Genomic DNA, 230,686 nt, shown 5'->3' on the forward strand with positions numbered 1-230,686 from the left:
TGGCAGCCAGTTGCAGGGTCACGGGCAGCTTCTGGGCAATCAACTCGGTAACGGGCACGTCGGTGCGCAGGGACTTGCCCAGGTCACCGGTCAGCACCTGCTTGACCCACGCCACGTATTGGACGGGCATGGGATCGTTGAGATGGTATTTCTCACGCAGGTAGTCGAGGACCGCGGGGTCGCGTTCCTCTCCCGCCAGGGTCAGCACGGGATCGCCCGGCAACAGTTTTTGCAGCGCGAACACGATGATCGACACCAGTATCAGTGTCGGTATCGCGACGATCACACGGCGCAGGATGAGCTTGATCATGGGGGTACCGCAAGGGTAAGTCTTGAAAAATGCCAAACGCGCGGAATCTTCCCACAGGGGGAAGACACCGCGCGCCAAAGCTTGCTTTACTTCTGGGCGAAGGACACGCCCTTCAGACGGATCATACCGTCAGGGTACGGCATGAAACCTTGCACCTTGCGCTGCATCGCGAAAGGCCAGGGCTGGAAGTACAGGAACGTATCGGCCACATCCTTGCGCAGGATGGTCTGGGCCTGGTCGTACAGGGCCTTGCGCTTGGCTTCGTCCGGCACCTTGCGGGCATCGAACAGCAGCTTGTCCACGTCGGCATTGCAATACTGGCCATCGTTCAGTTCGCCCTTGCAGGTGACGAACTGGGTGATGTTGCCGTCCGGGTCGGGACGGCCGGACCAGCCGCGCAAGGCCACTTCGAAGTTGCCGTTGTGCATCTGGCCCAGCAAGGCGGCGTAGTCGGTGGGTCGCAGGCTGAGTTCGATGCCGGCTTCACGCGCCATGGCCTGGATCATTTCGGCGATCGCGGCGGTGGTCGTGTTGTTGCCGAAGGCGAGTTCGCCCTTGACCTGCGGCTTGCCGGCTTCCTTCAGCAACGCCTTGGCCTTCTCGACGTCGCGCTTGACCAGCGGGAACTTGTCGCTGTGGTAAGGGCTGGCCGGGGGAAACGGCTGGTTGGCCGCCTGGTAGATGCCGCCACCCACCACCTCATTGATGGCGTCACGGTCCAGCGACAGCTCGAACGCTTCGCGCACGCGCGGGTCGCGGAAAGGATTGCTTTCCGCGCGCTTGCCGTTGTTCGAGTTGAACACCACTTCCTGGAAGCCCAGGCCGGCCACCGACGAGAAGTGCAGGCTGCTGTCCTTCTTGACGTCGGGCGCGTCGGACGGGCTCAGGCGCTCCAGCATATCCAGTCCGCCGGCGCGCAGGTTCTGCAGGCGCACGGTGGTATCCGGAATCGGCAGGAAGGTGATGCGACTGAAATGGTAGTCCTTGGCGTCGTAGTACTTGTCGAACTTGTCCAGCACGATGCGATCGTTCTGCACGCGTTCGACGAACTTGTACGGGCCCGAGCAGATCGGCTTGCGGCCTACCGCGTTGGGATCCTTGGGATCGAAGCTGTCGGGCGCCAGCATCATGCCGGCGCGGTCGCTAAGCTGGGCCAGCAGCGTGGCATCGGGCCCCTTGAGCGTCAGCACCAGGGTTTCGGCATCCGGCGCCTCGACCTTGTCCACCGATGCCAGTTCGCCCTTGCGGAAGCTGTCCGGCAAGGTGCGCGCGCGGTCCAGGTTGGCCTTGGCGGCAGCGGCGTCGAACTTGCTGCCGTCATGGAACACGACGTCCTTGCGCAGCTTGAACGTCAACACCGTGTTGTCGGTGTTCCAGTTCCACGACGTCGCCAGTTGCGGCACGATGTGCAGGCGCGGATCGATGTCGACCAGCTTGTCGCACAGCGAAGTGAAAACGATGCGGCCGACGTAGGTGCGCGCGCGCGCCGGGTCGAGCACATCCGGGTCTTCCTGCAGGCCGATGCGGATCTCCTGCGCCAACGTGGCGCCGGAAGCCAGCATCAGGACCGCGGCGCCGATGGCGCTTGCCAGTTTTTTCATATTCCCTTATCCCCTAGGAGTGATCGATCTAACAGGCTTCAGAAGCCCACTGCCTGGCCGTCGCGGCGGCTGTCGCTGGCGGCGACGTAGCCCAGGTCGTGGTCGCTTTCCGACATGCGCCAGATGAACTGGCCGGAGCCGAAGTCCATGTAGGGATCGTTCACGCTCTTCAGCACGTGGCCCAGGTTCTTCAACCCTTCCACGGTGCTGGCGGGCATGGTCGATTCCAGGTCCAGCGTGAAGTCACGGTTGACCTTCCAGCGCGGTGCGTCGCAGGCGGCCTGCGGGTTCTGATGATAGTCCAGCATGCGCGAGACTGTCTGCAGATGGCCTTGCGGTTGCATGTCGCCGCCCATGACGCCGAAGCTCATGACGGGTTTGCCGTCGCGCGTCAGGAAGCCGGGGATGATGGTCTGGAAGGGACGATGGCCGCCCTTCACCACGTTGGCCGCCTTCGGATCCATGGAGAAACCGACGCCGCGGTTCTGCAGGCTGATGCCGGTGCCCGGCACCACCACGCCCGAGCCGAAGCCCATGTAGTTGGACATGATGAAGGACACCATCATGCCGCTTTCGTCGGCGGTGGTCATGTAGATGGTGCCGCCGGCGTGCGGACGGCCCGCGGCGAAATGCGTGGCGCGGTCCAGGTTGATGAGCTTGGCGCGCGAGGCCAGGTAGGCATCGTCGAGCATCTGCTCGGGGGTCACTTCCATGGTGCGGGGGTCGCCGACGTACTTGTACAGGTCGGCGAAGGCCAGCTTCATGGCTTCGATCTGCAGATGCTGCGCGCGCACCGAGTCCAGCGGCAGGCCGGCCTGGTCGAAGCGGTCGAGAATGCCCAGCGCGATCAGCGCAGCGATGCCCTGGCCGTTCGGGGGGATCTCGTGTACTTCGTAGCCGCGGTATTTGCGCGAGATGGGCTTGACGAAGTCGGGACGGTAGTTGCGCAGGTCGTCCAGGGTCATGGCGCCGCCGTTGGCCTTGGCGTGAGCGACGATCTTGGCGGCGATGTCGCCTTCGTAGTAGTCGCGGCCCTTGCTTTCAGCGATGCGGCGCAGGGTCCAGGCGGCTTCCGGAATGCGGAAGTGTTCGCCGACGGCGGGGGCGCGGCCATTGGGCATGAAGGCCTCGGCGAAGCCGGGCTGGTCTTTCAGTTCGGCGGCGGCGGCTTCCCACTTGCGGGCGGTGATGGGGGGCACGGTGTAGCCGCGCTCGGCCACTTCGATGGCGGGCTCGAACAGGGTTTCGAAGGGCAGCTTGCCGAATTTCTCGTGCAGGGCGGCCCAGCCGGCGACGGCGCCGGGGACGGTGACGGTATCCCAGCCGCGCTTGGGCTGGACGGCCAGCCCGTCCTTGCCGGTGCCGTATTTGTTCTTGAAGTAGTCGACGTTCCAGGCGGCCGGGGCCACGCCGGAAGAATTCAGGCCTTGCAGTTCCTTGCCGTCCCACACGATGGCGAAGCAATCGCTGCCCAGGCCGCAGGAGACCGGTTCCGTCAGCGTGATCGTGGCTGCCGCGGCGATGGCTGCGTCGATGGCGCTACCGCCCTTGAGCAGCATGCGCAGGCCGGCTTGCGCGGCCAGCGGATGCGAGGTCGACACGATATTGCGTGCGAACAAGGGCGCGCGGATGGTCGGATACGGGTTTTCCCAGATGAAATTCTTCATATGACGCTCGGCAGGAAGTAAATGGCGTGGGTCAGGCAAACCACGCAAGGTACACGCGTGATTTAATTAAATCAATTTGATTTTTTGTTGTGTCATACAAGAAAATTTTATGAGTCGTTGGGATGTCTTATTCGCCTGCGGCGGCCACCTGCGGGTCAGGTGGGCGCGGCCTACCGGCCGCGCCCGTTGTCTGGGAGGGGCCTGCGGCAACGAACCAGCATGGCAGCGGGTTGGCCGCGACAGCGGGACGGCCGTGGCAGCGCGTCGGCCCCGACAGCGGGTCGGCGGTGAGGGGCCACGATCTGCGGTGTTGGTGGCGAACCGAAATTCAATATTCATGAGCATTGATCTCACATGAGCACTGTCCGATTTCTGCGTACTTTTGTGGCCGTCTCTCGTTACGGCTCTTTTTCGGAGGCGGCCGAGCGGGTGGCGTTGACGCAGGCGGCCGTGAGTTTCCAGATGCGCGCGCTGGAAGAAGAACTGGGCCGGGAGCTGTTCGATCGCAGCGGGCGGCTGGCTATCCTCAATGCCGCCGGACGCGACCTGCTGCCGGAAATCAAGCAATTCCTGGATCTGTACGAAAGAATACGCTCCCCCCGCCGCCCCGGCCCCGGCGAACTGGCCGGATCCGTGGCCATCGGCGCCATCGTGTCATGCATGGGCCTGTTATCCAAGGCCGTATCTACCCTGAAGCGCGAACACGACGGCCTGGACGTGCGCCTGTTCTCGGGCAAATCCAGCGAACTGGCGGGCAAGGTCGAAAGCGGCGAACTGGACGCCGCCCTGGTCGTGGAATCCGGCCGCCGCGTGGCCAGCACGCGCTGGACGCCGCTCTACGAAGAACCCCTGGTGGTCATCGCCCCCGCCAAGGCCACGGGCGCCACCCTGCATGAACTGCTGGAGGGCAACCCCTTCCTGCGTTTCGACCGCACCCAGCGCACCGGCCTGCAGATCGACCGCGTGCTGCGGCGCCTGAACGTGCACGTGCATGAGTTCCTGGAGCTGAACGCGATCGAGACCGTGGTGGAGCTGGTCAGGCAGGAAGTGGGCGTCACCCTGCTGCCCTTGCTGAAGGCCGCGCAATGGGCAACGGCGCCGGACCTGCGGGTGTTACCGCTGCCGGAAGACATCGGCGCGGTCGTACGGTCCATAGGCCTGATCGACCGGCGCGAACACTCACGCCAAGCCATCACCGATTCAATCTTCCAGCGCTGCGCGCAGCTACAGGACGACCGTTAGAACTCGGGGGGGAGCCTTACAGTGCTTCGTCGTCGGCTTCGCCGGTGCGAATCCGGATGGCCTGCTCTACAGGAGTGACGAAAATCTTGCCGTCGCCGATCTTGCCGGTGCGCGACGCCTTGACCACCGCTTCGATGGCCTGCTCCACCAACTCATCCGGCAGCACCACTTCGACGCGGATCTTGGGCAGGAAATCGACCACGTACTCGGCGCCGCGATAGAGTTCGGTATGGCCCTTCTGGCGGCCAAAACCCTTGACCTCGGTGACGGTCAGCCCGCTGACGCCCACTTCGGCCAGCGCCTCGCGCACTTCGTCGAGCTTGAACGGTTTGATGATAGCGGTGACTTGTTTCACTTGAAGTCCTTTCTACTTTTATATCGAGGCTCAGGCGGTTTCGCGAAAGCCGTTGGTGACAGGATAGCGCCAATCCCGGCCGAACGCGCGCGGCGTGATGCGCGGCCCCGGCGGCGCCTGGCGGCGCTTGTATTCATTGATGCGGATCAGGCGCACGACCTGCTCCACCGCTTCCCGCGGAAAGCCCGCGGCGACGATCTCGGCGGCCGACTCGTTGCGCTCCATATAGCGCTCGATGATGCCATCCAGGATGTCATAGGGCGGCAGGCTGTCCTGATCCTTCTGGTCCTCGCGCAACTCCGCCGACGGCGGCCGCGTGATGATGCGGTCCGGGATGATCTCCTGCTCCCGGTTGCGCCACACCGCCAGGCGGTACACCAGCGTCTTGGGCACGTCCTTGATGACGGCGAACCCGCCCGCCATGTCGCCGTACAGCGTGCAATAGCCGGTCGTCATTTCCGACTTGTTGCCGGTGGTCAGCACCAGCCGGCCCGTCTTGTTGGACAGCGCCATCAGCAGGGTGCCGCGCGCACGCGCCTGGATGTTCTCTTCCGTGGCATCCACCGCCAACCCCGCGAAATGCGGCGCCAGCATGGCTTCGAACGAATCCACCACCGAACCGATGGTGATGACGTCATAACGCACGCCCAGGCGCCTGGCCATGTCCTCGGCGTCGATCTGCGAAATATCCGCCGTATAGCGCGACGGCATCATGACGGCGCGCACGTTGTCCGCGCCCAGCGCGTCCACTGCCACCGCCAGCACCACGGCCGAATCGATGCCGCCCGACAGTCCGATGATCACACCGGGAAAACGATTCTTGCCCAGGTAGTCGCGCACGCCCAGCACCAGCGCCTGCCACACCTGCGCTTCGGTCCGCCCTTCGACCACGCCCGGCGCCTGCAGCGGCGCCACGGGCCGCACATTGCCTTCGGCGTCCACCTCGACGGACTGCACGGCTTCGGCGAAATCCGCCAGCCGCGCCGTCATCCGGCCGGCGCGGTCCATGGCGAAGGACGCGCCGTCGAACACCAGTTCATCCTGTCCACCCACCAGATTGGCGTAGATCACCGCGCAATCGCTGACGCTCACGCAGTGGCGCGCCACGCGCTGGCGTTCGTCCTGCTTGCCGGTGTTGTAGGGGGAAGCATTGGGCACCAGCAGCACCCGGGCCCCGGCCGCGCGCGCGGCGGTGGGTGCGCGGTCGAACCACATGTCCTCGCAGATCACCACGCCGAACGTGACGCCGGCGACCTCGAACGTCAGCGGCGTGCCGTCCGCCTGGAAATACCGCTGCTCGTCGAACACCGAATAATTGGGCAGCTCGCGCTTGCGGTAGCAGCCCAGCACCTGGCCCTCGAACAGCACGCTGGCGGCGTTGTACAGCGGCGAACCCGGCGCTCCTGCGGCGCTGTCGACGTGGCCGATCACCACCCGCAGCCCTTTGAATTGCGCCAATTCCTGGCGCAGGCCGTCGAGCACCCGCAACTGTTCCTGCACGAATTGCGGCCGCAACAGCAGGTCTTCGGGCGGATAGCCGGTGAGCACCAGTTCCGGCGTCAGCAGGATGTCAGTGCCCTGTTCATGCGCCTGGCGCGCGGCCGCCAGCACGCGCTGGGCGTTACCGGCCAGGTCTCCGACACAAGCGTTGATCTGCGCGATAGAGACTCGGGCTGTGCTCATTGCTGGGGATGCGGGGGCAGAAAAAGGAGGGATGAAATTATCGCATGCCGCGTTCTCGCCCGGGTTCTATAATCCCCCCCACTATGGCAAACACCAACGCAAATACCCCCTCCTCGTCGCAAGACCAGTTCGCCAACAAGGCGCAAGCCTGGTCCGCCCGCTTCTCCGAGCCGGTTTCCGATCTCGTCAAGCGCTACACCGCCTCGGTGGATTTCGACAAGCGCCTGGCGCGCCATGACATCCAGGGTTCATTGGCCCATGCCGACATGCTGGCCGCCCAGGGCATCATTTCCGACCAGGACCTGGCGGACATCCAGCGCGGCATGACGCAGATCCTCGGCGAAATCGACGCTGGCAGCTTCCAGTGGCTGCTCGACCTGGAAGACGTGCACCTGAACATCGAGAAACGCCTGGTGGAGCTGGTCGGCGATGCCGGCAAGCGCCTGCATACCGGCCGTTCGCGCAATGACCAGGTGGCCACGGACATCCGCCTGTGGTTGCGTGGGGAAATCGATATCCTGGTGGACCTGCTGCGCCAGCTGCGCCATGCCCTGGCCAGCGTGGCCCTGGAAAACGCCGCCACCATCATGCCGGGCTTCACCCATTTGCAGGTAGCCCAGCCCGTGACCTTCGGCCACCATCTGCTGGCGTATGCCGAAATGTTCGGCCGCGACGCCGAGCGCCTGGCCGACTGCCGCCGCCGCGTCAACCGCCTGCCCCTGGGCGCCGCGGCCCTGGCCGGCACCAGCTACCCCATCGATCGCGAGCGGGTCGCCCGCACCCTGGGCTTTGACGGCGTGTGCCGCAATTCGCTGGATGCGGTGTCGGATCGCGATTTCGCCATCGAATTCTGCGCCGCCGCCGCCCTGGTGATGACGCACGTTTCCCGTTTCTCGGAAGAACTGGTGCTGTGGATGAGCCCGCGCGTGGGCTTCATCGACCTGGCCGACCGTTTCTGCACCGGCAGTTCCATCATGCCGCAGAAGAAGAATCCGGACGTCCCTGAACTGGCGCGAGGCAAGACCGGCCGCGTCAACGGCCATCTGGTGGCCCTGCTGACCTTGATGAAGGGCCAGCCCCTGGCCTACAACAAGGACAATCAGGAAGACAAGGAAGGCCTGTTCGACACCGCCGACACCCTGCGCGACACCTTGACCATTTTCGCGGACATGGCAGGCGGCATCAAAGTCAAGGCCGACAATATGCGGGCCGCGGCCCTGCAAGGCTTTGCCACGGCCACCGACCTGGCCGACTACCTGGTCAAGCGTGGCCTGCCCTTCCGCGATGCGCATGAAATCGTGGCCCATGCCGTGCGTGACTGCGAACAGCGCGGCTGCGACCTGGCCGACCTGACCCTGGCCGAACTGCAGGCCTACAACGCTTCCATCGGCGAAGACATCCACCAGGTGCTGACCCTGGAAGGCTCCGTCGCCGCGCGTGACCACATCGGCGGCACCGCTCCCGCCCGCGTGCGCGCCGAAGCCGAACGGGTGCTGGACGAAACGAAGGGCAGTTAATGTCAGAGGCATTGAATTAAAACAGGCACGCTGACGCGTGCCTGTTTTTTTGGAGTTTCTAAACGCCCCGAGCTCAAGACGGCCTGGTCACGGTCAGGGGATATGCCGCGGACCTGCCGCCCGCGGCCTATCCCTTGGCCGGGACGCCATCGGAGCCTCGGGTACAGTCTCCGCCAGGACTACCTAAGCAGCAGCCGCAGCGGCCCCTTGGGCCGCCAATTGCTCCGCCAGCAGCTTCTTCTCCGCGGCCTGCGCCTGCGCCGCGACCACCCGCTCGGCATCCAGCGATTCGAACACCGCGATGGACTCCACGTGCCCCGTGTGCGGGAACATATTGATCACCCCCGCGCTACGCAGCACATAACCACCTTCGTGCACCAAAATCGCCGCGTCCCGCGCCAGCGTCGCCGGGTTACAGGACACATAGACGATCCGCCGCGGCCGTTCGTCCACCGACAGCAGTGCCAAAGCCTGCGCCACCGCATGCGCCCCTTCGCGCGGCGGGTCGATCAGCATGCGATCGAAATATCCCAATCCCCGCAGCCACGAAACATCCACCTCGAACAGGTTCAACGTGGAGAAACTGGTGGTCGCGCCCAGGCCATGCTGGCGCGCGGCTTCCAGCGCGCGATCGGTCAGCGCCTTGCTGCCTTCCACTCCCACCGCCTCGCGTGCCAACGTCGCCAGGGGCAGCGTGAAATTGCCCAGGCCGCAGAAGAGATCCGCCACCCGGTCCGTAGGCTGAACCTCCAGCAACGTCAACGCCCGCGCAATCAGCGCGCGGTTGATGGCGTGATTCACCTGCGTGAAGTCGGTAGGCTTGAACGGCATCCGCAACCCGAACTCCGGCAGCGAGTACGCCAGCGTATCGGCGTGCTCGCGCTCCAGCGGATGACAGGTATCCGGCCCCTTGGGCTGCAACCACCACTGCACCGCATGGTGCGCGGCGAACTCACGCAGGATGGCAATGTCGTCGTCGGTCAGCGGTTCCAGGTGCCGCAGCACCAGCACCGTCGCCACATCCCCAACCGCCACCTCGATCTGCGGCATGCGATGGGGTTGCGACATGCGGGTGATCATGGCGCGCAGTGGCAGCAGCAAGCCGGCCACGTGGGGCGGCAGCACATGGCATTCGCGCATGTCGGCCACGTAGCTGCTCTTGCGCTCGTGGAAACCCACCAGCACCCCGCCCTTCTTGGCCACCACGCGCACCGACAGGCGCGCGCGGAAACGGTAGCCCCAGGTGGGGCCATGCAAGGGCGGCAGCACGCGGGCCGGCCGCATCTTGCCGACGTGCCAGAAGGTGTCTTCCAGCGAGCGCTGTTTGATCGCCACCTGGGCCGAAGCTTCCAGATGCTGCATGGCACAGCCACCACAGACACCGAAATGCGGGCAGCGCGGCTTGACCCGCTGCGACGACGGCCGCAACACGTCTACCGTGCGGGCGATTTCATAAGACGGTTTGCGGCGCACGGTTTCCACCGCCACACGTTCACCAGGCAAAGCCCCTTCGACGAATAAAACTTTACCGTCGCGGCGGGCAATTCCCCGAGCTTCAAGATCCAGGGATTCGATATCGAGAACTTCGGCCATTAAGCTATCCAAGGCGTGACACTGTCACGAGCAGGCCGGCATTGTAATAGAACCCCAAATCCTGTGTAGGATGCTCATCAGGGAGCGGTGGTAACGCCCGCTCGGCCGCCCCCCCTGTAATCAAAAGACGACAGCAGCCATCCACGGCGAGCCGCAAAAACCAACGCCCACCTTGCGGTGGGCGTTGACCCCTTGGGAGCTGGCGGGCTGAAACCCGCTCGAAAAACTCTAGAAAACTGCGAAACCTTGGAAGGCCAAAACGTTTTAGAAAGTGCGCTGGATCGAAGCCAACAGGCCCAGGCGTCCGGCGGGATGGCCGTTCTTGGTGTTGTACCAATTGTCCTTGGACGCCCCCACCGCGGCCAGGCCAAACACCCAGCCCTTGACGTCCTTGGTCACGCCCAGCTTGTAGTCGACGTAATGGCCCAGGGTGTCGCCATCGGTATCGGTGGCGTTCTTCAGCTTCTGGTAGCCGACGTGGCCCAGCAGGCCCCAACCGTCGCCCAGATCGAAAGTGGCCGAGGCGTCCAGATACCAGGTGCCCTTGGAATTCGGCGTGCTGAAGAAGTCGCCCGGGGTATAGGAGTACTTCAACGAATAGTTGGCGTAGCTGCCGCCTATATAGATATCCGTGTTGTTGTAGTTGCCGCCCTTGGGCGACGTCGAGCCAGGGTAGTAGTAGTGCAGCGCACCGACGTCCAGGCCGAAGCCATTACCGACGTCACCCTTCCAGCCGCCGTAGAAGTCCATTTCCAGATTGCCGTCGGTGTAAACGGAATCGGACACATTGGAGTTCCAGTTGCCCAGGTAGAAGCCGGACGTATGCGTCAGGTCCAGGCCCAACTGCGCGGCGGGGCGAAAATCGGTCTGCGAATAGCCGCGAAAACGGTAGTCGTTCGTCACCGTGGCGTTGCCGCTCAGGGAAAAGCCGGCGCCCAGGTCCGTGGCGTCCGCGGCGATCGCGGGCACGGCAGCCACACAAGCGGCCAGGGCAAAAGGTACAGCGAGCAGCGTCTTCTTCATGGTTCGGATCCTGGTGAGAGAACTGGTTGAGACTTTCGAGTCCGGGCGCGGCATCGATCCGCCCCACCCGTTACATGCTTGAAAATTGCCGTACAAGCCAGGAGGTCCGGAGCGACACTTTTCCCTCCTTTGGAAAATGTCGGACCTGGCTGGCCCTGCTTCTTTCAAAGCACAATCCGTGCCAACTTTTCACTAGGTAAAGAATCTATCTAAATCATTCACTGCGCACTGATTTGGTGCAAATTCCCGTGCATTGGGGAGATTTCGCGCACACAAATGAGGAAATGCCCGATCCGGCGCTCCGGATCGGGCATTTTGATAAGTCATGAAACCGCCATACCGCCAGACCGGGGGCTTAACCTCACCCCCCGTCTGGCGTCCGGCGGATCAACCCACCGGACTACGCGCAGGATCAACCCGCCGGCTTGTCAGCCGGGGCCGGCGCACCCGCGGGCGGGGGCGGCGGACGGTGACCCGCCGGGCCGCGATGGTCGCCGCCGTGCTCCTTGCGGTGCTCCTCCCAACGCGCCTGGCGCTGCTTGACGAACTGGGTCACCTGGCCACGCTGGCCATCGTTCAGGCTATCCCAGACCGCCAGCCACTTCTGCTTGACCTGGTCGACCTGGCCTTCGAACTGTTGGCGGCGCTGGCCTTCCTGGTCCATCAAGGCGTGCGGATCCAGCTTGCCCGCGGCGATCTGGTCATCCAGCAGTTTGTGGCGGCCCTTGCCAGCTTCATGCATGGACTTGCCTAGATCACGCTGGGCATCCTGGGCGGTCTTGAACAGGCCTTGCTGCTGCGTGTTCAACTTCAACTGGTCGACCTCCTTCTTGCCGATGGGACCCAGGCCGGGAATCATCATGGAGTCGCGCATGCCTTCCCAGCGGCGATGGTCGCCGGGGCCGGCGTGCGGACCCTTGGCGGAAGGAGCCGTGGCGGCGGGAGGTGCATCGGTGGCGGCGGCAGCCAGGGCCGTGCCGGACAAGGCGCCGGCAGCGAGGGTCAGGGACAGGCCGGCGATGATCGGGCGAAGTGCGAAACGGGACATGGTTTGGTCTCCTGGGGAGTGTTTAACGCGAGACCATTGTCTGCCCTGCTTGATTACGAGTTGGTTTCTTATCCGAGGAGGATTATTTCAGTCGGTTGCGGAATGGCGGTAAATGGGGCTTTCAGGCCATCACTCCGCAATTCCTCCTCATTCCGCGTCCCAGGCCGCCAGATATTCGCGCCAATGGGGCGCCGGATTGTTCGACAGCGACTCGCGCACCAGCGCGATTTCCTCGTCGTACGAGACCCGATCGAGCTCGCCGCGCAGGAAGCGCCAGCGGCAATACACCAGCCAGGTGTTGACGACGTCGGTTTCGCAATACGCACGCACGTCGTCGGCACCGCCCTGGCACCACGACTCCCACACCTTGCCGCCGTCCATGCCCAGCTTGCCGGGAAAGCCGCAAAGCTTGGCCAATTGATCGAGCGGGGCATTGGCGCGGCCGTTGTACTTGGCCAGCACGTCCATCAGGTCGATATGGCGCGTGTGATAGCGGCCGATATAGTTGTTGAACTTGAACTCGCGGTCGTCCTCGCCCTGGTCCCAGTAGCGCGGCGCCGGCACACCGTGGATCAGGCTGCGGTAATGCAGCACCGGCAGGTCGAAGCCGGAACCGTTCCAGCTCACCAGCTTGGGCGTGTAGCGCTCGATGGTCTTGAAGAACTGTGCCAGCAAGGCCGGCTCGGTGTCGTCCGCATTACCCAGCGTGCGCACGCGAAAGCCCTGCTCGTCGCGAAACACGCAGCCGATCACGGCAATCTGCTGCAGGTGCAGCGGCAGGAAATCGCTGCCGGTGGCCTCGCGGCGCGCCGCGAAAGCGCGCTCCGCCACTTCCTGGTCCGGGACCTCGGGGCCCCAGCCATTGAGCTTGCGCAGACCCTGCACGTCCGGCAGGGTCTCCAGGTCGAACACCAGGGTCGGCGTCATCGCTGCGGCAGGTACTGCAAGGGATCGACCGGCGTGCCCTGGCGCCGGATCTCGAAGTGCAGGCGGGGCGAAGCGGCGTCGGTCTGGCCGATTTCCGCCACCTTGGTGCCGCGCTTGACCTCCTGGCCGGTCTTCACCAGCAAGGCACGGTTGTGGGCGTAGGCGGTGATGAAACCGTTGTTGTGGTTGATGATGATCAGGTTGCCCAGGCCGCGCACGCCGTTGCCGCTGTACATCACCTTGCCGTCAGCCGCCGCCGTCACGGGATCGCCGGCGTTGCCGCCGATGTCGATGCCCTTGGTGTTGGTGTTGAAGGTCTGGATCAGCGAGCCATTGGCCGGCCAGGCCCAGTTGACGACGCCCGCGTCAGGCGCGCGCGCCGGCTTGGGCGTATCGGCGATGGTCGGCGGCGGGGCCGTCGGGGCGGTGGTCGTCGTCTCGGGCGGCGTGGTGGGCGGCGCCGTCGGCTGCGTCGGTTCGCCCGGCGGCGGCAGCGGCGTCGGTTCCGTGCTTTGTTCCGTAGGCTTGGCAACCGGACGCGATCCCAGCGCCGTGGCGGTGCCGCCGCCCGCCGGCGCGGACAGCTTGAGCACCTGGCCAACCGACAGCACGTTGGAATCGCTCATGCCGTTCCAGCGCTTGAGCGTGTCCACGTCGACACCGTTGGCGCGGGCGATCTTGTATAGCGTGTCGCCAGGCTTGACGACATATGTGCCGCCAGTGGCGGTGCCACCGGCTGGCGCGGGCGGTGCATTGGTCAGATCGACTACTGGCGCCCGCGTACCGGTCGTGCAACCGGCCAGCAGAACGCAGCCGAGCACGCCCGCGAAGATGACGCTACGTTGCAGGCGCGCAATTGCGTCGGCCCCTGCAAAATGACTGATTCCGGTCAGTGACAACTGCCCGTTGAGCATATGATTCTCCTGGTTGCTCAAGATTGTATGCCGGCCCTCAGCGGAACAAAACGCACCGCTTCCAATTCCGTACGCTTCCACGCCGTCGCACTGGTTCGCTCGACCAGCACCAGGCGCTGGCTCGAAGTGCCTTCCGGTGCGATCAGGCGGCCGCCCGGCGCCAATTGATTCAATAGTGCCTGCGGGATGGCGATGCCCGCGGCGGCCACAACGATAGCATCGAAAGGGGCCGAATTAGGCAGGCCCAGCATGCCGTCGCCATACGTCAACCGCACACGTGTATTCAGGCGCAAGGACCGCAGATGATCGCGCGCCAAATCAAAAAGCCCACGTATTCTTTCAATGGCGTAGACGTCGCGCACGATGTGCGACAGCACGGCCGCCTGGTAGCCGCAGCCGGCGCCCACTTCCAGCACGCGGGTCGGCGCCCGGCCTTCGCAGACGGCGGCGATCATGCGCGCCACCACCCATGGCTGGGAAATCGTCTGGGAATGGCCGATCGGCAAGGCCGCATCGTCGTAGGCACGGCTGGCCAGCGCCTGGTCGACGAAGATGTGGCGCGGCACGGCTTCCATGGCGGTGAGCACGCGTTCGTCGCTGATGCCCTGAGCCCGCAGCCTTTGCACCATGGCCGCACGCAGGCGTCCGGAATTCAGGCCAAGATTGCTTTCTTCGCTGCGCGCCACGGGCGCCGCCGCGGGGCGTTGCAACGTGGCGGACGAGATGCGCGTATTGCTGTTGGTCGCCGTCACACCTTTAGGTGCGCCCGTCGCCGAGCCATAGGAACTGGCCCGCTTGGGGGCGGGCGCGGCATGCGATGTCGCTTGCGGGTTCACCGGCTTGCGCATAGCGGCTCCGCCCAGGCTCGCACCGGGTCCAGTTGGCCCTGGTGGGTGAGGTCCAGGCGCAAGGGGGTGATGGAAACCTTGCCTTCGGCGACGGCATGGAAGTCGGTGCCGGGCGTGGCGTCGGCGGCGGCGCCGGCCGGGCCTATCCAGTAGATCGGATCGCCGAACGGCGTCGTGGTGCGAACCACCGGTTCGGATGGATGGCGCTTGCCCAGGCGGGTAACGGTCCAGCCGGTCATGGCGTCCAGCGGCCGATTGGGGAAATTGACGTTCAGCAGCACAGGCGCCGCCAGCGGCTGCGCGATCTGGTGCTCGACCACCCGGCGCGCCATGGCGGCGGCCGCGTCCAGGTTTTCCCAGCCTTTTTCCGCCAGCGAGAACGCGATGGCGGGAATGCCGAACAGATAGCCTTCGGTGGCGGCGGCGACGGTGCCGGAATACAGGGTGTCGTCACCCATGTTCGCGCCGTTGTTGATGCCGGACACGACCAGGTCCGGACGCGCCCGGACCAGGCCGCCGGTCAGGGCGACGTGGACGCAATCCGAGGGCGTGCCGTTGACATACAGGTAGCCATTGGCCGCTTCGCGCACGGACAGGGGCCGGTTCAGCGTCAGCGAGTTCGACGCGCCGCTGTGATTGACCTCCGGTGCCACCACCGTCAATTCGCCCAGTCCCCGCAACGCCTCGACCAGCGCCACCAAGCCGGGCGCTGTATAACCGTCGTCGTTGGATACGAGAATCCGCATTGTGCTTCCAAAAGAAAATAAAGCGCCGGAGCGCGTCGAATTGTACCTGCTGTGCCTCGCCGCCGCCGGTGCAAACAGGTGGAGGGGGTGCAATGGAGGATGACCAGAGGGATAAACCAGGGGGATAAGTCAGGGATGAGGTAGTAGAATCCGCGGCTGTCGTCCCAACGGAAACATCGTCATGGTGCAGGAACCTCATTCCATCTTGTTCAGCCTCGGCCTGGTCGTACTGGCTTATGTGATCGGGTCCGTCCCCTTCGCGGTCGTGGTAAGCAAGCTGATGGGACTGCAGGATCCGCGTAGCTATGGCTCCGGCAACCCGGGCGCCACCAATGTGCTGCGCTCCGGCAGCAAGCTGGCTGCCGTGCTGACCCTGCTGGGCGACGCCGCCAAAGGCTGGTTCGCCGTGTGGCTGGCGCAGCGCCTGGGTACGCCCTCGCTGTCCTGGAACGTGGTGTCGCTGGTAGCGCTGGCGGTTTTCCTGGGGCACCTGTTCCCGCTGTTCCTGCGCTTTCGTGGCGGCAAGGGCGTGGCCACCGCGCTGGGCGTGATCCTGGCGATAGAGCCCTGGCTGGCGCTGGCCGTCGTGGCGACGTGGCTGATCGTGGCGGTGTGCTTCCGCTATTCGTCGCTGGCGGCGCTGGCGGCGGCGGTCTTCGCCCCCTTCTATTACGTCTTCGGCAGCGGCCTGGCCTGGTACGCCCAGGGCCCGCTCACCGTGGCCCTGGTCTTCATCGTGCTGCTGCTGATCGTCCGTCACCGCGCCAACATCACCCGGCTGCTGAATGGGACGGAATCGCGCATAGGCAGCAAGAAAAAGGCAAGTTGAAGGAAGATCGGCGCCGCTGACGGCATCGCAGCGACGTTAGCGCATCGAGCAGCCGTGCATCGAGCAGCCGTGCAGCCGACGCCAGCGCATCCGGCACCGGCGCATCAGCGCTGCCTCGCATCAGGCTGCGGAGACGTCCGCCAGATCCCACCGTGGCCGTACCGTGAACGCATGTTCGTCGCGCCGCAGCGTGGCCAGGCCTGCCTTGACCCGTTCGCTGGCGGCGAAAGCAATCATGGCGCCGTTGTCGGTGCATAGCTCCAACGGCGGGAAATAAGCCTGCGCCTTCAGGCGCGGCAGCGACTGTGCCAGGCGTGCCCGCAGGCGCTTGTTGGCCCCTACCCCGCCCGCCACCACCAGCCGCTTCAAGCCCGTCTGCTTCAGGGCTTTCTCCGCCTTGGCCGCCAGCACATCCACGATGGCGGCCTGCGTGGCCGCCGACAGGTCGGCGCGCGCCTGTTCGTCCAGGGTGCCACCGTCTTTCTCGGCGGCCTTCACCCGCGTCAGCACCGCCGTCTTCAGCCCGCTGAAGCTGAAATCCAGATCGCCGCTGTGCAACATGGGGCGCGGCAACTCGAAGCGGCTGGCATCGCCCCGCTCCGCCATGGCGGCCAGGGCTGGTCCGCCCGGATAGCCCAGGCCCAGCAGCTTGGCCGATTTGTCGAAGGCCTCGCCGGCGGCGTCGTCCAGCGTCTCGCCCAGCAGTTCGTAGCGACCGACGCCGTCGACTCGCATCAACTGCGTATGGCCGCCCGACACCAGCAGCGCCACGAAAGGAAACTCGGGACGCGGATCGGCCAGCAGGGGCGACAGCAGATGCCCTTCCAGGTGATGAATGGGAATCGCCGGCAGGTCGCGCGCCCAGGCAAAGGCCTGGGCCACGCTGGCACCCACCAGCAGCGCGCCGGCCAGGCCGGGACCGGCGGTGTAGGCCACCGCCTCGACGTCGGCGACGGTCAGGCCCGCATCGGCCAGGACCTTGCGGGTAAGCGGCAGCACGCGCCGCACGTGATCGCGCGACGCGAGTTCGGGCACCACCCCGCCATAGGCCTGGTGCATGGCGATCTGTGTGTGCAAGGCGTGCGCGAGCAAACCACGCCGGGTGTCGACCACCGCCACGCCGGTCTCGTCGCAGGAGCTTTCAAAGCCAAGAATTATCATGATGGCGGGAGTTTAACTTGCGGGGGCCCGGGAAGGCTCGTACCATCCCGGCCCGCCGCAAGGACAAAAACCAAGGTGCATGGCACCGGGACACGAGCGAACCACGGAAGGAGAAGACATGCTGGAGAGACTGTTTGGCCTGCGCGAGCATGGCAGCAATGCACGCACGGAAGCCGTTGCCGGGCTGACGACCTTCCTGACGATGTCCTACATCATCTTCGTCAACCCCACCATTCTTTCCACCACGGGCATGGATCGCGACGCGATTTTCGTGGCCACATGTCTTGCCGCGGCCCTGGGCACCCTGGTCATGGCACTGCTGGCCAACTGGCCCATCGGCCTGGCGCCCGGCATGGGACTCAATGCCTTTTTCGCGTTCACCGTGGTCAAGACCATGGGATTCAGCTGGCAGCAAGCCTTGGGCGCGGTGTTCATCTCCGGCGTCATCTTCCTGATCCTGACGGTCACCGGCATCCGCGCATGGCTGGTGCGGGGTATTCCCAATTCCCTGCGCAGCGCCATTGCCGCCGGTATCGGCCTGTTCCTGGCCATCATCGCCCTGTCGAATTCCGGCATCGTGGTGGCCCACCCGGCCACCAAGGTCACGCTGGGCGACCTGCGCGCGCCCGGCCCGCTGTTCGCCATCCTGGGTTTTTTCATCATCGCCGCCCTGGATGCGCTGCGGGTCCGGGGCGCCATTCTCATCGGCATCCTGGTGGTGACGGTGTTGTCCATGCTGCTGGGCTACAACGAATTCAAAGGTATTTTCTCCGCCCCGCCCAGCCTGGCGCCCACGCTGATGCAGCTGGATATCCGCGGCGCACTGCATGGCGGCCTGTTCCACGTCATCCTGGTTTTCGTGCTGGTCGAGGTCTTCGACGCCACCGGCACCCTGATAGGCGTGGCCAAACGTGCCGGACTGGTGCCCGAAGGCAAGCCCAACCGGCTTGGCCAGGCACTCTTCGCCGACAGCGCGGCCATCGTCGCCGGCTCGATGCTGGGCACCAGCAGCACCACCGCCTATGTGGAAAGCGCTTCGGGCGTGCAGGCCGGCGGCCGCACGGGCATGACCGCGCTGGTGATCGGCCTGCTGTTCCTGGCGGCGCTGTTCATCTCGCCGCTGGCCAGTTCGGTGCCGCCCTATGCCACCGCGCCCGCCCTGCTGTACGTGGCGGGCCTGATGATGCGCGAACTGATCGAGGTCAACTGGAACGACGTGGCCGAAGCCACGCCGGCCGCCTTGACCGCCCTGGTCATGCCCTTCACCTACTCCATCGCCAACGGCCTGGCCTTCGGCTTCATCAGTTATGTGGTGCTGAAGACGCTGACCGGCCGGGCCCGGGAGATCCACGCCGCCACCTGGCTGGTAGCGGCGCTGTTCGTCGTCAGGTTTGCATTTTTTCCAGGGTGACAGCGGTGGCCGGGGCTTCGCCCTCGCCCTCGTCTTGCCGGAACCGCTGGCGCCGGCGTTGCCAGAACGGGTGGTCGCTCCAATGCGGCTGCGCGTGATAATAGAAGCCCCGTTGCGACTCATATTCCGCCCACAGCTGGCGTTGTTGCTCGTCGTACTCGGCGATGAAGGTATTGCCCAGGCCCAATGTCTTCGTTCCCGCCAGCCAGGCGGTCAAGGCATAGTGAATCATGTGGCCGGCGTGGCTGGCCGTTCTCAGGGCTTTTGCCATGCCTTGCGATGACAGCGGGTCATGGGCCTGGGCCGCGTCGCCCACCGCCATCCAGGCGTCGCCGCAGAAGTCCTGCAGCCGCTGGCTGTGGGCCGGCGCACCCCGGATGACGCCACAGGGGCGATAGCCCTTGACGCTGAGCAAAGGCCCGATATGGCGCGAACCTTGCAGCAATCGATCGAAGCCTGACGGCGTTGCGGCCTGCCTGCCCGCCGGCAGATCCTCGTCGGAATGAAAAACCACAACACGCGAGCTGCCGCGGCGGGCCGTGGCCGGCAGGCGATTGCTGTACCACCAGCCATCGGGTGCCGCTTCCACCCGGGTGTAGCGGTCATCGTCGCCACCGGTGCAAGAAAACCATTGCGCGCAGGCGAACAGCCTGTCTTCATTGCGCAGCGCGGGAGTTTCCAGTGCACGCGCGACCACGGCCTGCCGGCCGGAACAGTCGACGAGATAACGGGCGCACGCCTGCAAGATGCCCCCTGGCGTTTTGAACGTCATCCGCCAATTCAATGAACCGTCCGTCACGCGGGCACAGGATAGAAAGTCGACCCCGCGATGCAGCGTGGCACCGGCGGCGACCGCATTCATGCGCAGCGCTTCGTCGAAAGCCAGGCGATCCACGCACAGGCCATGACCGGCCGAAGTGAAGGAAAAATCAGCGATATCGAGCTGCCCACCGGCCGACAGCGACGCGTTGCCGGCCGTACGGAAACTGCCGGCCAGCTGTCCGGTGGGATTTCCGGGATTCGCCAGGAAATGCTCGGCCAGCCCGACCGATGCCGGGTGCAGCGACTCACCCAGCGGGACATGCAACTTCACACTGGCGGACGCGCGCTTTTCCACCAGCAACACACGCTGGCCGAACCTGGCCAGCGTAATGGCAGTGGCGCATCCCGCCGGCCCGGAACCGACAACGACGACATCCCACGCCGTACCGGCAAGATCCAGCTTGCGCCGCTTTTTATTCATCACTCTACGTTCACCTTCGGTACCGCCGTCGACATCGACGCGCGTTGATTCTTGCCGTCGTGCACTGATGCGCATCGCGGCAGATATTCGCCAGGATCCGGGCATCGCAGAATGGGAGTTTTCTGAAAAGCGGCCAAGTTGCTAAAATGCTCGGTTCGCTCCGTTTTTCCCGCTCCACCCATGACTTACGCCGCCAAAGAGATTTTCAAGACCCTGCAGGGCGAAGGCGCCCAGGCCGGCCGGGCCGCGGTGTTCTGCCGTTTCGCCGGCTGCAACCTGTGGTCGGGCCGCGAAAGCGACCGCGCCAGTGCCGCCTGTACCTTCTGCGACACCGATTTCGTGGGTACCGACGGGCCCGGCGGCGGCAAGTTCACCACCGCGCAGGCCTTGGCCGAGACCCTGGCCGCCACCTGGGGACCTGACCGCGCGCGGCGTTATGTCGTGTTCACGGGCGGCGAACCCCTGCTGCAGATCGATACCGCCTTGCTCGACGCCGTCCATGCGCAAGGTTTCGAGATCGCCATCGAGACCAATGGCACGCTGCTGCCGCCGCCCGGCATCGACTGGATCTGCGTCAGTCCCAAGGGCACCGCGCCGGTGGCACTGCGGGCGGGCAATGAACTGAAGCTGGTCTATCCGCAACTCGACGCACCGCCGGAGTCCTTTGCCGGCCTGGATTTCGAGCATTTTTTCCTGCAGCCCATGGACGGCCCGCAACGGGTCGCCAATACCGAGCGCGCCGTGCAGTACTGCACCCAGCATCCGCAATGGCGCCTCAGCCTGCAGACCCACAAGTACATAGGCATTCCATGATTACCGCCCTCCAGGCCAGGAGCCTGGCATGATTTCCGTCACTCGCAGGCTGGAGTTCGATGCCGGCCACCGCATCCCCGACCATCGCAGCCAATGCCGCAATATGCATGGCCACCGCTATGTGCTGGAGGTGACGCTCCAGGGCGACATCGTCAACACGCCGGGCAGTTCCGACAACGGCATGCTGATGGACTTCTCCGAAATCAAGGCCATCGCCAACCAGGAACTGGTCGAGCGCTGGGACCACGCGTTCCTGGTGTATGCCGGCGACCAGGCCGTGCTGAATTTCCTGCAGAGCCTGCCGGGGCACAAGACCGTCGTGCTGGATCGCATTCCCACGGTGGAGAACCTGGCGCGCATCGCCTTCGATACCCTGTCGCCGCACTATCACAGCCATTACGGACTGGATCTGAGGCTGACGCGGGTGCGTTTGTATGAAACGCCTAACTGTTGGGCGGATTGCGACGGTTAACGGTTCGGTGCGGCCAGGACCCGGTCTTCGGCCATGACGTATATCCTTCGTCCCACACGGGCTTCGACGGGCCAGGTGCCGGTGAAAGCGCCGAACGCGGGCAGTATGCCGTGATCCTCATCCAGCACGAAACACGGTAGACGCACACTGTCGCGGCCACGGCCGCGCAGGATGTGGGACGGGTGCAGATGGCCCGCCCAGGCATATCGGCCCGCGGCGATCGTGCCGGGCACCGGTGGATGGTGGCGGCAATCGAAGGGCCCTAGCCGGTACGGCTCGTCCACCACGTCGAAGCCCAGTTCCGCCGGCGGATCTCCAGCATGGCTGTCGTGGTTGCCGCGTACGAGCACCCCGTGCAGTTGCGGATGCCGATCGCGCCAGGACTGCAGGGCTGCCAGCGTGGCCGGGGCGCGTGCGGCACGCGCGTGCAGGAAGTCGCCCAGGACCACGCACAGGCGCACCGGCAGCGTGGACAGCAAGGTGTCCAGGCGCGCCAGGGTCGCGGCGGTCGTTCCCTTCGGTACGGGCTGCCCCAGCGACCGATAGGCGGCCGCCTTGCCGAAGTGCGGATCGGCCAGCAGGAGAGCCTGTTGTGCCGGCCACCAGATCGCCCGCTGCGGCAGCAGATATACCCGCTCGCCCTTCACATCGACGGCTGTCGCGTGCGTCAGTGCGCCGTCCTCGCCGCCCGCGGCGTGGGTATTGCCTGCGCCGCGGGCAGCGTCGGGCGACCGCGCGCTGGCATGCGCCAAGCCTGCGAATTCTGCCTGCCATTCATGCCTTGCGTCGGGCATTGCTGCTCCTTCTGGTTGCGGCCTTGGGCGGCGCGTCGGCCGCTTTCTCCAGGTCCGCCAGCATGCGGGCCACGCGATCGGCCAGTTTTTCGCTCGACAGTTTCTCCCGCAGGCGCTCCACCATCAGGGGAAAAGACAGCGGCGTGGCGCGCGCCAGCGGCTGCCATTGCGGGCGGCTGGCGCGCATACGCGCCAGCACCCGGCGCAAGCGTCCCAATTCAAGCTCCTGCGCCAGCACTTCCCGTTCGGCCTGCGTCAGCAGCATATTGCGCGGATCGTATTCCCGAAAGACCTGGTAGAACAGGCTGGACGAGGCCTGCAGTTGCCGCGCGCTCTTGTGGGCGCCGGGAAAGCCCTGGAACACCAGCCCCGACACGCGCGCGATTTCGCGAAAGCGCCGCTGCGCCAGTTCGGCGGCGTTCAGGCTGGCCAGCACATCTTCCAGCAAGTCACCCTCTTCCAGCAGTCCCAAGGACGCATCTTCGAATAGCGTCGGCCAGTCCTGCTGTTCCGGACAAAGCAACTCCAGCCCATAGTCGTTGACCGCCAGTGTGAACGTCGCCGGCGCGCGTCGGGCCACGCGCCAGGCGATCAGGCTGGCGACGCCCAGGTGCACGTGGCGGCCGCCGAAGGGGTACAGGAACAGATGCCAACCCTCACGCGAGTGCAGCGTCTCGGCCAGCAGCAAGCCCGGCTGCGGCAGTGCCGACCAGCGCGCCTGCAGCGCCAACATGGGCTCGGCGCGGGCCAGTTCGGGGGTTTCGTAGCGGCCATGCGCCGCCAGTGAAAACTGTTCGACCACGGCATCGGCCAGTTCGCTGGACAGGGGCATGCGCCCGCCGTTCCAGCGCGGCACCGCGGCCCGGCGGCCCTGGGCACGCCGCACGAAGGCCGTCATTTCATGCACGCGCACCAGTTCCAGCAGGCGGCCCGCGAACAGGAAACAGTCGCCGGGACGCAGGCGCGCGATGAAGCCCTCCTCCACGGTGCCGAGCCGGGCGCCGCCGCCCCGACCGGACCAGTAGCGCACTTGCATGGTGGCGTCGGCGACGATGGTGCCTATGCTCATGCGATGCCGGCGCGCCAGGCGGGCGTCCGGCACGCGCCAGACGCCTTGTTCGTCCTGCGCGATGCGCCGGTAGTCCGGGTACGCGCCCAACGAGCGGCCGCCGCTGGCGACGAAGTCCAGGGCCCATTGCCATTCGTCGGGGAATAGATGGCGGTAGGCATGCGTGCACCGGACCTCGGCGTAGAGATCGTCGGCGGTGAAGCCGCCGCCCAGCGCGATGGTCACCAGGTGCTGCACCAGCACGTCCAGCGGGCGTTCTGGCGGGTCGCGCGATTCGATATGGCCGGCTTGCGCGGCGGCGCGAGCCGCGCAGGCTTCGACGAGTTCAAGGCTGTGGGTGGGCACCAGCGTGACGCGCGAGGGGCGGCCGGGCGCGTGGCCGGAACGGCCGGCACGTTGCAGCAGGCGGGCCACGCCTTTGGGCGATCCTATTTGCAGCACGCGTTCGACCGGCAGGAAGTCTACGCCCAGGTCCAGGCTGGACGTGCAGACTACGGCCTTGAGCTGGCCCCGCTTGAGGCCGGCTTCGACCCATTCGCGCGTCTGGCTGTCCAGCGAGCCGTGATGCAGGGCCAGCAGCCCGGCCCAGTCCGGCCGCGCTTCCAGCAAGGCCTGGTACCAGAGTTCTGCTTGCGCACGGGTGTTGACGAACACCAGCGTCGTCGCGCTGGCCTCGATTTCGGCGCATACCGTCGGCAACATGGACATGCCCAGGTGGCCCGCCCACGGGAAACGCAGCGGGTCCGGCGGCAGCACCGTATCGATGATGAGTTTCTTGGGCAAGGCCCCGCGTACCAGGCGGCCTGGCGGAGCCCGCGGCGCTGCGACCGCCACGGGCTCCGCCCCTGCGGGGACGGGCGCGGAGGCGCGGGCGGCGGTGACGGCCGCGCCGGGGCCTGAGGGGGCGCCGGGGCCTGGGGGGGCGCCGGCGATGTCGAGGGCGGCGGATTCGCCTAACAGGACGTCCAGAGCTACTCGGGGATTGCCGAGCGTCGCTGACAGTCCCCATGTGCAGAGGTCCGGGTTCCAGCGGCGCAGGCGGGCCAGGGCGAGTTGGGTCTGGACGCCGCGCTTGTTGCCTAGCAGTTCATGCCATTCGTCGACGATGACGGCGCGGACGTGGCTCAGTAGTTCGCGGGCGTTGGCGCGGGCCAGCAGCAGGGACAGGCTTTCAGGGGTGGTGACCAGGGCCGTAGGCAGGGTACGGTCTTGCGCGGCACGGACCGCGCTGGTCGTATCGCCGGTGCGTACGCCTACGGTCCACGGGCACTCCAGATCCGCCAATGGCCGGATCAAGGCCTGCGCGGTATCCGCCGCCAGTGCGCGCATGGGGGTCAGCCACAGCACGGTCAGTGGCGGTGCTTTCTTCGCAGCACGGCTTGTGCGTGACGCGGCCTTCGTAGCAGGCGCAGCGGTGGCGCCGGTCGCACTGGCGGCCCCGGCCGCCGTGGATGCCGTGGATGCCGTGGATGCCAAGGATGCCGTGGGGGCATAGGCCGCCAACGCGCCCAGCCAGACGGCATAGGTCTTTCCTGCTCCCGTCGTCGCATGCAACAGCCCGCTTTCGCCCCGCGCCATGGCGTCCCAGATCTCGTACTGGAAATCGAAGGGCCGCCACCCTTGCCGCTTCATCCACGCGACATTGCGAGCGACAGGCTCCGCCGCCTTCTTGCGCGCGGGGCGCTTGGCGGTTTCCTTCTTTTGAGATGGGGAATTGATGTTATTGCCCCGGGGGGCAATAACGACTGAAGATTTGGCAGCCTCTCCAACGCCGACGGTGTCGACTGGCGACGTGGCGCCTTTGTCCCCGCGGGCGGACTCGGCCTTTTTTCCCATCCTGTCGGGCCATTCCATCATGACGGCAACAACTCCGCCAAGGTCTGCAAGGTGTCGGCGTCGGCGACGCCCTTGTCCTGGCGCCAGCGCAGCATGCGCGGAAAGCGGACGGCGACGCCGCTCTTGTGGCGGGTGCTGCGCGCGATACCCTCGAATCCCAATTCGAAAACCTGGCTCGGTTCGACACTGCGCACCGGGCCGAATTTCTCGATGGTGGTCTTGCGCACGATGGCATCGACGGCGCGGATCTCCTGGTCGCTGAGGCCGGAATAGGCCTTGGCAAAAGGCACGAGACGGCGCTCGGGAGATTGCGGCGGGCCGTCCCACACGGCAAAGGTGTAATCCGTATATAGGCTGGCACGGCGCCCATGGCCACGTTGCGCATAAATCAACACCGCATCGATCGAATAGGGATCGACCTTCCACTTCCACCAGATGCCCGTCTCGCGCGTCCGCCCCACGCCATAGGTCGAACTGGCCGCCTTCAGCATCATCCCCTCCACGCCCAGGGCGCGCGACTCGGCACGCTGCGCATCCAACGCCGCCCAGTCATCGCCGCGCAGCAGCGGCGACAGGACCAAAAAAGACGACGCAGGGTGCGCCGTGTCCGCATCCGGCCCATTCGCCGGCTTCCCGTCCGCAATCGAACCGCGTCCCTGCAGCCCTTCCGCACCCGACCGATCCGCGACCTGACCGGCCAATCGTTCCAGCGCCGCGCGGCGCGTGGCCTGGGGCTGGCCGCGCATGTCTACCCCTTCCAGTTCCAGCAGGTCGTAGGCCAGCAACACCACAGGCGCATCCGCCAGCAAGCGCGCGCCCACATTCTTGCGGCCCAGCCGGCGCTGCAGTTGCGCGAAAGGCTGTACCCGGCCTTCGCGCCAGACCACGATCTCGCCGTCCAGCACCGTCCCATCGGACATCAACTCACCCAGCCGCAGCAATTCCGGAAAACGTTCGCTCACCAGCTCCTCGCCGCGCGACCACACCCACGTCTGCCCTGCCCGCCGTACCACCTGCGCACGAATGCCATCCCATTTCCACTCCACCAGCCAATCGCTGGTCGGTCCCAGCTGGGTCGGCAAGCGCTCCAGCGGCGCCGCCAGCGGATGCGCCAGGAAAAACGGATAAGGCTGCCCGTCCGCGCGCGCCTCGGCATCGAAAGACACCGGCGCCAGCAGATCCAGGTAAGCCTGTGGCGCAGGCCGCGCGCCGATATCCGTGTAACCGATCAGGCGTTGCGCCATATGCGCGGCGTCAATCTCCGCCACGGTGGCCAAGGCCCGCGTCAGCAGCAGCTTCGACACCCCCACGCGCATGCTGCCGGTGATCAACTTCGCGCAAACGAAGCGCCCATGCACGTCCAGGCAGTCGAACAGCGCGGCAAGGCGCGCCAGCACTTCCTCCGGTGGCCGTCCACGCAAAGGCAGCAGGCGTTCTTCCACCCACTGCGCCAGGCCGGCATCATCCGGTTCGCCCGGTTCAGGCAATAGCAGCGACAGCGTTTCCGCCATATCGCCGACGGCCTGGTAGCACTCTTCATAAAGCCATTCCGTGATGCCGGACGCCGCCATGACGTACTGCCGCAGCAGCTTCACCGGCACTAGCTGGCGCGGCTTGCCGCCCGCCAGGAAGTAAGCCGCCCAGGCCGCATCCGCCGGCGGCGCCGCGCGGAAGTAGTCGCACATGGCGGCCAGCTTGGCATTGCTGGAGGTAGTCGCGTCCAGCCGCGCGTAAAGATCGGCGAAGGCTTTCATTGCGCATCCTCCGGCACGCCTGCCTTCTCATCCTCTTCATCCCCATACGCCGTCTCGAAAGATTGCGCCGCGATACCCGCCTCATTGAGCCACCGCACCAGCACCGGCACCTGCCCGTGCGTCACGATCACCCGGCTGGCCCCGCAGGCGCCGATGGCGGTCTGCAGGCCCGGCCAATCCGCATGGTCGGACAGCACGAACCCTCGATCCACGCCGCGCCGGCGCCGCGCCCCGCGCACCTGCATCCATCCGCTGGCGAAGCCATCCACATGGTCGCCAAAGCGGCGCGTCCAGCTCGTGCCCCGCGAAGACGGCGGCGCCAGCACCAGGGCCCGCCGCAATGCCGCCTTGTCCGCCTGCGCTTCGTCCACCCGCAATACCGGCGGCAAGGCCACCCCTGCCGCCCGATACCCACGATTGACGTTTTCCACCGCCCCGTGCACCACGATGGGCCCGATGCCCGTATCCAGGCCGCACAACACGCGCTGGGCCTTGCCGAAGGCATAGCAATAAAGCACCGAAACCAGCCCGGCCGCCGCATTGGCGGCCCACCACGCATTGATCTGGCGCGCCAGCTCGTCCCCGGACTCCCAACGATAAATGGGCAGACCGAACGTCGACTCCGTGATGAACACCTCGCAAGGCACCGGTTCGAAAGGCGCGCAGGTGGGATCGTCCCCCAGCTTGTAGTCCCCGGAAGCCACCCACACCTCACCCTGGTACTCGACCCGCACCTGGGCCGAGCCCAGCACATGCCCGGCCGGATGCAGGCTGATGCGCACCCCGTTGTGGGTCACCGCCTGGCCATAGTCCAGGACCTGCAGGTCGATATCGCCCAAGCGCCCCCGCAACACCGCTTCGCCCCCACGCGCCGCCATGTAATGCCGGCTGCCGGAACGCGCATGGTCCGAATGCGCATGGGTGATCACCGCCCGGTCGACAGGCCGCCACGGATCGATATGGAAATCCCCGGGCGGGCAGTAAAGGCCTTCAGGACGAGCGACGATCAATTCCATCGAAAAACGAACTCCCAGGAGAGCTTGCTAGAGGGCGGCGAAAAACGGCTCCAAAGGGGGGCTGCGAGAGAACGCCAAACCCCGGCAGGCGCCGAGGTCAACAGGAAGCAATTACCACGCCTTCGCCCATGCGGCCCCGATATTGCACTGCGGAAATTTGGTAACCAATCAATTCGTTGCTTACTCAACGCTACCACTGTCCCCTCTATGAGGAACCCCGGGCACGGTGTTTGCTCAATAAACAAAATTCCGAGGTTGGCCGATATCCAAACCGAAACATTCGGCGTAGAAATTGTCATGTCACCGCTTTCCTTGCGCCGCAACATGCGGGACCGCGGTGACACGCAGCCAGCCTCCCCGGATTTTCAATCTGTCCCCACCTTAGTCGTCGCCCCTGGAGCAGGTATCGTGTCGATCAAAATTTTGGCTGTAACGTCGGAAGCTTTTCCTCTCGCCAAGACTGGCGGTTTAGGGGACGCCGTCAGCGGCATGGCCCGCGCGTTGCATTCCGCGCCGGGCGCTTCGATCCAGATCTTGATGCCCGCGTATCGCGGTGTGCTGGAGCAGTTGCCTCATGCCCACGAAATTGCCCGGTTCGATGACTTGCCCGGCGGCCCGGCCCGTCTGTTCAAGGCCCCCTGCGCGGCCTTGGGCGGGGTGCCCGTGCTGCTGCTGCAAAACGATGCCTTGTACGACCGCGACCACCTTTACGTCGATGCCAACGGCCGCGAATACGCCGACAACCCCTTGCGCTTCGGTGCCCTGGCTCATGCCGCCGTGCGGATCGCGGCCGGCCGCGGTTACACCGAACGCCCCGACGTCGTCCATGCACACGACTGGCACGCCGGCCTGGTGCCCCTGCTGCTGCGTGAAGCCGGCCTGCACGACGTCAAGAGCGTGCTCACCATCCACAACATGGCCTTCCAGGGCGTGTACGACATGGAATGGGCCGAGGCGCTGGGCGTACCGAAGAAGTACCTGACGTGGGACGCCGCCGAATTCTGGGGCAAGCTCAGTTTCATGAAAGCGGGCCTGCGCTACGCGGACCGCATCACGACGGTCAGCTATACCTACGCCCGTGAAATTCTTACCGAACGTTTTGGCTGCGGACTGCAAGGCCTGCTCGCGTCGCGCCAACATGAACTGCTGCCGGTGCCCAATGGCATCGACGCGCGCGAATGGGATCCGGCCCACGATCCGCACCTGGGCATCTATCGTTTCAGCGCCAGCGACATGGCCAACAAGGCGCGCAACAAGCGCGACCTGCAGCGCCGCTTCGGCCTGACCCTGGATGCGGATGCGCCCCTGCTGGTCATGGGCAGCCGCCTGACCCATCAAAAGATGGCCGATGTGGCGCTGCTTGCCGTGCAACGCGCCCTGGACGACCATCCTGATCTGCAGGTGGCCGTGCTGGGCCAGGGCGAACGGGTGCTGGAACAGGAGTTCCAGCGCTTGCCCCATCGCTACCCCGGCCGTTGCGGCGTGCGGGTCGGCTTCGATGAAGACACTGCGCACAAGCTGCACGCCGGCGGTGACATGCTGCTGCATGGCAGCCGCTTCGAGCCCTTCGGCCTGACGCCGCTGTATGCCATGCGTTACGGCACCATCCCCATCGGCTCGCGCGTGGGCGGCATGGCCGACACCATCTCCGACATGGGCGCCAGCGTCGGCCGCGACGCCATGCGCAGCGCCACCGGCGTCCTGTTCGACGGTGAAACCGTCGACGCCATGGCCGGCGCCATCACCCGTACGCTGGGTTTGTACCGCCGTCCCGAGATCTGGCGCGCCATGCAGCACAAAGCCATGGCGGCCGACTTCAGTTGGGAGCGCGCGGCCCCGCTATACATCACGCTGTACCGTTCCATCCAGCCGGCCCGCGTGGCCGCCGAAAGCGTGGTGCCGGTCGAGGTTACCGCGCAGGGACGCCCCAGCCTGCTGGACCAGGTCAGCGCCGCCGCGCGCCCGCTCAAGGCCCTGACCGGCGCGTCTTCCGTGCAAATGGCCGTCGGTGCCGGAGACTGATGCCGCGGACGGCCCCGCACATACCCTTCCTCATCCAACGCCAACGTCAACCCAGGCCTGCTCATGCGTATTTATTATGTCCATCCCTTGCACGTTGGCTCCCTCTCCGGGGACAGCCTCAGCCACTGGCAGGCCCGGTGCGCACGCGCCAAGTCCCTCGGCTTCGACACCTTGATGACGGCGCCCCTCTGGGCGCCCGATCCCGCCGGCAATCCCTACGTTCCCTCCGATCCCGACAGCCTGAATCCCGCGCTGGGCGAGATGGACATGGCCGCGGCCATCACCACCTTGGCGCGCCTGTGCGGCAAGCACGGCCTGGCGCTGATGCTGGACCTGCCGCTGGACAAGGTAGCGATCGACGGCGCCGCCGCGCGCGCCCATCCGGCCTGGTATGACGATGCGGGCGGCGACGCCTTGCGCGATCCGCGCCGCCCCTGGGAAGACCGCCATGCCCTGGCGCTGCGCCGCGACCAGGGCCGCGCACCCGCGGGCTTCGTCGATCATTGGGTCGAACGCCTGGGTCTGTGGGTACAGAACGGCGTGGCCGGCTTCCGCTGTGAAGGCCTGGCGCAACTGGCGCCCGCGGACTGGCGTGATCTGATGCAGGGCGTGCGCGCGGTGCGGCCCGACTGCCGCTTCCTGGCCTGGACGCCCGGCGTGGCTGCCTGGGACCTGGCGCCGCTGGCGGGTGCCGGCTTCGATGCCGTGTTCTCGTCCTTCCCCTGGTGGGACTACCGCGCCGAATGGCTGCTGGAAGAAACCGCGCGCCTGCGCGCCATCGCGCCCGTGATCGCCCCGGTCGAAGCGCCCTACGCCAAGCGTGTTGCTTCCTGGCGCAGCGACCCCGCGGGCCGCTATCGCAATGCGGCGCGCGCCGTATGGACCGCAGCGGTGGTGGGCGACGGCGTATTCGTGCCCATGGGCTTCGAGGACGCCGCCACGCAATCGCTGGAACGCGACGGCAGCGGCGTGCGCGAAGATCCGCAGGGAGATCCTGACCTGCACATCGACATCGGCCGCGCCAATCAATGGCTGGCACGTACGGCTGCCGCGCGCGGTCCGCTGCACAGCCTGCAGGGCCCGCACTCCGGCGTCACCGCGCTGTTCCGCGGCGACGGCGCGGCCACCGCCGTCGCCGGCAACGGCCGCAATAGCAACAATGCCCGCCTGGTGGTGCTGAATCCCGATGACGACCAGTCCGCCACACCGGATTGGGACGCCATCCGCGCCCGCCTGCCCGAAGGTTATGGCCGTCTCGACATGTGGGACGCCGACCGGCCTGCGCAGGACCTGCCGGCCACCCTGGCGCCCGGCGATATGCTGCGCCTGGGCGCCAGCCGCCTGCCGCCGGTCACCATGCCGGGCTCCGACGAGTCGCGCCTGTCGGTCACCGCCGCCATGCGCCAGCCGCGCCTGGCCATCGAACACGTGACACCGGCGGTGGACGACGGCGCCTTTCCCATCAAGCGCGTGCTGGGCCAACCCATCACCGTCGAGGCCGACGTGTTCTGCGACGGCCACGAATACATTGCCGTGGCCCTGCTGTGGCGCGCCGCCGACGACAAGGAATGGCAGCGCCTGCCGATGACGATGGCCAACAACGACCGTTGGACCGCCACTTTCTCGCCCGCCCGCATCGGCCGCCATTACTACGCCGTGCAAGGTTGGGAAGATATCTGGACCACCTTCCGCAACGGCCTGGAAAAGAAATACCGCGCCGGTGTCGATATCGCGCTGGAAACAGCCGAAGGCCGCAGCCTTGTGCAAGCCGCGCTGGACCGCATGGCGGACAGCGAAGCCGAAAGCGCCACCGTGCTGCGGCAAGTCCTGCACACCCTGGGCGCGGCGCCTGCCGAAAAGCCGCGCCGTGGCCGCAAGAAATCCGAGAAGGACGATGCGCCGCCGGCCTTCCCCGCACCCACCCCCGACCAGATCGCCGTCTTGCTCGATGCGGGCACGGCGCGCGCCATGCACCACGCCGACGACCGCCGCTTCGAGACCACTTCCGTCGAATACGCGGTGACCGTGGAGCGGCCTGCAGCGGTCTTCTCCAGCTGGTATGAAATCTTTCCCCGCTCGCAGAGCGGGGATCCGCAACGCCATGGCACCTTCAACGACGTCATCGCCGCCTTGCCGCGCGTGCGCGCCATGGGTTTCGATACCCTGTACTTCCCGCCCATCCACCCCATCGGCAGCAGCAATCGCAAGGGCCGCAACAACAGCCTGCAGGCCGGACCGCAGGACCCGGGCAGCCCCTATGCCATCGGTGCGCCCGAAGGCGGCCACGATGCGCTGCATCCGCAACTGGGCACGCCCGAGGACTTCCGCCGACTGGTGGCGGCCGCGCGCGCGCAGGGCCTGGAGCTGGCGCTGGATTTCGCCATCCAGTGCTCGCCCGACCATCCGTGGCTGAAAGCGCATCCTGAATGGTTCGACTGGCGTCCCGACGGTTCGCTGCGCTACGCCGAGAACCCGCCCAAGAAATACGAGGACATCGTCAACGTCGATTTCTACGGCACCAAGCCAGGCGCCTCGCGCCAGGCGCCGCTGTGGCGCGCGTTGCGCGATGTGGTGCTGTACTGGGTCAGCCAGGGCGTACGGGTATTCCGCGTCGACAATCCGCACACCAAGCCGCTGCCTTTCTGGCAATGGATGATAGGCGACGTGCAGGCCCGTCACCCCGATGTGATCTTCCTGTCGGAAGCCTTCACGCGGCCCAAGATGATGTACCGCCTGGCCAAGGTCGGCTTCACCCAGTCCTATACCTACTTCACCTGGCGCGAGAAAAAGCAGGAATTCATCGACTACCTGACCGAACTGACGCAGGGGCCGCCCGCGGAATTCTTCCGTCCGCACTTCTTCGTCAACACGCCGGACATCAACCCGCGCTTCCTGCAGCAGTCCGGCCGCGGCGGCTTTTTGATCCGCGCCGGCCTGGCCGCGACCCTGTCCGGCCTGTGGGGCGTCTATAACGGCTTCGAACTGTGCGAAGCGGCCGCGGTGCCGGGCAAGGAGGAATATCTCGATTCCGAGAAGTACGAGATCCGTGCCTGGGACTACGAACGGCCGGGCAATATCGTCGCCGAGATCACTCGCCTGAACGCCATCCGCCGCGCCAATGCGGCCTTGCATACGCATCTGGGCGTGCGCTGGCACACCGCCTGGGACGATCAGGTGCTGTTCTTCTCCAAGGCCACGCCGTCGCGCGACAACGTCCTGCTGATCGCCATCAGCCTGGACCCGCATCAACCCCGCGACGTCACGCTGGAGATCCCCATGTGGGAATTCGGCCTGCCCGACGACGGGCCATTGCAGGTGGAGGACCTGATCGATGGCAACCACTCGGTGTGGCGCGGCAAGCAGCAAGGCGTGCATCTGCACCCGAACCAGCCCTACCGCATCTGGCGCGTCACGCCCGCCTGAGGCATTCGTTGCGCCGCAACCGTATTCGCCAGACTCGCACCACACGCTTGCGCCGTCCACGCCGCACCCATCGCCACCCGGACGGCAAACCAATAAAAGGATATCGGCATGTCAGATAACCACGTCAACAGCCCCAATCGCGACGATCCCCTCTGGTACAAGGACGCCGTCATTTATCAGTTGCACGTCAAATCCTTCTTCGATGGCAATAACGACGGCGTCGGCGACTTTGCCGGCCTCATCGAGAAGCTGGATTACATTGCGTCGCTGGGCGTGAATACCATCTGGCTGCTGCCTTTCTATCCTTCGCCGCGCCGCGACGACGGCTATGACATCGCCGAGTATCGCGGCGTGCATCCCGACTACGGCACCCTGGCCGACGCGCGCAAGTTCATCAAGGCGGCGCATGCGCGCGGCCTGCGCGTGATCACGGAATTGGTGGTGAATCACACGTCGGACCAGCATCCCTGGTTCCAGCGCGCCCGTGCGGCCAAGCCGGGCTCGGCCGCGCGCAACTATTACGTCTGGTCCGACAACGACCAGGCCTATGCGGGCACCCGCATCATCTTTCTTGATACCGAAAAGTCGAACTGGACCTGGGACCCGGTGGCGGGGGCCTACTTCTGGCATCGTTTCTACTCGCACCAGCCCGATTTGAATTTCGACAATCCGCAGGTGCTCAAGGAAGTCATCAGCGTCATGCGCTACTGGCTGGACATGGGCGTCGACGGCCTGCGCCTGGACGCCGTGCCCTACCTGGTGGAACGCGAAGGCACCAACAACGAAAACCTGCCGGAGACCCATGCGGTCCTGAAGAAGATCCGCGCCGAGCTGGACGCCGAATATCCCGGCCGCATGCTGCTGGCCGAAGCCAATCAATGGCCCGAGGATGCCCAGGAGTATTTCGGCCAGGGCGACGAATGCCATATGTCCTTCAACTTCCCGCTGATGCCGCGCATGTACATGGCCATCGCGCGGGAAGACCGCTTCCCCATCACCGACATCATGCGGCAGACGCCGGACATCCCGGACATCTGCCAGTGGGCCATCTTCCTGCGCAACCACGATGAACTGACGCTGGAGATGGTCACCAGCAACGAACGCGACTACCTGTGGGACACGTATGCGGCCGATCGCCGCGCGCGCATCAACCTGGGGATCCGCCGTCGCCTGGCGCCGCTGATGGAACGCGATCGCCGCCGTATCGAGTTGATGAACAGCCTGCTACTGTCGATGCCCGGCACCCCCGTGATCTATTACGGCGACGAACTGGGCATGGGCGACAACATCCACCTGGGCGATCGCGACGGCGTGCGTACCCCCATGCAATGGTCGCCCGACCGTAATGGCGGATTCTCGCGCGCCGATCCGGAACGCCTGCCCCTGCCTTCGCTGATGGGCCCCTTGTACGGCTACGAAGCCGTCAACGTGGAAGCGCAGCAGCGCGATCCCCATTCGCTGCTCAACTGGTCGCGCCGCATGCTGGCCACGCGCGCCAAGACGCAGGCCTTCGGCCGCGGCACGCTGCGTTTCCTGTTCCCCGGCAACCGCAACATCCTGGCGTATCTGCGCGAACACGAAGACACCACCATCCTGTGCGTGGCCAACCTGTCGCGGGCCTCGCAACCGGTGGAACTGGACCTGTCCTCCCTGAAAGGCCGCGTGCCGGTGGAATTGCTGGGCGGCACGCCCTTCCCCGCCATCGGCGACCTGACCTATCTGCTCACCCTGCCTCCTTATGGCTTCTACTGGTTCGATCTGAGCGCCAGCGCCTCGCCGCCCGAGTGGCACGCGACCCACCCCGAACGCATGCCGGAGTACTACACCCTGGTGCTGCGCGGCCGCACCGGCTACGAGCTGACCGAAGGCGCCGTGCGCTCGCTGCGCCAGGACGTACTTCCCATGTACCTGTCGCGCCAGCGCTGGTATCCAAAGGACCGCAAGGTGCAGATGGCCCAGGCGGCCTATGCGGCCCAGATCAAGGGCGCCGACCACGAATGCTTCATCACCGAGATCCAGGTGGATTTCGAAGGCAAGCCGGCGCGCTTCCTCTTGCCGGTGGCATTGATCTGGGGCGAGACCATGCCCCCCATGCCCCAGCAGTATGCGCTGGCGCGCGTGCGCCGCGGCGCGGAAATGGGCTTCGTCACCGATGCCTACACGCTGCCCTCCTTCGTCAAGGCCCTGGTGCAAGGCCTGCGCGATCGCCTCAAGCTGCCGGTGCCGCAAGCGCATCCGCCCGCGGTGCTGAATTTCCGCGGCGAACCGCTGCTGGACAAGATCGAGCTGGCGCCCGATGCCGAGGTCAAGTACTTCACCGGCGAGCAGTCCAACAGTTCGGTGACACTGGGCGGCATCATGATGCTCAAGCTGCTGCGCCACATCGTTCCCGGCATCCATCCGGAAGCCGAGATGACACGCCGGCTGACCGAAGTCGGCTATGCCAACGGCGCGCCGCTGCTGGGTGAAATCCAGCGCGTCGACGAAGACGGCACGCCGCACACGCTGGCCTTGATGCACCAGATGATCACCAACCAGGGCGACGCCTGGACCTGGACGCTGAACTACCTGAAACGCGTGCTGGAAGCAGCCGCGCTGACCGCGGAAAGCGCCGAGGACTACGACGAAGACCTGCGCGGGTATATCAACTTCGCCCACATCATGGGCAAGCGCCTGGGTGAACTGCATGCGGCCTTGTCGCTGCCCACCGAGGATCCCGCCTTCGCGCCCCATCGGGCGACGCGCAAGGACGCCGAGCAGCGCGCCAAGGACGTCATTGCCATGCTGGACCAGGGGCTGGAAACGCTCAAGGCCAATCTGAGCCGCCTGGACGCCGGCAATGTCGAACGGGCCACGTGGCTGACCGAGCACCGCAATGCCCTGGTGAACGTGGTACAGGCCCTGGCCGCCAACGAAGAAGGCACCCTGCACATCCGCATCCATGGCGACTTCCACCTGGGCCAGGTACTGGCGGCGCAAGGCGATGCCTACCTGATCGATTTCGAAGGCGAACCCGCCCGCTCGCTGGAAGAACGGCGCGCCAAGACCAGTGCCTCGCGCGACGTCGCCGGCCTGCTGCGCTCCTTCGACTATGCGGCCGCCACGCTGGCGGATGGCGCCGGCAAGAACGCCCCCGAAGAGACCAGCGGCGATCCGCACAACGCCGAGCACCAATTGCAGGCGCGGCGTCTGGGCTTGATCGAGCGCTTCCGCGCCACCGCCGGCGAAGCCTTCCTGGCGGGCTACCGCGAAGTGGCGCACGTTACCGAGCATCCCTGGATGGCGCCTGAAGTGGAGCAACCGCTGATAGATCTGGCCCTGATCGAAAAAGCAGCCTACGAAGTCCGCTACGAGGCCTCGCACCGTCCGGACTGGGTGGGCATCCCGCTTGCCGGACTGGCTGGCCTGGCTACCCGCCTGCTGTCGCGAGACAGCGCCGCCACACCCAACTCTTGATTCAGGAAAATGCTTTCATGACTTCCGGCTCTCAGTTCTCCCCCGGCGCAACCCCCACCGACCCGCCCGTCGACCACGGCGCGCACGACGCGCTGGACGATCTGCTGGCCGGCCGCCATCCCGATCCTTTCCATGTACTAGGCCCCCACGCCGACGGCTCACGCAGCTGGGTGCGCGTGCTGGTGCCCGATGCTGAACAGGTCACGCTGCTGCTCGGCGACAAGAACCAGGAATTTCCGCTCACGCCCGCCCGGCACGGCATGTTCTCCGGCCTCGTCGACGGCCTGGCGCCAGGCCAGCCATCCGCTTATCGGCTGCGCATCCAGTGGCCCACCGGTGAGCAGATCACGGAAGATCCCTATGCCTTCGGCGCCCTGCTGGGCGACCTGGACCTGCACCTGATCTCCGAAGGGCGCCATGAAGACCTGGCGGAATGCCTGGGATCGCACGTCATGGAAGTCGACGGCATTCAGGGTGTGCGCTTTGCCGTCTGGGCGCCCAATGCACGCCGCGTGTCGGTGGTGGGCGATTTCAATTCCTGGGACGGCCGCCGCCATGCCATGCGCCTGCGGCATAGCGCCGGCGTGTGGGAAATCTTCGTCCCGCGCCTGGCAGCGGGGGCACGCTACAAATACGAAGTGGTGGGCGCCGAAGGCAATCTGTTGCCGCTGAAGGCAGATCCCATGGCGCGCCAGACCGAGGCGCCGCCGGCAACAGCGTCAATCGTGCCCGACCCCGCGCCCTTCACCTGGACCGATGACGCATGGATGGCGCAACGGGGCGCACGCCAGGCCCAGGATGCACCGATCTCCGTCTACGAGGTGCATGCGGGCTCCTGGCTGCCTCGCGATGGGAAGGACGACGGCGAATGCATCTGGCGCCAGCTGGCCACGCGCCTGGTGCCCTATGCCCGCGACCTGGGCTACACCCACCTGGAACTGATGCCCATCATGGAGCATCCCTTCGGCGGCTCCTGGGGCTACCAGCCGCTGGGTGTGTTCGCGCCCACCGCGCGCTACGGCACGCCCCACGACTTCGCCGCGTTCATCGACGCCTGCCACGCCGCCAACCTGGCCGTCATCCTGGACTGGGTGCCGGCCCACTTCCCCACCGACACGCATGGCCTGGCCCACTTCGACGGCACCGCGCTGTACGAATACCAGGATCCGCGCGAAGGCTTCCACCCCGACTGGAACACGCTGATCTATAACCTGGGCCGCACCGAAGTACGCAACTTCATGGTGGCCAGCGCGCTGGAATGGGTGCGCCGCTATCACATCGACGGCCTGCGCGTGGATGCCGTGGCTTCCATGCTGTACCGCGACTACAGCCGCAAGGCCGGCGAATGGATACCCAACCGCCACGGCGGCCGGGAAAACCTGGAAGCGGTGGAATTCCTGCGCGACATGAACGCCACCGTGCATCGCCTGTGCCCTGGCGCCATCACCGTGGCGGAGGAATCCACCGCCTGGCCGGGGGTTTCGTCCCCTATCGAAAACGGCGGCCTGGGCTTTTCCTACAAGTGGAATATGGGCTGGATGCACGACACCCTGCGTTATATGGAGACCGACCCCATCCATCGGCGCTACCACCACAACGACATGACCTTCGGCATGGTCTACGCGTATTCGGAACGCTTCATCCTGCCGCTGTCGCATGACGAGGTGGTGCACGGCAAGGGCTCGCTGCTGAACAAGATGCCCGGTGACCGTTGGCAGCGCCACGCCAACCTGCGCGCCTACTACGGCTTCATGTGGAGCCATCCCGGCAAGAAGCTGCTGTTCATGGGCGGCGAAATCGCCCAGGAACGCGAGTGGAACCATGATGCGTCGCTGGATTGGGGCTCGCTGGACGACGGCCTGCATCGCGGCGTGCAAAAGCTGATGCGCGACCTCAATTACGTCTATGCCGACGTGCCCGCCCTGCACCGACATGACCACGATCCCAGCGGTTTCGAATGGGTCATCGGCGACGACACCGGCAACAGCGTGATCGCCTTCCTGCGCCGCGACGGCGACGCCCTGGTGCTGGCCGTCAGCAATTTCACCCCGGTGCCGCGCGAAGACTATCGCATCGGCGTGCCGCGCGCCGGCTTCTGGCGTGAACGCATCAACACCGACGCCGCCGACTACGGCGGATCGGGGATGGGCAACGGCGGTGGCCGCAATACGGACGGCATCGCCGCCCACGGCCAGCAGCAGTCGCTGGCGCTTACCCTGCCTCCCCTTGCCACGGTGATCTTGCAACTCGAAGGATAACGGTACATGTCCGGTGTGCTTCCCGACCGGCTCGCGCCCGGCCATCCCTACCCGCTGGGTGCCACCAGCGACGGCCTGGGCGTGAATTTCGCCGTGTTTTCAGCCAACGCCAGCCGCATCGACCTGTGCATCTTCGACGAACGGGGCCGCAAGGAACTGCAGCGCATGCCCCTGCCCGAATGCACCGATGAAATCTGGCATGGATACCTGCCGGATGCCGCGCCGGGTCTGGTCTACGGCTTTCGCGCCCACGGCCCCTACGACCCCAGGAACGGGCATCGCTTCAATCCCCACAAGCTGCTGCTGGACCCTTATGCCGCCGAGCTGACCGGCCCGCCGCGCTGGTCCGACGTGCTGTTCGGCTATCGCGTGGGCGGCGCGCGCGGCGACCTGACCATGGACCGACGCGACAGCGCCCCCGCCATGCCCAAGGCGGTGGTCACCGACAGCGCTTTCCATTGGGGCGAGCGGCGCCGGCCACCCACGGTCTGGGAACATACGGTCATCTACGAGGCGCATGTACGCGGCGTCTCCATGCAGCGTGACGACGTGCGCACCCATCTGCGCGGCACGGTGGCGGCGCTGGCCAATCCGCGCTTCATCGAGCACCTGCACAAGATCGGCGTGACGGCCCTGGAACTGCTGCCCGTGCACGCTTTCCTGCAGGACAAGTTCCTGGTGGAAAAACAGCTGGGCAACTATTGGGGCTACAGCACGCTGTCGTATTTCGCGCCGGAGCCAGCCTATCTGCGCAATGGCGGTCCCAATGACCTGCGCATGGCGATACGGCGCCTGCAGGCCGCCGGCATCGAAGTCATCCTGGACGTGGTCTACAACCACACCTGTGAAGGCGATGAGACCGGTCCGACCCTGTCCTGGCGCGGCCTGGATAACGCCAGCTACTACCGTTTGATACCCGGCGACGAACGCCATTACATCAACGATACCGGCTGCGGCAACACGGTGAACCTGTCGCATCCGCGCGTGCTGCAGATGGTCATGGACTCGCTGCGCCATTGGGCCGAAGCCTATCGCGTGGATGGCTTCCGCTTCGACCTGGGCACCACGCTGGGCCGCGAGGGCCACGGTTTCGATCCGGGGGCGGGATTCTTCGACGCCATCCTGCAGGATCCCAAGCTGTCACGCCTGAAGCTGATCTCCGAACCCTGGGACATCGGGCCCGACGGTTACCAACTGGGACGCCAGCCGCCCGGTTTCGCCGAATGGAACGACAAATTCCGTGACACTACACGCCGCTTCTGGCGCGGCGACGCCGGCCAACGCCCTGAAATGGCGGAACGCCTGGCCGGTTCCAGCGACCTGTTCGACCGGCGCCACCGCCGGCCCTGGGCTTCCGTGAATTTCGTGGCGTCGCATGACGGCTTCACCACGCGCGATGTGGTGAGCTACGAGCGCAAGTACAACGAAGCCAATCTCGAAGGGAACCGCGACGGCCACGGCGACGACTGCAGCCACAACTGGGGCGTCGAAGGACCGAGCGACGATCCCTACGTCCAAGAGATGCGCGGCCGCGTGCAGCGCTCCCTGCTGGCATCCACCTTCCTGTCCTACGGCACGCCGATGCTGCTGGCCGGCGACGAGTTCGGCAATAGCCAGCTGGGCAACAACAACGCCTATTGCCAGGACAACCCCGTATCCTGGCTGGATTGGCAACAAGCCGCCAGCGCCGATGGCCGCGCGCTCACCGACTTCGTCAGCCGCCTGGCGGCGGCGCGCCGCAACCACCCCAGCCTGCGCGTCAATAATTACCTGAACGGCCGCCGCGAGGTAGCGCCCGACCGCGAGGGCATCGCCTGGTTCGACGTCGACGGCCAGCCCATGACCTACGAAGCCTGGCACGACACCGAAGGCCGTACCCTGGCCGTGCGCCGCATGATCGCAACCGACCAGGGCATGGACATCACCCTGACCCTGCTCAACGGCGGCCACAGCGACGCGGTATTCGTCCTGCCCGACGAGGACACGGCATGGCGCATGCTCCTGGACTCCAGCCGCCCGACGGCGCCTGCCGAGCAGGTACACGGACATCACTTCAATCTGCATGCGCATGGCATCGCCCTTTTCAGCGGCGTACCGCGCTCCAAGGAGCATTCATGAATCCCCCGGTTCCCGCGGTTTCCTTCAGCTACGGCGCGGTGCGCCAGCCTGACGGCAAGACCCGCTTTCGCCTGTGGGCGCCGAATGCGCGCAATGGCGTCAGCCTGGAAATCGCCGGCAGCCAGCCCATCGGCATGCGTGCCGTCGCTGACGGCTTCTACGAAATCGACCAGCAATGCGCACCGGGCACCCGCTATCGCTACCGCGTCGGCCCCGACCTGGCCGTGCCCGATCCGGCTTCGCGCCTGCAGGCCAACGATGTGCACGACGACAGCGTTGTGGTCGAACCCGGGAGCACCTATGCCTGGCGTTATCCCGACTGGCGCGGGCGGCCCTGGCGCGAGACCGTACTCTATGAACTGCATCCCGGCCTGGCGGGGGGCTATGCCGGCATCGAAGCCCGCCTGCCGGAACTCGCGGCGCTGGGCATCACGGCGGTCGAGCTGATGCCCATTGCCGATTTCCCCGGCCAGCGCAATTGGGGCTATGACGGCGTGCTGCCCTACGCGCCCGACCGCGCCTACGGCGAACCGGACGATCTGCGACGCCTGATCGACACGGCCCACGGCCTGGGCATGACGGTGTTCCTGGACGTGGTCTACAACCACTTCGGCCCAGACGGCAATTACCTGAACGCCTACGCCGCGGACTTTTTCCGCGAAGACGTGCAGACCCCCTGGGGCGCGGCCATCGATTTCCGCCGGCCGCAGGTGCGCCAGTACTATGCCGAGAACGCGCTGTACTGGCTGACCGAATATCGCTTCGACGGCCTGCGCCTGGACGCCGTGCATGCCATCAACGATGTCGGCTGGCTGGAGGAAATGGCGGCTTTCGTGCGGGCACGTATCGACCCGGATCGCCACGTCCACCTGGTGCTGGAAAACGATGACAACCAGGTGCATCCCCTGCAGCATGGCTACGAGGCGCAGTGGAACGACGACGCCCACCACGTGCTGCATCATCTGCTGACCGGTGAAAGCGAAGGCTATTACGAGGACTATATCGAGCAGCCGGCGCAAGGACTGGCGCGCGCCCTGACCGAAGGCTTCGTTTACCAGGGCCAGCCTTCGCGCCACCGGGGGGGCGAAAAGCGCGGTGAGCGCAGCCATCTGCTGCCCCCCACCGCTTTCGTGCTGTTCCTGCAGAACCACGACCAGACCGGCAACCGCGCACTGGGCGACCGCCTGGCGCCGCTGTTGCGCGATGCGCGGGTGATGAAAGCCGCTGTCGCCCTGCAACTGCTGACGCCGCAGATCCCGCTGATCTTCATGGGCGAGGAGCGCGGCGTGGAGACGCCCTTCCTCTATTTCACCGACCACGCCAACGTCGAACTGGCACAGGCGGTGCGCGATGGCCGGCGCAAGGAATTCCAGCGTTTCCGCGCCTTCGCCAATCCCGCCACGCGCGAACGTATCCCGGATCCCAACGACCCGGCCACGTACACCCAGTCCAATCCCTACGAAGCCAAGGTCGACGACGCCGTCCTGGCGACCTATACCGAACTGCTGGCGCTGCGCCGACGCGCCATCGTCCCCTACCTGGACGATGCCCGCGCGATCGGCTCGCACGTGCTGGGCATGCGCGGCGTAGTGGCGCAGTGGCGCCTGGGCAATGGCGCGATTCTTTCGCTCTATACCAACCTGGGCAATGTCGACCTGCGCCCGGACTGGCTCCAAGTCGATCTGCTGGACCAGACCGTGCTGTACGAAAGTGAAGCCGGCGCGGGCGCCGCGCTGTATGAAGGCCTGTTGTGGCATAGCTGCACCATTGCCCTGCTGCAGACTCCCGCATGACGATGGACAGAAAGGAATTCGCATGACTACCTCTGGCATCGATGGTTCGGGCTCGGCTTCAGCCGACCTGGCCGCGCTGGCGTCGCAAGCCGCCATCGCGGTGGATTGGGTGGACGCGCGCGGCCAGCCGCAACGCGTGGCCGATGACGTGCTGCGCACCATACTCGGCGCATTGGGACTGCCGGCGGCCGATGCCGCGCAGATCCGCGACAGCGCCGCCCGCCTCCATGAAGAATCCCGGGCAGATCCTGGCCTGTTGATCGTCGACGCCGGCGCGCCGATCGAATTCGACGCACGGCCGGATACCGCCTACCTGCTGCTGGGCGACGACGGCGAGCAACGTACGGTCGCGGCGCACGATAGCGGCGATGGCCGCACCCGCCTGCCCGCCATCGACACCCCCGGGTACTACGTCCTGGAAACCGATAACTGGCGCCGCAACGTGGCCGTGGTGCCGCCGCGCAGTCCCAGCGTGGCGGAACTGTTGGAAACCGGAGACGGACGGGGAGACCCGCGCGCCTGGGGGGTTTCCGCGCAGCTGTACAGCCTGCGCCGCGACCACGGCGGCGATGCCGCGCAGGCGGCAGGCATCGGTGACTTCACCTCCCTGGCGCATCTGGCCGGCGCGGCCGGCCAGCGGGGCGCGTCGGCCCTGGCCATCAGTCCGGTTCATGCGATGTTCGCCGCCGATCCCGGACGCTACAGTCCCTACGGCCCTTCCAGCCGCCTGTTTCTCAACAGCAATTACATCGATCCGTCCGCGGTACTGGGCGCCGCCGCGCTGGGCAAGGCGCTGAGCGGCCTGGGCCTGGGTGACGAGGCCTTGCGCCTGGACGGCCTGCCCCTGATCGACTGGCCCGGCGTGGCGCGTCTGCGCCTGAAGCTGCTGCGCCGCATGTACGACGATTTCCGCGACGACGCCCATAGCCAGCTGCAGGACGACTTCACCCGCTTCCGCATCGCCGGCGGTGAAGCCCTGGAAAGCCACGCCCGTTTCGAAGCCCTGCACGCGCGCCACCTGCCGCCGCTGGGCGCCGCCACCGACTGGCGCCACTGGCCGGCCGACCTGCGCGATCCCGCCGGGGCCGGCGTGCGCGCCTATGCCCATGCGCACGACCGCGATATCGCTTTCCACATCTTCCTGCAGTGGCTGGCCGCGCAAGGCCTGGCCGGCGCCCAACAGGCGGCACGCGCGGCCGGCATGGGCATCGGCCTGATCGGCGACCTGGCGGTGGGCACCGATCCTGGCGGCAGCCATGCCTGGAGCCGCCAGGCCGATATCCTGGAAGGCCTGTCACCCGGCGCCCCGCCGGACATCTACAACCCCCAGGGCCAGGGCTGGGGCCTGACGGCCTTTTCGCCACGGGCCCTGCATCTGACCGGCTATGCCGCCTTCATCGAGATGCTGCGCGCCGCCCTGGCCCATACGGGCGGCCTGCGCATCGACCATGTGCTGGGCCTGGCCCGCATGTGGCTGGTGCCGCAGGGCGCGTCGCCCCGCGACGGCGCCTACCTGCGCTATCCGCTCGACGATATGTTGCGCCTGGTGGCGCTGGAAGCCTGGCGCCACCGCGCGCTGATCATCGGCGAGAACCTGGGCACCGTACCCGAGGGCTTCAATCACCGCATCGAACAGGCCGGCATGCTGGGCATGGACGTGCTCTGGTTCCAGCGCGACGGCTGGGCCGGCAATCCCGCGCCCTTCCAGCAGCCGCGTTATTGGCCGGGCGCCGCCATCGCCACCACCACCACGCACGACCTGCCCACCATCGTCGGCTGGTGGCGCGGCACGGAGGTGGGTTGGCGCGACCGCCTGCAACTGCTCGGCCTCGATGAAACCCACGAATCCCTGCTGCAGGAACGTGAACGCGACCGGGGCGCGCTGTGGCATGCGTTGCGCGAGGCCGGCTGCATCGGCCACGACCAGCCGGAGGCGCCGCCCGCCGATGCGCCTGTCGAAGCCGTGCTGCGCTTCGTCGCCAGCGCCCCCGTGCCCCTGATGCTGGTCCCGCTGGAGGATCTGCTGGCCCTGGAGGAGCAACCCAACCTGCCGGGCACCATAGACACTCACCCCAATTGGCGCCGCCGCCTGGACATGGACGCGGCGCGGTTCTTCGATGATCCCGCCGTGGCGGCACGGGTGGATGCCATCGAAGCTGGACGCCGGGGGCACCTATGAACACACGCCATCCCGCAATGGAAGAAACGGGCCGGGGCGGCGCGGCTGAGCGTTCGGCGGAGCCCCCGGCTGCCGCCGGCACCGACGCTGCCACCGCCACTGCCGCCACCGCAACCGCCAATACGACCAACACTGCTGCCACCGACATCGACAACATGCCCCAAGAAGCATCCAACGCGTCGGTCATGCCGGCCCCCGCGAACACGGGCACGCCCCGCGCCACCGTGCGCCTGCAATTCCACGAAGGCTATACCCTGGACGACGCGGTCGACCAGGTGCCGTATTTCGCCCGCCTGGGCATCAGCCATATCTACGCTTCCCCCCTGACCCGCGCGCGGCGGGGTTCCACCCACGGCTATGACGTGGTCGACCACGCCCAGGTCAATCCGGAACTGGGCGGCGTCGCAGCGCTGCGGCGCCTGGCAAAGGCCCTGCGGGCGCACGGCATGGGGCTGATCCTCGACATCGTTCCCAACCACATGGCCACCAGCCCGGACAATCCGTGGTGGTGGAGCGTACTGCGCGACGGCCGTGCCAGCCCACATGCCACCTGGTTCGACATCGAATGGGAGCCCGCCGACACGGGGCTGCATGGCAAGGTGCTGGCGCCGTTCCTGGGCAAGCCTTATGGCGAGGCGCTGCGCGACGGCGACATCCGGCTGCGGCTGGGTGACGCTGGCTGGTACATCGACGCGCACGGCGCGCCCTATCCGCTTGCGGACGGCACCCTGGACACCAGCCTGCCCGATCCGGCTCATGCCTACGACACCAACACGTCCACCGGGCGCGAGCGCCTGCACGAGTTGCTTGAACTGCAGGCCTATCGCCTGGCCTGGTGGCGCAGCGCCGCCGATGAAATCAACTGGCGCCGTTTCTTTGAAATCACCGACCTGATCGGCGTGCGCGTGGAGCAGCCCGAGGTCTTCGATGCCGTGCACGGCATGGTGCTGGATTTCTACGAAGAAGGCCTCATCGACGGCCTGCGAGTCGACCACGTCGACGGCTTGAGCGATCCGCTCGCCTACTGCGCGCGCCTGCAGGCCGAGCTGCTCGCGCGGTCGCCGCGGCGGCCGGGGGCATTGGCCGGCCAGGCGCCCTACCTGGTGATCGAGAAGATCCTTGCCAGCGACGAGATACTCGATGAGCGGTGGAAGGTGGACGGCACCACCGGCTACGACTTCATGGACCAGGTGGGTGCCGTCCTGCACGATGCCAGCGGCGTGGGCCCCATCACGGACCTGTGGGAAACGCTGGCGCGCGACACGCGCTCTTTCGCCGAAATCGCCGACGAGGCGCGCGAGCTGATGCTGTTGCGGCATTTTCCCGCCGAGCGCTATGCGGCGGCGCGCGCGCTGCATCAGGTCGCCACGCTGAACCCCATGACCCGCGACTGGGGCCAGGCCGCCATCCTGCGCGTGCTGTGGCAGTTGCTGCGCAGTTTTCCCGTGTATCGCACGTACGCCAATGCCGAAGGGCGGCATGCGCTGGACCAGGTGCGTTTCGACGCGGCCGCCGCCGCGGCGCATGCGCACTTCCGCAGCGATCGGGACGGCGACGATGGTCCGTTGCTCGAACTCATGGGCGACTGGCTGGGGGGAGAGCCCTTGCGTGGACTGCCGGCCGACCAGCAGGCCGCGCGTGCGCTGGCCACGCGCCGTTTCCAGCAGCTGACGCCGCCCTTGACCGCCAAGTCCCTGGAGGACACGGCGTTCTACCGTTATGGCCGCCTGCTGTCGCGCAACGAAGTGGGCGCCGATCCGGGTGAGTTCCATCTGGCGGTGGAGGCTTTCCATCGACGCTGTTCGGCGCGCGCGCGCCGGTTGCCGCGTGCGATGCTGACCACCGCGACGCACGATCACAAGCGGGGCGAGGACACGCGCGCGCGCATCATGGCATTGAGCGAAGTGCCGACGGAATGGAGCCGTTTCGCGCTTGACTGGATGCATGCGCATGCGCCCGCCACCTATAACGGCAACGGGCAATTGGCGCCGCATCCGGCCGATCTGTATATGCTGCTGCAGACGCTGATCGGGGCCTGGCCGCTGGATCTGCGCGCCGACGATGGCGCCGGTTTGAAGGCGTATGCCGAACGCGTGGGGGCGTGGCAGTTGAAGGCCTTGCGCGAGGCCAAGGTGCGCACCAGCTGGGTGGTGCCCGACGAGACCTATGAACGCGCTTGCGCGGAGGCGTTGAACGCTTTGATGCAGCCCGGCGCGGCTGACGATATTGCCGCGTTTGCCCATCGCATTGCCGCCGCCGGGGCGGTCAACAGCCTGGCCCAGACGCTGTTGCGGCTGACCGTGCCGGGCGTGCCCGATCTGTACCAGGGCACGGAGTTCTGGGACTTCAGCCTGGTCGATCCGGACAACCGCCGTCCCGTCGACTATGCCGCGCGTGCCGCGGCGCTGGATGCGAAGGATGCGCGGGACGTCGACGGCCTGCTGGCCGATTGGCGCAGCGGGCGCGTCAAGCAGGCTGTCGTGCATGGTGCGCTGGCTGCGCGGCGTGCGGCGCCGGACTTGTATGCACAGGGCAGTTATGTGCCTTTGCCTGTGCTGGGTTCGCGTGGCGATCACATCATTGCATTCGTGCGCAGCCTGGGGGACCAGCGGGTGTTTGTGCTGGCGCCGCGGTTGGTGGGGACGCATTTGCGTGTCGACGATGGCGATGTGGCCGGCGCGGATGGCGGCTTGTGCCTGCCGCGCATCGATCCCGCGTTTTGGGAATCGACGGCGGTGGTACTGCCGCATCGCTATGCGGGTGCTACCCTGCGCGACGCCCTCAGCGGCCGCGAACGCCGCGTCGGGGCGGACAGCATCCTGCCTTTGGCAGAGGCTTTGGCGGATTTCCCGGTGGCCCTATTGCCGGCGGATTGATCGCTGCCGCAGGGAGAAAAGTAAAAAGGGAATTTCTAAAGAAATTCCCTTTTTTATACTGGGAATGCTCCCGCATCGCTCCCGGCCGCGCCGCGGCCACGGGCCTTGCGACTAGCAAGAAATCAAAGGGGTATTTCCAAAGAAATTCCTTTTTTTATACTCGGAATGCTCCCCATTGCTCCCGGCCGCGCCGCGGCCACGGGCCTTGCGACCGGCAAGAAATCCAAGGGGAATTTCTAAAGAAATTCCCCTTTTCTTATTCTTGAAGGGGTACCGGATTGCTCCCGGCCCCACCACGATGGGTCATTTTCCTTCCGGGAAATCCGTGGCGTCGGAGGCGCCGCGCCAGGCGGACATGTCCTTGCGAACGCCAGCGATTTTTCGTTCGGCCAGTTCGTTGGCGATGCGGCCGGCGAACAGATGCAAGGGCGGTTCGGCAACGCCCGCAGCCTGCAACAGCATCAGCGCCAGCTTGTCGGGATCGCCCGCCTGGCGCCCATCCATCGTATTCACATGCATGTCCAGCGAAGCCTGCGCCTGCTTGTAGTCCGCAATGGCGTGCCCTGCCGTCACCATGCTGTCCTTGGTAAGAAACTCCGTACGGAACGGCCCCGGATACACCACGGTCGCCTTGATCCCCAGCTCCGCCACTTCGGCAGCCAACGTTTCAGTCACCCCGGCCAGGGCAAACTTCCCTGCGGTATAGCTACCCCAACCGGCATAGCCCCCGTCAAACCCGGCAATGGACGCAATGTTGAAGATATGCCCGCCTCGCTGCCGCCGCAGATGCGGCAACACGTGACGCAGCACGTGCATGGGCGCGAAGACGTTGACGTCGAAGTTGCGGCGCAATTCGGCATCGCTCAAGGCTTCGATGGCCCCTTGCTGTCCATAGCCCGCGTTATTCACCACTACGTCGATACGGCCGAAACGGGCGATGGTCTGCTCGATGGCCGCCTGCACCGCCTGTTCGGAGACCGGATCCATCTCCAGGGCCAGGACGCGCTCCCCGCCCTCGGCCAGGGCACTTTGCAGGCCCGCCAGCTTGCGCGACGTCGCCGCGACGATATGCCCTTGCGCCAGGACCTGGCGCGCCAATGCCAGCCCCAGGCCGCGCGCGGCCCCCGTGATGAACCAGACCTTGGCCGCGGCGGCCGGTTGCGTCGGACGCGCGGTCTTCGCCGCCTGGGTCGGTTGCGTCGTATGCGTTGTAGGGATATTCATGGATGACTCCTGATGTCGGTCCACGCTGGCCGCACAGGGAACATCCCTGCCGCCGCCGTGAACTCCAGGTAGTCATGCTAGGAAAAGCACGCCCTTGCGCATAGACGAGATCCTCTAGCATCATTGCCTATTCCTATTCAGGACACCTCTTTCACATGATGAAAGTGGCAAAATCATTGCTCGATTCACTCGCCTCCGCACCAAAGCATGTCGAACCCTGCCCCTTCCGCCCAAGCACGAATGGCGGCGCTGATCGACCATCTGGCGCCGACCGAGGGCTACACCCGCTCGCTGCTGGACGGCGTGCGTTTCATGCGCGCCAATCAATCCCTGGGCCGCACGCCAGTCCTCTATGAACCCATGATCGTGATCGTCTGCCAGGGCCGCAAGCGCGGTTACCTGGCCGACCGCGTCTATCAGTACGACGCCCAGCACTACCTGGTGCTGTCGGTCCCCCTGCCCTTTTCCACCGAGACCGAGGCTACCCCCGAAGAACCGTTGCTGGCGATCTCCGTGAGGCTGGACATGACCGCCGTCGCCGATCTGGTCATGGCCCTGGACAGCCCGTCGGTCCCGACGCCCGCCACCCCCTTGGGCATCGTCTCCACGCCGCTTGACGCCACCCTGGCCGACACCACCGTCCGCCTGCTACAGGCGCTATCCTCGCCGACCGAAGCCCGCATACTGGGACCGGGCATCGTACGAGAGCTTTGCTATCGCGTCCTGATCGGTGAACAAGGCGGCGCCATCCGCGCCGCGCTGGCCAGCCAAGGTCATTTCGGCCGCATCGCGCGCGCCTTGAAGCGCATCCACGATGACTACGAACAGGCGCTCGACGTCGGCACGCTGGCGCGCGAGGCAGGCCTTAGCGTGCCCACTTTCCACGCGCATTTCAAAGCGGTGGCCAGTACGTCACCGATCCAATACATCAAGTCCGTGCGCCTGCACCAGGCCCGCCTGCTGATGATCCGTGACGACCTCACCGCCGCCGCGGCGGGCGCGCGGGTCGGCTACGAAAGCGCCTCGCAGTTCAACCGCGAGTTCAAGCGCCTGTTCGGCCGCAGCCCCGGCGAAGAAACCCGCGCCATGAAATGGGCCTTCGCCCTGCTGCCCGCAACTCAGCTGGAGGGCATCGCCACCACGCATTGAAGGCGTGCAGGCTACGCGAAAAACCTCGCGTAGCCTGCGCGGAAAACCTTACTGATACCGGCCGCAGCGGCGCCACCCACGCTGCTACGGGTTAACGCGCATGATCATTTTGCATAGGGTGTGCCTGTAAAAGCATTATGCGCAGCCCCCCGCCGCTGTCCATAATTCTCAAAAAAAAAACCAACACACAAGGCGGAATCATGAACAAACTCTTTGCTTCGACGGCGGCGGCCGCGTTCGCGGCGCTGCTCTCCTGCGCGGCGCCGGCAGCCCATGCCGACACATATCCCTCCAAGCCGATCCGGCTGGTCGTCCCCCTGGCGCCCGGCGGCAGCGCCGACGTCCTGGGCCGCCTCGTCGCCCAGAAGCTGTCCGAGAAATACGGCCAAAGCGTCATCGTGGAGAACCGTCCCGGCGTGGGCGGCGACATCGGCGCGGAAAACGTGGCCCGCTCCGAGCCCGACGGCTACAGCCTGCTGTTCGGCACCATCGGCATCCATTCGACCTACAAGATCTACGCGAACCTGAAATACGATCCCTCCAAGGATCTCAAGCCGGTCGTACTGCTGGCCGAACTGCCCAACGTGCTGGTGGTGCCCAAGAACAGCGAACTGGCCAACACCAAGGCCGTCATCGCCGAAAGCAAGGCGCATCCGAATACCCTGTTCTTCGGTTCGGCCGGCTTCGGTTCATCCACCCACATGGCCGGCGAACTCTTCAAATACCAATCCCACGCCGAGATCTCGCACATCCCCTACAAGGGTAGCGGCCCCGCCCTCACCGATCTGGTCGGCGGACGCTTGCAGCTGATGTTCGAGAACCTGCCGACCGCCCTGCCCCTGATCAAGTCCGGCCAACTGCGCGCCCTGGCCGTCACCAGCGCCACCCGCGCCCCCAGCCTGCCCGACGTGCCCACCATCGCGCAGGACGGCTTGCCGGGTTACGCCTTCACCGCCTGGTTCACCATCGCCGCGCCGGCCCATACGCCGGACGCCATCGTCGACAAGCTGAATCACGACATCCGCGAGATCATGCTGTCCAAGGAGATGGCGCCCAAGCTGGCCGACCTGGGCGTCACGCCCGTGCCGGGCGACCGCGATGCGAAAGCCACCGCCACGTTCATCGCCGGCGAGACCAGCACCTTCAGCAAGATGATCGAGACCACGCATCTGACGGCGCAATGAGGCGCGGACGAGCATCCACGTCTCAGCGCAACGCAAGCGCCAACGCGAGTACGCGGCGATGTGCAGATCATCCCCACGTCTCGCGCAGCGGCGCCATCGCCTCGTGCAAACGTTCGATGAACAGCGCGGCAATGCGCGATGGCGGCGTATCGACCGCCGTCATCAGCATCAGCCCGATAGGCAGGCTGGGTTCGAAGCGCTTCACCACCAGCCCGGCGTCACGCAGCGACAGCGCGGCGAACGGACTGACCAGCGCCACCCCCGCGCCCTGCAAGGCCAGCACACACATATTCATGCCATAGCCGGTCTCGACCACGACTTCCGGCTCCACCTGCTCCTGCGCGAACATGCCGGCGATGGACGCATGCGAAGCGCTGTCGCGCGAAGGCAGGATCATCGCCACGCCGTGCAGATCCTTGGCCTTGATGACGCGCTTGGCGGCCAGGGAGTGGTCCTTGTTCATGACGCAGACCGTATTCACCTGCACCAGGGGCTCGGCATTCACGCCCGTCACGTCGATGGACCGTTCGGCGATCCCCATGTCCGCCTTACCGGAGATGACGCTATGCCGGATCAGTCCGGACGTCACTGTCTCGATCTGGATCTGAATGCCGGGCCGCTCCTTCAGGAACGCGGTGGCAATGCTGGCCAGGGGGCCCATGCCGAAGGAAGGCTGGCTGCCCACGATCAGCTTGCCGCTGTGGCCGCCGCGCAGCTCCGCGATGGTCTGGGCGATGTGCTCCATGCCTACATAGGTGCGCTGGATCGTGTTGAACAGCACACGCGCCTCGGGCGTGGGCACCAGCCGGCTCTTGTGCAGTTCGAACAGCTTGATGCCGATATGGCGCTGGAAGCGCGCGATCAGCTTGCTGATCACCGGCTGCGAGGTGTGCATCAGCACGGCGGCATCGGTGGCCGTGCCACGGATCATCACCGCCCGAAAGGCTTCCACCTCATGGATTTTCAAAGTCTGTGCGCCGCGCAGGTCGGACGCCGTGTTGCTCGCCATAAAGATCCCCTTGTCATCGCGGCCGAACGCTGGCTTCGATGGCCACGTATGTTCGTTTGGAATGCCCTACCGCTAATAAAACATTATGAAGACATAGTCTAAACCGCCAGAATCGTTCTGTGCCATCAATTACGCCGCATCGTTGCAAATGCGGAGCAAACAAGGGAACCGTGATGAGTAAAACCTTAGACGCCATTACGCTGGAGCTGCTGTGGACCCGCATGATCTCCATCGTCGACGAAGCCGCAGCCGCCATGGTGCGCACCTCTTTCTCGACCATCGTGCGCGAGTCCAACGACTTCGCCTGCGTGCTGACCACCGCTGACGGCCGCTCGGTCGCCCAGGCGACCAACAGCATCCCCTCCTTCATGAACACCATGCCGCGCACCATCCGGCACTTCCTGGAGGAGTTTCCGCTGGACCAGCTGGAGCCGGGCGATGTACTGATCACCAACGACATCTGGCAAGGCACCGGGCACCTGCCGGACATCTCCGTGGCCAAGCCGATCTTCCTCGGCGGCAAGGTGGTGGCATGGGCGGGCTCGGTGGCCCACGCGCCCGACATCGGCGGGCGCATCCGCTCCGCCGATGCGCGCGAGGTCTATGAAGAAGGCCTGCAGATTCCCATCATGAAGGTGATGCGCAAAGGGGAAGTCGATCCCACCTTCGAACGCATCCTGCGCAAGAACGTGCGCGAGCCCGACCAGGTCATGGGCGATCTGTTCGCGCAATTCACCGCGCTGCGCATGATCGAGTCGCGCATGCTGGCCCTGATGGCGGAACGCGGCCTGACTGAAATCGACACCCTGGCCGGCGAAATCCACGCGCGCTCCGAAAAAGCCATGCGCGACGCCATCCGCACCTTGCCCGAGGGCGTGTATCACCGTACCGCCATCAGCGACGGCCTGGATCACCCGATCAAGCTGCAGCTCACGCTGACCATCAAGGACGGCGAGATCACCGTCGACTATTCCGGTACCGACGCCCAGGTGCCGCGCAGCATCAACGTCTGCCTGGCCTACACCATTGCCTATACCTGCTACGGCCTGCGCGCCGTGCTGCTGCCCAACGTGCCCAACAACGAAGGCGTGATGGCGCCCATCCACGTCACGGCGCCGGCAGGCAGCATCCTCAATTCCCTGCCGCCCGCCGCCGGCGGCGCCCGCGCCCTGATCGGCCATTTCGTGCCCATGATGGTCATCGGCGCGCTGGCCGAAGCCATGCCCGAACGCGCCATCGCCGCGGTGGGCTCGCCGCTGTGGTGCGTCAACCTGTCCGGCACGCGGGAATCCGGCACGCCCTTCACCAACCTGTTCTTCATGAACGGCGGCTACGGCGGTTCGCACAAGCAGGACGGCGCCAACGTACTGTCCTGGCCCAGCAATATTTCCTCCACGCCGGTGGAGATGATAGAGAAAATGTCGCCCCTGCACGTGCGCCACCGCCAGCTGCGCAGCGGCACCGGGGGCGCCGGCCTGCATCGCGGCGGCACCGGCCAGGCCATCGCCTTCGAGAACCGCAACAAGACGCCCATCGTCGTCAGCTTCATGGCAGAACGCACCCGTGAAGAAGCCGCCGCGCAAGGCCTGGCCGGCGGCCAGGCGGGCGCCCCTGGCGCCGTCATCCTGAACGGCAAGACGGTCAATCCCAAAGTCCAGCATGTCCTCAATCCGGGCGAAGTCGTGGAACTGCTCACCCCCGGCGGCGGCGGCTTCGGCCCGGCCGCACAGCGCGACCCCGCGGCCGCGCTGCGGGATGAGCAGGACGGCTATGTCGCGGCGGGCGCCACCCGGTAATCGAATCATCGAGCCATAGAGTCATGGACTCATCGAGGAAAAACATGCAAGCAGGTAACTACGCACTGGGTATCGACATCGGTGGCACCTTCACCGACATCGTCGTCTACGACACCCTCAGCGGCACATCGACGTCGCACAAGGAATTGACCACCCCCAAAGCCCCCTACGAAGGCGTGATCCGCGGGGTCCGCACCCTGTTCGAACGCGAGGGGCTGCCCTACGCGAACGTGGACCGCGTCATCCACGCCACCACGCTGTTCACCAACGCCCTGATCGAACGCAAGGGCGCGCTGACCGGCCTGATCACCACGGCGGGCTTTCGTGACACGCTGGAGATGGCGCGCGAACACAAGTACGAGCTGTTCGACCTGCACATCGAATTGCCGCGCCCCATCGTGCCGCGCCGGCTGCGCCTGGAAGCCAGCGAACGCATGGGCCACGACGGCGCCGTCCAGCAGCCGCTGGATGTCGCCCAGGTCGTCGAGCAGGCGGGCCGCCTGGCCGCCGCAGGCGTGACGTCCATTGCCATCGTGTTCCTGCACGCCTACGCCAACCCCGTCCATGAACGCATGGCGCGCGACGCCATCGAGGCGGCCCATCCGCAGCTGTTCATTTCCATCTCATCCGACGTCTCGCCGCAGATCCGCGAGTTCGAACGCACGTCCACCACCGTCGCCAATGCCTACGTCAAGCCCCTGGCCGACGGCTACCTGGACCGCATGACCGCGGAGATCAAGGCCTTGGGCATCCAGGCGCCGCTGTTCATGATGCTGTCCAACGGCGGCCTGACGCACGTCGATGAAGCCAAGCGCGTACCCATCCAGCTGCTGGAATCCGGGCCCGCCGCCGGCGCCCTGGCCGGTGCCTTCTTCGGTAAACGCTCGCACATCGAAGACGTGATGGCCTTCGACATGGGCGGCACCACCGCCAAGCTGGCCATCATCGACGCCGGCAAGCCGCTCATCGCGCATCACTTCGAAGCCAGCCGCGAAAAGCGCCTGACCGAAGGCAGCGGCCTGCCCATCTCGATCTCCACCATCGAACTGATCGAAATCGGTGCCGGCGGCGGCAGCATCGCGCACCTGGACGCCCTGGGCCTGCTCAAGGTCGGTCCTGAAAGCGCCAGCTCCCTGCCCGGCCCCGCCTGCTATGGTCGCGGCGGTACACAAGCCACCGTCACCGACGCCAACCTGGTGCTGGGCTTCCTGGATCCGGCGGCCTTCGCGGGCGGTACCATGTCCATCGACGTGGGCAAGGCCGAGGACGCGATGCGGCCGCTGGCCCGGCAATCGGACCTGTCGGTACCGGCGTTCGCCTGGGGCATCTACTCGATCGTCAACGAGAACATGGCCGCGGCCGCACGGGTGCACGTCGCCGAACGCGGCCACCACGCCGGTAAATTCGCCCTGCTGCTGACGGGTGGCGGCGGTCCCCTGCACGGCTGCGAAGTGGCGCGCCGGCTGGGCATGACGCGCGCCATCTGCCCGCCGGGCGCCGGTGTCGCCTCGGCCCTGGGCCTGCTGATGGCCCCCGCGCGCATCGACCGCATGGTCAGCGTGGGCTGGAAACTGGAGACCGTGGACTGGGCCGCCCTGGAAGCGGAATACGCCCGCATCGAAGCCGATGCCCGCGCCGTCATCGATGCCACGCTGCCGGGCCAGGGCGCCACCGCGCACAGCCAGCGCGCCGCCGACCTGCGTTTCGCCGGCCAGGGCTTCGAGGTCATCACCGACCTGCCGCCCGGCCCCTATACCGCCGAGACATACACCGCCATCCGCGAGGCTTTCCTGGCGACCTACGCCAAGACCTTCGGCCAGGTGCCGCCGCGCGGCGACATCGAGATCATCAACCTGCGCGCCGCGTTGGCGGCGGGCGGCGGCGAAGGCGAACTGCAAGTGGACACAGGCACGGTATCGGCCGCCGGTGCCGCCCGTGGCACGCGCCGCATGTACCTGCCCGAGCGCAAGGACTACGCCGATGTCCCCGTCTACGAACGCGGTGCCCTGCAAAGCGGCCAGACCTTCCACGGCCCGGCCATCGTGCAGGAAGCCTCGTCGACGCTGATCGTGCCGCAACACGCCACCGTCGACGTCGACGACAGCGGCAGCCTGATCGTGAACCTGGATGCCACGTCCTCACGCTGGCAAGCCCCCTCTTCCGCCATCGAAGAAAGCGAGAAACAAAGTGAATGCGCAAACTGAACCCCTCACGCCCGCCGATCAAGGACAGCGCGAAGGCCCGCTCAAGCGCTTCCGCATCCTGGACCTGACCCGCGTACGCGCCGGCCCCACGTGCATCCGCCAGTTCGCCGATTGGGGCGCGGACGTCATCAAGATCGAAAGCCCGGAATACATGGAGGTCAGCGACGGCTGGGGCGGCCTGCGTGACGGGCCGGACTTCCAGAACCTGCATCGCAACAAGCGGTCCCTGACGATCAACCTCAAGGATCCCAAGGGGCGGGAGATCTTCTTGAAGCTGGTCAAGGAAGCGGACGTCGTCGCCGAGAACTTCCGTCCCGACGTCAAGTTCCGCCTGGGCATCGACTACGAGACCTTGAAGGCGATCAATCCGCGCATCGTCTACGCCAGCATTTCCGGCTTCGGCCAGGACGGGCCGTATGCCAAGCGCCCCGGCTTCGACCACATCGTGCAGGGCATGGGCGGGCTCATGTCCATCACCGGCGATCCGGCCCATGGTCCCATGCGTACCGGTATCGCGGTGGCGGACACCGGCGCGGGCATCTATGCCGCCATGGCCGTGATGACAGCGCTGCTGGAACGCGAGGTGTCCGGCCAGGGGCAATGGGTGCAGGTGTCGCTGCTGCAAGCCATGATCGCCATGTGCGATTTCCAGGCCGCGCGCTGGCTGTTCCTCAAGGAAATTCCGGGGCAGCCTGGCAACAACCACCCGACGTCCATACCTACGGGGGTCTATCCCACGGCCGATGGCTACATCAACATCGCCGCGGGCGAGCAGGCCATGTTCCGGCGCCTGGTCAATGCCATGGGCGTACCCGAGCTGATGGAACGTGAGGAATACAGCACCGAGCAAGGGCGGTCCGACCATCGCGACAGCCTGAACGCCGAATTGTGCGAGCTGACGCGCCAGCGCACGACAGCGGAGTGGATGGTGTGCATGGAGGAAGGCCAGGTCGCGGCGGGCCCCATCAACCGCATGAACGAAGTGTTCGCCGACCCGCAGGTGCAGCACCTGGGCATTGCCACGCCGGTCCAGCATCGCCGGCTTGGCGAAGTGGAAATGGTGGGGCAGCCGTTCAGCCTCAGCCGCACGCCCAGCCAGATGCGCAGCGCGGCCCCGGATCGCGGCGACGACACCGACGCCTTGCTGCGCGAGCTGGACTATACGGAGGAAGACATCGCACACTTGCGGCAGGATGGCGTGATCTGAGGGGCACCGCCCCGCACGCCGCCCGCTGCACGCCGCCAGCCGCGCGCCACCTGTTGCGCGCCACCTGTTGCGCGCCACCTGTTGCGCGCCGGTGGCGGCGCGCGGCTTACCGCGTGTTTCTTCCGAGGCCTGAAATGCTGAAAATCATCGACGACGGCGCTGCGCTGTCGGCACCGCTGCATACCGCGCACGTGAACGTCCGCTGGGGCGACCTGGACGCGGATGGGCACGTGAACAATGCCACCATCCTCGCGTATGTGGAGGAAGCGCGCATGCAGTGGGCCGCCAGGCTGGCGCTGCAACGATGCTCACCCAGCCTGAGGTCCGTCGTCGCCGGCCAGGCCTGCACCTATCACGCCTCCATCGGCTATCCCGCCCGTCTGGCGGTGACCCTGCGTTGCGGCCACATCGGCAACAGCAGCGTCGGCCTGGTATTCGAAGTCCGCGACGCCGAAGACGGCGGCCCGTCCACGGGCGCTGGCGGGGCCACTGAAGGGTCCACTGAAGGGTCCACTGAAGGGTCCGCTGACGGGTTCACTGCCGGGCACCACTACGCCACCGCCGCCATCACCTGGGTCTGGGTCGACCGGCTGGACAGGCGCCCGCGGCCCATGCCACCTACCCTGCGCGCCGCGTGCACGGCCGCTTTCACCCAAACCGAATCTGGAACGTCCAATGACGAGCTCTAAGCACATCCTGTCCCGCAAGACCGGCGCCATCGGCTGGTTGATTTTCAATCACCCAGAAAAACACAATGCCGTATCGCTGGAAATGTCCGCGGCCGTCCCGCCCATCATCGCGGACTTCGACGCCGATCCCGAGATTCGCGTCGTCATCGTCACGGGCGCGGGCGATCGCTCCTTCATCGCCGGCTCGAATATCTCCAACTTCGATGCCGTGCGCGCGAACCCGGAAGAGAACAGCAAGTACCAGGCGATCAGCCAGGGTTCATACGACGCGGTGTATCGGTGCTCCAAGCCCACCGTCGCCATGATCAAGGGCTATTGCATGGGCGGCGGCATGGACTACGCCGCCAGCTGCGACATCCGCATCTGCTCCGACGATTCGGTCTTCGCCATTCCGGCGGTCAAGCTGGGACTGGGCTATGGCTACCAGGGGCAGATCCGCCTGAACCGCCTCATCGGCAGCAGCCGCGCGCGCGACCTGTATTTCACCGGGCGCCGCTATGACGCCGCCGAAGCGCTGGCCGCGGGGCTGGTGCACGAAGTGGTGCCGGCGGCGGGACTGGAAGCGCGGGTGCGCCAGTATGCGGAGTCCATCGCCGAGAACGCGCCGCTGACCATCAAGGCGCTCAAGCGGGTGTTCCTGGAGCTGGAGAAAGGGCCGGAAGAACGCGACATGGACGCCGCCCATGCGCTGATCGGCGCCTGCTACGACAGCGAAGACTACCGCGAAGGCAAGGTCGCCTTCGCCGAGAAACGCAAGCCGCGCTTCAGCGGGCGTTGATGAACCGGCCGGCTTGGCCGCCTTGTACCCGGCGCACGGCACCAGGCCGGATCGCGGATCGCACGCATGAGGGCGGCATGACCGCCCTCCTCGCGTATTTAAATCGCGTAAAGCGCTTCCAAAGTACGGAAGCCTTTCACTTCGATGGGATTGCCGAACGGGTCCATGAAGAACATGGTCCATTGTTCGCCCGGCTCGCCTTCGAAGCGCACCTGCGGCGCCAGCACGAAGTCGATCTGCTTGCTGCCCTGCAGGCGCTCGGCCAGCGCCTTCCATTGCGGCAGCATCAGGGCCAGGCCGAAATGCGGCATCGGCACCAGCTTGTCGCCCACCTTGCCGGTGCGCGCGGTCTTCAGCGGCTCGCCCAGGTGCAGCGACAGCTGATGGCCGAAGAAATCGAAATCCACCCACGTGTCCGTGCTGCGCCCTTCCCTGCAGCCCAAGGCGTCGCCATAAAAGCGGCGCGCTTCGTTCAGGTCCAACACATTCAAGGCCAGGTGGAAGGCATTCGGCGGTGCAGCGACGGGCGTGTCCATAATTTCCAAAACGTGGTTCAAGGATGAATTGTCATGCCGGCAAAACCGGCAGCCTGTGATTTTGCTGCATCGCGGCATCCGAAGCCAATGATTTTTTAGGCAGCGCCTAGTCGATTAAGACATACCCTGGCCGCGGCGCAGCACCCGCCCACGCCGTGTCCATAAGAACGCCCAGCCACGCTTACCGGGCAATCACGGAACTGGCGCGCACCTTGAATTCGGTGGCGATCATGTGGGATTCAGGGTGGGCCAGCGCGGCGGCGGCCTGCTCCGGCTGCTGGATCAGCCGCAACACCAGCTGGGCGGCGGTGCGGCCGATGTCGTAGCGCCCCGGATGCACGGTGGTCAGTGCCGGCGTCAGCCGCCGGGCCAGGGGGAAATCGCCGAAGCCGACCATGGCGCAGTCCCGCGGCAACGACAAGCCCAGCCCCGGCGCATCCAGGATGGCGCCCGCGGCCATATTGTCGTTGGCGAAGATGATGCCCTGCGGACGGCGTCGCGCGGACTCCAGCGCGAAACGCGCCATCGCCTGCGCCCCCGCTTCGAAAGGATCGGGCTCCGCGGGCGTGACAATGTCCGGCTTCAGCCCCCGCGCCTCCATGGCCCGCGCATACCCCAGGGCGCGCTGCTGCGCGCGAAAGTCCTCGGGCAGGCCGGTGCGAACGAAGCGGATGCGCCGCAGCCCCTGTTCCAGCAGGTGCAGCGTCTGGTCGTAGCCCACCTGGTCGTGCGAAAAACCCACCTGGTGAAAAGGCCGGTTAGGCCGCACATCCCAGGTTTCCACCACCGGAAACGCCGCGGCGCGCATGACGGCATCGACCCGTTCGCTATGCGTGGGCCCCGTCAGGATCATCGCCGCCGGCCGCCAGCCGGCAAAGGCGCACACCGCGCTTTCCTCCTGCGCCATGGAATAGTTGCTGCTGGCCAGGAGCAACTGATACCCCGACGAACTCAACACGTCGGACATGCCCTGCACCGACTCCGAGAATACGGAATTGGCAATGCTGGGAATGACCGCGCAAACCACTTTCGAGTGCGCCGACGCCAGGCCCACCGCCACCTGGCTGGGCACGAAGCCGGTCTGGGTGACGGCCGCCTCGATACGTGCGCGCAGGGCCGGCGACACCTTGTCCGGGCTGTTGAAGAAGCGGGAAACCGTGATCGACGCGACGCCGGCCAGCGCCGCGACGTCGTGGATGGTGTAAGCCGCGATCTTGCGCCGGCCGGCGGAAGCGGCCTGCTCGGTTACCGGTGCGTGTGCCTTGCTGCTAGCCAAAGAGAGTCCCTGCAGGGGTTGCTGCCGCATCGCCCCCGAGCCACGAAATGGTCGAATGGCTGCCGCATCGACTCGCCGTTGCGGTTGACGGCGCGAAGGCACGCATTATAGACTTCCCAGCACCGGATGGTACCGGTACCAAAACATCTTTGACTTGCAGATGGTACCGGTACCTTCCAGACGACGGCCCCGCGGAAGAGGCCTCGCAAAAAAGGAGGAGACACGCATGAACCGACGTGAATTCGCACGCGTGGCGGCGGCTGCCGCCTGTGCGTCCGCCCTGGGCCCGGCCTTCGCCCAGGCCCGCTACCCGGACAAGCCCCTTACCTTCGTCGTCCCCTATCCCGCCGGCGGCGCCGCGGACCAGTTCGCTCGGCCGTTCGCCCAATGGTTGGGCGATGCCGTGCACCAATCCGTGATCATCGAGAATCGCCCCGGTGCCAACGGCAACATCGGCTCGGCCTATGTAGCGCGGCGCATGCCGGCCGACGGCTACGCTTTCCTGCTGGGGTCCACCAGCACCCTGGCCATCAACCCGCACATTTACCCGTCCATGGGCTATTCGGTGCTGGATGACCTGCAGCCGGTCACGCTTACGCACCGGATGCCCAATGTGCTGGTCGTCGGCGCCAACACGCCCTATCACAGCGTCAAGGACCTGATCGCGGCGGCACGGCAACAGCCCGGCAAGCTGGAATTCGGCTCGGCCGGCATCGGCAACACCATGCATATGGCCGCCGAACTGTTCCAGCTGCGCGCCTCCATCCGGCTGCTGCACATCCCCTACAAGGGCGGCCCCGAAGCGTTGAACGATCTGCTGGGCGGACGCATACCCATGATGTTCCACAATCTGCCGGCCATCGTGCCGCTGGTGCAGGCCGGCAAGCTGCGCGCGTTGGCCATCGCGGATGACAAGCGCTCGTCCCTGCTGCCGGACGTGCCCACCCTGCAGGAAAGCGGCGTGCCCGATGCCACGTCCGTGGTCTGGAACGGGATCCTGGTGCGGCACGGCACGCCCGCCCCCATCGTGGCCGAACTAGCTTCGCGCATGGGCGCGGTGCTCGCCAATCCCGAATTCCGCCGCAATCTCACCGCGCAGGGCTACGAAATCCTCTCGTCGACGCCCGCGCAGTTCGACGCACTCCTGCGCAGGGACTACGCCGCCATGGGCGACCTGGTCACGCGCGCCAATATCAAAATGGAATGACACCGCATGTCCGCAGCAAAGCGCATGACCCTGGAAGACCTGCGCAGCCAGAAATGGTTTGCCACCGACAACATCCGCGGCTTCGCCCACCGCCAACGCATGCAGCAGCAGGGCTTGAATCGCGACGAGTTCATGGGCCGGCCCGTGATCGGCATCCTCAACACGTGGAGCGACCTCTCGCCCTGTCATGCACACCTGCGCGAACGCGCGGCCGCGGTGAAGCGCGGCGTGCTGCAGGCAGGCGGCTATCCCATGGAGTTGCCGGCCATGAGCCTGGGGGAAGTCATGGTCAAACCGACCACCATGATGTACCGCAACCTGCTGGCCATGGAGGCCGAGGAGTTGTTGCGCAGCCTGCCGCTGGACGGTGCGATATTGATGGGCGGCTGCGACAAGACTACGCCCGGCCTGGTCATGGGCGCCCTGTCCATGGACCTGCCGGTGATCTACTGTCCCGCCGGCACCATGCTGAACGACCGCTACAAGGGACGCCAGGTGGGCGCGGGCACGCACACGCGCATGTACTGGGACGAATACGCGGCCGGCAACATCGGCCAGACGGAGTGGATCACGCTGGAATCCAAGATGACCCGCACCCCCGGCACCTGCAACACCATGGGCACGGCCAGCACCATGACGTCCATCGTCGAAGCCATGGGGCTGTCCCTGCCCGGCGCCAGCAGCATACCGGCCATGGACGCCGCGCACACGCGCATGGCCTGGGCTTGCGGCAGCCGTATCGTCGACATGGTCTGGGAAGACCTGCGGCCTTCGCGCCTGCTGACGCAGGATTCGCTGCGCAACGGCATCGTGGCCTATATGGCGCTGGGCGGCTCCACCAATGCAGCCGTGCACTTGCCCGCCATGGCTGGCCGGGCCGGCCTGAAGCTGGACCTGGATGACCTGGACGCCATCGCGCGCAAGGTACCCGTGCTGGCCAATCTGTTTCCCTCCGGCGACCGCCTGATGGAAGACTTCTACTATGCGGGAGGCCTGCCCGCCCTGCTGAACAAGCTGCACGCGCACCTGGCACTGGATGCCATGACCGTGACGGGCCGCAGCCTGGGAGACAATATCGCCGGCCTGCATTGCCAGGACGACGAGGTCATCCGCGATCCCGCGCGGCCCTTGATCGCCGCCTCCCAGGAATGTCCCGAGGCCGGCATGGCACTGGCCGTGTTGCGGGGCAACCTGTGCCCGCAGGGCGCTGTCGTCAAGCCTTCCGCGGCCACGCCCGCCCTGCTGCGCCACAGCGGGCGCGCGCTGGTGTTCGATTCCAACGAAGCCATGCTGGCGGCCATGGCCGACCCCGACCTGGATGTCGACGCCGACACGGTGCTGGTGCTGCGCAACGGCGGTCCCGTCGGCGCGCCCGGCATGCCCGAGTGGGGCAACCTGCCCATCCCCAGGAAACTGCTGCGCCAGGGCGTGCGCGACATGCTGCGCCTGTCGGATTCGCGCATGAGCGGCACCCACTACGGCACCTGCGTGCTGCACATCTCGCCGGAGTCGGCGGTGGGCGGCCCGCTGGCGCTGCTGCGTACGGGCGATGTCGTCACGCTGGACATCGGCGCCCGCAGCCTGAACATGGAAGTGCCCGAAGCCGAACTGCAGGCGCGCCGCGCCGCCTGGCAGGCCCCCCCCGCCGCCTACGCGCGCGGCTACGCCCGGCTCTACCAGCAGCAGGTGACCCAGGCGCATGAAGGCTGCGATTTCGCCGTATTGCAAGGGGCGCAGCCGACGCCGGAACCTCCCATTTATTGACCACATCGCGACTTCATCTGCAAGGATAACTATGACCGCCAACAACGATCTGCTCGTCAATCCGTTTCGTCAACGCCTGGCGCAGCCCGGCGTGCCGCTGGGCACCTGGCTGATGTCGGGCACCACCAGCACGGCCGAGGCCATGGGCCGCGCCGGTTTCGACTGGCTGCTGGTGGACCTGGAGCACGTACCCATGGATGCCAAGGACACCCTGCACACCTTGCAGGCCATCGCCGGCACCGGCGCCTTCCCCATCGTGCGGTTGCCCGCCAACGATGCCGTGGCGGTGAAGCGTGCGCTGGACATGGGCGCGGGCACGCTGATGTTCCCTTTCATCGACTCGCCGGAACAGGCCGCGCAAGCGGTGTCCTATGCGAAATACCCGCCGCTGGGCATGCGCGGATTCGCCGCGGTGCATCGCGCCAGCGGCTACGGCACCGCGGCGGGATACGGTGAGCGGGCCAACGATTCGGTATTCACCATCATCCAGCTGGAAACCCCCACGGCCGTCCGGAACCTGGAGAAGATCGCCGCTGTCGCAGGCGTCGACGCCTTCTTCCTGGGGCCGGGGGATCTGTCGGCGAACATGGGCCATATCGGCAACATCACGCATCCCGATGTCATGGCGGTGATACAGGACGTGGCGCGCCGGTGCCAGGCCATCGGCATTCCCTGCGGCATCGTCGGCCCGACACCGGAGGTCGTCAGCAAGTTCCTGACGCTGGGCTACCGCTTCGTCGCCGTGGCATCGGACATGGGAATGATGATGCGCCAGGCCACCGCCTTCGTGCAGGCCATCAAGCCTGACCTGGCGCGTGAGTTCAACAGCACCGTGTATTGAGCAGCACCGGCGCCGCGGCAAACCGTCAACCAAAAATAAGACACCGGAGACCACGTCATGACACCCTTCAGCCTGATACCGCGCGCGCCCTGCCCGCGCATGCTGCGCCAAGCCAGCGCCGTGCTTTTCTCGGTCACCTGCGTTGCCGGTTCCGCGCAGGCGCAGGACGACTTCCCCTCCCGCCCCATCACCATGATCGTACCCTTCGGCCCGGGCGGCACATCGGACATCATGGCCCGCATACTGCAGAAGTCGCTGACCGAAGTCCTGGGCAAGGGCGTGGTCATCGAGAACAAGGCAGGTGCGGGGGGCGCGATAGGAATGGCCGAGCTTGCACGCGCGCCCCATGACGGCTACACCCTGGGCCTTAGCGTGGTGGGACCGGAAGCGATCCAGCCGGCCATCCGCAACACGGGGTACACACCAGACAGCTACGACCATATCTGCGGCACCTACAACGTGCCGCTGATGATGATGGTCAAGCCCGACTCGCCCTGGCACACGCTGCAGGACGTGATCGACGATGCCAAGAAAAGACCCGGCAAGCTGAATTACGGCTCGTCCGGCACCGGCACGGTATTGCACCTGTCCATGCAAGGCCTGATGGATGCGGCCGGCGCCAGCGCCCTGCATGTGCCCTACAAAAGCTCCGGCGAAATGGTCACCGGCCTGATGGGCGGACAGATCGACATCTTCGACGAAACGCCCACCGTGTCGCGGCAGTACAAGCTGCGCCCCATCGCCCTGTTCAGCGAGAGCCGCGTACAGGGCTATCCGGACGTTCCCACGGTCAAGGAGCTTGGTTATCCGATCACGTTTTCCGTCTGGGGCGGGCTGATTGCGCCCAAGGGCTTGCCCAAGGAGGTACGCGGCAAGCTGGAAGCCGCCTGCGACAAGGCGGTCCACACACAGGCCTACCAGGATGCCGTTGCCAAGCTGGATACGCCCCTGGTCTATAAGGATGGCGCGGGCTTCGGCACCTTCGTCAGCGCCGAGTTCAAGCGCTATGGCGAGATCGTGAAGAAAATCGGGCTGGACAAGCAGCAGTAGCGATCAACGGCCCCCGCCCGCCAGGTTGCCGACTTTCGTCCTGATTTTCGAATACGAGACCAGCATACCCGTCACCGATGCGGCGATCCCTTGGAAAACGCCGTCAAGCGTGGAGGCCATCGTTCGCGGCCGGATATCGGGTGCCGGTGACAAACCCCTGACGCCCGAATCGGTTATCCTGGCGCCCGCCGGTTTGCGGCATCACCCCCATCTCTGCCCCTCGCAGCCCCTCCCGCATGATCCGTTTTCAGCAAGTCTCGCTGGCAAGAGGCGTAAAGCCCTTGCTGGACAAAGTCGACCTCATCCTCAACCCCGGCGACAAAATCGGCCTTATCGGCGCCAACGGCGCGGGCAAGTCGAGCCTGTTTGCCTTGCTGCGCGGTGAACTGCACGCCGACCAGGGGGATCTCAGCTACCCGCCCAACTGGCGCGTGGCCTACGTGGCGCAGGAAACGCCGGCGCTGGAACGCTCGGCGATCGACTACGCCATCGATGGCGACGTGGCCTTGCGGCGCCTGGAAGCCCGGCTGGCCGAGGTGGAGGCTGCCCCCGACACGCCCGAAAACGGCCTGCTGATCGGTGAGCTGTATGGCGCCCTGGCCGATGCGGACGCCTACACCGTGCGCTCGCGCGCGGAGCAGTTGCTGACCGGCCTGGGATTTTCAATGGCGCAGATGGACCAGCCCCTGACCAGTTTTTCGGGCGGCTGGCGCATGCGGCTGAACCTGGCGCAAGCGCTGATGTGCCCGTCCGAACTGCTGCTGCTGGACGAGCCAACCAACCACCTGGATCTGGATGCGATCCTGTGGCTGGAAGACTGGTTGAAGCGGTATCCCGGCACGCTGCTGGTCATTTCGCACGACCGCGATTTCCTCGACGAAGTGGTCAACGTGGTGGTGCACGTGGACGAGCGCAAACTGAAGCGCTATGCGGGCAATTATTCTGCCTTCGAGCGCCAGCGCGCCGCACAGCTGGAATTGGCGCAAGGCGCCATGGAAAAGCAGCTGCGCCAGCGCGCGCACCTGCAATCCTTCATCGACCGCTTCAAGGCGCAGGCCTCGAAGGCGCGCCAGGCGCAAAGCCGCATCAAGGCGCTGTCGAAGATGGAAGAACTGGCGCCCCTGCGGGCGGCGGCGGAATTCTCTTTCGAGTTTCGCGAACCGCAGCGTTCGCCCGATCCCTTGCTGCGCATGGACCAGGTCAAGGCGGGTTACCCGGCCGCGAACGATGGCGGGGCCGACAAGATCATCATCAACGGCATCAATTTTTCCCTGCAGGGCGGCCAGCGTATCGGGCTGCTTGGCGTCAACGGCGCGGGCAAGTCCACCTTCATCAAGACCATCGCCGGGGAATTGCAGGCGCTGGGGGGCGAGGCGATTTTCGGCAAGGGTCTGTCGATTGGTTATTTCGCCCAGCATCAGGTGGAGATGCTGCGGCACGATGAATCGCCTTTGTGGCACATGATCAAGGCGGCGCCTGGCGTGCGCGAGCAGGAATTGCGTAATTTCCTGGGCGGCTTCAATTTCGCGGGCGCGATGGCGACCAGCAGCATTGCGCCCTTCTCCGGTGGGGAAAAAGCGCGCCTGGCGCTGGCGCTGATCGTATGGCAGCGGCCGAACCTGCTGTTGCTGGATGAACCGACCAACCACCTGGACCTGGAAACCCGCGAAGCCCTGACCGTCGCGTTGGCGCAGTTCGAGGGCACCTTGATGCTGGTATCGCACGACCGCCACCTGCTACGCGCCACCACCGACCAGTTCGTCATCGTGGCCGACGGCAAGGTCGAACCCTTCGACGGCGATCTGGACGACTACCGCGACTGGCTGTTCAAGACCAAATTGAACGCGAAAGCGAATTCAGCGTTGCAATAAACGAGCGCGCAGCGCGGCGATAGCGCCACCGGGCCCGCTATGCCCGCCGCTGGGCGGCCAGGCCAGACTTGGGCATGTACGCCCCCGCCGGCTCGGCGTGAGCCGGCAGGACAGTACCCCACCCAGCCCTGCACCGTGCGACGTCGCCGTGCCTTGCACGGCGGCGGCGCACGCCGGCCAAGCCGATGCGGGCCAGCGATTCAACAAAAACAGGGCCGCCCTCCGGGGCGGCCCTTCGCTTTGTGTCCCCAAAATTCAGCTATCTATCAGAATTCGATAGAAAACTAATTGATAGAATCCTAATAATTAACTTATAATCGGCTTTATGAACACTCCAGCCGATTCTCGCCTGATGGCCCTCACGGCCCACTTGATGGTGATCCACCGCGCCTACCGCGCCGCGGCCGACAAGGCCCTGGCCGATTACGGCCTGTCGCAGGCCACCGCCTGGCCGGTGATCACCGCCGGCCGCCTGGGCGACGGCGTGCGCCAGGGCGTGCTGGCCGAGGCCATGGGCGTGGAAGGCCCTTCCCTGGTCCGCGTGCTGGACCAATTGGTCGCCGCCGGCCTGATCGAACGCCGCGAAGACCCGCTGGACCGCCGCGCCAAGACCCTGCACCTGACCCAGGCCGGCAACGACCTGCGCGAGCAGGTCGAGACCATGCTCGTGCACCTGCGCCGCCGCCTGTTCGCCAACATCGCGCCCGCCGACCTGGACGCTTGCCTGCGCGTATTCGAAGGGTTGAAACTCTCCCTGGTCCACCACCAGTCCGAACCCGGCACCGCCTACGAGCCGGTGCCGGCGGTCGTCATGCCAGGCAGCACGGGCAGCACCAGCAGCACCAGCAGGAAAATTGCGGGCGCAAACATTGCTGCCGCCGGTACGGCCGCAGCAAGCAGCACCGAGCATCACCCGGCCGGCGACGCCAAACCGGACGCCGCCAGGGACGAGGATCCGTCCCACACGGAGCAGAAGCCATGAAAGCGCCCACCGGCGACGAGGTACTGTTCTCGCTCAAGGCCTATGTCGCGGCCATGGCGGCCCTGTACCTGTCGCTGATGATCGACCTGCAGCGGCCCTTCTGGTCGGTGACCACCGCCTACATCGTGTCGCAGAACTGGGCCGGCGCCGTGCGCTCCAAGGCCGTGTTCCGCCTGGGCGGCACCTTCATCGGCTCCACCGCCATGGTCTTCGCCGTGCCGCGCCTGTCCGCCTACCCCGTGCTGATGGTGGGCGCCCTGGCGCTGTGGGTCGGCGCCTGCCTGTACATCGCCGTCCTCGACCGCACGCCGCGCTCCTACATGTTCATGCTGGCCGGCTACACCGCCGGCATGATCGCCCTGCCCAGCGTCACCAACGCCGGCACCGTGTTCGACACGGCCCTGACCCGCGTGGAAGAAATCAGCCTGGGCATCATCTGCGCCACGCTCGCGCACAGCCTGATCCTGCCGCGCGGCATCGCCCCCGTGGTGATGGGCCGCCTGGACGCCGCCGTGCGCGATGCCCGCCTGTGGGTGCAGGCGGTACTGCGCGGCGACACCAAGGCCCGTACCGCGCGCGAACGCCGCGCCATCGCCAACGACATCACGCAGCTGCGCCTGCTGTCCACCCACGTTCCCTTCGACACCGGCAACATCCGCTGGGCGTCACGTTCCATCTCCGCCATGCAGGACCGCATGGCCGGCCTCACGCCCATCGTGTCGTCGCTGGAAGACCGCCTGCGCACCTTGCGCGCCAGCGGCGCGCCCCTGCCGCCGGCCCTGGAACCCTTGCTCAACGACATTGCCGCCTGGACCGAAGCCGGCCGCAGCAGCGGCGACGACGCCAATCGCGCCACCGCCGCTGCCCTGCGCCGCCGCATCACCGAGGTCATGCCCACCGTGGTCGCGGGCTCCGACTGGAACACCATGCTGCTGGTCAGCCTGTGCACCCGCCTGCGCGAGATGGTCGACCACTTCGAGGAAGGCCTGGCGCTGCGCCGCGACATCCAGGCCGGCTTGAACGGCGCACCCCCGCCCATGCCGCGCATGCCCGTCACGTCCAACCGTGCCCTGCACCATGACCACGGCATCGCGCTGCTGTCGGCCCTGGCCGCCGCCTTCGCCCTGGCCGTGTGCTGCGCCTTCTGGATCGGCACCGCCTGGACCTACGGCGCCAACGCCGCCTTGTTCGCCGTCATCTTCAGCTGCTTCTTCGCCACGCAGGACAACCCCGTGCCTGGCATCAAGGAGTTCCTGATCTACATCACACTGTCCATTCCCATCTCGGCCATCTACCTGCTGGGCATCCTGCCCGCCCTGCATTCCTTCGAGATGGTGGCGCTTGCGATATTCCCCACGGCCTTCATCCTGGGCATCTTCATGGCGCGGCCGACGACCTTCGGCAAAGCCATGGCCATGCTGTTCGGCTGGACCGGCACGCTGGCCCTGCACGACACCAACACCGCCGACCTGGTGGCCTTCATCGACAGCACCATCGCGCAGAACGTCGGCGTGGCCGTGGCCGCCATCATTGCCGCGCTGTTCCGCAAGATCAGCGCCGAGTACAGCGCACGCCGCATCCAGCAAGCCAACTGGAAAGAACTGGCCAGCATGGCCGGCGCCGACGGCCCGCCGGCCCGCGCCAGCTTCACCGTGCGCATGCTGGACCGCATCGGCTTGCTGCACACGCGCCTGGCCGAACGCACCGAGGACAGCGAGCCGGTCGAAGAAGACACCCTGCTGGACCTGCGCGTCGGTAACGAAATCGCGGAACTGCAACGCGCCCGCCGGGAACTACCCGTGGTCGATGTGGCGATCCGTCCGGTGCTGGATGGGCTGGCCGCCTGTTTCCGCGCCCGGGCCGCGGGTGCGGCCGAGCGGCGCGAAGGCGTGCTGCAGAAGATCGACTACGCCCTGGAACGGGTCAACGGCGCCACGCCCGGCGTGCCGCGCCACCGCGCCATCGTCGCCCTGGTCGGCCTGCGCCGCTCGCTGTTCCCGCAAGCGCCCGCCTACCAGCCGGTGCTGGCCGCGGCGCCCTCCGCAACCCCTAACGTCCCGTCCGCATCATGATTGGCGAATTCAATATCTACGGCATTTTCATGCCCTGGCTGCTGGTCCTGGCGTTCCTCACGCTGGGCGTGTCCTGGATCGTGCGCCGCATCCTGGCGCGCCTCGGCATGTACCGCGTGGTATGGCACCCGGCCTTGTTCGACCTCGCCTTGTATGTCGTGCTGCTGTACGGCGTCGTCCTGATTTCACCGCATATTTTCACGAGATAGCATCATGAAGCTCCCTTCCGCATTACGCCCCGCCGCCTTGGCCCGCTTTGCCGTGACGACCGTGGTGGTCGTCGCCGCGGCCTATGCCGGCTGGCAGTTGTGGGAACACTACGAAGTCGAACCCTGGACCCGTGACGGCCGCGTGCGTGCCGATGTCGTGCAGATTGCGCCGGACGTATCCGGCCTGGTCACGGCCGTGCCCGTGCAGGACAACCAGACCGTCAAGAAAGGCGACGTGCTGTTCGACATCGACCGGGCCCGCTATCAACTGGCGCTGGACCAGGCCCAGGCCGCCGTCGTCTCGCAAAGCGTGGCGCGCGACCAGGCCCAGCGCGATGCCCGCCGTAACCGCGAGCTGGGACAACTGGTGTCCGCCGAAGCGCGCGAGCAAAGCCAGACCAAGGTTGAACAGGCCGAGTCGGGCCTGGCGCAAGCCAAGGTGGCCCTGGACATCGCCAAGCTCAATCTGCAGCGCAGCCGTGTCCTGGCGCCGGCCGATGGCAGCATCACCAACCTGGACCTGCACGTCGGCGCCTATGCCTCCGCCGGCCGCGGCGTCATGGCTTTCGTGAATTCGAACTCGTTCTACGTCGAAGGCTATTTCGAGGAAACCAAGCTGCCGCGCATCAAGGTGGGCGACCGCGTGGCGGTCCAGCTGATGGGCGAAGCGCGCACCATCCAGGGTCATGTGGACAGCATCGCCCTGGGTATCGCGGACCGCGACCGCAGCACCAGCGCGAATATGCTGCCCTACGTGAATCCCAACTTCAACTGGGTGCGCCTGGCCCAGCGCATTCCCGTGCGCATCCACATCGACGAAGTGCCCGCCGGCGTGCGCCTGGTGTCCGGCCAGACCGCGACCGTCGTCGTGCAGGAAGACGCCCAGTCCCCGGCGCCGCGCTCGTAATCCAAGAGTCTCGCCATGCGTATCCATCCTCTTCCCAAACTCTCGGTGCTTGCCGTCGCTGCCGCCATTGCGGCCAGCCTGGCCGGCTGCACCACGGTAGGCCCCGACTACAAGGTTCCCACCGATGCAGTGGTCAATCGGCCTGCCGCCGCCGCGAAATTCAGCGGCGCCCAGAACGAGGCCTTCGCCCAGGATGCCGTCCCCGGCAATTGGTGGCGCCTGTATGACGATCCGCAGCTCGACGCGTTGATCACCAAGGCGCTGGCCGCCAATACGGACCTGCGCGTGGCCGCGGCGAACATGGACCGCGCGGCGGCCGCCACGCAGCAGGCGCAGGCGGCCAAACAGCCGTCGTTCAACGTCAACGCCAAGCCCTACTTCGGCCATCCGTCGGGCTTCGAAGAGCTCGCGCCCGGTTACGACCCACCCAGCGAGTGGTTCTACAGCATGGGCGCCGGTGTTTCGTACACGGTCGACCTGGTCGGCCAGATCCGCCGTGCCATCGAAGCCGCCGACGCCGACCAGGCCTCCGTACAGGCCGCCTACGACGCCATGCGCGCCAACGTCGCGGCGCAGACCGCCCTGGCCTACGCCACGGCGTGCACGGCCGGCATGCAGATCAACTCGGCACAACACTCGGTGGACGTGCAGAGCGAATCGGTCAAGGTCAATCAAAAACTGCAGAACCTGGGCCGCGGCACCGCCCTGGACGTCACGCGCGCCCGCGGCCAGCTGGAGCAGTTGCGTGCCGCCCTGCCGCCGCTCGAAGCCAAGCGCCGCGTGGCCTTGTATCGCCTGGCCACGTTGACGGGCGAGACGCCCAACCAGTTTCCGCAGCAGCTTGCCCAATGCGCCGCGGCGCCTGCGCTGAAGCAGCCCATCCCGGTCGGCGACGGCGCATCGCTGTTGCGCCGCCGTCCCGATATCCGGGAAGCAGAGCGTGCGCTGGCGGGCGCCACCGCGCGCATCGGCGTGGCCACGGGTGACCTCTATCCCAAGATCACACTGGGCCTGTCCGCCGACTCGGGTTATTTCCTGGACCAGTTCGCCAGCCGCGGCAGCTTCGGCTACAGCCTTGGCCCGCTGATCTCATGGACGATACCGAACACTGGCGCGGTCCAGGCCCGCATCGCCGAAGCGCAAGCCAGCACCAAGGCGGCCTATGCCCGCTTCGACGCAACGGTGCTCAATGCCTTGCGCGAAACCGAAAGCGCGCTGACGGTCTATGCCCGTGAATTGGACCGTGACGATGCCTTGAAGGCGGCCCGCGACCAGAGCACCGAAGCGGCCGACCAGGCGCGCAAGCTGTATCAGTATGGCAAGACGGACTACCTGACGGTGCTCGATGCCGAGCGCACGCTGGCCAATAACGAAAGCGCCCTGGCCGCCTCGCAGGCGGAAATGGTGGAAGACCAGATCAAGGTATTCCTGGCCTTGGGCGGCGGTTGGGAGCAGGACGGCCCCGCGAAGCCCGCCGCCGGCAATAATACGGCCAACGCGAACAGCCCGGCCGCCGCCAGCAAGCCGGCCGAGGCCCCTGCCCCGGCGCGGCGTCAGTGAATCACTGCGCCACTGGGCGGATGCTGGTTCAGGCCTAGCGCGGCCTCCCAGCTGCGCAGTGGCACGCAGGTCTGCAGCCGCACGATGGCGCGCTCGATCAAGGCGGGGTGCAGTTCATGCCCCACGCGCGTGGCCACGTCTATGGTGGAGTCCCCATGCAGCTCGTTCAGGCGCGCCTGCGCCTGTTCAGCCAGCGCCACCGGCATGACGCTATCGCCGGCCCCGTGCAGCAAATGAATGGTGGTGTATTGCGGCGCCCACTGCGGCACGCTGGCATAGCGGCCACTGAAGGCCAGCACGCGCCCCGCCAGGCCGTCATGCGCCACCACGGCTTCCAGCGCCATGATCGCGCCTTGCGAAAAGCCGGCCAAAGCGGTGTCGCTCTGCAGCAGATGGAAACGCGCCTGGTTGGCGCGGATGTATTCCACCAGCGGCGGCAAGGCCTTCAGCACGCGCTCCGGACGGTTGGCCTCGTCCACACCCTTCACCGAGAACCATTGCCGCCCACCCTGGCCGGCGTCACCCCCGCGGGCGCCGTCATAGGGCTCGAAACCCGCTGGCGCCAGGATGGCCGCCTGCGGGAACGAGGCGCGCACGGCCTCGGCCAGCGGACGCATGTTGGCGGGTGTGCCGCCGACGCCATGCAGCAGGATGAACAACTGCCGCGCATCGCCCTCGTCGGGAAGCAGCTCGAAAGCATCGGTCGCCTGGGATGAATCGGATGATACAGACATAAAAACCCCTGATACGGCAGGACGCTCACGCGCCCCTCATTGCCGTCATTCTAGGCCTGTTTTTTCCGCGCTCCGCGCCGCCGCCATGGCCCCGCCCCCGCCCCCGCCGACCCGATCCGCCAGGGATGTGACGCCGCGCCAGCTGTCTATTTCCCCAGGATCAGATCCGCCGCCTTCTCCGCCACCATCATCACCGCGGCCTGTGTGTTGCCTGAAACCATCTTCGGCATCACCGAAGCATCGACCACGCGCAGCCCTTGCACCCCGCGCACCCGCAACTGGGGATCCGTCACCGCCGCGTCGTCCTGCCCCATGCGGCAGGTGCCGATCGGATGATAGATCGTCTGCCCATTCTGCCGTGCAAAACTCAGCCATTCGTCGTAAGTGCGCACCGCCGCGCCGGGACTGGTCTCGGCCTCCACGTAGGGCGCCAGCGCCGGCTGCCCGACGATACGCCGCGCCACCTCCATGCCATGCACCAAGGCATCGCGATCCACCTGTGCCGCCAGGAAGTTTGGCCGGATAGCCGGCGCGTCGGCGGGGTCCGGCGACTTGGCGTGTATGCTGCCGATCGACTCCGGCCGCAGTTGCGCCACTCCCAGCGTCATGCCTGGATGGCGATCAAGGATGCGTTCCGCCGCATTGGCGTAGCTGGCATGCACGAAGAAATACTGCACGTCGGGCTGCGCCAGTTCTGGCCGCGACTTGACGAAGCCGTGCACCAGGCCGGTACCCAAGGTCAGGATGCCGCGCCGCGCTGCGTAGTAAAGCCCCACCTGGCGCGCCAGCCGCCAGCCGCGCGACATTTCGTTCAAGGTCACCGTGCCCTTGACCCGCCAGTTCATGCGGGTGGCGTAGTGATCGATATAGTTCTCGCCAACCTGTGGCGCCGCCTGCACCAGCCCTATCCCCAGCGCCTGCAAACGCCGCGGATCCCCGATGCCGGACAACTCCAGCATCTGTGGCGACTGCACCGCGCCCATGCACAGCAAGGTCTCGCGCGCGGCCCGCACGGTCACGTCCTGGCCCCGCTGCCGATACACCACGCCGACACAGCGCTTGCCTTCGAACACCAGCCGCAACACCCGCGCATCGGATTCCACGCGCAGATTGGCACGGCCGCGCGCCGGCTTCAGATAGCCGTCGGCCGCGCTCCAGCGGCGGCCGTCCTTCTGCAGCACCTGGTAGTAGCCGAAGCCTTCCTGGCGTTCGCCGTTGTAGTCCTCGTTGACCGGCTGCCCGTCCTCACGCGCCGCGGAAATGAAGGCATCGGCGACCGGATAGCGCTCGCGCACCTGCACCAGGTGCATGGGCCCGTCCTTGCCGCGCGAGGGACCGCCCTGCGCATAGTGCTCCAGCCGGCGGAAATAGGGCTCCACGTCCGCGTAGGCCCAGCCGGCCGCTCCCGCCGCGGCCCACGCATCGTAATCCTGTGGCTGGCCGCGCACATAGATGCCGCCGTTGATCAGCGTCGACCCGCCCAGCCCCTTGCCGCGCGGCACGGAGATCACGCGTCCCTGCGTGTTTTCCTCGGGCTCGGTGGCGAAGCGCCAGTTGAAGCGCGGGTCCACCAACAGCTTGCTGAAGCCGGCGGGAATGCCTACCCACATGCTGGCCGCATCCTCGCCCGCTTCAATCAGCAGCACGCGATGGCGGCCATCGGCCGTCAGGCGATTGGCCAGGATGCAGCCGGCGGTGCCACCGCCGGCAATGATGAAATCGAAATCCGCCATCAACCGCCCCTCAAGCGACCGCGGTCGGCCCGCGCACGCCCAGGAATTGCGCCATCAGGGCGATCTGCGCCGCCAGCATGGGCGCGCCGTAGTGGACGCGGCAGCCACGCTGTTGGGCAGCCAGCAGCAAGGCCGTTTCGCGCGGCTGCATGATGACTTCGCAGACCACCTGGTCAGGCGTCAGGCGCGCCGTATCCAGCGGCAGCGCATCACCTTCGCGCAGCCCCAGGGACGTCGCATTGACCACCAGGTCATGACCGGACGGATCGGGCGTACCCACGGCCACCTGGGCAGCAGGATCCAGCTGCGCCAGCCTTTGCTTCAAGTCATCGGCCTTGGCCCGCGTGCGATTGGCGATGGTCAGGCGCGACACCCCGGCCTGCACCAGCGCGAACGCAATGGCATTGGCCGCGCCGCCCGCGCCGGCCAGGTAGGCGCTGCGCCCACGCGGCTCGATCCCGTTGGCACGCAGCCCGCCGACGAAACCTTCGCCATCCAGCATATGCCCCACCAGCCGGCCATCGGCTTCACGGCGCACCACGTTGGCGGCGCCGATCAGGCGCGCGCTGTCCGACACTTCGTCGCATAGCTCGACGATGGCCGTCTTGTGCGGCACGGTGACGATGATGCCGCCCAGGTTGCGCAGGCCGCGCAAACCGTCCACCACGCGCGCCAGCGTATCGGCACCGGCATGTAGCGGCACCAGCACGCCATCGTGGCCCAGCGCCGCGAAATGTTCGTTCATCCGCTGCGGCGTCTGCACGTGATGGATAGGGTCGGCCAGAATGCCGTACAGCCGGGTTTCTCCGGTAATGAGCTTCATCGTTGCTTCCCCTTGCAGCGTTGTTCAAGTGCCTTCCGGGCCATGGCGGCGGCGGAAGCTGTAGGGACTGTATGGACCATTTCGGCCATGGTGTGTCTCCGCGTCGATACGAAAATATATGATATATAATATAGCGACTATGCCGAGAAAAGCGCATCGCAGGCTAAAATTTCCTCTCCCCTTTTTTCGACGCGCGATATGGTCAACCTCAAACCGGTCAAGAAAGAAAATCTTTCGGTCCGGGTCTACAACGAAATCCGCGAAGCCCTGATCAACGGCCAATACGAGCCGGGCGAACGGCTGATCATCGGTGAACTCGCGCAGGCACTGGGCGTGTCCATCACGCCGGTGCGCGAAGCCATCTTTCGCCTGATCAGCGAACAGGGCCTGGAGATGCAGGCGGCTACCGCCGTCTATGTGCCCTACGTCAATTCCGCCAAGCTCAGCGAAATCCAGCAGATTCGCTTCCACCTGGAAGGCATGGGCGCCGCTGAAGCCGCGCGACAGATCACGCCGAAGCAGCTGGAGAACCTGGTGGCCCTGCAGGCCCAGTTCATCAGCTGCACCGCCTCCGATCCCAAGCGCGCCAGTCTTCTCAACCGCAAGATCCATTTTGCGATTCTCGAAGCCAGCCGCATGCCGATATTGCGCAACACGGTGGAGTCGTTCTGGGTCATCACGGGTCCCATTCTGAAGGTCTTCCACGTGAAGACCTCCGTGCTGGACTATTCGCAGGGCCAGCACCGCCACGAGGCCGTGCTCGACGCCCTGAAGAAACGCGACGCCGAAGCCGCCCGCCATGCCTTGCAGGACGACATCGCCTGGGGCGGCAAGATCATGATCGATTGGTTGATAGAGAAAGAGAAGGAGCAGGACGCCGCGGCGCAGACCCCTTCGACCAGGAAATGAGCGGCAGCGCGCACGCCAGCCGGCCGCCTGGCCGCGCCGGCCGCCGCGCGACAGGCAAAACCACCACCCGCATCCAATACCAGGACATGCAAAGCGGCTGGATAAAAACGAGGAGACATCATGCTGAAAATCTTCGGTGGCCCCAGCCGCTACATCCAGGGGCCGGATGCCGTCGCGCGCCTGGGCGAGACCATGGCGCTGTTCGGGTCGCAAGCCGCGCTGGTCATCGACAGCTACGTCCTTGAGGTCCACGGCGCGCGCCTGCGCAAGCTGTGCGCGGCCAGCGGCGTCGACACCCACGTACTGCCCGTGGAAGGCGAGATGACCCCGGCGTCGATCCAGGACCTGTGCCGGCGCGCCGCCGCCACGCCCGCCAGCGCCGTGGTTGCCGTGGGCGGCGGCAAGGCGCTGGATTCCGGCAAAGCCGTGGCGCGCGCCCTGCACTGCCATCTGGTCACCGTGCCGACCGTGGCCTCCAACGACGCGCCCACCAGCAAGAACTACGTCCTCTATGACGAGCACCATAATCTGCTGGCGGTCGAACACATGGTGTTCAACCCCACCATGGTGCTGGTCGACACCTCCCTGGTGGCGACCGCCCCCGCGCATTTCTTCCGCGCCGGCCTGGGCGATGCGATTTCCAAGAAGTTCGAAGCGCAGCAATGCTACGGGGCGGGCGGTCCCAATATGTACAACGGTGCGTCCACGCTGACAGCGCAGTTGATCGCCGACGGCTGCTACCGGACCTTGCTGGCCGACGGTGCCGAGGCCTTGGCGGCGGCCGGCAGCGGCCAGCCCACCGCGGCGTTCGAGCGCGCGGTGGAAGCCATGATCCTGATGAGCGGCCTGGGCTTCGAGAGCGGCGGCTTGTCCATCGCCCACGCGCTGACCCGCGGCTTGCCGCGTATCGACGGCGTGGGTCATGCCATGCATGGTTTACAGGTTGCCCTGGGGCTGCTGGTTCAATTGGAACTGGAACGGCGGGACGATCAGGTGCTGGCCGGCCTGGAGGACTGGTACGCGGCCACCGGCCTGCCCACCACCCTCAAGGATCTGGGCGCCCACGCCATCGACGACGCGCAACTGCGCGTCGCCGCCGAACTTACGCTCAAGGCCCGCCACGCCGCGAATTTCGACCATGTGCTCAGCGTCGAAGAACTGGCCGGCGCTTTGAAGCGCCGCGCGGGGTAAGCGGCCGCGAGCGATGGCGCTTCGAAGCCTGCGCCGCCGCTGATCGACAGCGGCCGGCACATCGCCGACGCGCGGCGGCCAGCCGCCCCGCTCCTTAAAACGCCACGTTGTCCCCACCCTTCAAGCCCAGCTTGGCGCGGGCTTCATCGGGCGTGGCCACATCCAGGTTCAGGGCTTCGATGACCGTGCGGATGCGCTCCACCTGCTGGCGATTGGACTGCGCCATCTCCCCCGGCCCGATCCACAGCGAATCCTCCAGCCCGACACGGACATTCGATCCCATCGCCGCGCCCATGGTCGCCAACGGGATCTGCGCGCGCCCGGCACCCAAAATGGACCACTCGTAGCCCCCCACGCCGAACAGGCGATCCGCCGTGCGGCGCATATGCATCAGGTCCTCGGGATCCGGCCCGATGCCGCCCAGGATGCCGAACACCGACTGGATGAACGGCGGCGCCTTGATCAGCCCGCGGTCCATGAAGTGCTTGAGGTTGTACAGATGGCTGATGTCGTAGCACTCGAACTCGAAGCGCGTGCCGTTGGCATTGCCGATGGTAAGGATGTCCTCGATGTCCTGGTACGTGTTGCGGAAGATCAGCGAGCGGCTGTTCTCCAGATGCTCGCGCTCCCAGTCGTGCTTGAATTCCTTGAACCGGTCGAGCATGGGAAACAGGCCGAAGTTCATCGACCCCATGTTCAGCGACGCCACCTCCGGCTTGAAGGTCGATGCCGGCCGCATGCGTTCGGCCACCGTCATATGCGGGCTACCGCCGGTGGTGATATTGATGACGGCATCGGTCTCGGCCTTGATGCGCTTGAGGAAAGGCTCGAACAAGGCCGGATCCTGCGACGGCTTGCCGGTTTCCGGATCGCGCGCATGCAGGTGCAGGATGGCGGCACCGGCGCGGGCCGCGCCGATGGCGGCCTCGGCAATCTCGTCGGCCGTCACCGGCAGATGCGGCGACATGCTGGGCGTATGGATGGCGCCCGTGACGGCGCAGGTGATGACGACTTTTCTTTTGGTGGCCATATGTCTCTCCGTGGTGGACTTATTACTCGTCAGTGTCAGCCTGCTGCTTGTGGCGCAGCAGCTTCATCAGCCGTTCGTCGCGCCAGAAGCGGCGCGCATGCAGATCCGCTACCGGCAACTGCTGGCGCCGTTGCGTCTCCAGGTCCTGCACGGCCGGCCCTTGCCACGCCGGCTCGCTGGTCTGGCTGGCTCCGATGGACCGGTACATGCCGTTGTAGCGTGCGCAGTAATCCGCGATGCCGCCGGGCGCGTTGAGGTCTATGGTTTCGAACGGCCCCATGAAGGACCAGCGCAGGCCCAGGCCGTCCTTCACCGTGGCGTCGATGTCCTCGACGCTGGCATAGCCTGCCTCGGCCAGGCGCAGGGCCTCTTGCAGCAAGGCTCCCTGCAGCCGATTGAGTATGAAGCCTTCGATCTCGCGGCGCAGCACCACGGGCTTCTGTCCCACCTCGCGCATGATGGCGCCGCAGCGTTCTATCGCCTGGGGCGACGTCCAGGGGGCGCCGCTCAATTCCACCACCGGCACCAGGTAAGGCGGATTCACCGGATGCGCGACCAGGCAGCGCGCCTGCCCCGGCACATCGCGCGAGAACAGGCTGGCGCGGATGCTGGACGTGGAGCTGGCGAGAATGGCGGCGGCAGGCGCCAAGGCATCCAGCCGCAGGAACAGCGCCTGCTTGATGGCCAGGTCCTCGGGGGAATTCTCCTGCACATAATCGACACCCGCCACGGCCTCTTCCAGGGTGGCCGCGACGGCGACCCGCGCCACGATGGCTTCGGGTTCCCCCGCCAGGCCATGCTCGTGCAAGGTGCGCAGTTGCTGCGCCACCAACGTGCGCGCCTCGGCGGCGCGGGCAGCGTCGGTGTCGAACAGGCGCACCGACCAGCCGGCTCGCGCGAAAACGATGGCCCAGCCCTGTCCGATCAGGCCGGAACCGATGATGGCGGCAATACCCATGTCAGCTTCCTCCGCGTCAATAGAGTTTCTGCGTCAGGCCGTCGATGACGATGGCCTGGCCGGTAACGCTGCGCGCCGCGTCGCTGGCGTTGAACAGCACCATATTGGCAATGTCGCGCGCCGTCACCATGCGCCCCAGCACCGCCTGGTTCTCGTACTGCGCGGCGATGTCCTGCACCGGCTGTCCGAGTGTCTTGGCCTTGGCGTCGATGACCGCGCGGATGCGTGGCCCTTCCACCGCGCCGGGCAGGATGGCGTTGACGCGGATGCCGTAGGCCCCCAGCTCGATGGCCAGCGACTTGGTGAAGCCCACCACGGCCCACTTCGACGCCGAATAGGCCGACCGGCCGGCGAAGCCAAGATGCCCCGCCGCGGACGACAGGTTGACCATCACGCCCGCCTCCGATGCCTTGAGCAAGGGCACCGCCAACCGCGCGCACAGGAACTGTCCGGTGATGTTCACCGCCAGCGTGCGATCCCAATCGGCCTTGGACAGGTCTTGCACGAAGCCGGTGGGCCCGGCCACGCCGGCATTGTTGATGAGGATATCCAGCCCGCCCAGCGTCGTGCCGACCTGCTCGAACAAGCGCGCCACGCTGGCCTCGTCGGCGACATCGGCCACGGTGGTGGCGACGCCGGGCAGATCGCGCCGCAGGTCATCCAGCCGCGCCGCATTGATGTCGCACACCAGAAGGGAAGCGCCGGCGGCGTGGAACAGGCGCGTCATCTCCAATCCCAAACCGTCGGCGCCCGCGGTGATCAACACCTTGCGCCCACGCAAACTGCAATCCTCGAACATGCTTAGTCTCCTGTGTCGCCTGGGGTCGCGGCGGGAGTCCGGATGGCTCCTCGCCGTCGCCCGCGATTCTTGCCGATGGCGCCCCGGGGTTGGGGAAATCCCCCATGCACGCACCCGGGCCGCCCTCTAGAATAAATCACCTGCCGGCTTATGTTTTCAAAAAATATATCATATATTATGTACCATCGAACACGGCGGGAAGACCGTGAAATGGCCGCAGTAAATGCCTCGCAGAAAAAGAATTCCCACAGTGGAAACGCGAGGGCCGCACAAGCGGCAAGGCGTCGCGATCAGACCATCAACAAGGAGTGAGACATATGTTCAAGATCAGGAAAATTGCCCTGGCGCTGGGCGCCTGCGGCATGCTGGCCAGCGCGGCGGCGTATGCGGACATGAAAGTCGGCGCCGTATTCCCCTTCAGCGGCGCGCTGGCCCTGCTGGGCCAGGAAAGCTTCCGCGGCCTGGAACTGGCGGTCAATGAAATCAATGCAGCCGGCGGCATCAATGGCGAGAAAATCCAGATCCTCAAGGCCGACGCCGTCGATCCCAACCAGGCCGTCTCCGAAACCAAGCGCCTGATCTCGTCCGACGTCGTCGGCGTGTTCGGCAGCTACGCCTCCGGCATCTCCTACGCTGCTTCACCGGTCACCGAACTGGCCGGCGTGCCTTACTTCGAACTGGGTGCCACCGCCCACAAGATCACCACGCGCGGCTACAAGTACCTGTTCCGCAGCAACCCCAACACCGCACTGTACGGCGTGTCGGTGGTCAATGCCCTGCACGACATCGTGGCGCCGGGCATGGGCATGAACCCGAAAGACATCAAGATCGGCATCATCCACGAAGACGGCCCCTACGGCACCGACGTGGCCGCCACCGAGAAGCAGCGGGCCGCCGAACTGGGCTATACCGTCGCCGAAGTGCTGCCCTACTCGGCCAAGACGGTGGACCTGTCCTCGCTCATCCTGCGCCTGAAAGGCGCCGGCGTGAACGTGGTACTGCAGACCGCCTACCAGAACGACGCCATCCTCTACTTCAACCAGGCCAAGGCGGCGGGGTTCAAGCCCAAGGTCGTCATCGGCGCGGGTGGCGGCTACTCGCTGGCCGACACCGCCAAGGCCGTGGGCACGGGCATGAACGGCGTATTCGACCTGGACTTCCCGCAATCGTCCATCAATACGGCCGGTGCGCCCGGCCTGGACAAGTTCCTGCAGGCCTACAAGTCCACGTACAAGAGCGATCCGCAGTCCGGCCACAGCCTGACCAACTACGTCGGCGCCAAGGTGTTCTTCGAAGCCATCGCCAATGCCAAATCGACCGACAAGGACAAGATCCGCGCGGCCGTGCTGGCCTACAAGAAACCCGCCGGCCAGTCGGCCAACGGCTGGGGCTTCGACTTTGGTGAAGACGGGCAGAACAAGGCCTCGGACTTCTACGTGATGCAGTGGCAGGACGGCAAGCTGGTCACGATCGCCCCCAGCAACCTCGCGCTGGGCAAGCCCGTTTTCAATAAGTAAAGCCGGGCTGGGACCACGGCGCGCCATGCAGCGCGCCGGGCAACCCCGAGACAAGTTGTCGGACGGACGCCGCGTGCGCCTGCGGGAGGCGCGCGCGGTGTCCGCCATACGCGAGGCTGCTCAATGGACATCCTGATTCAACTCATCATCAACGGCCTGTTGCTGGGTGGCGCCTACGCCATCATCAGCCTGGGGTTGACCTTGATCTTTGGCGTGGTGCGCGTGGTGAACTTCGCGCACGGTGAATTCCTGATGGTGGGCATGTACCTGGTGTACCTGGCCGCCAGCCATTTCGGCATCCACCCCTATGTGGGACTGGTGCCCGTGGCGGTGATCCTGTTCGCGCTGGGCGCGGCGACCCAGAGGCTGGTGATACAGCCGCTGCTCGATGCCGACGAACATATCCAGATCTTCGCCACGGTGGGCATCTCCACCATCCTGCTGAATCTGGCCCTGGTGGTGTTCGGCGCCAATGTGCTGCGCGCGCCCGTGGAGCTGGGCACCGACTCGATCTCCGTCGGCAACTACGCCATGGTCACCGGCCAGCTGATCACCTTCGTCGCCGCGCTGGTGCTGGCCGTGCTGCTGCATCTGTTCATGCATCGCACTTATCTGGGCCGCGCCCTGCGCGCGGTGGCCCAGCATCGCTACGCGGCCATGCTGATGGGTGTGAACGTCAAGGCGGTCTATGTGCTGGCCTTCGGCCTGGGCACGGCCTTCGTCGGCATCGCGGCGGGCCTGCTGGCGCCGCAATATCCGGTGTTTCCCACCGTGGGCACGTATTTCGTGCTGACCGCCTTCGTCATCGTCGTGCTGGGCGGCATGGGCAGCCTGTATGGCGCCGTCGCCGGTTCGATGATCATCGGCGTGGTCGACACCCTGGCTGGCTACTACATCGCGCCCGACCTCAAGGAGGTGGTGTATTTCGGCATCTTCCTGCTGATCCTCGTCTTGCGTCCGACCGGACTGTTCGGCGTTGGCACGGAATAAAAGGAGCGCGACATGATTCCGGATTTTCGCAGCCCCAAGGCGTATGTCAGCCTGATCCTGTTGATCGCCATGTTCGTCGTGCCCGCGGTGCTGGGTACGGCTTTCTGGACCAATCTCTTCGTACTGCTGTTCGTGTTCTCGGCCATGGCCGTGGCCTGGAACATCGTCGGCGGCTACGCCGGCCAGCTGTCGCTGGGCCATGCCGTGTTCTATGGCATCGGCGGCTACACGGCCACCCTGCTGACGCAGAACTTCGGCATCACACCCTGGCTGGGGATGCTGGTGGGCGCGGTGATTTCCGCCCTGGTGGCCGTGGTGATCAGCTACCCCACCCTGCGCCTGAAAGGACCGTTCTTCGCGCTGGCCACCATCGCCATCCTGGAAGTGGTGCGCCTGCTGGTCATCCATGAAGAAAGCTGGACCGGCGGCTCCAGCGGCATCAGCCTGCCGCTGAACATCGGCTGGACCTGGATGGTGTTCCGTGAGAAGGTCAACTATCTGATCATCGCCTACGGCCTGTTCCTGGTGGTGGTGTGGGCGTCGTGGATGATCCGCAAGTCGCGCATGGGGCATTACCTGATCGCCATCCGTGAACGCGAAGACGCGGCGCGCGCGGTGGGTATCAATACGGTCAACATGAAGATCGGCGCTGCCGTGATCTCGGCCGCCTTGACCAGCATCATCGGCAGCTTCCACATCACCTACCTGACCTTCGTCGACCCGGGCTCGGCGTTTTCGCTGGACCTGTCGGTGCAGATCGCCATGTTCGCCCTGATCGGCGGCCTGGGCACCGTGGCCGGTCCCATCGCCGGCACGTTCCTGGTGCTGCCTGTCGCCGAACTGGCGCGCGGGTGGCTCAGCGGCGTGGGCAACGGCATGCACGGGCTGATCTACGGCCTGATCCTGGTGGGCGTGGTGCTGACCATCCCGCGCGGCCTGGCCGGTGCGTTCGGTCCGGCGGTGGAACGCATGCTGGATCGCCTGCCCCATCTGGGCACCCGGCGCCCGGTGGCGGCCCGGCCCAGCGCGGCCACCGCCCCCGACGGCGGCGAGCAGGCCACGCCCGTGCTCAAGGCGGAGAACCTGTTCAAGAACTTCGGCGGGCTGCGCGCCACCAACGATGTCTCGCTGGAACTGGGCCGCCACGAGATTTTGGGCGTCATCGGCCCCAACGGCGCCGGCAAAACGACGGTGTTCAACCTGCTGTCGGGTTTCCTGGCGCCGGACCAGGGCCAGGTCTCGATGCGAGACGCCAGCGGCGCGTGGGTCCATTGCGCCACGCCCAGCCAGTTCGCCCGCAAGGGCCTGGGCCGCACCTTCCAGATCGCCAAGCCCTTCACCGGCCTGTCTGTGCTGGAGAACATCATGCTGGGCGCGTTCATCAACACCGCCAACCGCGACGAGGCGGAACAGATCGCCCGCGAAGTGGCCGAGCGCACGCACCTGACCAGATTCCTGCACACGGAGGCGCGCAACCTGACCGTGGGCGGCATGAAGCGCCTGGAGATAGCGCGGGCCCTGGCAACTCGCCCACGCATCCTGTTGCTGGACGAAGTGATGGCCGGGCTCAATCCCACCGACATCGAGGAAGCCATCCGCATGATACGGGGCATCCGCGACAGCGGCGTGTCCGTGCTGCTGATCGAGCACATGATGCAGGCCACCATGGCCCTGTCCGACCGCATCATCGTGATCAACGAAGGCAGCGTGCTGGTGGCCGGTACGCCACGCGAGGTGGTGGAACACCCGGCCGTGATCGAGGCCTACCTGGGCAAGGACTACCAAGATGCTTAAAGTCTCCAAACTCTGCTCCGGCTATGGCAAGACCCAGGTGCTCAACGGCCTGGACTTCGAAGTACACACCGGCGAGATCGTCACGCTGATCGGCGCCAACGGGGCCGGCAAGACCACCACGCTGAAAACCCTGTGCGGGGCCATGGCCAGCACGGGCGGCCGCGTGGAGTTCATGGGCCAGGATTTGACCAACCACACGCCCTACGACATCGTCGATGCCGGCATCACCATGATTCCCGAGGGGCGCCAGCTGTTTCCCCACTTCACGGTGCGGGACAACCTGCTGATGGGGTCTTTCAAGCGCGCCGCGCGGGCCGGGGCCCAGCGCAAGATGGCGGAAGTGCTGGATATCTTTCCCCGCGTGCGCGAACGGCTGACGCAATTCGCCGGCTCCCTTTCGGGCGGCGAGCAGCAGATGGTGGCCATCGCGCGGGGCATGATGGCAGACCCCAAACTGCTGATGTTCGACGAGCCGTCCCTGGGACTTTCGCCGTTACTGGTGCAGCAGATGTTTGACGTCATTCGTCAGGTCACCGCCGTCGGCGTGACCGTGCTGCTGGTGGAACAGAACGTCTTCCGGACACTGCGGCTGGCGGATCGCGGCTATGTGCTGGAAAATGGAGCGATCGTGCGCAGCGGCACCGGCGCGGAGCTGCTCAACGACCCGCACGTGAAGAAAGCTTACCTCGGACACTGAAACGGAATTCATCATGTCTACATTCAAGTACATCGATCATGGCCAGGGCGGCGCGCCCGATTGCATGGTGCTCGCCGAGCGCGAATGGGAACAACCCAACGGACGGCAAGTGCTGATTGAAGTGGCTTACGCGGGGGTCAACCGGCCCGATTGCCTGCAGCGGGCTGGCGCGTATCCGCCACCGCCGGGGGCGTCTCCTTACCTGGGGCTGGAGGTTTCGGGGCGCATCGTCGCCGTGGGGCCGGACGTTCAAGGGCACAAGGTGGGCGATACCGTGTGCGCCCTGACACCAGGGGGCGGCTATGCGGAATATGCCCTGGCCGACGAGCGGCATTGCCTGCCGGTGCCCAAGGGCATGGACCTGCTGGCCGCCGCTTGCGTGCCGGAGAATTACTTCACGGTCTGGACCAATGTGTTCGATCGGGCCCGTCTGGCCAAGGGCGAGAAGTTCCTGGTGCACGGCGGCTCCAGCGGCATCGGGCTGACGGCCATCCAGCTGGCGCATGCGTTCGGCGCCGAGGTCTGGACCACGGTCGGCAACGAAGAGAAGGCGCAGGCCTGCCGCAAGGCGGGTGCGGACCATGTGATCCTGTACAAGGACCAGGATTTCGAAAGCGTCGTGAAGGCCGATACCGGCAAGCAAGGCGTCGACGTGATCCTGGATATGGTGGGCGGCGAATACATCAACCGGAATATCCGCTCCCTGGCGGTGAATGGGCGCCTGGTGCAGATCGCGTTCCTGGAAGGCAGCAAGGCACAGATCGATGCCACGCCGATCATGGTCAAGCGCCTGAATTTCACGGGCTCCACCCTGCGGCCGCGCAGCGACGAGGACAAGGGGCTGATCGCACAGGCGCTGGCGCAGAAGGTGGTGCCCTTGATGGAACAGGGCAAGTGCCTGCCGGTGATCCATAAGGTATTCCCCCTGGCTGAAGCCGCACAGGCCCATGCGCTGATGGAGAGCAGCCAGCACATCGGCAAGATTGCCTTCAAGGTGCAGGAATGAGCGGGGCCGGCGCGCGTTTTGCCGGGCAGACTGCCTATGTCACGGGCGCGGTTGGCGGCATCGGGTCCGCCATCGTGCGGGCGCTGGCTGCCGAGGGCGCCGCCGTCGGCCTGATCGACCGCGATCCCGAAGGGGGGGCGCGGCTGCAAGAGGAACTGGTGGGCGCCGGCTATCGCGTCCTGTATGCCAACGCGGACGTGCAGGACTTCGCCGCCTGCCAGGCCGCCTGCGACAAGCTAAGCGCCGCGCTGGGCGGGGCCGATATCCTGGTGAACAACGTCGGTATCTCGCCCAAGACCGATGGCCGGGCCCTCAAGGTCTGGGAGATGCCGCCCAAGGAATGGGAGACCGTGATGGCGGTCAACCTGAACAGCGTGTACTACATGGCGCATTTGACCACGCCGCATATGGTGCAGCGGCGCCAGGGGCGGATCATCAATATGTCTTCGGTGGCGGGCAAGGCCTATTGCGACATCGTCGCCGGGCACTACGCCGCGACCAAGGCGGCCCTGATCGGACTGACGCGCCACTGGGCGGGCGAGATGGGCGAGTACAACATCACGGTCAACGGCCTGGCGCCGGGGCGCATTGCCACGCCTCTGCTCAAGAGCGTGCCGCGCGAGATCAATGACGCGGTGGCGGAGATCACGGCACTGCGACGCCTCGGGACACCCGAGGAAGTCGCCGACGCCTGCCTGTTCCTGGCTTCCGACCAGGCGCGGTTCATCACCGGACAGGTGGTGGATGTGGCGGGTGGGTGGTTGATGACTTGAGCGGTGGCGTGCTCAGGGCGCGGGGTTACCGACCCTCTGCTCCCAAAGCAGAGGCGCTGCCAGCCTGGGTGGCAAGTCAGCCCTGGTCCTGTTGATACAGGGCCAGTCTTGCCGCTGCATTGTTCAAGTGGGCGGCGGCGGCGTGGCTTGCCGCATCGGGATCGCCCGCTTCGATGGCGCGCAGGATGGCTTCGTGCTCCTGCTGCACCTGCCATACCCATTCGGCGGAACGCGTGCGGGTGTTCTTGCGCGCCAGGCGGATCATGCGCCGTACCCGTGCGTCGAGGAAATCCGAAAACGCCATGAAGTACCGGTTGCCGCTGGCCGCGACGATGGCACGATGGAACTCGCCGTCTTCGTCGGCACCGTCGGCGGGTTCGTTGCCCGGTCTACGCTCGCCAACACCGCCGGGTGCCGCATCGGCGCCGGCATCGGCTAAGTCGCCAGCCACAGCGCCGCCCACACCCCGGTTCGTCACTTCATACAGCCGCGCGTAGGCCTGCTGGATGGCCTGCAAGCCTTGCGGGTCGCGCCGTTCGGCCGCCAGCCGTGTCGCGGGCACTTCTACGGACAGCAGGAATTCGAACAACTCGCGCAGGTCTTCGCTGCTTTCGACGTTCGGTTCCAGCCGGAAGACGTTGCTGCCGGCCGGATTGACGAACTGTCCCCGCCCTTGATGCGCGATGACCAGCCCTTCAGCCTTGAGCAGCGACATCGCCTCGCGTATGACCGGCCGGCTGACCCCATACACCTGCGCCAATTCCGCCTCCGACGGCAGCTTGTTGTCCTCGTCCACGATGTCACGCCGCCCGATCGCGCCGCGCAGGCGCTCAGCGACCTCGGCAGGCAAGGTAGCCGCCCGCGCGATAGGCGGTTCAGCGCGTAGAGCGGAATAGCGTCCTTGCAGGCTAGCCCGGGACATAAAGACCGCCATTCACATGCAACACCTGCGCCGTAATGAAGCTGGCATCGTCACTGCACAGGAACGCGATGGCCGTGGCCACCTCGTGGGCCTGGCCCAGGCGCTTGAGCATGGACTGAGACACCGACTCGTCCGCCCGCGTCTTCAGCAATTCCGCCACCATGGGGGTCTCGATGATACCCGGCGACACGGCATTGACCCGCGTCTCGGGCCCCAGTTCACGGGCGATGCTGCGGCTGAAACTGAGCAGCGCCCCCTTGGCTGCGCTGTAATGCGCGTTATGCACGGCCCCCCGGTGCGCCGCCATCGAGCTGAGATTCACGATGGCGCTACCGGGACGCAGCAAGGGAACCAGCCGCTGCGTCAGGTAGAAAACGCCATCCAGATTGACGGCCAGCGTCTTGCGCCATTGCGCATCGCTCATGTCGGCGATTGGATCGATGGGATAGATGCCCGCGGCCGGCACCAGGAAATCCACTCCCCCCCAGGCCGCACGGATATGCACGGCGGCAGCGTCAGCGTCCGCTGGCGAGGAGACATCCATCGGATGGATCAGCAAACGCGAGGAAGCCAGGCCTTGGGAAAGAACCTGTTCGTCCTTGTCGGCACTGGCGTGCTGCGGATCCGCGCCCAGTTCACGGGCCAACGCAGCCAGCGCATCCGCATCGCGATCGATCAGGTACAGGCGCGCGCCGCTCTCGTAGAACAAACGGGCCACTGCCCCACCTATGCCGCCCGTGGCACCGGTCAGTACCAGAACCCGGTCAGTGAAATCGTGCTTCGTTGCCATGATCATGTATTCCTTGCCGGCATCCGCTGGCGCCGTAAATGCAGCCATGCGGTCATGTAGTCGAGCGGTCATGAGGACGTGTAGTCATCCGATCACGAACCTGGTCACGGTCAACCCTGCTCACACCAGCATCGTGGCCGGGTGTTCCATATAGTGCTGGAAGCGCGCCAACCACTTTGCCGCCAGCGCCCCATCGATAGCCCGGTGATCGACGGACAGGGTGTACTCCATCACCACACCCGTGTCCAAACTTCCGTCAGTTTGCACCACCGGCACCCGGTTACTGGCCCCCACGGCCAGGATGGCCGACTGCGGAGGATTGATGATGGCAGCGAACTCCGTCACCCCATACATGCCCAGATTGCTGATGGAAAACGTACCGCCCTGATACTCATGCGGCAAGAGGCGCGATTCCCTTGCACGCGATGCCAACTCACCCATGGTGGTACTCAATTGGGACAGGGACATCGCGTCGACAGCATGCAGCACCGGCGTGATCAAACCGCCAGGGATGGCCACCGCCACGGAAATATCGACCTGGCGGTAGCGCTGCATGGCGCTGTCGGTCCAGATGACATTGGTATCCGGCAAGTCCCGCAGCGTGCAGGCAGCCGCCTTGATAATGAAGTCGTTCACGGAGAACTTGCGCGGGGCCGGCTCGGCGCCATGGTGCGCACGACCAGCCTGATCCGGCGCATGGGCATGACCGCTGTCACCAGCACTGCCTTGGGCATGGCCACCCTCGTCCGCCCTGCCTTGGGAGTGACCGCCGCCGCCAGCTTTGCCTTGGCCGTGGTTGATCTGCTCCCGCAAGGCGTAGAGCGCTTCCATCCGGCACTTCCCGCGCACATAGAAATGCGGAACGTGTTGCTTGCTCTCCGTCAACCGCCGCGCGATGGTGGCGCGCATGGGCGTGTGAGGGATGCTCTCGAACGCGGCATTGACCGCGGCGTCGCGCGCGACCTGGGCGCGTTCGATGTCGCGCCTCACCACCCTGCCCCCCGGGCCGCTGCCGTGCAGATCCTCAAGCGCAATCCCCGCCTGCCGCGCCAGCTTGCGCGCCAATGGGCTGGCGAAAGAACGTTCGGGAGCCTGAGGCGCCGGCACTTGCGCGGACGGCTTCGCCGGCGCGGCGGGCGGCGCGGCGGCGCCATTTAGCGCCGCCGGCTTCTTCCCATCCTGCGCCAGCAAGACATCGACCGCGTCCGCCGACTCCCCCTGCTCCAGCACCACGCCCACCGCGGCGCCTACCGCAACCTGTTCCCCCGCCTTGGCCAGCCGCCGGAACAACGTCCCCGCCGCACCGGCGTTCAGATCCACCACTGCCTTGTCCGTCTCGATGCTGGCCACCACATCGTCGGCGGCCACCGTGGCGCCCTCTTCCACCAGCCACTCGACCAACTGCGCCGCGGCGGCGTTCGCCGAAATCTCCGGCATGCGTATCAACGTCGGCATCACGCGGCTCCCTGGTTGGCCATCACTTCGCGCAGGGCGGCTTCGACCTCGTCGGTACGGGCCGCGGCAGCCCGCTCCAGCACCTTGGAAATACTCGGCGCCGCCAGCCCGCCCGTCACCCGTTGTACTGGCTGATCCAGCCAATCAAAGTAGCGCCGCTGAATCTCATCGGCCAGCCAGCCGCCATACGACGTCCCCCGTGCCCCCTGCTCCACGATCAACACATTGTTGGTCTTGCGTATGCTGGCGCCCAGCGTGTCCCAATCCAGGCTGGCGCGGTCCAGCCAGCGCAGGTCCACCAGATCGCCTTGCACACCGCAGCGATCCATGGCTTCGGCAGCGTGCCCCACCATGGACAGGTATGCGATCACCGTCACGTCGGGCCCGTTACGCCGCAACGCAGCCTTGCCCACGGGCAGGTAGTAGTCGTAATCGTCGACCGGTCCCAGTCCCTTGCTGTTGTAAAGATCCACGTGCTCGATCACCAGGACCGGGTCGCGGCACTGCAAGGCCGAGTTCATCAGGCCCACATAATCATAGGGATTCGACGGCGCCACGATCCGCCATCCCGGGCAGGTCGCAAAAATTCCCGCCGGGTCCATCGAGTGCTGCGACCCATATCCCGTGCCCATGGCCACCTTGGTGCGCAACACCAGCGGTACCTCGTCACGCCCGCCGAACATATGCCTTACCTTGCCGATCTGGTTGAATACCTGGTCCGCGGCCACCCACATGAAGTCCGGATACATGAACTCCACCACGGGACGATAGCGGCCATCCAGCGCCATCCCGCCCGCCAGGCCCACGAACGCGTTCTCGCTGATGGGCGTGCCCAGGCACCGATCCGGGTAGCTTTTGCTGAGCCCGCGCGTGGCGCCGTTGGTGCCGCCCTTCAGGCGATGCACGTCCTCGCCCATCACCACCACACCAGGATCGCGCGCCATGCGCCGGTCCATCACATCGGCCACTACATCGATGAACGGCCGCTCGGCCTGCGGCACGTCCCCGCTGTCCTGATCGGCGTAACGCAGGCCCTGCATCTCCGACAGATCGCCCAGCATGCCGACATCGCGAAAATCCGCCGACGGCCACAGCGACGGGCGGATGCGGCGCTTGCCTTCTCCGGCCTGCGGGTCGGCCTCGGTCAGTTCCGCCACGGCGTGGCGCATCGCCTGCTGCACGCGCTCGCGCAGCGCCTGCACGCCTGCCTCGTCGATCAGGCCGCGCGCCTGCATGCGTGTCGCCAGCAGCGTCAGCGGATCGCGGGCGCGCCAGGACTGTTCTTCTTCCTTGCTGCGATAGCCGAAGGCGCTGCCGGCGTAGGGACCGTTCTGATGAAAGAAGCGGTAGACCTCGGCCTCGATCACCGTGGGCCCGTTGCCCGCGCGCATATGGGCCAAGGCGGCCTGCATCGCCAGATGCACCGCCAGTGGATCCATGCCGTCGACCTGCCAGCTGGGGATGTTGAAACCCAGGCCACGGGCGGACAAGCGCGGCTCGGCGGTGCTCTCATCGACATGGGTCGACACCGCGTAGCGATTGTTCTCGATGAAGAAGCAGAGCGGCAGTTTCCAGGCGGCGGCCAGGTTCATCGTCTCCAGCACCGAACCGATGTTCACGGCGCCGTCGCCGAAGTAGCTGACCATCACCGCATCGGTGCCGGCATGGCGATGTGCCCAGGCCTGCCCCGCCGCCATCGGCACGCCGCCGCCGACGATGGCATTGGTGCCCAGGGCGCCCGCTTCCGTCCAGCGCAGGTGCATGGAGCCGCCACGGCCGTTGCAGAAGCCTTGCGACAGGCCCAGGATTTCCGCCAGGGTCCGTTGCAGCAGACCCTGGACTGCGGGGGTCAGATCCGCACGCGGGTCGATACCGTGCGGACACAGGTAAGCCAGTGATTTCGCCAGGAATTGATGATGGCCGCGATGTGAACCATTCACGCCATCCTGCGCGCGCAGGGTCACGATGGAGCCCGCCGCGCCGCCCTCCTGCCCTATGCTCGAATGCGCGGGCCCGTGCACCAGGCCCTGGCCGGCCAGGTCCAGCACGGCTTCCTCGAAGCCGCGGATCAGGTGGCAGTGGGTCAGCAGGGTCCCCAGCAAGGCCGGGTCCGCGGTCTCCCAGTCCTGATCCGTGGTGGTCAGTGCCGTCCAGGGGGATTGCGGCGTCAGATGGGTAAGTTGAGGCATGGTGATTCCTACATATATCCATTGGCGGTCCAACCGCCGTCGGCCAGCATGGCGTGGCCCGTCACGAAAGCCGCTGCGTCGGAGGCCAGGAAGCAGGCGACGGCGACCACGTCTTCCGGCGTGCCGAGGCGTCCCATTGGCGTACGCGCGCTGATACGCTGGGCGTCCAGCGCGCCGCGTTCGATAAGGGAGTCCACCAGCGCGGTGCGGATGTAGCCGGGGCACAAGGCGTTGACGCGTATGCCCAGCGCGGCCCATTCCACCGCGAGTGATTTGCTCAACGCCACGACGCCCGCCTTGGCCGCGCAATAGGCGGCCCGTTCGGGAGCCGCGACTACGCCGTACATCGAAGCCGTGTTGATGATCACGCCACCGCCGGTTGCCTGCATGGCGCGGCCGGCTTGCTGGCAGCAATAGAACACGCCGGAGAGGTCGATATCGATGGCGCGCCGCCAGTCGGCGGGCGTCAATTCCAGTGAAGGCCGATTCATGGAGATGCCGGCGTTGTTCAGCAACACGTCGAGCCGGCCGTAGTGGGCGTGTACCGCGTCAAAGGCCTGGGCCACCTGGATGTCGTCGGCGACCGATGCCGTCACGCAGAAGATTTCTATTGCGGGAAAGTCGCGCTGCAATTCCCTTTGCGCCTTGGCCAGTCCCTCGGCATCGATATCCAGCAAAGCCAACCGCGCACCCTGGGCCGCGAAGGCATTCAGCATGGCGCGCCCTATCCCTTGCGCCGCGCCGGTACACATCACCACCCGACCAGCGGACGTGCCGGCCCCCTCCCTGGAATTCGCCATGGTGTTGTCTCGTATATAGGAATTATTGGAGACGTCCATCCTGTGGCGCGTACTACCCGGTGCGTCGAATGAACATCTGGCGCCAAGCTTATCTGCCTATCAACTTATCTTACAAGTGAGGGTTTACCCGTCAAATCGAAGATTTTCTCGACGCTTCGTGTTGACCGACGAAAGGGCGTGCCTGAGCTACGATTCCGCGTCCCCCGACAGACCGATCCGTAGCCGTACCACCAATTCCGTGTGTCAGCGGCGATTCCTATGACCCTGTGGCTAGCCGCTGGTGGGCGGCTTTTTCATAAAGCGACCAGAGATAGCCGCCAGGACTGGGCTCTTGCCACAGACCGACGCGAATAAAACCAATCGACTCGTACCAGGCGCACAGCTTTCCGTTTTGAGCTGGGCAGTCGAGGCGGACATAGCGCCGTCTCAAACTTAGTACTTCACTCGCGCAGAAGTCGAGCATGAAGGCCCCAAATCCTCGTCCATTAAAACCCCCGCGCACGCCGAGTCCATGCACATAAGCCGCGAGCGGCTCCTGCGCCCCCCAGCGCTCGTCGTCTTCCAATGCAAGCGAAAACATGCCTGCTGGAGTGCCATCCACCTCAGCGATATACATCTGTTTTTGATCGATAGTGCCGCGCATCCATCCTTCAGAAACACCATCTCCTTCCCTGCCCCAGGCGTAATCGCAATGCGCTATCTTCCATGCGCGTGCTTCGTTGCGAATCTGTATGAGCTCAGGAAGATCCTCTCTCGTCGCTCGGCGGATGAGTTTCGAGTCCACTTTTCATTTATCCGTCGCGGCAGGGACCGGCTTGGGCAGCAACTTGCCTTTGAACAGGTGAACGACCGTGCCCGCTGCAATCGTCAACACCACCACGTTGGAAGCAACGAACAGGACCGGCGCCAGCCACGTGAAGATACCGGTGGGAGCATCCATCGCCACGCGCGTGGCGGCGCCAGCCAGGGCCGTTGCGCCGAAGGTGAAGGCCCAGTACGAGGCGCCGAACGGTTGTTCCATGATCCAGGGCAGCATGCGTAGCTGCAGCAAGGCCTGCAGCAGTGCGTAGCCGATAAGCATGTGCGCGAACAAATCGGAATGCGCGCCGCCTACCGCCAGGTAGCAAGTGGCGCCGACAGCAGGAGGCGCCAGCTGGATGCCCAGCGTCGGGCGCAAAGGTTTCGGCAACGGCCCCGCGGTGTAGAGGCGATGCAACAGCACCGATTCCACCGCCAGCCACGTGAAGAAGCCCATGCCGAATGCCAGTTCCGCAATCTCCAGCCAGCCCAGCGCCGCCGCCACGATGCCGGTAACGAAACCGCCGGCCACCAGCGGCAGGTACAGCACGGGCGTGGTCGCTTCGGCATCGCGGCCGCCGCGCCACAACAGGCCGGTGCGCCAGAGTCCGAACCAGATCGTGAACAGCGCGCCCAGGACATACAAAGCGACCGCCAGCGGCCGCGAATACGGCAAGGCTCCCGCCGCCACCAGCATCGTCGCCACCCCCACCAGGCCGATGAAGCAGCACTGGATCGCATGTGTCGCCTCCTCGCGTGCGGCCTGGGCGGCATTCAGCCACTTCAGACCGTACAGCACGACAAGGATCAGCCAGGACACGCCCGCGGCCAGGTAGATCAGTTCACCGACCACCGCCGGCAGGCCCCAGGCGGCATGCGCGATACGCCAATTACTGCCCAGTCCGGCCAGGCCCAGCACAATGCCGAAAAACGAAGCCGGCACCATCGGCAGCGAGTGAGCGTTGGATTGATCAGCCATTCTTGTTGTCCTATGAAGCCGGTCAGGCGATGCAGGTCAAATGCCGCGCGCCCACCCGCAAGCGCGCGGGGGGCACGCAGGATTACTTGGAACAGGCGGGGATATCTGGCCCATAAGCGTAGCCCAAGGCATGTCCAGTGCGCCACGAGGCGCAGGGCGGACGTCGAGCCTCTTTGCATGGCACTGGGCAAATTTGCGCATTGCTGACCGGAAACTCCGTTTTGGGGGACGCTGTGGCGACTAACACTGAGCAACGTAAAATGTCGCACCTTTAATCTCCACGTGCTTCCCTTATGAACCTTGAACGACTGCGTCGTGAATTTCCCGACTACGACATAACGACGCTGCCCACCCTGCCCGAAGGGTATCTCGACGCGTCGAGCTACATCGATGCGGCGCCTTCCTTCGAGAACGAGGAACGCGGCTTGAAAGTTTATGTCGACTACGCCAACTATGCCGACCGCGAATCCGGCAGGAGCCAGCGCTTCTGCGTTTCCCGCTACGACGAGGAAGAAGGCGATTACGAGGACGTCGCCCTGTCGACTAACGATTGGGCCGAAGTCACGCGCTTCCTGACCACCTGAACGATCTCGCCAGGGGCGATCGGTCTGTATACGCCGATCACGTCGGATGATCGCCCCCGCGACGTCGTGCTGCATGAGACGACCAAAGAGATCGTCGCCAGGTGTTTCGAACACGTGACGACGATCGCTCAATCCAGGCAGGCGTCCCGCGGCGCTCGCCCCGGTCCCTCCCGAAACACTGCCAGAGCGGCACTCGTTTCGCCTCGGGGCGAATACCCGCTCAAGTCCGGGCCAGCCGTTCGCGGAGGAATTCGATGAAGCGCTGCGTCTTCGCCGGAAGCAGGCGCGTCTCAGTGATGGCATAGACTGGCGTGGGACTGCCTTGCCACTGCGGCAATAGGCGCCGCAGCCGGTCATGAGCAAGGTCCTCTGCGACGATTCCATCGGGCATCAGCGTGATGCCCATGCCCATCGTCGCCAGGCGCCGAATCAGACCGACGTTATTCACCACGAACCGGCTGCCCACCGATACCGTGGTCGTTTGTGTTCCGCTGTGTAGCGTCCACAAGTTGGTCCTCGCCATACCAATGCACTCGTGCTGTGCCAGGTCGGCGGGCTCTCGGGGTTCCCCCGACCGTTCGAGATAGTCCGGGGAGGCATAGAGGCAGGTCGAAAGCCGGGCCAGCGGACGCGCGATCAACTGCGAATTCTCCGACTCGCCCATGCGAATCGCCACGTCGAAGGGTTCACTGACCAGGTCGACCCGCCGAGGCGTCAGGTCGAAGTCGAACGTGATGCCGGGGTAGTGACGGGCAAATTCGGCGATCAATGGAGCGAGGTGGGTCACCGCAAAATCGACCGGCAAGGACACGCGCAGCATGCCGCTGGGTTGCGCCAGCATCTCCCCAAGTTGCTCGTGCGCGAGCCGCGCTTCATCCACGATGCGCTTGCAGCGCTCGAAGTAGATCTGGCCGGCTTCGGTCAGTTCGACCTTCCGCGTCGTGCGGTGCAGCAAGCGCAGGCCGAGGGCCTTCTCCAATAAGCTGATTCGCCGCGACAGCGTGGAGTTCGGCATTCCCAGCACATCGGCGGCGCCACGGAAGCCCTTGGCTTTGACGACCTCGACGAACAAGACCATGTCATTCAAAAGCTGTTCCATACATTGCTCCATTAATGCAGCAATGTTATCCAGCTCAGCCTATTTATTCCAATTCCAATGAGATCGATGATAGGGCCAGAGTCAACCCAAGGACATCATCATGAATCAGCTTTTCACGCCCGTCCGTGTCGGACGCTATACCCTTCCGAACCGCCTGGTTATGGCCCCCATGACCCGCTCACGCGCCGATGACGCGACAGGCGTGCCGACCGAACTCGTCACGACCTATTACGCCCAGCGCGCTGGCGCCGGGCTGATCATCACCGAGGGGGTCTACCCCTCCGCGACCGGCAAAGGCTATGTGCGTACCCCCGGCATCATTGACGACGCCCAGGTCACTGCCTGGAAGCACGTCGCCGATGCCGTACACGCCAAGGGCGGCCGCATCTTCATGCAGTTGATGCATGCTGGGCGCATCTCGCATCCGTCGATGCAACCAAACGGCGGGTTGCCCGTGGCGCCATCCGCACTCAAACCGGAAGGCCAGTCCTGGACGGCCAGCGGCCCGCAGGACTACGTCGTGCCCCACGCATTGAGCATGGCGGAGATCGCTGCTGTGGTAGAGGACTACCGCAACGCCACCCGCCGGGCGCTGGAAGCCGGCTTCGATGGCGTCGAGTTGCATGGCGCTTCGGGCTACCTGCCCGAACAGTTCCTCTCTTCGGGCAGCAACCAGCGCACGGATGAATACGGCGGCTCAGTCGCCAACCGCGTCCGCTTCGTGCTGGACGTGCTCACGGCCATGATCGAAGAAGCCGGCGGTGATCGCGTCGGCCTGAAGATTTCGCCGGAGATGAACTTCAACAGCGTCTCCGATGCCACGCCGCAGGAGACCTACACCTATCTGGTCGAGCAGTTGAACGGCTTGGACCTGGCCTACCTGCACGTGGCGCTGTTCGGCCCGACCAGCGTCGATTACCACACGCTGCTAGGCCCCCGTTTCGATGGAGCCTACCTGATCGGCAGCGGTCTGGATCAGCCTGGGGCCGAGGCTATTCTTAGCGAAGGCAAGGCTGACGCCACGGTGTTCGGCAGCGCCTTCCTCGCCAATCCGGATCTGCCCGAGCGCTTCCGCCGGCACGCCGCGCTTAATTCCCCCGACAAGGACACGTTCTACTCGCCGGGCGCCAAGGGCTACATCGACTATCCCGCACTGAGCGATAGCCCCTCTGCCTGAGACTGCCGCCATGTCCTTCGCCATCGCCCAGCTTCACCGAGCCAACCATGCGGGACAATTCCGCGCCATCGGTCTGCGTGGCAAGGCCGGAGCGCTGTCACCGTTTCTCGGAGTCGATCACTATTGGATGAACGGGCCCACCTTTCCGCCGCACCCGCATGCCGGCATCTCTGCCGTGTCCTACCTGCTACTCGACTCCGAGACAGGGATGACCAATCGCGACTCGATCGGCACTGACAACCTGATCCGGCCGGGCGGCAAGATCAGGGTCCCGGTGGGGACATTCGGCAACACTCGCTCCCCGCTAGTACCGCCGACCGAAGTCACACTGCTGGACGTATCGCTTGATTCTGGCGCCGAGCTAACCGTGCCCTTGGCCGCCGGCCACACCCTGTTCGCCATGCCGATCTTCGGCACGGTGCAAGTGGGAGATCAGTGCTTCGACACCGAGGACCTTCGAGCGCCGGTGTTCCCAGCGCAAGATGCGCGCAATAACATTTTGATCAGAGCCCCCCGGGGCGGCGTCAAGGTCGTGCTGTTCAGCGGCCCGCCGCTTTCACATCTCTAAAACCAAGGAAAGGACTTCCATCATGGCAAGAGACCAATTCACCGCTGAAAACTCCGCGCTGCTGCTGATCGACCACCAGGTCGGCACGATGCAGCTGATCAAGAACATCGACGCTGGCTTCGCCGGCAAGCAGGCGATCGCGCTGGCCAAGCTGGCGAAGATATTGAACCTGCCGACCGTGATCACTTCCAGTCAGGAAGATCGCGCCCAAGGGCCGATCATGCCGGAAATCGCCGAAATCCTTCCCGACGCGCATGCCGCGCGCATCAAGCGTCCCGGCGTGGTCAACGCCTGGGCCTACTCGCCCTTCCGGGAGGCAGTGCTCGCCACCGGCCGGAAGCATCTGATCATGGCCGGCGTGACGACCGACGTCTGCCTGATTTTCCCGGCTATCGACGCCGCCCTGGAAGGTTTCTCCGTTCAGGCGGTGATGGACGCCTCGGGTTCGCCCAGCGAGCTGTCCGAACAGTTCTCGCGCCAGCGCATGCACGACGCCGGCGTAGTGCTCACTGCTACCAACACGCTGATCGCCGAGATCGCGCAGGATTGGTCGACACCCGATGGCCAGCAACTGATCGGTCTGCTGTTCAGCGACGTATTCCCGGCCCTGGGCGCCGGCATCCCCTGATGCCCACGTCCCTGACCACGCCATTGCCCGCACTTCGTGGCGTTCACGCACGGGGTGGCGGGCTCGTCGAGACGCCATGGGGTCGAGTCAGGTCTCAAGGTGATCAGCCCCGGCCTTCGGGCAGTTCAGAGCCCGCAACGCTGCGACGCCGCCGCTGTCGCAGACCGCGGGGCGTGGGTGCAGGCATCAATCGAAGCAATGCGGGGACAGTGATGAAACGAACCGATATCGTGAAGCATCGCACACCGTCGGGGGAAAGCGCCGATGAACCCCGACCGGCGGCTACGCGACGCGACCGGCCCCTTCCCTCACATTCCACGCTTCGAAGGCCTCATGGCGGGCCAGTAGCCGGCGCGCGTTGCCGTAATCCGGTCCGTTAACCGGAGCTTCTCCCGCCACGTCGGGTGCTTCATAGTGCCGCACCGTCTCGCGCGCTTGCGCGACTTCCGCGTGGGAAGGCGTCATGGCTACATGTATCAAGGCAACCTGAGACTCCCGCACGGTGCATTTCGCCTTCAGGCCGATACGCCTGGCCCAGGCCAGATCCGCACGCAGCGCGTCGTCATCCCGATAGCTGAAAGGACAATCTATCGGAACGCAGCCCGCCGCGATGCAGTCAACGAGAAAACGCGCGCGTACCGGCTGCAGCTCGATGCCATCCGGACCGCGCACCACGCCGAGATCCGTACTGAGGTCCTCGGCCGCCAGCAGGCAGGCACTTACACGCGGACTCGCGGTAAGGATGGCCACCGCGCTGACGACACCCCGCGCCGACTCCAGCGTAGGCACGATTTCCGTGCTGCCCAGTGGCAACCCGAGCCGGCGTTCATGGGCCGTGCAGGCCGCGTCAAGGGCCGCGACCTGGGCGGGGGTCTCGACATGCGGCAGCAGCACGGCCGCGGGGCGGCCGGACATGATGCCGGCCAGGTCGTCCAGTCCGCCCTGGTCGAGCTTGTTGATGCGCACGGCCCCCACCGCGCCCTGCGCGCGGCACTCCGCCATGAAAGTGATTATCCGTGCCCATGCCGCTGGCCGGTCGGCAGGCGCCGTGAACTCCTCCAGATCGGCAACCAGCACATCGGCCTTGCTTTCCAGGCCCGCGCGCTGCTTGTCGGCATGCAGGCCGGGAACGAACAGCCAGCTGCGACGCAAGGCGGGCGGACGAATGGTTGAAGAAGATGCAGTCACAAGGGCCTCACGGAGCAAGCTTGAGCAGCGTATCCAACGGCTCGCCGGCGCGCATGCGCGCCAGCACGTCCGGCTCCGCGGCGTCCGATGCCAACGCCATCTCGACAGTATGCGCCGCCACCGTATCCGTCAGGAACATCACGCCGTTGTCATCGGCAAGCACGATGTCACCAGGGCACACCAGAACGCCGCCGCACTGCACCGGGATGTCATGGGCGCTGGTGACGTCGTCCTCCAGCTTGTTTGTCAGCAGGCTGGTCCCATATGCGAACACCGGCAACCCCATGGCACGCAGCTCCAACACATCGGTGATCACGCCGTGGACGATGACACCCGCGGCGCCCGCGCACTGCAGCGCGGTGCCGGTGACGGCGCCGATGGGCGCATGCGCTCCGATGGCGCTGGCGTCGATGACCAGCACTTCACCCGGGCGCAGGCGCACGATGCAGCGATTCACCGCATATGCGTTGGGCGCCGCCAGCTTCAGGGTGCGGGCGCGGCCAACCACCTTGACACCTGGAACGAGCGCGCGCAGCAGCGGGCTGGCAAAGCCTTCTTCCAGAAAATGACCCAGCGTGGGAAAGCTGACCTGGTCGAGCTGCCGTAGCAGCGCATCTTGGGAGGATTCATCCATATTCGGGTTTCCTGCAAAACAGACAGGCAAAATCAGAGGGTCTTAGCGCAGGACGCTTTGCGCTTGCTCACCGGCGCGGGCACGCAGCAGCGTCTCGGTCAGCATCAGCAAAGCGATCAAGGACAAAATCGCCGAGCCGATCATGAACCAGGCCACCGACGAACCGCGCCCGGTCATCGACAGCAGCGCGGTGGTGATGATGGGCGTGGACGCGCTGCCCAGCAAGCCGGACAACATGTAGCTGATCGACAGGCCCGAATAGCGCACCTTGGCGCCGAACAGCTCTGCCAGGAAGGTCGCGATGGGGCCGTAGTTGGCGGCAAAGGCGGTCATCATCAACAGGTAACCGGCCAGCGCGAGCCCATAGACTTTAGTGTCCATCAACCAGAACATCGGGAACGCGACGAGGGCCTCGGCCACGATCCCGCCGATGATGACAGGCTTGCGGCCGACTTTGTCCGAAAGGGCGCCAAAGAGCGGCAATAGCAAGATGCAGGCCGCGCAGGATATCAGGACGATGGACAGCATCTCGTTGCGGGAGAAGCCCAGGGTCTGCGTGCCATACGTCAGGCCAAAGGCCACGATCAGATTGAAGGACGAGCCCGTGGACATGGTGGCGACGCCGCCCAGCAGGACCTGCTTCCAATCCTTGCGCAGCACCTCCATCAGCGGCAGCTTGACCTGCGAGTTGGCTTCCTTGACCTTGTTGAAGGAAGGCGTCTCGGTGGTATTCAGGCGGATGTAGAGGCCGACGGCCACCAGCAGGCAGCTCGCCAGGAACGGCAGGCGCCAGCCCCAGGACAACATGGCCTCGCTGGAAAGCATCAGGTTGCAGGCCAGGAACGTCAGGTTGGCGATCAAGGTGCCGGCAGGCACGCCGATCTGCACCCATGAACCGTAGATGCCGCGTCGGTTCGAGGGCGCATGCTCCACCGCCATGAGCACCGCCCCACCCCATTCCCCACCCAGCGCCAGCCCCTGGATGATGCGCAGGGTCAGCAGCAGGATCGGCGCCCAGATACCCAGCACGGAATAATCGGGCAGCAATCCGATGGCGAACGTGGCCGCGCCCATGATAAGCAGGGAAATCAGCAGCATGGATTTGCGGCCAAGGCGGTCGCCGAAATGCCCGAACAGCGCGGCGCCAAGGATGCGGGCCACATAGGCGGAAGCAAAGGTGCCGAACGCCAGCAGCGTGCCGATCAGGGGATCGAAGGCGGGAAAGAACACCTTGTTGAATACCAGGGCAGACGCGGTCGCGAAGATGAACAGGTCGTACCACTCCACGGTGGTACCGATGACGCTGGCAACGGCGACTTTGCGCATGCTCGCCTCGGTGGAGGCTGGGGACGGCGATACCACGGCGGCGGAGGGGGAAGCGCTCATTGGGATGATCCAGGAGATGGAAACAAGGGAATCCAACCGTAGTTTTAAACAAACTGGGCGGGTGGTCAGGCCAATTTAATGCTATACCGCCATGCCCAGGTTTGTTTATAGACGTTTTCCCTAGGTCCGATGGCCAGACCAGATTAGGCGCCAACCGCTGTCGCAGTTGGCAATCGAAGCCTACTCCGAGATATCCCCAGACAAACGGGAAGAAATGCCCGACAAATGCAAGGACATCGCGTGGCGCGCGCGGATGGGATCCTTCGCCACGATCGCGGCGACGATGCGGTCGTGCTCCCGGATGGCGGCGCGCCAGGCCACCGCGTCGACGAAATGCTTGTCCAGTTGGCGGTACATGGCGCTGGCTTCGTACAGATCCCAGACGTGAGTGACGACCGAGGCCAGACCCGGGTTGCCACAGGCCGCGCCGATGGCCTGATGGAAGGCGCGGTCATGAACGAAATCCCCTGCTTCCGGCGACTGCTCAAGGTCCATCCGCCGGTGCATCTCGATAATGTGCGCCACCTGTTCGGGCTGGGCATTCTGCGCCGCCAGGGCGGCGCATTCCGGCTCGACCAGCGCCCGTACGTCGAGCAAGCCGAAGGGGCCGGCATCGCGCGCCGCCGCCAGCAGATCCATGCGTGCGGAGGCTTGCAGCGCGGCCTCGTCGGACCGCTCCAGGCCGGCGGCAGCGGGCGCCCGGCGATTGGCGTCCAGGACGAACACGCCGGCGCCCACGCGGACTTCCACGTAGCCGCCTATTTCCAACGCAATCAGGGCTTCCCTCAAGGTGGAGCGCGCCACGTTGAGCTGTTCGGCCAGTTCTCGTTCCGCCGGCAGCCTGGCGCCTGGCCGGAATTCGCCCGCAGCGATCTTGCTCGCGATCTGATCCGCGATCAGACGGTACAAACGCGGTACGGAAACGGCCTGCACAGAGGACATTGAGGGTCCAGAAAGGAAAAAGGGACAAGGCTGAAAAGCAGCCGAGGCCAAATTATATAAGGCCGAACCTCGGCGCCAGCCCGGCGAAACAGCTCGCCGCCCTTGCCATGCTTCTATGGCATCACGTAGAATTGGCCGGACCATCCGGACACTATACCAATAAGACGCGACCGCACAACCACACCCGGTGGCCGGACCAATCAGCGATTATCAGCGTCGTCCATAGACAACCCCTCCCCGACCCCGCGACATGACTTCAGCTACGTCCATCCAAGTCCCCCAGGCCCGGCCTCGCAACGGCGGCCAGATCCTCGTCGAGCAACTGATCATTCAAGGCGTCAAACGCGTATTCCTGGTGCCTGGTGAAAGCTATCTGCCCTGCATCGACGCGCTGTATGACCATCAGGACGCCATCCAACCCGTGGTCTGCCGTCAGGAGAGCGGCGCCGGCTACATGGCGGAAGCCTACGGCAAGCTCACGGGCGAGCCCGGTATCTGTTTCGTCACCCGCGGTCCCGGCGCAACCAATGCCAGCATCGCCGTCCATACGGCCCACCAGGATTCCACCCCGCTGATCCTCTTCATCGGCCAGGTCGGCAACGATTTCGTCGAACGCGAGGCGTTCCAGGAAGTCGACTATCGGCGCATGTTCGGCGAGATGGCCAAGTGGGTCGCGCAGATCGACCGCACCGACCGCATCCCCGAATACATCGCCCGCGCCTTTGCCACTGCCACCAGCGGTCGTCCCGGTCCGGTGGTGCTGGCGCTGCCTGAAGACACTCTTTGGGGAAACGCCTGCGTGGCGGACGTGCCGCGCTACCAACGCGCGCGGTCGGCGCCGACGCCCGCCGCCATGACGCAGCTGGCGCAATTGCTCGACACCGCGCAGCGCCCCTTCCTGTTGCTCGGTGGTTCCGGCTGGACGCCGGAGGCGGCCAAAAGCATGGAAGCCCTGGCCGAACGCTACGACCTGCCCGTGGGCGTGGCGTGGCGCCGCCTGGAATGCTTCGACAACCGCCATCCCAACTTCGCTGGTCACGTCGGCTGGGGCATGCCCGAAGCGCTGCGTCGACGCGCACTGGCCAGCGACCTGCTGATTGCCGTCGGCACGCGCATGGGTGAGGCCACGACCGAAGGCTATTCCCTGATCGAGAGCCCAGTGCCCAGGCAGCGCCTGGTGCATGTATATCCCGACGCCAACGAGCTGGGACGGGTTTTCCATCCTACGCTGCCAATCGCGGCCGACGTCAATGCATTCGCCTCCGCCGCCGAAGCGCTGCATCCCAAATCACCCAAAGCAAGCCGCAACTCGGCCCATGAGGCCCACGCTGCCTATCTGGCCGAACAAGCGCCCAAGGAGGCCCCTGGCGCCCTGAACCTGAACAAGGTCGCCTGCCACGTGCGCGATCATGCCCCGGCGGACACCTGCATCACCGTGGGCGCGGGTAACTATGCGCTCTTTCCGCATGCCTACCACCGCTACAGCGGCGTGGGCACCAGTCTGGCGCCCACCGTAGGTTCGATGGGCTATGGCCTGCCCGCGGCGATCTCCGCCAAATTGGAGCAACCCGCGCGTACCGTGATCTGCTTTGCAGGCGATGGCTGCTTTCAGATGAATATCCAGGAATTGGGCGTTGCCATGCAATACAGGGTCGGCATCGTGATCCTGGTATTCAACAACGGGATCTGGGGCACCATCCGCGCGCACCAGGAGCGCGAGTTCCCTGGCCGCACGATCGCCCTGGGTTTCGACAATCCCGAGTTCACTGAATTGATCCGCGCCTATAAAGGCTACGGCGAAATCGTCGACAAGGACGCGGACTTCGGCCCGGCGTTCGCCCGCGCCCTTGCCTATGCCGACGAGAAACAGCTGCCGGCGCTGCTGGAACTGCGTTATGACGCAGACGGCATCGCGCCCGGCATGACCCTGAGCAAAATCCAGGCGGACGCCTACGCCCGGCAACGCCAGGCTTGATCCGACAAACAAGGAACCCTTTATGAACCCGCTTCAAATCAATGGCGCCAGGCTCTGGCAATCCCTGATGGATCTGGCCAGGATCGGCGCGACCCCCAAGGGCGGCAACGCCCGCCTGGCCTTGACCGCGCTGGACGGCGCGGGCCGCGACCTCGTGGTCGGCTGGATGCGCGACGCCGGTCTGGCCATCACGGTGGACCAGATCGGCAATATCTTCGGACGCCGGGCTGGCCGCAATCCAGATCTGCCGCCCGTCATGACGGGCAGCCACATCGATACGCAACCGACCGGCGGCAAGTTCGATGGCTGCTATGGCGTCCTGGCCGGCCTCGAGGTCATGCGTACATTGCAAGATCAGGACATCATCACGGAAGCCCCGTTGGAATTGGCCATCTGGACCAACGAAGAAGGCTCGCGCTTCGTGCCGGTGATGATGGGGTCGGGTGTATTCACCGGTGTGTTCTCGCTGCAGACCGCGCTGGACGCGCAGGATACCCAGGGCAAGCGCGTGGCGGACGAACTGAGCGCCATCGGCTATGCCGGTACCGCGCCCATCGGCCGCCCCATCGGGGCGTACTTCGAAGCCCACATCGAGCAAGGCCCGGTGCTGGAAGCCGAAGACAAGGTCATCGGCGTGGTAAGCGGCTCGCTGGGCGTGCGCTGGTACGACATCACGGTCACGGGCATGGAGGCCCATGCGGGTCCCACGCCCATGACCTTGCGCCGCGACGCGCTCTATGGCTCCACCTATCTGATGCAGGAGGTGGTGAAGATCGCCGAAGCCTTCGCGCCGCACGGCCGCGGCACAGTCGGCGTGGCGACGATACATCCGTCTTCGCGCAACGTGATACCCGGCGCCGTCTCCTTCACTGTCGATCTGCGCCACCTGGACGAAGGGCTGCTGACGTCCATGGATGCCCGGCTGCGCGATGCCTGCGCCAGGCTGGCTGACGGCACGACCACCGGCACCCCGCTCGACGTCGATGTGCGAGAGATTCAGTACTTCAAGCCCACCCCATTCAACATTGGCCTGGTCGGCCGCGTGCGCACGGAGGCGCTGGCAAGGGGCTACAGCCAGATGGACATCGTGACGGGGGCCGGACACGACGCCGTCTACGTCGCCGGCGTCGCTCCAGCCGCAATGATTTTCGTGCCGTGCAAGGACGGCATCAGCCACAACGAGATCGAGGACGCCAAGCCCGAGCACCTTGAGGCAGGCGCCAACGTCCTGCTTGGTGCCATGCTTGCCGAGGCCGGCGCACGCCCCTGACTCATCCAAACCACCCTGGACCTGGACACGCGATGAACCACTTGCACGATCTCGCCTACTGGCGCGCCAAGGCCGACCAGCTCAGCTTCCGGACCCAAGCCTACATTGACGGGCAATGGACCGATGCGAGCGACGGCGCTACTTTCGACACCCTCAACCCGGCCACCGGCCAGGTCCTGGCCAAGGTGGCGGCCTGCGGCGTCGCCGACGTCGATCGCGCGGTCGCCGCTGCCCGCCGCGCTTTTGAACGAGGCGTGTGGGCCGAGTTGCCCCGCACGGAACGCAAGGCCGCCCTGCTGCGGCTGGCCGCGTTGATCGACACGCATCGCGAAGAACTTGCGGTCCTTGAGACGGTCGACATGGGCAAGCCCATCGCCGATACCCTGCAGTACGACATCCCCGAAGCCGCGCGCACCTATGCCTGGTACGGCGAGGCCATCGACAAGCTTTACGACGAGATCGCGCCGACCGCGCCCGGCACGCTGGCCACCATCACCCGGGAGCCCGTAGGCGTGGTGGCCGCCGTGGTGCCTTGGAACTATCCCTTGCTGATGGCGAGCTGGAAGGTGGCGCCCGCGCTGGCGATGGGCAACAGCGTGGTGTTGAAGCCCGCCGAGCAATCTCCGTTGACCGCGCTGCGGCTGGCCGAACTCGCCGCACAGGCTGGCATCCCCGCGGGCGTTTTCAACGTGGTGCCTGGCCTGGGGCCTGCCGCCGGGCAAGCGTTGGGACGGCATGCCGATGTCGACTGCATCGCGTTTACGGGCTCGACGGCGACGGGCAAGCGCTTCATGGAGTATGCGGGTCAATCCAATTTGAAGCGCGTCTGGCTGGAGTGCGGCGGCAAGTCGCCGCACATCATCTTCGATGACTGTCCCGACCTGGACCGGGCCGCCCAGGCGGCCGCTATCGGTATATTCAACAATCAGGGTGAAATCTGCATAGCGGGCTCGCGGCTGTACGTGCAGGACGGCATCTACGACGCCTTCATGGCCAAGCTCGACAGCTGGGCCGCGCGCATGCAGCCGGGAGACCCGCTCGATCCCGCCTCCGCGATGGGCGCCATCGTCGATGCGGCGCAGCTGGGCCGCGTCCTGTCTTACGTGCAGGCCGGGCAAGCGGAAGGTGCCCGCTTGCGCACCGGCGGCGCTACCGCCCGCCCGGAGACCGGCGGCTTTTATCTGCAACCGACTATCTTCGAATGCGCGTCGCAGGCCATGCGCATCGTGCGCGAGGAAATTTTCGGACCGGTGCTGGCCGTCACGCGCTTCAGCACCGAGGAAGAAGCCCTCCGCATGGCGAACGACACGCCCTACGGCCTGGGCTCGGGACTGTGGACGGCCAATCTGGCCAGGGCGCATCGCGTGTCGAAGAAGTTGCGCGCCGGCCTGGTGTGGGTGAACTGCTACATGGACGGCGACGTCACCGTGCCCTTTGGCGGCGTGAAGCAATCCGGCTCGGGCCGCGACAAGTCGCTGCACGCGTTGGACAAATACACGGACCTGAAGACGACCTGGATCAGCCTGGTCTGATCGCCCGGCATCTTCGCTGGTGCTCATGGATTGTCCGAAGGTGCCTGGATGGCACCACTGTGGCCGGTACAGAGCACATTCTTGACCGTGCTCCGTCCACGCGCAAAGATCGAATCCCCAACGAACCGCTCTTTGCGCAAACGGACCCTCTCAGGAACACGCATGCTCTTGCCCTCGAATCCCCGCTATGCCTACTCCGCTCTTCCTTCACGGCCGACGTTCGAATGGCCGGGCGGCGGAAACCTGGCGTTCTACCTTGCATTGAACGTCGAGCAGTTCGCGTATGGCCGGGGCATGGGGCATACGCCCCACAACGCAGCCAATCCCGCCGATCACCGGATCTTTGCCTGGCGCGATTACGGTCTGCGCGTGGGCATCTGGCACATCCTCGACGTACTGGACCGTCTGGGCTTCTCCTGCTGCCATCTGATGAATTCCGCCGTGTGTGAAAACTATCCCGAGGTGGTCGCCCGTTTACGCGAACGCGGCGAGGAAATCGTCGGACATGGACGCACGAACGCTGAACGCCAAGGCGACCGCTTCGAAGAGGACGAACGTCTGCTGCTGCGCAACGTGGCCGACACCATAGCGGGCGCATTTGGCCAGACGCCCAAGGGCTGGATGGGTCCGTGGATGTCCGAAAGCCCCGTCACCCCGGACTTGCTGAAAGAGGAAGGCTATACGTACATCATGGACTGGCCATGCGACGACCAGCCTATTTTCCTGGCCACGCGTTCCGGGCCGCTGGTCAACGTGCCCTACCCCATAGAGCTCAACGATGCACCAGCGATACTGAACCGGAACCATACGGCGCAGGAATTCGGCGACATGATGATCGACCAGTTCGAGATGATGCTGAAGCTGTCGGAGAACTATCCGCTGGTCTGCGGAATTTCGCTTCACACGTTTATCTTCGGCTCGCCTTTCCGCTTGCGCCACCTGGAGCGTGCGCTGACCCACATCGCCCGCTATCGCGATGACAAGCGCCTGTGGTTTACCAGCCCTGGACAGATTGCCGATCATTACCAGTCCGTTGCCAGCCCTGTGCAGGCCTGAACCTGGTCGGAGATTCCATGAAGAAATCGAGCAGTCTTTCGGAAACCCTGGCTGATTTCGCGCTCGCCACCGATGCGGCGGGCATTCCCGACGACGTGCGCAGCAATGCCTGGTTGCACTTGATCGATGCCTACGGCATTGCCTTGCTTGTGTCCCGAAGCCGCTATGCGGACGCCCTTGCGCGCTACCTGGACCGGCAGCCCGCCAGCGGCCCGGCAACGGTATGGGGCATGAATCGGTCCGTACCCCTCGCAACGGCATTATTGGCCAACGGCATCCTGGCGGGCTCCGTCAACCTGGACGACACGCACAACGAAAGCCAGCTGCACCCCGGCGCCCACCTGGTTCCGCTCGCCTTGGGCCTGGGCGAACGGGAGCAGGCCAGTGGACGCAGCGTCATCGACGCCCTGGCGCTCGGCAACGAAGTCGCCTGCAGGTTGGCCTGCGTCGCACCCGGCGCCTTCGGCGCGCGCGGCATGCATAGCAGCAGTGTCCTGGGCAAGGCCTATTCGACGATGATGTCCGCGCGGCTGCTGGGGCTGGACCAGAAAGCGGCTGTCAGCGCCATCGGCCATGCTGCCAGCCAGGCGGGCGGAACGCTGCAGTGCTACCTGGACGGCACCTGGACACTGGCCTTTCACCATGGCTGGGTTGCGGCGTCCAGCCTGTACGCCGCCGAATTGGGTCAAGCGGGATTTTCCGGTCCACGTGAATCGCTGGACGGCCCCTTCGGCCTGTTCAGCACCTTGCTGGCGGGGACGCGCACACCACCGGACTACGCCCGCGCTGTGCACGACCTCGGCACGCATTGGGAAAACCGGGCGATGTCTTTCAAGCCTTACGCCACCGGCTGCGTGATTCATCCCTTCATTGATGCGGCGCTGGCGTTAAGCGCAGAGCACGGCTTCGATACTGCGCAAATTCAGGACGTCACCGCGGTCATCGCTGACTATCTGGTGCCGATTGTGTGCGAACCCCAGGGCGAGAAGCGGCGCCCCACCGACGTCTTCAACGCGCGGGTAAGCCTGCAATTCATCCTGGCATCGACATTGGTGCATGGCCGCTTCGATCTTGAATCGATTACGCCCGACGCCCTGCTCGATCCCGCGATATTGGCGCTGGCGCAACGCGTCAACTACCAGGTGGATCCGGACGTGGTGCCCCGCCGCCATTTCCAGGCTTGCCTCCGCATCACACTACGCAGCGGGCAGGTACTGGAATGCAAGCTGGCGCCCTGGCTGCGCATGCATATTGGCGAGCCCGACACGGGTCGCCAGGTGGAAGCAAAGTTCCTGGACAATGTTGGACGCGTTTGCGAGCGCCCCGAAAAGATCCTGGACCTGGCGCGCGCACTCAACGACGACCTTAAAGTAGACCGATTCGTGTCAGAATCGCAAGCCATGATGGCGCGATGGTCGCGCCGCAACCCCGACACCGGATACCTCTGACTCATGGATAGCGCAGCAGAATTATTGGCCCACGCCTATGGCCAGGCACGCAGCCGTTTGCCCGAGGCTTGCCGCCCCACGTCCCTTGAAGCCTCGGAAACGGTGCAGCGTGAGGTGCTTGCCCTCAGGAACAAGCTACCGGGTGCCTGGAAAGTGGGCCGCCTCGACGGTTTGCTCTATAGCGCGCTGCTGCCGGTGGCCAAGCCGTCGAGCATCGAGACCGGCCCGCTGCTAATCCCGGCGGGGACCAAGGTCGAGCTGGAACTGGCGGTGCGCTTTCGCGCATCGATCTCCTGCAACGACGTCGCCACGCTCACATTTTCCGACTTACCCGACATCTGCGATTTGATCGTGCTGTTCGAGCTGGTCGGGTCCCGCTTCGACGCCCGCGCCAGCCCGGACCGCTTCGAGAAGCTGGCCGATTCGGTTTCCCACCTGGCGCTCCTGACCGGAAACCGATTCGAAACCTGGTCCCTGCAGACACTTACCAGCCCGCAGGCGACCTTGTTCGAGAACGGCACCGCCGTTGTGTCCCACACGGGCAATCATCCCGCCCTGCCACTGGAAGCCCTGTTTTCGACGTGGCAGGCCCGCTGCGTGCGGGAGCGATGCGATGTCCACCAGGGCATGATCATTACCTGGGGCAGCTTGACGGGCGTCCATCCCATTCTTGCTGATGGCCACTACCGCGGCGAGATAAATGGCGTCGTTGTGGAATGCGATGTCACCATCGCCACGCCTGATGTGTCAGGCCTCGGAACCTGGGTCGCATAGGGCTGCGCGGGAACCGGTGTATCGTCACGCATGCGCTGCCGGTCCCGCGCGCATCAATCCCCGTCTTTTCGTGGCTGCTCAATCATGGTCCGTCGCCTTCCTCCGCTGGTCGCATTGCGCGCGTTCGAGGCCGTTGGCAGGACGGGCAGCCTGCGCAAAGCGGCGCGCGACCTGGGCGTCGGTCACACCGTCGTCGGGCGCCACATCGCGACGCTGGAGGAGTGGCTGGGCTGCGAGGTACTGCTATCCGATTTCAGGGGCGTGCAGCTGACGGCTCGCGGAGCCGAGTTCCATCGTGTCGTCTCGAGCGCCTTCGCGATGATCGAGCAGGGTGCGGAAAACATGCAGGCCAGCCAGCGCGGGGAACTGCGACTGTGGTGCGCGCCAGGGCTGGCGATGACGTGGCTCATGCCCAGGCTGGCGTCCATGCGCACCGCCTTGGGAGACGCCAATATCGTGCTCAGCGTCCGCGACGATCTCACCGATTTCGGCACAGCGCAGATCGATATTGCGATCCACTACGGGCCATACGCGGCCGAGGGAATCCGCTGCGAGGAACTGGCGCATCCGCGGATGCTGCCCGTCGCCAGCCCCGAGTTCGTGGCCGCCCACCCAGAGCTGAAGACCGCGGCCGACCTGCTGAAGACCAGCCTGCTGCACGAACGATCCACGCGCCCCTGGGAGCACTGGCTCAAGGCCTCCGGCATCGATAACCCGGGCACCATTACCGGACAACGTCTGCATCACGCCCACATCGCCATGGAGGCAGCATTGCTGGGCGAAGGCGTTGCGCTCGTCAATTGGCTGCTGGTGCGCGCGCACCTCAACGCAGGACGGCTGATCGAAATGGTTCCGTCCGATATCCGGCTCGATGGTTACCTGTTCTGCGCCCCGGCCGAAAAATGGGATGACGACCTGGTCACCAGAATGCGTGACTGGTTGCGCGCGGAAATGAAAGACGCCAGGGCGTGACGGAATCCCCCCGCGCCTCTTCTCGGGTTTCTCCCATGGTGCGGCAAATACACCCCCCCGGCAGGCTGGACGCACATTCTTGACGTGGTCGCTCCCTGCGGCAAAGATGGCTCACCAATAAATCTTGCCAAGCAAGGGGAAAACAATGTTCCAAGTCCTATCTGGATTGTCCAGACGCGTGGGCCTCGCCGCCGCGCTATGTCTCGGCGCGGGTCCGGCACTCGCGCAATCGGCCTACCCGTCGCGGCCCGTCACCCTGATCGTGCCATTCGGCACCGGCGGCGCAACGGATGTCATTGCCCGGCTGGTCGCGCAGGGCTTTGCCGACACCGCCAAATGGAACGTCGTCGTTGAAAACAAGGCGGGCGCCGGCGGTACGCTGGGCAGCGGCATGGTGGCACGCGCCGCCCCGGACGGCTATACATGGCTGCTCGGAACGACGGGCTCGTATACGGCCAACCAGTTCCTGTACAAGGCGCTGCCATACCAGCCGGACAAGGACTTCGTACCGATAGCGATGATCGGGCAGATTCCAAATCTGCTGGTGGCCACGCCGTCCCTGGGCATGAAGGATGTACAGCAGTTCCTCAAGGCCGCCAACACGCTTGATAGCCACCTGTCGTACTCGTCGTCGGGCGCCGGCACCAGCGGTCACCTGGCGGTGGAACAACTACGCATGTATGCACCGGTCAACGCGGTGCATGTTCCTTATAAGAACGCCGGGCAGGGCTATACCGATCTGGTCGGGGGACGGATCAGTTTCGCCATAGACAACTTTCCGGTACTGCTGCCGTTCGTGAAATCCGGGAAGCTGGTACCGCTGGCGATCACGGGAAAGACGCGCAGCCCGCTGCTTCCGGATGTTCCCACGATGGAAGAATCCGGCGTCAAGGGCTACGAGAACACTGTCTGGTTCGGACTTTTTTTGCCAAAGGACGTGCCAGCCGATACTCGTAAAAGCATCATCGACACGACGGCCAAGGTACTTGGCAGTGCCGATCTGCAGAACAAGCTGACTGCCCAGGGCATCACGGTGCGACCGTTGGCAGGCAGCGATTTCGCGGCCTTCCTGGTGCAGGATCGAGCGAAGACAAAGGCCATCATTGAAAAAGCGGCCATCGAACCCATGTAGCGCGGACACGAGAAATGTATACATTGAAAGGCAGGGTTGCGGTTATCACTGGCGCGTCGGCGCCCCACGGAATCGGCAATGCCATTGCCTTGCGATTCGCCATGGCAGGTGCGTCCTTGCTGTTGGTTGCGGACAAGACGCCCGAGCAGCTCGATGCTGTCGCCCGCCGATGCCGCGACACCGGAGGCGGCGGACGAATCGAGCAGATCATCACGGACCTGGGGGAACCAGGCAGCCCCGAAGCGATGATCGAACATGCCATGGAAGAATTCGGCCGCATCGACGTACTGGTCAATAACGCGGGCATCCGCGCCCCTTTCGCATTCGGGGACTTTCCCGCGGACACCTTCCACCGCTTGCTCGCTGTCAATTTGGCCGCCCCCTTCTTCGCCAGCCAGGCAGCGGTACCCTACATGAAGGCCCAGGGTGGCGGCCGCATCATTCACATCGCCAGTCAGATGGGACAGGTGACATCGCCCAATCTCGCGCTTTACGGCATGACAAAGGCCGCCTTGATACACCTGGCCAAATCCATGGCCTCTGAATTGTGCAAGGACAACATCATTGTCAATGCACTGAGCCCGGGACCGATCGCGACACAACCGCAGCTTGATCGCGGGGCCGCAGGCATCCGGCTCCTGGCTGATCGGGTCCCACTGGGCCGCCTGGGAGAACCCGAGGAGATCGCGGAGGTCGCACTGTTCCTTGCGAGCGCCAGTCCTTCATTCCTTCTGGGACAGGACATCGTGGTGGATGGCGGCTACGTCCTACGCTGAGGGCTGCCTGGTCGTCGTCGCGAACGTTGAATCACACTGGCGCCGCGCGAGGCCCGGAATAAACGTCATCGCGTATATGGCGACTTTCGGCGCTCGCGCACCACCATACTGTTGACGAGCACATTCCCTTTGTCGTCTCATATGTTCCGCCACTTCGCACCTCAACCCATTCAGCGCCGCCAGGCGCCGATGCCGACGATGACCCACCACCATTCACTATCCGAACCCCACAATTTAACCATCGCGGAGTTGATTGACGCATACCGTCACGGGACCCTCTCGCCTGTCGACGTTACGGAGCAAGCACTCGCCCGCGCAGAGGCCTGCAATGACCAGCTGCGAGCGTTCGTCACGGTAACCGGCGACCAGGCGCGTGCCGCCGCCGCAATCGCCGAGTCGGCGTATCGGCGGGGGGAAGACCCCGGCCCATTGGGCGGCATTCCGATGTCCATCAAGGATATCGTGGCGACGCGCGGCATACGCACCACGTTTGGCTCCGCGCGATCACAGACCAACGTTCCCAATCATGACGCTATTGCGGCAGCGCGCTGGCTCAACGCCGGGGCCGTTATTATCGGCAAAACGGCGACGCCAGAATTTGCCTGCCGACAGACAACCAGTTCGCCGGTTTCCGGCATCACGCGCAATCCCTGGAATCCGGCACTGACGCCTGGCGGTTCGAGCGGAGGCTCGTCAGCCTCCCTTGCCGCGGGCATAGGCCATCTGTCGCTGGTCACCGATGGCGGTGGGTCGGCCCGCCTGCCGGCGGCCTGCACCGGTATCGTCGGCTTGAAGCCGACCCTTGGCAGAATCCCCTATGACGGCGCCGCGGACGTGTTCGGTGGCCTGGCCCACATGGGCATCATGGGGCGCAACGCCGCCGATGTAGCGGTCGGCCTGACGGTCGCCGAGGGCGCCGCCGCGGTCGACCCATACTCGTTTATGAAAAGTAGCGGCAGTGACGCCGCGCTCGATCTGGCCGCCTCGCTCCCCCTTGCCGGCCTGCGCGTCGGTCTACGCGAATGCTTCGACGATGAAATCCTGGATCCGGAAATCCAGCAAGCCGTGAGGCGCCTGGCGGGCGTGATGGAAAGCCTCGGCGCGACGGTCCTTCCCCTGGAAGGCCGGATCGAGGCCCCGTTGCCCATCTGGCGGATACTGCAACACGCCATATGGGCGCAACGCTACGGCAACGGCGCCCCGCTGGACGGCATGGATCCGGTTATCGTGGCGGGCATTTCAAGTTCGCGCGCCCTGAGCGCGGCAGATCTGCAAGGAGCCATACAAGGACGGACACGTTTGTACCGGCACGTCCAGGGCTGGCTCGAGAAGGTCGATTTCGTGCTTTCGCCCACATTGACCCGTACCCCGCTGGCCGCCGATCATCCCGGGTCTGGCGCCATGGATCCCGGCGCGCCTGAGCGGGGGGAAATCAGAGAACATTGGGCGCCGCTGTTGGGATTGTTCACCATGACTGGCCATCCGGGCATATCGTTCAATTGCGGCTGGACGGCGGCCGGACTACCCATAGGCGCGCATCTGGCAACGTCCTGGCACGCCGATCACCGACTGCTCGACACGGTCAAGGCCATCGAAGGCGCCAGACCGCAAGCGGCCTGGCGCCTTCCCGCGCGGATACAGTTCTAGACCGCTGGCGGAAGTCAGGCGGGGCGGTGCAGCACTGCCGCCTCGCGCGTGTATGTCCGCCGGCCTGCCTTGTAACCCATCAACGTCGGCGCGATCTGCCGCAGAGCGTCGACGGTATTGGCAGCATCGACCACGACAAAATCCGCCGGGGCACCCAAGGCTATGCCGTAGTCTTCGCGGCGCATCATCGTGGCCGCGCGCGTGGTGAACATCGTCCACAAATCCCGCATTTCATCCGGGTTTCCGCGTTGCACGACGTTGGCATAAAGATTGGCCTGGCGTATCAATTGGCCGTCGCCGTAAGGCGTGAATGCGTTAAGGATATTGTTCGAACTGACGGAGCAATTGACGCCCCGCTGCGTCAGGTAATTGGCGTCGACGACGCCACGGCGCACGTTGTATTCCTGATCGCGCCCCATCAAATAAAGGTCTGTCGACGGCAACACGGTAAGCGCCACGCCGGACTGCGCCATGCGCGCCGCCAATTCATCCACTTCGTTCAAGGGCATGGATGCGACCTTGGTCACGTGGCCTACTGTCACGCGGCCACCCCACCCATATTTATCGGCCAGTTCGCACACCAGCCGCGTGTCAAGATGCGCGCCGGATGCGCCGGTGTCCAAGTGCATGTCGACATCGACGTCGAATTCCCTGGCCATTTCGAAAACCCGGCGGATCTGGCCAGCGGGGTCGCTGTCGAAACCCGGCGCGGCGCCGACGACGCGAGCGCCGGACTTGAGCGCGGCAATCATCAGTTCATCGGTGCCGGGGTTGTTCAGCAAACCTTCCTGAGGCATGACGCAGATCTCGACATCGATGGCCCATGCATACTCATCGATCAAGGCCTTGACTCCTTCGAAGCCCCGGAGCCCGACCTTGGGGTCGACTTCGACATGCGTGCGCATCAGTGTGGTCCCGTGCAGGATGCACTTTTCCAACGTGCGCCGGGCGCGGGCATGGACATCCTCGACCGTGAACGTATGCTTGATCGCGGAGACACGCTGCATCGCTCCGTGGGGAAACCTGGCCTTCTCGCAACCGCAGCGTTCGATGGTGCAAGACTTGTCCAGATGGATATGTGTCTCGACGAATCCAGGCGATAGCAGTTTGCCTGCGACGTCAACTTCGAGTGCCGCCCGTGCCCGCAGTTCCGGCTCGATGGCTGCGTAACGGCCATCGCGGACGCCGATATCCACCGCGCCGCTGCTTTCATCGGCGTTCCAAAGCTTGGCATTACGTACGATCAAATCAAACATTCGTCTTGTCTCCCTCGGACATCACTGTGTACAACTCGTGGTTTATCTCGGTCACCAGGCGCACGAATTCGCTCGACAGTCGAATGGATTCGGTACGCGGTCGCGGCAATGCGATATCAAAAACCTTGTAGATCCGGCCGGGCCTGGCCGTCATCAAGACCACCTTGTCGGAAAGAAAGACAGCCTCCGCCAGCGAGTGCGTGACGAAAATGACGGTCTTGCGGTACTGCTGCCAGATCCGCATCAGTTCGAAAGACATCTTGTCCCGGGTGATTTCATCAAGAGCGGCAAATGGCTCGTCCATGAGAAGAACATCCGGATCCAATGCCAGTGCGCGCGCCAGCGCAGCGCGTTGTTGCATGCCCCCCGATAGTTGATGAGGCAGTTTGCGCTCAAACCCCTTCAAACCCACGGTATCTATCAGCTGCGCGACGTCGGGCGGAGAGGTTGAAATTCCCGGACGGCCCTTCACCAAATTTCGCATCAACTCGACATTGGCCTGAATGGACAGCCATGGCATGAGATTGGCTTGCTGGAACACCAACCCTATGCGCCCGGCGCGCCGCAAATCGGCGGGCGCCGCTCCACCTACCGTCAAGCTGCCTCGCGTGGGAGGCATCAGGTCGGCGACCACTTTCAGCAGCGTGCTCTTGCCGCAGCCGGACGGTCCGACCAGGGAAACAAAGGAGCCGTCGGGGATATCGAGATGCACTGGCGACAAGGCCTGCACCCCCTGCCCGGCGTCCGCCCCATAGACCACTTCCACGCCTTTCACGCTGATGCCCGCGCGGCCGGCGGTCCCGCGCTCTGTCACTTCTTGCGTCATCGTCATGCTCACTTTGCGGGCTGTGTGATGATCTTTGCCAGCGCCTTGGACTCGTCCAGACTGTTGACGATGTCGTTGGTATACAAGGCCTTGGGATCTGGCTTGTTAGGCAGATCGCCGCCATCAGCCAGTAGATCGATGGAAGACTGCCACTTTGCGTCGGTCATCAAGCCGAACCGCTCGCGGTTATCGGCGACGTTATACAGTTCGTAGATCTTTCTCAGCTTCTTGGTTTCGACGCCGAGTTCACGGTCCGGTGCGACGGCGATGACGTCCTTGACCGCCGCTTCGGTATTGTCATGCGTGGCAATGAAGCTCTTCATCGTGGCGCGGACGAAGCGCTTGACCAAGTCCGGGTTGGACTTGAGCAACGCTTCGCTGGTATAGATGACCGTGCCGTAGAACTTGACGCCGTAATCGCGTATCGGCATGACGTTGACCGGCATGCCATTTTCTTCCAGGGTCAGCGCCTGCCCGAAGGAGTAACCGAACAGGCCATCTACCTGGCCGGCGGCCAGCATCTGGACTTCCGAGCCGCGCGCCACCGTCACCAGCTGTATGTCGCTTCGGGTCAGGCTGCCCGCTTTCAGTACCGGATCCAGCAAGCCCGGCACCAAGGCCTGGAACCACGCCAGTTTCATTCCCTTCATTTTTGCCGGGGTGTCGATGCCGGACTTCTTCAGCGTAATGACGGAATACGGATTGTCGGGCTCATCGGCCATTACCGCGACGATGGGAATTCCGCTGGCGCGCGCCTTGATGAAGGAATCGGCATTGGTGACCCCGAACTGTTCGCGTCCTGTGCCGATGAAGACTTCGCTTTGCTGCCCCGCCGCGGGTGGCCGTATCTCCAGGTCTATGCCTTCGGTCTGGTAGATCCCGTGGGCCTTGCCGCTGTAATACGGCGCATGCATGCCCCAGGGGGTGAAGTTCAAGCGCATGATGACGTTGTCCGCCGCATGCGCTGCCATGGTCGGCGCCAGTGCGGCGCACAGCAGGCTGACCGCGACGGCAGCACGGCGGCCTTTGCAGAACATCGTTGAGTACATGGTTATCCCCTTGCGATTTGATCGATTGAATCAGTTGGATGTGGTCGAGTCGTTGATGCCTGTGCGCCAGGACACACGGCGCTCTATCCACGACATGAGGTTGAAGAACAAGGTGCCGATGATTGACAGGACGATGATGGCCGCGAACGAACGCGCCGTGTTGAAGTTGAAGCTGCCGGAAAGGACCAGGTAACCAAGTCCGTTCGATGCGGCCAGCCATTCAGCGACAATGGCTCCCAGCACCGCCAGGGTCGTGGCGATACGCAGCCCGGCGAAGATGTACGGAACAGCAAAAGGCAGCCGCAGCTTGAACAACATCTGCCGCTCATTCGCCGCAACGGAGCGGAATACGTTGGCCAAGCCGGGATCGACTTCCTTGAACCCCGTCATCGCGTTGATGACGATGGGGAAGAAGGCGATGGAGACCACCACCAGAATCTTTGAGCCTATCCCCGCGCCCACCCAAACCAGGATCAGCGGCGCGATGGCGACCTTGGGCACGCTTTGAAGCCCTACGAATATCGGCATGATCAGCCGTTCCAGCGTCGGAAAGCGGATCATCAGGGCCGATATGGCGAGCGCGAATATCACCGCGGCGATGTAGCCGGTAGCAATGGCCCAGATCGTGGCCAGCGCGTGCATCTGGATCAACGGCCATTCCTTGATCATCAACGTTGCGATATCGCTGGGCAGAGGCAAAAGAAAACGAGGCACGTTGAAAATACGGACGCCTGCTTCCCACAATACCAGCAGACCGATGATCAGTAGTGTCGATCCCCAGCGATCGAAGATGCGACGCATACCGCGCCCATTGGGCTTCGCGGATTTGATGTGGGTATTCATTGCTCGTTTCGATTCGTCCATATAATGGCCCCTTGATTTTTGTACCCTGCGGCCACACAGATGGCTGTTTGACATGCCAGGGTCTTGCGGAGATAAGAAAAAGTGAGTGGTCCGTCACGCGTTCTTGCGATTCTCGATCTGTTTACCCAGCAGCGTCCGGTCTGGAGCATCGACGACATCATCGTCACGCTTGGATATGCACGTCCGACGGCGTACCGCTATATCAAGCAGTTGATCGTGGCCGGGATGTTGCAAAAGACCGGCGCTGGAAAGTTCGCTCTGGGTCCACGCTTCATTCAGCTTGACTATCAGATCCGGCAATCCGATCCGGTGCTGTCGGCGAGCATTCCGATCATGGCCGAGCTGAGCAAGGAAATGGGTATCAGCGTTCTGTTGTCGGAAATGTTCGGCCACCAACTGATCAACGTGCATCATGCTGGTGGCCCCGAGGACAGCCTGCCGTTTCCGCACGCGCGCGGCCGGCCCAGGCCTTTGTTCAGGGGAGCGGCACCCAAGGTCATGCTCGCGTTTGCGCCGCGCCCCAACCTTGTCCGCCTGTACGAAGACCGTGCCGCCGAAATCGCTCGAAACGGCCTCGGCAATACGTGGGTCGAGTTTCGCAAATACCTTTCCAGGATCCGCCGTGACAAGTTCTATTACTCCGTCGATGAAGTGGAAAGCGGTGTCGCCGCCGCCGCGGCACCCGTTTTCGACGGCGAAAACGACGTGGTGGCGGCGCTCTCGCTTGCGGGTCCCACACGGGACCTGGAACGCTTCGGCATAGACATGGTCAGATCATCACTGTTGGCCGCGGCTGAACGCATCCAGATTGAACTCGAGCGCGCGCTTAGCACCATGCCCCGAGTGCCGATCGAATGAGCGCCCCGGCGCCGCGGCCTATTGCACGACAACGCCGGCCTGCCTGATCAAGCGGCCTGTTGTCTCGACATCCTTCTTCACCAATTCCTTGTAGCCAGCCACGAGGCCGTCGGCCGGCTCTGTACCAGCATCGAGCACCTTGCGCCGGACGGCTTCGTCGCGCATCGCGAACTGAAGCGCCGCTTGCAGCTTCTCGACCACGTCGGATGGCGTGCCCGCCGGAGCGAGCAGGCTCCACCATGCCACTACCTCGCAATCCCTGTAACCCTGTTCGGTCAGGGTGGGAATTTGGGGATAGGCACTCATGCGTTGCCGACCGCTGCTGTTAAGTACATCGACCTTGCCGCCAGCGACTTGAGCCATGCCTGTGCCGACGGTGTCGTAGAACGCATCGACATCGCCGTTGATCAATGACGGCATGGCTTCGGCCGTGCCTTTGTACGGGATGTGCACCATCTTCGTTCCAGTCGTCGCCTGGAAGCATTCCGCTATCAGGTGCGAGAGGGTGCCGGTTCCCTGCGACGCAATGCTCAGCGCGCCGGGATGCTGTTTCGCATAGTCCACCAGATCGGCAGTGCTGCGGAAGCCGCGCTTCTTGCTCGTGAGCATGATCATCGGCGCATAGCCGACCATACCGACCGGCTCGAACGCGTCAGGGTTATAGCGTAGTTCCTTGTACAGGAAGCGGCTGGCGACCACCGTGGAACTCGTCGCCATCAACAGGGTGTAGCCGTCAGGCTTTTCACGTGCGACATAAGCGGCCCCGATCGTCGTGCCGCCCCCGGGCTTGTTGATGATGATCATCGGCTGCTTAAGCTGCCTGCTCATTGCGTCCGCGACCACGCGGGTGATGACGTCAGTGGCGCCGCCCGGTGGGAAGGGGCTGATGATGTTGATAGGACGGTCGGGAAAGGCTTCTGCATTCACGGCGGATGCCAAGACACACAGCGCGATGGCTGCCCCTATGCGAGCTGCGTTCTGAAACAAAGCAAAAACCCCTTATATATGCGCGGCGGAACACTCGATTCTTCAAGCGCGCTTCTGCACTTCGAAAGTGAAGTGTAGTTCGTTTTTTATCAATATAAGAGATTTTCGTAAAAACAGCTACATTGGGAAAACCCGAAGTGAACGACCAGGAACAGCTCCAATGTCATCCAGCGAGGCAATGGACCGATGCGCGCGCCGGTGCCACTGAAACCGGCCGACTTGGAACACGGCGATCGTGACTTTGTCGGACCTTCAGCGGAAATAGCGGAGGCACCTGCGCGAAGATTGAAGACGTATGCATCGCCAGGCACACGTTCAGTATCGCCAAAGCGCTAAGCTGCGACACCAGCTCGCCGGTTGCCAGCAACTTGAAAGCGGGGACGGAGTGATCAATACGGCAATGCTGCCCATGATCATGACCTTCTTACGGCCTATCAGATCAGCAAGCAAGGCGAATACGGCGAACTTCTATCCGGCGCCGAAGGTCTTCGGTGGGGAAAAGCCCGACCTCAGCATGCCGTGCAGGCACGACCCGGACCTTGTTGGCATCAAGCACTTCAGCCGGCAGGAATTTTTCATGAGCGTCGACGGTATCGATCTCGAAGCGGAAGAACGGATCTAGAAGTACGATTTCTACTGTTTCCACACCGCCATGCAGCGCGGTCAGAAGTGATACGCGAACCGTGCCGTTGCCGTCTGATTGGTGTAATGGCTACTCAAATCCGCCGTATACGCCGCCTTCGCTTCAAACCCGCCAGCCCGATACAGTTGCAAGCCCAGATCGATCTTGCCCAGCACTTCGGGTGATTTCAAATGATCGTTGAACGTACCGATGGTTGAATCCGCGTTGACGAAGCTGGATTTCACCGTATAGCTGCTGTCCGGCCGATAGCTCACCCCAAACGCGGCATATGCGCGCAGCGACGTTTTCGAATCCAGATCGACGCGACGGCCGAATTCCAGCATCGGTGTAATCGCCACATTGACCTGCAATCTAGGGCGTAAGAACATTGTTAGCGTCGCTACACTGCAACAGAAATGTTCTAGAACTGTGATTGTCACAAGACTGAGTGTTTTTGCGCCTGCGCACCGACCACGTCCGATTGGCTCCATGTCGACCGGGCGTGAACTCGACTGCGCGGGGTACTCGGTCTGCACGGGATGATCCCTGGACCATTCGCGTGCCGCAATCGGGATGGTTTGGCGACAGAGTTCCGCAGCGTCCAGTGGCGAAAGGTCGCAGCCAATTCGCTAAGATATGCGCTTTCCTCGGTTGGTGCCTGCCCCATGACTACGTTAGCCGATCGTCCTGACGCCGCACTTGTCGTTATCGACATCCAGAATGGGGTCGTCGCGAACGCACATCGACGTGCCGAAGTACTAGCCGCCGTCAACGGGCTGGTTGAACGGGCCCGCATTGCACAGGTGCCGGTCATTTGGGTCAGGCACGCCGACGAGGATCTCAAGCCAGGCAGCGAAGCGTGGCAGATCGTTGCCGAGCTTGCCCCGGCGGCGGGAGAACCGATGGTCGAGAAGCGTTATCGCGACGCATTTGAAGATACCGAGCTGGAGCAGATCCTGGCGAAGCTTGGCATTGGCAAGCTCTTTGTGACGGGTGCGCAGACGGACATGTGCATCAGGTCTACGCTCCACGGCGCCCTTGTCCGCGGTTATGACGCGACGCTTGTCAGCGACGCGCATACGACCGACGACATGACGCACAGAGGGGCGCCGCCACCGGACGCGGTCATCAGCCATACCAATATGTACTGGAGCAATCAGAGGGCACCGGGCCGCTCGGGCGGAATAATCGAGAGTAAAGAGGTCGACTTCGCTCGCTCTGGTTTGCGAATGCGGTGAGCCCTCGAAGGAATGGGCCAGTGTTTCGCAGATCGCCACCAATGCCGCCTGACATTCCTTAAAGGACGCCCTCAACGGAAGCCGGCCCTCGGCGCAAATCCAGCACATTTCGCCGCCACGCTGAAGGAAGCGAAGGCCCCGTCCATGCCGAGGCCAGATTGTGTCTTCGCTCAAAAGCCAGAACCACGCTCTCTTCCGTAAATAACACCCCGGCTGCGGTTCCCCTCTTCCTACCGCCGCGGCCAAAGCCGGCAGTAAGTCTGGCTGTCTTCCAGATTCGCCCCCGTACTCCCATCAGCCCGAACCACCTTGATCCAGCCATTCGGATCCGACTTCGTCGGTGTATCGCCGCAGTTGTTGTGGACCCAATGGATCCCTCCCTTGAAGGGAATCCCGCAGACTTCCAACTTGTCGCCCACCACAATCGTATCCAGCGGCGCCGGCACCGCCTTGGAGTTCGGTCGATAGCCCGATGCAAAGACGTTATCGATCGCCACGTCGTACTTCTCCCCCGCCTCGTCCCGCAGCGTCAGATGCGTATGCGACAGTTCGACGCCCTTCTTGTACATGCCGTGCTTGAACTTCGGCGGCGAGACCACTTCGCCAACCAGCAGCTTGCCGCCAGCCGCCCTGCACTCACGCGCGTCGCTCGCATGCGCGGAAAGGGAAAGCAAAGCCAGCAACGTGGCAAGACCCACACGGGCCTGCACTGGGAAAAATCGACTTTGATGGAAACTTGGGCACGACATAGGCTGCTCTCCGAGATTGCGCATCGCCGATCCGTGCCCCGCCATGTCTGGCGGCAAGCGCGACACGCTCCGAGTAAGAGCAATCGGCGTGAGCAAGATTATGCCCCTCTTCCTCCGTCAGCCCGGACCGGTCGCAATCTCGCTCACTTCCCCAGCATCTGCTCGACCAGATGAGCCACGCCAAGCAGATACCGGTCGTCATGCCAGCGCCCGACCAACTGCAATCCGATCGGCAATCCCTTGGCAGTCCGACCGCAAGGCATGGACAAGGCAGGATGGCCGGTCAGGTTCATCGGATACGTGTACGGATACCACGCCGCGCGCACCGTGCCGGCAGGCTGGCCCGCAATCTCGACCTCGCCGCTGAGATCGGTATCGATATGCATGGGCGGTGCCGACAACGTGGGCGATACCAATACGTCCGCCTGCGCCAGCACACGTTCGATCTTGCGGAAATAATCGGTACGCGCGTAGCTGGCTTCCATCACCGCCACCGCACCGAGCTCCCTGCCCTGGAGTACGGCCTCGGCCAAGGTCGGGTCTATCTTGTCCCGATACTTCTCCAGATTGGCACCGATGCGGCCCGCCGCGCTGGCGCGATGGATAACCAGGAAATGCTTTTCGAGCGCAACGAAATCGATAAACACCGTCTCCACGATGGCACCCGCCGCCTCCATCAGGCGCACCGCGTTTTCAGTACTCGCCGCTACTTCAGGATCGACGGGATTGCCCGCCGTCGGCAACCACGCCACCCGCAGCCCCTGCATCGATAGCGGTGTCGGCCGCGCCACGGGACGTTGCGCCTGGCCATAGGGATCGCCACGATCCAGCCCCGCCAGCACATCGAAAAACATGGCGGTATCGGCAATATCCCGCGCCATGGGCCCGATGAAGGAATTCGGCGAGTAGAGATCCGGTGCCTGCAAGTGAGGCACGACACCCAGCGTCGGCTTCATTCCGACGATGCCGCAGCAGGAGGCAGGAATGCGTATGGAGCCACCGCCATCGGTGCCCAAGGCCAGTGGCCCCATGCCGGCAGCTACCGCCACGGCGGCACCGCTGCTGGACGCGCCCGGTGTGTAGTCCCGATTGATGGGGTTGTAAGTGCGCCCAAATATTGGCGCGGTGGCATACGGCTTGTGGCCGTATTCAGGCGTCGTGGTCTTGCCGATGAGAACCGCGCCGGCCGCCTTGGCCCGCGCGACCGCCACGGCGTCATAGTCAGGCACGTTGTGCTCGTGCATCAGCGAGCCCATGGTCGTCCTGACGCCAGCGGTGGCGGTAAGGTCCTTCACCGAATAAGGCACGCCATGCAAAGGCGGCAGGTCCTCGCCCTTCATCACCTGCTGTTCGGCGATGCGCGCCGTCTCCAGCGCCAGGTCGGCCGTCTCCGTGATGAAGGCGTTGAGATCCCGGCACGCATCCATGCGAGCCAGCGCCGATTGCACCGCTTCCACCGGCGAAACCTGCTTACGCCGAATCAACCCCGCCAGTTCGCGGGCGCTGAGGTCCATCAGATCCATATTCGTCTTCCCTGGATGTCCCGGGCATGGGTCAGCACGCCCACCTGTGACTCAAAGCCGGCTCACTCAAAGCACACCAACTCGAAGCCAATTGACGCAAAGCCATGCGACTCAAAACCAACTGACCCACACGAGATATGACCCAACCCTATTCGAACTGAATCCCGGATTGCTTGACGACAGGCTCCCAGAACGCACGCTCCTTGCGCACGCGCTCCGCCAACTGGGCATGGTCCAGCGGTTTCACAACCAGCCCGTTCTCCTGCAAGCGCTTGATCAGGCCAGGATCCTTGGCAGCCTGCAGGAACACTTTCTCCAAGGCAGCAGCGGTTTTATCCGGCAGGCCGGCAGGCGCGAAAATGGCGTAGAAACTGGTCGCCGCTTCGAATTGCGGGAAGCCCTGCTCTTTCACTGTCGGCACATTGGGCAAGGACGCCAAGCGCTCCGATCCGCTCAAGCCCAGGAATTTGATCTTGCCACCCTGATACAGCGGCACCATGCTCGCCGCGGCGTCCCAGCCCATGGACACGCGCGAACTCACCACGTCCACCAGCATGGGCGAGGCCCCTTTGTAGACCACGGGCGCGAAGTCCACGCCGATCGCCTTGCCCAGCGCAATGGACCCCAGCTGGCCGGAGCTTCCCTGCGCCGCCAGGCCTATGGTCGCCTGCTTCGGATTCGCCTTGGCCCAGGCCACGAATTCCTTCATGTTGTTGTACGGCTGCTCGGTGCCCGTGACGATGGCGGTGGGAATGTCCACCAGCAGCGCGATGGGACGAAAGTCCTTCTCGCCGTCATAGCCCAGGTTCTTGTAGGTATAGGGATAGATCGTGAACGACGGCGAAGTCGCCAGCAGCAGCGTCAGGCCGTCCGGCGCGGCGCGCTGCACATAGCTGTTGGCGATGCGGGTCGAAGCCCCCGGCCGGTTGTCGACGATGACTTCCTTCACGCCCTCCTTGGACAACTGCTCGGCGAACGCGCGCGCGGTCAGGTCGGCCGCGCCGCCCGGCGCGAAGCCCACCACGATCTTGATCAAGCCCTTGGGCAGATCCGCGGGCGCATCCGCCGCCATGGCCCGCCCTGCCGGCATGGCGAGCGCCAGGCCCAGCGCAGCCGTGGCGCACAACATCGTGGGCCGTAAACGCATCGCGGCGCCACGTGTGAAGGAGGCGCTCAAGGGGGCGAACTTTGAGGAAGCAAACGTCAAGGAAGCAGACATCAAGGAAGCAAATACGGGACGGCGGCGCTGGACGCTACGCGCCGGTGTCGTCTGAAGCTGTTGGGTCATGGTCGGCCGATTCATAGGACTTCCCCTAGGGTTGTGGATTCTGGATCCAGAATCCCGATTTTTTTGAGATACTAAGCGCACGGCATTTGTATCCACATTGGGACTTACCCCTGGGAGCACCATGGAAGCGAATTTCGATTGGCGCGAACGCCCCCGCCTGGTCGAAGAGGTGGCAAGCGTGATTCGCACCCGCATCTACAGCGGCAAGTACGCGCCCGGCCGCCCCTTGCGCCAGGTAGAGCTCGCTGAAGACCTGCGCATCAGCCGCACGCCGCTGCGCGAAGCCCTGCGCATCCTGGAGCGTGAAGGCCTGGTGACGGCCGATACGGTGCGCGGCGTCAATGTGATCAATGCGACCCCGCGCCAAATACTGGACGCCTACCAGTTGCGCCAAGTGCTCGACGGCCTGGCGGCGCGGCTGGCCGCGCTGTCGGCGCAAGGCCGGGCGGTCGCCGAACTGCAACCCATCCTGCAGCGCCAGCGCCAGATGCTGGACCCCTGGGACATAGGCGAATACACCGCGGCGAACGTCGACTTCCACACCCGCATTTTTTACCTGAGCGGCAACGAATACGTCATCCGCCAGATCCCGACGATCTATATGACCTCGCAGATATTCCGTCCCGGCGCCAAGCACGAACGCGCCGCCGACGCGATAGAGGAACACACCGCCATCATGCACGCCATCGCCCAGGGCGACGCCCCGCTGGCCGAACGGCTGGCCATCGGCCATGTGCAGAACACCATCGACATGGTCGTCGCCTGGCAGGCGGCGTAGGCATCCAGGACGCTGCGTCCGAAAACCTGCATCCGGCGCCGTCGCCCGAGGCCCGCCCTGCCCAGTACCGGCGACCATCACAAGAATCATCACAAGAGGAAGTCATGACCGATTTGAACTACCTGTCCATCGTCGAGCTCTCAGCCTTGATTCGCGGCAAGCAGCTTTCCCCGGTCGAACTCACCCGTTCCGTGCTGGAGCGGGCTGAACGCCTGCAGCCGACGCTGAACTGCTTCATCACCCTGTGTGGCGATGCCGCGCTGGAAGCCGCGCGTATCGCCGAACAGGAGATCACGGCGGGACAGTACCGTGGTCCCCTGCACGGCATCCCCTATGCAGCCAAGGATCTGGTCGACACCGCCGGCGTCCGCACGACCTACGGCACCCTCGCCTACAAGGACCACGTGCCGGGGCAGGACGCCGTGGCGGTGGCGCGGCTGCGTCAAGCCGGCGCCGTTCTCTTCGGCAAGACCACCACACCGGAATTCGGCAGCCAGTGCATAACCCGGTCGCCCCTGTTCGGCGATACCCGCAATGCGTGGAGCGCCGCGCACTCCAGCGGCGGTTCCAGCGGCGGCGCGGCGGTGGCGGTCGCGGCCGGTATCGGCCCCATCGGCATCGCCACCGACGGTGGCGGATCCACCCGCATACCCGCCGCGGTCAACGGCGTGGTGGGATTGAAGCAGAGCTTGGGCGTCGTTCCGCACAGCCAGGCCCAGGACGCCTTCGGCAATCAGACTTACGTCACGCCGATTTCCCGCAATGTGATGGACACCGTGCTGATGCTGGACGCCATGGCGGGCGCGCACGGTTGCGATCCGTGGGCCAGCGCGCGGGGTACGCCGGCGGTCTGGGATGAACAGACGCCGCCCTCGTTGGCGGGCCGCCGGATCAAATATTGCCTGGCTCCCAAGGGCAAGCTGGTCGAGCCCTCGGTCGAACAGGCTTTCCAGGCCGCACTGAACACGATGGCCGATGCCGGTGCCAAGCTCGAACCCTTCGAAGCGGGCGAGGAATTCGACGTCGAACCCATCTGGCGTACCGTCAACCACACTGTCTGGCGCTCGCGTTTCGGCAAGCTGGTGCAGGACCGGCCCCAGGATTTCAGTGCCACCTTCATCCGCCAGATCGAATCGGCCCAGCACTTCACCGCCGCGGATTATCAAGAGGCCATGTTCGCCCGCACGCGCCTGTTCCGCCACGTCGAGAACCTGCTGGGCGACGCCGACATCCTTGTCACGCCGACCTTGCTGCGCCCCGCCCTGCCGCTGGATCAGGACCTGTACTCGCCTTTCGAAATCGCCGGTCAACGCATAGAGGGCATCCGCAGCAACTGGTTCCCGTGGACCATGCCATTCAACATGACGGGCAATCCCGCCATCAGCCTGCCCAACGGTTTCGATGCCGCCGGCCTGCCGATAGGGATACAGTTCATTGGCTCCCTGGGCCGAGACAAGGCGCTGCTCAAGCTGGCGCTGGCCTTCGAGGCATTGACGCCGCAACACTACCGGCAGCCGATCGCCTGAAGCGGCGCGTGGCCCCCCTGATACGAGGCTCGGCCGACCGCGTGAAACGAAACGGGCCGATCAATCGATCGGCCCGCAGCGCGTTTACAAGATGACTAGCGATTCTTCAAGGCGATATGCGCTTCGATCAGGTCCAGTCATCGTCGGACGATCCGCCGCCGCTGTCCCAGGAATCGCCACCACCGCTATCCCACGAATCACCGCCACCACTGTCGCTGGACGAGTCGCTACTGTTCTTCCAGGGATAGTCGATATTCCAGGTCTGGCCATTGCCGTCATCGTCGTTGCCCTGCAACTTACGCGTCGGACCATCGTCGTCCCAGGAATTGGCATCGCGCAGGCCGAAGTCCTTGCCGCCCATGTCGTAGTTGGAGCCTGTGGCATCAGCAGCTGTATCGCGTGTAGCGTTAGCATCGCCGGCCGAGCCGGCCGCCGCGGACGAACCGCCGTGCAGCACGCGATTCATCAAGGCCTCGCCGGCCACCACGCCCGCGCCCACGGCAGCGCCGGTAGCCAGCCCGCCCATGATGCCCGAGCCCAAACCGCCACCCGCCTGGCCCGGTCCGCCAGCGCCGGGATAGCCATATCCGCCTTGCGGACCGTAACCGTTCGGCCCCATGGGCGGCGGACCGCCATAAGGCGTCACCCCGCCCGCAGCACCGCCGTTGCCATAAGGATTGCGATTGGCAGCGGCATACGCGGCCCGGCGGCGCGCCTGCAGCATCAGCGACACGACGATCACCAAGGCCGCGATGCCCAGCACCATGCCCCAGGGAATGCCGCCGAACGTGCCGGCGCTGCTTGCATGCGAGGCGCCATTCGACGAACTGCCCGACGATATCCGCGTCCGCAACTCATCCACGGCACCCGGCTTGGCGAAGCGCTGATCGGGATCCAGCCGCAAGGCATTATTCAACTCCACCTGCGCCTGCTGCAGCTTGCCCTGCTTGCCCAGCAACTCGGCTTGCACGAAATGCGCCTTGGCGCTGTTCGGATGATCGCGCAGGATCTGGTCCATCATCTCCTGGGCCTGACGATAATTGCCGGCCTGCGCGGCCTGGTACACCTGATCCGGCGTTGCATCGGCGGCCAGGACAGCGCCACTGAACAGCAGGCTGCTGGCCAGCAACATCGATCCGGCAAATGACTTCATGTGTGCGGGGAACATAGTGAGCCCTCCAATAACCCTACATAAGATAGTGCCGGAAAGGGGAAGTTCAATATATACTCCATATACGTTTCATATAGACGCTTCACAAATGAAGCGACAGACGAGTCAATGACATGGGTATCGTGAACATCGATGACGACCTGCACGACCAGATACGCAAGGCCAGTAGCGTATCGTGCCGGTCCATCAACGCGCAGGCCGCTTTCTGGATCAAGATCGGCATGCTGTGCGAAATGCATCCGACGCAGACCTTCAACGAGATCGTGGCGAGCGAATTGCGCGCCGCGGGCGTCGTTCCGCAAGCCGTCAGGGTCGCGACGGCATGAGCAAAAGCATCATCAAAACGCCTGAAGAAATCGCCTTGATGGCGAAATCAGGCGAATTGCTGGCCCAGGTATTCGAACATCTGGATGGCCTGGACCTGACCGGCATGTCGACCATGCAAGTCAATGACCTGGTCGACGACATGATCGTCGAGCAGCTGAACGCGCGCCCGGCCAGCAAAGGGCAATATGGCTACGCCTATGCGCTCAACGCCTCGCGCAACAAGGTCGTCTGCCACGGCGTGCCCTCGCCCACGGAGATGCTGCAAAGCGGTGACATCGTCAATTTCGACATCACGCTGGAGGCCAACGGCTACATCGCGGATTCCAGCAAGACCTATCTGGTCGGTGAAGTCGCGGCGCCGGCCAGGCGCCTGGTGGAAGTCACCTACGAAGCCTTGTGGAAAGGCATCAGGGCCGTGCGCCCCGGCGCCAGGCTGGGCGACGTCGGGTATGCCATCGAGCGGCACGCGCGCAAGAACGGCTATACCGTGGTGCGGGAATACTGCGGCCACGGTATCGGCCGGGAAATGCATGAGTCGCCCGAAGTGCTGCACTGGGGCAGGCCGAAAACCGGCCTGATGCTGCGTGAAGGCATGACGTTCACCATCGAGCCCATGATCAACCAGGGCCAATCCGCCGTGCATACCGAAGACGACGGCTGGACGGTCGTCACCAGCGACGGCAAGCTGTCCGCGCAGTTCGAACATACGGTGGCAGTGACCCGCAACGGTGTGCGGGTACTGACCCTGCGGCCCGGGGAAAAGGCCCCTGCGGCTCAATGATCGAAGTGCAGCAGTAAATAGCCCTGGCCTTCCTTGCCCCGCGTTCCATTCACCACCCGATCGGCCCAATGCCGCACCAGCGTGCTGGACACGCGCGCCACCGCTTCTTCGATGGCCGCATCGAAGCCCTTGTCGTCCAGGTCGTCGACCGACAGCGTGGGCGTGGCGCCGCCCTGCTTGCTGGGTAGCACCAGCGCCGGGCCGTCGTAGAGCAGCTCGATATCGAAATTGAATTCGTCGAACATGCCGCGCACGCCACGGATCTGGCGCCGGCTGTCCTGCTGCAGGACATCCACGGCTTCAAGCGCGGCCATGGCGGCGCGTTGCACGACGTCGCGGCGCGCGCCCCAGGCGCCGCCCTGGCGTTCGACGAACGCGATCACCTGTTCGCCGATCGGGATGCCGCCCGGCTCGATGGCGCGTTGCACCTGTTGCGCGGTGCCCAGGCGGAAAAACAGATTCAAGGCGATCGCCGTAATGCCGGCGACGATGAAGCCGCTGCCCACCAGCAATTGCATGGAATCTGGCGCGTGTTTCGGTATGGCAGGCATGAACATCACGGCCAGCCCTGCGCACATGGACAAACCCACCGTGAATATCCCCCGGCTATCCACCGCGCGCGAGGCGATCAGCTCGATGCCCGACACAATAAGGAAGGCCGCCGCATACAGCTCCACCGCGCCCAGTACGGCCGTCGGGATCAAGGTCAGGGCCAGCGTCACTTGCGGCAGGAAGGCGATGGCCGCCATGAATGCCGCCGTCAGCAATCCTATGCGGCGCGCGGTCGAACGCGTGGCATGGCACAGCGCGATATTGGCCGAGGAAATGGCCGTGGGATAGCCTCCCAGCAAACTGCCCAACATATCGCCCAGCCCATTGGCCTGGACGCCGCGCCCGATACTGCGCATGTCCGCGCGGCGCCACTCGGCATCCTCGATTTTCTCCATCATGATGACGCTGCCCACGGTGTCCAGCTGCGACAGCACGGAGATCAATCCCACCGCGATCAATAGATCCGAGGTCACCGAAAAATCCGGTGGATGGATGGCCGGCAAGGCCATCCACGGCGCCGACGCCAAGGCTGCGCCGCCCTCGATCTGGCCGAACAACGCCGCCGTAATCACCCCCGCGCCTATGCCGATCAACAAGGCCAGCAGGCGCACACCGCGCGCGCCCCATACCGAACACAGGACGATGGCACCCAAGGTGACGCCCGCGATGATCAGGCTGACAGCGTCCATGCTGCCATCCTCGTTCAGGCCCACCGCATGGCGCACCGATACGCCGATCAGGGAGATGCCGACAAAGCACACCACCACACCGGCCACCGTAGGCGGAAACACGGCCCGCAGCCGCTGCATCAGAGGACTGATGGCCAGGGCAACCACGCCACCGACGAAGGTCAAGGTGGCCATGCCGCCCATGCCGTGACGCTGCATGGCAATGGCGGCAAAGGTGATCATGAAGGGATTGGGCATGTGCACCAGCAAGCGGCCCGCGCCCAGCCGGCCTCCCCATGCCTGCATGGCCGTGGCCAGGGCCATGCCGATCAGCGTCACCGACAGCAGGGATTGCGTATCCGCGGTATTCAGTCGGGCGTTACGCGCCGCCGCCAGCAGATAGGCGATCAATGCCAACGCCGTCGCCAGATGCTGAATCGCCAGCAGGACCAGGGTGGTCCGCGGGAGTCGATCGTCGGCGCCGTAGATCAGATCGACGGGACGCCGGCGCGGCGGGGGAACGACGGGTGGCATTATCGTTGTAGGCATGACGCTCCATGATTGGGCCCGCAAAAGGCGATTCTATTACCGGCATTGCCCCTGGACTTCAATCGGCGTGGTTCGGCATAGCCACGCTTTTTACGGTATCCGGGGCGCGCCTGCTGGCGCTCTGTCGTCCGCTCGCCGGCCTGCCGGCCACTGATCTGCCTGAACCGCACAGACGCACCTTTTAGCATGACAGGCGAACGCCGCTAAGCCCCCCTACAATGCCATCTCCCAACCTTTGGCTTCCCACGTCATGGCTACCTACGCTTTCCGCCTTCTCAACGTTTTCGCCGAATCGACATTCGGCGGCAATCAGCTGTGCGTGTTCGAAGACGCGCGCGGGCTGGACGATGCCACCATGGCGGCGTTGACGCTGCAATTCAATCTGTCTGAAACCACTTTCATCCTGCCTTCCGATGAAGCCGATGCGCGCGTGCGCATCTTCACGCCCGGCTATGAAATGCGCTTCGCCGGCCATCCGACGCTGGGTACCTCGCACGTCGTGCGTGAGTTGCGCGGGACGGGGCCGTCGCTGAAGCTGGAATTCCTTGCCGGTGTGGTGCCGGTCTGGGCGCAAGAGGATGTCTGGACCTTCACGGCGCCGCAGTCGGGGCCGCTCAAGCACCGCGGCGAACCGACGCCGCCGGCGCAGCTGGCCGCGATGCTGGGCCTGGCAGAGAGCGATTTGCTGGACGCGCCGCGCTGGATCGACACCGGCGCCGATCAACTGCTGGTGCCTGTGCGCAGCGCGGAGGCGGTGCGCCGGGCGGCGCCTGACAGCGCGCTGTTCGACGCCTGGCCGGCCAGCAGCCTGGGCCGCAAGACGGCCTATGTGTTTGCCTTCGAGGAGGAGCCCACAGGCGAGCAGCCCGGGCGCGTGCTGGCGCGTTACTTCTTCAGCAAGGGCGGCGCGGTGGTGGAAGACCCGGGCACCGGTTCGGCCTGCGCCAATTTGGGCGGCTGGCTGCTGCAACAGGGCCGTGCCCTGCCCGCCCGCTATCTGGTCAGCCAGGGCGAGGCCGTAGACCGGCCTTGCACGCTGCGCCTGCAGGTGACACAGGACCGGCAGGTGCAGGTGGGCGGACGCGTGATTGAGATAGGCCGCGGGACGGTGACGATCTAGATCCGCCGCTTACCTGACTTCCTCGCCTTCCTTGCGCACGCGCTTGATCTCGTACATGCGGCGGTCGGCCAGCCGCACGGCAGCTTCCGCGGTCAGCTCACGGGGGTCGATGGCGACGACGCCGGCACTGGCGCCGCCATAGTCGATATCGTTCGCCAGGATCTTGTATTGGCCCGCGGTCGATTCGATCAAACGGTTCTGCACCAGCAGGACCGCTTGCGCGGCGGAGGCGGCGTCGCCTCGCGCCAAGTGGACATCCGTCTTGCCATCGTCCAGATCGGGGCCGGGACCGACGAACAGGAATTCATCGCCGCCCATGCGGCCGACCATGTCGCTGGACCGGATTCCCCCCACCAGGCGCCGGGCGATTTCCTGCAGGAAAAGGTCGCCGGCCTGGTGGCCGTACGTGTCGTTGATGGACTTGAAGCCATCCAGATCCAGCATCCCCACCATCACGCTGCTGTTGGAACGGCGGCCGCGCGCCAGCAGCCGCTCCAGTTCGTCGTAGAGCGCACGCCGGTTGGGCAGACCCGTCAGCGCGTCGGTCAAGGCATAGGACGTCAGGCGCTGGTTGGCGACCCGCAGATCCTCCACCAATTGTTCCCGCTGGATGAAGATTCCAACCAGGTTGGAGAACAGGTGCAGCAATTCCTCGGTACCCGGCTGCAAGGGCTTGCGTGAAGCGCTGCAAGCGCACAGGGTGCCCAGGAGCTGGCCGTCGGCCTTGCGTATGGGCGTGCTGAGATAGGTCTTGATGCCCAAGGCACGGGCAGCGGCCGAGTCTCCCCACTTGCCGGGAACATCATCCGTGTACATCTGCCCGTCATCGAGCGCACGCTTGCACAGGGTATCTTCCCAGGGCACGGACATGCCTTCCGGGATGGTCAAGGCCCCGTCATTGAGGGCATAACGCGTGACCTGGATACCGCGGTCAAGATCGATCGAGGTCAGGAAAGTGGATTCCAATCCAGTGGCTTCTCCCAGGATTTCCAGCATGGGGCGCGCCAATTCACTGAGCGACTTCGCTTGAGGTAGTGCATTCGAGAGTTGGGAAAGAATACGGTCCAAGACTCACCTTGACGACAAACTGCATATTGCGAATTTAGCAAACAAAAACGTTTTTCCGGGCGACAGGTAATCGCGGAAATGATCTCAAAGTTGCGACTATCTACGGGCCAGTCCTAGCTCGCCTGCCCGCAAACCCTCGATTAATATGGTTCGGCACGAAAAATGGCGTGAGATGCATTTGTCAGATTCGAAAAATATTGCTGACAATCTCATCCTTTGCATGACAGTCCCGGAACAATTTATTTCGCCTTAATCTCGTCTCGGCGAGAAAACTCGCCGTTTTATTTATTCTGGATATCGAGCTGGCCATGAAAATTCCAATGATTGCCGCATTGCTGTTGTCCACTGTCGCGGCGGGCGCCGCGGTTTCCGTGCAAGCGCAGTCCGCGCCAAATGTGCTGGCGCGCGTCACCCAAAACGCCACCTTGCGCGTATGCACGCCCGGTGACTACAAGCCATTCAGTTTCCAGCATGCGCCGGGAGAATTCGAAGGGCTGGATATCGACCTGGCCCAGTCCCTCGCGGCCTCGCTCAACGCCAAGCCGCAGTTCATCAAGACGACCTGGGCCAATCTGCTGCCGGATTTCGTGGCGGGCAAATGCGATATCGCCGTAGGTGGGATATCCGTGTCGCTGGAACGGCAGAAACAGGCTTATTTCAGCGCGCCTTATATGATCAACGGCAAGACGCCCATTACTCGCTGCGAGAACGTGGCGAAGTACCAGAGCATTGCCGATATCGACAAGCCTGAGGTGCGGGTGATTTTCAACCTGGGCGGCAGCAACGAGAAGTTCGCGCGCAGCAAGCTGGCGAATGCCAAATTGACGCTGCATGGCGAGAACGTCACCATCTTCGACGAGATCATCAAGGGCAATGCGGATGTCTTCGTCACCGAAGCGGCGGAAGCGATCGCGCAGAGCAAGCTGCATCCCGAATTGTGCGCGGTGAATCCCGACAAACCGCTGCAGTATGCGGAGATGGCCTATCTGCTGCCCAATGGCGACGAGGTCTTCAAACACTACGTCGACCAATGGCTGCACCTGGCCCAGGCGAATGGGGAGTATGCCCAGTTGAGCGCGAAGTGGCTGGGTAAGTAAGCCTCACGAGGGGCGGCATACCCGCAGTGGCCTTCTCAAGGGCTGCAACAGTAGGCACTGGCGGTCCGGCTAACGCCCTTTCGCCCCATCGCCGCGCAGGGTCAACACCGCGCTGCTAATGGAGGCGACGGGCTTGCCGTCTTCCCGCGTGATGTCGCAGACATAGTGGCTGACGGTGCGTCCACGATGCGTCGCGTGGGCGTGGGCGCGCAGGCGCTCCTTCCACACGGGCCGCAGGAAGGTCGCCTTCAAGTCGATGCTGGTGAAGGACTCGCCTTGCAGCATCACCGTCGAATGGGCGGTACCGATAGCGGCGTCCGCCAGCTCGCACAGCATGCCTCCATGCACAGTGCCTTGCTGGTTGCCATGGCGCGCGGGATCGGCGTCCAGTTCGATCTCCGCCGTGGCGAGTCCCACGTCGATCAGACGAAAATCCAGCAGTTGGGAGATGGCGGTGGGATAACGCAGGAGGGTTTGCGCACCGGCGGGCAAGGTGCCGTCGATCTGGTGGCGCAGGAAATCCAGGACGGGTAAAGGCACGGGCGTATCCATGGTGGCGCGGTCTCCAAGATATGAAGAAGGGGATGATTCCCGCAGCCTATCGCTGTAGACTATGACAATCAAAAAATTGTCCTAGGTACGCGTCATGGCAAATCGAGCGATGGAATACGGCGTGGAGCCGGATCAGGGTGTGGCTGCCGCTGCCGGGGCCGGGGCTGGCGCCAAAGCCGGCGCCGGGGACAGCGCCCATGGCGCGGACGCCATTGCAGGCCTGCTGGCCGACGACATACGTAATGGCCGCCTGGCGCCCGGCGCGCGCCTGCCCACGCATCGTGAACTCGCCACAAGGCACGGCATCGCCGTAGCCACGGCCACCAGCGTTTACGCACGGCTCAAAGCGATGGGCCTGGCCGTTGGTGAAACCGGCCGCGGCACGTTCGTGCGTGACCGGCCACCGCGCGGTGAATGGGACCCGGGCGACGAAGCACGCCGCAGCGCCGGTGTCGCGGACCTGTCGTTCAATCATCCAGACTGGCCGGGCCAAGGCGACATGCTGCGCGAAGCCCTGCGCGAATTGACCACGGGCGGCGACCTGGCGGCGCTGCTGCATCAACAGCCACCCGGCGGCCGGCGCCACGATCGCCACGTCCTGCGTGACTTCCTGGCTAAGCAACGCGGCATCGACACCGACGTAGAAAGGCTGTTCCTGGTCAACGGCGCGCAGCATGGCCTGGACTGCGTGATACGGGCCTTGCTATCCCCTGGCGATGCCGTGGCCGTCGATGCACTCACCTACCCTGGCTTCAAGATGGCAGCCGAAGCGCACGGCTTGAAGCTGCATGCCATACCGGCGCTAGCGAGGAAATGGCAGGGGCCGCACGCAGCGCAGGGATCAGTCGAATCCCATGAAGCCGGTGAAGCCGCCGGCCCGGATCTTGATGCCCTCGAAGCGCTATACCGCCGGCATCGAATACGCGCGATCTACACCATGCCCACGTTGCATAACCCGCTGGGCTGGGTAATGACCGAGCAGCAGCGCCAGCACCTGATCGCCCTGGCGCGCAAATACGACAGCCTGATCATCGAGGACGGCGTCTATGCGCACCTGGCGCCGGATGCACCCGCGCCCTTGGCGGCGCGCGCCCCGGAGCGCACGGTCTACGTGTCCAGCCTTTCCAAAAGCCTGGCCAGCGGCCTGCGTTACGGCTACGTGTCCGTCCCGCGCGAATCATCCGGACGCGTGAAAGCACATATCCGCGCCAGCCATTGGAGCCTGCCCACGCTGGTAACCGCGCTGGGCACACGCTGGATAGCCGATGGCACCTTGGCGCGCCTGGAGGAACGCCAACGGGGCGACGCCCGGCTACGCCAGCACTGCGCGCGGCAGGCGTTCGAGGGCATGGACCTGATCGCGCACCCGGATTCGCTGTTCGTGTGGCTGCCATTGCCGCCGGAACTGCGCATGGACCGGATCGCCGAAGCGCTCACGCAGCGTGATATCGCGGTATCCAAGGCCGAGGCCTATGCCACTACCCGGCATATCCCGCACGCCCTGCGCCTGGGCCTGAGTTCGGTCCCGCTGGACGCCTTGCCGCGCATACTGCGGACCGTGCGGGAAACCATAGAAGGTTTCCCGCCATGAGCGCATGCGCGTACAACCCTGGCGCTTACTGCGCCGCGCCCTTCCCCGGGCCCTTGTAGCGCGACAGCCAGTGCGCGTAAGGCGCGGGCAGTACCCAGGCGGGATTCTCCTGGCCCAGCGCCACCGCCAGGGCATACGGGTAGTGCGGATCCGCCAGATGCGCGCGAGCGATCATGACCAGGTCCATCTGGCCATCGGCGATGGCGCGCTCGGCCACTTGCGGGTCGTCCATGCACCAACCCGACGCCACCGGCATGCCGGTCTCGCGGCGCACGCGCGCAGCCACTGGCGCCAGGAAGCCGGACCCCCACGGCGTGCGTCCTTCCATCGTCGAAAAGCCGATGCTGGCATTCAACATATCCAGACCACCCGCATGCATCTTGCGCACCAGGTCGATGGACTCGGCCAGCGTCTCTTCGTCGCGGCCATCGAATTCGATGACGCCGAAACGCGCGGTCAGCGGCAGGTTCTCCGGCCACACTTCGCGCACGGCGGCCAGCGTCTCAAGCAGAAAGCGGCCACGGTTCTCGGCGCTGCCGCCGTACATGTCCGTGCGCTGGTTGGCATGCACCGAGAAGAAGCTCTGCGCCAGGTAACCGTGCGCGAAATGAAGCTCAAGCCACTGGAAACCGGCATCGCGCGCCCGGCGCGCGGCGGCCACGAAATCGCCGCGCACGCGGTCGATATCTTCCAAGGTCATCGCACGGGGCATCTTGGGCAAGCCACCGCCGAACGCCAGCGCCGACGGCGAAATCGTCGCCCAGCCGCGCGGGTCGCCATCGGCGATGTGATCGTCACCTTCCCAGGGCAGATTGGCACTGGCCTTGCGCCCCGCATGGCCGATCTGGATGCCGGGCACCGCGCCCGCGGCCTTGATACGCGCGGCGATGCGGGCCATGCCCTCGGCCTGGGCATCGTTCCACAGGCCGGTACATCCCGGCGTGATCCGGCCTTCCGGCGACACCGCCGTGGCCTCGACGATGACCAGGCCCGCGCCACCGCGCGCCAGGCCGGCATAGTGGGCGTCGTGCCATTCATTGACCATGCCGTCGACGGCGCTGTACTGGCACATGGGCGGTACGGCGATGCGATTGCGCAGCGTGACGTCTTTCAGGGAAAAAGGGGTGAATAAAGCAGCCATCGTGATCCAGGAATCCAAAAAACGGGAAGTTCCACGGGACGCGCCATGCGTTCGTGCGCCCAGACCTGGGAACACCGTGCGCGGAACTTGGGAAGGTGTTCAGACTACCTGCGTCATGCCCCGGCGTAAACTAATGGATCATTATCAAATGAATAAGAAATCCTTATGCAAAGGCCACTCTGCGTAAACTAATGGGACATGATCAAATCGATAAGGGATGCTTATGCTGAATCCCCAATGGCTACGCACCTTCGCGGCGGTGGCCGACCTGGGCAGCTTCACGCGCGCGAGCGAACGACTAGGCCTGACGCAGGCAGCTGTCAGCCAGCATGTGCGCGCGCTGGAAGACGAACTGGGCCCCCTGTTGATCCGTCGTCCCCGCCAACTGGAGCTGACGCCGGCGGGCACGGCCTTCCTGGCGTATTGCGCGGAGGTCGAGCAGGCCGACCAGCGCCTGCGCGCGCGATTGTCGGACGCCGATGACTCGACCGGCCTGATCACGCTGGTCACCCCCGGCAGCGTGGGCCTGGCGCTCTATCCGCGTCTGCTGGACCTGCAACAGCGCCATCCCGGACTGATCATCCGGCATCGCTTCGCACCGGATCCGGAGATCCTCAGCGCGGTACTCGACCGCAAGTACGAATTGGGATTGGTGACCTTGCGCCCGGACGATCCGCGTCTGGCGTCGGCGCGCTATACCGAAGAACCGCTGGAGATGGTGACGCCGGCCGGCGCCCAGGTGAATGATTGGAGCGACCTGGAGGCCCTGGGCTATATCGACCATCCGGACGGGCAGGCGATGGCGACTCGTTTGTTGAGCCGCCATTTTCCCGGCAACCCCGGCATCCGCTCCCTGCCCTGCAACGGCTACACCAACCAGGTCGGCCTGATCCTGGAGCCGGTTGCGCGCGGGCTGGGCTTTACCGTGCTGCCTCAATATGCGCGCAAGGTGTTCAGGCACCAGGACAGGATCAATGTCGTCGACTGCAGGGCGCCGGTGGTCGACACGCTATGGTGGACCTGGCGTGGAGAATGGCCTTTGTCGGCCCGCGCGCAACGGCTGATCGACGTTTTGGAGGAACCGTCCGCGCATGAAAGCGAGGGCGTCGGGCGGCGGGCGCGGCGCCGCTAAGCCGCGTCCGCGAAGCACCGTCCGACTGTCCTTGCCGCCGCATCATCCGTATGCCACCTCCCTATCGTCCTGCGGCGGCCGGCGTGTCGCGTGGCGAAAGCTGATGGCCAGCCCTTCGCTCAAGCTGCCCACCGCATAGTGCGCGATGCCGAAAGCCTTGCTGGCCCCGCGCCCGCGCTGCGCCGCCGCTTCCCGCCGTTGCGCATCCGGCTCGATCACCACCAGGGCCGCGCACACCCGCGCCAGGGCGTCGCGATTCGCCTTCAGCCAGATGCCGCGCTGCTTGTAGTCCTCATGCGGTTCCTCCGCGGGTGTTTCCAGATAGAGCACGGAAAACGGCTCGCCATATTGCAGCAGCATCTCCATCTCCGCGACCCATTGGCGCGCGTAGCCCGGCTCGATGGCGCCGGGCCGCACGACCACCGCGGGAAAGCGCGTCACGTCGTGGACCGTAAAGAAAGCATGGTTCAAGGTCTTCATGAGTTATCTCCGTCAGCGTTTGCGGCAGCCAGGGGAAAGCTCGATTCCCAGCCGCCGCCCAGTGCCTTGAACAAGCGCACGATGGCCAGGTCCATCCCGGTATCGCTCCGTGCCAAGGCCTGCTGTGTGGCCAGCAGATCCTTCTGCAAGGCCAGCACGTTAAGAAAATCGGCCGCACCGGCGACATACTGCCGGCGCGCCTGCTCCAGCGCGGTCTGGTTCTGCGCCACCGCCGCGCCCAGTTTTTCGTGTTGGCGCTGCAAGGCGCCGTAGTCGCCCAAGGCATCCGCGACTTCATGCCAGGCCCGCAGGACGACGCGTTGATAGTCGATCATGGCTTCCTGCTGGCGCGCCTGGCTCAAGGCCAGCTGGCCGCGCAACCGGCCGCCATCGAACAGCGGCACATGCAGCACCGGCCCGATGCCGAAGATGCGCGAACCCCAGTCGCCCAGGTCGTTGAACTGCAACGCCTGCAAACCGGCATCGCCGGACAGGGTGATGCGCGGATAGAAATCCGCCACCGCCACGCCGATGTTCGCGGTGGCCTGGTGCAAGCGCGCTTCGGCGGCGCGGATATCCGGCCGGCGCCGCGCCAGTTCGGCCGGCAGGCCGACCCGGGCCACCGCGGGCGGCGCGGGGATGGGCGCGGCGCTGCGCAACTCGCCCGCCAGCGCCGCGGGCGGCAAGGCCAGCAGCCGGCTCAAGGCGTTGACCAAGCGATCGGCGCGATTGTCCAGGTCCGGCAGGCGCGCTTCGATGGTGCTGACTTGCGCCGCCGCTTCCGCGACGTCCACGCCGGTCGCCACGCCATCGTCATAGCGGCGCTGAGTCAGTGCCTGGCTGTGGCGCGCGATGTCCAGATTCTGCGCGACGATGGCCCGTTCCGCCTGGACGCCACGCAAGGACATATAGGCCTGCGCGGTGTCCGCCAGGGCCGCCAGCAGGACGTCGCGTTGCAGCTCGGCGCTGGCCTGCGCGGCGGCACCTGCCACCTCGGCCTGGCGCCGCACGCGTCCCCACAAGTCGATTTCCCAGGCCGCGTCGAAGCCGCCCTGCCACAGGTCGTAATCGGCCTTGCCTGCACGACCGGAAGCATCGGACAAGCCATTGCTGCTTGCGCGGGCGTGGCGATAGGACGTGTCTGCGCCCACCTCGGGCAAGCGATTCGCGTCCGCCACCCGTAGCGCCGCGCGGGCCTGCGACAAACGGGCTGCCGCGGCCTGCACGTCAAGGTTCGCGCCCGCGACCCGGTTCAGCAGCGCATCGAGTGTCGGGTCATTGAACGCCCGCCACCATTGGGCATCCGGCGCGGCATCGGAGATGGCGGTCCTGGCGGCGTCTGGCGCGGCGCCCCCGGCGGCGGTCCCGGCCGCGTCCCACCGCGCCGGCAGCGCCGCCTGCGGCGCCTGGAAATCCGGCCCGACCGCGCAGCCCGCCATTTGCGCCAGCAATACGCCTGTGACCACCCAGCGGATGGGATGCCGGGACGCGCGGCGTTTCATGCGTGTTCCGCACATCATCGCGGACCTCCCTCTTCACCCGCATGCAGCGTGGCTTCCACCGACATGCCCACGCGCAATCGATCCAGCCCGGCTTGCCCCGGATCCAGCCGTATCTTCACCGGCAACCGCTGTACGACCTTGGTGAAGTTGCCCGTTGCATTGTCCGGGGCCAACGCCGCGAACGTGACACCGGTGGCCGGCGCCACGCTATCCACCGTGCCATGCAGCACATGATCGGGATAGGTATCCACGCGTATGTCGGCGCCCTGCCCGGCCCGCACGCTTTCCAGTTGCGTTTCCTGGAAATTGGCGACCACATAGGCCTGCTTCAGCGGCACGACCGCCAGCAGCGGTGTACCGGGCGTCACGTAGGCGCCTACACGTAATGAACGCTGGCCAACCATGCCATCCACCGGTGCCTCGATGCGTGTCCACGACAGGCTCAGCCTGGCGCTTTCCAGGGCCGCATTGCTACGCTGCAGCGTCGCGTCCGCGTGCTGGCGCTGCGCCTGCAGCAGACTCACCTGTTGGCGCGCGGCCTGAAGGGCGGCCTCCTGGCGTTCGACCTCGGCCGCCGCGGTATCGATGCGCGCGCGCGCCTGCTGGGCGTTCTGCACGCTGCCCGCGCCGTGCCTGGCCAGATCCGTATAACGCTCATAGTCCGAGCGCGCGAACACGCGGGCGGCGCGGGCCGCGGACAAGGCGGCCTGGGCCTGCGCAATGACGGACTGCTGTTGCGCCAGCGCGGCGGCGGCACTGGCTACCGTCGCCTGCGCCACTGCCACATCGGCGCGGGCCGCATCCACTGCCGCCACATAGTCGCGATCATCGATACGCGCCAGCAGTTGGCCCGCGTGCACTTGGGCGTTGTCGTCGACCAGCAGTTCGCTTATCTGTCCGGCGACGCGCGGCGCCAGCACCGTGTAGTCGGCGCCGATGTAGGCGTCGTTGGTGGTCTGGCCGCTGTGCGTTTCCATGCGATACGCGCCCAGCAGGCCGCAAAGCACCAACGGCGCGCCCAGCGCCAGGACGATCTTCAATTTCTTGTTGCTATGGGACATACCAGTAAAACCTTCGAATGAATCTTGATAAAAAATTCAGGCGCACAATCCTGTTCGACCCGGCGGCGGGGCCGCCATCGCTGCTCGGGGCAGCAAAACCGCATTCAGCCTCTGGGCGGTTCGATCCGCGTCGGCACGAATGGAATCGCCAGGATGAACAACACTGCAATGACGGCCATGATGCGCAGCACGTCGGCTGAAGCCAGGATCGATGCCTGCGTGCGGATACGTTCATCCATGACCGCCAGCGCCGCATGGGCATCGACGTTCAAACGCATGGACACTTCACGCAGCGCCAACGTCCAGGCCTGCGGACGATTACCCATCTGGTCCACCAGCACATGGGAATGCAGGTGTTCGCGCCACGTATAAAGTCCTTCCGTGACGCCGGCCCCGAACACCCCCGCAAAGCCCTTGACCGTGTTGAACCAGGCCGAGGCGAACGGCCCCTCCGTTGGCGCCATGCCATGCGTGGACAACATCAGCAGCGGGATTACGGCCATCGGCTGGCCCAGCACCTGCAGGATCTGCAGCACGTAGAAGTTGTCGCGTATCCAGTCCCGCGTCATGAAGCTGCCGCCGACGCAGCTGAGGGCGATCAAACCCAATCCCGCTGCCAGCACCCAGCGGCAGTCGACCCGGCGGACGTTGCACAGCGCGGCCACCGCGGGCAGCGCGACCAGCTGGGGCAAGGCCACGATCAGTGCCAGCGGCGCTGCCTGCAGGGGGCGATAGCCCTGCACTTCAGCCAGGTAGGCAGACGGCACCGCGGCCCACGCCACCAGCACCAGCAGTACGCCGCCCACGGTCACCAGGGCGAATGTCAGATTGCGGCGCCCCAGGAACTGGATCTTGAAGAAAGGCAGCGGGTGGAACCATTCATTGATGACGAACAGGACCAGCAGGACGGCCGCGCCCGCGAACATCAGGACGATGAACGGTGAGTCCAGCCATCCCAGGCGCGTGCCATGCTCCAGCGCGATGACCAGCATGGCCATGCCCGGCGCGCCCAGCAGCACGCCGCGCCAGTTGAATTGCCGCAGGCGTTCATAGCGGGGCGGATCCTGCGGCAGGCCCCACGCCACCAGGGCACCGGCCAGCAAGGCCATGGGGACGATGTGCCAGAACAGCCAGCGCCAGCCGACGTAGTCGCCCCAGAAGGCGGCCAGGGGCGCGCCCACGTTGGGGGCGAATGTGGCGGTCAAGGCGTAGGCGCCAAGGCCATAGAGCTTGATGTTGGCGGGCAGGAAGCGCAGCGCCACCGTCATCAGCATGGGCGGCAGGCAGCCGCCGGCAAGACCTTGCAGGCCGCGCAGCAGGTACAGCCAGCCGAGGCTGGGGGCGAAGGGCATGCACAGGCCAAGCACCGCGAACGCCAGCAAGGCCCCGAGGGTCAGGCGCCGCAGCGTGAAGGTGGCCGAGCACCAGGGCGCGTACATCGCGGCGATGACCTGCGTTGCGTGATAGAGGGTGGTGAGCCAGGTGCCGTCGTCATGGCTGATGCCGAAGATACCGCGCAGATCGGGCAAGGCGATCTCGGTGACATGATCGTTGACCTGGGCGCTGACCACCGCCAGCAGAACGCCGGCCAGACCGGCGGCGATGCGTCTGCCACCGTAGGCCGGTATGACCGGTGTGGCCGGTATCGTCAGGGTGTTCACTGCAAAGCCACCTAAATGAGAGAAGCTCTCATCTTAAGTAGCGATCATTCGTTTGAAAATTGATATGTTTGCAGCGCAGCAGTGCGTCAAACGCACGAATAGGCCTATTCAGACGCGCGGGCATCCGGCGCGCAGACTTCGCGCACGATCTTGCGCAGCCATCGATGCGCGGCATCGTTCTGGTAGCGGGGGTGCCAGCTTTGCATCACGACCAGGGGTTCCAGGGGGAACAGGGTGAACGCCCGCAGCTTGAGCCCCTGGCGCAGGGCTTCGGCGGCCATCAGGTCAGGCACCGCCACGATCAGGTCCGTGCCGCCCAGCATGAACATGCCCGCCAGCGAGTTGGGCACCACCACCGACACCCGCCGTGACAGGCCCAACGCCGCCAGCTCGGTATCGATGGGGCCGCTGACCTTGCCCATGCGCGACACGCTGATGTGGTCGAAAGCCGCCACGCGTTGGGGGGTGATCTCTCCGGCAAAGATCGGATGGCCTTCCCGTGCCACGCCCACGATCTGCGTCGTGAACATGGTCTGGACGTGCATGTCCGGGCCCATTGGCCGCAGAGAGGTAATGAAGATATCGACCGACCCATCGCGCAAGACGGGCTCCGTGCTGTCGTTCTCCGGCGAAAAGCGCACCCGCACGTGGGGCGCCTCTTTGCGCACCCGTTCGATCAAGGCCTGGCCGAAGGCGCCGGTATAGATATCGCTGGCGCGCACATTGAAGCTGCGTTCCAGCGTGGCCATATCCAGGCCCGCTTCCGGGCGCAACAGTTGGCGCGACCGCTCCACCGCGTCGCGCACTTCCTCGCGCAGGGCCAGGGCGCGCGGCGTGGGCGTCAGGCCGCGGCCCGACTTCACCAGGATGGGATCGCCCACGGTCTCGCGGATACGGGCCAGGGTGCGGCTCATGGCGGGCGCGCTCAGGCTCATCCGGCGCGCGGCAGCCGCCACCGAGCCTTCTTCCAAAAGCACGTCCAGGGCGTAAAGCAGGTTCAGGTCGGGGAATTGCATGAAACGCATTTTATCGGTTTATGCAATGCGCTCCGCACAATTATCCGCGCTCCCGTTCCCTTTACTGCCAACCGCTGAAGCGCGGCCAGGTTGCTTGTACTTCCGTGCCGCTTGCCACCACCGTGTACGCGCCGAACTGGGCCGCCGTCGCGCAAGCGTGATTGGGCACGATGCGCAACAGCGTGCCGACCGGCAACATGGGCGTGGCGGCGGCATCGTTACGATTGCGCAGGATGCCGTGTTCCTGGTTGGCATCGGTCATCACCAGGTCCGCGATGACGTGGCCGGCCTCGTCGCAGACCAGGCCATATCCCTGGTCGATCGGCTGTTTGGCCGTGCCCCGGTCACGCGACAACGCCATCCACCCAGCGTCCGTAATCAGCCAGCCCTTGTCCCGCTGATGACCGATCACCGTGCACAGCACCGACACCGCGATATCCTCGACGGCGCATACGCCGATGCCGTGCATCACGAGGTCGAAGAAGACATAGACGCCCGCGCGCACCTCGGTCACGCCCTCCAGCGATTCGGCGAAATGCGCGGTGGGCGTGCTGCCCACGCTGACCACCGGCGCCGCGTGGCCGTCCGCGCGCAGGCGCTGCGCCGCGCGCACCGCGCCCGCGCGTTCCTGTTCGGCGCACGCCACGATGGCCTCATGCGACCGGCAGTTATAGGACTCCCCCGCATGCGTCAGCACGCCGGCCAGCCAGGCGCCCTTCCCTTGTTCGCCCCGCAGCCGCGCGCCGATACGCAACAGCACCTCGTCTTCCGGTTGCACGCCCGAGCGGTGGCCGTCGGTATCGATTTCGATCAGCACCGGCAGGTCCAACCCGCGCGCGTTGGCGAACGCCGCCACGGCCTGGGCGGTTTCTTCATTGTCGAGAATGATGGTCAGCCGCGCGCCGCGCTGGATCAGGCGTTCGACATGGGGAAGCTTGGTGGGTGCGATGCCGACGGCGTAGAGGATGTCGTGCCAGCCGTGGTCGAGGAAGTACTCGGCCTCTTTCAGCGTCGACACGGTGATGGGCGTGTCCGTCCCTCCCAGGCGCCGCGTCACGTCCGCGGATTTGTTGGTCTTGACGTGCGGACGCAGCGTCACGCCGAACGGCGCCAGGCGGGAACCCAGGCGTTCGATATTCCGGTCCAGGCGGTCACGGTCGAGGATCAGTTGCGGGGTTTCGAGGTCGTCGAGTTGCATGGCGGTGGGGTATCAGGAGGTGGACAGGGGATCAGTGTAAGAGTCCTGAGCCGCCTGAAGGTTAATTGAAGATCATTTTTGCATTAACCTATTGGTTAATAATCCAGTTCTTTCACCATGGTGATCCCGGCTCCTTGTCTCCACGAAATAAAAAGGAATTCCTTCAGCAATTCCTTTTTCCGCCTGCTGGTAAGCGCGCATCCCCCTCCCCCATGAAACTCGACATCGACGACCTGCGCTTCATCCTCGCCCTTTCGCAACAGGGCAGCCTGGCGGCCCTGGCACGGGCGGAGAACGTGACGCCACCGGCCATCACCAAGCGGCTGAACCAGCTGGAAGCCCGTCTGGGCCTGCGCCTGGCCTTGCGCACCACACGCAGTCTGCAACTGACGCATGAAGGCCACCTGCTCACCCGCCATGCGACAGACGTGCTGGACCGCATGCAGGCCATCGAAGACGCGCTGCAGGAACGCAGCCAGGTGATCTCGGGCAAGCTCAAGGTGCACGCGCCCTTCGGCTTCGGGCGGCATTATCTGGCGCCCTTGCTGGCCCGCTTCCACGACGAACATCCCAACGTCGAAGTCCAGCTGTTCCTGTCCGACAGCCTGCTGCCCCCCGCCAGCACGCACGGCCGCGATGCCTTCGATGTGGTGATCAGCATCGGCGAACTACCCGACATACGCTGGGTGTCGCACCCTATCGCACCGAACCGGCGGGTGTTGTGCGCCGCGCCGGACTATCTTGCGCGCGCCCCGGCGCTGGAAAGCCCGGATGACCTGGCGAATCACGCCTGCCTCGTCCTGCGCGAGAACGACGAGGACGTCACGCTATGGCGCTTCACGTATGGCAAAGGGGCCAAGCCGGAAGACCCCGGCAATGGCCCGGCGCGAACCCGGCCGGCAACACAGTCGCGGCATCAGCCGCGAACTCAGCTGCAGGCGCAACGCAAAGCCCAGCCGCACACCGTCCGCGTCCATCCTACCCTTGAAAGCAATGATGGCGACGTCATCCATCAGTGGTGCCTGGCCGGCAAGGGCGTCATGATCCGTTCCGAGTGGGACGTCGCATCCAGCCTGGCTTCCGGCAAGCTGGTGGCGCTGTTGCCCGACTACGGCCTGCCCGATGCCGACGTCGTCGCCCTGGTCCCCGCCGCCCACGTCGAATCCGCCCGCGCCCGGCGTTTCATCGACCTGCTGCGCAAGGCCTTCCGCCCGCGCCCGCCCTGGCGCGTGAATGCAGCGTTGGATAACCCGCTGGCGCAATCAATGCGAGTACGTCACCGCTCGTGATACGTGCCGACGCACTCGGCGCAAGTGCGTCGCCCCTCGTGATACATGCCGGCCCCATCAGCGCAAATACTTCGCCTCCAGGGCGCGCATGTATTCATCTCCCTGCAACTGGATGATCTCCTTGACGGTCGGCAGGTCACCGTCCACGCCACGGATACCGCCCTCTGCCCTTATCTGGGCGAATACCTTGCGCATCGCGCCCACCGCCGCCCGAATGGCATGATTGCCATAGATCACGATGCCCACCTTGCCCAAGGCCTGCATATCGGCTTCCGTCAATTCCGGATAGGCCGTCGGCACCAGCACCAGCGGTACCTTGCCCGGCCATGCCTCGATGAAGGCCAGCACCTCGGCGGGCGTGTTCTGCTTCGAATGGATCAGGATGGCGTCGGCCCCGGCCGCTTCGTAGGCCAGTCCACGCTCGATCGCTTCGGCCTGGCCCAGGCCGGCGATAAGCGCTTCCGTGCGGGCGATCACCAGGAAGTCCTGGTCCTTGCGCGCCGCCGTGGCGGCGCTGATCTTGCCCTGGAATTCCTCGATGCGAACCAGCTCCTGCCGGCCATCGGTACGCAGGCTGGTGTCCTTGGGAAAAGTCTTGTCTTCCATCACCACCGCGGAAGCGCCGGCAGCTTCGTACTGCGGCACGACGTAGCTGACGTTGATCGCATTGCCGAATCCCGTATCGATGTCGGCAATCAGCGGGATGGAAACCACGCCGGCGATGGCGCGCATCATCTCCAGGTGCGTCCCCGCGGACAGGATATTCGCGTCCGGGACGGCATAGCTGGCTGACAGCTCGAAGCCGCTGCCCCAGATTCCTCCAAAGCCCGCTTCCTCGGCCAGCTTGGCGGCCAGGGGATTGTGCGCCGACATGGCGGTAAACAGGGTGCCCGACGACAGGGCATCACGCAAGACCCGATTCTTGTTCATGGCTTTTCCAGTTGAAGTCCGATTGGCAGCATAGGGCACATGGAAATGCCCGGGCAACTCAAACATCGTCCCTGGCGCCGGTCGCCTGCAAGTGGTGAGGCGTGGACAGTAGCAGCGCGCTCAAGGCGTAACGCACCAGGTCCCCCGCCGAGGGGGACCGCACGAACGTCATGGCTGGCGCGTGCGTCAGCTCGAACACCACGGCGCCCAGCGTTTCCGCGTCATCGACGCGGCCCCGCGCACAGGCCGCCAGGCGTTCGCCCAGGCGCTTCCAATGCGACCGAAAGACTGCTTCCTGCGTTTTCTCGAAGCGCTTGCCGGGCTTGGCATAGCGTTGATGTTCCAGCACCAGCAGCGACCAGTTGCCTTCCGCCGCCTTGGCATCGGCCCAGGCGGCCACCGTTTCGATCGCTGCCTTGGCGTCGCCGATGCCGTCCAGCGCTGCCAGCAACTTGCCAAGGCTGGCTTCACCGTGGGCTTCGAGCAGTTCCAGGAAGATCTCTTCCTTGCTGTCGAAGTTGGAATAGAACGCGCCCTTGCTGTAACCGGCAGCGGCGGCGATGCGGTCCACCGAGGCGGCCACGTAGCCTTCCCGCGCGAACAGGCGGGTGGCGGCGGCAAGCAATTTGCCGCGCGTCGCCGCCTGGCTCTCTTCCCGCGACATGCGAGTTGCCATGGGTACTTTTCTCCTATATGGCTGGGTTGCGGGGTCCACCGGGAAGCCCCGCGCGGCTGCAACGCCTTGCAATACCACTCCACCAAATGCGAATACTAATCAGTATTCAGATACTGTATAGTATTTGAAATCCCGATTCCTGGGTAGGCAGACTTAGCAAGGAGATGCTTGTGGATCATCCCACTCAACGCGTCCGTTTCGAATTGAAGAGCCGTCGGGTCGCCGTGCAGCGCACCGAAAGGCTTACTCCACATATGCAGCGCATCGTCTTTACCGGCACGGACCTGGCGGACTTCGCCAGCCTGTCGCCAGACGATCACGTGAAGCTGTTTTTTCCTGATGAGGTCGCCGAGGATGGCGGACCGCAAGATGGCGCCTCTCGCAACACGGGTCCTGGCGATGTCGCGCCCCGCAGCGGCGCACCAATCCAGCGCCGCGACTACACGCCGCGTCGATATGACGCCAAGGCGCAGTCCCTGACCATCGACTTCGCGCTGCACGATGCCGGGCCCGCCACGCGCTGGGCCCTGCAGGCGAAGGCCGGCGATACCCTGGATTTCGGCGGGCCGCGTGGATCCATGGTGGTCGAGTGGTCCTATGACTGGTGGCTGCTGATCGGCGACGAAACCGCCCTGCCCGCCATCGGCCGCCGGGTGGAAGAAGCTCCCGCCGGCACACGCATCATCACCATCGGCATCGTCCCGGGGCCCGAGGATGAACAACGCTTCGATACCCGCGCCGATCACACCGCGTTATGGGTACACCGCGCGCCCGCGCAGGCCGATGACGCGGCGCCCGTCCTGCAAGCACTGCAGTCCCTGCAATTACCGCGGGGTGAAGGCTACGTCTGGGCCGCCGCCGAAGCGGGCGTCGCGAAGGCCATACGCGCGCATATGCGGGACGAGATCGGTCACCCGCGCGAATGGACCAAGATCGTCGGCTACTGGAAGAAAGGCCACGCGGACGCCCACGAGAAGTTCGAGGACTGAAGCGCCGCGCCCCCTGGCGCCACGCCTCGTGGCACGGCCTCGCTCCCTGGCCTGCTCTCGCAACCTCAGCGGGGATACGCCCACGGCCGGCGTTGGCGATCCGCGGCCTGGAATGCGGCGATACGGGACTCGCGTGCGACAGCCATGTCGACATCGTCCAGCCCGTTCAAAAGCGCCGTCCTTTGCGACTCGGCCAACGTGAAGCCAACGGCGCTGCCATCAGGCAGGCGGACCGTGCAATCCCGTAGATCCACCGTCACCGTCACACCCTGCCGGGCCGCGGCCGCGATGGGCTCGATGGCCTCGGCCGCCAGCCGCACCGGCAGCACCCCGATCTGCAGGCAGTTGTTGAAGAAGATATCGCCGAAGCTGGGCGCGATCACGCAGCGAATGCCGAACTCGTCGAGCGCCCACACGGCCATCTCGCGCGAACTGCCACAGCCGAAATTCCTGCCGGCAACCAATATTTGCGCCGCACGGAACAGCGGCTGGTTCAGCACGAAATCCGGATTCTCGGTCCCGTCCGCCCGGTAGCGCCAGACCTCGAACGCCCACGGCGCGAACTGCCCCCGCTTCAATTGCGCGATGCGTTCGATGCGCACGATGACGTCCGTGTCGATGTCGTTGCGGTCGATTACGGCAGCACGGCTGCTGCATACGTCGAAGGCCTTCATACCGACCTCCGGATTGCGCCGGCGAGTGCCGATGCGGCGGCGGTGGCCGGACTGGCCAGGTGGGTCATCACCCCCGGCCCCTGGCGCCCCACGAAATTACGATTCGACGTCGACACGCAGCGTTCACCGGGTGCCCCCAGGTCGCCGTTGGCGCCGACGCACATCGAACAGCCTGGCTCGCGCCATTCAAAGCCCGCATCCAGGAAGATCCGATGCAGCCCTTCGCGTTGCGCCTGCTCGCGCACCAGCAGGGACCCGGGCACCACCCACGCCCGTACGTGGGGTGCGACCCTGCCAGTGCGAGCCACGGCGGCGGCAGCCCGCAAATCGGAAATGCGGCTGTTGGTACACGAGCCGATGAAGACGCGGTCGATGCGCGTGCCGGCCAGGACCTGCAGGGGCCGCAGCCGCATGTAGTCCAGCGCGGCCTGGGCGGTGGCACGCCGCTGCGGATCCGGTTCAGCGGCCGGGTCAGGTACGGTGCCGTCGATGCGGATGACCTGCTCCGGAGTGGTACCCCAGGTAATCTGCGGCCCTATGCCCTCGATATCGACGACGGCCTCGCGATCGAATACCGCGTCGGCGTCGCTACGCAGCGTGCGCCAGTAGTCAACCGCGGCCGCGAAATCCTTGCCGCGCGGCGTGTAGGGACGGTTATGCAGGTATTCGAAGGTGACCTCGTCAGGGGCGATCATGCCCACGCGCGCGCCCAGCTCGATGCTCAGGTTGCATAGCGTCATGCGCGCTTCCATGTCGAAGCCGTCGATGACCGCGCCTGCGTATTCGAGCGCATGGCCATTGCCGCCGGTCACGCCCAGCTGTCCGATTACATGCAGGATCACGTCCTTGGCAGTCGTCCCCGGCGCGGGCTTGCCGATCAGCGTGATCCGCATCACGCCCGGCTTGCGCTGGCGCAGGGTCTGGCTGGCCATCACCTGCACCTGTTCGGACGACCCCATGCCCATGCCGATGGCGCCGAACGCGCCATGCGTGCAAGTATGGCTGTCCGCACAGGCAACCGTGGTGCCCGGCAGCGACAAGCCTTGTTCGGGCGCGGTCACGTGCACGATGCCTTGCCGGCCGTCGTCCACATCGAACAGGTCGATACCCAGCCGGGTGGATTGGGCGCGGAAAGTCTCCACCGCCTCGGTGCTCCAGGCTTCGTCGCCGGCGCGGCGCCCCGGTGCGCTGGATATGACGTGATCCAGGTTGGCGAAAGTCAGCTTCGGATCGCGCAACGGCAGCTTGCGCCGTTCCAGCGCGGCGACAGCGTCGACCGAGGTCAATTCATGCATGAGGTGACGGTCGACGTGCAGCACCGTGGTGCCGTCCGCCAGTTCCTCCACCACATGGGCATCCCATACCTTGTCGAATAGTGTTCCTCGGCTCATGTCTCTCTCTCGTTGTCAGGCGGTGGCTGTCCTTCGCGTGGGAGCAGTCCTTCGGGTGGCCGCTGTCATGCGGATGGCGTCGGCGGACGGGTGCCTGCCAGGGCTGGCAGCTGCAGGATGTTTTCCGCCGAATGCCACAGGTGGCGTTTCATGGCCTGGTAGGCCTGCTCGGGGTCGCCCGCCAGAATGCTGGCCGCAATGTCTTCGTGCTCGGCAAGCGAGTTGCGGATGATCTGCGCGCTGCCTATGGTCTGGCGCAGCTGGATCATGAAGACCGGCAGCTGGTACTTGTCGATCAGGCCTTCCAGCGGCGGGTTCGCACACATGCGCACGATTTCCTGGTGGAAGGCGCGGTTGTCCGCGATGAACTCCTGGAAATCCGGCCGCTTCCGGTGTACGCGGCCTTTTTCCAGTACGGCAACGAAGCGGGCGCGATTGCCTTCCTCGCCGATATTGCGTGCCGCCATGCGCGCGGCATAGCCCTCCAGCGCCTCGCGAATCTGGAAAACGTGCATGACCTCGGCGGCCGACAAGTTACGCACCACCGCACCGCGGTTGGGTATCACATCGACCAGGCCGTCGGCTTCCAGACGCCGGAACGCTTCGCGCAAGGAATTGCGGCTGATGCCGATCTGCTCCACCACGTCGCGCGAAATCAGCCGCTGCCCGGGGGCCAGGCGGCCGTCCAGGATACGGTTTTTCAGTTCAGCGGCCACGCGCTCCACGGTTTCGCCCGTGCGCCCCGCGGGTTCGGCAGGATCGGCGATGCTCTTGTCGAGCATGGGGGTAGGAATCTCAGTCATGCAAACATTGTCCAATAAATCGCCGGCCGCGCATGGAGCCCGATCCCCGCGAGCTGTTCCAGCATCGCGGGGACTCATGCCCCGGACTCGTGCATTCAGGCCTGGACAACACCTTTCAGTCCGCGTGCGCCTTGTCGAAGTCCCACACCGCCTGGAACCCCATCAGCTGGCACATGGCCTCGAACTTCATCAAGTCGGCGCCGGGGCCCAGCGTGGTTTGCGGGGTCTTCAGCTGGGTATAGACCTTCTCCAGCGCCCGGCTCACCGCCAGGAAGCCGGATGCCGGATAGATGGCCAGCGAAAAACCCATGCGCTGGTACTCCAGGGGCGGCAGTTGCGGCGTGCGTCCGCCCTCGACTACGTTCACCAGCTTGGGCAAGTCGAAGCTGCGGCCTATTTTCTCCAGTTCCTCCGGCGATTCGGGCGATTCCACGAACAGCACGTCGGCGCCCGCCTTGGCGTAGGCTTCCGCGCGGCGCAAGGCTTCGTCCAGGCCCAGGCTGGTGCGTGCATCGGTGCGGGCGATGATCTGGAAATCGGGATCCTCGCGCGTTTCCTTGGCCACCTTGATTTTCTTGACCATGTCTTCGGTGGGGATCACGCGCCGTCCTGGGGTGTGACCGCACTTCTTGGGAAATTCCTGGTCTTCCAGCTGGATGCCGGCGGCGCCCGCGCGCTCGTAGCCGCGCACGGTGTGCGCCACGTTCAGCAGGCCGCCGTAGCCCGTGTCGGCATCGCACACCAATGGCGTGCGCGCCGCCGCGCAAAAAGCGGCCACGCGGTTCACCATGTCGGTATAGGTGGCCAGGCCGGCATCCGGCTCGCCCAGGTAGGACGCCACGGTGCCGAAGCCGGTCATGTACAGGCAATCGAAATCCATGGAATCGGCGAGACGCACAGAGATCATCTCGAACACACCGGGCGCGACGACGATGTCGGGGCCGGCGAGTTTCTGCTTCAAAGCGCGTCGTTTATCGGAAGCGTTCATGGTGAGCTCCTTGGCTGTCAGTGCGGATGGGTGGTCGGGGGATGCGCAGTTGTGGAATGCGCGGTCGCGGCCGTTGTATTCGGCGCATTCGGACCGGTGCCGGCGCGGGCCAGTTCCGGGGAAAGCTGCGAAATCGCTTCGAGCGAGCGTTGGTTGGTCTCCGTGCCGAACAGCGCCAGCACGATCGCCATCAGCAACAGCGCGGCGATGATCACCGCCAGCACCTGCTGGATGCCGCCCGCGGCGAACAGCAGCACGGCTGCCTGCGGCGCGAAGATGCCGGCGACTCGCCCCGCGGCGCTGGCGGCACCGTTGGCGCGCATGCGGTTGGCGGTGGGGAACAGTTCCGGAATGTAGGTGGCCACGCCCAGGGCCACCATCAGGTAGGTGAGCGTAAACAGGACGAAGCCGAGCACAGTGGCCATCTCGACGCTGGTGGAATGGGCATAGAACCACCCGACCGCCGAGGCGATGACGGCGATCGCCATCAGGCCTTTACGCCGGCCCACGCGGTCGGCGATGAGTACGCCGATGAATGCGCCGACCGGTCCGCCCAGCGACATCAGCGCGGTATAGCCCAGGGAAGATGCCACGCCCAGGCCCTGCTTGACCAGGAACGTAGGCACCCAGACGATGAAGCCGTAGATCATGATGTTGATCGCGATCTGGACGATCACCGCGACCAGCAGGCGGCTGCGGAAAGGCGGCATGAACAGGCTATGCCACGAGCCGTCTTGAAGCGTGCCTTGCAAATTGCCCTGCAAGCGCCCTTGCGTCGGGTCCGGCGCGCGGTCCTGCAAACCGCCTCGCGGCCCGCCCTGGCTCTCGGCCTCGATGCCCGCCAGCACCGCGTCCGCCTCGGCGTAGCGCCCCTTCGATTCCAGCCAGCGCGGCGATTCGGGCATCTTCCTGCGCAGCACCCACACGCACAACGCGCCACAGCCAACGATGACGAACATCGCGCGCCAGCCCACCGAGGGGATCAACAGGTAGCCAAGGACGGCCGACACCAGCAAGGCACTGTTGGTGATCAGGGAAAGATAGGACGACCAGCGCCCGCGCACGGCGGGTGGAATGAACTCGCCGATCGAGCCGTAGCCGATGACGATTTCCGCGCCCAGTCCCACGCCCATGAAGAAGCGGCACACGATCAGCCACGTCATGTCGGGCGCCGCCGCGCCCGCCAGCGAAGCCACGCCGAACAGCAGCAGGTTGAACTGGTAAGCGTACTTGCGTCCCTTCGCATCCCCCAGCACGCCCGCCGCCACGGCGCCGATCAGCATGCCCAGGAAGGTCGCCGACAAAAAAGCGGCATTGGACTGCATGGAGGACCAGCCGCTCTTGCCCAGCGCGGCCAGCACACCGCCCGCCAGGTAGATATCGAAAGAGTCCAGGAACATCCCGGCGCCGATCAGCCACAGGATACGGCGATGGAAAGGCGAGACGGCCAATCGGTCCAGTCTTGCGCCGGCCTGCAATGTATTCATGGTCTTGTCTCCAGATATGCACTTCATGGGACGCCGCCGGACATGGCGCGGCGGCGCCCTTCAGTTCACGCCGCCCAGTTTGCGATGCCAGCGCAGCAGCAACAGGTTGGCGGCCGTGGCGAAGGCGAACAGCAGGCAAGCGAGCGCGGCGATCATGAGGGCGTCGTTGCGTGTCATCGCGCTTATGAGCAAATGGCCGATGCCGCTTTGCGATGCGAACATCTCGCCGATGAGCGTGCCCAGCAAGGTCAGCGAGAACCCGATGCGCAAGCCCGCCACCACCTCCGGCGCGGCAGCCGGCAACAGCACGTAGCGCGCATAGGCAAGCGGCGTCAGCCGGCAGGCGCGCGCGCAGCGGCCGTACACCGGACGCATGCCGCGCACCGCCCCCATCGTGAATACCGTGATGGGGACGATGCCGTGGATCACGCCAAAGGCGACCTTGGCATCCAGCCCCAGGCCGAAGATCAGCAGCACCACCGGGTAGAGCGCGATCTTGGGAATGGCATACAGCGCCATCAGCAAGGGCTCCATCACATCGCCCGCCAGGCGCCGCGCGCCCAGCACCAGCCCCATGGCCACGCCGCCCACCGCCGCGATGGCGAAGCCAAACGCGAAGGCGGTGCAGGTGGCGCGCAGATCCTTGGGAAAATCGTCGTCGCGCACGATGGCTACCAGCTTGACCAGCGTCGGCCAGGGACCGGGCAGCACGCGCGCGCCCAGCAGCATGGCGCAAACCTGCCACAGGCACAGCAGGGCCGCCAGCAGGATCAGCCCGTCGGCGCGCGACCTCGTTGCGCCACGTAAAGTGGGGGCGCGGCTGCCGCCGGTGCCAGTGCCAGTGCCGGCGTGGATGTCGGCGTCGCTCATACTGCCCCCTGCCGGTTGTGCTTGTACAGGCGCCGTTCGGTCAGGCTAAGCAGCGCGTTCAAGGTGATGACGAACGCCAGCAGCAGCACGATCAGGCCGTACATGACCGGATTGTCGAAGTTGTTGTAGGCGAAGGCGATACGAAACCCGAAACCCGCGCCGGCCAGCACGAACTCGCCGGCCACCACGGCGATGAACGCGTACACCACGGTCAGCTTGATACCCGTGAACACGAAAGGCAGGCTGGACGGCAGCGTGACCAGCCGAATCTCATCGAACAGCCCCATGCGCAGTGCCCGCGCCGTGCGCAACAGCACCTGCGGCACCCGCTCCAGGCCGTTGAGCGTGTTGACGGCCATGGCCACGACGCCGAACAGGAAGCCGATGGCCACCAGCGGCCAGCGGTTCAGGCCGAAGATGACGATCAGGATCGGGTAGATGATGAAAATAGGCACCGCGTAATACGACAGCAGCAGCGGATCCAGCACCCGGCGCAGGCGGGGAAACTTGAACAGGCACACGCCGCCCGCGAACCCGCCGATGACGGCCAGCGTGACCGCCATGGCGGTAGTGCCCAGGGTCAGCAGGATGTCGCCGGTGTAATCGCCGGAGCGCAGCAAGGTCCACGCGCCCTCGACCATTCTGGACGGCGGGATGAACGACACGGGATCGATCCAGCCCATGCGGCTGCACAGTTCCAGCGCGGCCACCGCCAGGATCACCAGCGCCAGGCGGTAGTACCCGGCCCGGCTCATGCCATGCTCCCCAGCGCCTTCAGCGCCTCGCCGCGCAACAGGCGCCAGACCTGCGCCGTCAGTTCGCCGAAGCGGGGATCCAATGCCGTGTTGCTGTCACGATCGCGCGACCAGCCGGTTTCGACGATCTCGATGAAGCGCCCGGGCCGTGCCGACATCACGCCGATACGGTCCGACAACAGCACGGCCTCGTCGATGGAATGGGTGATGAGGACGATGGTGGCTTCCGTATCGCGCCACAGCTTCAGCGTTTCCTCGCCCATCAACAGCCGCGTCTGCTGGTCCAGCGCGCCGAACGGTTCGTCCAGCAGCATCAGGCGGGGGCGTGTCACCATGGCGCGTGCGATGCACACCCGTTGGCGCATGCCCCCGGACAGTTGCTGCGGATGGGCCTGCGTGAACGCCTTCAGGCCCATGAACGACAGCGCGTGCTCCACCCGCTCGCGTATCTCATTCTCGGGCAGGCCGGCGCGGCGCGCGCCGAACGCGGCGTTGTCGTACACGGTCAGCCAGGGAAAGGTGGCGTCTTCCTGGAAGACCACGGCCACGCCCTCCGGCACCTCGTCCAGGACGGGTTCGCCTTCGAACTGCATGGTGCCGCTGGTGGGCGGATTCAGGCCGGCGATGACGTCCAGCAGCGTGGACTTGCCACAGCCCGACGGCCCTACCACGGAAAAGAACTCGCCCTTGCGGATATCCAGGCTGACCGGCCCCAGCGCATGCAGGGGCGCGGCGCCGTCCTTGCCGGGATAGGCCCGCACCACGTCGGTCAGCACGGCGTGTGCAGCGGCCAATCCCTGCGCCGGCGGCATTGGATGGATGATGGACAGCGGCGCCTGCTTGGCTTGCGGTTTCATCGCGACTCCTGCGGCGGTTTTACTTCGGGCGTTCGGCGGCGGGCAGCAATGAGTCGTCGATGACCTTATCCCAGTCGAAGGGTCCCGGATCGGCGGCCTTGATCAGCACCAGGCCCTTTGCCACTTCATCCATGCTGGCGCGGTCGAAGCCGCCGGTGCTCCAGTAGTGCGGATCGTTTTGCAGGCAGGTCTGGATGGCCGACTTGGTGACGGCCACGTCCATCTTGTAGGCCTTGGCCAGGATCTGCGCGGCCTCGTCCGGGTGCGCGATCAGATATTCCACGCCTTTACGGCGCGCATCGATGATGGCCTTGATCTTTTCGGGATGCGCTTTCAGGTAGTCGGTGCGCACGATGCCCACGGTCTGGGTTTCCTTCGGCACGATGTCGACGGAACGGAAGGCGATCTTCAGCACATCCTTGTGCGCGCTATAGGACGGCTCGGTGATGTAGGCCACGTCCACCGCTTTCTGCTGCAGCGCGATCATCATGCTGCCCGACGCGCCCACCGGCTTGCGATTGACCTGGCCCGCCAGGCCCGCCCGCTCGATGGCAACCGTGGAGACCAGATCGGTCACCGACTTGGGGCTGCTGTAGCCCATCGTCTTGCCTTTCATCTGCGCCATGCTGTCGATGGTGTTGTCGGGGTTCTGCACCCACAACTGGTCGGCCAGGCTTTGCACCCCTCCGTGCACGATGGAGATCTTCATGCCCTGCTTGATCGCGGCGATGGCGGCGGGTAGCGCCACCTCCCCATAGGGGATCTCCGAGGCCATCGCGTTGCGCACCGTGGTGCCGCCGCCCTCGGAGGTGATGAACCCGGTTACGTCGATACCGCCTTCCTTGAAATACCCCTTCTCCATGGCGACCGCGAAGGGGGCGCCGTACATGCCGTCGCCCCAGTGCGTGACGGTCAGGGTGGCGGCGGGACAGGCCAGCGGGGCCGCCAGCAAGGCGGAGGCGAGCGCGAGCCCACCGAGGCTACGGAATGCTTTCATTGTTTTGTCTCCGGCTGTGGTTTTGGTTATTGACAGCGGTGCCGCGGCGATCTTTGTCGCCCCGTGAAAATGTCGGGATAAAGTGTCCGACACTTTTATCGATGGTATGTGGGGATACCGCGATCGTCAAGCCGCGCGCCCTCAGGGTTTACATGGAGGCAGAGCTACAGCACGATGCCTTTCTCTTCGTTCAGCGCCGGCAGGTCCGCGCGTCCGTGCATCTGCTTCACGTCGCGTTCGACGACCGTACTCAGCTGGCTGATGGGAACGTCGTTGGCGCCGCCTTCGAAGGGATTCTCCGTGCTCTCGCCCACCTGCTCCAGAGACGTATAGATCCAGGAGACAATCAGGCTGAACGGCACCGCCAGCCACACCATATGGCCCTGCATGAAGCCGCCCACGCTTTGATTCAGCTGATCGAACTGGCTGGTCAGGCCAAACGGCAGCACCACGCAGAAGAAGCGCACGAACAGCCGATTGACGACGGCGTACTGGCGCGGATAGGGAAAGTTCTTGATGCGCTCGGCCTGTCCCTGCAGGTCCAGCAGTTCGCGCAGTCGGCTATTGCATTCGGCATACTCCGCCGCGGTGATCACGCCGGCGCCCAGCAATTCCCGCAACGCCGCGCCTTGGGTCGCCAGCAGTTGCACCGCCTTGCTGTCGACCAATGCCAGGGACTGGATTTCGCCGGGCGGCAGATGGCGCGCCAGCGCTGCCTCCAGCGACTCGGCCCGTTCCGGGATGACGTAGTGCTTGCGATACTCCGCGTTGGACCGGCTCTCCACGCTTTCCCACACGCGGTAGGTCCGCAGTTGATAACGCAAGGCCGTCAGCCAGGCCATATGGCGATCGACCAGCCGCGCGCCCTGCTCCGCATCGCCGACGAAGTTGCGGACGATCAGGCCCCAGAAGCGGCTGGCGCTGACGATACTCATCCACAGTCTTTGGGCTTCGACGGTGCGGGCGTACGTCTGGACGTTCTTGAAACCCACCACGAAGGTGGCCGCCGTCCCCAGCAGCGTCACCACCGACAAGGGCAAGGTCAGCCATTTGAATCCCAGCACTTGATAAAGCAATGTCGGCAGCAGGCTGACCACCAGCAGGCCATAGATATTCCTGCGAGTCCAGACCACGAACTCGTACGGGCGATACGATTTCCCCAGGTGCATGATGGCGCGCTCGTGTGTTTATCGGCACGCAATCGTAGAAGGGACACGCAGGCGGAAGAAGGCCCCGAGGCGGATGCACGGTGTTGTCGGAAAGGCAACAATCGCCTTGGGGCGTCGGTGCCTCAGGGCCCTGGGGCCTTGGGGCCTCGATACCTCAATGCTTCAGGTTTTCCAGGCCCGGCGGCAGTTGTGCGCCCGCGAAATGGGTAGACAGCGTCACGTCGCGCCATTGCGCCTGTTGCGCGGCGCGCTGGGTTTCGGCCTGCTCGCAGACGAACAGCGCATCACCGCCCAGCAGCAGGCGCAGGGGCAGGTCAGCGCGGCGCGACAGATCGACGATCAGCGCGGCAATCTTGGCGGGGTCGCTGATTTCGTTGCCGCCATAGGCCGCCAGCAACTCCAGGATCTTGCCGACGGAAGATTCATAGGCCGGCATGATCGCCGTCCCCGCGCGGCGGGCCTCGCCGGCCCATTCCGTCCGCATGCCGCCCGGCTCCAGGGTGCAGACCTGTATGCCCAAGGGCGCCACCTCCTTGGCAACCACATCGCTGAAGCCGCCCACCGCCCATTTGGCGGCCTGGTAAGCGGACATGCCGGCGGTCGCCGTGCGGCCACCCACCGAAGACACCTGGAAGATATGGCCGCTACCCTGCTCGCGCATCACCGGCACCGCGGCGCGCGTCAGATTCACCACGCCGAAGAAATTCGTGTCGATCTGGGCACGGAAGTCATCGGACGTCATCTGCTCGAAAGGCAGCGCATGGCCGTAGCCGGCGTTGTTGACCAGCACGTCCAGACGACCGAACCGCTGTACCGCCGCCTGCACGGCGCGCTGCCCCGCCGCTTCGTCGGTGACGTCCAGCGCCACGGGAAGGATGCGGTCGCCATGGCGTTGCACGAGGTCTTGCAGCTGGTCGGTGCGCCGCGCGGCGGCGACCAGACGGTCACCCGCGGCCAGCACGGCTTCGCTGATGCTGCGCCCCAGGCCGCGCGCGGCGCCGGTGACCAGCCAGGTCTTGGGATGGGTATCGTTGGACATCGTTGACTCCTGTCGTTGCGAATCGATGAGCCTGGAAAGCGGGATGGACGTGTTGCGATGAACATCCCGCCATGGCTCCGGAAAATATTTAATTGACTATGTACTCACTCATTTACGAGTCGAAAAATTCGGCACGCCCGGCCGCGTACCGTATGACACCTGAACTTCAGATCGTCAGGACTTCCTAACTTCAGCATTTCCGCTCATCAACGCGCACTGCCTTTCACGGCGCCCCAGAACGCGCGAAAACCCGCCTCGCGGTAGTACGCCGCCTTGGCGTCATCGCGCGCGATGAAATCCAGCGCGTTGTCGGCCATGGTGTTGAACACGGATCCGATGAAGGCCAAGGCATCCTCGGCGGGCACGCTACTCCCCGCCAGTTTCTCCAGCAGCAACTGGCTCAACGCACTGAAACCTTCCGCGCCCGCGGCCCGGTGGCGGGCATCGATACGGTCGCAGAAGCCCAGCTGGCGCAAGGCCCGATGGCCGTCGGGATAGCCCACGCCCCAGTCCAGATAGCCATTCCAGGCCTGCCGCACACGGTGCTCGGCCGAGCCCTTGGCGCTGAAACCCTTCATCATCGACTCGCGCACACCTGCCTTCAGATACAGGTACAGCTCGTTGAGCAGCACGTCCTTGTTCTCGAAGTATGTGAACAACGTGCCTTCGGCCACGCCCGCGTCCTTGGAAATGCGCGCCGTCGCCGCGCTCACGCCTTCGCTCGCCACCACGCGCGCGGCGGCCGCGAGTATGGCATTGCGTTTGTCTTCACTGCGGGGACGGGCCATGGCACTGCTTGCTTTAAATGAGTAGTTGCTCAATTATAAGCCGGACGCCGAGTCCGTCAAGCGCTGTCGCGAGCAGCCTGTCCATTCGCATATTGCGTGGGTGGCAGTCCGACGTAGCGCGTGAAGGCGACGCTGAACGCGCTGGCGGAGCCATACCCTACCCGCTCCGCCACCTTGGCGACACCGCCGCCCTTCTGCCGCAACATGTTCTTGGCCAATGCCATGCGCCAGGACAGGAGATATTCCATGGGCGCCACCCCAACGATGCGGCTGAAGCGATCGAAGAACGCCGAGCGGGACAACGCCGCGGCCGTCGCCAGCTGGGCGACGGTCCAGGGCTTTTCAGGACTTTCGTGCATCTGCCGTAACGCCACCGACAGCCGCGTGTCCGCGAGACCGCGCACCAGGCCCGCCGTCTCCGCCGCCGCGTTCGTCGACCGCAGCGCTTCGATCAACAGCACCTCCAGCAGCCGCGCCAGCACCAGATCACGTGCCGGCCGCTGTTCACGCGATTCTTCCCGCACCAGTTTCACCAGCGTCGACAAGCGGCGTTCGCCTCGCACCAACACGAGGTTCGGCAACAGCGACACCAGCAAGTCCGCGTCCGGTGAACCGAAACTGCAATGTCCGACCAGCATCTGCACATCGGTCGGCGCGCCTTCCTCGCCCACATGGAAACGCCCGGGCGCCAGGGCGACGGGCATCGAGTTGGGCACCCCGGGCGGTGGCGGCTCCAGGCTGGACGTGGCGAAGTCGTACAGCTCCGGTACCAGCACGAAATCATCGGCTTGCAGCAGGATAGGCGCATTGCCGTTCATCTCCAGGCGGCAAGACCCTTCCAGGATCACGCAATAGAACGGCACACCGTCCACGGACCGTCCCACCCGCCACCGCCCTGCCCCGCTGACCAGTTTGGAGTAGGCCGCATCGGGCTGGAGCAGCGTGACGATATCGGCAAGAGGGTCGGTCATGGCTGGACGATCACAAACGAACAATGGACTTTTGATTGTAGCGAGTCCGGCCGCCGACCTTTATCTTGTCGATACCGCATCCATTCCTGGAGTTCTCATGAAGACCGTCCTCATCACCGGCTGCTCGACCGGCTTCGGCCTGGAAACCGCCCGCTATTTCCTCGACCAGGGTTGGCGCGTCGTCGCCACCATGCGCACGCCCGACAAGAACGTGCTGCCGGCGTCCGATCGCCTGCGCATCGTGGCGCTGGACGTGACCGATCCCGACAGCATCCGCCGCGCCGTGGAAACGGCGGGACCGATCGACGTGCTGGTGAACAACGCCGGCATCGGCTTCCTGAACGCGCTGGAAGGCACGCCTATGGCCACCGTGCGCGACATTTTCGAGACCAATACCTTCGGTACCATGGCGATGACGCAGGCGGTGCTGCCGCAGTTCCGCGAACGCAAGGAAGGCGTGGTCGTCAACGTCACCTCCACGGTGACCTTGCGCCCGCTGCATCTGCTGTCCATCTACACGGCCAGCAAGGCGGCCGTCAACGCCTTCACCGAAGTGATCGCGCTGGAACTGGCGCCGTTCAATGTCCGGGTGCGCGTGGTGCTGCCGGGCCGTGCGCCCAGCACCGCGTTCGGCGACAACGCCCGTACGCGGATGCAACGTACGCGGATGCAAGACGGGTTCTCCGAACCGTATGCCGAGATGGTGCAGCAGATGTTCAAGTCCTTCGAAGACAATCCCGACGCACCCATCACGGAATCGATCGACGTGGCGAAGGAAATATTTCGTGCCGCCACCGACCCTGCCAGCCCCATGCGCATCCCGGCCGGCGCGGACGCCGTGGAGACCGCGAAAGGCCTGAAGGGTTACGCCCTGGGATAAGAGGTGGCGGCGGCATGCGGCGGACAAGTCTGCATGGAGGGGCGAGCACCTGGTTGACGCGCGCCCCGGCATGCTGCAGCTCCCGCATGCTGCAGCGCCGGCATGCTTCAGATATGTATGCCGCCGGCCACCTCGATGCGTTGGGCATTCACCCAGCCGAATTCATCCGACAGCAGCGCCGCGATGACCGGGCCGACATCCTCCGGCAATCCGGCACGCCCCAGGGCCGTGTGTTCGGCGATGGCCTGGTTGACCTGAGGATTGTCGCGCACGACGCCGCCGCTGAAATCGGTGGCGATCGGGCCCGGCGCAACCACATTGACCGCGATACGGCGCGGGGCCAGTTCCACGGCCATATAGCGCGTCAGCGCTTCGACGGCGGCCTTGATGGGCCCATAGCCGATGCGCCCGGGCATGGCGAAACGCGCCAGCCCCGACGACACGTTGACGATGCGGCCGCCGTCATTCATCAAGGGCAGCAGTTTTTGCGTGAGGAACAGCACCCCCTTGTAATGCACGTTGTAGAGGGCATCCATTTCCGCCTCGGTGATCGTCTCCAGGCTGGCGCTGGACGACGTGCCGGCGTTGTTGGCCAGATAGTCGAACTTCTCGGCACCCATGGCGCCAAGGGCTTGGCGGACTTGCTGGACGAAACCGTCGAAGGTGCTGGCGTCGCCCACGTCCAATTCGAGCGCAATGGCTGGCGCCCCGGCCGCGGCAGCCAGCTGGACCACCTTGTCGGCCTCGGCCCGGTTTGCGCGGAACGTGAATATCGCGCGCACGCCCCGGTGGGCCAGGCGCAGTACGGCATCGCGACCGATCCCACGGCTGCCGCCGGTAACGATCGCCACTTTGGAGGTTTGCATATCGATGACTCCCTGGAAAGGCTAAGCAGGAATGCTTATAGGAGTTCATTCTGATGGCCGGCCCACGGTCGATGAATACCGGAACGCGGCGATTTCTTGCCCATTCCTGCCGCGTGCAATACAGTGGCTTACCCCCCTGAAAGCGCCTTACCCGAAAGAGATGTCCGAGATGCTGGACGAATTGGCGAAAGCCATCTTGCGCTATACCGAAAGCCGGAGCGGTCCCAGTCCCTTCATGACGCCCATAGCGACCATGGTGATCATGCGGACCGATCATCCGAAGCCGCCTGTCCACATGATTTCCCGGCCAGCGATGTGCATCGTGGCCCAGGGCGCGAAATGGGCCAGCTTCGGCGACCAGCGGCTGGAATACAAAGCCGGCCAGGCGCTGGTGGTCGGTGTCGAAACCCCATCGGTGGGCCGGGTGGTCGAAGCCAGTCCAGGCAAACCTTGCCTGGTCCTGGCTTTCGAACTCGACCTGGCGATCATGCGCAGCGTGGCGGACGAGATGGCGACGCCGCCGAATTTCAACGACGAGCCCGCGCTGGGCGTGTTCGTGACGGATTTCGAGGGGCCGCTGTCCGATTGCGCCCTGCGCCTGGTGCGACTGCTCGATACACCGAAAGCAATACCCACGCTGTATCCCGTCATCATGCGAGAGATCTGCTATTGGCTGCTGTCCGGTCCCCATGGCAACGAGGTGGCGCGCATGACCCTGGGCCAGGGGCCCTCGCAGCGCCTGCTGAATGCGGTGCACATGCTGCGCGACGGCTTCCGCGAGACCATACGTATCGCGGAGCTTGCCGCCACCGCGCAAATGAGCGTGACGGTTTTTCACCGCCGCTTCAAGGCGCTGACGTCCTTGACGCCGCTGCAGTACCAGAAGCGCTTGCGCCTGCTCGACGCGCGCCGCTTGATGATCTCCCAGGGCATGAACGCGGAAACCGCATCCGTGGCCGTCGGCTATGAAAGCCCGTCCCATTTCAGCCGTGAATACGCGCGCATGTTCGGCGCGCCGCCGAAACGCGACGCGACCAGCATGGCGGCCATCAGTCCTTGAATATCAAGGACCGGTGCGCCGCGACACCGGCCTTCACACCGGACGCCGACGCGAAGGTGGCATTGGTCATGAGCACAGCCATGTCGCCCGCGGCGAATACCCCGGGCACGGAGGTCTGGCCCCAGCCATCCACCCGTACCACCGGTCCCATGGGCCCGTCGTCGTAGGCGCAGCCCAGCTGGTCCGGCAGGTCGCTGGCCATATGCGTCCGCGTGCCGACGAACAAGGCGTCGATGGCGACGACGCGGCCATCGTCCAGGCGCAAGCCCGTGATGGCGGGTGCCTCGCCCAGCACCTCGACGACCGGCGCGGGCTCGATACGCACGCCGCGCGCTTGCAGAGCCGCGGTTTCTTCCGCGGTGGGCTCCACGATGCCTTGGGTGAACCAGGTCGTCGGGCCCCAATCCGGGATCAACATGGCTTGATGAATGGATAGCGGGCTGGTCGCCAAGACGCCCAGCGCACGGCCGGCGACTTCGAAACCGTGGCAGTAGGGACAATGCATCACGGTAAGGCCCCACCGTTCCTGCAACCCAGCCAACGCCGGCAGTTCGTCGCGAATTCCCGTTGCCAGGATCACGCGGGCACCGGCGTGACGGCTGCCGTCGTCCAGCGTGACGACGAAATGGCCGTCCAGCGATTGCGCGCTGTCCACCTTGCCGGCGATCACACTTGCGCCGGGATAGGCAGTCAGTTGAGCTTGCGCTTCGGCAACGATCTGGGCGGGCGCCTTGCCATCCTGGCCGAAGAATCCGTGCGAGCGCTCGGCGTAGCGGTTGCGCGGCTTGCGTCCATCCACCACCAGCACGCGGCGCCGCGCCCGGGCCAGCTGCATGGCCGCGGACAACCCCGCGAAACTGCCGCCGACGACGATCACGTCATAGTCCACTTTCATATGCATCCTCTCTGAATCACCAGTGATGCGGCGGACATGGTCGAACGCATCACGAAACTTTTGAAGTTACATGATATCCATGTGCTACATTTCATGCAACTCAATAAGTTTCATGAATTGGAAAGATTGCCTTGAGAACCGATAGCCGCCTGTCGCGGGTGCTGCATGCCCTGCTCCATATGGCGCATGCCGAAGGGCCGCTGACGTCGGACGATATCGCGTCGATGTTGCGAACCAATCCCGTCGTCGTGCGCCGCCTGCTGGGCGGACTGCGCGAACAAGGTTATGTGCAATCGGAAAAAGGACATGGCGGCGGTTGGGCGCTCACGGCAGACCTGGCCAGCATTACCCTGCTGGACGTTTATCGCGCCGTCGGCGAGCCGCCCCTGTTTTCGGAACTGGTGTCCGAGGATCACCCTGAATGCCTGGTCGAGCGATCCGTCAACGCGCACCTGTCCGCGACCTTGCACGAGGCCGAACAGGCCATACTGGAAAAGTTCGGTGCGGTAACCCTGGCGATGCTGGCCGAGGACTTCGACAAGTAGGCGGGTTGCGGCGCTACTCCGCCTGGTCGTGGATGAAGGCCGGGCCTCCGTGGTCCGGCTCAGCCACGCCTCGCGGCCTCGATCGCGGCGACATCGATTTTCTTCATCTGCATCATCGCCGTGAAGGCCCGCTGCGCCGCTGCACGATCGGAATCGGTCACCGCCTCCATCAGGACACGGGGCGTGATTTGCCATGACAAGCCCCATTTGTCCTTGCACCAGCCGCAATCGCTTTCCTGGCCGCCGTTGCCGACGATGGCATTCCAATAGCGGTCGGTCTCGGCCTGATCCTCGGTGGAAACCTGGAAGGAAAACGCTTCCGTATGCTTGAACGCCGGCCCCCCGTTCAGGCCGACACAAGGAATGCCCAGCACCGTGAACTGCACCATCAGGACGCTGCCCTGCTCGCCCGAGGGATAATCGCCCGGCGCGCGATGTATCGCGTCCACCTTGCTGTCGGGGAACGTCCGGGCATAGAACGTAGCCGCCTCCAGCGCCGTACCGTCGAACCACAGGCAAATCGTGTTCTTGCTGATCATCGTGGGTCTCCTCCTGGCTTTCCGCGCGGATATCCGCATGGATCTCCTCGTGAGCTTCCTCTTTAACATCCATGGGACCGTCGATCAAGCCGGCCTCAGATGCCCCACGCCAAGATCACCCACCCGGCCCACGCCCAGCATCACCATATTCCTGTCGAGCTCCGCGGCCAGCAGGTCTACCGCGCGCTCCACGCCTGCCCTGCCCCCTGTCGCGGCCGCATAGGCGAAGGGGCGGCCGACGAAGACGAACGCGGCGCCCAGGGCCAGGGCCTTCAGGACGTCCGTGCCACGGCGAATGCCGCCGTCCAGCATGATCGGCATTCCAGGACAGCCGCGCACGATCTCGGGCAGCACGTCCAGGGGCGCGACGGCATCGTCGAGCTGACGGCCACCGTGATTGGACACGATGACGCCATCCGCCCCCACGTCGCGCGCCAGGATCGCATCACGCACATCGAGCACGCCCTTGACCACCAGTTTGTGCGGCCACAGCTCGCGTATCCGGGCCAGATGATCCCAGCCCAGATTGCCGCGGTCGGCAAAGCTGCGCTCCACATTGCGCGCGATGATGGCCACACCCCGTTCCGCGTAGTTGTTCTCGAAATGCGGCATCCCATGCCGCAGCAGCGTGCGCAGGAAGGTCCGCACCGTCCACGCGGGATGCATCACCCCCTGCCACGCCAGGCCCAGCGACGGGACCAGGGGGCTGGTGAAACCGCTGCGAACGTAGGCTTCCCGGTTGGGATAAGCAGGCGTATCCACGGTGATCACCAAGGTCCGGAAGCCGGCTTTCAGCACGCGCGCGATCAACGCTTCCATCTTCGCGCGATCGCCCGGCACATAGGCCTGGAACCAGGCCTGGGGATTGACGCGGACGACCTCCTCCATGGGTATCAACGACGATGAACTCATCACCATGGGAATGCCGCGGCGCGCCGCCACCTCGGCCAACACGCAATCCCCGCGATAAGCGTACAGCGCGCTGAGCCCGACGGGCGCCATGCCGAAGGGCTGCGCGTAAGGGACGCCGAAAAGGTCCACTGCCGCACTGCGCGCCGTCGCATCCACCAGCACGCGCGTCACCAGGCGATGCTTGCGAAAGGCCGCGCGATTGCCGTCGTAGGCATGGCGATCTTCCGCGGCAGCATGGACGTACCCGAAAATCGGGCGAGGCAGACGACGGCGCGCTTGTTCCTCGAAATCATGCAGGTTCAGACAAGCCGCGAGTCGTCGGTCCAGGTCCATGACGGCGCTACATCCCTCGTATCAGGCCAGCTTTTGCAGGAACGCCAGCATGGCGGGTGCGCATACGTCGGGGTGCGACGCCGCCGGATGGTAGCAATCGAGGTCCAGCAACAGGATTTCCGCCTGCGGCATGCCCTTGCGCACGACCTCGGGCGGCACCTGTCCCGCGGCCGCATTGGTCTGCGCCGACAGCTGGGTCATGATCACCAGCGCGGGACACTTGATGGCCGGCATGTCCTTGCCCGCTTCCGTGGTTCCCACCCAGCGCAGGTAAGCACGCGCCGTGGTGATCGAGGTGGCGCCCATCAGGTCGGTCCACCAATCGATGGCGCGCAGCGGCGAGTCCTTGCCCAGCCGCGCCGGCATGGTCTTGCGTGCCCATGCGCGCATGCCATGTTCTTCCATGAAAGGCTGCCAATCCGCGCCGCCGGGGGCGACCATGGGTGGGCATGCCAAGGTGATCGATCGGACCAGATCCGGCCGTGTTGCCGCCAGCCGCATGGTGCTGATGCAGCCGCTCTTGAATCCCACGATGTGTACCGGCTCGCCCGCCAGCCGATTGATGACGCGCACCATGTCGTCCACGTACAGGTCCGTGGAGTACTTGAACTCACTGTCCACCGCCGCCGTCTTGCCAAAGCCGCGCAGGTCATACGTCACCACGCGGTACTTGCGTGAGAGATACGGTACCCAGGCTCGGAAGGCTTCCGTGCTTTCCGTGAAACCGTGGATGAACAGCACCGTCTGCGGATGCGTCCACGGGTCAGTGGCGTCATGAATTTCGTAGTAAGGCTTGAAGTCGGGGGCAAGGTCCAGGAAAGGCATTGGTAAAGCTCCAGAAGAATTCAAATTCCAGGAAACAGGACAGGAAAGAGGACATGAAACGGAGTGGCCGACAGGTTATGCCCTGGCCTGCAACGCTATTGTGGCGCATACCCCACCGCGCCCAGCGTCTCCTTGATCATCGCGATGTCGCGCACCACCGCTTGCTGCAATTGTTCCGGCGTGCCGCCCAGGACGGGTACGCCCAGGGACTGGAACTGCTCCTTCACCTTGGCGTCCTTCAAGGCCTGGTTCAAGGCATGGTTCAGTGCATCGATGACGGGCTTGGGTGTCCCCTTGGGCGCGAACAGCCCGTTCCATCCCGTGACGTCGTAGCCTTTCAGGCCCGCTTCGGCCACAGTGGGCACGTCTGGCAGCAATGCCAGCCGCTGTGCCGACGATACCGCCAGGGCCCGCACCTTGCCGGCGCGGATCTGCGGCAAGGCGGCGGGAACCGAGGTGAACGCCACCTGGACGTCATTGCGCATCAGCGCGGTTAGCATTTCCGGCTCGCTCTTGTAAGGCACGGATTCCATCTTGATCCTGGCTTGGGATTCGAACACCAGGGTGCAGAGATCGCCCTGGCTGCCGGCGCCAACGGACCCGTAATTGAGCCGGTTACGCGCGGCGCCGGCGCCCGCCTTCTTCAGCAGATCTTCGACGCTATGCATGTCGCTATCCTGGTTGACCAGCAGGATCTCCGTCACCTGCCCCACCCGGCCGATCGGCGCGAAAGCGGTCGCGGTGTCATAAGGCAGGGACTTGATGGTGCTGGGATTGGCGACGTGCGTGGGAAACGCGAACAACAGCGTATAGCCATCCGGGCTGGCCTGCGCCACGAATTGCGATCCGATGACGCCGCTGGCGCCAGCCTTGTTTTCCACCACGACGGGTTGCCCAAGCTGGTTGCCCAGGTGCTGGCCCACCAGGCGGGCGAGTACATCCGTGATACCGCCCGCGCCGGTGGGCACGATCAGCCGGATGGGGTGGTCGGGATACGCCGCGCTGGCGGCGTCGGTGCAGACGGCCACGCCGAATGCCGCCGCGGCGAATGTCCGCAATATATGCCGTGCTACCCGCCTGCCGACCGAAGTCACCTGAATCGAACGCATCGCCTGTCTCCTTGTGCTTTTTTTGCAGATTCTAGGAAACAGGTATCGGGCGTAGGGAAGATTATTTGATATTCAAGATATAACTTTTATGCGGGTTTCAGCGAAGCTGGCCCATTCACACAGGCAGGTGCCGGGCTTCTTCCAGCAGGGTGCGGACCATGCCCGCGTTCACGCCGTTGGCGTCCCAGAACACCCCCATGCGCCGCATCGGCGTGGCCTGCGGCAGGACCGTGCGGGCCAGGCCCAGGCTGTCCAGCCATCCCGGCGACCAGTCCGGCACCAGCGATACGCCGACACCATCGCGTACCAGATAGGCGATGGTGATAAGCGTGTCGATCTCCAGCCGCTCCTGCGGCTGGATGCCGTGGCGCCGCAGATACGTTTCCACCGCCTGCCCGCCCCGCAAGGACCGGTCGAAACGCAGAAAAGGCTGCGTCGCCAGCAGATGATTCGGATCCGCGTCCTTCATCTCCGGGGGCGCGATCAGCACCAGCCGCTCTTCTTTCAGTAGCAGCCACTCGAACCCCTTGGGCGCGGCATGCACCGGCTCGGCCATGATCGCCGCATCGATATCGCGCGACACCACCCGGTTGTACAGATATGTGGACGCCCCGGACTCCACATAGATACGCAGCGTCGGATGCAATCCATAAAGGCGCTTGAGCAATTGCGGCGTCAGTTCCGCCAGCGTGGACGTCGCCACCCCCAGCCGCAGTTCGCCCAACTGTTCATCGTTATTGGCGATGGCCCGCAATGACCGCGCGTCCTTCAGCATCGCACGGATCCGCTCCAACACGCGCACGCCCGCCTCGGTGGGCCGCGCCACCCGGCCCGCACGGGTCAGCAAGGGCGTGCCGATTTCCTCTTCCAGGGTCTTGATGCGCGCCGCCAGGGCCGCCGGCGTCAGATTCAACAGGCGCGCCGCCTCCGCGAAAGACCCGTGGTCGCAGATGGCCACAAAGCTTTGCAGATAACGGGTGTCCATGGCTAGCCCTTGTCTCGAACGCTAATATTTTTAATGTTTGAATATTAGCGGAGTGATGCCATGATCCAGGACGGCCAAGGAATAATGGTCGGCCGCCATCGTCGCATCCATAACAAAACCAGGAGACCAGCAATGACCGTAACCGCCGCCGGCGCGCTCACCGGTGTGTTCTCACCGGTATTGACCCCCTTCCACAAGCAAGGCAAGACGTCCGCCAGGCGTTTCATCAAGCATTGCCGCTGGCTGGTGGACCAGGGCGTGGGCCTGTCCATCTTCGGCACGAATTCCGAAGCCAATTCCCTGTCCGTGCAGGAGAAGCAGGATTTGCTGCAGGCGCTCCTGGAAGCCGGCATCCCGGGTGAGGTGCTGATGCCGGGTACCGGCCTGTGCAATCTGCCCGAAACGGTTGCGCTGACCTCGCACGCCGTGCAAGCGGGCTGCGCCGGCGTGCTGATGCTGCCGCCGTTCTACTACAAGGGTGTCAGCGACGAAGGCCTGTTCCGCTTTTTCTCGACGGTCATCGACCAGGTCGGCGACGCCAGGCTGCGCCTGTACGTCTATCACATTCCCCCGGTCAGCCAGGTGCCCCTGTCCGCCAACCTGATCGAGCGCCTGATCTCCCGCCACGGCAAGATCATCGCCGGCATCAAGGACAGCTCGGGCGACTGGAACAACACCCAGCTCATGCTGGAACACTTCCAGAGCCCGGACTTCAGCGTGTTTGCCGGCAGCGAAACCTTCCTGCTGGCGAATATGCGCGGCGGCGGCGCCGGCTGCATCACCGCCACCGGCAACGTCAATCCGGGTGCCATCAACCGGCTCTACCGCACGTGGAACGAAGACGCCAAGGCAGCCGACGCGCAGCAGGCCGCGCTGGACAAGACACGCGCCATCTTCCAATCCGTGCCCATCATCCCCGCCATGAAGCGCACCCTGGCCGATCATTCGGGCGACGCGGCGTGGGCCACCGTGCGGCCCCCCTTGGTGGAACTGGACGACGCCCAGGCCGGCAAGCTGGCCGCGGCCCTGCAGGCGGACGGATTCACCGTGCCGAATGCCAAGGCCTTGGCGGTGGAGTGAGGATCCGGCAGCCGCGGCAGTAGCGGCAGCAGCGGCAATCCCAGCAGTGCGCCCGCGCCGGCTGCGTGCCGCGCGGCGCCCTCATCCCAGGCGGCACACGCGCCGTATGCCCGCCAGCGCGATCCATCCCATCGTCAGCGCCACCAGCGCCAAGGCGACGCGCAGCGAGGTGGCGTGGGTGATGCCGCCGATCAAGGGTGGCCCCAACAGCATGCCGACATAGGCGAAACGCGCCACGCCGGCGACACCGGCCGCCGGGCTCATGCCCGGCAGCTTGGCGCCCGCCAAAAAGAAGAAAGGCATCAGGTTGGCCACCCCCAGGCCCATCAGGGTGAAACCGATCAGGCTGGGCCAGGGCCACGGCGCCGCGATCACCAGGGTCATGCCGATGCAACCCAGCCAGGCGCTGACCCCCATCAATCGCTCGTCGCTGAAACGGCGCCGCAGCAGGTCCGCGCTGAAGCGGCCCACCGCCATGCCGGTGGCAAAGGTGGCATAGCCGTAGCCGCTTTGCGCCGTCGGCGCGCCGGCCACATCGCGCATATAGACGGCAGCCCAGTCATACATGGCGCCTTCGCACACCAGCCCCAGGAAGGCCACCGTGCCCAGGATCCACAGCACACGCGGAATGCCGCCGCTCGCCATCGCGTGGCCTTCGGCCGCATGCGATTCGGCATCGGTCAGCAGGTAGGACCTCGCCAGCAACGCAGCCAGCACCGTCATCGCGGCAATCACGACGCCATGGACCTGCAGCGATACGCCCGCCCCCATCAGCAATCCCCCCAGCCCCGCGCCAGCCATGCCGCCCAGGCTGAACATGCCGTGCAGCGTGGACATCACCGGCTTGCCCAGCCGCGCCTCGACCGTGGCCGCCTGCACATTCATGGCGACGTCGAACGCCGCCATGCCCATGCCGAACAGGACCAGGATCACCAGCAGCAAGGGGAAAAACGTCGCCCATGGAATGATCACCAGCAGGATCGAATAGGCCACGCCGCTAAGGGCCAGAACACGGGCACTGCCTGCCTTGCCCACCCACCGGCCGACGCCACTCATCGCCAGGATGGCGCCGGCCGAGACGGCCAGCATGGCCAGCGACAGCACGGCATCGGACACCTGGAAGCTGGTCTTGAGCACCGGTATCCATACGCCCCAGGTCGCGAAGGTGGCGCCATTGACGAAGAATTGGGCCATGGTGGCCCAGGTGGCCCGGCGGGCGGCCTGGAGATCGGCGCTCGCCGGCGTGCGCGGCAAGACGTTTTCGCTGCTTTTCATGAAACGGGAAGGCTGGAAGCTGACAAAAAGACCCCTCGATGATGTCACAGATGAATGGCCATTCCGGGTTAGCTCCCCTTTTTTGAAAATTGTATTTCGTATACGATCAGACAATTCAACAACAATCCACGGGTCAAGACAGACCCGGGACCGAATTTTTTGAAAACGCTCCGTCCCCCCGCGGAGCCCGAGAGGAGACCACCCCATGCACCAGCCCCACCCACCGGCCCGCAGGCTGACGCGCGCCCTGTCCGCGCTGACCCTGCTGGCCCTTGCGCCACTGGCGCCATCGGCCCACGCGCAATCCACCTATCCCGACCATAAAGTCCGCATCATCGCGCCCCAGGGCGCGGGCGGCGGCGTCGACATCATGGCCCGCTCCCTGGCGGAGCAATTGAGCAAGCGCCTGGGCCAGACGTTCTACGTCGACAACCAGGGCGGCGCCGGCGGGATGATAGGCACCACCGATACCGCGCGCGCCAAGCCGGACGGCTACACCCTGATGGTGGCCTACGTCGCCACTCACGGCACCAACCCGGCCGTGCGCAAGACGCCCTATGACCCCGTCAAGAGCTTCACGCCCATCGCCATGATCGGCGGCACCGCCAACGTGCTGCTGACCACCCCTGCCGTGCCCGCGAAGACGCTGCAGGAATTCGTTGCCTATGCCAAGGCGCACGGTGACACCTTGAGTTATGGCACGTCCGGCAACGGCACGCTCAACCATCTGGCCATGGAGGAGTTCAAGGCCGAAGCCGGCTTCAAGGACCTGTCCGTGCCCTACAAAAGCATGACCGAAGCGCAGACCGACATGATCGGTGGCCGCGTGCAGTCGGTGTTCCCGGGCGTCGCAGCGGGCCAGGCCGTCATCAAGTCGGGCAAGGCCGTGCCGCTGGCGGTGACGGGCGACAAGCGCAACCCCACCATCCCCGATGTGCCCACGTTCGCCGAACAGGGCTATCCCAAGATGCAGGCAACCACCTGGTACGGCCTGATGGGCCCCGCCAGCATGGCCCCCGAAGTCATCGCCAAGCTCAACCAGACCGTCAACGACATCCTGAAGTCCGACGACTTCAAGCAGCGCCTGCAAAACCTGGGCGTGGATCCCATGGCGATGACGTCACAGCAGTTCGGCGACTACATCGCCCAGGACATCGCCACCTGGAAGCGCGTTGCCCACGAGAACAATATTTCCCTGGATTGAAACCATCATGTCCGATAACCATTCCTCACCCGCAGTCTCGATCTCGCAACGCCTTGCCCAAGGCATCGTCAACGCGCGGCCGGAGCAGTCGCCCGAAGCCCGCGCCACCGGCCGCCGCATGTTGATGGACATCGCCGGCATCGCGGTCGCCGCGCGCGCGCAACCTTATGTGCGCGCATCGCTGGACGCCCTGGACCAGGACGGCCCCTGCACCGTCTTCGGCCATGCGCGCCGCCTGGGCGCCGAAGGCGCCGCCTTCGTCAACGGCACCGCCGCGCACGGCGAGGATTTCGACGATACGTATGAAGGCGGCCCGGTACACGCCGGCGTAGTCATCGTGCCCGCCCTGCTGGCCGCCGCCGAGCGCCATGGCATGAGCGGCAGCGACTTCCTGCGCGGCGTGGCCGTCGGCGCGGAAGTGATGTGCCGTCTCTGCGCCGTGGCACCGACCAAGGTTCACAAGGCCGGCTTTCATCCGACCGCGGTATTCGGCGTGTTCGGCGCCGTGGCGGGTATCGGCGCGGCCCTGCGCCTGACCGAGCAGCAATTGACCGACGCCTTCGGCATAGCCGGCAGCCTGTCGTCGGGCATCATCGAATACCTGGCCGACGGCTCCTGGACCAAACGCCTGCATCCCGGCTGGGCAGCGCAATCCGGCTACCGTGCGGTGCGCCTGGCGCTGGGCGGCTTCAAGGGCCCGCGCACGGTGTTCGAAGGCAGCCATGGCGTGTTCCATGGTTTCGCCAACACCATGGACGGCAACTTCGACGCCATGCTGGACGGCTTCGGCCAGAAATGGATCTGGCCCACCATCGCGTTCAAGCCCTATGCCTGCGGCACCATGTGCCACCCCTACATCGATTGCGCGCGCGAATTCGGCAAGCTGGGCCTGGACCCGGCCGCCATCGCCAGCATCGAATGCGAAGCGGCCGAAGGCGTGCTGCATCGTTTGTGGGAACCGCTGGACCTGAAGCAGGCGCCGCCCAACGGTTATGCCGCCAAGTTCAGCGTGCCTTACGCCATCGCGGTCGCCATCCTGCGGGGCGACGCCGGCCTGGGCGAGTATGACGACGAGATCGTCAAGGACCCGTCCATCGTGGGCCTGGCGCGCAAGGTGACCTACGTGGTCGATCCGGAGAATCCTTATCCCAGGCAGTTCACCGGCCACGTGAAGGTGACCCTGACCGACGGCAAGGTGCACGAATTCCGCCAGGGCTATTTCAAGGGCGGCGTCGATCATCCGCTCAGCGATGACGACCTGACGCGCAAGTTCCACGCGAACTGCGCCTACGGCGGCCTGACGGCCAGCGACAGCGATGCCTTGCTGGCTCACATCGACAAGGTGTTCGACAGCGCGAAAGTGGACTTTTCCGCCTTCGCGAAGTGAAGCCGGCGCCTGCGTCAGCGGTGGCGCTGGAGCCGCTGCTGGCGCCGCCCGTGAAGCAACGGCGGCGTCAGCATTGACGCCACCGCCACGTCACCATCCCACGGCATAAGCCGCCGCGCGCCGGGGATCGGCGCCGGCGCGATGTACCCCGGTCTGCATGTCCGACTGGATCGCGCACACGCCGCCCGCCTTCCACATCCAGTCCGGCCACCATTGGACATCGTGTCCCAGCGCGGCCAGGGCCGCGCCGGTCTCGCGCGGATAGCGGCCCTCGAGGCACAGGCGCGCCGGATAGTAGCCATGCGGCGAAAACGAATCAGGATGGCTGTAGGTAATGAAACGCGGCGCCTCGATGGCCTGCTGCGGATCCATGCCATACACACTCACGTTCAGCAGATACTGCAGCATCGACTGCACCTGCGCATCGCCGCCCGGCGTACCGAAAGGCATCACCATGCGGCCTTCACGCATGGCGATGGCCGGCGTGGGCGTAAGCCTGGGCCGCTTGCCCGGCGCCACGCTGGACGGATGCGACGCAATGCCGCGCGACTGCGACCCGCGCGAGGACGGACATAGACCGGTGCCCGGCACCACCGGCGTGTCATTGGACGGATCGCTGGGCGTGGCGGAAAACGCGTTGCCCTTGCTGTCGACCACGCAAACATAGGATGTGTCCGACGGCGGCGGCGGGTCACCCCGGCTCACGGCCGGCGACACGAAGTCCAACGGAAAACCGTCGATACGCCCCGGCGACGGCATGCCGGGATACGCCCGCCGCGCATCGATCAGCTTACGCCGTTGCAGGCCGTACGCAGGGTCCAGCAACTGCGTCTGCGGAACCGCCACGAAATCCGGATCGCCGTAATAATGCTCGCGATCCGAGAACGTCAGTTTCAGGGCCTCCGCCACATGATGCACGTACTCCACGGAGTTGTGTGCCATGGCGCCCAGGTCCACGTGCTTGAGGATCTCCAGCGACTGCAGCAGGGCCGGCCCCTGGCACCAGTAGCCGCAGGAATAGACATCCATGTCACCGAAGCGCGTACTCAGGGGCTTGCCCACTTGCGGGCGATAGCCGGCCAGGTCGGCCGCGCTCAGCAGCCCGCCCTCCTGGCGATGGAACTTGAGGATGGCCTGGGCAATGTCGCCGCGATAGAAGGCATCGTGGGCGGCCGCCAGGCCATCCTCGCGGCTGCCGCCGCGCGCCTGCTCCTGGTCCGCCATGTATTGCAGCGACCGCGCCAGGTCCGACTGCACGAACAGGTCGCCGACCTTGGGCAGCTGCCCGTTCGGCAGGTAGATTTCGGCGCTGGAGGCCCAGCGCCGGTACTTCTCCCGCGACTGCTCGATCCAGAAAGCCAGGAAGGGATACATGATGAAGCCATCGCGCGCGAAGCGGATGGCGGCGCTGGCAACCTCGCCGAAACGCATCGTGCCGTAGTCGCGCAAAGCCTGCAGCCATGCCGCCGGCGCGGCCGGCACGACAGTGCGCAGGACGCCTTCCGGTACGACGCCGCCGTAGTTACTGGCGAAGAACTCGCACGTCGCCGCCGCCGGCCAGGTGCCCAGCCCGTCGATGGTGATCAGGCGTCGCTCTTGCGCCAGATAGATCATCATCGGCGCCACGCCGGCGACACTGACCTGATCGCTCTGCACCACGCCCATGACCAGGCCCGCGGCGACGCCGGCGTCAACGGCATTGCCGCCGGCTTCGAGAATCCGAAAGGCGGCGTGGGCGGCCAGATAGTGGCCCGCCGACGCGGCATGACGGGTTGCCGCGACCAGCGTGCGGTGCGCGAGGAAAGGCGATTGCTGGATGTGGTCGGTGGTTGAGAATGCATCTATAGGCATGAAACAGTGTCCTTCGGCTATTCGCCCTTGATCCCGCGGTCGCGCATCAACTTGCCCCAGACCTTGCCGTCTTCTTCGGCACGCTGTTTGAAATCCGCGCCCGACCCTTCGAAGGCCAGCAGTCCCAGTTCGGTGAACTTCTGCTTGATTTCAGGATCGGCCTGCGCCTTGTGCATGGCGTCGGCAAGCGTCTTGACGATGGCCGGCGGCAGATTGGCCGGCCCGATCAAGCCTATCCATGCCGGCACGCGCGGCATCTTCAGCTTCAGGTCGGTCAGCGACGGCACATCGGGCATCTGGGGATTACGCGTATCGGTCAGCACCGCCAGCGGTACCACCTTGGCCGCGTTGGCCAGAGGCATCAGATTGCCCAGGGCGTTCACATGCAGGCTGGTTTCATTGGCGACGACGCTGGTGATGGCGGGCGCCGAGCCTTTATAGGGAACGTGGGCGAGTTGGATGCCGGTCAACTGCGCGACCATTTCCAGGGACAGCTGCGATGCGGATCCCAGGCCGGAACTGCCGAAATCGATCTTGCCCGGCGCCGCCTTGGCCTTGGTCACCATCTGCTGGAACGTCCTGATGCCGCTGCCCGGGCTGGCCACCAGCAGCATGGCCACGTCGGTGGCCGGTGCGATGTACGTGAAGTCCTTGAAAGGATCGTACGGAACTTCCTTCATCAGGGAAGGCGCCAGGCTGGTCTGCGAGGCGGTCGTCATCAGGATGTAGTAGCCGTCGGGCGCCGCATGCGCCATCGATGTCGCGGCCACCACCCCACCGGCGCCGGCGCGGTTTTCCACCACGATGGACTGGCCCAGCGTTTCGCCCATCTTGGCCGCCAGCATGCGCGCCACGATATCGGTCGCCGAACCCGGCGATTGCCCCACCAGCATGCGGATGGGACGATCGGGATAACCCTGGGCCTGCGCCGCGCAGCCTAAGGCCGCCGCGCATACCAGGACCGCGGTATGGATCAGTCGTTTCATTATTTCCCCTTGCGGGCTCGGGCCCGAGCTTTAATATGAGCCTGCGCGGTTACATCGACGCTGCGCCGCACCGGTCTCTGGCGCCACTATGCAGCCGGGCGCGGGCCTGCGACAAATAGCAAATCTTCAACCCGGCATCGGAAATGTCCATCGCTGGGAGTTTCAAGGGGCTCCCCCAGAGGGAGGATCGTGGTTATGCGGCCATGCCGCGCGGCCACGGTTTAAGGGAAAACGTTATGGATCTGCGGCAACTCCGCTACTTCGCGAAGATCGTCGAACTCAGCAATATGACGGCGGCCTCGACCGCGCTGCACGTCTCCCAGTCATCGTTGAGCCACCATATTTCCAATCTGGAATTGCACTTCGGCGTAAAGCTGCTGGTGCGCGAGGCGCGCGGGGTGCAGTGCACGCCCGCCGGCGGCATTCTTTATGAACACGCGAAAGTCATCCTGCGCCAGGTGGAGCTGGCCGAAGCCGCCGTCAACACCCACGGCCTGGGGCTGCCGGAATCGGTGACGCTGGGGATGCCGCGCAGCGAAGCGCCGCTGCTGGCGCCGCAGTTGCTGGAAATCCTGGCGCGCGTGCATCCCGAATTGACCCTGACCATCGTCGAGGACGCGCCTGACGCATTGGCAGCGTCGATCGCGGGACAGAAGATGGACGTCGCGATCCTGGCCGACGTCGGACATATCGGCGGCAGCGGGTACGGCGGCGCCGGCAGTGGCCCTGGTGGCAATGGCAATGGCGGCGGCGGCAATCCCACCTTCGACGCGCTGCATGTGATCAGCGAAGACATGCTGCTGGTGGGACCCGGTGCAGCCCAGGACGATACGCCGATGGCGGTCGCCGACTTCGCCGACCTGCCCTTCATCCTGCCGCGCGCGCCCTCTTCCATACGCAACAAGGTGGATCACTTGTGCAAAGGGCTGTCCATCCCCTATCGCGTGGTGGCAGAAGCGGCATCCGTCGGCGTGGCGCTACGCTGCGTCAAGGCGGGCATATGCTGGGCCATCCTGCCCTGGGCGGCTGTCGCCAGCGCGGAGATCGAGGCCTGCGGCTTCCATCTTCGCGCGATCGAAGGCGCGCCACTCAAGCGGGATCTGTACGTCTGCATGTCGACCAATGCCATCACGCGGCCGGCCGCCAATGTGGTGCGCACGCTCCTGATCGAGATGATGCGGCGCATGGTGCGCACGCAGGAATGGCAGCATGCGCGGCTGGCGCTGGAGCCCTTGCCCGCCTGAGCGGGATCTCACGCCATCCGCTTCTCGGTCACCGTCAGGTCGCCGATCTGCCGCGCGCGCCCCGCCAGCGCGCCGAACGCCGCCATGAGCAGCGCCAGGACCACGCCTATGGCCAGGGGCAAGGTCCAATTGCCGGTCAACGCGTGCAGCTTGCCCGTCAAGGTCGGACCGCAGGCGGCCAGGGTATAGCCCACGCATTGCGCCATGCCGGACAAGGCCGCCGCCTGGCGCGCACTGGCGGCGCGCAGGCCCATGAAGATCAGCGCCAGCAGGATGCCGCCGCCCGAGCCGAAGCCGTACAACAGCGTCCACGCGGTGGCGCCCGACGGTACGAGCAGCAGGCCCAGCAGGCCGACGGCCATCATCAGCGCCATGCCGGCCGCCACGCGGGTCTGGTCCTTCATGCGCCCCACCAGCGGCGCCAGCACGATGCCGGGCACGGCCGACGCCAATTGCATGCCGCCATGGACGGCGCCCGCTTCAGCCGGCGTATAGCCGGCATCGGCCAGGATGGCCGGCAGCCAGCTGATCAAGACGTAATAGAGCAGCGAATTGAGGCCCATGAACAGCGTCACCTGCCACGCCAGGGCGGAATGCCAGACGGGACCGCCATGGGGCGGCGCCGCCGTGCCGCGGGCCGGGCCGGTATGCGCGCCAAGCTGGGTGGTCCACACCGCCACGGCCGCGATCGGAAAAACGATCACGGCGACCAGCGCACCCTGCCAGCCCCAGGCCGCCGCCAAGGGCACCACGCAAGCGGAGACCAGCGCTGCCGTACCGCCCATCACCAGCGCGCACACGCCCATGACGACAGGCACTTTCATGGGAAAGTCCCGCTTGACCAGGCTGGGCAGCAGCACATTGCCCACGGCTATGCCCGCGCCGCTGAGCGCCGTACCCAGATACAGGCACCAGAGGGGGCCGGCAGAGCGCGCCAGCAGGCCGACGGCCACCAGCCACAAGGCCGCGAACAAGGTGCGTTCCAGGCCATATTCGCGGGCGAACAAGGCCGCGAACGGCGAGATGAAGCCGAAGGCGAGCAAGGGCAGCGTCGTCAGCATCCCCGCTTGCGCGGAGGACAGGGCGTAATGGGCTTGCAGCAGGTCAAGAATGGGCGCCAGCCCGGTGACCGGCGCGCGCAGATTGCTGGCCACCAGCAGCAGCCCGGCCACCAGGATGGCCGGCCGCGCCAGCGACTTGGGCGAGATTTCGGGTTTTGTCATTGCTTGTATGTCGTTGGGGATTGCCTGTGCCACGCGTCTTGCACCACTCATGGGCGGGGTCGGCACGGTGCCTAACCATAACGCCGCTGGAAGGGTTATGAATTCAGCTAAGATGACAAGAAATCGCTGAATCCTGCCACTCCCCCATCCACTCCCAGCCCGCGTGCACCAGCGCGGAGCGCATCGACATGCCCACCCGCGCCCGCCCGGCCCCCCGGCTGGCCCTCACGGCGTCCCCCTCACCGGACGGCGTCCTGCTCGGCCCCCTGAAGATCTTCGAGGAAAGCCCCCGGCTCGGTCCGATATTCGGCGTGCGCGTGCGGTCCGCGGATCACCGCGCCGAAGTGCCGACCCACCGCCACCCGCAGGGGCAACTGGTGGTGGCGCTGCGTGGTGGCGTGGTGTGCGAAGTGCCGGACGGCGTGTGGATGGTGCCGCCCACGTGCGCGGTGTGGGTGCCCAGCGAACTTCCGCACAGCATCCGCGCCACCGCCAATGCACACATGGGTTATCTGTTCGTCCAGCCGGGCGCGTCCAGCCTGCCCGATCATTGCTGCACCCTGGCCATCTCGCCGCTGGTGCGCGAACTGGTGCTGCATCTGGCGGACCAGCCGTCCGAATACGAGGTGGATAGCCCCACCGGCCGCCTGGCCATGGTCCTGCTGGAAGAATTGGCGACCATGCCACGTGAACACCTGCGCCTGCCTACATCCACGGAACCGCGCTTGCAGCGCATCGCCAAGATGCTGTCGGACGATCCCGCCGACCGCCGCACCCTGGCGCAATGGGGCCAGGTTGTCGCCACCAGCGAAAGAACCCTCGCTCGCCTGATCCGGCACGAGACCGGCTTGACCTTCGGCCGCTGGCGCCAGCAGTTGCACCTGATCGTCGCCTTGCATCAGTTGTCGGCCGGCCAGTCCGTGCAGCGCGTGGCGGAAGCACTGGGCTACGACTCGGTCACGGCCTTCATCAGCATGTTCAAGAAATCCCTGGGTAAACCCCCGGGAAAGTATTTCGCGGCCATCGCGCAGCGCGATGACGCCGGCTAGCCCGCCTGCACCCGCACCAACTGGTCGACACGCACCACGCGGCTGACCTCCAGGACAGCCTGGGCCACCGCATCGTCCATGCTGGACGCATCGCGATCGAATGCGAGCGCCACGAAGTTGCCCTGCTTCCACGCCAACTCGACATCGTCACAGCCGTTGTACTTCAACAATCTCAATAACTCGTCAGTCAGGTTTTCGTGGCGTGAGGCATCCTGCAAGTTATAGATAAGTTTGAACTGATAAGACATTTCTCAGGCTTCCGCGACCAGGTTAGAAGGAACTGCCCCCGCGCGCCGCACTCTTGCACGCGCCGACAGGTCAGTAACTCCAACCCGATTAATGTCTCAGACCGAACCGAGATGCATCAGTCGCAGTATCTGGTCGCGTTCGCTGCGCATCAGCGGCAGCAATTCGGACTCGATACGGGCCGCGTCGTAGTCTTCGTCATTGACCGAAAGCCCCAATGACAAGGCGCGTGTCTCGCTGGTGAACAAAGCAATGCCCACGGTGGTGACACGACGGTCGGGATATTTGGCGATGGCCCATTGCACGGGGGGCAACCCCAACGCCGACGCCAGCGCGCTATCGGATGGCAGGGCACTGCCCACCCGCAAATTGACGACCACGATCTTGCGGCGTTCCGAGGCCGAGCTGGCGCGCGCGATGATGATCACATTGTCCTTGGCCTGCTCGCCGATATTGACCGTGCCATCGCAGCGGTCCGCCAGCGCCTGCAGGGAAGCCTGGATCAGATCGTCGACGCCCGTATTGGCCAGCGCCGCGAATCCTATTTCCAGCAGTTGCGGCGTCAACGACCAACGCGTCCCCTCCTTGCGCACGTAGCCCTCGCCTTGCAGCGTATTCAGCAGACGAAGCACCGTGGCATGCGGCAGATCGACGGTCTGCGACAGCGTGGTTAGGGATTGCCCGGGGCCGGCGCGAAAAGCGCGCAAAACGGCTAGACACCTCTGGACCGACCTATTATCATTCATTTGATCACTGGGTGAAAGTATTGTTCATCTAGTGAAAAATGATAGAGCATCTTGCGATGGTCCGCAAGGGGCCTTCCCTTACGAGATCAGCAAAATCCGGGGGTATTCATGGGGTATCGAGTTGGCGTCGACATCGGCGGCTCATTCACGGACTTCGCCGTCTTCGATGAAGACAGCGGCGAAATCAAGAGCCTGAAAGTTTTCTCCCGTCCGGACCAGCCGGGCGAAGAAGTCATTGCCGGGGTGCGCATGCTGGGCGAACGCTACGGCATCCAACCCAGCCAGATCAGCTATTTCACGCACGGCACCACGGTCGGCATCAACACCGTCATCCAGCGCAAGGGGCTCAAGCTGGCCCTGTTCGCCACGCAGAATTTCTGCGATGTGCTGGAACTGGCGCGCCTGAAAACGCCGGACATGTACCACCTGCTGTCGCGCCGGCCGACGCCGCTGATCAAGCGCAGCATGGTCTTCGGCATCGACGAGCGCATGGCGCCGGACGGCTCCGTGCGCAAAGCGCTGGATGAAGCCAGCGTGGAACGCGCGGTGCGCGCGGCCCAGGCGGCGGGCGCCGAGGGCATCGTCATCTCCCTGCTGCATGCCTACCGCAATCCCGCGCACGAGTTACGCGTCAAGGAACTCATCGCCACGCTGGCGCCCGACCTGCCGGTATCGTGCTCCAGCGAGACCTGGCCCATCATCCGGGAATACGAGCGCACCATCACCGCGGTCATCGGCGGCTATGTGCAGCCGCGCGTGGCGCACTACCTGGGCTCCCTGCAAGCCGCCCTGAAAAACGTCGGCGTGCAGCCCGAACCGCGCCTGACCAAGTCCAACGGCGGCGTGATGACCGCCGAACAGGGCAAGCGCGATTGCGTGCAGATGATCCTGTCCGGCACCGCCGCCGGCGTGATCGGCGCGGCCCACGTCGCCGCCACCGCCGGCATTCCCCGCTGCCTCAGCCTGGACATCGGTGGCACCAGCGCCGACATCGCGGTCATCATCGACGGCAAGCCGCAATACGGTGTGGGCGAGTTGATCGGCGACTTCCAGATCCACATTCCCTCGGTATCCGTATCGTCGGTGGGCGAAGGCGGCGGCTCGATCGCCTGGGTCGACCCGCTGGGCGTGCTCAAGGTCGGACCGGAAAGCGCCGGCTCGCGCCCTGGGCCCGCCTGCTACCGGCGCGGCGGCACGCGCGCCACCATCACGGACGCCTTCGTCTGCTGCGGCCTGGTGGGGCATTCCGACCTCGGCTACAAGGCGGTCGAAGTCGATGTCGAGGCCTCGCGCAAGGCTGTCGGTGAGCTGGCCGACCGCCTGGGCCGCGGCATCGAGGAAACCGCCGAAGCCATCATCCAGATCGCGGTGTCGGGCATGTATTCGGAAGTCAGCGGCCTGGTCTCGCGCTACGGCATCGACCCGCGCGAATACGCCGTACTGGCTTTCGGCGGCGCCGGTCCCATGCTGGGCTGCTTCCTGGCGCGCGAAATCCGCGTCAAGGAAGTGGTCGTACCGCCCTCGCCCGGCACGCTCAGCGCACTCGGTGGGCTGATCGCCGACCTCAAGAGCGATTTCCTCAAGACCGTCTATACCGACCTGACACCCGCCAACCTGGCCACCATCCGCGACGAATTCACCACGCTGCGTACGCGCGCCGAAGAATGGCTGCGCCAGGAACAGGGCCACATCGACCAGGCCGAGTTGGTCTATTCGGCGGAGATGCGCTATCGCGGCCAATCCTACGAAATCGACACGCAACTGGATCCCGCGCATCTGGCGGCCGGCGATGTGGCGGGCGTGGGCCAGGCCTTCCACGAGATGCATCGCCGCCTCTATGGGCACGCCGACGAGCGCGCACCGGTCCAAGTGGTCAGCCTGCGCGTGGTGATTTCCGGCAACAACGACAAGCCGCGCTTTCCGCGCCAGGAGCCGCGCCCGGGCACGCCGACGCCGGAGCGCCGGGTGGCCGTCTGGCTGGATGGCGGTTCGCGCGATGTCGATCTCTATAGCCGCACGGCCTTGAGCGCCGGCCAGCAGTTCAACGGACCGGCCATCGTCACCCAGGACGATTGCACTACGGTCATCCCGTCCGGCCATGTGTGCCGGGTCGATGAATACGCCAATCTGCGCATCAGCGCCGAAGGAGATGCGTCGTGAGCCATACCGTGGACAATTTCCGCCTGCAGGTGCTGGCCAACCACTGCACCGCCGCCGCCGAGGCCATGGGCTACACGCTGATGCGCACGGCCTACTCCACCTTCGTCAAGGAAACCGAGGATTTCTCGGCCCAGTTGATGACGCCGTCGGGCAAGACCTTCGCGTCGCCCAAGACGTTTGGCGCCACCTGGTACACGGGCCTGGATTACGGACGCGTGATCCAGATGACCGACGATTACCGCGAAGGCGACATCTACCTGACGAACGACCCCTACAGCGGCTTCGTCTCCACCCATACGCCCGACATGCACGTGTGGAAGCCAATCTTCCGCGACGGCCGGCTGGTGTGCTTCGTCGGCACGCACATCCACAATACCGATATGGGCGGCGCGGTGCCGGCTTCGCTGTCGCGCACCCTTACCGAGGTGCACCAGGAAGGCATCCGCATCCCGCCCATGCTGCTGATGCGCGACGGTGTCATCGACGAGAAGCTGTTGCGCATTCTCGAAGTGAATGTGCGCATGCCGGACCAGAACCAGGGCGACCTCAACGCCCAGATCGCCGCGCTGAACGTGGGCGAACGCAAGGTGCACGAAATCATCGACCGCTTCGGCGTCGAGGAATTCATGCAGGGCGCGGAGGACATCCTCGATTACGCGGAACAGCAGACCCGCGCGCTGATCAGCGAGATTCCCGACGGCGACTACGAATTTTCCGAGTACGCCGACGAGGACTCCGTGGGCGGCTATCCCTGCCGCATCCATATCACGCTGCGCGTGCGCGGCGACGAGCTGACGCTGGACTTTACCGGCAGCGACCCGCAAGTGGCGTCGTCGCTGAACGTGCCGACGGGCGGCGATGGCCACCACTCGGTGATCACCGTGGGGCTGATCTACGTCATGCATTCCCTGGCGCCGCGCAATATGCTGAATTTCGGTTCCGTGCGTCCGTGCCATGCAGTGTTGCCCGAAGGCTCCGTGGTCAATCCGCATGCACCGGCCGCGGTGGGCATGCGCAGCCTGATGGCCGCGGTGATCCAGGCCTGCACGTTCGGCGTGTTCAACCGAGCCCTGCCCGAGCGCTTGCCGGCCTGCCCGGCGGGCGGCTCGACCTTGCTCAACGTCAAGACCGCCACGCGTGAAGGACGCCAGGTGCTGTCGTCCATCGGACCTTGCGGTGGCGGTGCCGGCGCGGGGCCCGAGTACGACGGCGTGGAAGGCTGCGGCGCCAACAACGCCTTCCTGAAGAATACGCCCGTGGAAATCAACGAGGCCGAGGTACCCGTGGAGATCATCCGCTACGGCCTGGTGCCCAATACCGGCGGCGCGGGCCGCCTGCGCGGCGGCAACGCGGCCACCATGGAATTCCGCGTGCTGGCGCCCAATGGCGTGGTCACCGCGCGCAACCGCAACCGTTCGGAACTGGCGGCCTGGGGCGTGGTGGGCGGCAAGGCCGGCGCCAACTCCCGCTTCACCCGCAATCCGGATTCGGACAAGCCGGAAGAACTGCGCAACACGGACTTGGTCAACTGCGCGCCGGGTGACGTCATCCGGCTGGAAGGGCCGGCCGGTGGCGGCTACGGCCATCCGTACGAACGGCCGGTCGAGCAGGTCATCGAGGACGTGCGTTGCGGCTTCGTGTCGATCGCCCATGCGCGCAATGCCTACGGCGTGGTACTGGGCGAGGACCTCACGGTCGACGAGGCCGCCACCCGCGGCTTGCGGGCGGATCAACAGAAGCAGGACGGCCACTTCGATTTCGGTCCGGGCCGCAGCCGCTTCGAAAGCATCTGGACCAACGCCCGCTATGACGCCATGACTCGTATCATGGCAGCACTGCCGGTCAGCTGGCGGCATTACGTCAAGCACCAGATGTTCGCGGCGCTGAAGGACACCGCGCCACCGGCCGATGGCGGCGCGGCCGATATCGACCGCATCTACGCCACACTGGCCGAGCGCTATGCCGACCTGCCCCGGCCGGCGGATATCGCGGCGCGCGCAGCAGCCTGATAAGGAGCCTGGCATGGCCTCGTCCGCCGATATCTTCTCATCGGACTTTCGCAAGCTGCCTTATTGGTGGGAAGCCTACACGCCGCCCGAAACCGGTGACGACGCGCTGCCGGCCAGCGCCGACGTCGTCATCATCGGCGGCGGCTATACCGGCATCTGCTGCGCCTTGACCTTGCGCGAGGCCGGCATCGACGCCGTCGTCCTGGAAGCCGAGCGGCCTGGCATAGGTGCCAGCACCCGTTCCGGCGGCCAGGTGTCGGGCGGCGTCAACGTGCAGAAGAAAGCCCTGGCGGCCGTGGGCGAAAGCGACGCCCAGCGCAGCGAGCGCCTGTCCGCGCGTCTGCGCGATGCGGATGCCGCCATGTCCTACGTCGTGGGACTGATCGATAAATACGGCATCCAGTGCGGCTGGCAGCCCACGGGCCGCCTTACCACCATGTGGCTGCCGCAGCACTACGAAGCCTGGCAGGGCCGCATGGCGCAACTCAATGCCAACACCAGCTCACATGCGCGCATGATTCCCCGGGAAGCCCTGGCCGCGGAAATCGGCTCGTCCGTGTACCACGGCGCCGCCCTGATCGAACGGGCCGGCCACCTGCATCCCGCGCAGCTTTACGGCGGCATGCTGGCGGCGGCGCGCGCGGCGGGCGCCAAGGTGTACGGACAGACACCCGTCCAACGCATCACCCGTTTGCCGGGCGGGGGGTATGACGTCACCAGCGCACGGGGAACGATACGGGCGCAGCAGGTCGTGATCGCCACCAATGGCTACACCGGCCCCGGCATGGCCGGCCTGGACCGCAAGGTCGTGCCCATCATGACGTACATGATCGCCACGGAAGAATTGCCGGCGGGCTTGGCGCATGAGATCCTGCCGACCAATCGCGCCGTGTCCGAGTCGCGCCGCGTGGTCAACCATTTCCGCCTGTCACCCGACGGGCGCCGCTTGCTGTTCGGCGGACGCGCCCGCTTCACGCCGACCAGCGAAGAGACGACCGCGCGCCTTCTGCACCGGGCCATGGTCAAGCGCTTTCCGCAACTGGCGCAGACGCGCATCACGCACAGCTGGGGCGGCAAGGTGGCCATGACGCTGGACTCCATGCCGCACATCGGCGGCACCGGCGGCCTGCACTACGCGCTCGGCTGCAACGGCAGCGGCGTGGCCATGATGACCTACCTGGGCCATAGCCTGGGACGCAAGATCGCCGCGCAATCGCGCACGCCCATCAACGCTTTCGACATGGGGGAAATTCCCGGCCATCCTTTCTATTCCGGCAATACGTGGTTCCTGTTCGCCATCGGCAGTTGGTACCAGGCCCGTGATGCCTACGACCATTGGAGGGCTCGCTGAGCAGCGGGAGTGAGGAAAACGTCCGGTGCGGACGACGGTCATCAGGCCGGCGCCGTGAATAAGGGACCGGGCGGAAACAAGATAATCAGGAGTGATCCGTGAACCATCCGCGTCGCAGTGCCTTGAAAATGCTGTCCAGTCTGCTGGGAGCCGCCGCGCTTCCGCTGTCCCGCCACGCCTTGGCCCAAGGTAGCGGGTACCCCTCCGGGCCGGTCAACGTCGTCGTGCCGTATGGCTCGGGCGGCAGTACCGACATCCTGGCGCGCCTGCTGGTCAGTGACGTTGCCGAACGCCTGCACGGCAACTTCATCGTGGAAAACAAGGCGGGGGCGGCCGGCAATATCGGCACGCGCCAGGTGGCCGTGTCGCGGCCCGACGGGCTGATGCTGCTGTATTCCACGGCGACGCCGTTCTGCATCAATCCCTACGTCTACAAGACGCTGCCCTTCGATCCCGACCACGATTTCGCGGCGATTTCGCGCACGGCGAAGCTGCCGCTGGTGTTGGTGGCGCCGACGTCGCTGGGCATCAAGAATATCCAGGACTTCATCACCTACCTGCGCAAGGATCCCACGCAACGCAGTTTCAGTTCCTATGGCATCGGTGCGTCCAGCCATATTGCGGGGGCGACGTTCGCCCGCGCCATCGGGGCGCCGGGGATTTTGCACGTTCCGTACAAGGACATGACCGCCATGTCCGACCTGGCGGCAGGCCGCAACAGCTTCCATATCGATGCCTGGTCGGCGGTGGATCCGCTGGTGCGGTCGGGCAAGCTGGTCGCGCTGGCCGTGTCCAGCAAGGAGCCCCTGCCCTGGGCGCCGCAGTTGCCGACCATCGCCAGCGTCACCAACAGCGACTACGAGATCGTCACGTGGCACGGCGTATTCGCGCCGCGCAAGACGCCGGACAGCGTGGTCATGCTGTTGAACCAGGAATTCCAGAAATCGATAGACAAGCCGAAGGTGCAGAAGACGTACGCGGACCAGGGCTTCCTGATCTATCCGCCGTCCACGCCCAAGGAATTCGAGGCGTTCGTGCTGCAGGATAAGGCGCGCTGGAAAGGGTACGTAGAGGCGGCGGGGATCACGCCGTCGTAGGAAAGAGTAACGGCGTCGGCGCGGCTGCCTGATGTGCACCTGCACAAAAACTATCTAATGAATTAGAATCATATGCTTATTCCATTAGGTAATTTAGCGTGCTCACCGCGACTTTTCTCGGCCTTGCCATAGGCGCGTTGCTTGGACTGACCGGTGCCGGCGGCGGCATCCTCGCCGTCCCGGCATTGATGTTCGGCCTGCACCTGGGCCTGGCCGAAGCCGCCCCGGTGGCCTTGATCGCCGTCGGATCGGCCGCCGCGCTGGGCGCCGCGCAAGGCCTGCGCCGCGGCCTGGTGCGCTACAAGGCAGCAACCTTGATGGCCATCGCCGGCGGGCTGACCGCCCCCGTCGGGCTGCTGCTTGCCCGGCAACTGCCCGCCACCTTGCTCAGCCTCGGCTTCGCCGCGGTCATGCTGCTCGTCGCCGCCCGCATGGCACGCCAAACGATGAAGCGACCCACGCCAAGGCCCCAGCCGACCGCAACGTCCCAGCCAATGCGGACGACCGCGCCGATGTCAACGACCCAGCCCGCGCCGGCGACGCAACCGATGGCGTCAATCGCACCGGCGCCGGGTGCCTCGTACACGGACCCGGCAGGCGCCCCCGCATTCAACAACGCACACGCAGAAACGCCCGACAAACCCTGCCGCCTGTCACCGACCACCGGCCGGTTCATCTGGACGCGCCGCAGCGCGGTGACCCTGGGGTCGATAGGCGCGGTCTCCGGCGTATGTACAGGCCTGCTCGGCGTAGGCGGCGGTTTCATCATCGTGCCCGCCCTCACCTATTTCAGCGATGCCCGCATGCACAGCATCGTCTCCACCTCCCTGATGGTCATCGCCCTGGTATCCGCCGTCACCGTGGCATCGGCGGCGGCGCATGGACTGGCCCTGACTACCGCCGAATGGGCCTTCGTCGGCGCCGCCATCGCCGGCATGGCGGCAGGCCGGACCTTCGCATCACGCGTCCCGCAAGCCGCGCTACAACGCGTTTTCGCGTCGGTCTGCGTCGTAGTCGCCGGCGTACTGGCCTGGCGTGCCCTGGGCTGACAGCCGGCGGGCAAAACGTCCATAAACGCAACGCGGAGATAATGACCGCCACCCGGTCGCCCTCACTCCGTACAATGGTCGGCCCCCCTGCCCAGAACGAACATGGACACCGACGCCTCCTCCCCGGCCGCCGCCCCGCTACACCGCCTGCGCCGCATGGCCGGCCATGATCCCCATGAAAGGCACCGCACTGCCACGCCGCTGGAAGGCCTGTTCGACCTGACCTTCGCCACCTGTTTCGGCCTGGCCGCCGCCCAGTTGGCGCACGCCCTGGCGCAAGGACATTTCGGTACCGCGCTGATCGGCTTCGGCTTCGCCAGCTTCGCGATCTGCTGGGCCTGGATCAATTTCTCATGGTTTTCCTCGGCCTACGACACGGACGACTGGATCTTTCGCCTGGTGACCATGGTGCAGATGGTCGGCGTGCTGGTCCTGGCAACCGGCCTGCCGCGCCTGTTCGACTCCGTCGACAAAGGCGCGCACCTGGACGACACCACCATCGTGCTCGGCTACGTCATCATGCGGGTCGCCATGGTGATGCAATGGCTGCGCGCCGCCCGCCAGGATCCGCCGCGCCGCCGCGCTTGCCTCACCTACGCCACCGCCATCGCCATCGCGCAGGTGGGCTGGATCGTCCAGATCATCCTCGACACCTCGATCGTCGTCACCCTGCTGTTCGCCGCCGTTCTTGCCGTGATCGAACTGGCCGGGCCGGTCATCGCCGAACGCATCGGCGACGGCACCCCCTGGCATGCCCACCACATCGCCGAACGCTACAGCCTGTTCGCGCTGATCGCCCTGGGTGAAGGCGTGGTCGGGACCATCGCCGGCCTGGCCGCCGTGGTCGAAGTCCAAGGCTGGAGCCTGGACGCCGGCCTGGTCTGCCTGGCCGGCATCGGCCTGACCTTCGGCATGTGGTGGATCTACTACCTGCTCCCCTCGGCCGAGGTCCTGTACGCCCATCGCGACCGGTCATTCGTCTGGGGCTACGGCCAGATCTTCATCGTCGCCGCCATCGTCGCCACCGGCGCAGGCCTGCATGTGGCGGCTTATGCCATCGAACATGAATCGCATATCGGCGCATTGCCGACGGTGCTTTGCAGCGCCATACCGGTAGGCCTGTTCCTGGTCCTCGTCCATGCGCTGCACACCTATCTGGTACCGCGCTCGCCCATCCCGCGCAGCGCGCTGCTGGCCGGCAATCTTGCCTTCATCGCCGTGGCGCTACTTGCCGCCGCCTTCGGCGCAAGCATCGCCGCCTGCCTGGTGATCCTCATGCTGGGACCGGCCTTGACCGTCGTCGGCACCGAAGTCTTGGGCCGCCGCCAGGAAACGGCCGCCTCCCGCAAAGCAGGCCTGATGCCATGAGCGATCCATCCGTTCCCCCCAATCTGCTCGGCGCCTATCTGAAGGACAGGCGCTCCAAGCTCGACCCCACCGCCTTCGGCCTGACAGCCGAACGCCGCCGCACGCCCGGCCTGCGGCGGGAAGAAGTGGCGCTGCGCGCCAATATCAGCCCCACCTGGTACACCTGGCTGGAACAGGGCCGCGGCGGCGCGCCGTCGGCGGACGTGCTGGACCGCATCGCCAGCGCGCTGATGCTGACGGAAGTGGAGCGCGAACATCTGTTCCTGCTGGCGCTGGGGCGGCCGCCGGAAGTGCGCTATCGCAAGGACGAGGGCATCACGCCGCGCCTGCAACGCGTGCTCGACGCGCTGGATCCCAGCCCTGCCCTGGTGCACACGGCCACGTGGCATATCGTCGGCTGGAACCGCGCGGCGACCATACTTCTTACCGACTACGCTGCCTTGCCGCCGGAAGAACGCAACGTCCTGCGGTTCATCTTTCTGAATCCGGCGGTACGCGACGCCCAGGAAGACTGGGAGGGCGTGGCGCGCTTCGTGGTCAGCGTTTTCCGCGCCACCACGGCACGCGCGGGCGCCGCGGTCGAAGTCCAGCCCCTGGTGGAAGAACTCAGCCGGCGCAGTCCGGAGTTCGCGCGGATGTGGAGCGATAACGATGTCAGCACCCATGGCGGCGGCGTCAAGCGCTTGCGCCATCCCGTGCTGGGGCCGCTGGCGCTGGAATACTCGGCGTTCGCGGTGGACGGGCGCTCGGACCTGAACATGATCGTCTACAACCCCGCCACGCCGGCCGACGCCGAACGCATCAAGACGTTGTTGCAGGCGCAGCCAGCAACCAGTCCCTGAAGGCCGCCAGCGGCGCAAACGCCGCCTTGTGCGCCGGATAGGCGAATTGGTAATGCTTGCCGCTGAGATAGCGCAAGCCGATGGGCGCCACCAGTGTGCCGGACGCCAGTTCGTCTTCCACCAGGAAGTCCGGCACCAGCCCCACGCCTATGCCCGTGACGACCGCTTGAATCAAATGCGACGTCACCTCGAACGTCGGCCCGAAGACCAGCTGCCGCGGCGTCCCGCCTTGCGCGTCGAACCACTCCGACCAGACATTGGCGCGGCTGGCCACCCGCAGCAACAGGACATCGCGCAGATCGTCCGGACCAGCGATGGGATGCTTCTCCAGCAAGGCCGGGCTGGCGACCAGGACCAGCTGTTCTTCCAGCAGCCGATGCGAGACCAGCCCCGGCACGGGCCCCTCGTCCGCGCGGATCACGGCATCCATCCCCGCCGCCTCCAGATCGAAATCGCCGATACGCGAATGCAGGTGAACCAGCACATTGGGATGGGCGGAGTAGAAACCGTGCAGGCGCGGCATCAGCCACTTGGCGCCGAAGGTGGGCAATAGCGCCAGGTTGATGCTGCCGCCGCCGGACTGCATGGCCGTCACCTGCAGGGTCGCGTTACGGATGCGGCCGATGGCAATGCCCACCTCACGCATATAGATGCGACCGGCGTCGGTCAGGACGATGGAACGCCCCTTGCGCTCGAACAGCTGGATCCGCAGCAGGTCTTCCAGCACCTGGACCTGGCGGCTGACCGCGCTCTGGGTCAGGGAGAGTTCAGCCGCGGCCTTGGTGTAGCTGAGGTGCCGAGCCGAGGACTCGAAGGCCAGCAGCAGGGACATGGACGGCGTAAGCGTGCGGGGATTCATTCGAAAAACTCATGCTTTACTGGAGAAAAAACCATTTTATATGTTTAGCCCAGCCAAATAGACTTCATAAAACGAATTCCTCCACTTATCCAAAGCCATGGCCGCCCTGCCCCGCATGATTCCCCGTCTCGACCGCGTTCCCCTCACGGATGACCTTTATGCCGCCTTCGCCGCCGCGCTGCGGCTGCATGGTTTCGAGGGGGATATCGAGGACAACTATGCGACGCGGACCGTCCTGGCGACCGATAACTCGATCTACCAGGTCCTGCCGCAGCTGACGGTGTTTCCGCGCACGACCCTGGATGTGACCCGGGTGGCGCGGCTGCTGGGAGACCCGCGTTTCAGCGCGATAAAGGCCTACCCGCGCGGTGGCGGCACGGGCACCAACGGGCAATCGCTGGGCGACGGCATGGTGGTGGATATTTCCCGCCACATGAACAACATCCTGGAGATCAACGTCGAGGAACGCTGGGCGCGCGTGCAGGCGGGTGTGGTCAAGGACCAACTGGAAGCGGCCGTGCGCGCGCATGGCCTGTTCTTCGCGCCGGAGCTGTCGACCTCCAACCGGGCGACCATAGGTGGGATGGTCAGCACCGATGCCAGCGGCCAGGGGTCCTGTAGATACGGCAAGACGCGGGATCACGTGCTGGAACTGACGACCGTGTTGCTGGACGGCGAGACCTGGCATTCGCGGGTGTTGTCTGAGGCCGAGTTCGCGGAAATCAGCGGGCGGGACGATCTGGCCGGCGCGGTGCATCGCTGTATCGACGGGATCCACCGCAGCGACGCTGAACGCATCAAGGCGCATTTTCCGCCCTTGAACCGCTGCCTGACGGGTTATGACCTGGCGCATATCCGCGACGACGCGGGACGCTTCAACCTGAACAACATCCTGTGCGGGTCCGAGGGCACGTTGGGATTCCTGGTCGAGGCCAAGGTCAACCTGCTGCCGATTCCCAAGCATGCGGCGCTCATCGTCGTCAGCTATTCGTCGTTCGATGCGGCCCTGCGCGATTCGCCGCGCCTGCTGGCCCTGGATGCCGCATCGATCGAGGCCATCGATCCGATGGTGATCCGCCTGGCGCGTGACGACAATGCATGGCCGACCATTGCGCGCTATTTCCCGCCGGAGACGGAGAAATTCGATGGTGTGAACCTGGTCGAATTCACCAGCGACGATCCGGAGGCATTGCGCGCGGCACTGCAGCGGGCGATTGCGACCTTTGAAGGCGAAGGCGGTGGCAATGCGCGCGGCGTGCTCAGCCATGCCATCGTCGAAGGCCATGCCGCCGTGGAAGATGTCTGGTCCATGCGCAAGCGATCGGTGGGACTGCTGGGGCGGATGAAGGGAGACAAGCGGCCTATTCCGTTTGTCGAAGACACGGCCGTGCCGCCGGAGCATCTGGCGGACTATATCGCCGAGTTCCGCCAATTGCTCGATAGCCACGGGCTGGTGTACGGCATGTTCGGCCACGCCGATGCGGGGGTGCTGCATGTGCGGCCGGCCATCGATATGAAAGATCCCGCGCAGGAGCCTATGATTCGCGCTGTCACGGATGGCGTCGCGGCCCTCACCCAGAAGTATGGGGGCGTTCTGTGGGGCGAACATGGCAAGGGCATGCGGTCGGAATATTCGCCGCGGTTCTTCGGACCGCTGTATCCGCGCCTGCAGGAAATCAAGGCCGCGTTCGATCCGCGCCAGCAGTTGAATCCTGGCAAGATTGCCACGGTGGCGGGAGCCGCACTGCTGCGCATCGACGAGGTGCCGACACGTGGACAGCATGACCGCGTCATCCCGATTACCGTGCGGCGCGAGTTCGAAGATTCGCTGCATTGCAATGGCAATGGCGCCTGTTTCAACTTCGACCAGGACGACGCCATGTGTCCGTCGTGGAAGGCGACGCGGGACCGGCGGTATTCGCCCAAAGGCCGGGCCGGCCTGCTGCGGGAGTGGTTGCGGCTGGTGACGGTATCCGGGCAGGCGGCGGTGCTGGACGCGCCTGCATCGCCGGAGCCTTTTTCCTCGTTGAAGACCCTGCCGCGGCGTTGGCGTAACCAGCGCGGCAAGGGCCGCGGGGAATATGACTTTTCCCATGAGGTGAAGGATGCGATGGACACCTGCCTGGCGTGCAAGTCCTGCGCGGGGCAGTGCCCGATCAAGGTGGACGTGCCGGCGTTCCGCGCCCGTTTCCTGGAACTGTATTACTCGCGCTATCTGCGGCCGGCCAAGGACTGGCTGCTGTGTGCCCTGGAACCCATGCTGCCCTGGATGGCGAAGGCGCCTCGATTGAGTAATGGGGTGTTGAACCTGGGTCTGGTGAAGGGGGCGCTGCGGCGGCTGAATCTGCTGGCCATTCCTTCGTTGAGTACGATCAGGGTCGAAAAGGAATTGCGCGTGGCCGGTTATGCCATGGCATCCGCCGTGGCGGTGAAGGCAGCACGGCAACGGGGCGAGAAACCGGTCGTCATCGTCCAGGATGCGTTCACGACGCACTTCGAGGCGGAACTGGTGGTGGATACGTTCCGGCTGCTGCGCAGGCTGGGCTTTCAGCCCTTGCTGGCGCCCTATCAACCCAATGGCAAGCCGCTGCATGTGCACGGGTTTCTCGGCCGCTTCGGGCGTGTCGCGCGGCGCAATTCGGCGCGTTTGCGGGACCTGGCGACCAGCGGGGTGGATCTGGTAGGGATAGATCCGGCGATGACGCTGGTCTATCGCAGCGAGTATCAGGAAGTGCCGGAGGTAAAGGACGGTCCGAAAGTCTGGCTGCTGCAGGAGTGGCTGGCGCGCGAGTTCGAAGCGGCGCCGCCGCGGGTTTCGGCTGCGTCTGTTTCTGCTTCCGGCAACGCTGGTGTTGCGGATACCCAGGAGACGACCTATCTGCTGCTGCCGCATTGCACGGAGAAAACCAATGTCCCGAATGCCATGGCGCAGTGGCGCAAGGTGTTCGACGCCTTGGGGCTGACGATGAAGGTATTGCCCAGCGGCTGTTGCGGCATGTCCGGCACCTTCGGGCATGAAGCGCGCAACCGGGCGACATCGGAGACGATCTACCGGCAAAGTTGGGCCGGCAGCGTGGCGGAGCACGGTGCGAGCGGACGGCTGATGGCGACGGGCTATTCATGTCGCAGTCAGGTGAAATTGATCGAAGGCACCGCCTTGCCGCATCCGGTGTCGGTGCTGGCGCGCAACTTATCCAGATGATTCGCAGGACTGCCGGGTAGGCGGCTGCTATCATGACGGCCTTGGCGGGCGTACATGCTCCAACCCAGGTTTCACCCCGCCCCCCTACCCCGATAACGCGCCGGCTTTTCGGTCGATGAGCCGCCGCAACGCGCCTTCATCATCCATGTCTTCCTCCAACGCCAATTCCGCCGCTCTACTTACGCCAGGTAGGGAGCGTGCCCTGCTCTGGTTGCTCGCGCTGACGCAATTCACCATCGTTGTCGACTTCATGGTGATGATGCCGCTGGGCCCGCAGATCATGCACGCCTTTACCATCAGTCCGGCCGCCTTCGCGGCGGCGGTATCGGCTTATTCGTGGTGTGCCGGTATTTCCGGCCTGCTGGCGGCGACGTATGTCGACCGCTTCGACCGCCGCACGATGATGCTGGTGGTCTACGCCTTGTTCGCCCTGTCGAATCTCATCTGCGCGATGGCGACGGATTATCACGCCCTGCTGCTGTCGCGGGCCTTTGCCGGGTTGACGGGCGGCGTGTTGAACTCGGTACTGCTCGCGATCATCAGCGACGTCATTCCACCGCAACGGCGCGGGGCGGCGATGGGTACCGTCATGACTTCGTTTTCGCTGGCGGCGGTGGCTGGCGTACCGATTGGCGTGGTGCTCGGCGCGCATTACGGCTGGAGCTCGCCCTTCTTCGAACTGGTTCTGCTTTCCGTGTTGATCTGGGCCGGTGCTTGCAAGGTCGTGCCTTCGCTGACCGCGCATATCCGCATTCCAGCGATACCCTTGTCGAGGACATTGCCCGATCTGTGGGGACTGATGCGCGATCCCGCGCATATACGGGGCTTCGGCCTGACGGCCCTGGTGATGGGCTCGCATATGTTGATCGTGCCCTTCATTTCGCCCACGCTGGTGGGTAATCTGGGCGTGGAACCGGAGAGCATTTCGCTGATCTATATGGCGGGCGGTGCTGCCACGTTCTTTACGTCCCGCATGGTGGGGCGGCTTTCAGACCGATACGGCAAGCGCCTGGTGTTCCAGGTGGCGGGGATCTGTTCCCTGGTGCCGGTCCTGTTCATTACTCACCTGCCACAGTTGCCGTTGTGGGCGTTGATCGTCTTCTTCCCGTTCTTCATGGTGTCGGGCAACTCGCGCATGATTCCCACCCAGGCCTTGCTGACCACCGTGCCTGAACCGCATCGGCGTGGCGCCTTCATGAGCGTGAATTCCGCGGTGCAGCAAATCGCCACGGGGACAGGGGCGTGGATAGGCGGCTTGATGCTGACCACTTCCGATAGCGGCCGGATTTCTGGATATGGTCTGAACGGGTGGGTGTGCTGCGCCTGCATCCTGATCGCCATGTGGTGGATAGGCAAGGTGCGGCCCTATGCCGCTCCGGCACAGGAACGGGCCAGCGTTCAGACGGCGTCAAACCAAGGAGCATGAAACGTGAAACTCTCGACGGCATTGCTTGCTGCTTCCACTGTACTGCTGGCGTCCTGCGCCCAGCCGCCGCGCGCTGATGACACCGCCGCTACGAGCGCGGCGGTCACCGCCGCCGTGGCCTCGCCTGACCGTCCGGCCGCGGAAACGCAGCGCGACAATGCGCGCAAGCCTGCCGACTTGATGCTTTTCTCGGGCATCAAACCGGGCGACCGGGTCGTCGACCTGATGCCGGGCGGAGGCTACTTCACGCGTATCTTCAGCAAGACTGTCGGCCCGAGTGGACATGTCTATGCCTTCGTGCCTGAAGAGTTCTTGAAGATCGCGCCCAAGTCACTGGCGGCGGCGCAGGGCATTCCGAATGATGCTTACGCCAATGTCACCGTCGTCAGCCAACCCTTGGCTGACCTTTCCGTGGGCGCACCGGTGGATGCCGTCTGGACCTCGGACAATTATCACGACGTCTATGGCTTCGTCGGCGCGGCGGCGGCCGCGCAGCTCGATGCCGCGGTGTACCGCGCGCTGAAACCCGGCGGCGTATTCATTGTCGTTGACCATGTCGCCATTGCCGGCACCAGCGACACCAGCGCGCACACCCTGCACCGTATCGACCCTGAGACCGTCAAGCAGCAAGTGCTGGCCGCCGGGTTCAAGCTCGAAGCGGAGAGCGACGTGCTGCGCAACCCGCAAGATCCGCATGACGCGCCCGTGTCCGGCCCGGCGGTGCGCGGCCCCGCCGGCCAGTTCGCCACCATGATCCGGCGAACGGGCGGCCATACCGATCAGTTCGTTCTCAAGTTCCGCAAGCCGGGCTGAGGGATGGCGTAGGACAATTGCGCAACGCGCCGTGCCTGCAACGCAACCACCGGGGCGGCTTCATCCAGTTGCTGAAGCCGCTCGCCTTCGTCGAATCTGAAATAGCCGACCGCGGCGCTTTGGTTTTGTGCTTCGAGTTGCAACGCTGACGAGGCGGATGCGGTCATTTCGACGAGCGCGGCGTTGCTCTGGGTCGCGCTGTCGATCTGGCCGACCGCCAGGTTGATCTGCGCAATGCCTTCGCTCTGCTCGATGCTGGCGTGCGCGATCTCCTTGATCGTCAGGCCGACCTTGCCGGCATTGGCCGTCATATGGCTCATGGCCGCTTCGGCGTCTTTCGCCACGTTTCCGCCCTGGCGGATTTGCTCGACCGACGTGTCGATGAGCTTGCGTATTTCCTTCGCCGAAGCCGAGCTACGCTGGGCTAGCGCCCGCACTTCGCTTGCGACAACCGCGAAACCCTTGCCATGGCCGCCCGCCCTGGCGGCTTCCACGGCGGCATTGAGCGCAAGGATGTTGGTCTGGAACGCGATGGAATCGATCGTGCCAACGATATCCCCCATCTTCCCGGAAGAAACGTTGATCTGGTCCATCTGCGCACGCACGGCTTCAAGCATGCGGCTGCTTTGCAAGATCGCTTCGTCCACGCCGTCCACCAAGGTGCTCGCATGCCTCGCATTTTCGGCGGTTTGAGTGACGCTCGCTGAAAGCTGGGACAAGGCGGCGGCGGTCTCCTCCAAGGAACTTGCCTGGGCTTCGGTGCGGGTGGAAAGGTCCGTATTGCTCGCGGCGATTTGCGTCGAGGACATCTCGATGTGCTTCGCCGCGGCAGCAACCGCACGCAGGCGCTCGATCAGGTTGGACTGCATCTCTCCCATGGAGGCCAGCACACTGCCGGGTTTGGCGGCGGCCACTTCGCGTATCGGACGCAGGTCGCCTTGCGCGACGCGGGCAGCGATCGCCTTCAGCGTGGTGGGTTCGGCACCGAGGGATTTCAGGATATTGGCGGTGATCCTGATCGAAAGCACCAGTGCACCGATCAATGAACACGCCGCAAGAATGAGGATGATGTTGCGGTCCGTGCGATGGTCCTGCGAGTATTGCTCCAGCAGGTGCTGAGATCTGTCCTGGGTGTACGACATATAGGCATCCAGCGCTTGCAGCACTGAAACGAGCGCAGGCCGGCCCTGCTCATCGATCAATTTCAAGGCTTCGTCCCGATGATGCGCCTCGCCCTGCTCCGCGATGCGCAGCGCAAGCGGGCTGTAATCCGCCTCCACCTTCTCGACGGCTTCGATCCGTTGGATCGTGGTGGCGGAAGCATCGCTCGCGTGGCTTGCCATGTCTTGCAGCTGCCGAACCAGGCGGTTTGCCTCGTTGTTGGTTTGCCGGATGCGCGCGACGGCCTCATCCATCTGGCCTGGCGTTGCGGCAAGCACGAGATCCCGCATGGCGAGATCCCGGCGCAAGATTGCCCCCCGGATTCCCTCGGCAACCGACTTGCGTGCATCGATGCCGTTTACGTAGCTGGAGAAAGTTTGCGTAGCGTCATGCAATGCGACGATGGCGACGGCGGACATCGCCACGATAATCAAAAGCAAGAAACCGAAAGCTGTTGTCAGTTGCGTACGTACTGAGTTGACGCGAAGGGCCATGATTGAAGTTGCGGAGTGCTAGATTTGGTGGCAGAAGATCGTACGCGTGCGATGCCTGCACCAAACGTAACCGCAAGCAAAAGAGGTGACAGACGTTCTTATCCATCGCCATCGGCACGACAAACCACCGCCCTTACTCAAGTTCCGTCAGCCGCGCTGAGGACCGCATTCCGCTGCCTGGGTGTCGCTTCAATGCAGGACACGTCTCCAGTGCTCGGACTCCTGCACGACCAGCGCATCCACGTTCTCCGGCGTATTCCCTGGCAGGCTCACCATGTAGCCCAGGCTGGTGAGCTGTTCTTGCAGCTTGGCATCAGCCAGGACCGTATTGATCGAACGATTCAGGCGAGAAATCACATGCAACGGCGTTCCGGCCGGCGTGAAAATACCTGACCAATCGCTGCTCTGCAGGGCCGGATAGCCGAGTTCCTTTATGGACGGCGTATCCGGCAACCGAGGCACTCTGTCGGGCGTCAACACAGCGATTGCTCGCAGGCGATTGCTGTTGATAAATGCCGATGCCGAGGGGACTGATGTGACCATCAGATCGGCCCGCTCTCCCACGATGTCTGCCAACGCAGGTGCGGCGCCCTGGTAAGGGATGTGATGCAGTTGCACGCCTGCGGCCTTTTGGAAGGCTTCGCCCAGGATATGCCCCAACGAATTGACACTCGGCGATGCCATGTTGAGTTGTCCTGGATTTGCCCTGGCCAATTGGATCAGATCCGCCAGATTACCGGCCTTCACGTGATTCCCGACGACGATGATGCAGGGGGCGACTGCAACCTTTCCGACGGCAGCCAAGCCTTCCGAGAAATCAAGCGCCGGCGTCGCTTGAGCCGCCAGATAGAGCATCACGGCGCTTGAACTTAGATAGAGTGTGTACCCATCCGGCGCGGCCCGCGCAACGGCCAGGGCACCGATACTTCCCGTGGCACCCGGACGATTTTCGACGATGACGGTCTGCCCCAACTCCTCGGTCATCGCCTTCGCCAGGTGCCGGCCCAGTATGTCGACCATACCGCCGGGAGGGAAGCCAACCACTAATGTGATAGGACGATCTGGATACACCTTGACCTCGTCATCGTAAGCCATGGCAGGCATGGCAAATTTCAGGGCGCCACTCACAACGATCAATGTGCCCATAATCGTCTTCCAAAAACTCATCATCGATCTCCACCGGTCGGCCACTGAGACGCGATCGCCGGCCGTTGCCAGGATGGTGAGCATTGGTGTGTGAAGCGCCGAGGATGGTTCCGTCCGTCAGGCCGGCCTTCGGCAAGGTCAGTCTGCCGCTGACGTCAACCAGCCCAGGCTTCGCCAAGAATTTTTCGGAACAGGGTCGAGAGCTGAGGTTCCACTGTTTTGCGTTCGAAACGCGCGGGCGCGATTTTGTCCAGACGGTCCAGTTCGTCGATGATGAAGCGATGGATTTCAGGGACTTGCGGTGACAACCCCAACTCAGGGCCTTGCGCAGGTCCCAGCCACATCATGGTCTGCTTCAGCTTTCGCCAAACGCGCCAGGATCTCGGCTCTTATCTTCTCTTCGATCATCGTCAATTTATCGCTCCGTCAGTAATCGCGCCGCTCGTCGAACCAGCGTTGCGCTTGTTCCTCCGTGACACCCAAGGCGGTGGCGGCGGGGGTCCGGCTTAGCAGCAGCACCGCCGTGCCCAGGTCATCACGCTCCGGCGTTTCTATTCCCTTGAGCGTATTGAAGCGTTCCGTGAACGCGGTAAAGACCGCTTGCGCCAGCGCCAGGTCGCGCGCCTGCGACAAGCCGGCCAGGGCGTCGTCATAGGCCGTGTTGGCGATCTTGGCCAGGCGTGCCGGCCATGCCGCGAAGGGCCGGCCGTACTCCCGTTCCCACCACTCCGGCTTGCGCAGTTGCGTGACGGAGGCGTGCCCTCCCCAGGCACGGACGGCTGCCCGCGCCTTGATCTGCTGCCGCAAGCGCTTGCCCGCGGCCTCACCGACGTTATAGGCGATGATGCTGTCCAGGGCAGGAAACGCATCCAACGAAGGCAAGCCTTCCAGGTCGGGCATGAAACGCAGCGCCAGGCCTTGCAGGCCCGTCAGCGCCGCCAGTTGCCCCAGGCCCTGAAACGCGCCATGCAGGGCCAGGGACTTCAGGTTGGGAAAGTCGGCCAGGCATTCAAGCGAAATGGGCTGCGCCAGCGGATCGTTCTGCAGCATGAGGCTTTCGACCTGCCGTAGCGCGCCAACGTCAGGCAACCGATAGGGACTCCGATGCGCGGTCTTGCCCGTGCCGGGCGTCAACATCAATGTCTGCGGCACATCGCCTTCCACCGTGATGCGCGCAAGGTCGCCCATCAGGTTCAGTAAAAAATAGCTTTCGAGTTCACGCGCGGGCAGGCGTATGCGCAGCGGTTCGCCGGCCTGGCCCAGCCTGATGATCAGGCGGCCGATGCGGGCCTGGCTGGCATCAACGGTCGTCGCGCCCGGCAAGACGGCCGTCCATGTCATGGTTTCAATCCGGCGGCGCCGCGCCCATTCGAAAAACCCCGTGTCCGCGCCCGTGTAGTCCAGGAAGCGCGGCCAGTCTGAGCCGGCGGGCGTGCAGAAGTTGTCGAACACGGTCCAGTCGATGCGTTCGTGCGGCTCCACATGCAGGTCGGCCTTCTTGCCCAGCGCCGCCGGACCGATGACCAGGCGGCCCACGCCACGCTCGCGCACCAGAACGTGACTGCCTGGCCCCGTCAGGTCGATGGGAAACTTTCCATCGGCCGCGATGGGACCGGAGGTCGGCGAGCTTGCGTGATCGTTGTGCGGCACGGAGGACTCCTGGAGTGTCGGGGGCGGGCTGGGGTTCGAAAGGCAGCAGATCCAGCACCGGCGGTCCGTAAGGCGCAGCCAGGTTGGAGCAAAGCGCTACGTGGATACCGCGCTGCCGCAGGGCGATCAGCGTAGGCACGGCATCGTCGAACAGGGTGATCGACCGGATCTCTTCTTGTAGTTCAGCGTCCAGCGCATCCAGGTCCGCCTCGCTGACCATCCCCCCGAACAGGCTGGCCGCCTGCCTCAGGTCAAGCGCATTGCTCATTGCCTTGATGCCATCATCCCGTTGGCGCGGACGACCCGACTCATGAAGCAGCCGGACCAGCTTGCGGAATGGCCGTGTAGGCCGCTCGATTCGGACCAGGGTACCAAAAACGTCAAACGCAACGGCTCTGATTGCCATCATTCTTCCCAAGCAGGCGCGGAAGCAATGATGTACCACAAACACTTGCCGCATGGGGATGACGGCAGTGCCGTCATCCCTGTCACTACAGCCAGGTCAGAACCTCCAGGCCAGGTTGATCATGCCCGAGTTCTGCGTATTGCCGCCGCCGAACTCGCCTCCGTAGGCCAGGCCCAATGACACGTTGCGCGACACCGCCACATCGGCGCTCAATTCCACCAGCGCGCCGTCGCGTGCCTGCGGTACTCCAGCGACCGTAAAGGAATCGCTGCCCTGGAAAGCAAGCGTCGAATGCGTAGTCACATCGCCAAAGGCATGGCGCCAGCCCAGCGTACCGCGCAGCGTTCCTTCCAGGCTCCCCAGCGCGAAGCTGGTGCGCGAACGCAAACCCAAAGTGGTTGTCGTCAGGGTATTGCGGTCGCCCTCGCCACTCAATGCGGCCGAGCCTCCCGACTCAGAGAAACCGCGCGTACGCAAGTCGCTCCACGCCACCCCCGCGAAGGGCTCCAGTGTCAACGCGCCGGTCACTGGTAAGGCATAGCCCAATTCGGTGAACAGTTGGCCTGTGCTGGCACCGTAGCTGGACTTCAAGGACTGGCTGAAGCCGCTGGTGTCGATGCTGCGGTTAGTATCGATGTCATGCCACGTATAGCTGCCGCCCGCCAGGAAATTGAGCCGGCCCGCGCCGGTTGCGAAACTGCGGCCACCGTAGACCGTCGCGCTGTAGTTGCTGATGTCAGCCTTGGACGACACTTCGCCCGCGCGGCTGTGCGTTTCGCCATAACCTAGCGCACCGCCCGCGCGCCAGCCGCCGCCCACCGCCTGGTCGCCGCCGACGAAAATGCCGGTGGTGTTCTGCGTCACGCGCGCTGCGTCGCCCCCGCCTCCGAAAGTCTGCCAGGTCCCATACAATTGAGCCCACGCCGGCTTGGCCGACGACGCCGGCAACGAACCGAGGTTGCTTGCCACATCGCTGGTGCCAGCTTGCGCGGTCGGCGCGCCGGCGAGCAGGTTGGCGCTAAGGTTCGCGCGGAAGTGCTCCAGCGGCAGCGCGCGTGCCGTGTCGGCCCCCGCGCGCAGGGTGGCAGCCGTGGACGCATGCGCTTCGCCGGACAGCGCCTTGAAGACCGACTGCGGCTGCCCCGCGGCAAGGTTCTCTACCTGGCGATACAGCGCGTTGCCCGAACCCAGGCTCTCCAGGGCGTTGGCCGCGGCGCGCTGGTTGCGCGATCCCGCCGCGTCGGCGAAGGTCATCGGACGCGTACCACCGCTGCCGCCTGAGGTGCCGCCGGAAGCACCGCCGCCAGTGGTTCCACCTTGCGGCGCCGTGCCACCCGCGTCGTCGCCCGATGGTGCACCCGGATCCGTCACTTCCTTGCGCTGCAGCGTCAGGGTCAGCTCGTTGCCATTGTTGGTGACCTTGCCATCCAGGAACGCGAGATCGCTTGCCACGTGGTCGAAGTTTCCGGTAATTCCGCCGCCCGCGCTCATGACCGAATAAGGGACCGCGGTCGTGTAGTTGCCATTGGCGGAAATGCTGGCCAACGTTCCCGCCACGTTTGCCGTTCCAGATACTTCAACCTTGCTCGCTGTCTGCGTGGTGACATCGGAAAGGATGCGCAGCGTCGACCCACTGGCCATCGTCAGATTGCCATTGACCTTGAGCACGCCCGGGCTGTTGCCCGTCGCATCGCCAGGCGACAACATACCGCCGCTGTTGATGTTGGTGGTGCCGACCGTCCCAGTGCCCGCAAGCACGCCTCCCTGGGCCACCGTGACAGGACCACTCAATGTACTGAGGACATTCAAGGTACCCTGGTTGATCTGGGTCGGTCCAGCGAACGTATTGGTCCCCGTCAACGTTGCCGTACCCGTGCCCGTTTTCTCGAAGTTGGAGAACCCGACATATTGAACATGGCTGTCGCTCGGGTTGCTGCCGATCAGCGACATGTCGAAAGACTGATCAGCCGACCCACCCAGCGCCAGCGTGGAAGTGCCGCCGATAACATACGCCTTGCCGACAATCACGCTGCCCTGCTGGATTTCCAGGCGGTTGTTGCCAAACAGGAAAAGGGCGTAGTTACGCAGGGAGCCGTCTCCGAACAGTCCTCCGGAAATCGTGCCGGAGTTGATGACGTTCAGATTGGACCCCGCCACGCCGTAGCCGCCGCCACCGCTGCCGCCGCCGACATTGCCGGGAGCGGAAGCGTCTTCACCCCCCTTGCCTCCGGCCCCGCCGGCGATGGTGCCGGCGTTGGTCAGCGTGCCATTGGACATGGTCAAACCGCTACCGCCCCCGCCCCCTTGCCCGAGTGCCGCGGTCGTGGTGTCCAACGCCTTGCCACCATTGCCACCTGCTCCGCCGATGAGCGAACCATTCGCATCGATGGTGATGTGCTGCCCGCTGGTAAGCGACCACAAGGCAGTTCCACCGTCGCCGCCGCCGGCTGCGCTGGTGTTCATGAAGACGCCATTACCGCCATTGCCGCCCGCGCCGCCTGTCAATACCGCGCTGACGGTAATGTCGCCGCCGGTGGTCAGTACAGCCAACGCACCGCCGCCGCCGCCGCCCGCGCCGCTGTATGCCGCGGCATGACCAATCGCGGCGTTGCCGCCTGCGCCACCGGCGCCGCCAGTGATGGCCGTGGATATCGTCTGCGTGCTGGACAGCTGGACGCCGATCGCGCCACCACCACCGCCGCTTCCGCCGCTGCCGCCCGAGGTGCCGCCACCGCCACCGCCACCCGCCCCGCCGGGTTGAGTACTGCTGTTGCCACCTGAGCCGCCGCCACCCGCGACGCCGCCCATGCCGCCGAAGTTCCCGCCATCATCACCGTCCGTGACGGTGTTGCCGCCCGAACCCGCTGTGCCGCCAGCACCTGACGCATTGCCCAGGCCGGTAATGTCACCCGCCCCGCCCAGGTCTCCAGTCCAGTTTCCCATCACACCGTTAACACCATCGCCGCCGTCGGCATGTGCATAGGGTGCGGCAGCGGTGGAAAGGGCCAATGCCAGGGCCCACGTGAGAGGGGTGAGACGGAAATGCGTGCGCACAGCGGCTACAACTGAAGGGGCTGACATCGATCAATACATCCTGGGCAATGTCCCACGGGTCCGCCTGATGGCGTCAATGACTCACATGGAAGGGTCTACGGCCGCGCCTGGCGCGGTATGCCCACCCTTTACGGTTCAATCGAGTATTTATTAAGCCGATCCGCTCAACAAATTCGTTGACTCAGCTGTCCGTCAAAATAGTCTGAAATTATCCGCGTTTTAGCGATACGGTCAGGCATGCGAATCTCGTTTTCACCAGCCACGTTCAGCCTGCTGTGCGCTTCGTCAAGCCGGCCGTCCTGGCTTGATCGCTCCCTGTGCCGCCGCACGCGTCCAGTCCTCGCCGACCGCGCCCATCAAAGCCTCGGCCTGGGCCAGCCCCGCCCGCAAAGCAGCAGGCCGTCGCGCGGGATCGAGCACGTTGTCTCCCAGCGCCTCGCGCGAGCGCTCGTCGGGAACGACGACCTTGACCACGCTGCCGGCGCAAGTCAAGGCAGCCACCTCCGCCCGCAAGTGCCCCGCGACAGGATTGCCCTCGCCATAGCCGAACGGCGCCAGTACCACCACGTACCCTGCTCCCGTGGCGACGTCCGCATTGGTAAGGGAATGGACGCCGCCATCCATGTACGACTCCCCGCCAATGCTGACCGCGGGCCACGTTCCCGGCACCGCGCAACTGGCCGCGACCGCATCGATCAATGGCACGCCGTCCGCCGCGCTGAACACCCGCGCCGCACCCGTCCGCGCAGCCACGGCCACCAGGCGCAAATCACGCGCCGGCCAGTCCTCCCGCTCCAGCCTTGCAGCGATGAGTGCCCGCCGCTCTTCCCACGCCGGCGTCTCCGCGCGCAAGGCATACGCGCCGATACGCCGGCGCGCCGCCATCAGATCGCCGCGCACTTTCTCGATCAGCGCGCGATTGCGGCCATCGGCGTCCGACTGCGAATACTCACGAAACGTCTCGCGCAAGGCAGGTGGCGGCGTGATCTGCGCCGCCGCCAGGCGCTCCAGGTCATCCCCGGCGGCCAGCCGCGCCCCGACGACGGCACCCGCCGACGTACCGACGAAACAGTCCGCCTGGCGCAGGTCGATGCCGTAGCGCGCCAGACCCGCCAGCAGCCCGATCTCCCAGGCAATCCCGCTGACGCCACCGCCGCCGAGAACCACGCACCGCGTCACAGGATGCCCCGCTCGGCCAGGTCCCGCAGGGCATCCGGCGTCAGGCCCAGCAGGTCGCCATAGACTTCCTCGTTATGCTGGCCAAGGTCAGGCGCGGGCTCGATCGGCTTGTTCTCGCGGCCGGCAAAGCGGGGGAATACGCCCGCCATGCGCACCGGTCCGATACGCGGATGGTCCACCGTGGCGATGCTGCCGCGCGCCTCGTAATGCGGATCCTGCATGATGTCGTCGATGCCGTAGATGAAGGAATAGGCCAGCTTGGCTTCATCCAGTGTGCGACGCAGATCGTCTTCCGGCTGCCCCACTATCCATTCCGCCACCAGCGCGTTCAAATCATCGACGTGCTCCCAGCGCTTGGCATGGGTCGCATAGCGTGGGTCCGTCGCCAGCTCCGGACGTTCCATGGCCACGCACAGCCGCTGGAAACCGGCATCCGCCGAAATCGTCAGGATCATGTACCGGCCGCTGGCCGTCAGGAAATGCTCTCCCGGCGCCGCCGCGAAGTGCTTGTTGCCGCGCCGGCCGCGCACCACGCCCAGGCGGTCGTATTCCGGCACCAGCACCTCGGTGAAGCGGATGACCGATTCGTACATGGACAGGTCGATCTCCTGCCCGCCCCCGCCCATGACGTCGCGATGATAAAGCGCCATCATCAACGAATACGCGCCCAGCAAGGCCGTCTGGTAGTCCGCCGTGGAAGTCCCGATGCGCACCGGCGGTCGGTCCGGAAAGCCCGTGATGTTGAGCAGGCCGCCGAAAGCCAGGCCGATGCGGTCGTAACCCGCCCGCGTCCGGTAAGGCCCCGTCTGGCCGAACCCCGACACCCGCAGCAGGATGAGTCCGGGATTGTGCTCCTTGAGCCGTTCGTAGCCTATGCCCCATGCCTCCAGCGTGCCCGGCCGAAAATTTTCCACCACCGCGTCTGCCTGTTCGACCAGGCGGCATAGCAGCCGCTGGCCTTCCGGCTCCCGCAGGTTCAGGGTGATGGATTTCTTGTTGCGGCCTTCGACATGCCAGTACAGGCATTCGCCTTCGACAAAGGGCCCCAGATCGCGCACGGTATCGCCCCGTTCCGGCACCTCCACCTTGATCACCTCGGCGCCGAAGTCGCCGAACAGGGTGCACGCGACCGGCCCGGCCACCATCGTCCCAAGGTCCAGGATGCGCAGTCCACTGAGAAGATGCGGGCCGGGCGACCGCTGGCGGCGGGTGTCCTCGCCGGCCGAATTCCTTCGCTGAGCTGCGTCAGCGCCACCACCAGTCGATGTATTCATTGCTGCTCCTCCAGCGGCGCCATGGCCTGAATTCGCTCATTGGCCTGCCCCGCTCCCTTGACGTGGTAATCCCCCAGATCGGCCCGGCGCGCCATATGCCAATAGTCGTCGTTGCGGAATGGCGTGGTGGCGACCACCCTGCCCTGGGCGTTGCGATACCAGTTGCTCATGCCGCGATGCGTCCAGATCATGCGTCCATGCGCGGCCTGGACCCGGTCGTTGTAGGCGTCGTGCCGATCGCGCCGAACCTCGATCTCCATTCCTGGTCCGCCCGCCCGCAATGCCTGGCGCAAGAGATTCAGGACGTAGCTGACCTGGGTTTCCAGCAAGGCCACGACGCTGCCGCCATGGCCCAACGCGGTATTCGGCCCGGCCAGCATGAAGAAGTTGGGGAAGTCCGGCACGGCCACGCCCATGAAAGCCTGTGCGCCCGCGGCATCCCAGGCCTCGCGTATGGATCGTCCGCCACGGCCGTAAAGCTTGAACGAGGACAGCATGTTGATGGCGTCGAAGCCCGTGGCCACCACCAGCACATCGGCGCGATGCCGCTCGCCAGTGCCGGTGACGATGTCCTGTCCTTCGACGCGGTCGATCCCACCCGTCACCAGCCTGACGTTCTGGCGGGCCATGGTGCGATACCAGCCGTTATCCATCAACATGCGTTTGCCGAAGGGCGGATAGTCGGGCAAGACGTCCGGCAGCAGTTCCTGGCGCTGGCCCAGCTCGGCCTTGATGTAGTCGGTGAAATAGGCACGATGGCGATCGTTGGTCTTGTTGATCGCGCGCTCCGGATGCGGCCATTCCGGATCGATCTGCAGGGACGCGTGGATGCGGTCGTTGAAGATATAAGCCAGGCGCTGCCGATACCACTCCTGGTAGAACGGCACTTCACGCAGCAGGAAGCGCGGCCCCAGCGGCACCGGTTTCTGGAATTTCTCGAACGGCGCGGCCCATTGGCGGGAGCGCTGGAACACGGTCAACTGGCCGACCTGGTCCACGATGGCGGGCACCACCTGCATGGCGCTCGCGCCGTTGCCGATCACGGCCACCTCCTTGCCGCGCAAGTCCAGGTCTTGCGGCCAGCGCGCGGTATGGAAGCACGGGCCCGCGAAGCTCTCCAGTCCTGGGATGGCCGGCATCTTGGGTACGTTCAGCAGGCCCACGGCGCTGATCAACAGGTTGCCGCGCAAGCTGTCGCGCGTGCCGTCGGCGGTCACGGTATCCACGGTCCAGCCGCGCTTCTCCTCGTCGTAGCGTGCCGACTCGACACGCGTGAAAAAGCGGATATTGCGCCGGATCCCGTAGCGCGTCGCAACGTCTTCGAAGTAAGCCTGGATCTCTTCGCGCAAGGCGAAATAGCGCGACCAGTCGTGCTTGGCGAACGAGTACGAATAGATATGGTTGGGCGTGTCGACGCCGGCACCGGGATAGGTATTCTCGTGCCACGTGCCGCCCACTTCGCCGTTCTTCTCGATCAGGGTGTAAGGGATGCCGGCGCCCTGCAGCCGGATCGCCGCGCAGATACCCGCAACGCCCCCACCGATGATGACCGCGTGGTAACCCGCCGGCACGTCGAAGGCGTCGGCTTGGTCCAGCGCCAGGTCGGGATCCTGCCCCAGCCAGGCGCTGATCATGGGCCCGTAGCTGTCCGGGATAGGTTCGCCGACGCTGATCCGCAGCATTTGCGCGAGCAATTCCGGCGCCGGCGCGGGCAAGTTGGGGGCGCGGCCGGCACGCCAGGCCAGGATGGCCTCCCTGGCCGCCGCCCTCACCTCCTGCTGCACGTCGTCCGGCAGGCCGCCGGAATCGTTGTCGTCGATGCCGCGGATGCGGGAACAGTGGTAGCGCTCCGCCAGCCAGCGGCGATCGCCGGTCAGGTGCACCAGTACCATCAGCAACGTCGGCAGATTGGCGGCGGGCAGCGCCGCGATCAACTCGCCCGCCCAGGGATCGCCAGCCGCGGGGACGTCATTCACCGAAGAATCCGCGTAATCGCGCGATTCGAACGTTTGGGGCCTGCCGGTGGAAGGACTGAACGGGGAAGACATGGGTGTATCGGCTCCTGCTTGGAAAAAGCATCCCCCGGACCGGCGCCACGGCGCCGGTCTCGACAAGGCTGGATGCTGAAAGGTTGGGTGCAGCGCAGTGGCTGTGGAAGCCGCGTGGCGCTGCCCGGATCGCTATTGCGGCGTCAGGCCTGCGTGCCTGGCCACTTCGCCCCAGACGGTGTATTGCTTGCGTATCTCTTCGGCGAAGGCCTGGGGTGTGTCGGCATCCGGTTCGAAGCCCAGCGTGCTCATCTTCTGCGCCACGGCGGGCTTGGCCAGGATCTGCCGCAACTGGCCATTGAGTTTCTGCACGACGGCTGGGGGCGTTCCGGGCGGCGCGACGATGCCGAGCCAGCCGACCGCCTCGTAGCCGGGCACGCCGCTTTCAGCGACAGTGGGTACGTCGGGGAAGACCGTGGAACGGCTGCTGTCCAGCACGGCCACGGCCTTGAGCTTGCCGCTGCGGATATTGGCTTGCTGGGCGCCGATGGTGTCCACCATCAGCGGCACCCGCCCTGCCATGACATCGATGGCCGCCTGGTTGCCACCGGGATAGTTCACCGCCCCGATGTCCACGCCTGCCTTCGCGTTGAACAGGCGCATGGCCAGGTCGAAAGCCTGCGCGCCCGTGGCGTACATCATGCTGCCGGGCGTGGCCTTGGCCTGCTGCACGATCTGCTGCACCGTTGCGGTTTCGATGCCGGGCGCGGACAGCAGGATCATGGGGGCCTTGGCCACCATCGCCACCGGCGCGAAATCCTTCAAGGGGTTGTAGGGCGTGGTCTTCTGCAAGTGCGGTCCGGTGACCATCGTGCCGCTGACCGCCACGCCCAGCGTGTAGCCGTCCGGTGCGGCACGGGCCACGTCGTTCATGGCCAGCATGCCGCCCACGCCGGGACGGTTTTCCACCACCACCGCCTGCTTGTTCACATCGGAAAGCTCCTGGGCCAGGATCCGTCCCACCATGTCGGATGCCCCGCCGGCGGTATAGCCGACCAGCAGGCGTATCGGTTTGGCGGGATAGCCGGCGGCCGCATCCGCCGAAGCCGCCGCTGTTGCCACAGCGGTTGCCGCGGGGCTCGCCGCGCATGCGCCGGTGGCCCAGGCCAGCATGGCGGTGGCCAATGGGAGGAGGATCCTCGTCTTCATCTCGTTGTCTCCAATGTTGTCCTGAGGACTGTAGGTATGTGAACAGTGTCCCTGACCCCGTGCGCGCATCGCAAACACAAATTTTGATAATGTGCACAATGTGCACACAGGGATATCCCTTTCGGGAGGGCTTATGGAAAGCGAGGTTCGCGGCACGCAAGCCGTTGCCCGCGCGCTGGGTCTGCTGCAGCTGGTCGCCGATCATCATCCGCAAGGGCTGGCGTTGAGCGGCCTGACGGCGGCATTGGGACTGGATCGCACTACCGCGTACCGCTTGATGTCCAGCCTGGTGCAATCGGGCTATGTCGAACGGGATGCCGAGCGGGTGTACCGCCTGGGATTGCGGGCCATGCAACTGGGGCTGGCCGCGATGAACGGCGCGCCCCTGGTGCAGGCTTGCCGGCCGCTGATGCAGCAATTGGCCCGGCGGACGGAGGACACGGTGTTTCTGGTGGTGCGCAATGGAGATTACGGACATTGCCTGCACTGCGAGGAAGGGGCGTTTCCGGTCAAGGCACTGGTGCTGCAGATCGGCGGGATGCGTGTGCTGGGGATAGGATCGGCGGGCATGACCCTGCTGTCGCGGTTGGACGATGGGCAGATCGACGCACTGCATGCGCGGCACCGGGACGAATTCGCGCCGCGCAACCTGACGGCCGCGCGCTTGCGGCGGCTGGCAGAGCAGGCGCGCGAGCAAGGGTATTCGGCGACGCTGGGTTTGGTCAGCGAAGGCGTGGGCGGCGTAGGGATGAGCTTCGAGCTTCCGCATGGCGGCCACGCCGCGATCAGCATCGCCGCCATTGCGGGACGTATGCAGCCGGAACGGCGCGCATGGGTAGCCCGTCAGATCTCGGATGCACTGCGCGCGGCGAAATTCCAGCCGCGTTATAAAATTCGGAATAATCAATGACTGGCTGGTGATGGAAAGCTGAAGAGGCACAAAATCGCGACTGCCCGCCACCATGAACAGGACTGACGAAATGACCGCTACCGCGTTGAACCACTCAAAGATGAAATAAATCCGGCCACGCCATCCATGACTGACGACACCACCCGCATGTCTCCGGATTTCTCCGTTGATAATGCCCCGCAGGAAAATGCCACGGGCCAGGCACGCCTGTTCACCCTCGCTGTTGGTCTTGGCGCGTCGGCGGGAGGCCTGCAAGCGCTTCAGGCTTTTTTCAAGGCCATGCCGCCTGATAGCGGCATGGCTTTTGTACTGGTGCAGCGCCTGGATCCTGACCACCCAAGTACTCTCGCCGAGATAGTCGCTGAAAGTACAGTAATGCCGGTGACTCAGGCAAAGACGGGGGATGCGCTCGCCCCCAATCATGTCTTTGTCATCAAGCCTGGTGCCGTGATGACGCTTTCCAGAGGCATCCTGGACATCGCTTGCAGCCCCACCGATGCAATGCGTCAGACGTCAATCGATGCATCCCTTGCTTCACTGGCCGAGGATCAAGGCGAAAATGCCATAGCGGTCATCCTCGCCGGCTTCGGCAGCGCAGGTGCCATGGGGTTGGAGTCGATTCGGGAACACGGCGGCCTGACATTTGCCCAAGCGGAGTTCGATCACTCCTCCCACGATGACGCCTCCGAAGATGATTCCCTCCCATCGGATGCACCTCGAACCGCAGTTGCGGGCGGCGTCATCGACCGTTTGCTACCGGTCGCGCAAATCCCGGCCGCCCTCCTGCGTCACGCCGCGTATCGCAACCGCAGCGATGCCAAAAATGGGGCCGACGGACTGGAGGAGGACGTGGGTGGCAACCTCGGCGTCATCTGCGCCATCCTCAATAGCCGCATGGGTCGCGATTTCAGCTCATACAAGACCAGGACGCTCATGCGCCGGGTGCAACGGCGTATGGCCGTCCTCCAGTGCGATGACGTCGCGGAGTATATTGAACAGTTGCGGGAGCAACCGGACGAACCGGAGCAGTTATTCCGCGAGTTCCTCATCCGGGTGACGAATTTCTTCCGTGACCATAACGCCTTTGACGCGGTGGCACGCAGGATCCCTGAACTACTGTCGCAGGACGCAGGCAAGGACACGCGAATCTGGATCCCGGGTTGCGCCACGGGCGAGGAGGCCTACACCCTGGCCATTCTCTTCCAGGAGGCGCTTTCTCATGCTGGCCAATCGCATAAGGTTCAGATTTTTGCCACCGATCTTGACGATCAGGCCATCAGGATTGCCAGGACGGGACGCTACCCTGAATCGATTGCCGCGGACATTCCGGCAGCGCTTCTTGAGCGTTACTTCGTCAAGGAAAATGGGGAATACCGCGTATCCCGGCCGATACGGGACATATGCCTGTTCTCGACGCACGATCTGGTCAAGGACCCGCCATTCTCGCGGCTGAGCCTGATTTCCTGCCGCAACCTGTTGATCTATTTTGCGCCAGCCCTGCAAAAGCGCGTCGTGACGCTGTTCCACCACGGCCTGCGCGCCGGGGGACTACTCTTGCTTGGAACCTCCGAGGCAGTGGCGGCGGATGCTGGCCTGTTTTCCACCGTGGATAAAAAACACCGAATTTTTCGACGTAAATCCGCTCCTGCGCATTTGGCACGATTGCCGGCCCCGCCCCTGCTCGCACCAGCGCGGGAAGTCCGAGCCGCTGCCGATAACCGGGTAGCTGCGCAAATTGCGCGAGTCATTTCCCGTTACGCTCCCGCGTTCGTGGTGATGGATCGCAGGCAGAATATCCAGCAGTTTTCCGGACCGGTCGGCAAATACCTGGCGCCAAACGATGGCGTCATGAGCATGAATCTTGGTCTTCTGCTGCACCCGCAGTTGCGCGGGCCACTGCGCGCCGCCCTCAAACAGATGACAGCGACCCAGCAAGCCGTCGTGGGAGAAGAAATTGCTCTCGCGATCGCAGGGCATACCGAAGTAGTAAGCCTGGCAGTCGAATTGCTCAAGGATGGCGCCGGATCGGAGAGTGAAGATCTGGTGATCGTGGTCTTTCAGAACTGCGGGCCGATTCGCGCAGCCAAAATGACCATCCAGGATGACGTTTTTGGCGAAGACCCGGCGGGCGCCCGAAGATATTCGCGAACCCCGGTCGAGCTGCTGGAGATATCCCCGGGGGACCTGCAGTCTTTCCATGACGAGTACCAGTCCTCCTACGAAGAATACCAAGCTGTCAACGAGGAACTGCAATCCGCCAATGAAGAGCTTCAATCCACCAATGAAGAGCTTCAATCCACTAATGAAGAATTGGAAACCTCGAAAGAGGAGTTGCAATCAATCAATGAAGAACTGACCACTCTCAATTCCGAGCTGAATGCGCGCAACGACAGTCTCGTCGAACTGAACGACGACTTGACCAACCTCATCGACAGCACTTCAATCGCCACGCTATTCCTCGATGAAAAGCTTAGCATTCGTCGTTTTACCCCCGCGTTGCTGGACATATTTCGAGTTCGTGAGGGGGATCAGGGCCGTCCCATCATTGACATCGTTTCACGCCTGAAGGAAGACGGTTTGAGCGACGATGCAGCGGAAGTGCTCAATACGCTGGAGCCGTTACAGCGCCAGGTGAGCTTGAAGAGCGGCGATCGGTCGTTTCAGATGGAGATCCGCCCTTATCGGGGCACGGATGACGTAATCGGCGGTGTGGTAATCACCTTTGTCGATATCACCGACCGCGACAGCGCGGAAAAAGCGCGGGCAAGTCTGGCGGCGATCGTCGACGCGTCAGATGACGCCATCATTGGGCATGATTTGAATGGTGTAATCGTCAGCTGGAACGCCAGCGCGGTGAGCTTGTTCGGCTACACCGAAGAAGAAGCGATCGGTCATCGGCTTGCGCTGATACTCAGGACCGAGGACAACGAAAAGGAACAGGAGCTACTCGATAAGGTCCATGCCGGCGAACGTATCGGGCATCACGACACCAGGCATCTACACAAGAATTCCAGCGTGATTGAGGTGTCTCAGAGCGTAGCGCCGATTCGCACAAGCGGCGGCGAGATTATCGGAGCCGCGCGGATCGTTCGGAGCGCCACGAAGCGGGCAGATGGCGAACGCGAAAAAATTGCTGCACCCAAGTGAGGCGCGCCAGCAAGGAACAGGTTATTCTCCGTAATCTTCGACAAGAACCACAGTCGCGGATTCCCTCTCCCAGCTTTACTCTGAACGCTGACACCAATGGATATTTTTTCCAAGAGATGCGGGGAATATTGGGCCACCGTAGAGGTATATGAGCACGGCGATGGAACATTTTCCTGGCATTTGCGGCTGGCCGCGGATGCCCACCCAGGCACTCAGTTCGAGGTTGCCTCGGGTCGCGGTTTTACAGAGAGAGCGGTCGCTACCGTCGAGGGCATGGAGGCCCTCGGCCTGTTAGACGAAGCCCACTCTTTAGAAAATGGCTTTGTAGTCGCAGCGGGCCGACCCCGCTCCACGCCACGCCTCCATTGACGAGCCTGCACCGCTTGGCCGCGTACAGGCGCGCGCGTAAGCGCGGCCGGCGACCATGCATCACTCGAAGCGCAGCCGCTCGATTATTTCCTTCTTGTGGCCGTACACGCCCATGCCTGACGGCATCATGCTGTGGGCTGAGCAGCAATGAATTGACGGCGAGCGCATTGACGAGCGCTTGACGAAAGACCTGAAGCGCTTTCAAAGCGTCGATCATTATCCTCAGCAGTTCTCGGGCGGCGGCCAGATCCCCACGCGACGGCGGAATCTTCTGGATCAGACGTTCTTGATCCGCGATGCGCTCCATGGCCGCCTGGATTTTCAGGTCGACCTCGCGCAAAGAGGAACGCAATTTGGCTCGTTTCACGCTATACCCTGGCGGGTGTACGGAAGCCCCGAGGTAACATGAATCTGGGGACGGGTTGGTTGAGACAAGGTTCCTATATTAGCGGCAATCAAATTCGATAGATATGCACTTTCCGACTAAGCTGAATCAAAAAACCGACACAGAAGTCGTAGCGTTCTGGCTGCGGGGCCGCAATGACTGGTTCCGCAAGAATCCGGATTTCGATCGACGTTTCCATGATGGCTTTATCGATCTGCATCTGGCCGCCGCACGCCGTGAGCTCGACGACTGGAATCGATCGCCGACAGGCGCGTTGGCGCTGCTCATCCTGCTGGATCAATTTCCGCGCAATGCGTTTCGCGGCACGGCGCATATGTATGCCACCGATCCCCTGGCACGGCACTATGCCCGCGACGCAATCGCGCAGGGCCACCCGGATCACGTCGACCCGCGCCTGCGCGTGTTCTTCTACCTGCCGTTCGAACATTCGGAAGACCTCGCCGACCAGGACCTGTCGCTTGCCCTGCACGCGAGTATGGAGGGCGAGGACCAGTCATACGCCGAACGCCACCGCGACATCATCCGCCGCTTCGGCCGCTTTCCGCACCGCAATACAGTGTTGCTACGCGAAACGACGGCGGAAGAACAAGCGTATCTGGATGAAGGCGGCTTCGCGGGGTGATCCGCATGCCTCGAACCGCGAACTTTGTCCTCCGGCAACCCTGTCTCAGTTTTTGAGACAAAGTGCAGAATTTGAACTGGCGGGTCGCGCGTCATCCCGAGAGAATGGCGTGAAAGGGGCCGAAAACAGACCAAAGCCCCAACAAGACACTTCCGGGGAAAATCCATGCGTCTTTCGTTTCATCCAGCGTCACTGTGTGCCGCCGCCGTGCTGGCGGGTCTTTTCACCGCCTCGGCGCATGCCGACCGGCTCGACGACATCACCGCCCGTGGCGTGGTGCGCGTCGGGATCATGACCGACTACCCGCCTTTCGGCAGTGTCGACCAGCAAATGAAGCCCCAGGGCTACGACATCGACATGTCGGCGCTACTGGAGAAGGCCTGGCATGTCCGGGTGGAATTCGTTCCGGTGACCGCCCCCAACCGAGTGCCTACCTTGCAGACCGGCAAGGCCGACATCATGTTGAATATCGGCCGCAGCGAAGAACGAGCCAAGGTGGTGGACTTCACCCAGCCTTATGCGCCCTATTTCATCGGCATCTACGGGAAGCCTGGCAGCCCGCCGGTGCATGGCCTGGACGATTTGAAGGGAGTAACGGTGGCGGTCACCAAAGGCGCCATCGAGGAACGCTTGCTGACCGAGCAGGCCAAGGACGCCAAGCTGTCGCGCTTCGACGACAACGCAAGCACCATTGCCGCGTTCTTCAGCGGCCAGTCCAGCACCATGGCCATCGGCAACGTCATCGCCCTGGCGCTGCGCCAGAAGGGTTCACCCGCCTTCGAGCAAAAGCTGATTCTGCTCAATTCTCCCGTGCACGCGGCCGTGCCGAAGGGTGAAAAGCGCCTGTTGGACAAAATGAATGGTTTTCTATCCAGCATCAAGGCGGACGGCAGCCTGAACGCCATCTCGCAAAAATGGATGCAGCAACCGCTTTCAGCCGATCTTCTGCAGGCTGGTTCCTGAAACACGCGCCGGTCAAGTCCGGCTGAGCAGGCGGCGGCGCACGAACTCCGCCGCTCGCTGGCCGGTCAACACTTCGGACCACAAATCAGCGGCCAGTTGGCGATGCAGGCGCAATGCTTCCGCGTCCTGCGAGATCGTGCCGACACCACGCCACACGTTCAACTGCGGCCCCACGCGGAAGGGACTCGTCAACGCGAAGGTCGCATCCGCCTGCCGAATCACGGAGAAACTGGTCGTGGGCAACCTGTCGAACAGAATCCCCACTTGGACACCCATGGGTGGGGATTCCAGCAATTGAGCCACGCGTTCCAACTCGTGGCGGACCATGCTGCGATGCGCCTGCCGTACGGCGGGATTGGCATCTTCGTCGTCCAGGCCCTGTTCGCTGAACTGCACGAGTTCGGGCAGGGAAAGCACATTGGTGATGGCGGGAAGGCGCTGCAGATACTGGGTCTTGCGCAGCTTCAATATCGACATCAGCGCATCGATGTCGGTACGCGCTCGCACCGGTCGCCTGGCCGCCGCGGTACGCGTCGTCAGGGCCTGCTTCAACGACGTGTCGTAGTCATCGGAAGTGAGCAGATAAACGATGGGACCGAAGGCTACGAAAATATGCTCGGCGCGCGCCTCGATCTGCCGCAACCGCTCGAAATACGCCAGGGCCGACGCAACATATTCGACACCGACGCCAAGCAGTGTTTCCAGGGGCACTTCAAGCAAGCGCGCCACGCGCACCAGCACGTCGAGCCGACCGATGCCCTGCGCCTCCATGCGATACACCGACGCCCGCGAAACGTTGAGGCGTTCCCCCAGGGTTTCGGCACTGAGACCCGCGCCCATCCGGTACGCGCGCAGGCGCAGGCCGATTTCCACCAACTTCGAATTCATGCTCCGTAGCGTCCTGTTCCAGCCCGTCGGACCGCGACTGTCTCACTGGACGCGAATGGGCTTGCCCCAACGCTTGTAAAGCAAGTCATGTCGAAAGTAAATCCACGTTCACACCAAGAGGTCTACCCATGATCGATCTGATCATAGCCGGCGGCCAGGCCGTCATCGGCGACGCTATCGTGCAAGCCGACATCGCGGTCGAAGAAGGAAGAATCGTCGCGATCGGCTCGCTGTCCGGCTTGCCGAGCGCGCGCAACGTCATCGACGCCACCGGCCTGTATGTGCTGCCTGGCGCCATCGACTGCCACGTGCATTTCCGCGATCCGGGTTCGACCTACAAGGAAAATTGGCAAACGGGCTCCACCGCTGCCGCGGCCGGCGGCGTGACGACGGTCATGGACATGCCCAATACGGATCCCGCCACCGCCAATCTCCCCGCACTGGCACGCAAGCGCGAGCGCGCGGCCGCCTTGTCCCTGGTCGACTGGGGACTATACGGTGTGCTCGACAGCAGCAGCCTGCCCCATCTCGAGGCCTTGACCGCCGATGGCATAGGCGGCTTCAAATGCTTCATGACAGAAAACACGGGCGACCTCGAATCGCCCGACGACGGCGTCATCCTTGAAGGGCTGGAACGCCTGGGCCGCCTGGGCGTGCGGTGCTCGGTCCATGCGGAAAACGCCGCCATCATGCAACATCGGCGCAGGCAATTCATGGACGCGGGCCGCGCCGATGCGCGAGCGCACGAGGAATCCCGCCCGGAAGTCTGTGAAATCGAAGCCATAGGCCGAGTCACCGCGCTGGCTCAGGCAGCGCGCGCCCAGGTCCACATCGCCCACGTGAGTTCGGCGGGGGGCGTACAGGCCATCCGTCGCGCGCTGGCCCAGGGGCTGGACATGACGGCGGAGACCTGCCCGCACTATCTGCTATTCGGCTTGCCTGAGGTAGACAGCCTGGCCGGCATGGTTCGGGTCAATCCGCCCATACGCGGGGGTGCGCACGCCGATGCATTGTGGGACGCCCTGCTCGACGGCACCATAGGCATGATCGCCACGGACCACGCGCCTCACACGGAAGAGGAGAAGCGCAATCCGGATATATGGAAATGCTGCCGCGGCATGATAGGACTGGAGACGCAGATGCAAGTCATGCTCACTGAATCGCAGAGAGGCCGCATGACCCTTCCCGAATATGTGCGTTGGAGCGCGTTGGCGCCGGCACGCGCCTGGGGACTATACCCACGCAAGGGGCATATCGGCGTCGGCGCCGATGCGGATTTTGCGATCGTGGACATGGACGGACATCATGTGATCGATCAGTCGGCGCTTCATTCGCTCAATCGCATTTCCCCCTGGCACGGGCGCCTGGTGACCGCCCGGCCCGTACACACGCTGGTGCGGGGCAAGCCGGTCATGTTGAACCGGCGCGTGACAGGCGAGCCCGGGTGGGGTAAAGCGGCTGTGCCAACCTGGCAGGGATCCAGCCATGGATGAGACGGCGCGGACATTGCAGCAGCTTTGCAGGTGGGCCGTCGCCACTCGACTGCAGGATATCCCGGCCGACGTGACGGCCCGGACAGGCATGATCGCCGCCGATACGATCGCCTGCGCCCTGGGCGCATCGGCCGATACCGAGTTGGCGGATTGGACGCGCTTTCCGATCGACCCCGCCCACGACGGGCATTGCACCGCCCTGGGCAAGCCGGGCACCCACCCCTCGCCCACCGCCGCCGCCTACAACGCGATCGCCGCGAACTGGCTGCAACTGGACGAGGGGCACCATCACTCGATGTGCCATGCCGGCATCTATTGCGTGCCGGCGGGCTTGGCCGAATGCGAAGCGCGCGACTACAGCCTGGCGGTGTTCGTGCGTGCCGTCGCATTGGGCTATGAGATGACTTGCCGCCTGGCAAGGGCCACGACCTTCGGCGCGGCGCCGGTCCACCCTCATTCCCTGTGGAGCACATTCGGCGCAACCGCCACGCTTGGCTTGCTCCGCGGGCTGGACAGCGCAGCACTATCGCAGGCGCTGCTGCATGCCGCCACGTTCACCGCGCCCCGGCCGTTTGCCGTCGTGGGCGATGGTGGACTTGCGGCCAATCTGTGGGTGGGTGCAGGTATCGCTCAGGCTTTTGCCTGCACGGCTTGGGCGCAGGCAGGACTGCGCGCGCCTACCCACTCATTGGCGCATCTGGGCAATATGTTGGGCGCAAAAACCGACCCGGAGGTGCATACGGAAAAGCTGGGGCAGGACTGGGCTGTCCGTCAGAACTATTTCAAGGACCTTGCCTGTGCGGGTCAAAGCCATGCCGCCATGGAGGCGCTGCTGGAGGCCCGTGCCAGCCTGATCCGGCAGGTGATGGTGGTATTCGATGAAACTGTCCTGATCGACGCTGAAGTCCACGACTTTGCCGTGACCATGGCACAGCACGACATCCCGAGCAGCCTGGCGGCGCGCTTCTCCATCCCCCACTTGCTCTCCGTGGGCTGGTTGCATGGGCGCAGCGATGCCCAGGCGCTGGGAGCCGAGTTCCTCGAAGATCCACAGGTGGCCTGCCTGCGTAAGGCTGTCCGGCTACGGCCATTGCGGCCTGCGCTTGCGCCGCCGCATCATCGTGCGGCACGCGTCACGATAACGCTGCCAGGCGGGCAGACTGCCCAGCACCTTTGCCTGGCGCCGCTTGGTAGCCAGGCGCGGCCATTCGAGGCGGCGGATCTGCAAAGGAAATGCCTGGCCTTGGCCCAAGGACGCCAAACCACGCTACTGGGCACGCTGCTCGATCTGCCATCCCATCTTGACGAGATGGATGCCATGCGCGTGCGCGCCATGCTGCGTTCCAGCGGGCCTCTCAATTGATCACAGGGCGGTAAGGCTGCCAGCCTACTCGCCCTTTTCATGCCCCGCGAACATGTCCACCAGGCTGTGCGGCGCCTCGGCGCCGAAGCACACATCGAGCAATTCCCCTGACTCGGCAGCGGCGGCCGCGCTTCTGGGGAACAACGCTTTTTCATAGACAGCGAGTGCCGCCTCCACGTCTCCGCGACGAGAGACAATGGCTTTCGCCAGTTCGGCGCCGTCGTACATGGCCAGGTTGGCCCCCTCGCCCGACGGCGCCATCAGATGTGCCGCGTCGCCGACCAACGTCACGCCAGGTACCCGCTGCCACTGGTGATCGGGCGGCAACGCATGGATAGGACGGAACACCGGATCGGTCTCGCCATCCGTGATCAGCGCCGTCAGCGCCGGGGCCCATCCGGAAAACTCTTCCGCAACGCGCTTCAAGGTCTCCTTGGGCCGGGCATAGTCGATACCGGCAATCCAATCCCGGGATTTCGACAGCGACACATAGGTGTGCAACACACCATCCGGCTCACGGTGCGCGAATATGCCTTTCTCCGGCGCCAACGCGAACAATGAACCACCACCTACCGCCGCCGCGCTGGGCTTGTGATGGACATCGCTATTGAACAGATAGGTCTCGATGAACACCCTGCCGATATATTCCGGCTGCGCATCGGACAGCAATGGCCGCACCTTGGACCACGCACCGTCGGCACCCACGACAAGATCGGCCGTCACGGCCATCCCATTTTCAAAGGTCAAGGTGTGACGGCCATCACCCAGCCGTCGAGCGCACGCCAGCTTGTACCCCCAGCATATGGCTCCCTCCGGCAGCGCATCGATAAGGATGCGCCGCAGATCACCCCGGCGTACCTCGGGCCGGCCGCCCGTTCCGTCATCGGGTTCGTCGAACAGGACCTCGCCTCGCCAATCGAGCACCCGCGACGCCTGGCCGCCCACGTGGATGATTTTCTCGAAGGCCTCGAACAGGTCCGCATCTTTCAAGGCGAGCTGTCCGTTGTAATCGTGGATATCGAGCATGCCCCCTTGCGTACGGGCGTTGGCCGAAGCCTCTGCTTCATACACCGTGGATGCAATACCGTGGACGTGCAGGACCCGAGCCAGCGTCAGGCCGCCCAGGCCGGCGCCGATGATCGCGATTGAAGTACTCATGCTCTTCCCTCCTGGCGTCTGGCCGGGTGAACCGCATTCCAGAAGTCGGACCGATGTCCAAGATCGAGAATGCAGTTCAGCCGCAACGGCTCTTTATCGCTCGCCCCGCATTAACCCTTGATGAAGGCCAGCAGGTCCGCGTTCAGCACATCCGCATTGGTCGTCAGCATGCCGTGCGGATAACCGGGATACGTCTTCAAGGTCCCGTTCTTCAACAGCTTGATCGATTTCAAGGCCGCATCGGCGTACGGCACGATCTGGTCGTCTTCACCATGCAGGACCAGGGTCGGCACGCTGATGGCCTTGAGGTCTTCCGTCTGGTCGGTTTCCGAGAACGCCTTGATGCCCTCGTAGTGCGCCTTGGCGCTGCCGATCATGCCCTGGCGCCACCAGTTCTGGATAACGCCCTGATAGACCTTGGCACCCTCACGGTTGAAGCCGTAGAAAGGCCCCGTCGGCACGTCCAGGAAAAACTGGGCGCGGTTATCGGCCAAGGCCTTGCGGAAGCCATCGAACACTTCCAGCGGCAGGCCTTCCGGATTGTTCGCGGTCTTCAGCATCAACGGCGGCACGGCGCTGACCAGCACCGCCTTGGCCACACGGCCAGCCGGTTCGCCATGCTTGGCGACATAGCGCGCCACCTCGCCGCCACCCGTCGAGTGGCCGATGTGGACGGCATTCTTCAGATCCAGCGCCTCGACCACCGCGTAGGCGTCCGCCGCGTAGTGGTCCATGTCGTGGCCTTCCGACACCTGCGCCGAGCGCCCATGGCCGCGCCGGTCATGCGCCACCACCCGATACCCCTTCTGCACGAAGAACAGCATCTGGGCATCCCAGTCATCGGAAGAAAGCGGCCAGCCGTGATGGAAGACGATGGGCTGGGCGTCCTTGGGACCCCAATCCTTGTAGAAAATATCAACCTTATCTTTTGTCGTCACAAATGGCATGTCGGACCTCATTGGTGTGGGAGGTGGAATCGGAAAGCCGCGGACCGGCTTCCTCGGCGTGGCGTCCCAAGTCTTGCGGATAAGCAAAGACTCAAGCGGACAAAGCTTTCGGACATTACACGTTTGCCGCGGGCCGGGGAAGGCTATACGTCAAAGATTCATATGCCGATACGGCCGGTCGCAAAACGGGCGCGATTTGCACCAGAGTGGTGATCCTTTGGCAGGATCCGCCGGCGAATCACATTGGTTTTTCCAATGGATTTTCTCAAGAAGTACCAATTGGACAAATGACTTGGCGATACTTAAAGTCCCGGATAGATAAGACCCGAAGCGGGCGTGGGCGTACTTTCCCAAGTACCTCCAAAGTACCCCTGCCCCCTGCAGACCCCACGCAATAAAGAAGAGACAAGGTACATGCAAAGCAACACCCCGGCTCCCGCCGCGCCGACCTCGCCGCAAGCGGGCAAGGTCCAGCGCGTCGACTGCCACGCCCACATCATGGTCCGCGACGCCAAACTGGTCGAAGGACGGCATTCCGAACCCAAGCACGACATCACCGCGGAAGACTTCCTGGCCCTGCTGGACAAGCACGGCATCTCGCATGGCGTGCTGACGCAGCCCAGCTTCTACGGCACCGACAACTCGCTGCTGCTCGACGCCCTGCAACGCTATCCCGACCGCCTGCGCGGCACCGCCATCGTGGCACCGGACATCAGCGACGAGGACCTGGACGCGCTGTATCGCGCCGGCATGCGCGGCCTGCGCCTGAACTGGCTGCGGCGCGACAGCCTGCCCGATGCGGCCGGTGAGGCATACCAGCGCCTGTTTGCCCGCGCGCGTGAGCACCGCTTCCATATCGAGCTGTACGTCGAAGGCCACAAGATGGCTGCCATCCTGCCCGCCATCCGCCGCGGCGGCGCGGCCGTGGTGGTGGATCACTTCGGGTCCCCCGAGCCGGATACCGGCATCAACGGCGCGGGATTCCGCGAAGTGCTCAAGGGCGTGAGCGCCGGCGACACCTGGGTCAAGCTGTCCGCTCCCTACCGTCTGGGCGGCCGGGCGCCTCAGCCCTACGCCCAGGAACTGCTGAACGCCGGCGGCCCCGAACAACTGCTGTGGGGCAGCGACTGGCCCTGGGTGTCGCACGAAGACTCGCAACGTTATGAGCAATGCCTCGATGATTTTGAACTCTGGGTCCCGGATCCCAAACAGCGCGCCGTGATCTGGCGCGACACGCCGCGCCGCCTGTTCGGATTCTAAAAAAATATCCCGGAGACAATCGTGCAAAACCCAATCGACGCCATTCCCGATAACGAAGCCGAACGCGCCGTCATCAAGAAGATCGCCTGGCG

General features: G+C 64.9%; 193 protein-coding genes and 2 pseudogenes (2 of these 195 running past the window's edge). 92 read left to right on the forward strand and 103 right to left on the reverse strand.

The window, feature by feature from the left end:
• The 3 genes from CEY05_RS04370 to CEY05_RS04380 all read right to left on the reverse strand — a co-directional run.
• A protein-coding gene (locus tag CEY05_RS04370; RefSeq protein WP_088596122.1) for an ABC transporter permease crosses the window boundary here: on the reverse strand, nucleotides 1–310 show its 5' end (the start). Its footprint begins 635 nt before the window's first position; only the first 310 of its 945 coding nucleotides appear in the window; it begins with the start codon at nucleotides 308–310; its stop codon lies beyond the left edge, outside the window.
• 86 nt (nucleotides 311–396) lie between these two features.
• Entirely contained in the window at nucleotides 397–1,911 is a 1,515-nt protein-coding gene (locus tag CEY05_RS04375) for an ABC transporter substrate-binding protein (protein WP_088596123.1), read from the reverse strand.
• 38 nt (nucleotides 1,912–1,949) lie between these two features.
• Nucleotides 1,950–3,578: a gamma-glutamyltransferase family protein gene (locus tag CEY05_RS04380; RefSeq protein ID WP_088596124.1), complete on the reverse strand. Its 1,629-nt coding sequence runs from the start codon at nucleotides 3,576–3,578 to the stop codon at nucleotides 1,950–1,952.
• 354 nt (nucleotides 3,579–3,932) lie between these two features.
• Between CEY05_RS04380 and CEY05_RS04385 the strand changes: the two genes are divergently transcribed.
• Complete coding sequence (locus CEY05_RS04385) at nucleotides 3,933–4,820, forward strand: LysR family transcriptional regulator (protein WP_088596125.1); 888 nt, start codon at nucleotides 3,933–3,935, stop codon at nucleotides 4,818–4,820.
• A 16-nt stretch (nucleotides 4,821–4,836) separates the two neighbouring features.
• Here the strand turns inward: CEY05_RS04385 and CEY05_RS04390 are convergent, their stop codons facing one another.
• Nucleotides 4,837–5,175 carry a P-II family nitrogen regulator gene (locus CEY05_RS04390; protein ID WP_057651316.1) on the reverse strand — a complete coding sequence of 113 codons (339 nt, stop codon included), beginning with the start codon at nucleotides 5,173–5,175 and terminating at the stop codon, nucleotides 4,837–4,839.
• A gap of 30 nt (nucleotides 5,176–5,205) precedes the next feature.
• A complete protein-coding gene (locus CEY05_RS04395; protein ID WP_088596126.1) occupies nucleotides 5,206–6,858 on the reverse strand; it encodes an NAD+ synthase in 1,653 nt (550 codons plus the stop codon).
• A gap of 83 nt (nucleotides 6,859–6,941) precedes the next feature.
• Here CEY05_RS04395 and argH point away from each other — a divergent pair, with 83 nt between their 5' ends.
• Nucleotides 6,942–8,375: an argininosuccinate lyase gene (gene argH / locus CEY05_RS04400; RefSeq protein WP_088596127.1), complete on the forward strand. Its 1,434-nt coding sequence runs from the start codon at nucleotides 6,942–6,944 to the stop codon at nucleotides 8,373–8,375.
• 183 nt (nucleotides 8,376–8,558) lie between these two features.
• Here the strand turns inward: argH and rlmD are convergent, their stop codons facing one another.
• The 7 genes from rlmD to surE form a co-directional block, all read right to left on the reverse strand.
• Nucleotides 8,559–9,968, reverse strand: coding sequence for a 23S rRNA (uracil(1939)-C(5))-methyltransferase RlmD (gene rlmD / locus CEY05_RS04405; RefSeq protein ID WP_088596128.1), 1,410 nt, complete (start codon nucleotides 9,966–9,968; stop codon nucleotides 8,559–8,561).
• Nucleotides 9,969–10,232: 264 nt separating this feature from the next.
• The gene (locus CEY05_RS04410; RefSeq protein ID WP_088596129.1) at nucleotides 10,233–10,991 is read right to left on the reverse strand and encodes a TorF family putative porin; all 759 of its coding nucleotides are present in this window, start codon (nucleotides 10,989–10,991) and stop codon (nucleotides 10,233–10,235) included.
• A gap of 412 nt (nucleotides 10,992–11,403) precedes the next feature.
• On the reverse strand, nucleotides 11,404–12,039 hold the full coding sequence (locus CEY05_RS04415; RefSeq protein WP_088596130.1) for a hypothetical protein: 636 nt from the start codon (nucleotides 12,037–12,039) through the stop codon (nucleotides 11,404–11,406).
• Between the two features lie 147 nt (nucleotides 12,040–12,186).
• Nucleotides 12,187–12,966: a 3'-5' exonuclease gene (locus CEY05_RS04420; protein WP_088596131.1), complete on the reverse strand. Its 780-nt coding sequence runs from the start codon at nucleotides 12,964–12,966 to the stop codon at nucleotides 12,187–12,189.
• Nucleotides 12,963–13,880 (reverse strand): peptidoglycan DD-metalloendopeptidase family protein, encoded by a 918-nt coding sequence (locus CEY05_RS04425; protein WP_088596132.1) that lies wholly within the window; start codon nucleotides 13,878–13,880, stop codon nucleotides 12,963–12,965. Before CEY05_RS04425 ends, CEY05_RS04420 begins: the two co-directional genes overlap by 4 nt.
• Before the next feature lie 17 nt (nucleotides 13,881–13,897).
• Entirely contained in the window at nucleotides 13,898–14,728 is an 831-nt protein-coding gene (locus CEY05_RS04430; protein WP_088596133.1) for a protein-L-isoaspartate(D-aspartate) O-methyltransferase, read from the reverse strand.
• The gene (gene surE / locus CEY05_RS04435; RefSeq protein ID WP_088596134.1) at nucleotides 14,713–15,474 is read right to left on the reverse strand and encodes a 5'/3'-nucleotidase SurE; all 762 of its coding nucleotides are present in this window, start codon (nucleotides 15,472–15,474) and stop codon (nucleotides 14,713–14,715) included. The genes CEY05_RS04430 and surE overlap by 16 nt, the downstream gene beginning before the upstream one ends.
• A 181-nt stretch (nucleotides 15,475–15,655) precedes the next feature.
• Here surE and plsY point away from each other — a divergent pair, with 181 nt between their 5' ends.
• Nucleotides 15,656–16,303, forward strand: a complete 648-nt coding sequence (plsY, locus tag CEY05_RS04440) for a glycerol-3-phosphate 1-O-acyltransferase PlsY (protein WP_088596135.1) — start codon at nucleotides 15,656–15,658, stop codon at nucleotides 16,301–16,303.
• Between the two features lie 120 nt (nucleotides 16,304–16,423).
• On the opposite strand, the gene tsaD is transcribed toward plsY, so the two are convergent.
• A complete protein-coding gene (gene tsaD / locus CEY05_RS04445; protein WP_088596136.1) occupies nucleotides 16,424–17,464 on the reverse strand; it encodes a tRNA (adenosine(37)-N6)-threonylcarbamoyltransferase complex transferase subunit TsaD in 1,041 nt (346 codons plus the stop codon).
• A gap of 118 nt (nucleotides 17,465–17,582) precedes the next feature.
• Here tsaD and CEY05_RS04450 point away from each other — a divergent pair, with 118 nt between their 5' ends.
• Nucleotides 17,583–18,875: an NCS2 family permease gene (locus tag CEY05_RS04450; protein ID WP_088596137.1), complete on the forward strand. Its 1,293-nt coding sequence runs from the start codon at nucleotides 17,583–17,585 to the stop codon at nucleotides 18,873–18,875.
• On the opposite strand, the gene CEY05_RS04455 is transcribed toward CEY05_RS04450, so the two are convergent.
• On the reverse strand, nucleotides 18,850–20,118 hold the full coding sequence (locus CEY05_RS04455; RefSeq protein ID WP_088596138.1) for an NAD(P)/FAD-dependent oxidoreductase: 1,269 nt from the start codon (nucleotides 20,116–20,118) through the stop codon (nucleotides 18,850–18,852). The genes CEY05_RS04450 and CEY05_RS04455 overlap by 26 nt on opposite strands.
• A 180-nt stretch (nucleotides 20,119–20,298) precedes the next feature.
• On the opposite strand from CEY05_RS04455, the gene queE reads away from it, so the two are divergent.
• Complete coding sequence (gene queE / locus CEY05_RS04460; protein WP_088596139.1) at nucleotides 20,299–20,931, forward strand: 7-carboxy-7-deazaguanine synthase; 633 nt, start codon at nucleotides 20,299–20,301, stop codon at nucleotides 20,929–20,931.
• A 28-nt stretch (nucleotides 20,932–20,959) separates the two neighbouring features.
• Nucleotides 20,960–21,403, forward strand: coding sequence for a 6-carboxytetrahydropterin synthase QueD (gene queD / locus CEY05_RS04465; protein ID WP_088596140.1), 444 nt, complete (start codon nucleotides 20,960–20,962; stop codon nucleotides 21,401–21,403).
• On the opposite strand, the gene pdeM is transcribed toward queD, so the two are convergent.
• The 4 genes from pdeM to CEY05_RS04485 form a co-directional block, all read right to left on the reverse strand.
• Nucleotides 21,400–22,197 carry a ligase-associated DNA damage response endonuclease PdeM gene (gene pdeM, locus CEY05_RS04470; RefSeq protein WP_088596141.1) on the reverse strand — a complete coding sequence of 266 codons (798 nt, stop codon included), beginning with the start codon at nucleotides 22,195–22,197 and terminating at the stop codon, nucleotides 21,400–21,402. The two genes, queD and pdeM, sit on opposite strands and share 4 nt — an antisense overlap.
• Nucleotides 22,178–24,898, reverse strand: a complete 2,721-nt coding sequence (locus tag CEY05_RS04475) for a ligase-associated DNA damage response DEXH box helicase (protein ID WP_198952671.1) — start codon at nucleotides 24,896–24,898, stop codon at nucleotides 22,178–22,180. Before CEY05_RS04475 ends, pdeM begins: the two co-directional genes overlap by 20 nt.
• A gap of 221 nt (nucleotides 24,899–25,119) precedes the next feature.
• Nucleotides 25,120–26,856 (reverse strand): ATP-dependent DNA ligase, encoded by a 1,737-nt coding sequence (locus CEY05_RS04480; protein ID WP_088596143.1) that lies wholly within the window; start codon nucleotides 26,854–26,856, stop codon nucleotides 25,120–25,122.
• Nucleotides 26,853–27,872 carry a ligase-associated DNA damage response exonuclease gene (locus tag CEY05_RS04485; protein ID WP_088596144.1) on the reverse strand — a complete coding sequence of 340 codons (1,020 nt, stop codon included), beginning with the start codon at nucleotides 27,870–27,872 and terminating at the stop codon, nucleotides 26,853–26,855. The genes CEY05_RS04480 and CEY05_RS04485 overlap by 4 nt, the downstream gene beginning before the upstream one ends.
• Nucleotides 27,873–28,277: 405 nt before the next feature.
• On the opposite strand from CEY05_RS04485, the gene glgA reads away from it, so the two are divergent.
• The 8 genes from glgA (at nucleotide 28,278) to treY (ending at nucleotide 47,997) form a co-directional block, all read left to right on the forward strand.
• On the forward strand, nucleotides 28,278–29,894 hold the full coding sequence (gene glgA / locus CEY05_RS04490; RefSeq protein WP_369825891.1) for a glycogen synthase GlgA: 1,617 nt from the start codon (nucleotides 28,278–28,280) through the stop codon (nucleotides 29,892–29,894).
• 63 nt (nucleotides 29,895–29,957) lie between these two features.
• Nucleotides 29,958–33,317, forward strand: coding sequence for a maltotransferase domain-containing protein (locus tag CEY05_RS04495; protein WP_088596145.1), 3,360 nt, complete (start codon nucleotides 29,958–29,960; stop codon nucleotides 33,315–33,317).
• Between the two features lie 108 nt (nucleotides 33,318–33,425).
• Nucleotides 33,426–36,773, forward strand: coding sequence for a maltose alpha-D-glucosyltransferase (gene treS / locus CEY05_RS04500; RefSeq protein ID WP_088596146.1), 3,348 nt, complete (start codon nucleotides 33,426–33,428; stop codon nucleotides 36,771–36,773).
• A gap of 17 nt (nucleotides 36,774–36,790) precedes the next feature.
• The gene (gene glgB / locus CEY05_RS04505; RefSeq protein WP_088596147.1) at nucleotides 36,791–39,031 is read left to right on the forward strand and encodes a 1,4-alpha-glucan branching protein GlgB; all 2,241 of its coding nucleotides are present in this window, start codon (nucleotides 36,791–36,793) and stop codon (nucleotides 39,029–39,031) included.
• A gap of 6 nt (nucleotides 39,032–39,037) precedes the next feature.
• Nucleotides 39,038–41,149 carry a glycogen debranching protein GlgX gene (glgX, locus tag CEY05_RS04510; protein ID WP_088596148.1) on the forward strand — a complete coding sequence of 704 codons (2,112 nt, stop codon included), beginning with the start codon at nucleotides 39,038–39,040 and terminating at the stop codon, nucleotides 41,147–41,149.
• Nucleotides 41,146–42,942 (forward strand): malto-oligosyltrehalose trehalohydrolase, encoded by a 1,797-nt coding sequence (treZ, locus tag CEY05_RS04515; protein ID WP_088596149.1) that lies wholly within the window; start codon nucleotides 41,146–41,148, stop codon nucleotides 42,940–42,942. Before glgX ends, treZ begins: the two co-directional genes overlap by 4 nt.
• Nucleotides 42,943–42,964: 22 nt before the next feature.
• Nucleotides 42,965–45,121, forward strand: coding sequence for a 4-alpha-glucanotransferase (gene malQ / locus CEY05_RS04520; protein WP_088596150.1), 2,157 nt, complete (start codon nucleotides 42,965–42,967; stop codon nucleotides 45,119–45,121).
• Nucleotides 45,118–47,997 (forward strand): malto-oligosyltrehalose synthase, encoded by a 2,880-nt coding sequence (treY, locus tag CEY05_RS04525; protein ID WP_369825879.1) that lies wholly within the window; start codon nucleotides 45,118–45,120, stop codon nucleotides 47,995–47,997. The genes malQ and treY overlap by 4 nt, the downstream gene beginning before the upstream one ends.
• Before the next feature lie 303 nt (nucleotides 47,998–48,300).
• Here treY and CEY05_RS04530 read toward each other — a convergent pair whose 3' ends face one another.
• Nucleotides 48,301–49,221 (reverse strand): SDR family NAD(P)-dependent oxidoreductase, encoded by a 921-nt coding sequence (locus tag CEY05_RS04530; protein ID WP_088596151.1) that lies wholly within the window; start codon nucleotides 49,219–49,221, stop codon nucleotides 48,301–48,303.
• A 207-nt stretch (nucleotides 49,222–49,428) separates the two neighbouring features.
• Between CEY05_RS04530 and CEY05_RS04535 the strand changes: the two genes are divergently transcribed.
• Together CEY05_RS04535 and CEY05_RS04540 are read left to right on the forward strand one after the other, a co-directional pair.
• Complete coding sequence (locus CEY05_RS04535) at nucleotides 49,429–50,370, forward strand: AraC family transcriptional regulator (protein WP_233161347.1); 942 nt, start codon at nucleotides 49,429–49,431, stop codon at nucleotides 50,368–50,370.
• 200 nt (nucleotides 50,371–50,570) lie between these two features.
• Nucleotides 50,571–51,554, forward strand: coding sequence for a tripartite tricarboxylate transporter substrate binding protein (locus tag CEY05_RS04540; protein WP_088596153.1), 984 nt, complete (start codon nucleotides 50,571–50,573; stop codon nucleotides 51,552–51,554).
• Nucleotides 51,555–51,621: 67 nt separating this feature from the next.
• On the opposite strand, the gene CEY05_RS04545 is transcribed toward CEY05_RS04540, so the two are convergent.
• A complete protein-coding gene (locus CEY05_RS04545) occupies nucleotides 51,622–52,563 on the reverse strand; it encodes a LysR substrate-binding domain-containing protein (RefSeq protein WP_088596154.1) in 942 nt (313 codons plus the stop codon).
• 173 nt (nucleotides 52,564–52,736) lie between these two features.
• Here CEY05_RS04545 and CEY05_RS04550 point away from each other — a divergent pair, with 173 nt between their 5' ends.
• From CEY05_RS04550 to CEY05_RS04570, 5 genes are all read left to right on the forward strand, one after another.
• Nucleotides 52,737–54,359, forward strand: a complete 1,623-nt coding sequence (locus CEY05_RS04550) for a hydantoinase B/oxoprolinase family protein (RefSeq protein WP_088596155.1) — start codon at nucleotides 52,737–52,739, stop codon at nucleotides 54,357–54,359.
• Between the two features lie 44 nt (nucleotides 54,360–54,403).
• Nucleotides 54,404–56,563, forward strand: coding sequence for a hydantoinase/oxoprolinase family protein (locus CEY05_RS04555; protein ID WP_233161348.1), 2,160 nt, complete (start codon nucleotides 54,404–54,406; stop codon nucleotides 56,561–56,563).
• Nucleotides 56,547–57,770, forward strand: coding sequence for a CaiB/BaiF CoA-transferase family protein (locus CEY05_RS04560; protein WP_233161349.1), 1,224 nt, complete (start codon nucleotides 56,547–56,549; stop codon nucleotides 57,768–57,770). Before CEY05_RS04555 ends, CEY05_RS04560 begins: the two co-directional genes overlap by 17 nt.
• A 134-nt stretch (nucleotides 57,771–57,904) precedes the next feature.
• Nucleotides 57,905–58,459 (forward strand): thioesterase family protein, encoded by a 555-nt coding sequence (locus tag CEY05_RS04565; protein WP_088607516.1) that lies wholly within the window; start codon nucleotides 57,905–57,907, stop codon nucleotides 58,457–58,459.
• Nucleotides 58,446–59,237, forward strand: coding sequence for an enoyl-CoA hydratase (locus tag CEY05_RS04570; protein WP_088596249.1), 792 nt, complete (start codon nucleotides 58,446–58,448; stop codon nucleotides 59,235–59,237). The genes CEY05_RS04565 and CEY05_RS04570 overlap by 14 nt, the downstream gene beginning before the upstream one ends.
• 98 nt (nucleotides 59,238–59,335) lie before the next feature.
• On the opposite strand, the gene CEY05_RS04575 is transcribed toward CEY05_RS04570, so the two are convergent.
• Nucleotides 59,336–59,773 (reverse strand): VOC family protein, encoded by a 438-nt coding sequence (locus CEY05_RS04575; RefSeq protein ID WP_088596250.1) that lies wholly within the window; start codon nucleotides 59,771–59,773, stop codon nucleotides 59,336–59,338.
• A gap of 181 nt (nucleotides 59,774–59,954) precedes the next feature.
• Nucleotides 59,955–61,049 (reverse strand): LacI family DNA-binding transcriptional regulator, encoded by a 1,095-nt coding sequence (locus CEY05_RS04580; RefSeq protein WP_158219249.1) that lies wholly within the window; start codon nucleotides 61,047–61,049, stop codon nucleotides 59,955–59,957.
• Between the two features lie 226 nt (nucleotides 61,050–61,275).
• Between CEY05_RS04580 and CEY05_RS04585 the strand changes: the two genes are divergently transcribed.
• The 10 genes and pseudogenes from CEY05_RS04585 (at nucleotide 61,276) to CEY05_RS04630 (ending at nucleotide 73,512) form a co-directional block, all read left to right on the forward strand.
• On the forward strand, nucleotides 61,276–62,256 hold the full coding sequence (locus CEY05_RS04585; RefSeq protein WP_088596252.1) for a tripartite tricarboxylate transporter substrate binding protein: 981 nt from the start codon (nucleotides 61,276–61,278) through the stop codon (nucleotides 62,254–62,256).
• Nucleotides 62,257–62,262: 6 nt separating this feature from the next.
• Nucleotides 62,263–64,020 carry an L-arabinonate dehydratase gene (gene araD / locus CEY05_RS04590; RefSeq protein WP_088596253.1) on the forward strand — a complete coding sequence of 586 codons (1,758 nt, stop codon included), beginning with the start codon at nucleotides 62,263–62,265 and terminating at the stop codon, nucleotides 64,018–64,020.
• 31 nt (nucleotides 64,021–64,051) lie between these two features.
• Complete coding sequence (locus CEY05_RS04595; protein WP_088596254.1) at nucleotides 64,052–64,861, forward strand: HpcH/HpaI aldolase/citrate lyase family protein; 810 nt, start codon at nucleotides 64,052–64,054, stop codon at nucleotides 64,859–64,861.
• A 57-nt stretch (nucleotides 64,862–64,918) separates the two neighbouring features.
• A complete protein-coding gene (locus CEY05_RS04600) occupies nucleotides 64,919–65,911 on the forward strand; it encodes a tripartite tricarboxylate transporter substrate binding protein (protein WP_088596255.1) in 993 nt (330 codons plus the stop codon).
• A gap of 236 nt (nucleotides 65,912–66,147) precedes the next feature.
• Nucleotides 66,148–67,782, forward strand: a complete 1,635-nt coding sequence (abc-f, locus tag CEY05_RS04605) for a ribosomal protection-like ABC-F family protein (protein ID WP_088596256.1) — start codon at nucleotides 66,148–66,150, stop codon at nucleotides 67,780–67,782.
• A 325-nt stretch (nucleotides 67,783–68,107) separates the two neighbouring features.
• Nucleotides 68,108–68,578, forward strand: a pseudogene (locus CEY05_RS04610) (MarR family winged helix-turn-helix transcriptional regulator); the annotation flags it as partial.
• A 182-nt stretch (nucleotides 68,579–68,760) separates the two neighbouring features.
• Nucleotides 68,761–70,836 carry an FUSC family protein gene (locus CEY05_RS04615; RefSeq protein ID WP_088596257.1) on the forward strand — a complete coding sequence of 692 codons (2,076 nt, stop codon included), beginning with the start codon at nucleotides 68,761–68,763 and terminating at the stop codon, nucleotides 70,834–70,836.
• On the forward strand, nucleotides 70,833–71,045 hold the full coding sequence (locus CEY05_RS04620; protein WP_088596258.1) for a DUF1656 domain-containing protein: 213 nt from the start codon (nucleotides 70,833–70,835) through the stop codon (nucleotides 71,043–71,045). The genes CEY05_RS04615 and CEY05_RS04620 overlap by 4 nt, the downstream gene beginning before the upstream one ends.
• Nucleotides 71,046–71,049: 4 nt before the next feature.
• Entirely contained in the window at nucleotides 71,050–71,952 is a 903-nt protein-coding gene (locus tag CEY05_RS04625) for an efflux RND transporter periplasmic adaptor subunit (RefSeq protein WP_088596259.1), read from the forward strand.
• A gap of 15 nt (nucleotides 71,953–71,967) precedes the next feature.
• Nucleotides 71,968–73,512, forward strand: coding sequence for an efflux transporter outer membrane subunit (locus CEY05_RS04630; RefSeq protein ID WP_088596260.1), 1,545 nt, complete (start codon nucleotides 71,968–71,970; stop codon nucleotides 73,510–73,512).
• Here CEY05_RS04630 and ypfH read toward each other — a convergent pair.
• From ypfH to CEY05_RS04645, 3 genes are all read right to left on the reverse strand, one after another.
• The gene (gene ypfH, locus CEY05_RS04635) at nucleotides 73,506–74,246 is read right to left on the reverse strand and encodes an esterase (protein ID WP_088596261.1); all 741 of its coding nucleotides are present in this window, start codon (nucleotides 74,244–74,246) and stop codon (nucleotides 73,506–73,508) included. The two genes, CEY05_RS04630 and ypfH, sit on opposite strands and share 7 nt — an antisense overlap.
• A gap of 146 nt (nucleotides 74,247–74,392) precedes the next feature.
• Nucleotides 74,393–75,979, reverse strand: coding sequence for a GMC family oxidoreductase (locus CEY05_RS04640; RefSeq protein ID WP_088596262.1), 1,587 nt, complete (start codon nucleotides 75,977–75,979; stop codon nucleotides 74,393–74,395).
• A 10-nt stretch (nucleotides 75,980–75,989) separates the two neighbouring features.
• Nucleotides 75,990–76,802, reverse strand: a complete 813-nt coding sequence (locus CEY05_RS04645; RefSeq protein WP_088596263.1) for a shikimate dehydrogenase — start codon at nucleotides 76,800–76,802, stop codon at nucleotides 75,990–75,992.
• A gap of 198 nt (nucleotides 76,803–77,000) precedes the next feature.
• Between CEY05_RS04645 and CEY05_RS04650 the strand changes: the two genes are divergently transcribed.
• Complete coding sequence (locus tag CEY05_RS04650; RefSeq protein WP_088596264.1) at nucleotides 77,001–77,711, forward strand: GntR family transcriptional regulator; 711 nt, start codon at nucleotides 77,001–77,003, stop codon at nucleotides 77,709–77,711.
• Between the two features lie 120 nt (nucleotides 77,712–77,831).
• Nucleotides 77,832–78,902, forward strand: a complete 1,071-nt coding sequence (locus CEY05_RS04655; RefSeq protein WP_088596265.1) for a glycerol dehydrogenase — start codon at nucleotides 77,832–77,834, stop codon at nucleotides 78,900–78,902.
• Between the two features lie 94 nt (nucleotides 78,903–78,996).
• Here the strand turns inward: CEY05_RS04655 and CEY05_RS04660 are convergent, their stop codons facing one another.
• The 3 genes from CEY05_RS04660 to CEY05_RS04670 are packed head-to-tail and all read right to left on the reverse strand — an operon-like array spanning nucleotide 78,997 to nucleotide 81,689.
• A complete protein-coding gene (locus CEY05_RS04660; RefSeq protein ID WP_088596266.1) occupies nucleotides 78,997–79,932 on the reverse strand; it encodes a 3-keto-5-aminohexanoate cleavage protein in 936 nt (311 codons plus the stop codon).
• Between the two features lie 22 nt (nucleotides 79,933–79,954).
• Nucleotides 79,955–80,890 carry a 3-hydroxyacyl-CoA dehydrogenase gene (locus tag CEY05_RS04665; protein ID WP_088596267.1) on the reverse strand — a complete coding sequence of 312 codons (936 nt, stop codon included), beginning with the start codon at nucleotides 80,888–80,890 and terminating at the stop codon, nucleotides 79,955–79,957.
• Between the two features lie 16 nt (nucleotides 80,891–80,906).
• Nucleotides 80,907–81,689, reverse strand: coding sequence for an SDR family oxidoreductase (locus CEY05_RS04670; protein WP_088596268.1), 783 nt, complete (start codon nucleotides 81,687–81,689; stop codon nucleotides 80,907–80,909).
• 317 nt (nucleotides 81,690–82,006) lie between these two features.
• Here CEY05_RS04670 and CEY05_RS04675 point away from each other — a divergent pair, with 317 nt between their 5' ends.
• The 6 genes from CEY05_RS04675 (at nucleotide 82,007) to CEY05_RS04700 (ending at nucleotide 88,466) form a co-directional block, all read left to right on the forward strand.
• A complete protein-coding gene (locus CEY05_RS04675; protein WP_088596269.1) occupies nucleotides 82,007–83,206 on the forward strand; it encodes an ABC transporter substrate-binding protein in 1,200 nt (399 codons plus the stop codon).
• A 123-nt stretch (nucleotides 83,207–83,329) separates the two neighbouring features.
• The gene (locus CEY05_RS04680; protein ID WP_088596270.1) at nucleotides 83,330–84,196 is read left to right on the forward strand and encodes a branched-chain amino acid ABC transporter permease; all 867 of its coding nucleotides are present in this window, start codon (nucleotides 83,330–83,332) and stop codon (nucleotides 84,194–84,196) included.
• Nucleotides 84,197–84,208: 12 nt separating this feature from the next.
• A complete protein-coding gene (locus tag CEY05_RS04685; protein WP_088596271.1) occupies nucleotides 84,209–85,990 on the forward strand; it encodes an ATP-binding cassette domain-containing protein in 1,782 nt (593 codons plus the stop codon).
• Nucleotides 85,983–86,687: an ABC transporter ATP-binding protein gene (locus CEY05_RS04690; protein ID WP_088596272.1), complete on the forward strand. Its 705-nt coding sequence runs from the start codon at nucleotides 85,983–85,985 to the stop codon at nucleotides 86,685–86,687. Before CEY05_RS04685 ends, CEY05_RS04690 begins: the two co-directional genes overlap by 8 nt.
• 13 nt (nucleotides 86,688–86,700) lie before the next feature.
• Nucleotides 86,701–87,693, forward strand: a complete 993-nt coding sequence (locus CEY05_RS04695) for an NAD(P)H-quinone oxidoreductase (protein ID WP_088596273.1) — start codon at nucleotides 86,701–86,703, stop codon at nucleotides 87,691–87,693.
• Nucleotides 87,690–88,466 (forward strand): SDR family NAD(P)-dependent oxidoreductase, encoded by a 777-nt coding sequence (locus CEY05_RS04700; protein WP_088596274.1) that lies wholly within the window; start codon nucleotides 87,690–87,692, stop codon nucleotides 88,464–88,466. Before CEY05_RS04695 ends, CEY05_RS04700 begins: the two co-directional genes overlap by 4 nt.
• A gap of 76 nt (nucleotides 88,467–88,542) precedes the next feature.
• On the opposite strand, the gene CEY05_RS04705 is transcribed toward CEY05_RS04700, so the two are convergent.
• The 7 genes from CEY05_RS04705 to tehA form a co-directional block, all read right to left on the reverse strand.
• Nucleotides 88,543–89,388, reverse strand: coding sequence for a FadR/GntR family transcriptional regulator (locus CEY05_RS04705; RefSeq protein WP_158219250.1), 846 nt, complete (start codon nucleotides 89,386–89,388; stop codon nucleotides 88,543–88,545).
• Nucleotides 89,375–90,178, reverse strand: a complete 804-nt coding sequence (locus tag CEY05_RS04710; RefSeq protein ID WP_088596598.1) for an SDR family oxidoreductase — start codon at nucleotides 90,176–90,178, stop codon at nucleotides 89,375–89,377. Before CEY05_RS04710 ends, CEY05_RS04705 begins: the two co-directional genes overlap by 14 nt.
• A 120-nt stretch (nucleotides 90,179–90,298) precedes the next feature.
• Nucleotides 90,299–91,633, reverse strand: a complete 1,335-nt coding sequence (locus CEY05_RS04715) for a 2-oxo acid dehydrogenase subunit E2 (protein ID WP_088596276.1) — start codon at nucleotides 91,631–91,633, stop codon at nucleotides 90,299–90,301.
• Entirely contained in the window at nucleotides 91,633–93,822 is a 2,190-nt protein-coding gene (locus CEY05_RS04720) for a thiamine pyrophosphate-dependent enzyme (protein ID WP_088596277.1), read from the reverse strand. Before CEY05_RS04720 ends, CEY05_RS04715 begins: the two co-directional genes overlap by 1 nt.
• 8 nt (nucleotides 93,823–93,830) lie before the next feature.
• A complete protein-coding gene (locus tag CEY05_RS04725; protein ID WP_088596278.1) occupies nucleotides 93,831–94,622 on the reverse strand; it encodes an SDR family NAD(P)-dependent oxidoreductase in 792 nt (263 codons plus the stop codon).
• 256 nt (nucleotides 94,623–94,878) lie between these two features.
• Nucleotides 94,879–95,406, reverse strand: coding sequence for a GNAT family N-acetyltransferase (locus CEY05_RS04730; protein WP_088596279.1), 528 nt, complete (start codon nucleotides 95,404–95,406; stop codon nucleotides 94,879–94,881).
• A gap of 3 nt (nucleotides 95,407–95,409) precedes the next feature.
• On the reverse strand, nucleotides 95,410–96,399 hold the full coding sequence (tehA, locus tag CEY05_RS04735; RefSeq protein WP_088596280.1) for a dicarboxylate transporter/tellurite-resistance protein TehA: 990 nt from the start codon (nucleotides 96,397–96,399) through the stop codon (nucleotides 95,410–95,412).
• A gap of 293 nt (nucleotides 96,400–96,692) precedes the next feature.
• On the opposite strand from tehA, the gene CEY05_RS04740 reads away from it, so the two are divergent.
• Nucleotides 96,693–96,983, forward strand: a complete 291-nt coding sequence (locus CEY05_RS04740; RefSeq protein ID WP_088596281.1) for a hypothetical protein — start codon at nucleotides 96,693–96,695, stop codon at nucleotides 96,981–96,983.
• 220 nt (nucleotides 96,984–97,203) lie between these two features.
• Here CEY05_RS04740 and CEY05_RS04745 read toward each other — a convergent pair whose 3' ends face one another.
• Nucleotides 97,204–98,082 carry a LysR family transcriptional regulator gene (locus CEY05_RS04745; protein ID WP_088596282.1) on the reverse strand — a complete coding sequence of 293 codons (879 nt, stop codon included), beginning with the start codon at nucleotides 98,080–98,082 and terminating at the stop codon, nucleotides 97,204–97,206.
• 100 nt (nucleotides 98,083–98,182) lie between these two features.
• On the opposite strand from CEY05_RS04745, the gene CEY05_RS04750 reads away from it, so the two are divergent.
• From CEY05_RS04750 to CEY05_RS04760, 3 genes are read left to right on the forward strand one after another with little or no spacing between them, the layout of a single operon-like run.
• Nucleotides 98,183–99,259, forward strand: coding sequence for an alkene reductase (locus CEY05_RS04750; RefSeq protein WP_088596283.1), 1,077 nt, complete (start codon nucleotides 98,183–98,185; stop codon nucleotides 99,257–99,259).
• Between the two features lie 10 nt (nucleotides 99,260–99,269).
• Nucleotides 99,270–99,827, forward strand: a complete 558-nt coding sequence (locus CEY05_RS04755) for a pirin-like C-terminal cupin domain-containing protein (protein WP_088596284.1) — start codon at nucleotides 99,270–99,272, stop codon at nucleotides 99,825–99,827.
• Nucleotides 99,828–99,849: 22 nt separating this feature from the next.
• A complete protein-coding gene (locus CEY05_RS04760; protein ID WP_088596285.1) occupies nucleotides 99,850–100,455 on the forward strand; it encodes an isochorismatase family protein in 606 nt (201 codons plus the stop codon).
• A gap of 282 nt (nucleotides 100,456–100,737) precedes the next feature.
• Here the strand turns inward: CEY05_RS04760 and CEY05_RS04765 are convergent, their stop codons facing one another.
• The 4 genes from CEY05_RS04765 to CEY05_RS04780 form a co-directional block, all read right to left on the reverse strand.
• Nucleotides 100,738–101,643, reverse strand: a complete 906-nt coding sequence (locus CEY05_RS04765) for a CoA ester lyase (RefSeq protein WP_233161350.1) — start codon at nucleotides 101,641–101,643, stop codon at nucleotides 100,738–100,740.
• A 7-nt stretch (nucleotides 101,644–101,650) separates the two neighbouring features.
• Nucleotides 101,651–102,277 carry an RraA family protein gene (locus tag CEY05_RS04770; protein WP_088596286.1) on the reverse strand — a complete coding sequence of 209 codons (627 nt, stop codon included), beginning with the start codon at nucleotides 102,275–102,277 and terminating at the stop codon, nucleotides 101,651–101,653.
• Between the two features lie 42 nt (nucleotides 102,278–102,319).
• The gene (locus CEY05_RS04775; protein ID WP_088596287.1) at nucleotides 102,320–103,663 is read right to left on the reverse strand and encodes an MFS transporter; all 1,344 of its coding nucleotides are present in this window, start codon (nucleotides 103,661–103,663) and stop codon (nucleotides 102,320–102,322) included.
• A 180-nt stretch (nucleotides 103,664–103,843) separates the two neighbouring features.
• Nucleotides 103,844–104,605, reverse strand: coding sequence for a FadR/GntR family transcriptional regulator (locus CEY05_RS04780; RefSeq protein WP_088596288.1), 762 nt, complete (start codon nucleotides 104,603–104,605; stop codon nucleotides 103,844–103,846).
• 250 nt (nucleotides 104,606–104,855) lie between these two features.
• Between CEY05_RS04780 and CEY05_RS04785 the strand changes: the two genes are divergently transcribed.
• From CEY05_RS04785 to CEY05_RS04830, 10 genes are all read left to right on the forward strand, one after another.
• Entirely contained in the window at nucleotides 104,856–106,580 is a 1,725-nt protein-coding gene (locus CEY05_RS04785) for a thiamine pyrophosphate-binding protein (RefSeq protein WP_088596289.1), read from the forward strand.
• Between the two features lie 22 nt (nucleotides 106,581–106,602).
• On the forward strand, nucleotides 106,603–107,850 hold the full coding sequence (locus tag CEY05_RS04790; protein WP_088596290.1) for a Zn-dependent hydrolase: 1,248 nt from the start codon (nucleotides 106,603–106,605) through the stop codon (nucleotides 107,848–107,850).
• Nucleotides 107,851–107,882: 32 nt separating this feature from the next.
• Nucleotides 107,883–109,382, forward strand: a complete 1,500-nt coding sequence (locus CEY05_RS04795; protein WP_088596291.1) for an aldehyde dehydrogenase — start codon at nucleotides 107,883–107,885, stop codon at nucleotides 109,380–109,382.
• A gap of 162 nt (nucleotides 109,383–109,544) precedes the next feature.
• Nucleotides 109,545–110,438 carry a polysaccharide deacetylase family protein gene (locus CEY05_RS04800; protein WP_088596292.1) on the forward strand — a complete coding sequence of 298 codons (894 nt, stop codon included), beginning with the start codon at nucleotides 109,545–109,547 and terminating at the stop codon, nucleotides 110,436–110,438.
• A gap of 17 nt (nucleotides 110,439–110,455) precedes the next feature.
• The gene (locus tag CEY05_RS04805; RefSeq protein WP_088596293.1) at nucleotides 110,456–111,886 is read left to right on the forward strand and encodes an MmgE/PrpD family protein; all 1,431 of its coding nucleotides are present in this window, start codon (nucleotides 110,456–110,458) and stop codon (nucleotides 111,884–111,886) included.
• A 3-nt stretch (nucleotides 111,887–111,889) separates the two neighbouring features.
• A complete protein-coding gene (locus CEY05_RS04810; RefSeq protein ID WP_143220276.1) occupies nucleotides 111,890–112,660 on the forward strand; it encodes a hypothetical protein in 771 nt (256 codons plus the stop codon).
• A gap of 84 nt (nucleotides 112,661–112,744) precedes the next feature.
• Nucleotides 112,745–113,632 (forward strand): LysR substrate-binding domain-containing protein, encoded by an 888-nt coding sequence (locus tag CEY05_RS04815; protein WP_158219251.1) that lies wholly within the window; start codon nucleotides 112,745–112,747, stop codon nucleotides 113,630–113,632.
• 178 nt (nucleotides 113,633–113,810) lie between these two features.
• The gene (locus CEY05_RS04820) at nucleotides 113,811–114,764 is read left to right on the forward strand and encodes a tripartite tricarboxylate transporter substrate binding protein (protein ID WP_158219252.1); all 954 of its coding nucleotides are present in this window, start codon (nucleotides 113,811–113,813) and stop codon (nucleotides 114,762–114,764) included.
• Nucleotides 114,765–114,778: 14 nt separating this feature from the next.
• Nucleotides 114,779–115,540, forward strand: a complete 762-nt coding sequence (locus tag CEY05_RS04825) for an SDR family NAD(P)-dependent oxidoreductase (RefSeq protein ID WP_088596297.1) — start codon at nucleotides 114,779–114,781, stop codon at nucleotides 115,538–115,540.
• A 141-nt stretch (nucleotides 115,541–115,681) separates the two neighbouring features.
• Nucleotides 115,682–117,187, forward strand: coding sequence for an amidase (locus tag CEY05_RS04830; protein ID WP_088596298.1), 1,506 nt, complete (start codon nucleotides 115,682–115,684; stop codon nucleotides 117,185–117,187).
• A 14-nt stretch (nucleotides 117,188–117,201) separates the two neighbouring features.
• Here the strand turns inward: CEY05_RS04830 and CEY05_RS04835 are convergent, their stop codons facing one another.
• The 4 genes from CEY05_RS04835 to CEY05_RS04850 are packed head-to-tail and all read right to left on the reverse strand — an operon-like array spanning nucleotide 117,202 to nucleotide 121,161.
• A complete protein-coding gene (locus tag CEY05_RS04835) occupies nucleotides 117,202–118,443 on the reverse strand; it encodes an amidohydrolase family protein (RefSeq protein ID WP_088596299.1) in 1,242 nt (413 codons plus the stop codon).
• On the reverse strand, nucleotides 118,436–119,275 hold the full coding sequence (locus CEY05_RS04840) for an ABC transporter ATP-binding protein (protein WP_233161351.1): 840 nt from the start codon (nucleotides 119,273–119,275) through the stop codon (nucleotides 118,436–118,438). Before CEY05_RS04840 ends, CEY05_RS04835 begins: the two co-directional genes overlap by 8 nt.
• A 2-nt stretch (nucleotides 119,276–119,277) precedes the next feature.
• On the reverse strand, nucleotides 119,278–120,318 hold the full coding sequence (locus tag CEY05_RS04845; RefSeq protein WP_088596300.1) for an ABC transporter substrate-binding protein: 1,041 nt from the start codon (nucleotides 120,316–120,318) through the stop codon (nucleotides 119,278–119,280).
• 30 nt (nucleotides 120,319–120,348) lie between these two features.
• Entirely contained in the window at nucleotides 120,349–121,161 is an 813-nt protein-coding gene (locus CEY05_RS04850; protein WP_158219253.1) for an ABC transporter permease, read from the reverse strand.
• A gap of 102 nt (nucleotides 121,162–121,263) precedes the next feature.
• Here CEY05_RS04850 and CEY05_RS04855 point away from each other — a divergent pair, with 102 nt between their 5' ends.
• A complete protein-coding gene (locus CEY05_RS04855) occupies nucleotides 121,264–122,040 on the forward strand; it encodes an IclR family transcriptional regulator (protein WP_088596302.1) in 777 nt (258 codons plus the stop codon).
• 18 nt (nucleotides 122,041–122,058) lie between these two features.
• On the opposite strand, the gene CEY05_RS04860 is transcribed toward CEY05_RS04855, so the two are convergent.
• Nucleotides 122,059–122,967 carry a tripartite tricarboxylate transporter substrate binding protein gene (locus tag CEY05_RS04860; RefSeq protein ID WP_233161352.1) on the reverse strand — a complete coding sequence of 303 codons (909 nt, stop codon included), beginning with the start codon at nucleotides 122,965–122,967 and terminating at the stop codon, nucleotides 122,059–122,061.
• A gap of 355 nt (nucleotides 122,968–123,322) precedes the next feature.
• On the opposite strand from CEY05_RS04860, the gene CEY05_RS04865 reads away from it, so the two are divergent.
• Nucleotides 123,323–123,649, forward strand: coding sequence for a hypothetical protein (locus CEY05_RS04865; RefSeq protein WP_088596303.1), 327 nt, complete (start codon nucleotides 123,323–123,325; stop codon nucleotides 123,647–123,649).
• Nucleotides 123,650–123,690: 41 nt separating this feature from the next.
• On the opposite strand, the gene CEY05_RS04870 is transcribed toward CEY05_RS04865, so the two are convergent.
• Entirely contained in the window at nucleotides 123,691–123,993 is a 303-nt protein-coding gene (locus CEY05_RS04870; RefSeq protein ID WP_088596304.1) for a hypothetical protein, read from the reverse strand.
• Between the two features lie 321 nt (nucleotides 123,994–124,314).
• Here CEY05_RS04870 and CEY05_RS04875 point away from each other — a divergent pair, with 321 nt between their 5' ends.
• A complete protein-coding gene (locus CEY05_RS04875; protein WP_088596305.1) occupies nucleotides 124,315–124,887 on the forward strand; it encodes an isochorismatase family protein in 573 nt (190 codons plus the stop codon).
• A gap of 230 nt (nucleotides 124,888–125,117) precedes the next feature.
• Here the strand turns inward: CEY05_RS04875 and CEY05_RS04880 are convergent, their stop codons facing one another.
• The 3 genes from CEY05_RS04880 to CEY05_RS04890 form a co-directional block, all read right to left on the reverse strand.
• Nucleotides 125,118–125,732 (reverse strand): hypothetical protein, encoded by a 615-nt coding sequence (locus CEY05_RS04880; protein ID WP_233161353.1) that lies wholly within the window; start codon nucleotides 125,730–125,732, stop codon nucleotides 125,118–125,120.
• A gap of 47 nt (nucleotides 125,733–125,779) precedes the next feature.
• Nucleotides 125,780–127,159: an amidase gene (locus CEY05_RS04885; protein ID WP_088596306.1), complete on the reverse strand. Its 1,380-nt coding sequence runs from the start codon at nucleotides 127,157–127,159 to the stop codon at nucleotides 125,780–125,782.
• Nucleotides 127,160–127,307: 148 nt separating this feature from the next.
• Nucleotides 127,308–128,306 (reverse strand): tripartite tricarboxylate transporter substrate binding protein, encoded by a 999-nt coding sequence (locus CEY05_RS04890; RefSeq protein ID WP_088596307.1) that lies wholly within the window; start codon nucleotides 128,304–128,306, stop codon nucleotides 127,308–127,310.
• A 262-nt stretch (nucleotides 128,307–128,568) separates the two neighbouring features.
• Here CEY05_RS04890 and CEY05_RS04895 point away from each other — a divergent pair, with 262 nt between their 5' ends.
• Complete coding sequence (locus CEY05_RS04895; RefSeq protein ID WP_088596308.1) at nucleotides 128,569–129,225, forward strand: GntR family transcriptional regulator; 657 nt, start codon at nucleotides 128,569–128,571, stop codon at nucleotides 129,223–129,225.
• A gap of 104 nt (nucleotides 129,226–129,329) precedes the next feature.
• A complete protein-coding gene (locus CEY05_RS04900; protein ID WP_088596309.1) occupies nucleotides 129,330–130,751 on the forward strand; it encodes an amidase in 1,422 nt (473 codons plus the stop codon).
• A 127-nt stretch (nucleotides 130,752–130,878) separates the two neighbouring features.
• Here CEY05_RS04900 and CEY05_RS04905 read toward each other — a convergent pair whose 3' ends face one another.
• Nucleotides 130,879–131,919: a M48 family metallopeptidase gene (locus tag CEY05_RS04905; protein WP_233161354.1), complete on the reverse strand. Its 1,041-nt coding sequence runs from the start codon at nucleotides 131,917–131,919 to the stop codon at nucleotides 130,879–130,881.
• A gap of 116 nt (nucleotides 131,920–132,035) precedes the next feature.
• On the opposite strand from CEY05_RS04905, the gene CEY05_RS04910 reads away from it, so the two are divergent.
• A complete protein-coding gene (locus tag CEY05_RS04910; RefSeq protein WP_088596310.1) occupies nucleotides 132,036–132,248 on the forward strand; it encodes a ParD-like family protein in 213 nt (70 codons plus the stop codon).
• An 8-nt stretch (nucleotides 132,249–132,256) separates the two neighbouring features.
• Entirely contained in the window at nucleotides 132,257–133,030 is a 774-nt protein-coding gene (gene map / locus CEY05_RS04915; protein WP_088596604.1) for a type I methionyl aminopeptidase, read from the forward strand.
• Here map and CEY05_RS04920 read toward each other — a convergent pair.
• The gene (locus CEY05_RS04920; protein WP_088596311.1) at nucleotides 133,024–134,799 is read right to left on the reverse strand and encodes a uracil-xanthine permease family protein; all 1,776 of its coding nucleotides are present in this window, start codon (nucleotides 134,797–134,799) and stop codon (nucleotides 133,024–133,026) included. The genes map and CEY05_RS04920 overlap by 7 nt on opposite strands.
• A gap of 250 nt (nucleotides 134,800–135,049) precedes the next feature.
• On the opposite strand from CEY05_RS04920, the gene CEY05_RS04925 reads away from it, so the two are divergent.
• Nucleotides 135,050–135,919: a PhzF family phenazine biosynthesis protein gene (locus CEY05_RS04925; RefSeq protein WP_088596312.1), complete on the forward strand. Its 870-nt coding sequence runs from the start codon at nucleotides 135,050–135,052 to the stop codon at nucleotides 135,917–135,919.
• A 9-nt stretch (nucleotides 135,920–135,928) separates the two neighbouring features.
• Here CEY05_RS04925 and CEY05_RS04930 read toward each other — a convergent pair whose 3' ends face one another.
• Nucleotides 135,929–136,987 carry a sensor domain-containing diguanylate cyclase gene (locus CEY05_RS04930; protein ID WP_088596313.1) on the reverse strand — a complete coding sequence of 353 codons (1,059 nt, stop codon included), beginning with the start codon at nucleotides 136,985–136,987 and terminating at the stop codon, nucleotides 135,929–135,931.
• 308 nt (nucleotides 136,988–137,295) lie between these two features.
• Here CEY05_RS04930 and CEY05_RS04935 point away from each other — a divergent pair, with 308 nt between their 5' ends.
• On the forward strand, nucleotides 137,296–138,084 hold the full coding sequence (locus CEY05_RS04935; RefSeq protein ID WP_088596314.1) for a transporter substrate-binding domain-containing protein: 789 nt from the start codon (nucleotides 137,296–137,298) through the stop codon (nucleotides 138,082–138,084).
• Nucleotides 138,085–138,153: 69 nt separating this feature from the next.
• On the opposite strand, the gene CEY05_RS04940 is transcribed toward CEY05_RS04935, so the two are convergent.
• On the reverse strand, nucleotides 138,154–138,636 hold the full coding sequence (locus CEY05_RS04940; protein ID WP_088596315.1) for a PaaI family thioesterase: 483 nt from the start codon (nucleotides 138,634–138,636) through the stop codon (nucleotides 138,154–138,156).
• Between the two features lie 94 nt (nucleotides 138,637–138,730).
• Here CEY05_RS04940 and CEY05_RS04945 point away from each other — a divergent pair, with 94 nt between their 5' ends.
• Nucleotides 138,731–140,227 (forward strand): PLP-dependent aminotransferase family protein, encoded by a 1,497-nt coding sequence (locus CEY05_RS04945; protein WP_233161355.1) that lies wholly within the window; start codon nucleotides 138,731–138,733, stop codon nucleotides 140,225–140,227.
• Nucleotides 140,228–140,252: 25 nt separating this feature from the next.
• Here CEY05_RS04945 and CEY05_RS04950 read toward each other — a convergent pair whose 3' ends face one another.
• The gene (locus CEY05_RS04950; RefSeq protein WP_088596605.1) at nucleotides 140,253–141,368 is read right to left on the reverse strand and encodes an NADH:flavin oxidoreductase/NADH oxidase; all 1,116 of its coding nucleotides are present in this window, start codon (nucleotides 141,366–141,368) and stop codon (nucleotides 140,253–140,255) included.
• Between the two features lie 223 nt (nucleotides 141,369–141,591).
• Here CEY05_RS04950 and CEY05_RS04955 point away from each other — a divergent pair, with 223 nt between their 5' ends.
• Nucleotides 141,592–142,500, forward strand: coding sequence for a LysR family transcriptional regulator (locus CEY05_RS04955; protein ID WP_088596317.1), 909 nt, complete (start codon nucleotides 141,592–141,594; stop codon nucleotides 142,498–142,500).
• Nucleotides 142,501–142,542: 42 nt separating this feature from the next.
• On the opposite strand, the gene CEY05_RS04960 is transcribed toward CEY05_RS04955, so the two are convergent.
• The 6 genes from CEY05_RS04960 to CEY05_RS04985 all read right to left on the reverse strand — a co-directional run bounded on the left by CEY05_RS04960 (nucleotide 142,543) and on the right by CEY05_RS04985 (nucleotide 149,418).
• Nucleotides 142,543–142,980 carry a hypothetical protein gene (locus CEY05_RS04960; protein ID WP_088596318.1) on the reverse strand — a complete coding sequence of 146 codons (438 nt, stop codon included), beginning with the start codon at nucleotides 142,978–142,980 and terminating at the stop codon, nucleotides 142,543–142,545.
• A complete protein-coding gene (locus CEY05_RS04965; protein WP_088596319.1) occupies nucleotides 142,977–144,482 on the reverse strand; it encodes an efflux transporter outer membrane subunit in 1,506 nt (501 codons plus the stop codon). The genes CEY05_RS04960 and CEY05_RS04965 overlap by 4 nt, the downstream gene beginning before the upstream one ends.
• A gap of 14 nt (nucleotides 144,483–144,496) precedes the next feature.
• Entirely contained in the window at nucleotides 144,497–145,543 is a 1,047-nt protein-coding gene (locus CEY05_RS04970) for an HlyD family secretion protein (RefSeq protein ID WP_088596320.1), read from the reverse strand.
• A 104-nt stretch (nucleotides 145,544–145,647) separates the two neighbouring features.
• Nucleotides 145,648–147,204: an MFS transporter gene (locus tag CEY05_RS04975; RefSeq protein WP_088596321.1), complete on the reverse strand. Its 1,557-nt coding sequence runs from the start codon at nucleotides 147,202–147,204 to the stop codon at nucleotides 145,648–145,650.
• A gap of 104 nt (nucleotides 147,205–147,308) precedes the next feature.
• A complete protein-coding gene (locus CEY05_RS04980; protein ID WP_088596606.1) occupies nucleotides 147,309–148,220 on the reverse strand; it encodes a LysR family transcriptional regulator in 912 nt (303 codons plus the stop codon).
• A 61-nt stretch (nucleotides 148,221–148,281) separates the two neighbouring features.
• Nucleotides 148,282–149,418: an alanine racemase gene (locus CEY05_RS04985; RefSeq protein WP_088596322.1), complete on the reverse strand. Its 1,137-nt coding sequence runs from the start codon at nucleotides 149,416–149,418 to the stop codon at nucleotides 148,282–148,284.
• A 212-nt stretch (nucleotides 149,419–149,630) separates the two neighbouring features.
• On the opposite strand from CEY05_RS04985, the gene CEY05_RS04990 reads away from it, so the two are divergent.
• Nucleotides 149,631–150,707: a LysR substrate-binding domain-containing protein gene (locus tag CEY05_RS04990; RefSeq protein ID WP_088596323.1), complete on the forward strand. Its 1,077-nt coding sequence runs from the start codon at nucleotides 149,631–149,633 to the stop codon at nucleotides 150,705–150,707.
• A gap of 57 nt (nucleotides 150,708–150,764) precedes the next feature.
• Here CEY05_RS04990 and CEY05_RS04995 read toward each other — a convergent pair whose 3' ends face one another.
• Both CEY05_RS04995 and CEY05_RS31955 read right to left on the reverse strand, forming a co-directional pair.
• Complete coding sequence (locus CEY05_RS04995; RefSeq protein WP_088596324.1) at nucleotides 150,765–151,637, reverse strand: phosphonopyruvate hydrolase; 873 nt, start codon at nucleotides 151,635–151,637, stop codon at nucleotides 150,765–150,767.
• A gap of 58 nt (nucleotides 151,638–151,695) precedes the next feature.
• Complete coding sequence (locus tag CEY05_RS31955; protein WP_088596325.1) at nucleotides 151,696–152,313, reverse strand: TetR/AcrR family transcriptional regulator; 618 nt, start codon at nucleotides 152,311–152,313, stop codon at nucleotides 151,696–151,698.
• 164 nt (nucleotides 152,314–152,477) lie between these two features.
• On the opposite strand from CEY05_RS31955, the gene CEY05_RS05005 reads away from it, so the two are divergent.
• Nucleotides 152,478–153,302: a siderophore-interacting protein gene (locus tag CEY05_RS05005; RefSeq protein ID WP_088596326.1), complete on the forward strand. Its 825-nt coding sequence runs from the start codon at nucleotides 152,478–152,480 to the stop codon at nucleotides 153,300–153,302.
• 65 nt (nucleotides 153,303–153,367) lie between these two features.
• Here CEY05_RS05005 and leuD read toward each other — a convergent pair whose 3' ends face one another.
• The 13 genes from leuD to CEY05_RS05070 form a co-directional block, all read right to left on the reverse strand.
• Nucleotides 153,368–153,976 carry a 3-isopropylmalate dehydratase small subunit gene (leuD, locus tag CEY05_RS05010; RefSeq protein ID WP_088596327.1) on the reverse strand — a complete coding sequence of 203 codons (609 nt, stop codon included), beginning with the start codon at nucleotides 153,974–153,976 and terminating at the stop codon, nucleotides 153,368–153,370.
• The gene (leuC, locus tag CEY05_RS05015; protein WP_088596328.1) at nucleotides 153,973–155,367 is read right to left on the reverse strand and encodes a 3-isopropylmalate dehydratase large subunit; all 1,395 of its coding nucleotides are present in this window, start codon (nucleotides 155,365–155,367) and stop codon (nucleotides 153,973–153,975) included. Before leuC ends, leuD begins: the two co-directional genes overlap by 4 nt.
• 65 nt (nucleotides 155,368–155,432) lie before the next feature.
• Nucleotides 155,433–156,170, reverse strand: coding sequence for a GntR family transcriptional regulator (locus CEY05_RS05020; protein ID WP_158219254.1), 738 nt, complete (start codon nucleotides 156,168–156,170; stop codon nucleotides 155,433–155,435).
• A 115-nt stretch (nucleotides 156,171–156,285) separates the two neighbouring features.
• Complete coding sequence (locus tag CEY05_RS05025) at nucleotides 156,286–157,158, reverse strand: oxaloacetate decarboxylase (RefSeq protein ID WP_088596330.1); 873 nt, start codon at nucleotides 157,156–157,158, stop codon at nucleotides 156,286–156,288.
• A 17-nt stretch (nucleotides 157,159–157,175) separates the two neighbouring features.
• Entirely contained in the window at nucleotides 157,176–158,645 is a 1,470-nt protein-coding gene (locus tag CEY05_RS05030) for an MFS transporter (RefSeq protein ID WP_233161357.1), read from the reverse strand.
• Nucleotides 158,646–158,705: 60 nt separating this feature from the next.
• A complete protein-coding gene (locus CEY05_RS05035) occupies nucleotides 158,706–159,515 on the reverse strand; it encodes an ABC transporter permease (RefSeq protein WP_088596332.1) in 810 nt (269 codons plus the stop codon).
• Entirely contained in the window at nucleotides 159,512–160,270 is a 759-nt protein-coding gene (locus CEY05_RS05040) for an ABC transporter permease (protein ID WP_088596333.1), read from the reverse strand. Before CEY05_RS05040 ends, CEY05_RS05035 begins: the two co-directional genes overlap by 4 nt.
• Nucleotides 160,267–161,127, reverse strand: coding sequence for an ABC transporter ATP-binding protein (locus CEY05_RS05045; protein WP_088596334.1), 861 nt, complete (start codon nucleotides 161,125–161,127; stop codon nucleotides 160,267–160,269). The genes CEY05_RS05040 and CEY05_RS05045 overlap by 4 nt, the downstream gene beginning before the upstream one ends.
• Before the next feature lie 19 nt (nucleotides 161,128–161,146).
• Entirely contained in the window at nucleotides 161,147–162,124 is a 978-nt protein-coding gene (locus CEY05_RS05050) for an ABC transporter substrate-binding protein (RefSeq protein WP_088596335.1), read from the reverse strand.
• Nucleotides 162,125–162,288: 164 nt separating this feature from the next.
• A complete protein-coding gene (locus tag CEY05_RS05055) occupies nucleotides 162,289–163,293 on the reverse strand; it encodes a bestrophin family protein (protein WP_088596336.1) in 1,005 nt (334 codons plus the stop codon).
• Between the two features lie 154 nt (nucleotides 163,294–163,447).
• Nucleotides 163,448–164,332 carry an SDR family NAD(P)-dependent oxidoreductase gene (locus CEY05_RS05060; RefSeq protein ID WP_088596337.1) on the reverse strand — a complete coding sequence of 295 codons (885 nt, stop codon included), beginning with the start codon at nucleotides 164,330–164,332 and terminating at the stop codon, nucleotides 163,448–163,450.
• 206 nt (nucleotides 164,333–164,538) lie between these two features.
• On the reverse strand, nucleotides 164,539–165,120 hold the full coding sequence (locus CEY05_RS05065) for a TetR/AcrR family transcriptional regulator (RefSeq protein WP_088596338.1): 582 nt from the start codon (nucleotides 165,118–165,120) through the stop codon (nucleotides 164,539–164,541).
• 56 nt (nucleotides 165,121–165,176) lie between these two features.
• A complete protein-coding gene (locus CEY05_RS05070; RefSeq protein ID WP_088596339.1) occupies nucleotides 165,177–166,091 on the reverse strand; it encodes an AraC family transcriptional regulator in 915 nt (304 codons plus the stop codon).
• A 97-nt stretch (nucleotides 166,092–166,188) separates the two neighbouring features.
• Between CEY05_RS05070 and CEY05_RS05075 the strand changes: the two genes are divergently transcribed.
• Nucleotides 166,189–166,971 (forward strand): SDR family oxidoreductase, encoded by a 783-nt coding sequence (locus CEY05_RS05075; protein ID WP_088596340.1) that lies wholly within the window; start codon nucleotides 166,189–166,191, stop codon nucleotides 166,969–166,971.
• Between the two features lie 107 nt (nucleotides 166,972–167,078).
• Here the strand turns inward: CEY05_RS05075 and CEY05_RS05080 are convergent, their stop codons facing one another.
• Nucleotides 167,079–167,837 (reverse strand): SDR family NAD(P)-dependent oxidoreductase, encoded by a 759-nt coding sequence (locus CEY05_RS05080; RefSeq protein WP_088596341.1) that lies wholly within the window; start codon nucleotides 167,835–167,837, stop codon nucleotides 167,079–167,081.
• A 160-nt stretch (nucleotides 167,838–167,997) separates the two neighbouring features.
• On the opposite strand from CEY05_RS05080, the gene CEY05_RS05085 reads away from it, so the two are divergent.
• On the forward strand, nucleotides 167,998–168,897 hold the full coding sequence (locus tag CEY05_RS05085; protein WP_233161358.1) for an AraC family transcriptional regulator: 900 nt from the start codon (nucleotides 167,998–168,000) through the stop codon (nucleotides 168,895–168,897).
• On the opposite strand, the gene CEY05_RS05090 is transcribed toward CEY05_RS05085, so the two are convergent.
• Nucleotides 168,887–169,792 (reverse strand): NAD(P)/FAD-dependent oxidoreductase, encoded by a 906-nt coding sequence (locus CEY05_RS05090; RefSeq protein ID WP_088596608.1) that lies wholly within the window; start codon nucleotides 169,790–169,792, stop codon nucleotides 168,887–168,889. The genes CEY05_RS05085 and CEY05_RS05090 overlap by 11 nt on opposite strands.
• A gap of 131 nt (nucleotides 169,793–169,923) precedes the next feature.
• Here CEY05_RS05090 and CEY05_RS05095 point away from each other — a divergent pair, with 131 nt between their 5' ends.
• Nucleotides 169,924–170,337, forward strand: a complete 414-nt coding sequence (locus tag CEY05_RS05095) for an Rrf2 family transcriptional regulator (protein WP_088596342.1) — start codon at nucleotides 169,924–169,926, stop codon at nucleotides 170,335–170,337.
• Between the two features lie 59 nt (nucleotides 170,338–170,396).
• Here CEY05_RS05095 and CEY05_RS05100 read toward each other — a convergent pair whose 3' ends face one another.
• From CEY05_RS05100 to CEY05_RS05120, 5 genes are all read right to left on the reverse strand, one after another.
• The gene (locus CEY05_RS05100) at nucleotides 170,397–170,876 is read right to left on the reverse strand and encodes a VOC family protein (protein WP_088596343.1); all 480 of its coding nucleotides are present in this window, start codon (nucleotides 170,874–170,876) and stop codon (nucleotides 170,397–170,399) included.
• Nucleotides 170,877–170,960: 84 nt separating this feature from the next.
• The gene (locus CEY05_RS05105) at nucleotides 170,961–172,121 is read right to left on the reverse strand and encodes an alpha-hydroxy acid oxidase (protein ID WP_088596344.1); all 1,161 of its coding nucleotides are present in this window, start codon (nucleotides 172,119–172,121) and stop codon (nucleotides 170,961–170,963) included.
• Nucleotides 172,122–172,142: 21 nt separating this feature from the next.
• A complete protein-coding gene (locus CEY05_RS05110; protein WP_088596345.1) occupies nucleotides 172,143–172,946 on the reverse strand; it encodes an alpha/beta fold hydrolase in 804 nt (267 codons plus the stop codon).
• Between the two features lie 95 nt (nucleotides 172,947–173,041).
• Nucleotides 173,042–174,055 (reverse strand): tripartite tricarboxylate transporter substrate binding protein, encoded by a 1,014-nt coding sequence (locus CEY05_RS05115; RefSeq protein ID WP_088596346.1) that lies wholly within the window; start codon nucleotides 174,053–174,055, stop codon nucleotides 173,042–173,044.
• Nucleotides 174,056–174,170: 115 nt separating this feature from the next.
• Nucleotides 174,171–175,040 carry a LysR family transcriptional regulator gene (locus CEY05_RS05120; protein ID WP_088596347.1) on the reverse strand — a complete coding sequence of 290 codons (870 nt, stop codon included), beginning with the start codon at nucleotides 175,038–175,040 and terminating at the stop codon, nucleotides 174,171–174,173.
• A gap of 132 nt (nucleotides 175,041–175,172) precedes the next feature.
• Here CEY05_RS05120 and CEY05_RS05125 point away from each other — a divergent pair, with 132 nt between their 5' ends.
• A complete protein-coding gene (locus tag CEY05_RS05125) occupies nucleotides 175,173–176,120 on the forward strand; it encodes a dihydrodipicolinate synthase family protein (RefSeq protein WP_088596348.1) in 948 nt (315 codons plus the stop codon).
• Nucleotides 176,121–176,201: 81 nt separating this feature from the next.
• On the opposite strand, the gene CEY05_RS05130 is transcribed toward CEY05_RS05125, so the two are convergent.
• Nucleotides 176,202–177,395: an MFS transporter gene (locus CEY05_RS05130; protein ID WP_088596349.1), complete on the reverse strand. Its 1,194-nt coding sequence runs from the start codon at nucleotides 177,393–177,395 to the stop codon at nucleotides 176,202–176,204.
• Nucleotides 177,396–177,600: 205 nt separating this feature from the next.
• On the opposite strand from CEY05_RS05130, the gene CEY05_RS05135 reads away from it, so the two are divergent.
• Nucleotides 177,601–178,599: a tripartite tricarboxylate transporter substrate binding protein gene (locus CEY05_RS05135; RefSeq protein WP_088596350.1), complete on the forward strand. Its 999-nt coding sequence runs from the start codon at nucleotides 177,601–177,603 to the stop codon at nucleotides 178,597–178,599.
• A 7-nt stretch (nucleotides 178,600–178,606) separates the two neighbouring features.
• Nucleotides 178,607–179,986, forward strand: a complete 1,380-nt coding sequence (locus CEY05_RS05140) for an MmgE/PrpD family protein (protein WP_088596351.1) — start codon at nucleotides 178,607–178,609, stop codon at nucleotides 179,984–179,986.
• Nucleotides 179,987–180,076: 90 nt separating this feature from the next.
• Here the strand turns inward: CEY05_RS05140 and CEY05_RS05145 are convergent, their stop codons facing one another.
• Nucleotides 180,077–181,837, reverse strand: a complete 1,761-nt coding sequence (locus tag CEY05_RS05145) for a gamma-glutamyltransferase family protein (RefSeq protein WP_088596352.1) — start codon at nucleotides 181,835–181,837, stop codon at nucleotides 180,077–180,079.
• A gap of 17 nt (nucleotides 181,838–181,854) precedes the next feature.
• Entirely contained in the window at nucleotides 181,855–182,823 is a 969-nt protein-coding gene (locus CEY05_RS05150; RefSeq protein ID WP_088596353.1) for a tripartite tricarboxylate transporter substrate binding protein, read from the reverse strand.
• Between the two features lie 236 nt (nucleotides 182,824–183,059).
• Between CEY05_RS05150 and CEY05_RS05155 the strand changes: the two genes are divergently transcribed.
• Nucleotides 183,060–184,067 carry a LysR substrate-binding domain-containing protein gene (locus CEY05_RS05155; protein ID WP_158219255.1) on the forward strand — a complete coding sequence of 336 codons (1,008 nt, stop codon included), beginning with the start codon at nucleotides 183,060–183,062 and terminating at the stop codon, nucleotides 184,065–184,067.
• Between the two features lie 8 nt (nucleotides 184,068–184,075).
• Here CEY05_RS05155 and CEY05_RS05160 read toward each other — a convergent pair whose 3' ends face one another.
• The gene (locus CEY05_RS05160) at nucleotides 184,076–185,290 is read right to left on the reverse strand and encodes an MFS transporter (protein ID WP_088596355.1); all 1,215 of its coding nucleotides are present in this window, start codon (nucleotides 185,288–185,290) and stop codon (nucleotides 184,076–184,078) included.
• Nucleotides 185,291–185,478: 188 nt separating this feature from the next.
• Between CEY05_RS05160 and CEY05_RS05165 the strand changes: the two genes are divergently transcribed.
• Nucleotides 185,479–186,339: a helix-turn-helix domain-containing protein gene (locus CEY05_RS05165; protein WP_088596356.1), complete on the forward strand. Its 861-nt coding sequence runs from the start codon at nucleotides 185,479–185,481 to the stop codon at nucleotides 186,337–186,339.
• On the opposite strand, the gene CEY05_RS05170 is transcribed toward CEY05_RS05165, so the two are convergent.
• Both CEY05_RS05170 and CEY05_RS05175 read right to left on the reverse strand, forming a co-directional pair.
• On the reverse strand, nucleotides 186,336–186,587 hold the full coding sequence (locus tag CEY05_RS05170) for a hypothetical protein (protein ID WP_088596357.1): 252 nt from the start codon (nucleotides 186,585–186,587) through the stop codon (nucleotides 186,336–186,338). The genes CEY05_RS05165 and CEY05_RS05170 overlap by 4 nt on opposite strands.
• Nucleotides 186,588–186,683: 96 nt before the next feature.
• Entirely contained in the window at nucleotides 186,684–187,331 is a 648-nt protein-coding gene (locus CEY05_RS05175) for a helix-turn-helix domain-containing protein (RefSeq protein WP_088596358.1), read from the reverse strand.
• A gap of 108 nt (nucleotides 187,332–187,439) precedes the next feature.
• Here CEY05_RS05175 and CEY05_RS05180 point away from each other — a divergent pair, with 108 nt between their 5' ends.
• The 7 genes from CEY05_RS05180 (at nucleotide 187,440) to CEY05_RS05210 (ending at nucleotide 197,207) form a co-directional block, all read left to right on the forward strand.
• Nucleotides 187,440–189,491, forward strand: coding sequence for a hydantoinase/oxoprolinase family protein (locus CEY05_RS05180; protein WP_088596359.1), 2,052 nt, complete (start codon nucleotides 187,440–187,442; stop codon nucleotides 189,489–189,491).
• A complete protein-coding gene (locus tag CEY05_RS05185; RefSeq protein WP_088596360.1) occupies nucleotides 189,488–191,500 on the forward strand; it encodes a hydantoinase B/oxoprolinase family protein in 2,013 nt (670 codons plus the stop codon). Before CEY05_RS05180 ends, CEY05_RS05185 begins: the two co-directional genes overlap by 4 nt.
• A gap of 13 nt (nucleotides 191,501–191,513) precedes the next feature.
• Nucleotides 191,514–192,851, forward strand: a complete 1,338-nt coding sequence (locus CEY05_RS05190; RefSeq protein ID WP_088596361.1) for an FAD-binding oxidoreductase — start codon at nucleotides 191,514–191,516, stop codon at nucleotides 192,849–192,851.
• Nucleotides 192,852–192,949: 98 nt separating this feature from the next.
• The gene (locus tag CEY05_RS05195; protein WP_088596362.1) at nucleotides 192,950–193,948 is read left to right on the forward strand and encodes a tripartite tricarboxylate transporter substrate binding protein; all 999 of its coding nucleotides are present in this window, start codon (nucleotides 192,950–192,952) and stop codon (nucleotides 193,946–193,948) included.
• Nucleotides 193,949–194,046: 98 nt separating this feature from the next.
• The gene (locus CEY05_RS05200; RefSeq protein WP_088596363.1) at nucleotides 194,047–194,997 is read left to right on the forward strand and encodes a TSUP family transporter; all 951 of its coding nucleotides are present in this window, start codon (nucleotides 194,047–194,049) and stop codon (nucleotides 194,995–194,997) included.
• 102 nt (nucleotides 194,998–195,099) lie between these two features.
• Complete coding sequence (locus CEY05_RS05205; RefSeq protein ID WP_198952672.1) at nucleotides 195,100–196,365, forward strand: low temperature requirement protein A; 1,266 nt, start codon at nucleotides 195,100–195,102, stop codon at nucleotides 196,363–196,365.
• Entirely contained in the window at nucleotides 196,362–197,207 is an 846-nt protein-coding gene (locus CEY05_RS05210; protein WP_088596364.1) for a helix-turn-helix transcriptional regulator, read from the forward strand. The genes CEY05_RS05205 and CEY05_RS05210 overlap by 4 nt, the downstream gene beginning before the upstream one ends.
• Here CEY05_RS05210 and CEY05_RS05215 read toward each other — a convergent pair.
• A complete protein-coding gene (locus CEY05_RS05215; protein WP_088596365.1) occupies nucleotides 197,167–198,066 on the reverse strand; it encodes a LysR substrate-binding domain-containing protein in 900 nt (299 codons plus the stop codon). The two genes, CEY05_RS05210 and CEY05_RS05215, sit on opposite strands and share 41 nt — an antisense overlap.
• Before the next feature lie 97 nt (nucleotides 198,067–198,163).
• On the opposite strand from CEY05_RS05215, the gene CEY05_RS05220 reads away from it, so the two are divergent.
• The 3 genes from CEY05_RS05220 (at nucleotide 198,164) to CEY05_RS05230 (ending at nucleotide 203,507) form a co-directional block, all read left to right on the forward strand.
• Nucleotides 198,164–201,268: an FAD-binding and (Fe-S)-binding domain-containing protein gene (locus tag CEY05_RS05220; protein ID WP_198952673.1), complete on the forward strand. Its 3,105-nt coding sequence runs from the start codon at nucleotides 198,164–198,166 to the stop codon at nucleotides 201,266–201,268.
• Nucleotides 201,269–201,413: 145 nt separating this feature from the next.
• The gene (locus tag CEY05_RS05225) at nucleotides 201,414–202,694 is read left to right on the forward strand and encodes an MFS transporter (protein ID WP_088596366.1); all 1,281 of its coding nucleotides are present in this window, start codon (nucleotides 201,414–201,416) and stop codon (nucleotides 202,692–202,694) included.
• A 3-nt stretch (nucleotides 202,695–202,697) separates the two neighbouring features.
• The gene (locus tag CEY05_RS05230) at nucleotides 202,698–203,507 is read left to right on the forward strand and encodes a class I SAM-dependent methyltransferase (protein ID WP_143220278.1); all 810 of its coding nucleotides are present in this window, start codon (nucleotides 202,698–202,700) and stop codon (nucleotides 203,505–203,507) included.
• On the opposite strand, the gene CEY05_RS05235 is transcribed toward CEY05_RS05230, so the two are convergent.
• The 10 genes and pseudogenes from CEY05_RS05235 to CEY05_RS05285 all read right to left on the reverse strand — a co-directional run bounded on the left by CEY05_RS05235 (nucleotide 203,474) and on the right by CEY05_RS05285 (nucleotide 217,068).
• Nucleotides 203,474–205,162, reverse strand: a complete 1,689-nt coding sequence (locus tag CEY05_RS05235; protein WP_088596368.1) for a methyl-accepting chemotaxis protein — start codon at nucleotides 205,160–205,162, stop codon at nucleotides 203,474–203,476. The genes CEY05_RS05230 and CEY05_RS05235 overlap by 34 nt on opposite strands.
• Nucleotides 205,163–205,351: 189 nt before the next feature.
• Complete coding sequence (locus CEY05_RS05240; protein WP_088596369.1) at nucleotides 205,352–206,392, reverse strand: tripartite tricarboxylate transporter substrate binding protein; 1,041 nt, start codon at nucleotides 206,390–206,392, stop codon at nucleotides 205,352–205,354.
• Nucleotides 206,393–206,463: 71 nt separating this feature from the next.
• Nucleotides 206,464–206,655 (reverse strand): hypothetical protein, encoded by a 192-nt coding sequence (locus CEY05_RS30785; protein WP_143220279.1) that lies wholly within the window; start codon nucleotides 206,653–206,655, stop codon nucleotides 206,464–206,466.
• A 79-nt stretch (nucleotides 206,656–206,734) separates the two neighbouring features.
• Nucleotides 206,735–207,958: a hypothetical protein gene (locus tag CEY05_RS05250; protein WP_088596371.1), complete on the reverse strand. Its 1,224-nt coding sequence runs from the start codon at nucleotides 207,956–207,958 to the stop codon at nucleotides 206,735–206,737.
• A 94-nt stretch (nucleotides 207,959–208,052) separates the two neighbouring features.
• Nucleotides 208,053–208,418, reverse strand: a pseudogene (locus CEY05_RS31985) (hypothetical protein); the annotation flags it as partial.
• Between the two features lie 42 nt (nucleotides 208,419–208,460).
• Nucleotides 208,461–211,307 (reverse strand): autotransporter outer membrane beta-barrel domain-containing protein, encoded by a 2,847-nt coding sequence (locus CEY05_RS31960; protein ID WP_304528857.1) that lies wholly within the window; start codon nucleotides 211,305–211,307, stop codon nucleotides 208,461–208,463.
• Nucleotides 211,308–211,703: 396 nt separating this feature from the next.
• Nucleotides 211,704–212,597: a patatin-like phospholipase family protein gene (locus tag CEY05_RS05270; protein WP_088596373.1), complete on the reverse strand. Its 894-nt coding sequence runs from the start codon at nucleotides 212,595–212,597 to the stop codon at nucleotides 211,704–211,706.
• Nucleotides 212,594–213,871 (reverse strand): CaiB/BaiF CoA-transferase family protein, encoded by a 1,278-nt coding sequence (locus CEY05_RS05275; protein WP_088596374.1) that lies wholly within the window; start codon nucleotides 213,869–213,871, stop codon nucleotides 212,594–212,596. The genes CEY05_RS05270 and CEY05_RS05275 overlap by 4 nt, the downstream gene beginning before the upstream one ends.
• A complete protein-coding gene (locus tag CEY05_RS05280; RefSeq protein WP_088596375.1) occupies nucleotides 213,868–215,919 on the reverse strand; it encodes an NAD(P)/FAD-dependent oxidoreductase in 2,052 nt (683 codons plus the stop codon). Before CEY05_RS05280 ends, CEY05_RS05275 begins: the two co-directional genes overlap by 4 nt.
• A 132-nt stretch (nucleotides 215,920–216,051) precedes the next feature.
• Nucleotides 216,052–217,068 (reverse strand): tripartite tricarboxylate transporter substrate binding protein, encoded by a 1,017-nt coding sequence (locus CEY05_RS05285; protein WP_158219256.1) that lies wholly within the window; start codon nucleotides 217,066–217,068, stop codon nucleotides 216,052–216,054.
• Nucleotides 217,069–217,201: 133 nt separating this feature from the next.
• On the opposite strand from CEY05_RS05285, the gene CEY05_RS05290 reads away from it, so the two are divergent.
• Both CEY05_RS05290 and CEY05_RS05295 read left to right on the forward strand, forming a co-directional pair.
• A complete protein-coding gene (locus CEY05_RS05290; protein WP_088596377.1) occupies nucleotides 217,202–217,978 on the forward strand; it encodes an IclR family transcriptional regulator in 777 nt (258 codons plus the stop codon).
• A gap of 126 nt (nucleotides 217,979–218,104) precedes the next feature.
• Nucleotides 218,105–221,125 (forward strand): CheR family methyltransferase, encoded by a 3,021-nt coding sequence (locus tag CEY05_RS05295; protein ID WP_088596378.1) that lies wholly within the window; start codon nucleotides 218,105–218,107, stop codon nucleotides 221,123–221,125.
• 259 nt (nucleotides 221,126–221,384) lie between these two features.
• Here the strand turns inward: CEY05_RS05295 and CEY05_RS30790 are convergent, their stop codons facing one another.
• The gene (locus tag CEY05_RS30790; protein ID WP_143220281.1) at nucleotides 221,385–221,861 is read right to left on the reverse strand and encodes a hypothetical protein; all 477 of its coding nucleotides are present in this window, start codon (nucleotides 221,859–221,861) and stop codon (nucleotides 221,385–221,387) included.
• A 103-nt stretch (nucleotides 221,862–221,964) separates the two neighbouring features.
• Here CEY05_RS30790 and CEY05_RS05305 point away from each other — a divergent pair, with 103 nt between their 5' ends.
• Together CEY05_RS05305 and CEY05_RS05310 are read left to right on the forward strand one after the other, a co-directional pair.
• Nucleotides 221,965–222,522 carry a DUF924 family protein gene (locus CEY05_RS05305; RefSeq protein WP_088596380.1) on the forward strand — a complete coding sequence of 186 codons (558 nt, stop codon included), beginning with the start codon at nucleotides 221,965–221,967 and terminating at the stop codon, nucleotides 222,520–222,522.
• A gap of 165 nt (nucleotides 222,523–222,687) precedes the next feature.
• A complete protein-coding gene (locus CEY05_RS05310; RefSeq protein ID WP_088596381.1) occupies nucleotides 222,688–223,485 on the forward strand; it encodes a transporter substrate-binding domain-containing protein in 798 nt (265 codons plus the stop codon).
• 12 nt (nucleotides 223,486–223,497) lie between these two features.
• On the opposite strand, the gene CEY05_RS05315 is transcribed toward CEY05_RS05310, so the two are convergent.
• Nucleotides 223,498–224,373: a helix-turn-helix domain-containing protein gene (locus CEY05_RS05315; protein ID WP_088596382.1), complete on the reverse strand. Its 876-nt coding sequence runs from the start codon at nucleotides 224,371–224,373 to the stop codon at nucleotides 223,498–223,500.
• A 128-nt stretch (nucleotides 224,374–224,501) separates the two neighbouring features.
• On the opposite strand from CEY05_RS05315, the gene allB reads away from it, so the two are divergent.
• On the forward strand, nucleotides 224,502–225,866 hold the full coding sequence (allB, locus tag CEY05_RS05320; RefSeq protein ID WP_088596383.1) for an allantoinase AllB: 1,365 nt from the start codon (nucleotides 224,502–224,504) through the stop codon (nucleotides 225,864–225,866).
• Complete coding sequence (locus CEY05_RS05325; RefSeq protein ID WP_088596384.1) at nucleotides 225,859–227,229, forward strand: MmgE/PrpD family protein; 1,371 nt, start codon at nucleotides 225,859–225,861, stop codon at nucleotides 227,227–227,229. Before allB ends, CEY05_RS05325 begins: the two co-directional genes overlap by 8 nt.
• A 24-nt stretch (nucleotides 227,230–227,253) precedes the next feature.
• Here CEY05_RS05325 and CEY05_RS05330 read toward each other — a convergent pair whose 3' ends face one another.
• Together CEY05_RS05330 and CEY05_RS05335 are read right to left on the reverse strand one after the other, a co-directional pair.
• A complete protein-coding gene (locus CEY05_RS05330) occupies nucleotides 227,254–228,387 on the reverse strand; it encodes an NAD(P)/FAD-dependent oxidoreductase (protein ID WP_088596385.1) in 1,134 nt (377 codons plus the stop codon).
• Nucleotides 228,388–228,497: 110 nt separating this feature from the next.
• Nucleotides 228,498–229,334: an alpha/beta fold hydrolase gene (locus CEY05_RS05335; protein ID WP_088596386.1), complete on the reverse strand. Its 837-nt coding sequence runs from the start codon at nucleotides 229,332–229,334 to the stop codon at nucleotides 228,498–228,500.
• 414 nt (nucleotides 229,335–229,748) lie between these two features.
• On the opposite strand from CEY05_RS05335, the gene CEY05_RS05340 reads away from it, so the two are divergent.
• Together CEY05_RS05340 and CEY05_RS05345 are read left to right on the forward strand one after the other, a co-directional pair.
• Nucleotides 229,749–230,594, forward strand: coding sequence for an amidohydrolase (locus CEY05_RS05340; protein WP_088596387.1), 846 nt, complete (start codon nucleotides 229,749–229,751; stop codon nucleotides 230,592–230,594).
• A gap of 21 nt (nucleotides 230,595–230,615) precedes the next feature.
• Nucleotides 230,616–230,686: the start of an MFS transporter gene (locus CEY05_RS05345; protein WP_233161360.1), read on the forward strand. Its footprint extends 1,243 nt past the window's final position; only the first 71 of its 1,314 coding nucleotides appear in the window; its start codon is at nucleotides 230,616–230,618; the stop codon falls past the right edge of the window.

The organism is Achromobacter sp. HZ34 (genome assembly GCF_002209485.1).
Lineage (GTDB): Bacteria > Pseudomonadota > Gammaproteobacteria > Burkholderiales > Burkholderiaceae_B > Bordetella_C.

What these genes read in the sequence shown, in the direction of transcription:
- CEY05_RS04375 (WP_088596123.1), bottom strand. Translation starts at nt 1,911, where the DNA reads ATGAAAAAACTGGCAAGCGCCATCGGCGCCGCGGTCCTGATGCTGGCT.
- CEY05_RS04380 (WP_088596124.1), bottom strand. Translation starts at nt 3,578, where the DNA reads ATGAAGAATTTCATCTGGGAAAACCCGTATCCGACCATCCGCGCGCCC.
- CEY05_RS04385 (WP_088596125.1), top strand. Translation starts at nt 3,933, where the DNA reads ATGAGCACTGTCCGATTTCTGCGTACTTTTGTGGCCGTCTCTCGTTAC.
- CEY05_RS04395 (WP_088596126.1), bottom strand. Translation starts at nt 6,858, where the DNA reads ATGAGCACAGCCCGAGTCTCTATCGCGCAGATCAACGCTTGTGTCGGA.
- argH (WP_088596127.1), top strand. Translation starts at nt 6,942, where the DNA reads ATGGCAAACACCAACGCAAATACCCCCTCCTCGTCGCAAGACCAGTTC.
- rlmD (WP_088596128.1), bottom strand. Translation starts at nt 9,968, where the DNA reads ATGGCCGAAGTTCTCGATATCGAATCCCTGGATCTTGAAGCTCGGGGA.
- CEY05_RS04410 (WP_088596129.1), bottom strand. Translation starts at nt 10,991, where the DNA reads ATGAAGAAGACGCTGCTCGCTGTACCTTTTGCCCTGGCCGCTTGTGTG.
- CEY05_RS04415 (WP_088596130.1), bottom strand. Translation starts at nt 12,039, where the DNA reads ATGTCCCGTTTCGCACTTCGCCCGATCATCGCCGGCCTGTCCCTGACC.
- CEY05_RS04420 (WP_088596131.1), bottom strand. Translation starts at nt 12,966, where the DNA reads ATGACGCCGACCCTGGTGTTCGACCTGGAGACCCTGCCGGACGTGCAG.
- CEY05_RS04425 (WP_088596132.1), bottom strand. Translation starts at nt 13,880, where the DNA reads ATGCTCAACGGGCAGTTGTCACTGACCGGAATCAGTCATTTTGCAGGG.
- CEY05_RS04430 (WP_088596133.1), bottom strand. Translation starts at nt 14,728, where the DNA reads ATGCGCAAGCCGGTGAACCCGCAAGCGACATCGCATGCCGCGCCCGCC.
- surE (WP_088596134.1), bottom strand. Translation starts at nt 15,474, where the DNA reads ATGCGGATTCTCGTATCCAACGACGACGGTTATACAGCGCCCGGCTTG.
- plsY (WP_088596135.1), top strand. Translation starts at nt 15,656, where the DNA reads ATGGTGCAGGAACCTCATTCCATCTTGTTCAGCCTCGGCCTGGTCGTA.
- tsaD (WP_088596136.1), bottom strand. Translation starts at nt 17,464, where the DNA reads ATGATAATTCTTGGCTTTGAAAGCTCCTGCGACGAGACCGGCGTGGCG.
- CEY05_RS04450 (WP_088596137.1), top strand. Translation starts at nt 17,583, where the DNA reads ATGCTGGAGAGACTGTTTGGCCTGCGCGAGCATGGCAGCAATGCACGC.
- CEY05_RS04455 (WP_088596138.1), bottom strand. Translation starts at nt 20,118, where the DNA reads ATGAATAAAAAGCGGCGCAAGCTGGATCTTGCCGGTACGGCGTGGGAT.
- queE (WP_088596139.1), top strand. Translation starts at nt 20,299, where the DNA reads ATGACTTACGCCGCCAAAGAGATTTTCAAGACCCTGCAGGGCGAAGGC.
- queD (WP_088596140.1), top strand. Translation starts at nt 20,960, where the DNA reads ATGATTTCCGTCACTCGCAGGCTGGAGTTCGATGCCGGCCACCGCATC.
- pdeM (WP_088596141.1), bottom strand. Translation starts at nt 22,197, where the DNA reads ATGCCCGACGCAAGGCATGAATGGCAGGCAGAATTCGCAGGCTTGGCG.
- CEY05_RS04475 (WP_198952671.1), bottom strand. Translation starts at nt 24,898, where the DNA reads ATGAAGCGGCAAGGGTGGCGGCCCTTCGATTTCCAGTACGAGATCTGG.
- CEY05_RS04480 (WP_088596143.1), bottom strand. Translation starts at nt 26,856, where the DNA reads ATGAAAGCCTTCGCCGATCTTTACGCGCGGCTGGACGCGACTACCTCC.
- CEY05_RS04485 (WP_088596144.1), bottom strand. Translation starts at nt 27,872, where the DNA reads ATGGAATTGATCGTCGCTCGTCCTGAAGGCCTTTACTGCCCGCCCGGG.
- CEY05_RS04495 (WP_088596145.1), top strand. Translation starts at nt 29,958, where the DNA reads ATGCGTATTTATTATGTCCATCCCTTGCACGTTGGCTCCCTCTCCGGG.
- treS (WP_088596146.1), top strand. Translation starts at nt 33,426, where the DNA reads ATGTCAGATAACCACGTCAACAGCCCCAATCGCGACGATCCCCTCTGG.
- glgB (WP_088596147.1), top strand. Translation starts at nt 36,791, where the DNA reads ATGACTTCCGGCTCTCAGTTCTCCCCCGGCGCAACCCCCACCGACCCG.
- glgX (WP_088596148.1), top strand. Translation starts at nt 39,038, where the DNA reads ATGTCCGGTGTGCTTCCCGACCGGCTCGCGCCCGGCCATCCCTACCCG.
- treZ (WP_088596149.1), top strand. Translation starts at nt 41,146, where the DNA reads ATGAATCCCCCGGTTCCCGCGGTTTCCTTCAGCTACGGCGCGGTGCGC.
- malQ (WP_088596150.1), top strand. Translation starts at nt 42,965, where the DNA reads ATGACTACCTCTGGCATCGATGGTTCGGGCTCGGCTTCAGCCGACCTG.
- treY (WP_369825879.1), top strand. Translation starts at nt 45,118, where the DNA reads ATGAACACACGCCATCCCGCAATGGAAGAAACGGGCCGGGGCGGCGCG.
- CEY05_RS04530 (WP_088596151.1), bottom strand. Translation starts at nt 49,221, where the DNA reads ATGAATATCCCTACAACGCATACGACGCAACCGACCCAGGCGGCGAAG.
- CEY05_RS04535 (WP_233161347.1), top strand. Translation starts at nt 49,429, where the DNA reads ATGTCGAACCCTGCCCCTTCCGCCCAAGCACGAATGGCGGCGCTGATC.
- CEY05_RS04540 (WP_088596153.1), top strand. Translation starts at nt 50,571, where the DNA reads ATGAACAAACTCTTTGCTTCGACGGCGGCGGCCGCGTTCGCGGCGCTG.
- CEY05_RS04545 (WP_088596154.1), bottom strand. Translation starts at nt 52,563, where the DNA reads ATGGCGAGCAACACGGCGTCCGACCTGCGCGGCGCACAGACTTTGAAA.
- CEY05_RS04550 (WP_088596155.1), top strand. Translation starts at nt 52,737, where the DNA reads ATGAGTAAAACCTTAGACGCCATTACGCTGGAGCTGCTGTGGACCCGC.
- CEY05_RS04555 (WP_233161348.1), top strand. Translation starts at nt 54,404, where the DNA reads ATGCAAGCAGGTAACTACGCACTGGGTATCGACATCGGTGGCACCTTC.
- CEY05_RS04565 (WP_088607516.1), top strand. Translation starts at nt 57,905, where the DNA reads ATGCTGAAAATCATCGACGACGGCGCTGCGCTGTCGGCACCGCTGCAT.
- CEY05_RS04570 (WP_088596249.1), top strand. Translation starts at nt 58,446, where the DNA reads ATGACGAGCTCTAAGCACATCCTGTCCCGCAAGACCGGCGCCATCGGC.
- CEY05_RS04575 (WP_088596250.1), bottom strand. Translation starts at nt 59,773, where the DNA reads ATGGACACGCCCGTCGCTGCACCGCCGAATGCCTTCCACCTGGCCTTG.
- CEY05_RS04585 (WP_088596252.1), top strand. Translation starts at nt 61,276, where the DNA reads ATGAACCGACGTGAATTCGCACGCGTGGCGGCGGCTGCCGCCTGTGCG.
- araD (WP_088596253.1), top strand. Translation starts at nt 62,263, where the DNA reads ATGTCCGCAGCAAAGCGCATGACCCTGGAAGACCTGCGCAGCCAGAAA.
- CEY05_RS04595 (WP_088596254.1), top strand. Translation starts at nt 64,052, where the DNA reads ATGACCGCCAACAACGATCTGCTCGTCAATCCGTTTCGTCAACGCCTG.
- CEY05_RS04600 (WP_088596255.1), top strand. Translation starts at nt 64,919, where the DNA reads ATGACACCCTTCAGCCTGATACCGCGCGCGCCCTGCCCGCGCATGCTG.
- abc-f (WP_088596256.1), top strand. Translation starts at nt 66,148, where the DNA reads ATGATCCGTTTTCAGCAAGTCTCGCTGGCAAGAGGCGTAAAGCCCTTG.
- CEY05_RS04615 (WP_088596257.1), top strand. Translation starts at nt 68,761, where the DNA reads ATGAAAGCGCCCACCGGCGACGAGGTACTGTTCTCGCTCAAGGCCTAT.
- CEY05_RS04620 (WP_088596258.1), top strand. Translation starts at nt 70,833, where the DNA reads ATGATTGGCGAATTCAATATCTACGGCATTTTCATGCCCTGGCTGCTG.
- CEY05_RS04625 (WP_088596259.1), top strand. Translation starts at nt 71,050, where the DNA reads ATGAAGCTCCCTTCCGCATTACGCCCCGCCGCCTTGGCCCGCTTTGCC.
- CEY05_RS04630 (WP_088596260.1), top strand. Translation starts at nt 71,968, where the DNA reads ATGCGTATCCATCCTCTTCCCAAACTCTCGGTGCTTGCCGTCGCTGCC.
- ypfH (WP_088596261.1), bottom strand. Translation starts at nt 74,246, where the DNA reads ATGTCTGTATCATCCGATTCATCCCAGGCGACCGATGCTTTCGAGCTG.
- CEY05_RS04640 (WP_088596262.1), bottom strand. Translation starts at nt 75,979, where the DNA reads ATGGCGGATTTCGATTTCATCATTGCCGGCGGTGGCACCGCCGGCTGC.
- CEY05_RS04645 (WP_088596263.1), bottom strand. Translation starts at nt 76,802, where the DNA reads ATGAAGCTCATTACCGGAGAAACCCGGCTGTACGGCATTCTGGCCGAC.
- CEY05_RS04650 (WP_088596264.1), top strand. Translation starts at nt 77,001, where the DNA reads ATGGTCAACCTCAAACCGGTCAAGAAAGAAAATCTTTCGGTCCGGGTC.
- CEY05_RS04655 (WP_088596265.1), top strand. Translation starts at nt 77,832, where the DNA reads ATGCTGAAAATCTTCGGTGGCCCCAGCCGCTACATCCAGGGGCCGGAT.
- CEY05_RS04660 (WP_088596266.1), bottom strand. Translation starts at nt 79,932, where the DNA reads ATGGCCACCAAAAGAAAAGTCGTCATCACCTGCGCCGTCACGGGCGCC.
- CEY05_RS04665 (WP_088596267.1), bottom strand. Translation starts at nt 80,890, where the DNA reads ATGGGTATTGCCGCCATCATCGGTTCCGGCCTGATCGGACAGGGCTGG.
- CEY05_RS04670 (WP_088596268.1), bottom strand. Translation starts at nt 81,689, where the DNA reads ATGTTCGAGGATTGCAGTTTGCGTGGGCGCAAGGTGTTGATCACCGCG.
- CEY05_RS04675 (WP_088596269.1), top strand. Translation starts at nt 82,007, where the DNA reads ATGTTCAAGATCAGGAAAATTGCCCTGGCGCTGGGCGCCTGCGGCATG.
- CEY05_RS04680 (WP_088596270.1), top strand. Translation starts at nt 83,330, where the DNA reads ATGGACATCCTGATTCAACTCATCATCAACGGCCTGTTGCTGGGTGGC.
- CEY05_RS04685 (WP_088596271.1), top strand. Translation starts at nt 84,209, where the DNA reads ATGATTCCGGATTTTCGCAGCCCCAAGGCGTATGTCAGCCTGATCCTG.
- CEY05_RS04690 (WP_088596272.1), top strand. Translation starts at nt 85,983, where the DNA reads ATGCTTAAAGTCTCCAAACTCTGCTCCGGCTATGGCAAGACCCAGGTG.
- CEY05_RS04695 (WP_088596273.1), top strand. Translation starts at nt 86,701, where the DNA reads ATGTCTACATTCAAGTACATCGATCATGGCCAGGGCGGCGCGCCCGAT.
- CEY05_RS04700 (WP_088596274.1), top strand. Translation starts at nt 87,690, where the DNA reads ATGAGCGGGGCCGGCGCGCGTTTTGCCGGGCAGACTGCCTATGTCACG.
- CEY05_RS04705 (WP_158219250.1), bottom strand. Translation starts at nt 89,388, where the DNA reads ATGTCCCGGGCTAGCCTGCAAGGACGCTATTCCGCTCTACGCGCTGAA.
- CEY05_RS04710 (WP_088596598.1), bottom strand. Translation starts at nt 90,178, where the DNA reads ATGGCAACGAAGCACGATTTCACTGACCGGGTTCTGGTACTGACCGGT.
- CEY05_RS04715 (WP_088596276.1), bottom strand. Translation starts at nt 91,633, where the DNA reads ATGCCGACGTTGATACGCATGCCGGAGATTTCGGCGAACGCCGCCGCG.
- CEY05_RS04720 (WP_088596277.1), bottom strand. Translation starts at nt 93,822, where the DNA reads ATGCCTCAACTTACCCATCTGACGCCGCAATCCCCCTGGACGGCACTG.
- CEY05_RS04725 (WP_088596278.1), bottom strand. Translation starts at nt 94,622, where the DNA reads ATGGCGAATTCCAGGGAGGGGGCCGGCACGTCCGCTGGTCGGGTGGTG.
- tehA (WP_088596280.1), bottom strand. Translation starts at nt 96,399, where the DNA reads ATGGCTGATCAATCCAACGCTCACTCGCTGCCGATGGTGCCGGCTTCG.
- CEY05_RS04740 (WP_088596281.1), top strand. Translation starts at nt 96,693, where the DNA reads ATGAACCTTGAACGACTGCGTCGTGAATTTCCCGACTACGACATAACG.
- CEY05_RS04745 (WP_088596282.1), bottom strand. Translation starts at nt 98,082, where the DNA reads ATGGAACAGCTTTTGAATGACATGGTCTTGTTCGTCGAGGTCGTCAAA.
- CEY05_RS04750 (WP_088596283.1), top strand. Translation starts at nt 98,183, where the DNA reads ATGAATCAGCTTTTCACGCCCGTCCGTGTCGGACGCTATACCCTTCCG.
- CEY05_RS04755 (WP_088596284.1), top strand. Translation starts at nt 99,270, where the DNA reads ATGTCCTTCGCCATCGCCCAGCTTCACCGAGCCAACCATGCGGGACAA.
- CEY05_RS04760 (WP_088596285.1), top strand. Translation starts at nt 99,850, where the DNA reads ATGGCAAGAGACCAATTCACCGCTGAAAACTCCGCGCTGCTGCTGATC.
- CEY05_RS04770 (WP_088596286.1), bottom strand. Translation starts at nt 102,277, where the DNA reads ATGGATGAATCCTCCCAAGATGCGCTGCTACGGCAGCTCGACCAGGTC.
- CEY05_RS04775 (WP_088596287.1), bottom strand. Translation starts at nt 103,663, where the DNA reads ATGAGCGCTTCCCCCTCCGCCGCCGTGGTATCGCCGTCCCCAGCCTCC.
- CEY05_RS04780 (WP_088596288.1), bottom strand. Translation starts at nt 104,605, where the DNA reads ATGTCCTCTGTGCAGGCCGTTTCCGTACCGCGTTTGTACCGTCTGATC.
- CEY05_RS04785 (WP_088596289.1), top strand. Translation starts at nt 104,856, where the DNA reads ATGACTTCAGCTACGTCCATCCAAGTCCCCCAGGCCCGGCCTCGCAAC.
- CEY05_RS04790 (WP_088596290.1), top strand. Translation starts at nt 106,603, where the DNA reads ATGAACCCGCTTCAAATCAATGGCGCCAGGCTCTGGCAATCCCTGATG.
- CEY05_RS04795 (WP_088596291.1), top strand. Translation starts at nt 107,883, where the DNA reads ATGAACCACTTGCACGATCTCGCCTACTGGCGCGCCAAGGCCGACCAG.
- CEY05_RS04800 (WP_088596292.1), top strand. Translation starts at nt 109,545, where the DNA reads ATGCTCTTGCCCTCGAATCCCCGCTATGCCTACTCCGCTCTTCCTTCA.
- CEY05_RS04805 (WP_088596293.1), top strand. Translation starts at nt 110,456, where the DNA reads ATGAAGAAATCGAGCAGTCTTTCGGAAACCCTGGCTGATTTCGCGCTC.
- CEY05_RS04810 (WP_143220276.1), top strand. Translation starts at nt 111,890, where the DNA reads ATGGATAGCGCAGCAGAATTATTGGCCCACGCCTATGGCCAGGCACGC.
- CEY05_RS04815 (WP_158219251.1), top strand. Translation starts at nt 112,745, where the DNA reads ATGGTCCGTCGCCTTCCTCCGCTGGTCGCATTGCGCGCGTTCGAGGCC.
- CEY05_RS04825 (WP_088596297.1), top strand. Translation starts at nt 114,779, where the DNA reads ATGTATACATTGAAAGGCAGGGTTGCGGTTATCACTGGCGCGTCGGCG.
- CEY05_RS04830 (WP_088596298.1), top strand. Translation starts at nt 115,682, where the DNA reads ATGTTCCGCCACTTCGCACCTCAACCCATTCAGCGCCGCCAGGCGCCG.
- CEY05_RS04835 (WP_088596299.1), bottom strand. Translation starts at nt 118,443, where the DNA reads ATGTTTGATTTGATCGTACGTAATGCCAAGCTTTGGAACGCCGATGAA.
- CEY05_RS04840 (WP_233161351.1), bottom strand. Translation starts at nt 119,275, where the DNA reads ATGACGATGACGCAAGAAGTGACAGAGCGCGGGACCGCCGGCCGCGCG.
- CEY05_RS04845 (WP_088596300.1), bottom strand. Translation starts at nt 120,318, where the DNA reads ATGTACTCAACGATGTTCTGCAAAGGCCGCCGTGCTGCCGTCGCGGTC.
- CEY05_RS04850 (WP_158219253.1), bottom strand. Translation starts at nt 121,161, where the DNA reads ATGAATACCCACATCAAATCCGCGAAGCCCAATGGGCGCGGTATGCGT.
- CEY05_RS04865 (WP_088596303.1), top strand. Translation starts at nt 123,323, where the DNA reads ATGCATCGCCAGGCACACGTTCAGTATCGCCAAAGCGCTAAGCTGCGA.
- CEY05_RS04870 (WP_088596304.1), bottom strand. Translation starts at nt 123,993, where the DNA reads ATGCTGGAATTCGGCCGTCGCGTCGATCTGGATTCGAAAACGTCGCTG.
- CEY05_RS04875 (WP_088596305.1), top strand. Translation starts at nt 124,315, where the DNA reads ATGACTACGTTAGCCGATCGTCCTGACGCCGCACTTGTCGTTATCGAC.
- CEY05_RS04885 (WP_088596306.1), bottom strand. Translation starts at nt 127,159, where the DNA reads ATGGATCTGATGGACCTCAGCGCCCGCGAACTGGCGGGGTTGATTCGG.
- CEY05_RS04890 (WP_088596307.1), bottom strand. Translation starts at nt 128,306, where the DNA reads ATGCGTTTACGGCCCACGATGTTGTGCGCCACGGCTGCGCTGGGCCTG.
- CEY05_RS04895 (WP_088596308.1), top strand. Translation starts at nt 128,569, where the DNA reads ATGGAAGCGAATTTCGATTGGCGCGAACGCCCCCGCCTGGTCGAAGAG.
- CEY05_RS04900 (WP_088596309.1), top strand. Translation starts at nt 129,330, where the DNA reads ATGACCGATTTGAACTACCTGTCCATCGTCGAGCTCTCAGCCTTGATT.
- CEY05_RS04905 (WP_233161354.1), bottom strand. Translation starts at nt 131,919, where the DNA reads ATGTTCCCCGCACACATGAAGTCATTTGCCGGATCGATGTTGCTGGCC.
- CEY05_RS04910 (WP_088596310.1), top strand. Translation starts at nt 132,036, where the DNA reads ATGGGTATCGTGAACATCGATGACGACCTGCACGACCAGATACGCAAG.
- CEY05_RS04920 (WP_088596311.1), bottom strand. Translation starts at nt 134,799, where the DNA reads ATGCCTACAACGATAATGCCACCCGTCGTTCCCCCGCCGCGCCGGCGT.
- CEY05_RS04925 (WP_088596312.1), top strand. Translation starts at nt 135,050, where the DNA reads ATGGCTACCTACGCTTTCCGCCTTCTCAACGTTTTCGCCGAATCGACA.
- CEY05_RS04935 (WP_088596314.1), top strand. Translation starts at nt 137,296, where the DNA reads ATGAAAATTCCAATGATTGCCGCATTGCTGTTGTCCACTGTCGCGGCG.
- CEY05_RS04940 (WP_088596315.1), bottom strand. Translation starts at nt 138,636, where the DNA reads ATGGATACGCCCGTGCCTTTACCCGTCCTGGATTTCCTGCGCCACCAG.
- CEY05_RS04945 (WP_233161355.1), top strand. Translation starts at nt 138,731, where the DNA reads ATGGCAAATCGAGCGATGGAATACGGCGTGGAGCCGGATCAGGGTGTG.
- CEY05_RS04950 (WP_088596605.1), bottom strand. Translation starts at nt 141,368, where the DNA reads ATGGCTGCTTTATTCACCCCTTTTTCCCTGAAAGACGTCACGCTGCGC.
- CEY05_RS04955 (WP_088596317.1), top strand. Translation starts at nt 141,592, where the DNA reads ATGCTGAATCCCCAATGGCTACGCACCTTCGCGGCGGTGGCCGACCTG.
- CEY05_RS04960 (WP_088596318.1), bottom strand. Translation starts at nt 142,980, where the DNA reads ATGAAGACCTTGAACCATGCTTTCTTTACGGTCCACGACGTGACGCGC.
- CEY05_RS04965 (WP_088596319.1), bottom strand. Translation starts at nt 144,482, where the DNA reads ATGAAACGCCGCGCGTCCCGGCATCCCATCCGCTGGGTGGTCACAGGC.
- CEY05_RS04970 (WP_088596320.1), bottom strand. Translation starts at nt 145,543, where the DNA reads ATGTCCCATAGCAACAAGAAATTGAAGATCGTCCTGGCGCTGGGCGCG.
- CEY05_RS04980 (WP_088596606.1), bottom strand. Translation starts at nt 148,220, where the DNA reads ATGCAATTCCCCGACCTGAACCTGCTTTACGCCCTGGACGTGCTTTTG.
- CEY05_RS04985 (WP_088596322.1), bottom strand. Translation starts at nt 149,418, where the DNA reads ATGCAACTCGACGACCTCGAAACCCCGCAACTGATCCTCGACCGTGAC.
- CEY05_RS04990 (WP_088596323.1), top strand. Translation starts at nt 149,631, where the DNA reads ATGAAACTCGACATCGACGACCTGCGCTTCATCCTCGCCCTTTCGCAA.
- CEY05_RS04995 (WP_088596324.1), bottom strand. Translation starts at nt 151,637, where the DNA reads ATGAACAAGAATCGGGTCTTGCGTGATGCCCTGTCGTCGGGCACCCTG.
- CEY05_RS31955 (WP_088596325.1), bottom strand. Translation starts at nt 152,313, where the DNA reads ATGGCAACTCGCATGTCGCGGGAAGAGAGCCAGGCGGCGACGCGCGGC.
- CEY05_RS05005 (WP_088596326.1), top strand. Translation starts at nt 152,478, where the DNA reads ATGCTTGTGGATCATCCCACTCAACGCGTCCGTTTCGAATTGAAGAGC.
- leuD (WP_088596327.1), bottom strand. Translation starts at nt 153,976, where the DNA reads ATGAAGGCCTTCGACGTATGCAGCAGCCGTGCTGCCGTAATCGACCGC.
- leuC (WP_088596328.1), bottom strand. Translation starts at nt 155,367, where the DNA reads ATGAGCCGAGGAACACTATTCGACAAGGTATGGGATGCCCATGTGGTG.
- CEY05_RS05020 (WP_158219254.1), bottom strand. Translation starts at nt 156,170, where the DNA reads ATGACTGAGATTCCTACCCCCATGCTCGACAAGAGCATCGCCGATCCT.
- CEY05_RS05025 (WP_088596330.1), bottom strand. Translation starts at nt 157,158, where the DNA reads ATGAACGCTTCCGATAAACGACGCGCTTTGAAGCAGAAACTCGCCGGC.
- CEY05_RS05030 (WP_233161357.1), bottom strand. Translation starts at nt 158,645, where the DNA reads ATGAATACATTGCAGGCCGGCGCAAGACTGGACCGATTGGCCGTCTCG.
- CEY05_RS05035 (WP_088596332.1), bottom strand. Translation starts at nt 159,515, where the DNA reads ATGAGCGACGCCGACATCCACGCCGGCACTGGCACTGGCACCGGCGGC.
- CEY05_RS05040 (WP_088596333.1), bottom strand. Translation starts at nt 160,270, where the DNA reads ATGAGCCGGGCCGGGTACTACCGCCTGGCGCTGGTGATCCTGGCGGTG.
- CEY05_RS05045 (WP_088596334.1), bottom strand. Translation starts at nt 161,127, where the DNA reads ATGAAACCGCAAGCCAAGCAGGCGCCGCTGTCCATCATCCATCCAATG.
- CEY05_RS05050 (WP_088596335.1), bottom strand. Translation starts at nt 162,124, where the DNA reads ATGAAAGCATTCCGTAGCCTCGGTGGGCTCGCGCTCGCCTCCGCCTTG.
- CEY05_RS05055 (WP_088596336.1), bottom strand. Translation starts at nt 163,293, where the DNA reads ATGCACCTGGGGAAATCGTATCGCCCGTACGAGTTCGTGGTCTGGACT.
- CEY05_RS05060 (WP_088596337.1), bottom strand. Translation starts at nt 164,332, where the DNA reads ATGTCCAACGATACCCATCCCAAGACCTGGCTGGTCACCGGCGCCGCG.
- CEY05_RS05065 (WP_088596338.1), bottom strand. Translation starts at nt 165,120, where the DNA reads ATGGCCCGTCCCCGCAGTGAAGACAAACGCAATGCCATACTCGCGGCC.
- CEY05_RS05070 (WP_088596339.1), bottom strand. Translation starts at nt 166,091, where the DNA reads ATGACCGACCCTCTTGCCGATATCGTCACGCTGCTCCAGCCCGATGCG.
- CEY05_RS05075 (WP_088596340.1), top strand. Translation starts at nt 166,189, where the DNA reads ATGAAGACCGTCCTCATCACCGGCTGCTCGACCGGCTTCGGCCTGGAA.
- CEY05_RS05080 (WP_088596341.1), bottom strand. Translation starts at nt 167,837, where the DNA reads ATGCAAACCTCCAAAGTGGCGATCGTTACCGGCGGCAGCCGTGGGATC.
- CEY05_RS05085 (WP_233161358.1), top strand. Translation starts at nt 167,998, where the DNA reads ATGTCCGAGATGCTGGACGAATTGGCGAAAGCCATCTTGCGCTATACC.
- CEY05_RS05090 (WP_088596608.1), bottom strand. Translation starts at nt 169,792, where the DNA reads ATGAAAGTGGACTATGACGTGATCGTCGTCGGCGGCAGTTTCGCGGGG.
- CEY05_RS05100 (WP_088596343.1), bottom strand. Translation starts at nt 170,876, where the DNA reads ATGATCAGCAAGAACACGATTTGCCTGTGGTTCGACGGTACGGCGCTG.
- CEY05_RS05105 (WP_088596344.1), bottom strand. Translation starts at nt 172,121, where the DNA reads ATGGACCTGGACCGACGACTCGCGGCTTGTCTGAACCTGCATGATTTC.
- CEY05_RS05110 (WP_088596345.1), bottom strand. Translation starts at nt 172,946, where the DNA reads ATGCCTTTCCTGGACCTTGCCCCCGACTTCAAGCCTTACTACGAAATT.
- CEY05_RS05115 (WP_088596346.1), bottom strand. Translation starts at nt 174,055, where the DNA reads ATGCGTTCGATTCAGGTGACTTCGGTCGGCAGGCGGGTAGCACGGCAT.
- CEY05_RS05120 (WP_088596347.1), bottom strand. Translation starts at nt 175,040, where the DNA reads ATGGACACCCGTTATCTGCAAAGCTTTGTGGCCATCTGCGACCACGGG.
- CEY05_RS05125 (WP_088596348.1), top strand. Translation starts at nt 175,173, where the DNA reads ATGACCGTAACCGCCGCCGGCGCGCTCACCGGTGTGTTCTCACCGGTA.
- CEY05_RS05130 (WP_088596349.1), bottom strand. Translation starts at nt 177,395, where the DNA reads ATGAAAAGCAGCGAAAACGTCTTGCCGCGCACGCCGGCGAGCGCCGAT.
- CEY05_RS05135 (WP_088596350.1), top strand. Translation starts at nt 177,601, where the DNA reads ATGCACCAGCCCCACCCACCGGCCCGCAGGCTGACGCGCGCCCTGTCC.
- CEY05_RS05140 (WP_088596351.1), top strand. Translation starts at nt 178,607, where the DNA reads ATGTCCGATAACCATTCCTCACCCGCAGTCTCGATCTCGCAACGCCTT.
- CEY05_RS05145 (WP_088596352.1), bottom strand. Translation starts at nt 181,837, where the DNA reads ATGCCTATAGATGCATTCTCAACCACCGACCACATCCAGCAATCGCCT.
- CEY05_RS05150 (WP_088596353.1), bottom strand. Translation starts at nt 182,823, where the DNA reads ATGAAACGACTGATCCATACCGCGGTCCTGGTATGCGCGGCGGCCTTA.
- CEY05_RS05155 (WP_158219255.1), top strand. Translation starts at nt 183,060, where the DNA reads ATGGATCTGCGGCAACTCCGCTACTTCGCGAAGATCGTCGAACTCAGC.
- CEY05_RS05160 (WP_088596355.1), bottom strand. Translation starts at nt 185,290, where the DNA reads ATGACAAAACCCGAAATCTCGCCCAAGTCGCTGGCGCGGCCGGCCATC.
- CEY05_RS05165 (WP_088596356.1), top strand. Translation starts at nt 185,479, where the DNA reads ATGCCCACCCGCGCCCGCCCGGCCCCCCGGCTGGCCCTCACGGCGTCC.
- CEY05_RS05170 (WP_088596357.1), bottom strand. Translation starts at nt 186,587, where the DNA reads ATGTCTTATCAGTTCAAACTTATCTATAACTTGCAGGATGCCTCACGC.
- CEY05_RS05175 (WP_088596358.1), bottom strand. Translation starts at nt 187,331, where the DNA reads ATGAATGATAATAGGTCGGTCCAGAGGTGTCTAGCCGTTTTGCGCGCT.
- CEY05_RS05180 (WP_088596359.1), top strand. Translation starts at nt 187,440, where the DNA reads ATGGGGTATCGAGTTGGCGTCGACATCGGCGGCTCATTCACGGACTTC.
- CEY05_RS05190 (WP_088596361.1), top strand. Translation starts at nt 191,514, where the DNA reads ATGGCCTCGTCCGCCGATATCTTCTCATCGGACTTTCGCAAGCTGCCT.
- CEY05_RS05205 (WP_198952672.1), top strand. Translation starts at nt 195,100, where the DNA reads ATGGACACCGACGCCTCCTCCCCGGCCGCCGCCCCGCTACACCGCCTG.
- CEY05_RS05210 (WP_088596364.1), top strand. Translation starts at nt 196,362, where the DNA reads ATGAGCGATCCATCCGTTCCCCCCAATCTGCTCGGCGCCTATCTGAAG.
- CEY05_RS05215 (WP_088596365.1), bottom strand. Translation starts at nt 198,066, where the DNA reads ATGAATCCCCGCACGCTTACGCCGTCCATGTCCCTGCTGCTGGCCTTC.
- CEY05_RS05220 (WP_198952673.1), top strand. Translation starts at nt 198,164, where the DNA reads ATGGCCGCCCTGCCCCGCATGATTCCCCGTCTCGACCGCGTTCCCCTC.
- CEY05_RS05225 (WP_088596366.1), top strand. Translation starts at nt 201,414, where the DNA reads ATGTCTTCCTCCAACGCCAATTCCGCCGCTCTACTTACGCCAGGTAGG.
- CEY05_RS05235 (WP_088596368.1), bottom strand. Translation starts at nt 205,162, where the DNA reads ATGGCCCTTCGCGTCAACTCAGTACGTACGCAACTGACAACAGCTTTC.
- CEY05_RS05240 (WP_088596369.1), bottom strand. Translation starts at nt 206,392, where the DNA reads ATGCTCACCATCCTGGCAACGGCCGGCGATCGCGTCTCAGTGGCCGAC.
- CEY05_RS30785 (WP_143220279.1), bottom strand. Translation starts at nt 206,655, where the DNA reads ATGATGTGGCTGGGACCTGCGCAAGGCCCTGAGTTGGGGTTGTCACCG.
- CEY05_RS31960 (WP_304528857.1), bottom strand. Translation starts at nt 211,307, where the DNA reads ATGGGAAACTGGACTGGAGACCTGGGCGGGGCGGGTGACATTACCGGC.
- CEY05_RS05275 (WP_088596374.1), bottom strand. Translation starts at nt 213,871, where the DNA reads ATGAATACATCGACTGGTGGTGGCGCTGACGCAGCTCAGCGAAGGAAT.
- CEY05_RS05280 (WP_088596375.1), bottom strand. Translation starts at nt 215,919, where the DNA reads ATGTCTTCCCCGTTCAGTCCTTCCACCGGCAGGCCCCAAACGTTCGAA.
- CEY05_RS05285 (WP_158219256.1), bottom strand. Translation starts at nt 217,068, where the DNA reads ATGAAGACGAGGATCCTCCTCCCATTGGCCACCGCCATGCTGGCCTGG.
- CEY05_RS05290 (WP_088596377.1), top strand. Translation starts at nt 217,202, where the DNA reads ATGGAAAGCGAGGTTCGCGGCACGCAAGCCGTTGCCCGCGCGCTGGGT.
- CEY05_RS05295 (WP_088596378.1), top strand. Translation starts at nt 218,105, where the DNA reads ATGACTGACGACACCACCCGCATGTCTCCGGATTTCTCCGTTGATAAT.
- CEY05_RS05305 (WP_088596380.1), top strand. Translation starts at nt 221,965, where the DNA reads ATGCACTTTCCGACTAAGCTGAATCAAAAAACCGACACAGAAGTCGTA.
- CEY05_RS05310 (WP_088596381.1), top strand. Translation starts at nt 222,688, where the DNA reads ATGCGTCTTTCGTTTCATCCAGCGTCACTGTGTGCCGCCGCCGTGCTG.
- CEY05_RS05315 (WP_088596382.1), bottom strand. Translation starts at nt 224,373, where the DNA reads ATGAATTCGAAGTTGGTGGAAATCGGCCTGCGCCTGCGCGCGTACCGG.
- allB (WP_088596383.1), top strand. Translation starts at nt 224,502, where the DNA reads ATGATCGATCTGATCATAGCCGGCGGCCAGGCCGTCATCGGCGACGCT.
- CEY05_RS05325 (WP_088596384.1), top strand. Translation starts at nt 225,859, where the DNA reads ATGGATGAGACGGCGCGGACATTGCAGCAGCTTTGCAGGTGGGCCGTC.
- CEY05_RS05330 (WP_088596385.1), bottom strand. Translation starts at nt 228,387, where the DNA reads ATGAGTACTTCAATCGCGATCATCGGCGCCGGCCTGGGCGGCCTGACG.
- CEY05_RS05335 (WP_088596386.1), bottom strand. Translation starts at nt 229,334, where the DNA reads ATGCCATTTGTGACGACAAAAGATAAGGTTGATATTTTCTACAAGGAT.
- CEY05_RS05340 (WP_088596387.1), top strand. Translation starts at nt 229,749, where the DNA reads ATGCAAAGCAACACCCCGGCTCCCGCCGCGCCGACCTCGCCGCAAGCG.